Raw genomic sequence first — 204967 nt, 5'->3', positions numbered from 1 at the left:
TACATGAACACCTACGGGATGCACTCCATCCACGGCCGCGCCCCGGCCATCGCGACCGGTCTGGCCACCTCACGCCGCGACCTGTCGGTGTGGGTCGTCACCGGCGACGGCGACGCGCTGTCCATCGGCGGAAACCACCTCATCCACGCCCTGCGCCGGAACGTGAACCTCAAGATCCTGCTCTTCAACAACAGGATCTACGGCCTCACCAAGGGCCAGTACTCCCCCACCTCCGAGCTCGGCAAGATCACCAAGTCGACCCCGATGGGCTCGCTCGACGCACCGTTCAACCCGGTGTCCCTCGCGCTCGGCGCCGAGGCGAGCTTCGTGGCCCGCACGGTCGACTCCGACCGCAAGCACCTCACCGAGGTGCTCCGCCAGGCCTCCGAGCACAACGGCACGGCCCTGGTGGAGATCTACCAGAACTGCAACATCTTCAACGACGGCGCCTTCGAGGTCCTCAAGGACAACGAGCAGGCCAAGGAGGCCGTCATCCGCCTCGAACACGGGCAGCCGATCCGCTTCGGCGCCGAGAACGAGAAGGGCGTCGTCCGCGACCCGGCCACCGGCGACCTCCAGGTCGTCACGGTCACCCCGGAGAACGAGGCGCGGATCCTGGTCCACGACGCCCACGCGGCGACCCCGACGACGGCGTTCGCCCTCTCCCGCCTGGCCGACCCGGACACCCTGCACCAGACGCCGATCGGCGTCTTCCGCTCCGTGGACCGTCCGGTGTACGACACGCTGATGGCGGACCAGCTGGAGACGGCGGTGGAGCGGTACGGGAAGGGCGACCTGGGGCAGCTCCTGACCGGTAACGACACCTGGACGGTCGTCGGTTAGCACCTGCGCCCGAGGGCCCGGTCCGCACCGCGGGCCGGGCCCTCGTCAGTCCTCCTTCGCGGCGGTCGCGAACGGGCCCCGGTAGGTGGGGACCCCGCCCCGCACCTGCCAGAGGAAGACCGCGTTCAGCATCGCGTCCTTGCTGTTCCTCAGGTCGGGCCGGTACGCCTTCGCGATCCCCTGGTAAGGGGCCTGCTGCAGAGCGTTCGCGACCGCGATGGCCACGTCCTCCGCCTTGTTCGCGAGCGCCGTGCGCAGCGCCTGCGCGAGCCAGTGGACGACGTCGTACGCCTCCGTCGCGTACCGCTCGACGGAGGCCGTCGCGGGCAGCTTCCAGCGTGCGCGGTACGCGGCGGCGAACTGCTTCCCGGCCGGCATGCGGTCGGGGTCGACGTAGCTGGTGCCGAAGTACCAGCCCTCTGCCGCCGGGCCCGCCAGGCTCAGGAACTCGGGCTGGAGCACCTGCTCCCCGGTGCCGCGCGGGCCCTTGAAGCCCTGCCGGACCAGGGCCCTGGCGCACAGCGCGGCCCGCCGGGGCGACGTCCCCGCGTAGTACAGGCTGTCGGGGCCGGTCGCGAGGGCCTGCCGCACGGCGGACTCGAAGTCCTCGCTGTCCGCCTCCACCGGATGGACGGTGGAGACACCGCCGGTATGGCCCGAAGGGGGGTTGTCCTTCATCATTCTGGCGGCGAACCAGCTCGCCCGTCCGCCCGCCCGGTCCTCGATGACGGCGGTCCTGCGGCGGTCGTGCTCGTCCAGCCACCGGGCGAAGGCCACGACCATCGTGTCGGGCGAGGCCCTGGCCTCGAAGTAGGCCAGGTCATTGCCCTGTCCGGCGAGGTCCGATGCCGGAGCCGAGGCGACCACCGTCACCAACGGGACCTTCTGGTCGAAGAGTTCGTCGTGGGCGGCGATGTCGGTCCCGGTGACCGTCGGGCCGAGCACGGCGACCAGGCTCCCGACGCCGGCCAGGGTACGGGCGGCCGCCTTGGCGCGCTTCGGGTCTCCCCCGTCGTCGAGGACCTTCAGGGCCAGCTCGAAGGTGCGGTCGGCGCGGGCGTTGAGCGTCTCGACGGCGAGCCGCGCCCCGCGCTCCTGCGCCCGCCCGTCGGCCTTCGTGGCCCCGCTCAGATCGGTGACGACGCCGATCGTGTACGTGGCGAGCCGGGCGCCCGTGCTGCCGCCGCTGCCCGCGCCTCCGGAGGGCGTACGGCTCAACAGGTAGGCGGTCAGGCCTCCGGCGCCCGCGACGGCCGCCGCCGAGCCGCCGATCAGGAACCGGCGACGCGAAGGGCCCCGCGCCGGCTCGTCGTCCACGAGCATCGTGGGCTCCGGCACCGGCAGGTCGAGGACCCGGGAGGACCGCTGGGCGATCAGGGCGGGCAGGCCGTCCGGCAGCCAGTCCCCCGCCGGGCCGTCCGCCGACCCCAGGGCCTCGCGGACCTCGGCGGCCGAAGGCCGGTCGTCCGGGTCCTTCGCGAGACAGGCCCTGACCAGGGGCAGGAGCGTGTCCGGGACCTCGTCGAGCGCGGGCTCCTCGTGGACCGTGCGGTAGACGACGGCGGCGACCGCGCCCGTACCGAAGGGGCGTTCACCGGTGAGCGCGTACGCGAGGACGCAGCCGAGCGAGAAGACGTCGGCCGCCGGTCCGACCTCCCCCGAGCCGGCCACTCGGGCCTGTTCGGGGGCGAGGTAGCCGGGGGTGCCGATCATCGCGTCGGTGGCCGTGAGCGCGGTCGCTCCGGCGGTCCTGGCGATGCCGAAGTCGATGAGCCGGGGCCCGTCGAGGGCGAGGAGGACGTTGCCGGGCTTGACGTCCCGGTGGACGAGCCCCGCCTCGTGCATGTCGGCGAGGGCGTCGGCGAGCCGGGCGCCCAGGGCCCGTACGGTCGGCTCGGGCAGGGCGCCGTGCAGGCCCACGGCCTCGGCCAGCGAGGGTCCGGGCACGTACTCGGTCGCCAGCCACGGCTCGCGGGCCTCCGGGTCGGCGCCGAGGACGCGGACGACCCAGCGGCCCGTGATCCGTTCGGCGGCCCGCGCCTCACGGCGGAACCGTTCCCGGAAGCCGGGGTCGGTGGCGTGCTCGGCGCGGATCAGCTTGAGCGCGGCGAGCGCGCCACCGGCGGAACGGGCGAGGTAGACCACGCCCATGCCGCCGGCACCGAGCCGGCCGAGGAGCCGGTAGCCGGCGATGGCCGACGGATCGGCCTTGCGAAGCGGCTGCACGGGCTCAGGCCTTCTTCTTGTTCTTCGCGGGCTTGTTCGGCACCAGCGGTGCGGCGCCCACGGGCTTGTACGCGCCGTTCTGCACCGCGTAGACGTACGTGCCGCCGGGGCTCAGCTCCCCCGTCTCGTTGAACATCAAGGACCCCGTGGCGCCGGTGTACTTCTGCTTGCGCAGCGCGGCCCACAGCCCCTTGCGGGCGGGCTTGCGACCGGCCTTCGCGTCGGTCACCAGCTGCCCGATCGTCATCATGACGACGTCGTACGACTCGCCCGCGTAGTACGCGGGGGCCGTGCCGTACCGCTTGCGGTGCGCGGCACTGAAGGCTGCGGCCGACTTCAGCGTGGCGGGGTCGGCGACGGGCGCGCACACGAACCAGCCCTCGGCGTCCGCCCCGCCCTGCTGGAGGAAGTCCGGACCGAAGACGGCCTGGCCGGTGAACCTCGGTCCGGTGAAGCGGAGTTCGTTGAGGGCGCGGGCCGCGAGGACGGCGGTCTCGGTGATGCCGCAGTGGACGTAGGCGTCGATGCCGGCGTCGATCATCTCGCCGAGGACCCGGCGGTAGTCGCGCGCGGTGGCCCGGGCCGGGACGACCCGGTAGTGCGGGGTGATCCCGGCCTGTCCGTAGCCGAAGCGCACACCGCCGGTGACCTGCCAGCTGTACGCGTCCTCGGTGCGGTCCTCCAGGACGCCGGGGCGGGTGACCTTCGGCAGCAGCGTGGTGGCGTAGGCGAGGTGGGAGCCGGCGAAGATGTGGCTGGGGATGGCCCGCAGGATCGTCTGGTTCAGCGGGTCCCCGTCGGGTCGCAGGGTGAGCAGGTGGTGTCCGGCCGAGACCGTGATCAGCGGGAGTCCGGCCGCCTCGAAGGCGATGCGGACGGCCAGGCCGACGGCGTCGGTGGTGGCGCCGAGGACGGCGACGACCCCCGGGTCGGTGATCAGGCTCTTGGCGCGTTCCGCGGCCCGGGCCGCGTCGCCCCGGTCGTCGACCACCTTCAGTTCGAGCGTGAAGGGCTTGTCCTTGCGGGCGTTGAACTGCTCGACGGCCAGCCGTGCGCCGCGTTCCTGGGCCTGCCCGATCACCTTGGCGGGGCCGGAGAGGTCGGCGAGGACGCCGATCGTCCAGCTGGTGCGGGGCGGCGGGGTCTTCTTGCCGTCGCCCCGGGTGTCCCGGTCGTCCCCGAGCGCCGCCCAGACGGCGCCGCCGCCGCCCAGCGCGAGTACGGCGCCGCCGGCGGCGAGCAGGAAGCCGCGCCGGCTCTTCGGGGGCGGGGCGGGGGCCGTGCCCGGCTCGGTGGTGTCGATCTCGGGGAGGGCGAGCATCCGGGCGGAGCGTTCGGCGATGGTCCGGACGACGGGGGCGGGCAGCCATTCGGCGCCGTCACGCGGGGTGTCCTCGACGAGCTGTACACCGACCTCGGCCGCCGTGGGCCGGGCGGTCGGGTCCTTGGCGAGGCAGGCCCGGACGAGGTCGAGCAGCCCTTCGGGTACGCCGGTGAGGTCGGGCTCGTCGTGGACGGTGCGGTACATGAGGGCGTCCACGGCGCCGGTGCCGAAGGGCGGGCGGCCGGTCGCCGCGTACGCGAGGAGGCAGCCGAGGGCGAAGACGTCGGCGGGCGGGCCGATCGCGTCGGTGCGGGCCTCGGCCTGCTCGGGGGCGAGGAAGCCGGGGGTGCCGACGACCATGTCGGTGGCGGTGAGGGCGGTCTCGCCGGTGGCGCGGGCGATGCCGAAGTCGATGAGGCGGGGCCCGTCGACGGCGAGGAGGACGTTGCCGGGCTTGACGTCCCGGTGGACGAGCCCGGCCGCGTGCACGGCGGCGAGGGCGCGGGCGACGGACCAGCCGAGGAGGCGGACGGACCGCTCGGGCAGCGGACCGTGCGCGGCGACGGCCTCGCCGAGGGAGGGTCCCGCGACGAAGGCGGTGGCCATCCACGGTTCGGGGGCGTCCGGGTCGGCGCCGGTGACGGGCACGGCCCAGGGGCTGGAGACCCGGCGGGCGGCCTCGACCTCGCGGCGGAAGCGGGCCCGGAAGTCGGGCTGGTCGGCCTGGTCGGCGTGGGTGACCTTGACGGCGGCGAGTTCACCGGCGGCGGTGCGGCCGAGGTAGACGACGCCCATGCCGCCGGCGCCGAGCCGGCCGAGGAGCCGGTAGCCGGCGATCGTCGAGGGGTCGGAAGGAAGGAGGGGCTGGAGGTCGCCGGGCTGGGGTCCCGGCTGCGGGGCAGCGGTGCTCACGACTGGACCTCCAACTGCTCCTGGACGCGATGCAGCATGGTGACGAGGGCGTTGGCCTGGGGCTGGACCGTGCCCGTGGTCGTGGCCGTGGCCGTCTCGCTGTAGCCGGCGGCGCCCTTGACCACGACGGCGACGGTGACCTGGCCGATCCGGGACTGGGTCCAGCCGTACTGCTGCTTCCCCTTCATGTCGTCGCGCTCGTAGAAGCCGCGTTCGCCGAGGGAGTCCTCGGCGGTGTACATGCCGTCCCTGCCGAACGAGTTGCCGATCGAGATGAGCCCGGAGATGCGCTCGCCGGCGCGCAGCCGCTGGTCGGGGCAGCGCAGCGCCTCTTCGAGGGTGGACGCCATCTCCCAGTCGGCGTCGGTCGCGGTGCGGTGCACGGTGACGGTGGAGGCGACCCGAAGGTTGCCCTTGCCGCCGGCGGCCGGGATCTCGCTGTAGGCGGTGAGGCTGTAGAGCACCGTCGAGGGACGGCTGCCGGTCTCCCAGGAGCAGGTCTCGTCGAGCACGGGCCAGTAGTCCGGGTCGCTGAGGTACGGGGTGCGCTTGACGAACTCGGGGCCCCAGGCGTCGGGTCCCGCGACGACGGCGAGGGCGAGGCGCCGGGCCTCGGCCTCGGTCTTCGGCGCGCGCTTCGGGTCGGGGGTGAAGTCGAAGGCGGTCGGCGTGGGGGTCGCGGTCGGGGCCTTGGTCGGGGCCGCCGTCGCGCTCGTATCCCCCTTGCCGTCGGGTTTCCTCCCGTCGTCGCCGGTACTGCACCCGGTCGCGATCAGCCCGCCCACCATCACGGCACAGCAGGCACGCAGCAGTCTTCGGTCCCCGTACGCCACAGCTCCCCCACGGTCTTCACGGATTCCCCCGATCGGTGAGCAGATCGTACGGCCCCGTGGATCAACTCGCCCGGGCTACAACGTCATTGGGACGCCGCACGCATGGTGTCGTAACGCTCGCGCGCCGCCTCGACCGCGCCCACCTGCTGCTCTGTCCAGCGGGCGAGCTCCCAGACCTGGCGGGCGGCACCCTCGCCGAGGGGGGTGAGGCTGTAGTCGACGCGGGGCGGGATGACGGGCTTGGCGTCGCGGTGGACGAAGCCGTCGCGCTCCAGGGTCTGGAGGGTCTGGGCGAGCATCTTCTCGCTGACGCCGCCGATCTCGCGGCGCAGTTCGCTGAAGCGGTGCGAGCGCTCCAGGAGGGCCGCGAGGACGAGGACGCCCCAGCGGCTGGTGACGTGCTCCAGGACGAGACGCGAGGGGCACATCGGCTGGTTCACGTTCGGCGGCTTGCTTACTCCCATACCAGTACCTTACTCCAAAGTGGGTACTTACGAATGGTTAGCGCCCGTCGTACGGTGAGTGCATCAGGCGGTGAGCCCATCGGGTGAGCCCATCGCCCCACCGCACCCCACGGGAAGAAGGAAGCACCATGAGCATCGTCGTCACCGGAGCCACCGGACAGCTCGGCCGTCTCGTCGTCGACGCCCTCCTCTCCGGCGAGTCCGCCGTCCCCGCCTCGTCCGTCGTCGCCGTCGTCCGCGACAAGGCGAAGGCCGCCGACCTCGCCGAGCGCGGCGTCGAACTGCGGGTCGCCGACTACAGCCGCCCGGAGACCCTGGCGGAGGCCTTCGAGGCGGGCGACCGGGTGCTCCTCGTCTCGGGCAGCGAGGTCGGGCAGCGGGTCCCCCAGCACCGCGCCGTGATCGACGCGGCCAAGGCGGCGGGCGTGGCCCAGCTCGCGTACACCGGCATCCTCGGCGGCCCGGAGGCCGACTTCACGCTCGCCGACGAGCACAAGGCGACCGAGGAGCTGATCCTCGCCTCCGGCCTGCCGTACACCTTCCTGCGCAACGGCTGGTACTCCGAGAACTACACCGCGAACCTCGCCCCGGTCCTGGCCCACGGCGCCGTCGTCGCCAGCGCCGGCGAGGGCCGGATCGCCTCGGCCCCCCGCGCCGACTACGCCGCCGCCGCGGCCGCCGTCCTGACCGGCCCGGCCGAGGAGCACCTGAACAAGACCTACGAGCTGAGCGGCGACACCGCCTGGTCCTTCGCCGAGTACGCGGCCGAGGTCGGCGCCCAGACCGGCCGGGAGATCACGTACAGCGACGTCCCCGCCGCGACCCACCTGGAGATCCTCACCGGCGCCGGGCTCCCGGGACCCTTCGCCGAGATCCTCGTCGACGTCGACCGGGCCGTCGCGCTCGGCGCGCTCGCCCTGCGCACCGGCGACCTGGCCCGGCTGATCGGCCGCCCGACCACCCCGATCGCCGAGTCGATCAAGGAGGCGCTCGCCGCCTCGTGACCCTGTCATGACCGTATGGCGATACGGGCATGACAACCCGTCCCGTGCGGCGCTACCTTCGACAGGACAGGCGCGGCGTACAGGGCGGGAGGTCCGGTGAAGACGGAGAAGAACGAGGGACGAGCGGGACTGCTCTACGGGATCGGCGCCTACGGCATGTGGGGACTGGTCCCGCTCTTCTGGCCCCTCCTCAAGCCCGCCGGCGCGATCGAGATCCTCGCCCACCGGATGGTGTGGTCCCTGGCCTTCGTCGGCATCGCGCTGCTCGCGCTGCGCCGCTGGGGCTGGATACCGGAGCTCGCGCGCAGCCCGCGCAAGCTCGGCCTGATCACCCTCGCCGCCGCCGTCATCACCGTGAACTGGGGCCTCTACATCTGGTCCGTGAACACGGGCCACGTCGTCGAGGCCTCCCTCGGCTACTTCATCAACCCGCTCGTCACCATCGCCCTCGGCGTCCTCGTCCTGAAGGAGCGGCTGCGCCCCGCGCAGTGGGCGGCGGTCGGCATCGGCCTCTCGGCCGTGCTCGTCCTGGCCATCGGCTACGGGCGGCCGCCGTGGATCTCGCTCACCCTCGCCTTCTCCTTCGCCCTCTACGGCCTGGTGAAGAAGAAGGTCAACATCGGCGGCCTGGAGTCGCTCGCCGCCGAGACCGCCGTGCAGTTCCTGCCCGCCCTCGGCTATCTCGTCTGGCTCGGGTCGCAGGGCAGCCTGGCCTTCGGCCACCACGGGGCCGGCCACACGGCGCTGCTCGCCGCCACCGGCATCGTCACGGCCGCGCCGCTGGTCTGCTTCGGGGCGGCGGCGATCCGCGTGCCCCTGTCGACGCTGGGCCTTCTGCAGTACCTCGCGCCGACCTTCCAGTTCCTGCTCGGGGTCGTCTACTTCCACGAGGAGATGCCGGCGGAGCGCTGGGCCGGCTTCTCCCTCGTCTGGCTGGCCCTGACGGTCCTCACCTGGGACGCGCTGCGGACGGCCCGGAAGAGCCGCGCGGAGATGGAGGCGGCGGCCGTCGCGTCCCGTACGGAGACCGCTCCCGCGGCCCCCGTGGCCCCCTCCGCCCCCTGACGGACGTCACGCGTCCAGCAGGTCGTGCTCCCGGACCAGCCAGCAGACCGCCGTGAGGTGCAGGGTCGCGAAGTCGTGGCCGACGGGCTCGGTCCACTCGGCCTCGGAGAGCCGGTCGGTGAACCCGAGGACGTAGTCGGCGAGCTCCTCCCGGCGGAGGGTCCGCTTCTCCGGCCCGCGCGGCGGGGCCGGGACCAGGGCGTCGCACACGGCCGCCGCGTGCTGGTCGACGGCGGCGACGAGCGCCGGCTCGAAGGAGAACTCCGAGAGCCGGGGCATGTACGCGGCGACCACGTCGGTCAGCGGGCAGCCGGGCGAATCGTTCATCTCTCAAGATTAGGGGCGTACCGGGGCGTAAGGACCGTGACGTTGCTCGCAGCGCCGGGGTGGCGGCCGCGGCGGCCGGAACCGCCAGAGGCGCTCCCCGGGGCCGTCCCCGGAAAATCCGGGGCCCTCCCTGGGCGGGTCCCCGGAAATCCGGTGGCCCTGCGGGGGCCGCTCCCCGCACCCTGAGGCGCATGGAAGAACCGAAGTACCGGATCCGCGCGCTCCACACCGAGCGCACGGTCACCGTCTACCAGGCGTACCGGCCCGCGATCGGGCTGCCCGCCGCACGCGACGGCCGTTTCCCCGACGTGTGGAAGCGGGACCGGATGACGTGGATCAAGCCGTCGTTCCTGTGGATGATGTACCGCTGCGGCTGGGGGACGAAGGAGGGCCAGGAGACCGTCCTCGCCGTGGAGATCAGCCGCGAGGGCTTCGAGTGGGCCCTGCGGAACGCCTGCCTCTCGCACTACAAGCGCGGTTTCCACCCGGACCAGGCGTCCTGGAAGCGGGAGCTGCGGCAGGCGCCGGCCCGGGTCCAGTGGGACCCGGAGCGCGATCTGCGGCTGCAGCCCCTCCCGTACCGCTCGCTCCAGCTCGGTCTCTCGGGCGAGGCGTCCCGCCGGTACGCGGACGAGTGGACGGTCTCGATCACGGACGTGACCGCGCTGGCGCGGGAGGTCCACGGCCTGGTGCGGGCCGGCGACCTGGAGGCGGCCGCCGGGCTCCTGCCGCGCGAGGAGCCCTACCCGGAGCCGGAGGGCCTCCTCGACCACCTGCGGGCTCAGGCCCCCGCGATGCCGAAGTTGAAGTCCCCCGTCCCGAGCATCCCGTAGAGCCGCAGCCACATCGGCAGGAGCTGCTCGGCGGCGCGGGCGCTCGTCAGGTCGCCGAGGTCGATGATCCGGTCGGCGGCCCAGCCGAAGGAGGCGAGCAGCTCCGCGACCACGGCCTTCGCGTCCGCGTCGTCGCCGCTCACGAAGACGTTGTGGTGACCGGGGACCCGGCCGGGCTCGACCATGACGGTGTTCGTCATGGTGTTGAGCGTCTTGACGACGCGCGCCTCGGGGAAGGCCTCCTGGAGCTGCTCGGCGACGCTCCTGCCGTCGGGCAGGCCGACCTTGGGCGGGAAGCCCTCCGAGAAGTCCAGCGCGTTGGACACGTCGATCAGGACCTTGCCGCGCAGGTTCCCGGCGCCCGCGGCCTGGAGGACGGCGAGGGAGACGTGCCCACCGGTCGCGTTGACGACGAGCTCGGCGGAGCCGGTCGCGTCGGCGAAGGTCCCGTGCGTCCCGCCGTGCTCCCCGGCCCACTTGGCGGCGTCGGCGTTGTCCGCGGTACGGGACCCCATGGCCACCTCGTGCCCGAGGGAGACCAGCTTCGTGGCGAGCCTGCGCCCGACCTCGCCCGTTCCCAGTACGGCGATCTTCATGTGCGTGCGCTCCTTCGGAGGGGGACGACTGCCAGGGAGGCCGACCCTATGCGCCCGGCACCTCGCGCGCTCGCACAAATCCGAATGCCGCACCGTGCCCCCGCCCAGGACGGGGCACGGTCGCGGGGGGCCTACGCGCAGATGGAGAGGAGCCACGCCCAGCGCCGGCGCTCGGTCACGACGGTCGCGGCGGCCAGTACGGTCACGGGCACGGCCGCCCAGGCGGGCCAGGCGTACCAGGAGGCGATCACGGCGGCGGCCAGCTGGAGCAGTACCAGCAGGATCGTGACCCGCCCCGGCACCGGGACGATCACCTGCGCCTTGTCCCCCGGGGTGGAGAAGAGGGTCGGAAGACCGATCAGGACCACCACGGAAAGGACGGCGAGCAGCCACGAGTAACCGGCCAGGGCCCAGGGCGTGGCCACCCACGCGACGAGCTCCGTGGCGAACCGCAGGGCGGACGCGGTGCGGTCGTCGGGTCGTCCTGAGCCCGTTGCTCCGGCGGCGGTGTCGGTCACGTGCGGACGATGTCACGGCGGGCGACGAGAGGGAAGGGGACGGACCTCCTGGTCGTTCCGGTGGGTCCATGAAGTCCTGGGATCCGTCGGCCGCGAGACCGGCCCCCAACCTGGTACTCAGGTACGGCGGTTGAGTACGCGCGCTCATGCCAGGACGTCACGGTGGACCGAGGATCAGGGCACACCCCGAAACGAGGAGCCGGCGATGTCCGCCATCCACTCGACCAGCCCGTCGACCACCGCGCGGCCGGCCACAGGCCGCCGGCTGCCGGCCGTTCTCGCTCTCGCCGTCACCACGGCGCTCGTGGCGTCGGCGTTCGGCGCCAAGGACCCGACCACCTGGCTGCTGGAAACGGTGTGGGTGATGCTGGGCCTGCCGCTGGTCGTCCTGCTGCGCAGACGATTCCCGTTGAGCACCATGCTGTGCGGACTCCTCGCCACGCACAGTCTGGTCCTCATCGTGGGCGGGCACTACACCTACGCCGAGGTACCGGCCGGCGACTGGGTGCGCGACTGGCTCAGCCTGGAGCGCAACCCCTATGACCGCTTCGGCCACCTCATGCAGGGCTTCGTGCCGGCCATACTCGTACGCGAACTCCTCGTCCGGACCTCACCGCTGCGCGACAACCGCTGGCTGGCCCCGCTCACCATCTGCGCCTGCCTCGCCTTCAGCGCCGTCTTCGAGATGCTGGAGTGGCTGGCTGCCGTCACCGGTGGCCACGCCGCCGACGCGTTCCTGGGTACGCAGGGCGACGTGTGGGACACCCAGTGGGACATGTTCTGCGCCCTCATCGGTGCCATCTGCTCCCTGCTCCTCCTCACCCCTGTGCACAACCGCAGCCTCGCTCGCCTGGCGCCTGCGGCACCGCGCGTCCCAGGCGCCACTCCACCGGCCCGATAAACGGGATGCCGCGGCTCCTCCCGACCGCCAGAATCCCCCGGGTGAACGCCTCACCCCCGCCTCCGGAACCGCCGCTCCTTCGCGAGGTGTACCCCGAACTCGTCGCCGAGCTCGTCCGTCTCCTCGAAGAGGAGGGCGAACGCGACCTGTCCCTCGTCATGCGGGACGTGCGGCTGTACGGGGAATGCGGCTGCTCCGACGACTTCTGCCAGAGCGTCTCGACCGCGGACCGCGAGCCGGGCACCCCGTACGGCGAGGGCCACCGCTGCCTGCCGCTGCTCCCCGACACGGGGATGCTCAACGTCGACGTGGTCCACGGCCGGATCGTGTACGTCGAGATCCTCGACCGCCCGCCCCTGATCCGCCGCGACGCCCGCTAGGAGCGACCACCCCGCCATGGCGACCTTCGTCCACCTCACCCCCGGCGCCAACGCGGCCCGCGTCCGCCGGTCCGGCCTCCGTGCCGCCGGGCACGGCGAGGGGCGCGGCGTGTTCCTCTTCCCCGTCCTCCCCTCGTACACCCTCACCCACCAGTGGCTGCGCGAACTGTCCCGCCGCCCGGGGCCGCGCCCGTTGTGGGCAGGCGTTCCTCCCCCAGACTTCGTCCGGGAGGTGCCCCCAGGGCGGAACGGGTGGGCACAACGGACGGCGCCCTTGCCGGCGCCAGAGGCTTACGCGCCCTGACCCGCACCACGTGTGCGCCGCCGCTCGGGGTGCGGGTCCAGGCGCGGAACGCGGAGGCGCCGCTGGAGGGCGCCGTCCCGTGTGCCCACCCGTCCCGCCCTGCGGGCCGATTGCCCACACGGGCAGCGGGGCACCGCCCGGCCCCGGCGCGGGCCCCACACGGACGCGGGCCCGCAGGGGGCGTGGGCGCCGCCCAGCCGGGCGCGGGCAGGCGGGCTCCGGGCCCCGGAGTGGACGCCCTGCTGCGGGAGTTGGGGCGCGACGCCGATCCGCGCGTGCGGGAGGCGGTGGAGGACGCCCTCGTCCGGTGAGCGAACGCTCCTGACCGGTTTCCGCTCTTGACGCGGAGTCAAACTCTCACTGAACATTCAGCACGCACGACCGAACGACCGCACAACTGAACAGTCGCGCATCCGCACAGCTCCAGCGCCTCGTGGCACCCACGCCCGGGGCGTCTCGCACGTTCCGTCCCATCCCCGTTCGGAATCCGGAGCCCCCACATGAACCTCTCCGTGCCCAGACGCGTCACCGCGGTCGCCGCCCTCGCGGCGCTCGCCCTCGCCGGGCTCACCGGCACCAGCGCCTCCGCCGACCCGGCCGCGGCCGTCGCCGCGCCCGACATCCCGCTCGCCAACGTCAAGCAGCACTTGGCGGACCTGCAGTCGATCGCCACCGCCAACGGCGGCAACCGCGCCCACGGCCGTACCGGCTACAAGGCCTCGATCGACTTCGTGAAGGCGAAGCTGGACGCCGCCGGCTACACCACCACGCTCCAGCAGTTCAGCTACAACGGCGCCACCGGCTACAACCTGATAGCCGACTGGCCGGGCGGCGACCCGAACCAGGTGCTCATGTCCGGCTCGCACCTGGACTCGGTCACCTCGGGTCCCGGCATCAACGACAACGGCTCCGGGTCCGCCGCGATCCTGGAGACCGCGCTCGCCGTCTCCCGCGCCCAGCTCCAGCCCACGAAGCACCTGCGCTTCGGCTGGTGGGGCGCCGAGGAGCTCGGGCTCGTCGGCTCGAAGTACTACGTCAACAACCTGCCCAGCACCGAGCGTTCGAAGATCAGCGGCTATCTGAACTTCGACATGATCGGCTCGCCGAACCCGGGCTACTTCGTCTACGACGACGACCCGACGATCGAGCAGACCTTCAAGGACTACTACGCCGGGCTCGGCATCCCCACCGAGATCGAGACCGAGGGCGACGGCCGCTCCGACCACGCCCCCTTCAAGAACGTGGGCATCCCGGTCGGCGGGCTCTTCTCCGGCGCCGACTACACCAAGACCTCGGCGCAGGCGCAGAAGTGGGGCGGCACGGCCGGCCAGGCCTTCGACCGCTGCTACCACTCGTCCTGCGACACCTCGGCGAACATCAACGACACGGCTCTCGACCGGAACTCGGACGCCATCGCGTACGCGATCTGGAACCTGTCGTCCGGGACGACGACCCCGCCGACCGGCACGGTCTTCGAGAACACCGCGGACGTCTCCATCCCGGACAACGGCGCGGCGGTGACCTCCACCGTGAACGTCACGGGCATCACGGGGAACGCGCCGAGCACCCTCAAGGTCGGCGTGGACATCGTCCACACCTACATCGGTGACCTCGTCGTCGACCTCGTCGCCCCCGACGGCTCGGTCTACAACCTGTCCAACCGGGCCGGCGGCAGCGCCGACAACATCAACACCACCTACACCGTGAACGCCTCCTCGGAGGTCGCCAACGGCGCCTGGAAGCTCCGCGTCCAGGACAAGGCCTCGATCGACACGGGTTACATCAGCGGCTTCAAGCTGACCTTCCCGTAAGGCCGAAAAGCTCCCGGGCGGGTCGGTGACATCGCCCCCGACCCGCCCGGGGTCCCAACTCCCGTGCTACTTGCCGGCGTTCGCCGCGTCCACCAGCGCGTCCTTCGTCACCGCGCCGACGTAGACCTTGCCGTCGTCGGTGAGGAGCGCGTTCACCAGCTTCGTCTTGAAGACGGTGCCCGAGCCGAACTTCCCGGAGACCTTGTCGCCGAAGGAGTCCAGGAAGCCCTGGACCTCCTTGGGCGCCTCGCCGGTCTTGGGCGCCGGCGCCCCCGAGTCGATGCGCGCGATCGTCGTCCAGCCCTCGCCGATGACGTTCATGTCGCCGCCCTCGCCGCCCTCGTCGCCGAAGCCGCCGAGGCCGCCCAGGCCGGGGAAGTCCTTACCGAAGTCCTCGAAGCCCTCCGGCAGACCGCCGGGCACCTTCTCCGGGGCCTCGTCGCCCTTCTCCGCCCCGCCCTCGGTCACCTTCGCGCCCTTCGGCGGGGTGAAGGTGAACTCCGAGGCGGCCGGCTTGCCGAAGTCGACCTTCGTGAAGCCCGCGTCGACGACCGGCTTGCCGCCCTCGACCGAGGAGAGGGTGAACTTCAGCGGGGTGCCGTTCGCCGCGTCCACCGCGATCTTCACCGACTCGACCATGGAACCGGCCTGCTTCGGCTTGATCACCAGCTGGTACGCGTCCCGGCCGGCCACCTTCGCCGTGCCGTCGACCGTGATCGACGTCGTGTCGCCCGCGGCCTTCAGGACCTCGTCGGCGAGCTCCTTGGGCGTGCCGGGGAGCTTCTCGTCCTTCTCCGGCGCGCCGGACGAGGCGCCCTTCTCGTGGAAGGCCTCGTTCGACCGGCTGTCGTAGGCCCAGACGTCGTCGCCGTTGTGGACGAGGCTGTACTCGTCGGAGCCGTCGAGCAGGGTGAGCTTCTGGCGCTCGGGGCCGTCCGCCGCCACCCGCAGGGTGTGGCTGCCCGAGAAGAGCTCGGTGAGCTTCTCGGAGGGGTCGGCCGAGGCGGAGCCGCCGTCGCCGCCGTCCAGGCCCCCGAGGCCGGACGCCAGGCCGTCGAGGGCCGGCAGACCCAGGTCGGTGGAGATCTTGAAGGTGCCGGACAGGGTCTGGGTGTCCGAGGCGGCGATCTTCTCGATGAGCTGCTGGGCCGTGATCTCCGGCAGGTCCGGGTCGCCGGACGCCGCCAGCGCCGGGACGAGCCCGATGGTCGCCGCGGCCACTCCGGCCACCGCCACCGGGACGATGAACCGGCTCGCCTTACGGGTCTCTGCCATGGTCTCCGCTACCTCCGTACCGTGCTGCCCCTGTGGATGATGACTCCATCTCACCAAGGCGGCGGCGGGAAATCGTCAGACCCCGGGATCAACCTCACGTACTGCTTCGGGATGACCCGACCCTGAGAAGGGCTAGCCCGCGCGGTGGACCACGGCGTCGCACATCTCCGCGAGCGCGGCCTTCGCGTAGCCGTCGGGCAGCGGTGCGAGCATCGAGCGGGCCTCCTCGGCGTACCGCACGGTGTCGCGGCGGGCCTGCTCCAGGGCGGGGTGGGCGCGCAGCCGGCGCAGGGCCTCGGCGTGCCGCTCGTCGTCGCTGAGGTCGCCGTCGATGAGGGCGACGAGCTCCAGGTCCTCCGGGCGTCCGTGGGCGGCCGCGGCGGCGCGCAGATGGAGGACGGGGAGGGTGGGGATGCCCTCGCGGAGGTCGGTGCCGGGGGTCTTGCCGGACTCGTGGGAGTCGGAGGCGATGTCGAGGACGTCGTCGGCGAGCTGGAAGGCGACGCCGAGCCGCTCGCCGTACTGGGTGAGGATGTCGACGACGCTCTCGTCGGCGCCGGACATCATGGCGCCGAAGCGGCAGGAGACGGCGACGAGGGAGCCGGTCTTGCCGCCGAGGACGTCGAGGTAGTGCTCGACGGGGTCGCGGCCGTCCATGGGGCCGGCGGTCTCCAGGATCTGACCGGTGACGAGCCGTTCGAACGCCTCGGACTGGATGCGTACGGCCTCGGGACCGAGGTCCGCGAGCGTGTGCGAGGCGCGGGCGAAGAGGAAGTCACCCGTGAGGACGGCGATCGAGTTGCCCCAGCGGGTGTTGGCGCTGTCGACGCCGCGCCGGACGTCGGCCTCGTCCATGACGTCGTCGTGGTAGAGCGTGGCCAGGTGGGTGAGCTCGACGACCACGGCGGAGGGCACGACGCCCGGCGCGTAGGGGTCGCCGAACTGGGCGGCGAGCATCACGAGCAGGGGGCGGAACCGCTTCCCCCCGGCCAGGACGAGGTGCTGCGCGGCCTCCGTGATGAAGGGGACATCGCTCTTGGTGGCGTCCAGGAGGCCCGCCTCCACAGCCGCCAAACCGGTCTGGACATCGGCCTCAAGAGCCTGGTCCCGCACGCTAAGACCGAACGGCCCGACGACGGTCACGAGGGGGTCTCCTGTCTGCTGACGTCTACTGACGATCACATGGCTTCGGTGCGGTCACACGGATTGTCGATGTGTCGCTCGATTCACTCAAGCCAGCGTATCCGGTCACCTTTCGATCACCGTGGGCGCCTTCCCGTCACCCCCGGTATGTTCGTGATCAGCCGATACGACCAGGATTATGCATTTTGTCTCGAACAGTCGCCGTCGACTGGGAGGCGCAGGAGCCGCAGGAGCCGCAATGAAGATCCGCACCGACTTCCCGTACGAGACCCGCCACGAGGACATCCGCATCCCGCTGCCGGACGGCACCCGTCTGTACGCGCGCGTGTGGCGCCCGCTCACCGACGAACCCGTACCGGCCCTCCTGGAGTACCTCCCGTACCGCCTCACCGACTGGACCGCACCCCGCGACTGGCAGCGCCACCCCTGGTACGCGGGCCACGGCTACGCCTCCGTACGCGTCGACGTCCGCGGCCACGGCAACAGCGAGGGCCTCCCCGGCGACGAGTACGACCCCGTCGAGCTCGCCGACGGCGTCGCCGTCGTGAACTGGCTCGCCGAGCAGCCCTGGTGCACCGGCAAGGTCGGCGTGTTCGGCATCTCCTGGGGCGGCTGCAACTCGCTCCAGATCGCCGCCCTCGCCCCCGAACCCCTCAAGGCCGTCGTCACCGTCTGCTCCACCGACGACCGCTACGACAACGACGTGCACTACATGGGCGGCTCCGTCCTCGGCGTCGACATGCACGCCTGGGCCGCCACCATGCTCGCCTTCGTCGCCCGCCCCCCGGACCCCCAGTACGCGGGCGAGGAGTGGCGCGAGCTGTGGCTGAGGCGCCTGGAGGCCGTCGAGCCGCTCATCCACACCTGGCTCGCCCACCAGACCCGCGACGACTACTGGCGGCACGGCAGCGTCTGCGAGGACTACGGGGCCATCCGCGCCGCCGTCCTCGCCGTCGGCGGCTGGCACGACCCGTACCGCGACACCGTCCTGCGGCTCGCCCGGCACCTCCCCCAGGACCGGGTGCGCGGCATCATCGGCCCCTGGTCCCACCAGTACCCCGACCGCGGCCTGCCGCCAGGACCCGCGATCGGCTTCCTCCAGGAGACCCTGCGCTGGTGGGACCACCACCTCAGGGGCGCCGACAACGACGTGATGGCCGAGCCGCTGCTGCGCTCCTGGATCAGCGACTCGCACCCGCCGGCCACCGTCTACGAGGAGCTCCCGGGCCGCTGGGTCGCCGACCCCTCCTGGCCCTCCCCGCACGTCACCCCCGTCACGTACGGCTTCCAGGGCGCGCCGGTCGTCGTCGACTCGCCGCAGCAGACCGGCATCGACGCGGGCCGCTTCTTCCCCTTCGGCAACGACGCCGACCTGCCGCCCGACCAGCGCGACGAGGACGCCCACTCGGCCTGCTTCGACTTCCCCGTCCCCGAGGACGGCGGCCCCATCCAGATCCTGGGCCGGCCCTCCGTGAGCCTCCACCTGCGGACGCCCGCACCCACCGGGCAGGTGATCGCCCGGCTCTGCGACATCGCCCCGGACGGCTCCTCCACCCTCGTGACCCGGGGCGCCCTGAACTTCTCCGCCCGCTACGGCCGCGACCGGGCCGTGGAGGCCCAGATCGGCGAGTGGGAGAGCTTCGTCTTCGAACTGAACGGCATCGGGCACACCTTCCCGCCCGGCCACCGGGTCCGGCTCGCGGTCTCCTCCACGTACTGGCCGTGGATCTGGCCCCAGCCCGACGCCGCCGGCTTCACCCTCGACCCGGCCGGCTCGTCCCTCACCCTCCCGGTCCGCGCGCACACCGAGGACGCCGTCGAATGGGAGGAGCCCGAGCAGTCCGCGCCGCTCGGCGTCGCCTACCCGGTCACCCTGGAGGAGCCGCGCCCCGAGCGGGTGGTGGTCAGGGACGTGGCGAAGGGCGAGTGGCGGCTGGAGGTCGACCCCAAGTACGGGGGCACGCGCGTGTACCCGGACGGCCTGGAGTACACCGAGGACGCCGTGGAGGCCTACACGATCGAGGAGAGCGGCCCGCTGTCCGCCCGGACCCGGTCCGAATGGACGATCCGGCTGCACCGGCCCGAACTGGCCTGGGACGTCACCATCGACACCCGCTCCGAGATCTCCTGCGACGCGGACACCTTCCGCACCGAGAACGAGGTGGTGTGCAGGGAGGGCGGCGAGGTCGTCTTCCACCGCACCTGGGAGAAGCGGATCCCCCGCACGGCGGGCTGACAGCGCGCGCGTACGGGGGATCTCAGGCCTGGTTACGCGTTCGCGCCGGCCTTGCGGCGGCGGGCGACGACCAGCGCGCCGGCGCCCAGGGCGACCGCGCCGGCGGCGGCGAGGCCGAGCGGCAGGGTGTTGTTCGCACCGGTGGCGGCGAGGGAGCCGTTCACGGGCGTGTGGGAGGAACCGCCCTGCTGGGTGGTGTTCGTGTTGCCACCGGTGGTGGCGCTCGGCGCCGGGGTCGGCGTCGTCTCCGAGGGCTTCGGCTGCGGCTTGTCGCCCTTGGCGGCCAGGATGCTGAAGGTCACGTCGGCGTAGTCCTCGCCGATGCCGCAGGAGCCGTCGTTGTTCTCGTACTCGCCGAAGCCGAAGATCTCGCCCTTGCCGGCGGCGGCCTTGGCGTCGACCGTGAGGCGCAGCTTCACGTCGTACGTGGCGCCCTTGGCGAGCTTGCCGACCTCGATGGTGTCGTACTTCTCGGTGATCGACGTCCACTCCAGGACGTCGGGGGAGGACCACTCGAGGGGCAGGACGAACTTCTCGAAGTCCGTGTCCTCGTCGATCTCGTCGCCGTCCGCGGGGAGCCGCACGGCGTTCGCGAAGGCGTTGACGAGGTCCAGGGTGCGGTCGGACGTGTTGGTGACGCGCAGCGAGAAGATGGCGGGCTCACCGGCGGTGACCGTCTTCGGACCGCTCAGCGCGACCTTCAGGTCGGAGCCCTCGGTGCACTCCTCCCCGATCTCCTCGTAGAAGGCGAGCTCCTCCTTGGCCTCGTCGAGCTTCTCCTTGGCGGCCTTCTCGACCTTCTGGGCGAGGCCGAGCACCTTGAACGCCGCGACGTTGGCGTCGGCCAGGGCCTTGGAGGCCTCCTTGGCCTTCGTGTCGGCGGCGGTCTTCGCGGCGGCGGCCTCGTCGGCGGCCGTCTTCGCCGCGGTGACGGCAGCGGCGGCGGCCGTCTTCTGCTCCTCGGTGGCGTCGACGGGCAGGTCCTTCACGGCCTGCTCCGCCTTGGCGAGCGCCTCGTCGGCGGCGGTCTTGGCGACCGCGGCCGCGTCGGCGGCCTTCTTCGCCGCGTCGGCGGCGGCCTTCAGGGGGTGGTCGGCCTTCTCGAGAGCCTCGATGTCGGCCCTGGCCTTGGCGACGTCGGCGACGGCCTCGTCGTACGCCTTCTGCGCCTCGGCGACGGCGGCCTTCAGCTCCTCCAGCGAGGGCATGTCGTCCTCGGGGTCGTCCTCGTGCGTCGCGGGCTTCTGCGACGGGGCGGACGACGGCTTGGTGTCGGCGAACGCCGGCGCGGCCGAGAGGAACACGACCGGGGTGGTCACGGCGGCGGCCACGGCGGTCGCCAGAATGCGGCGGATCTTCACGTTGCGGACCTTTTCCTGGTCAGAGAGAAAGACTGCGAAGAATGGTGGTGGGCGCGCGCCCGCGGCTACCTCACGCGGCGCGACACCAGCATGATCGTAGGCCCGGAGGGGTTCCCGCGGGAGTCCTCTTTCCGCAGCTCGCAGGGGCGTTCGACGCCCGCTCACCACACAAACCGCATGAATGCGCGCAGTTGCCCACGGAGGCCGCAGTTTCTGTGTGATCCATGTCATCAGCGCCCGGCGGCCCGCCCCGTAACGTGTCCCCCACACACGTGGAAAGCGAGGCACGCACCGATGTCCGAGCACAGCCCGCTCGACTTGGCCGAGGGCGACCCCTTCGGCCCGCACAACCTTCCGTACGGCGTCTTCTCCACCGCCGACGAGCCCGGGCGGCGCCGGCTCGGCGTCCGGATCGGCGGGTACGTCCTGGACGCGGGTGCCGCGGCGCACGCGCTCGGCTCGCCGTACGCGGCGCTGCTCGCGCAGCCCAGCCTCAACCCGCTGCTCGCGGCCGGGCGGACCGCCTGGCGCGACGTCCGCCGGGCGCTGACGGCCTGGGTGACGGTGCCCGCGCACCGGGCGGACATCGAGCCGCTGCTCCACCCGCTGGACGCGGTGACGCTGCACCTGCCGTACGAGGTCGCGGACTACGTCGACTTCTACGCGAGCGAGCACCACGCGACGAACGTGGGGAAGATCTTCCGCCCGGACGGCGACCCGCTCACCCCCAACTGGAAGCACCTGCCGATCGGTTACCACGGTCGCGCGGGCACGGTCGTGGTCTCCGGCACCGACGTCGTACGCCCCTCCGGGCAGCGCAAGGCCCCCTCGGACCCGGCTCCGGTCTTCGGCCCGTCGGTCAAGCTGGACATCGAGGCGGAGGTCGGCTTCCTCGTCGGCACCCCGTCCGAGCTCGGGAAGCCGGTGCCGCTGGCCGACTTCCGGGAGCACGTCTTCGGCCTGACGCTGCTCAACGACTGGTCGGCGCGGGACGTGCAGGCCTGGGAGTACGTGCCGCTGGGCCCGTTCCTCGGCAAGTCGTTCCAGACCTCGGTCTCGGCGTGGGTGACGCCCCTGGAGGCCCTGGACGCGGCCCGGACGGCTCCGCCGGCGCGCGACTTCCCGCTGCTTCCGTACCTGGACGACGCGGCGGAGGAGGAGCCTGGCGGCTTCGACGTGCGGATCTCGGTGGAGATCAACGGTGAGGTGGTGGCCGAGCCGCCGTTCTCCTCGATGTACTGGACGGCGGCCCAGCAGCTCGCCCACATGACGGTGAACGGCGCCTCGCTCCGTACGGGTGACCTGTACGGCTCCGGCACGGTCTCCGGGCCCGAGGCGAACCAGCGCGGCTCGCTCCTGGAGCTCACCTGGAACGGCCGTGACGCCATCGAACTGCCGGGCGGCAAGCGGACGTTCCTGGAGGACGGCGACGAGGTCGTGCTCACGGCCTGGGCGCCGGGCACGGACGGCACCCGGGTGGCCCTCGGCGAGGTCCGGGGCCGGATCGTCCCCTCCGCCTGATCCGTACCGACGAGGTCGAGGGCGTCCCCGGGCGGGGGCGCCCTTTCCTTTCCATGGGCGAGCGCACACCATCTCTTGTCGGAGCCTTGGGCAGGGCTTTGGAGCCCCCGCGCCAGGACCGAACTAGCGTTCCCGGCATGTCCATCAACCCCCCACATCCCCCCATCCGTCCCCCTCTCCGTCCCCCCGCCCGACCCGCCGGACTGCCGGTCCTGCCGTACCGGAAGCCGACGCGGGGCCGCGACTACTGGGTCCTGGACGACGTGCTGCCGAACGTCGACGCCGTCCGCGCCCGCTGCCTCGCGAAGGAGGACTGGGTCCAGGGCGCCCCGGTGAACCCCGAGCCCTGGCCGGGCCAGCGGGCCATGCCGGGCCTGGAGCCGGACGAACTCGCCCGTGTGGAGCGGCTGGTGCGCAAGGCCACCGGCGCCCCGCGGATCTGGGCCGTGGACCCGGACCGCGCCGGCACCTTCAACCACAACTGCGTCCAGGCCGTCGGCGAGGACGAGTGCGAGCCCCGCCCGCACACGGACTCCCGCAGCCTCTGCCGCTACGCCGCCGTGCTCTACCTCAGCCCGGACACCCCCAAGGACTGCGGCACCAGCTTCTACCGCCAGAACCTCCCGGGCGGCCGGCTCGGCGGCAACCAGGTCCTGGCCCCGCACGACAACCTGGTCGACGCCCTGGGCACCCGCTTCGTCCCCCCGGACTCCTTCACCGAGGACGTCCGCGTCCCCCACCGCTACAACCGGCTGCTGCTCTACTCCGCGAACCTGATGCACAGCGCGACCGGCTACTGGGGCACCACCCTGGACGACAAGCGGATGACCGCCGTCTTCTTCTGGATGGCCTGACCGCACGCCGCGTACGCCGAAGGGCCCGGCTCGCCCCCGAGCCGGGCCCTTCGCACGTACCGCCCGGTCTACCGGACGAACACGCTCGCCTGGTTCGCCAGGTCCAGGAAGTACTGCGGGGCGAGACCGAGGACCAGGGTGACCGCGACGCCCGCCGTGATCGTGATGCTCGTCAGGGCCGAGGGCACGGCGACCGTGGGGCCGTCCGCCTTCGGCTCGCTGAAGAACATGAGCACGATGACCCGGATGTAGAAGAACGCGGCGATCGCCGAGGAGATCACACCGACCACGACGAGCGCTCCCGCGCCGCCGTCCGCCGCCGCCTTGAAGACCGCGAACTTCCCGGAGAAGCCGGAGGTCAGCGGAATGCCGGCGAAGGCGAGCAGGAAGACCGCGAAGACCGCCGCGACGAGCGGCGAACGGCGGCCGAGCCCGGCCCACTTGGACAGGTGGGTGGCCTCGCCGCCCGCGTCCCTGACCAGGGTGACGACGGCGAAGGCGCCGATCGTCACGAAGGAGTACGCGCCCAGGTAGAAGAGGACGGACGAGATGCCGCTCGGGGTCGCCGCGATGACACCCGCGAGCAGGAAGCCCGCGTGCGCGATCGACGAGTACGCCAGGAGCCGCTTGATGTCGGTCTGGGTGATGGCGACGATCGCACCGCCCAGCATGGTGACGATGGCGACGCCCCACATGACCGGCCGCCAGTCCCAGGTGAGACCGGGCAGCACCACGTACAGCAGGCGCAGCAGCGCGCCGAAGGCGGCGACCTTGGTGGCGGCGGCCATGAAGCCGGTGACCGGCGTCGGGGCGCCCTGGTAGACGTCCGGGGTCCACATGTGGAACGGGACGGCGCCGACCTTGAAGAGGAGCCCCATGAGGACCATCGCGAAGCCGATGAGCAGCAGCGCGTCGTTGCCCATGGTGTCGGCGAGCGCCGGGTCGACGGAGCCGATCGAGCCGTCGACGACGCGGGCGATGGTGGCGTACGAGACGGAGCCCGCGTAGCCGTAGAGCAGGGCGATCCCGAAGAGCAGGAAGGCCGAGGAGAAGGCGCCGAGCAGGAAGTACTTGACGGCCGCCTCCTGCGACATCAGTCGCTTGCGGCGGGCGACGGCGCAGAGCAGGTACAGCGGGAGGGAGAAGACCTCCAGGGCGACGAAGAGCGTCAGGAGGTCGTTGGCCGCCGGGAAGACCAGCATCCCGGAGACCGCGAACAGCGCGAGCGGGAACACCTCGGTGGTGGTGAACCCGGCCTTGACGGCCGCCCTCTCGTGCTCGCTGCCGGGGACGGCCGCGGCCTCGGCGGCGAAGGAGTCGACCTTGTGGCCGTGGTCGGCCGGGTCGAGCCTGCGCTCGGCGAAGGTGAAGACCGCCACGACGGAGGCGAGGAGAATGGTGCCCTGGAGGAAGAGGGCGGGTCCGTCGACGGCGATGGCGCCCATGGCCGCGATGTGGGCCTTGGTGGAGCCGTAGCCGCCCGCCGCCAGGCCGACGACGGCGGCGAAGGCGGCGGCGAGCGCGGCGACGGAGAGGAACACCTGGCTGTGGTAGCGGGCCTTGCGGGGCACGAAGGCCTCGACGAGGACGCTGACGACCGCGGCGCCGAGCACGATCAGCACGGGCGAGAGCTGTGTGTACTCGATGTGGGGCGCCGGGATCTTGTCCAGCGGCTCGGCCGCTGTCGTCCACAAGCTGTGGACAGCCATGGAACTCACTTGGCCGCCTCCACGTTCTGAATCTGGGGCTGGGGGTCCTTCTGCTGGACGTCGGACATGGTGTGCTGCACGGCCGGGTTGACGACGTCCGTCAGCGGCTTCGGGAAGACGCCGAGGAAGATCAGGACGGCGATCAGCGGGACGACCACGGCCAGCTCGCGCGCCCGCAGGTCGGGCAGCGCCCGCACCTCCTCCTTCACCGGCCCGGTCATCGTCCGCTGGTACAGGACGAGGGTGTAGAGCGCGGCGAGGACGATGCCGGTGGTGGCGATGATGCCGGCCACCGGGTAGCGCTCGAAGGCGCCGACCAGGACGAGGAACTCGCTGACGAACGGGGCGAGTCCGGGCAGCGACAGGGTCGCGAGGCCGCCGATCAGGAACGTGCCGGCGAGCACCGGGGCGACCTTCTGCACACCGCCGTAGTCGGCGATGAGCCGCGAGCCGCGCCGGGAGATCAGGAACCCGGCGACGAGCATCAGCGCGGCGGTCGAGATGCCGTGGTTGACCATGTAGAGCGTGGCACCCGACTGGCCCTGGCTGGTCATCGCGAAGATGCCCAGGATGATGAAGCCGAAGTGCGAGATCGACGCGTAGGCGACCAGGCGCTTGATGTCCCGCTGGCCGACCGCGAGCAGCGCGCCGTAGACGATGCTGATGAGCGCGAGGACGACGATCGCGGGGGTGGCCCACTTGCTCGCCTCGGGGAAGAGGCCGAGGCAGAAGCGGAGCATCGCGAAGGTGCCGACCTTGTCGACGACGGCGGTGATGAGGACGGCGACCGGAGCGGTGGCCTCCCCCATCGCGTTCGGCAGCCAGGTGTGCAGCGGCCAGAGCGGCGCCTTCACCGCGAAGGCGAAGAAGAAGCCGAGGAACAGCCACCGCTCGGTGCTGCTCGCCATCTGCAGGGAGCCGTCGGCCCGGGCGGCGGCGATCTCGGTGAGCGAGAAGTTGCCCGCGACCACGTAGAGCCCGATGACGGCGGCCAGCATGATCAGGCCGCCGACGAGGTTGTAGAGCAGGAACTTGACGGCCGCGTAGGAGCGCTGGGCCGCCGCGTTCTCGTCGGAGCCCGTGTGGGCGCGGTCGCCGAAGCCCCCGATGAGGAAGTACATCGGGATGAGCATGGCTTCGAACAGGATGTAGAAGAGGAAGACGTCGGTGGCCTCGAAGGAGAGGATCACCATCGCCTCGACCATGAGGATCAGGGCGAAGAAGCCCTGCGTCGGCCGCCACCTCTTCGAGGAGGTCTCCAGGGGGTCGGCGTCGTGCCAGCCGGCCAGGACGATGAACGGGATCAGCAGCGCGGTGAGCCCGATGAGCGCCACCCCGATGCCGTCGACGCCCAGTTCGTACCGGACGCCGAAGTCCCTGATCCAGGAGTACGACTCGACGAGCTGGTAGCGGTCGCCGCCGGGCTCGAACCGTGCCCAGACAATTGCGGCGAGCACGAGCGTCACGAGCGAGACGAGCAGCGCGAACCACTTGGCGGCGGTGCGGCGGGCGGCGGGCACGGCCGCGGTGAGCACGGCGCCCACCGCGGGCACCGCCGCCGTCGCCGTCAGGAGCGGGAAACCCGCGTTGACCACTGGGGACATGGGAGTCACACCGCCCTCATCAGCAGGGTCGCGGCGATCAGCACCGCCGTACCTCCGAACATGGAGACCGCGTACGAGCGGGCGTAGCCGTTCTGGAGCTTGCGCAGCCGGCCGGAGAGTCCGCCGACGGCGGCCGCGGTGCCGTTGACGACGCCGTCGACCAGGCTGTGGTCGACGTACACGAGCGAGCGCGTCAGATGCGTGCCGCCGGTGACGAAGACGGCGTGGTTGAAGTCGTCCTGGAGCAGGTCGCGGCGGGCGGCCCGGGTGAGGAGCGAGCCGCGCGGGGCGACCACCGGGACGGGCCGGCGGCCGTACTGGAGGTACGCGAGGCCGACGCCGATCACCATGACGGCGACGGTGGCGGCGGTGACGGCGGCGGCACTGACCGGCGAATGGCCGTGCTCGAAGCCGGTGACCGGCTCCAGCCACTCGACGAACCCGGCGAACTCGAAGACCGCGCCTGCGGCGACCGAGCCGACGGCCAGCAGGATCATCGGGATGACCATGGACTTGGGCGACTCGTGCGGGTGGGGCATCTCGCCGGGGGCCGCCTCGGCACCGGGCTCGACGCTCGGCGCCTTGTCCGGGTCCGGCGCCGGCTGCCAGCGCTTCTCGCCGAAGAAGGTCATCAGCATCACGCGGGTCATGTAGTACGCGGTGATGGCCGCGCCGAGCAGGGTCACCGCGCCGAGGATCCAGCCCTCGGTGCCGCCCTTGGCGAAGGCCGCCTCGATGATCTTGTCCTTGGAGAAGAAGCCGGACAGGCCGGGGAAGCCGATGATCGCGAGGTAGCCGAGGCCGAAGGTGACGAAGGTGACCGGCATGTACTTCCGCAGGCCGCCGTACTTCCGCATGTCGACCTCGTCGTTCATGCCGTGCATGACGGAACCGGCGCCGAGGAACAGCCCGGCCTTGAAGAAGCCGTGCGTCACCAGGTGCATGATCGCGAAGACGTAGCCGATGGGGCCGAGACCGGCCGCCAGGATCATGTAGCCGATCTGCGACATCGTCGAACCGGCGAGCGCCTTCTTGATGTCGTCCTTCGCGCAACCGACGATCGCACCGAAGAGGAGCGTGACGGCGCCGACGACGGTGACGACGAGCTGGGCGTCCGGCGCGGCGTTGAAGATGTCGGCGGAGCGGACGATCAGGTACACACCGGCGGTCACCATCGTGGCCGCGTGGATGAGGGCCGAGACCGGGGTCGGGCCCTCCATCGCGTCCCCGAGCCAGGACTGCAGCGGCACCTGGGCCGACTTGCCGCAGGCCGCGAGGAGCAGCATCAGGCCGATCGCGGTCAGCTTGCCCTCGGAGGCCTGCCCGCTCGCCTCCAATACCGGCCCGAAGGCGAAGGTCCCGAAGGTGGTGAACATGATCATGATGGCGATCGAGAGGCCCATGTCGCCGACCCGGTTCACCAGGAAGGCCTTCTTCGCGGCGGTGGCCGCGGTGGGCTTGTGCTGCCAGAAGCCGATCAGGAGGTACGAGGCGAGACCGACGCCCTCCCAGCCGAAGTACAGGAGCAGGTAGTTGTCCGCGAGGACGAGCAGCAGCATCGCCGCGACGAACAGGTTGAGGTAGCCGAAGAACCGGCGGCGGCGCTCGTCGTGCTCCATGTATCCGATGGAGTACACGTGGATGAGCGTGCCGACCCCGGTGATCAGCAGGACGAAGGTCATCGACAGCTGGTCCAGCTGGAAGGCCATGTCCGCCTGGAAGCCCTCGACGGGGATCCAGGTGTAGAGCGTCTGGTGCAGGGCCCGGTCGTCGGCACTCTTGCCGAGCATGTCGGCGAAGAGCGCCAGTCCGATCACGAAGGACACGGCCGCGAGGAGCGTGCCGAGCCAGTGCCCGGACTTGTCGAGCCGCCGGCCGCCGCAGAGCAGCACCGCCGCCCCGAGCAGGGGCGCCCCGATGAGCAGCGCAATGAGATTTTCCACGGTCAGCCCCTCACAGCTTCATCAGGCTGGCGTCGTCGACCGAGGCCGAGTGGCGGGCACGGAAGACGGACACGATGATCGCGAGCCCGACGACGACCTCCGCGGCGGCGACGACCATCGTGAAGAAGGCGATGATCTGTCCGTCGAGGTTGCCGTGCATGCGGGAGAAGGTGACGAACGCGAGGTTGCAGGCGTTGAGCATGAGCTCGACGCACATGAACACGACGATCGCGTTGCGCCGGATCAGTACGCCGGCCGCACCGATGGTGAACAACAGGGCGGCCAGGTACAGGTAGTTGACGGGATTCACCGAGAAGCCTCCTCTTCGCGGCCCAGGCGCTCCGCCGACCGCTGCTCCAGGGCCTTGAGCTCCGAGAGCGCCTCGGTGGACACGTCCCGGATCTGGCCCCGCTTGCGCAGGGTCTGGTTGACGGTGAGCTCCGACGGCGTGCCGTCGGGCAGCAGACCGGCGATGTCGACGGCGTTGTGCCGGGCGTACACACCGGGCGCGGGCAGCGGCGGCACGTGCTTGCCCTCGCGGACGCGCTGCTCCGAGAGCTCCCGCTGGGTGCGGGCCCGCTCGGTGCGCTCGCGGTGGGTGAGCACCATCGCGCCGACGGCCGCCGTGATCAGGAGCGCGCCGGTGATCTCGAAGGCGAAGACGTACTTGGTGAAGATGAGGGCGGCGAGGCCCTCGACGTTCCCGCCGTGCGCGCTGTTGGCCGTGCCGAGTCCGGCGAACTCCGTCAGGGAGGCGTGGCCGATGCCGGCGGCGAGCAGGATGCCGAAGCCGAGGCCGCAGGCGACGGCCCACCAGCGCTGCCCCTTGATGGTCTCCTTCAGCGAGTCCGCCGCGGTGACACCGACCAGCATGACGACGAAGAGGAAGAGCATCATGATCGCGCCGGTGTAGACGACGATCTGGACGACGCCCAGGAAGTACGCGCCGTTGGCGAGGTAGAAGACCGCCAGGACGATCATCGTCCCGGCGAGGGAGAGCGCCGAGTGCACGGCCTTCTTCATCAGGATCGTGGACAGCGCGCCGACGACGGCGACGGTGCCGAGGACCCAGAACTGGAAGGCCTCACCGGAAGAGGTCGTGTAGGCCGCGAGGTTCGCGCTCATGCGTCCGCCCCCTCCGGCTCGCCCTTCTCCCCCTGGGACACCGCGACCTGACGGACGGTGCCGGGCGCGGCCCCGGTGACCAGGCCCCGGTAGTAGTCCTGCTCGGTCATGCCGGGGAAGATCGCGTGCGGGGTGTCGACCATCTCCTCCTCCAGGCCCGCGAGGAGCTGCTCCTTCGTGTAGATCAGGGCCTCGCGGGAGGAGTCCGCCAGCTCGAACTCGTTGGTCATCGTCAGCGCGCGCGTGGGGCACGCCTCGATGCACAGTCCGCAGAGGATGCAGCGGGCGTAGTTGATCTGGTAGACGCGGCCGTACCGCTCGCCCGGCGAGTAGCGCTCCTCGTCGGTGTTGTCCGCGCCCTCGACGTAGATGGCGTCGGCGGGACAGGCCCAGGCGCACAGCTCGCAGCCGACGCACTTCTCCAGACCGTCGGGGTGACGGTTGAGCTGGTGCCGGCCGTGGAAGCGGGGCGCCGTCGTCTTCTGCTGCTCCGGGTACTGCTCGGTCAGCCGCTTCTTGAACATGGCCTTGAAGGTCACGCCGAAGCCGGCCACCGGATTCTGGAAATCAGACACCGTCCGTCCCCCTTTCGTCACTCTCTGTAGCAGTATCCGGGCCACCACTGACAACGAGGTCCCCCTCGCGCCGGGGCCTGCGCCGCGGCACGGGCGGCAGGGACTGTCCGGGCTTGGGCGGTACGGGGAAGCCGCCGGCCATCGGGTCGAAGGCCGGCTCCGCGGCGGGCCCGGCCGCGGCCTCCTTCGCCTTCCGGTCGCGGAACGCGTCGTAGAGGAAGGAGAGGAGGAGCAGGGCGAGGACGGCACCGGCCACGTACAGCACGATGTTGGAGAAGGCGATGTTCTCGTTCCGCAGGGCGCGGACGGTGGCCACCAGCATCAGCCAGACCACGGCGACCGGGATGAGGACCTTCCAGCCCAGCTTCATCAGCTGGTCGTAGCGGACGCGGGGCAGGGTGCCGCGGAGCCAGATGAAGAAGAACAGCAGCAGCTGCACCTTGATGACGAACCAGAGCATCGGCCACCAGCCGTGGTTCGCGCCCTCCCAGAAGGTGGAGACCGGGTACGGGGCCCGCCAGCCGCCCAGGAAGAGGGTCACCGACACGGCCGAGACCGTCACCATGTTCACGTACTCGGCGAGCATGAACATCGCGAATTTGATGGACGAGTACTCGGTGTTGAAGCCGCCGACGAGGTCGCCCTCGGACTCCGGCATGTCGAACGGGGCGCGGTTGGTCTCGCCGACCATCGTGACGATGTAGATGATGAACGACACCGGCAGCAGGATCACGAACCAGCGGTCCGCCTGCGCCTCGACGATCTTCGAGGTCGACATCGAGCCGGAGTAGAGGAAGACCGAGGCGAAGGCCGCGCCCATGGCGATCTCGTACGAGATCATCTGCGCGCAGGACCGCAGACCGCCGAGCAGCGGGTACGTGGAGCCCGAGGACCAGCCGGCGAGGACGATGCCGTAGATGCCGACGGAGGCGACCGCGAGGACGTACAGCATCGCGATCGGCAGGTCGGTCAGCTGCATCGCGGTCCGCTGACCGAAGATCGAGACCTCGTTGCCGGCCGGTCCGAACGGGATCACGGCGATCGCCATGAACGCGGGGATCGCTGCGACGATCGGAGCCAGGATGTAGACGACCTTGTCGGCCTTCCTGACGACCACGTCCTCCTTGAGCATCAGCTTGATGCCGTCCGCGAGGGACTGGAGGAGACCCCAGGGGCCGTGCCGGTTGGGCCCGATGCGCAGCTGCATCCAGGCGACGACCTTGCGCTCCCACACGATGGAGAAGAGCACGGTGACCATCAGGAAGGCGAAGCAGAAGACGGCCTTGATCAGCACGAGCCACCAGGGGTCCGTGCCGAACATGGACAGGTCTTCGGCCGCCAGGACGTTCGGGGTCATGCCTGCACCTCCTGGGAGGTCGCCGGGCCGATGCGGACCAGGTCGCCGGGGTGGGCGCCGGTGTCGGAGAGGACACCGCGGCCCGCCGAGTTCAGCGGGAGCCAGACGACCCGGTCGGGCATCTCGGTGACCTGCAGCGGGAAGGTGACGGAGCCCGCGGGGCCGGTCACCTCCAGGACGTCGCCGTCCTTGACGCCGGTGTCCGCGGCGGTGGCGGCGGAGAGCCGGGCGACCGCGGCGTGCCGGGTGCCGGCCAGGGCGGTGTCGCCCTCCTGGAGCCTGCCGAGGTCGAGGAGGAGCCGGTGTCCGGCGAGGACGGCCTCGCCGTCGCCGGGCCGGGGCGCCGGCTGACCCGCCGAGCTGGGCTCGGTCGCCCGCTCCTCGGTCCAGCCGCCGAGCCGGTCCAGCTCCCGGCGCGCCGACCGCAGGTCGGGCAGACCGAGGTGGACGTCGAGGGCGTCGGCGAGCATGTGGAGCACGCGGGCGTCGCTCGGCGCGAGCGGCCGGGTCATCTGCTCGGGCTTGAGCGCGGCCTCGAAGAGCCGGGCCCTTCCCTCCCAGTTGAGGAAGGTGCCGGGCTTCTCGGCGACGGCCGCGACCGGCAGGATCACGTCGGCGCGCTCGGTGACCTCGCCGGGCCGCAGCTCCAGGGAGACCACGAAGGCCGCGTCGAGGGCCTCGCGCGCGCGTGCCGGGTCCGGCAGGTCGGCGACCTCGACACCGGCGACGAGCAGCGCGGCGAGTTCACCGCCGGCGGCGGCCTCCACGATCTGGCCGGTGTCGCGGCCGTAGCGGTGCGGGAGTTCGCGGACGCCCCAGGCGGCGGCGACCTCCTCACGCGCGCGGGGATCGGTCGCGGGCCGGCCGCCCGGCAGCAGCGCCGGGAGCGCACCGGCCTCGACGGCACCGCGCTCGCCGGCGCGGCGCGGGATCCACACGAGGCGGGCGCCGGTGGCGGCGGCGACGCGCAGGGCGGCGGTGAGCGCGCCGGGCACGCCCGCGAGCCGCTCGCCGACGACGAGGACGGCGCCCTCCTGGCGGAGGGCCTCGGCCGCGGCGGCGCCGTCCTCGGAGAGGCCGACCCGGGAGGTGAGGGCGTCGAGCCACTCGGTCTCGGTGCCGGGGGCGGCGGGCAGCAGGGTGCCGCCGGTCTTCTCCAGGCCGCGGGTCGCGAACGGGGCGATCGCGTACGTCTTCTGCCCGTGCTTGCGCCAGGCCTTGCGGAGCCGCAGGAAGACGCCGGGGGCCTCCTCCTCGGACTCCAGGCCGGCGAGGAGCACGGCCGGGGCGGCTTCGAGCGAGGTGTACGTGACACCCGACCCGTCCAGGTCCCGGCCGCGTCCGGCGACGGCGGAGGCCAGGAAGTCGGCCTCCTCGCCGGAGTGGATCCGGGCCCGGAAGTCGATGTCGTTGGTGTCGAGGGCGACCCGGGCGAACTTGGCGTACGCGTAGGAGTCCTCGACGGTCAGGCGACCGCCGGTCAGGACACCGGTCCGGCCGCGGACGAGTCCGCGGGCGGCGGCCTCCAGGGCCTCGGGCCAGGACGCGGGCTCCAGCTCACCGGTGGCGGCGTTCCGGACGAGCGGCGTGGTGAGCCGGTCGCGCTGCTGGGCGTACCGGAAGCCGAAGCGGCCCTTGTCGCAGATCCACTCCTCGTTGACCTCAGGGTCCTCGGCGGCGAGCCGCCGCATGACCTTGCCGCGCCGGTGGTCGGTGCGGGTGGCGCAGCCGCCGGCGCAGTGCTCGCAGACGGACGGCGAGGAGACCAGGTCGAAGGGGCGGGAGCGGAAGCGGTAGGCGGCCGAGGTGAGGGCGCCGACCGGGCAGATCTGGATGGTGTTGCCGGAGAAGTACGACTCGAAGGGGTCGCCCTCGCCGGTGCCGACCTGCTGCAGCGCGCCGCGCTCGATGAGCTCGATCATCGGGTCGCCGGCGATCTGGTTGGAGAAGCGGGTGCAGCGGGCGCACAGGACGCACCGCTCGCGGTCGAGCAGCACCTGGGTGGAGATCGGGATCGGCTTCTCGTAGGTCCGCTTGACGCCCTCGAAGCGGGACTCGGCCTGTCCGTGGGACATGGCCTGGTTCTGCAGGGGGCACTCGCCGCCCTTGTCGCAGACCGGGCAGTCCAGCGGGTGGTTGACGAGCAGCAGCTCCATCACACCGTGCTGGGCCTTCTCGGCGACGGGGCTGGTGAGCTGCGACTTCACCACCATGCCGTCGGTGCAGGTGATGGTGCAGGAGGCCATGGGCTTGCGCTGGCCCTCGACCTCGACGATGCACTGGCGGCAGGCGCCGGCGGGGTCGAGGAGCGGGTGGTCGCAGAAGCGCGGGATCTCGATGCCGAGCTGTTCGGCGGCGCGGATGACCAGCGTCCCCTTGGGGACGGAGATCTCGGCGCCGTCGATGGTCAGCGTCACGAGGTCCTCGGGCGGTACCGGCGCGTTGCCGCCGCCGCTGGGCGTGGACGCGATGACGGTCATGCGGTCACCTCCTTGTGGTTGTCCGCCCAGGCGGTCGACTTGGCCGGGTCGAAGGGGCAGCCCTTGCCCGTGATGTGCTGCTCGTACTCCGCGCGGAAGTACTTGAGCGAGGAGAAGATCGGCGAGGCGGCGCCGTCGCCGAGGGCGCAGAACGACTTGCCGTTGATGTTGTCGGCGATGTCGTTGAGCTTGTCGAGGTCGGACATCCGGCCCTTGCCAGCCTCGATGTCGCGGAGCAGCTGGACGAGCCAGTACGTGCCCTCGCGGCAGGGCGTGCACTTGCCGCAGGACTCGTGGGCGTAGAACTCGGTCCAGCGGGTGACGGCCCGGACGACGCAGGTGGTCTCGTCGAAGCACTGGAGCGCCTTGGTACCGAGCATGGAGCCGGCGGCGCCGACGCCCTCGTAGTCGAGGGGCACGTCGAGGTGCTCGTCGGTGAACATCGGGGTCGAGGAGCCGCCCGGGGTCCAGAACTTGAGCCGGTGCCCGGGCCGCATGCCGCCGCTCATGTCGAGGAGCTGGCGCAGGGTGATCCCGAGGGGGGCCTCGTACTGGCCGGGCGAGGCGACGTGCCCGCTGAGCGAGTACAGCGTGAAGCCCGGGGACTTCTCGCTGCCCATCGACGTGAACCAGTCCTTGCCCTTGTTCAGGATCGCGGGAACCGAGGCGATGGATTCGACGTTGTTCACCACAGTGGGGCAGGCGTACAGACCGGCGACCGCGGGGAAGGGGGGCCGCAGCCGGGGCTGGCCGCGGCGTCCTTCGAGCGAGTCGAGGAGCGCGGTCTCCTCACCGCAGATGTACGCGCCGGCGCCGGCGTGCACGGTGAGTTCGAGGTCGAGTCCGCTGCCGAGGATGTTCGTGCCGAGGTAGCCGGCGGCGTAGGCCTCGCGGACGGCCTCGTGGAGGCGGCGCAGGACGGGGACGACCTCGCCGCGCAGATAGATGAAGGCGTGGTTCGAGCGGATCGCGTAGCAGGCGATCACGATGCCCTCGATGAGGGAGTGCGGGTTGGCGAAGAGGAGGGGGATGTCCTTGCAGGTGCCGGGCTCGGACTCGTCGGCGTTGACGACGAGGTAGTGCGGCTTGCCGTCGCCCTGCGGGATGAACTGCCACTTCATACCGGTGGGGAAGCCGGCGCCGCCGCGTCCGCGGAGGCCGGATTCCTTGACGTACGCGATGAGGTCGTCGGGGCTCATCGCGAGGGCCCGCTTGAGGCCCTGGTAGCCCTCGTGGCGCTCGTAGGTCTCCAGGGTCCAGGAGTTGGGCTGGTCCCAGAAGGCCGACAGGACGGGTGCGAGCAGCTTCTCGGGACTGCTGTTGTTGATCTCGGCGGCCAAGGTCATTCCTCCCCCTCCTGTCCGGAGGTCTCACCACGCGGGTGGACGATTCGGTGGTGCGGCTTCTCGCCCTTGGCCAGGCGCAGCCCGACGAGGGAGGCGGGTCCGGCTCCGCCGGTGGCCTCGACGGCGCCGGGGCGCTCGTCGGGGAAGCCGGCGAGGATGCGGGCGGTCTCCTTGAAGGTGCAGAGCGGGGCGCCGCGGGTGGGTTCGACGGTGCGGCCGGCCCGCAGGTCGTCGACCATCTTCTTGGCGGACTCGGGCGTCTGGTTGTCGAAGAACTCCCAGTTGACCATCACGACGGGCGCGAAGTCGCAGGCCGCGTTGCACTCGATGTGCTCGAGCGTGATCTTGCCGTCCTCGGTCGTCTGGTCGTTGCCGACGCCGAGGTGTGCCTTGAGCTCCTCGAAGATGGCGTCGCCGCCCATGACCGCGCAGAGCGTGTTCGTACAGACGCCGACCTGGTAGTCGCCGGAGGGCTTGCGCCGGTACATCGTGTAGAAGGTGGCGACGGCGGTGACCTCGGCGGTGGTCAGGCCGAGGGTCTCGGCGCAGAAGGCCATGCCGGTACGGGTCACGTGGCCCTCCTCCGACTGCACGAGGTGCAGCAGCGGCAGGAGCGCGGAGCGGGAGTCCGGGTAGCGGTCGATGATCGCCCGGGCGTCCTCGGTGAGCCGGGCGTGGACGTCCGCCGCGTACGGGGGCGCGGGGAGCTGGGGCATCCCCAGACTGACGTTGTCCGTCATCGGTCGACGCCTCCCATCACGGGGTCGATGGAGGCGACGGCGACGATGACGTCGGCGACCTGGCCGCCCTCGCACATCGCGGCCATCGCCTGCAGGTTGGTGAAGGACGGGTCGCGGAAGTGGACCCGGTAGGGGCGGGTGCCGCCGTCGGAGACGACGTGGACGCCGAGCTCGCCCTTGGGCGACTCGACGGCCGCGTAGGCCTGCCCGGCGGGGACCCGGAAGCCCTCGGTGACCAGCTTGAAGTGGTGGATCAGGGCCTCCATGGAGGTGCCCATGATCTTGGCGATGTGGTCGGTGGAGTTGCCGAGGCCGTCCGCGCCGAGCGCGAGCTGCGCCGGCCAGGCGATCTTCTTGTCGCCGACCATGACGGGGCCGGGCTCCAGGCGGTCGAGGCACTGCTCGACGATCCGCAGGGACTGCCGCATCTCCTCCAGGCGGACGAGGAAGCGTCCGTAGGAGTCGCAGGTGTCGGCGGTCGGGATGTCGAAGTCGTAGTTCTCGTAGCCGCAGTACGGGTCGGTCTTCCGCAGGTCGTGCGGGAGGCCCGCCGAGCGGAGGATCGGTCCGGTGGCGCCGAGGGCCATGCAGCCGGTGAGGTCGAGGTAGCCGACGTCCTGCATGCGGGCCTTGAAGATCGGGTTGCCGGTGGCGAGCTTGTCGTACTCCGGCAGGTTCCTCTTCATGGTCTTCACGAACTCGCGCACGGCGTCGACGGCGCCGGGCGGCAGGTCCTGGGCGAGGCCGCCGGGGCGGATGAACGCGTGGTTCATGCGCAGGCCGGTGATCAGCTCGTACAGGTCCAGGATCATCTCGCGGTCCCGGAAGCCGTAGATCATGATCGTGGTGGCGCCGAGCTCCATGCCGCCGGTGGCGATGCACACCAGGTGCGAGGAGAGCCGGTTGAGCTCCATCAGCAGGACGCGGATGACGCTGGCGCGGTCCGGGATCTGCTCGGTGATGCCGAGGAGCTTCTCCACGCCCAGGCAGTACGCCGTCTCGTTGTAGAACGAGGTGAGGTAGTCCATGCGCGTGACGAAGGTGGTGCCCTGCGTCCAGGTCCGGTACTCGAGGTTCTTCTCGATGCCGGTGTGGAGGTAGCCGATGCCGCAGCGTGCCTCGGTGACGGTCTCGCCGTCGATCTCCAGGATCAGGCGGAGCACGCCATGGGTGGACGGGTGCTGGGGCCCCATGTTGACGATGATGCGCTCGTCGTCGGCCTTCGCGGCGGACTGGACGACCTCTTCCCAGTCGCCGCCGGTCACCGTGTAGACGGCGCCTTCTGTCGTCTCCCGCGGAGACGCGTGTTCGGTGGACATCAGCTGTACGACCTCCGCTGGTCCGGAGCCGGGATCTGGGCGCCCTTGTACTCGACGGCGATGCCGCCGAGGGGGTAGTCCTTGCGCTGCGGGTGGCCCTGCCAGTCGTCCGGCATCATGATCCGGGTGAGGGCGGGGTGGCCGTCGAAGACGATGCCGAAGAAGTCGTACGTCTCGCGCTCGTGCCAGTCGTTCGTCGGGTAGACGGCGACGAGCGACGGGATGCGCGGCTCGGCGTCGGGGGCCGAGACCTCCAGGCGGATCAGCCGGCCGTGGGTGATCGAGCGCAGGTGGTAGACGGCGTGCAGCTCGCGGCCCTTGTCCCCGGGGTAGTGGACGCCGGAGACGCCGGTGCAGAGCTCGAAGCGGAGCGCCGGGTCGTCGCGCAGGGTGCGGGCCACGCGGACGAGGTGCTCGCGCTCGATGTGGAAGGTGAGCTCGCCGCGGTCGACGACCGTCTTCTCGATCGCGTTCTCGGGCAGGAGGCCCTGCTCCTCCAGGGCGCCCTCCAGCTCGTCGGCGACCTCGTCGAACCAGCCGCCGTACGGGCGGACGGCGGGGCCGGGGAGCCGGACGGAGCGGACCAGGCCGCCGTAGCCGGAGGTGTCGCCGCCGTTGTTGGCGCCGAACATGCCGCGCTGGACGCGGACCTCCTCACCGTGGTCCCCACGCTGACCCGGCAGGTTCTGCTCGCTGAGGTCCTTCTCGGGGTTGGGTGTCTCGTCGCTCACTGTGCAGCCCCGTTCCCTTCTCCGCCCACGCGGCGCAGAGGTGCGGCCATCGTCTTCGTCTGCGGCCCGGCGGCCGCGCGTGCGTCGGTCACCTCAGCAGACCCTTCAGTTCGATCGTCGGCCGCGCCTTGAGCGCCGCCTCCTCCGCCTCGCGGGCCGCCTCCTCGGCGTTCACGCCGAGCTTGGAGGTCTGGATCTTCTGGTGGAGCTTGAGGATCGCGTCCAGGAGCATCTCCGGACGCGGCGGGCAACCGGGCAGGTAGATGTCGACCGGCACGATGTGGTCGACGCCCTGGACGATCGCGTAGTTGTTGAACATGCCGCCCGAGGAGGCGCAGACGCCCATCGAGATGACCCACTTCGGGTTGGGCATCTGGTCGTAGACCTGCCTCAGGACCGGCGCCATCTTCTGGCTGACCCGGCCGGCGACGATCATCAGGTCGGCCTGGCGCGGCGAGCCGCGGAAGACCTCCATGCCGAAGCGGGCCAGGTCGTACCGGCCGGCTCCGGTGGTCATCATCTCGATGGCGCAGCAGGCGAGGCCGAAGGTCGCGGGGAACACGGACGCCTTGCGCACCCAGCCCGCGGCCTGTTCGACCGTCGTCAGCAGAAAGCCGCTCGGGAGTTTCTCTTCGAGTCCCATTTGGTGCCCCTCAGCCCCTCAGTCCCATTCCAGGCCGCCCCGCCGCCACACGTACGCGTAGGCGACGAAGACGGTGAGCACGAAGAGCAGCATCTCCACGAGCCCGAAAAGCCCCAGGGCGTCGAAGGTGACGGCCCAGGGGTAGAGGAAGACGATCTCGATGTCGAAGACGATGAAGAGCATCGCCGTCAGGTAGTACTTGATCGGGAAGCGGCCGCCTCCGGCGGGAGTGGGCGTCGGCTCGATGCCGCACTCGTATGCCTCTAGTTTCGCCCTGTTGTACCGCTTTGGCCCGATAAGCGTGGCCATGACCACGGAGAAGATCGCAAACCCCGCACCCAGGGCACCGAGCACGAGGACGGGCGCGTACGCATTCACGCTCCTCGCTCCTTCCAGTCGTCCTTGACCGTTGGACCGCACCGCCGGCCGCCGTGAAAGATCGCCCCCATGTGAGGCAGTTCACAAGCCCGGCTGCCCCGCATCTTATGCCCGCCCCTCTGTGATCTGCGACACGGGGTACAGCAACGACTTTGTGATCTCCACCACCTGACGAAGGATCATGAAGTCGGATGAGCGGTGATCTTGTTGCGCGAAGCGCCCAGGTGATCACCAGATGTGACATCCGTACCGGAAATCGCTGCTCGGAAGGGGTGTCGCACTATCAAGTGATGGCTCGTACAGGCAAATTGGCGATGGACGCGTCCGGGTGATAAAGGAACCGGCCGTCGCCCGGTCGGGGGGCCGGACGTACGGAGGTGGACGCGTGCACGCGTTCACGAGCGCACATCGGACCCGGGTGTGACCTGCGTCACGTCCGGGGAGCCCCGAAAAGAAGAGGGCTTGGCCATCGGCGTCAAGAGGTGGTAAGCGTCGGGCAATTCGGACGTTTCATTGAAAACCCGTGATCAAGGCCCCGATGAGCCCTGCCCGATTTGCCCGTTACGGCGTCAATAAGGCTGGCACGGAGGCGGATTCACAGATTCCAAACGCAACTGTGGCGCAACCCACGTTTCTTGAAGGGAACCGTGAAGCCCTGATAGCGGTTGTACCCATGTCCCACACCGCTCACATACCCAGCCACCGGAAGCCCCGCCGCAGCGCCTCGAAGCTCGCGCTCCGCGCCGGAGTTGCCGGTGGCGTCCTCGGCACCATCGCGGTGGCCGGTGCTGCCGGGCCGGCGAATGCCGAGCCGGTGACCGAGACCATCGAAATGCCCACCCTGGGCTCCCTCGACGCCGGCACGGGCCTCGCCAGTGCCGTCGCCGCCTCCGCCGAGGCCTCCCAGCAGGAGGCCCTCGACCAGAACCTGCAGACGCAGGAGGACGCGGCGCTGCAGAAGGCCGCCCAGGAGGCCAAGAAGGCCAAGGCCGAGGCCGACCGCAAGGCCGCGGCCGAGCGCGCCGAGAAGGCCCGCCTCAAGGCCGAGCAGGAGCGCAAGGAGGCCGCGGAGCGCGCCTCCCGCGACAGCGCGCGCACCCAGCTCTCCAGCACGAGCGCGTCCAACGACAGCGGCTCCACCGCCTCGGACAGCGGCAGCCGGACGCAGGCCCCCACCGGCTCCGCCGCCGCGATCGTGGCCTTCGCCCGCGCGCAGATCGGCGACGCCTACGTCTCCGGCGGCACCGGCCCCAACTCCTGGGACTGCTCCGGCCTCGTCCAGGCCGCCTACCGCGCGGCCGGCATCGACCTGCCCCGCATCTCGTACGAGCAGTCGAGCATGGGCACCGAGGTCTCCCTGAGCAACCTCCAGCCGGGCGACATCCTGTACTGGGGCAGCCGCAGCGGCTCGTACCACGTCGCCATCTACGTCGGCGGCGGCAAGTACGTCGGCGCGCAGAACCCGTCCAGCGGCGTCGTCGAGCACACGATGGACTGGGACACCCCCTCGGGCGCGGTCCGCATCCTCTGATCCACCCCGCCCGTACGACGAAGGGCCGTCACTCCTCGGGGGAGAGACGGCCCTTCGCCGTACCGTCTCAGCGGCGCAGCGCCTCGGCCGGCTCGATCCGGGAGGCCCGCCAGGCGGGGTAGAGACCGGCGACGACGCCCGTCACCAGGCCGACGGCCGGGGCCGCGACGACCGTCGCCGTGTGCATCACCGGCGTCCAGTCCCGTACCAGCGCCACCACGATCACCGTGGACACCCCGAGCGCCGTACCGACGAGCCCGCCCATCGCGCCCAGAGCACCCGATTCCGTGAGGAACTGGACGGTGATGTGCCGTCCCCGGGCCCCGAGGGCACGTCTCAGGCCGATCTCGCCGGTCCGCTCCAGGACCGCGACGAGGGTGGTGTTGGCGATGCCGACCGCACCGATCACCAGGGAGACCCCGGCCAGGAGCAGGAAGAGCTGGTCCAGGTCGTGGGTCACGCCCGCGCGCAGGGTCCTGGGGTCCGGCGGGGGAATCGCCCTGAGGTACTCCGGATGGTCGGGGCGCAGCGCGACCGGCGCCTCCCGCGCGATCTGCCGGGCCGCGCCCGTCGCCGTCGTGATGAGCATCTTCGCGTCGCCCTGCTGCGGCGGGCCCCAGAGCTTCTCGGCGGTCGTCCGGGGCACGGTGACCGACATCAGGACGTCGGCCCTGCGCTTCACGTCGTCGATGATCCCGGCGACCGTGAAGGGCTCGTCGCCGATGAACACCGCCGGCCGGGTCTCCAGGGTCGTGATGCCGAGCCGGTCCGCGACCGACTTGCCGAGCACCGCGACCGACTGCCCGGACCGGGAGGTGAACTCGTCGTACAGGCGGCCCTGCCGGAGGGTCGGCGCCGCCGCCCGCAGCGCCCCGGGGGACGCGGCGACGACGTCGATGCGCTCGCTGCCCGTGGCGTCGCCGACCGGCGCGGAGCGGACGGCGGTGCCGGGTGCCAGGCGGACGGACCAGTAGACGCCGGCGTCCTCGACGCCGCCGAGGCGTCCGATCCGGGCGTCGGCGTCGGCCGGGAAGGCGGGGTCGGCGAACTCGTTCTGGTCGCGGGCGACGTCCTCGACGGTCACCTCGGTGGCAGTGAGCAGGTTGAAGCGGGAGTCGATCTGCGAGGACGTGGTCGCGGTCAGGCCGAGGATCGCGACGAACGTGCCGACGCCGAGGACGGTGCCGAGCGCGGTGAGGACCGAGCGGCCGGGGCGCTGGAGCATGCCGGCGACGGCCTCGGCGAGGACGTCACGGGCGGCGAGCCGGGAGGGTTCGACCAGTCGTGGCCGTTTCGCGGTGCGTCTCACGCTCGCCTCCCCCGCGCCGGCTCGCTCAGCACCCCGTCGCGGATGGTCACCGTGCGCTCGCCGCGCTCGGCGACCTCCGCGTCGTGGGTGATGACGACGATCGTCATCCCGGAGGCGTGCAGTTCGCCCAGGAGGTCGAGGACGGACGCGGCGTTGTCCGAGTCGAGGTTGCCGGTCGGTTCGTCGCAGAGGAGCAGGGACGGGCGGCCGGCGAGGGCGCGGGCGATGGCCACCCGCTGGCGTTCGCCGCCGGACAGCCGGCCGGGCAGCGCCTCGGCCCGGTGGCCGAGTCCCACCCGCTCGAGTGCGGTACGGGCCCGGGTGCGGCGCTCGGCGCGGGGCACCGCCGAGTACACCATCGAGAGCATGACGTTCTCCGTGGCGCTGCGGTGCGGGAGGAGGTGGAAGGACTGGAAGACGAAGCCGATCCGCCGCCCGCGCAGGGCCGTCCGCTCGCCGTCGCGGAGCGCCGCCGTGTCGATGCCGTCCAGGAGGTACGTGCCGGCGGTGGGCGCGTCGAGCAGTCCCGCGACGTTCAGGAAGGTCGACTTGCCCGAGCCGGACGGACCGACGACGGTGATGAACTCGCCTTTGCGTACGGTGAGTTCGCAAGGCCTCAGGGCGGCGACGGGCGGCGGTCCGGGGTAGGTCAGGGCCACCGCGCGGAACTCGATGACCGGGACGTCGTCCTCGCTCACGGCGACCCCTCGGTGCTGCCCGACGCGGCGCCCGGGTTGACCCCGGTGACCACCTCGTCGCCCTCCTTGAGCGCGCCGGCGGTGAGAGGGACGACCTCCACGTAGCCGTCGCCGGTGGTGCCGGTCCGTACCTCGATCCGCTCCTGCCGGCCGGTGCCGTCGACGGTGGTGACGACGGTCTTGCCGTCCACGCCCGCCGAGACGGCGGTGACCGGGACGACGAGGGCCTTGCCGTCGGTGGAGGCGGCCTCGATGGTGAGCCGCACCTCCTGCCCCGCGAGACCGGACGGCAGCTCGCGGCTGGGGTCGACGGTGAAGAGATAGCCGACGGCGCCGCTGCCCTGGGAGCCGTCCCCTCCCCCGCCGTTGCCGCCGTTCCCGCCGGAGCCCGTCCCCTGCGAACCGGACTGCTGGTCCTGCTGCTGGGACGGGGTGTCGGCCACCGAGACCACCTTGCCGGTCGTCTCCTGCCCGGTCGCCTCGGCGAGGATCCGTACCTTCTGCCCGGCGCGGACCATCCCCTTCTGGTGGTCCTGGAGGTAGCCCTGCGCCATCAGCTTTCCGGAGGACAGGGTCAGGGCGGTGCCGGAGACCTGCGCTCCCGGCCGGGCCGTGACCGTGGCGACCCGCGCGGAGAAGGCCCGAACGAACACGACCTCGGCCGCCGGGACCATCGGCCCGGCGGCCGCCTGCGCCTTCGCGAGGGTCTCGCGCGCGGCGGCCAGGTCCTCGACGGCACGGTCGCGCGTCTTCCTCAGGTTCTTCGTCTGGGTGGCGTCCTTGTTGGCCGCGAGCGCGTCGCGGGCGTCGACGACCGCCCGCTCGGCACCGGTCACGGCGGCCCTGGCCCCGTCGACGGCGGCACCGTCGTCGTCCACGGCCGGCTTCGGGTCGTAGCCGATGGAGGAGTAGAACTCCTCGACCGCGTCCTTCGTCCCGGGCCCGAAGGTGCCCCTCGCGTCGCCGCCGCGGCCGTGGCCGAGCTCGGCGAGCGCGTCCTGGAGCTGCTTCACGTCGTCACCGGTGGCACCCGGCTTGAGGTCCCGGTAGACGGGCAGGCCGCCGCGCAGCACGAAGACGGGCCGGCCGGAGACCTCCAGGAGCACCTTCCCGGAGCGCACGGCGTCCCCGCTCTTCACGGACACCTTGGTGATCACCGGGGCGGTGCCGCCCTCGCCGCCCGCCGAGACGGGCGCGACCTGGATGCTCTGGCCCGCCGCGACGGTGCCGCGCAGGACGACCGTCTCCGCGAGGACCCGGTTCTCGACCCGGGCGATCAGCACGTCCTGCGGCGGGGGCTCGGCGTCCGCGGCGACCTGTGCGGGCGAGCGGATCAGGGAGGTCGCCGCGACGCCGGCGCCGGTCAGGGCCACCGCCCCCGCGACGAGGGCGGCGACCCAGAAGCGGCGCCGGTTCATCCGGGCGCCCCCGGCGTCGCCGCCGGGGGTCCTGGAGACGTCCGCGACCCCGCCCGGCGGTTCCCCGCCGGGCGCGCTCGTGCCGTCCGTGGTGTCGTCAGCCACCGACGACCGTCCCGCCGTCGCCGCCCGCGGCCTTGGGACCGCAGGCCTTCAGCGCCTCGACCACCTTGGGGTCGCCCTTCATCCGCGCGCCCAGGTCGCCGTCGAGCGCCACCTCACCGGTCGCCGGGTCGGGGTCCGGGTAGTCGGCGATGCCTTCCTTGCGCATGCAGGCGGAGAGCTTCTTCGCCGCCTCCAGCCGCGCCGGGTCCACCTGGCCCTTTCCGGGCTGCTTCCCCGCGCACGCCTTCTCCGCCGCCGCGATCGCCTCGGGCTTGTTGGCGTCCTTGTCGACGCGCTTCTCCCCGCCCGTGTCCTGGAGCTTGAGCCCCTGGGCGTCCAGGCAGTCGTAGTAGGCGGCCCAGTCGGCGGAGCCCTGCGAGGCCCCGGAGGAGGGGGCGGCGGAGGCGGAAGAGCTTCCGGTGCTCGGCTCCGACCGGGTCGCGCCGTCCCCGTCGCTCGAACACCCCCCGAGCCCGAGGGCGAGTATCAGTACGGGAACAGCCATGAGGCGTCTCATCAGAAACGGTCCTTCCGACGGGGGTCTCCCCGTCTACGGGGCGTCATGGGAACGCGCAGGAGGGGGCCGACGCGGCGGTGCGCTCCGCCACGTACAAGGCCCCTGCGCGATAGGTCTCCGGCGCCCGCGGGCGCCTCGACACGATCGAGCATAGCCGCGGGTAGCCCGGCCGGTAACTGTCTCAACGGACAGTGGACGCAGTCGAGTTGGCGGTGTTCGTATGGACACCGGCCCGCTCCGGGCCACAGCAGACACATCCACCCCAGCTACGTGAAAGGCAACGACATGCAGCGCACTGCACTCCGTCGCGTCGCCGCCACGGCCATCGCGCTCGCCGCCCTCGGCGCCGGCGCGCTCGCCACGGCCGGCTCGGCCTCCGCGGCCACCGGCAAGAACGGCTACCTGGAGAGCGGCGAGTTCGGCCTGTACTACAACTCGTACCAGGGCGGCGCGGTCTTCGACCTCTTCGTCTCGGACGACAACTTCGACAACGACTGGTTCCCGGGTCCGGGCAGCGGCGCCGGCCAGAAGGTGAACGACAACACCGCCTCGTACTACAACGCGGACTCGAACACCTGGTGGGTCTACACCGACGCGTACGCCGGTGGCGTCGAGGGCAGCCTGCCGGTGGGTTACTCCGGCAACGCGTCCGCGACCTTCAAGAACCAGATCTCCTCGGCCTACTACTACAAGGCCCGTTGATCCTGAGGTCGGCACCACCAGCTGAACCGCCGGAGTAGCTTCCAGACGCCGGCACCTGCACACGCACGAACGCGGCAGCCGTTGCTCCGCCCGAATGAGGCGGGCAGAGCAACGGCTGCTCCCATGGTAGACACGCACACGTCTCTGGAGCAGCCCCATGCGTCCACTCGCCGCCCGCGCGACCGTTCTCCTCCTGAGCGCCGCGCTCCTCACCGCCTGTTCCTCCGAGTCCGAGAGCGGTGACGGCGGTTCCGCACGGGAACCGGAGATCGGCACGATTCCCCGGATGCTGTCGACGACGAGCCTCTCCTTCCCCCTGGACGGCTACGCGACCACCGAGGACCAGCGGCGCACGCTGGAGCGGGCCCAGTCGCGGGTCGTCGGCGACTGCATGGCCCGCTTCGGCTTCACGTACGAGCTGCCCCTCTCGCCCGCCCCGGCCGCCCGCTCCGGCGAGTCCCGCCGCTACGGCCTCACCGACCCGGCGATCGCGGCCCGCTACGGCTACATCCCCAACCGGGGCGCCGAGCCGCCGACGAAGCCCGCCGCCCAGACCCTCAGCGCGAACGGCAAGCTCGCGCTCAACGGCCCCTCCGACTACAAGGGCCCCCAGCCGGCCAGCCTGGAAGAGGCCAAGGGCAAGGACAGCGGCAAGACCCTCAACGGGCAGAAGGTGCCCATCGGCGGCTGCATCCGGGAGAGCTTCCTCACGATCTACGCGCCGAAGAAGGGCGCGGTGGACGCCATGTTCGTCACCAACGTGGGGATGGACGCCAACTCCCGCTCCCGCGAGGACTCCCGCGTCGTCGCCGCCGTGAAGGCCTGGTCCGCCTGCATGGCCGAGAAGGGCTACAAGGTCGACGAGCCCGTCAGCCCGCAGAGCGACCTGGGACTCGACCCGAACACCTACGGCAGCCCCCGGGCGATCGCCGCCGCCAAGCAGGACGTCGCCTGTAAGGAAAGGGCCAACCTCGTCGGGATCTGGTTCACCGTCGAGAGCGCCTACCAGAAGCGGAGCATCGAGCAGAACGCCGAGACCCTCAACCAGGCGAAGACCGAGCTCAACGAGCGGTTGAAGCTGGCGGCCACGCTGGCCGGCTGACCCCGCCGGAGGGGGGTCCCGCGCGGGGCGCAGCGGGACAGGGCGGCGATTTCAGGCCCCTGGGACGTCCCGGGACACCCGTAAGGGCCATGATTCGCGACACGATCGGGTCTACCGTTCCCATGGGGAACCAGCTCGTCGGTTCTCCGGGAGCCAGCCCATAGGTCCCGTCGCACAGCGTCCAGCGAATGCCGTCTCAGGGGGGAGACACATGCTTCGTCAGTGCCAGTACTGCGGTTCCGCGCCGTCCGAGGTCGACAGATCCAGGGCCGCCCGCATCAACCCGGTCACCACCGCCTTACGCCACCTGGACACCCTGACGGACCGCGAGATCGAGGTCCTGTCCGCGATGCCCGGCGGCGAGTCCAACACGGACCTCGCCGAATTCCTCGGGATCACCGAGCGCACCGTCAAGTTCCACGTCACCAACATGCGGGAGAAGCTGGGCGGCCTCTCGCGCGCCCAGCTCCATCTCCTCGCCCTGCTGGCGGAGGCGGTCTGGCCGGGCCGTCTCTGTCGCCAGGACTGCCCCTGCCGCGGCACGGAGCTGCGCGCCCTCGTGCCCCGGGGCCCGATGACCCGGCGGTTCGCCGGGCTCAGGCACTGCGCCTGACGGCGCTCACGCCTTCGGCGCCACCTTCGACAGACCGTTGATGATGCGGTCCATGGCGTCGCCGCCCGTCGGGTCGGTGAGGTTGGCCAGCATCTTCAGCGTGAACTTCATCAGGAGCGGGTGCGTCAGACCACGCTGGGTCGCGATCTTCATGATCTTCGGGTTTCCGATGAGCTTCACGAAGGCGCGGCCCAGCGTGTAGTACCCGCCGTAGGTGTCCTTGAGGATCTGCGGGTAGTTCCGCAGCGCCAGCTCACGCTGGGCGGGGGTCGCGCGCGCGTGCGCCTGCACGATGACGTCGGCCGCGATCTGGCCCGACTCCATGGCGTACGCGATGCCCTCGCCGTTGAACGGGTTGACCAGGCCGCCCGCGTCGCCGACGAGCAGCAGGCCCTTCGTGTAGTGCGGCTGGCGGTTGAAGGCCATCGGCAGGGCGGCGCCGCGGATCGGCTGCGTCATGTTCTCCGGGGTGTAGCCCCAGTCCTCCGGCATGGACGCGCACCAGGCCTTGAGGACCTCGCGCCAGTCCAGCTCCTTGAACGCGGAGGAGGAGTCGAGGATGCCGAGGCCCACGTTGGACGTGCCGTCGCCCATGGGGAAGATCCAGCCGTAGCCGGGCAGCAGCCGGTCCTGCGGGCCGCGCCGGTCCCACAGCTCCAGCCAGGACTCCAGGTAGTCGTCCTCGTGGCGGGGGCTCTGGAAGTACGTGCGCACCGCGACGCCCATCGGCCGGTCCTCGCGCCGGTGCAGGCCCATGGCCACCGAGAGGCGGGTGGAGTTGCCGTCGGCGGCCACGACGAGCGGCGCGTGGAAGGTGACCTCGCGCTTCTCCTCGCCCAGCTTCGCGTGGACACCGGTGATCCGGCCCGTACGGTCGTCGATGACCGGCGCGCCCACGTTGCAGCGCTCGTACAGCCGGGCGCCGGCCTTCTGCGCCTGGCGGGCGAGCTGCTCGTCGAAGTCGTCGCGCTTGCGGACGAGTCCGTAGTCCGGGTACGAGGCGAGCTCGGGCCAGTCCAGTTCGAGCCGGACACCGCCGCCGATGATCCGCAGCCCCTTGTTCCGCAGCCAGCCGGCCTCTTCGGAGATGTCGATGCCCATGGAGACCAGCTGCTTGGTGGCGCGCGGGGTGAGGCCGTCGCCGCAGACCTTCTCGCGCGGGAACGCCGTCTTCTCCAGGAGCAGGACGTCGAGTCCGGCCTTGGCCAGGTAGTACGCGGTGGTGGAACCGGCCGGGCCTGCCCCGACGACGATCACATCAGCGCTGTGCTCGGAGAGGGGCTGCTCGGTCACGGCGGAACTCCCGAAGGGGTCGAGGGAAGGATGGGGGAATTTTATGGCGGCGGGGCCGGGCGGGGTTACGCCTTGAAGCCGCGGTGCAGCGCGACGATGCCGCCCGACAGGTTCCGGTAGGCCACCTTCGACCAGCCGGCCTTCTGCAGCAGGCCCGCGAGCGCCGGCTGGTCCGGCCAGGACTGGATGGACTCCGCCAGGTACACGTACGCGTCGGGGTTGGACGACACCGCGCGGGCCACCGGCGGCAGCGCGCGCATCAGGTACTCCTCGTACACCTTCCGGAACGGCGCCCAGGTCGCGTGCGAGAACTCGCAGATGACGACCCGGCCGCCGGGCTTCGTCACCCGGTACAGCTCGCGCAGCGCCTGCTCCGTGTCCTGGATGTTCCGCAGCCCGAAGGAGATGGTGACCGCGTCGAACACGTCGTCGCGGAACGGCAGCTTCGTGCCGTCGCCCGCCGTGAACGGCATCCACGGATGCCGCTTCTTGCCGACCTGCAGCATCCCGAGGGAGAAGTCGCACGGCACGACGTACGCCCCCGCCCGCACGAACGGCTGCGAGGAGGTGGCGGTGCCGGCGGCCAGGTCCAGGACCTTCTGCGCGGGACGGGCGTCGACCGCCTTCGCGACCTCCTTGCGCCAGCGCCTGTCCTGCCCCAGGGACAGCACGTCGTTGGTGAGGTCGTAGTTCGCCGCCACGTCGTCGAACATCGAGGCGACTTCGTGCGGCTGCTTGTCCAGGGATGCTCGGCTCACCCGGCCATTGTGGCAGCCACCCCCCGGGCGGGCGGGGACCGGGCCCGGCCCCCCGGAAGATTCCCGGAAATCGCCTTCAACCTTTTCCCGGCGAGCGCGCTCAAGGAAGGGTGACAGTGCTGACGAAGGGAGCGAGATGCCGTCACCGCTTGGCTCGGACGTCGGGTTCGAGGAGTTCGCCCGATCCGCGCAGACGCGGCTGTACCGCACCGCATATCTCCTGTGCGGGGACGCGGAGACCGCCCGCGACCTCACACAGACCACCCTCGCCAAGCTCTTCCAGCACTGGCGGCGGGCCGGATCGGCGGAGCATCCGCATGCCTACGCCAAGACCGTGCTCACCCGCACGTTCCTCGCCGAACGGCGACGCAGACTGCGCGATCTGCTCGCCTTCACCAAGACCGGCGGGCTCGGCCCGGCGCGGGCCACCGAACAGCCGGACCTCCGGGTCACGCTGCTCGCCGCGCTCGCCGAGCTCCCGCCCAGAGCCCGCGCCATGGTCGTCCTGAGGTACTGGGAGGACCTGAGTGTGGAGACCGTCGCCTCGCTCCTGCGCTGCAGCGAGGCGACGGTCAAAAGCCAGTGCTCGCGCTCACTGGCCAGGCTCCGGGACCACCTCGGCGAGGCAGACCTCTACACCGCCGATCCCCACCACCTTCACCACACCATCGGAAGCTGAGGCCCCGAGTGGACGACGAAACGATGCTCCGCCGTGCCATGGACCGGACGGCACAAGACCTCCCGCCCCTTCCCGACCTCGCTCCCACCGCGATCCGCCTGGGCCGCAGGCGCCGCGCACGTGCCCGGCTCACCGTCGCCGGCGGCGTCTTCGGGACCGTGACCGCGGCCGCCCTGGGACTCTCCCTGTTCTCCACCACCGACCCCGGCGTCGCGATGCCCGCCGCCCCGCCGGCCGCCTTCCCCTCCGCGTACCACACGCCCGTGCAGGCACAGCCGACCCCGGGACAGACACCGCCCGAGAAGCTCTCCGACGCCGAGAGCGCCCGCCGCGCCCAGTTCCAGCAGCAGGTGTCGGCCCTCCTCGACGAACTCCTTCCGGCGTCCGTCACGGACATCCGGCCGGTCGCGGACGAGGTCTCCGGCTACCGCATCACCGCGGGCGGCAAGACGTTCCCCGTGACGCTGTCCATCCGTCCCGCCGAGGGCGAACGCCTCCAGGAGTGCCGGAACATCCCGTCGAAGAGGACGACGTGCGAGAAGGCCGATCTCGACGGGGGCCGGACCGCGCAGGTGTACGCGATGGCCGTGAACAAGCCCGAGACCCTCGGCTCCATGGTCGTCACCCGGTACGGCGGGAGCAGCGTGCTGCTCTCCGTCAGCCCCTCGGACACCGCCTCGGCACCCGTCACACCGGACCAGCTGCTGGCGGTCGTACGCGACGCGCGCTTCACCGATCTGCTGAAGTACGCGGACGAGTACCCGGTGCAGAAGAAGGACAGCCCGGTCCGCGGCGGCTGAACCGGAAAGGCCCGTACCGCTAGCGCCGGCGGAACACCAGTCGGCCTTCGACGACGGTCGCGACACAGGTCGACGCGCCGAGGCGGACGAGCGCCGCCCGGTCCGGGACGTCGAAGACGGCGAAGCGGGCGGGGCCGCCCGGCACCAGCGGCGCCGGGGAGAGCGACGGCGGACCGGGGAGCCGGTCCGGGCGGCGGCCGACGGCCAGTCCGGCCCGGCGCACGGCGTCCACGGCGGCCCGGCCGCGCAGTTCACCGGCGATGGCGACCGTCCCGTGGGCGAGGAGCCGCTGCACACCGCGGCGCGCGGAGGCGCCGCGCCGGGCGGGGTCGGCCCGGAAGATCTCCCGCGCCCGCTCCCCCGTGATCGGCTCGGTGCCGAACTCCGCGGCCTCCCGCGGGTCCGGGTGGTACGTCTCCTCCAGGAGCTCCGGCCCGTACGGGTTGAGGAGTCCGGGCGTGAGGATGCCGGGCCACCGCCGCAGCCGGGCGTTCTGGTGCTGCTCGGCGAGGTCCTCGTACGGGCCGACGGCGGCGACGAGGGCGCCGTCGACCAGGACGGCGCTCCCGGGCGTCGCCTCGGCGACGTGGAGGGTGAGCATCAGTTCGCGTCGAGCAGCTTCAGCTCGGGGTGGGCGGTGCCGCCCTCGATCGCGGTCGACGAGATGTGCGAGGCGACGCGCTCGTCGACCGGGTCGTTCGCCGGGTCGTCGTGGACCACGATGTGCTCGTACGTCGTGGTGCGCTGCGCGGGGACGCGGTCCGCGGTGCGGATCATGTCGATCATCTCGCGCAGGTTGGAGCGGTGCTTGGCGCCCGCCGAGGAGACGACGTTCTCCTCCAGCATGATCGAGCCGAGGTCGTCGGCGCCGTAGTGCAGCGTCAGCTGGCCGATCTCCTTGCCCGTGGTGAGCCACGAGCCCTGGATGTGCGCGACGTTGTCGAGGAAGAGCCGGCTGACCGCGATCATCCGCAGGTACTCGAAGAGCGTGGCCTGCGTCTGGCCCTTGAGGTGGTTGTTCTCCGGCTGGTACGTGTACGGGATGAAGGCCCGGAAGCCGCCCGTCCGGTCCTGCACGTCACGGATCATCCGCAGGTGCTCGATCCGCTCGGCGTTGGTCTCGCCGGTGCCCATCAGCATGGTGGAGGTGGACTCGACGCCCAGCTTGTGGGCGATCTCCATGATCTCCAGCCAGCGCTCGCCGCTCTCCTTGAGCGGGGCGATCGCCTTGCGCGGCCGCTCGGGCAGCAGCTCGGCGCCGGCGCCTGCGAAGGAGTCGAGACCGGCGGCGTGGATGCGGGTGATCGCCTCCTCGACGGAGACGCCGGAGATGCGGGCCATGTGCTCGACCTCGGAGGCGCCGAGGGAGTGGATGACCAGCTGCGGGAAGTCCTTCTTGATGGCGGCGAAGTGCTTCTCGTAGTACTCGACGCCGTAGTCCGGGTGGTGGCCGCCCTGGAACATGATCTGGGTGCCGCCGAGCTCCACGGTCTCCGCGCAGCGGCGCAGGATGTCGTCGAGGTCCCGGGTCCAGCCCTTCTTGGTGTCCTTCGGGGCGGCGTAGAACGCGCAGAACTTGCACGCCGTCACGCAGACGTTCGTGTAGTTGATGTTCCGCTCGATGATGTACGTCGCGATGTGCTCGGTCCCCGCGTACCGGCGGCGGCGCACGGCGTCGGCGGCGGCGCCCAGCGCGTGCAGGGGCGCCGAGCGGTAGAGGTCGAGCGCCTCCTCGGGGGTGATCCGGCCACCCGCGGCGGCGCGGTCGAGAACAGACTGGAGTTCGGCCTTCTCGGTCACCGGGTGCGTCCCTTTCGGAGGGGTTCTGATCGACCGAACCAGCCTACGCCAGGGCCCTTGGCGACTTCCGCAGGGTGTGGGCCGGCGGCGACCGGAGTCCGGGGAGGGGGTGCGGCGGGTGAGGCGCGCGCGGGAATCCGGCGAATATTCGGTGAATTGCCGGTGCCCCACGGGCGCGGTTACGGGTGCCCCGCGGGCGCCGTTACGGATGCCCCACGGGCGTGGTCCATTTACCGGCGCCGCGGGGAGAGCGGCCGCATTCCCGGTGGCGCCGGGAAAGGCCCGCCCGGCGCTCGGGAGGGCCCACCGGTATTTCTTTCCCGCTCCATTCCCCGCGGCTCCGCCGCTTATCGCACGGGAGGCGGCAGGAGTTCCACCGCGACGTCCGCCGGGAAGCCGGTCGTGGGGCCGGTGCGGCGGGCGAACTCCCGTACGCCGGCGAGCTGCTCGGGGCCGAATCGGAAGTCGAGCGTGCGGAAGTAGCGCTCCAGGAGTTCGGCGTCGAAGGTCTCCCAGCGGGCGGCCTGCTCGGCGACCTTGGCGACCTCCTCCAGGGACAGGTCGCGCGAGGCGAGGAAGGCCTGGTGGACCTCGTGGACGGTCTCCGGCTCGCGCGCCAGGAAGTCCTTGCGGGCCGCCCACACGGCGAAGACGAACGGCAGGCCCGTCCACTCCTTCCACATCAGCCCCAGGTCGTGGACCTGGAGCCCGAGCCGGGGCGCGTCGTGCAGGGAGGCCCGGAGCGCGGCGTCGCCGATCAGGACGGCGGCCTCGGCCTCCTGCATCATCAGGCCCAGGTCGGGCGGGCAGGTGTAGTAGTCGGGGCTGACCCCGTACTGCTCGGCCAGGATGAGCTGGGCGAGGCGTACGGAGGTGCGGGAGGTGGAGCCGAGGGCCACGCGCGCGCGGTCGAGCTCCGCCAGGGGCCGCTGGGAGACGATCACGCAGGACATGACGGGCCCGTCGCAGCCGACGGCGATGTCGGGGAGCGCGACCAGGTCGTCGGCGTTGCGGAGGTATTCGACGAGGGTGATGGGCCCGACGTCGAGATCGCCCCGGACGAGGCGCTCGCTGAGCTTCTCCGGGGTGTCCTTCGTGAGCTCGAGATCGAGGAGCGTCCCGGTCCTGGCGAGGCCCCAGTAGAGGGGGAGGCAGTTCAGGAACTGGATGTGCCCGACGCGGGGCCGGCTGCGCTGCTGGTCGTCGGTTGCTTTGTCCACATCGCGAGGCTAGACCCGTCTCGCAGTGTGGGCATCGGCGGGGCACGCGCGTCAGCCCACGGAACGGAATCAAACATGCGGGTGACGTGATCTTTCCCTCTACCGCCACGAGCGTCCTGCGTGCTAGGCTCAACGCAAGTTGCAGTTTGGTTTCCCTTGCAGTACAGAGCCTGCGGAGCATGTGACCCGCAGGCTTTTGTAGTTTTCAGACTTGTTTGCAGGTTCTGGAGCAGGGCGACCCTTTGGCCCATAGGAGGGCTCATGGCTACCGGAACCGTGAAGTGGTTCAACGCTGAAAAGGGCTTCGGCTTCATCGCCCAGGACGGCGGCGGCCCGGATGTCTTCGTCCACTACTCCGCGATCAACGCGAACGGCTTCCGCTCGCTCGAGGAGAACCAGCTCGTGACCTTCGACGTCACGCAGGGCCCGAAGGGCCCGCAGGCGGAGAACGTCACCCCGGCCTAAGTTGCCCGGGTCGGCGGTTGCGCACGACTAGAGCAGTACCCAAGGAGCCCCGCTCCGTGCCTCGTGGCACGAGCGGGGCTCCTGCCCTTTTTCAGCAGGTGGGGATCACGGTCCCGTTGTTGTCCCGGGCCTCGTCGTTGCCCCAGCGGGACAGGTAGTACGCGGACACGTACGCCCCGTAGCCGTTCTTCCCGGCGTACACGGTGTCGAGGTCGGTCCGCAGCCACCAGTGGTTGTAGTTCCCGGCGCCGTCGCGGACCTCCGCGCCCCAGACCTTGCAGTACACGTAGTTCGTGCCCGCGTTCAGGACGCCCTGCGGGTCGTTCGTGTTCGGCTGCGCGTAGCCGGTGGCGTTGGCGAAGGTGTCGACCCAGTACTTTCCGCCTCCCCCGCCCGAGCAGCCGTTGTCGCTGGTCAGGGACTTGGAGCCGTAGGAGGAGGGGTAGGGGGCGAGGGAGACGCCGTTGATCACGATGGTCTGCCCTACGCCGTTGTACAGCTGCTCGTAGTGGATGTGGGCGCCGGAGCTGTTGCCCGTGGATCCGGTGGTGCCGATCTGCCGGCCCTGGGAGACCTGGGCGCCGTCGGCGACGGAGTAGGCGGCCAGGTGGAAGTAGTACGTCTTCCAGCCGCCGCCGTGGTCGATCACGATGTACTGGCCGGCGCCGGTGGGCTGGTCGTAGCGGTAGGCGGTCCCGGACGCCGAGGCGAGGACCGGGGTGCCGGCGGTGGTGCCGCCGTCGGCACGGACGAAGTCGAGCGCCTGGCGGACCTCGGCCGAGTGATGGCTGTAGGTCCAGGTCTGCCCGCAGGGGAACGGCGCCTTGAAGAGCGGCGCGGCCTGGGCGGGGCCGGCGGTGACGAGCGCGGTGAGCAGGCCCGCGACGAGCGCGAGGAGGGTGCCGAGGGGGGTGATCCGTGCACGCATACGTCCTCCGGTGAGGGCGAGGGGACAGGGGTCGACGCGCGTTGAGCGGACCTCAGAGTGCCGGAAGATCACGGGTCGCAGTAGCCCGCGGGAACCACACCCGTACCGCGGCGGTTACGTAGTCTGGACACATGACCGAACGCAAGCCGCCCGGAGTCAGCTTCGAGTCGTTCGTCGACAGACAGATCCGCGAGGCCGCGGAGCGCGGCGAGTTCCGGACCCTGTCCGGCTTCGGCAAGCCCCTCCCCGACGACTCGGCCCCGTACGACGAGCTGTGGTGGATCAAGGGGAAGATGCACCGCGAGGGCGCGTCCGTCCTGCCGCCCACCCTCGCCCTGCGCAAGGCGGCCGAGGACGCGGAGGCGGCGGTCGCCGCGGCCGTCTCGGAGCGCCAGGTCCGCCGCATCCTCGGGGAGATCAACACCCGGATCGCCGAAGCCCTCGCCCGCCCGCCGGCCGGGCCCCCGCTGAACCTGCGGCCCTTCGACGTGGAGGCCGTGGTGGAGCGCTGGAAGGCGGAGCGTCCCTAACCGAATCGCAGGTCCCCGACCCCGAGGAGCCCCCATGAACAGCGCCGGTCTGCTGCTCGACTCGTTCGGCCGGATCCGTGAGGCCGTCCACGAAGCCGTGGAAGGGCTGACGGAGGAGGAACTCGCCGTACGGATCGATCCCGACGCCAACTCGGTCGCCTGGCTCGTCTGGCACCTCACCCGCATCCAGGACGATCACCTCGCGGACGCGTTCGGCACGGACCAGCTGTGGACCTCGGACGGCTGGGCCGACCGCTTCGGCCTGCCGTTCTCGAAGCGCGCCACCGGGTACGGGCAGACGCGGGCGCAGGTCGACGCGGTCCGCGCCCCCGCGGAGCTGCTGCTCGACTACCACGACGCCGTGCACGCCCGCACCGGGGAACTGATCCGCACGGTCACCAACGCCGACCTGGACCGGGTCGTCGACACCTCCTGGGACCCGCCGGTCACCCTCGGCGTCCGCCTGGTGTCGGTGATCGCGGACGACCTCCAGCACGCGGGTCAAGCGGCGTACGTGCGGGGCGTGGTGGAGCGCCGGAGCTGACCGCCCACCCCTCGAAAATTCTTCCGAAGAGCGATACAACCCCCCGATTCGATCAAGAGTCTGAATGAGGTACGGCACGTCAAGTGCCCGCATTCACTGGGGGTTTCCTTGCAGTACCGCATGTCCGGGCGCCGCCTCGCCGCCGCGCTGCTCACCCTGTCCACGGTCACGGCCGTCACGGGGACGCTCCTCACCGTTCCCGCCGTCGCGGCCGTCCCGGCCGTCGCCGCCGGAGCGCAGGCGGCCGCCGAGGCGAACCTGCCGCTGGACGCCGAGATCGCCGGCGCCGGCACCACCGGCTTCCTCACGTCCCGCAAGAACGAGCTGGGCGAGCCGGTCCTGGAGTGGCACGCGTACGCCGACGGGTCGGTCGTCCAGGTCGGTTCCGGTCTCCAGGGCCACGACAGCTACTCCGACTTCGCCGTGATGAGCAACGGCGGCGCCTCGGTCCAGGTACGGGACATGAAGGCCGGTACGAACTGGTCCACCACGTTCTTCGACCTCTACTCCCAGCTCAAGCCCGGCGCCCAGCTCGTCGGCGTCGTCGGCGACAACCTCTTCGCGAGCGTCCCGAGCGGCACCGAGAACTACCGCGAGCTGTGGAAGCTCGCCAAGGTGAACGGCGTCTTCCAGAAGGTGAAGCTGTCGTCCCGCGAGCGCAACGTGGACTACAAGGTCGTCTCCTCCGACGGCACCAACCTGGTCGTCCTGGGCACGGAGATGTACCAGTCCACGTCCGGCATGGCGCCCCGCTGGTGGACCGCCACCACGACCTCCACCGCCAACCAGGTCATCGACTGGGGCGGCTCCTCCGGCACCGCCGAGTGGTACCCGACGTCCACCGGCGCCCTCACGGCCACCCACCGGGCCGTCGTCGTCAAGGGCCAGTTCGAGAACGCCCCCGTCCTGTCCGTGGACTCCGGCACCCTGAGCATCCCGATGACCGGCGCGCTGACCGGCGGCGTCGTGGCCGGAATCGTCGGCGACGTCGTCCTGTACGGCGTCCCGGGCACGGCCGGCAGCGACTCGCTGAGCCCCCTGTACGCGCGCAGCATCAAGGACCCGACGGCCGCCCCGTACAAGTTCCTCGAACACTTCTCCAGCGTGGCCCACGCCCAGGACGGCTCGCTGACCGTGCGCGGCGCCACGACCGCGTCCGACGGTCTGTTCCGGATCTCGGGCGGCGTCGGCGGCGCCCGCCCGGACGCCGAGCTCAAGGCGGACACCGGCCGGTCCCTCGGCCTCCAGGTGGTCGAGTCGAAGGTTCCCGCCGTCGCGGACCTGGAGAAGCCGGGCTCGACGGTCCCCATGCAGTGGTCCCTGTCCCGTGACAGCGCCTACGTGCAGCTGACCCTCACGCACACGGCCACCGGCAAGAAGTTCACGTACAAGCCGACGCAGCCGCTCACCAGCAGCGTCTTCAGCTATGCCTGGAACGGCGTCCTGGAAGGCATCAGCGCCCCGAACGGCGCCTACACCTGGCAGCTCACCGCCACCCCGACCGACGGCGTCGGCGGCTCGGCGACCGCCTCGGGCACCTTCCAGGTCAAGCGCCTGAACAACCCGCACGACTACAACGACAACGGCTCCACCGACGTCCTCGCGCGGAACTCCGCGGGCGAGCTGTGGCGCGACGACCTCTTCGACGGGCCGGTCAACGGCCAGTACAAGGTGGCGAAGCGGACGAAGATCGGCCCCGGCTGGGGCGTCTACAAGCAGGTCGAGGCCGTCGGCAGCGTCGGCGGCGCCGCCCACGGCGACCTGATCGCCGTCGACGGCTCGGGCGTGCAGTGGCTGTACCTCGGCAAGGGCGACGGCACCTTCGCCCCGCGCGTCAAGGTCGGCACCGGCTGGCAGATCTACAACAAGATCACCGGCGGCTCGGACCTCGACGGCGACGGCCGCCCCGACCTGGTCGCCACGGACAGCGCCGGCTACCTGTTCTTCTACAAGGGCACCGGCAACTACGCGAAGCCGTTCGCGCCGCGACTCCGGGTCAGCTCCGGCTGGAACACGTACAACCAGATCACCATGGTCGGCAACATCGCGAACTCGCCGGTCACCGACCTCGGCGCCGGCGACATGGTCGCCCGCGACACCGCCGGCGTCCTGTGGCTCTTCCGGGGCACGGGCGGCGCCGGCTTCGAGAGCCGGATCAGGATCGGTGCGGGCTGGGGCGCCTTCTCCCAGCTCGTCGGCGGCGGCGACGTCACCGGCGACGGCCGGCCGGACCTGATCGCGTACGGGGCGGGCGGCACGTACGTGTACGGCTCCACGGGCTCCTCCACGGCCCCGTTCGTCCGGCTGACGACGAACCTGTACGCGGGTGAGGGAACCAAGTTCAACGCGGTTCTCTGACCTCCCGTACAACCATTCGACCTCCTCGGGAGTCCTGCGGGCGTGGCGAGTCGCGCCACACCCGCATCCCTGGGGGAGAGAAACACCTTGATGCACTCTCGCACCGCCCGTGTGCGGCTCGGTGCGGCCGTCGCGGCCGTGCTCGCCGTCACCGCGGGCGGTCTGACGGCGGCCGTGCCCGCCACGGCCGCCGCTCCTGCCGCCGTCGCGGCCCCGGCCGGCACGTCGGCGGTCCTGCCCTATCCGCAGAGCCGGACGGACATCGCCGGCGCCGGTGCGACCGGGTTCCTGACCTGGACCTGGGACGACCAGCGCACCGTCTGGACCCGGTACGCCGACGGCGCCACGAAGGAGCCGTGGCCGGGCACCAACGACCTGATCACCGGCTCGCGCGCCTCCGACGTGGTCGCACGCGTCCAGCCCAACGGCTCCATCACGCTCCGGGACATGACGACGGACGAGGACGTCCTGTCGGTCTCGGCCACCATCGCGGGCCGCGACGGGCAGTACATCGGGGCCGTCGGCCGGACCGTGCTCCTCAAGTCGTCCAACGCCCAGGGCGGACAGGACGTGCGCCTGGTCGCACGGGGCGACGACGGCCAGCCGGCCGCCCGCCTCGTGACCAAGCTGCCCGGAGACGCCAAGAACCCGCTGGTCCTGGCCGCCACCGCCGACACCGCCCTGCTCACCTACACCACCGGCACGGGCAGCCACTGGGCCACTGTGGACCTCGCCGCCGCCGCCGTCACGGAGAGCGCGGCCATCGCGGGCGGCGCGCAGCAGCAGCCCGCGGTCGCGCTCACCGGCAAGCACGTCGCCTGGCTGGAGCGCGGCACCTCGGCCGGGTCGACCGTGGTCGTCACCGAGCGGGGCCCCGCCACCGGCACCCAGCGGATCCCGGTGCCCGGCGCGACCACCCACATCGGCCTGGTCGGCAGCTGGCTGACGTACGCGCAGGCCGGCGGGTACGAGGAGCGGAACCCGTCCCCGGCGTACGCCGTCACTGCCCGCTACCTGGGGAACGGCACGACCCGGAAGCTCATGGACGACATGGCCGGCTCGGCCGTCGCGCCCGACGGGACCCTGTACGTCCAGGGCGGCACCGTCGCGGGCGGCGAGGGCCTGTACCGGATCGCCCCCGGCGCGGACGGCACCCCGGCCGCCACCCAGGTCGCCTCCTCCGGCCTCTCCACCAAGGTCACGCTGCTCTCGCACGACATCCCGGCGGTCCTGGACCTGGACAGGACCGGCTTCCCCGTCAAGATGGCGTGGCAGCTCAGCCGGTCCGAAGTGGAGATGGCGGTCAGGATCCGCAACACCCGGACGGGCGAGACCCTGACCGACGGGGTCTACCCGCTCAACGTCTACGAGTACGACCCGCACAGGGCGCCGTACGCCTGGAACGGTCAGCTCCGCTGGAACAACACCCCCGACCTGTGGACCGGCGCGCAGAGCGGGCCCTACACCTGGGACATCACCGCCAAGCCGCTGAACGGCATCGGACCGGAGCTGAAGGCCTCCGGTTCGTTCACGGTGACCCGGAAGCCCGGCGCGCACGACTACGACGCCGACGGCTCCCCGGACGTGCTCATGCGGGACACCTCGGGCCGGCTGTGGATCCACGACACCTTCCCGTACCCCGAACTGGACCCGCTGACGCAGAAGCCCTACCTCGACCAGCTGGACCAGAACCCCGGCCTGCTCGTGGGTTCCGGCTGGGGCATCTACGACCGGATCGAGGCCGCCGGCAACATCGCCGGCTCCGCCGTGAGCGACGTCGTCGCCCGGGACAGGTCCGGGGTCCTCTGGCTGTACCAGGGCACGGGACTCGCCAAGACCCCGCTGGCCGCCCGTGTCCGCATCGGCGCCGGCTGGAACACGTACACCCAGCTCACCGGCGGCTCCGACCTGACCGGCGACGGCCGCGCCGACCTGGTCGCCACCGACAAGGCCGGCGACCTGTGGCTCTACAAGAGCACGGGCTCCCTCACCGCCCCGTACGCGGCCCGCAAGAAGATCGGCTACGGCTGGGGCGTCTACAACCAGCTGACCGCCACCGGCAACCTCGCCGGAGGCCCCGCCGGAGACCTCGTCGCCCGCGACAAGGCCGGAGTCCTCTGGCTCTACCTCGGCAACGGCGACGGCACCTTCGCGCCCCGCGTGAGGATCGGCGCCGGCTGGGGCACGTACGACCAGCTGCTCGGCATCGGCGACGCGAACCGGGACGGCCGCCCCGACCTGTACGCCAAGGTGAACAACAGCACCGAGGCCATGCTCTACAAGGGCACGGGCTCCTGGAAGGCGCCGTTCGGCCCGCGCAGCGCGGTCCGCTGGTACCTGTCGTCCACCGAGCTGCGGTACGACCTCCTCTCCTGAGGAACCCCTTCAAGATCGCGTACAACCATCCGTGCCGATCTTGAGTCGAACCAGGTGTGGCGCCGATCACGGCGCCGCACCTGGTCTCTGGGGGGAGAACCCAACGTGAAGCACAATCCTTCGGCCCGTCGTCTCGCCGCCGCCGTCACCGCCGTCCTCGCGGTCACCGCCGGCACGCTGGCCGCAGGCCCCGCCGCCCTCGCCGCCGCCCCGGCCGCCGCGCACGCCGCGGCCGCCGCGTCGACCACGGCGGCCGCGCCGGTCCCGTACCCGGGCGACGCGAAGATCGCGGGCGCCGGGGCCACCGGCTTCCTGACCCGCTCCACCGACAGCGCGCAGGAGCTGCGCTGGACCCGCTACGCGGACGGCACGTCGACCGAGGTGACCTACGCCCAGGGCGGCGGCATCGACGTCACCGGCACCGACGTCCTCGCCATCGGGGACTCGCGCTTCCCGAACCAGTTCCGGACGTTCACGCTCCGGGACATGGGCCACCCGGACGCCCAGTCCGTCCACTTCGACCTCGGCTCCGTCTTCCCGCAGCAGGTCGCCACGTACGTGAAGGCCGTCAGCGCCGACTCCGCGCTCGTCCAGGTCCGCAAGGCCGACGGCAGCCAGGAGCTGCACCTCGTCGTCTCCGAGGCGGGCCGCGTCTCGGAGCGCCCGATCAGCGGACTCCCCGTCAACGCGGGCGACTTCTTCACCTCCGCGCCCGTCATCGACGGCAAGGTCCTCGTCGGCTACGGATCGACCCTCTCCACGATCCCCGAGGCGGCCTTCGGCGGCCGCGCCGTCATCGACCTGCTGTCCGGCGAGGTCAAGGAGAAGTACACCTCCGCGGCGTCCGGCTACCTCAGCAACCCGCTCCTCCTCTCCGCGACCCAGGTGGGCTGGGAGGAGGGGACCGAGATCGGCGGCGAGCGCACCGTCGTCACCGTCGACCGCACGACCGGCGCCAGGAAGACCTTCACGCTGGGCAAGCCCGAGGAGACCCTCACCGGCCTGGTCGGCGACTGGCTGGTCTACGGGGAGCCGACCGCGCTCACCGACGGCTGGAAGGCGCCCCTCGGCCCCCTGCGGGCGGTCTCCCGCACGGCCGCCGGCGACCAGCCGGTCGAACTCCTCGCGTACGCCACGTCCGTGCGGCCCGCCGCCGACGGCACGCTGCTCGCGCGCGGCGGCACCCTGGACAAGGGCGAGGGCCTCTACCGCATCGCCGCCGGCGCCGACGGCACCCCGACGGCCGAGCTGGTCGCCACGACCGGGGAGCCGACCGCGCTCACGTACCTGGGCGACGAGGTGCCGGACGTCATCGACTTCGCGCGCTCGCAGACGGTCGACCTGAAGTGGCGCATGAGCCGCGTCAACGCCGATGTCTTCCTGAAGCTGACGAACCAGAAGACCGGGCAGACCTTCACCCGCCTGATGCGCCTGAGCCGCGAGTCGGCAGGTCAGTACACCTACGACGACCACACCTTCGGGCTCTCCTGGAACGGCGTCCTGGAGGACTTCGACGGCACGCAGCCGGGCAAGGCCGCCCCCAACGGCGACTACACCTGGTCGATCCGCGCCACCCCGCAGAACGGCATCGGGCCGGTCGTCGAGCAGACGGGCAGCTTCAAGATCGCCCGCTCCCCCAAGCTCCACGACTACAGCGACAACGGCACCCCGGACCTGCTCGCGCGGAACGCGGCGGGCGAGCTGTTCCGCGCCGACACCCTGAAGGGCCGCGCCTCCGGCAAGCCCGTCAAGATCGGCTCCACCTGGAACGCGTTCACGCAGATCGAGTCCGTGGGCAACGTGGCGGGCAACGGAAACGCCGATGTCGTCGCAGTCGACAGGAACGGCGAGTTCTGGCTCTACTCGAACATGCGCGGCGACACGACCAATCCCGGCGTGCGGATCGGAACGAACTGGGGCATCTACAACAAGCTGGCCGGCGGCTCCGACCTGACCGGCGACGGCCGTCCTGACCTCGTCGCCACCGACAAGGCCGGCGACCTGTGGCTCTACAAGGCCACGGGCTCCCTCACCGCCCCGTACGCGGCCCGCAAGAAGATCGGTTACGGCTGGGGCATCTACAACCAGCTGACCGCCACGGGCAACATCGCGGGCGGTCCCGCCGGAGACCTCGTCGCGCGTGACTCCGCCGGTGTCCTCTGGCTCTACCTCGGCAAAGGCGACGGCACGTTCGCGTCCCGCGTGAAGATCGGCGCCGGCTGGAACCAGTACAGCCAGCTCGTCGGAGTCGGCGACGCGAACGGCGACGGCCGGGGCGACCTGTACGCGTACGGCCCGAACAACACCTCGTACGTCTACGCCGGCACGGGCGCCTGGAGCGCACCCTTCGCGGCGCGCACCGCCACCGACGTCCTCCTGAACGGCGGCACGGCCTACAACCACGTCTCCTGACCCGTCCCCACGACCCACCGGAGCCGATTCCATGCTGAACCCCCGTCCCCGGTGGGTCGCCGCCGCCGTCACCACCGTCCTCGCCGTCACGGCGGGCACGGCGGTGACGGCGCCGGCCGTCGCCGCCGCACCGCAGACCGCCGCCGCTGTCACCGCCGCTGCCGTTCCGGATGCGGACGCGCCGATCGCCATCGACCCGGGCGCCGAGGTGCGGCAACTGGGCGGCAGCGGATACCTGACGGCTACGAAGCACGTCCCCGAAGGGGAGGATGTCTCGTCGAGCGAAATGCGGTGGCACCGGTACTCCGACGGCACATCGGTCCTCCTCGCGGCGGCGTGGAGCAGGGACGGCGTGCTCGCGACGGCCGCCCCGTCCGACATCGTCCCGACGTACCGGAACCACGACAGCCAGCTGATCCGGCTGCGCGACATGGCCGCGCCCGCGGACACGGCCCCTGTCGTGATCGACCTGGCGGCCCTGCCGGGGACCGTCGTTCACGAGACCACCGTCGGTTCCACGGTCATCGCGCGACGCTACGACACCGGCGGGACGCAGACGCCCCTCCTCGTGAGCAGGACCGACGGCACCCAGACCGCCCGAACCCTCACCGGCCTGCCGACGGGACTGACCGCCTTCCGCGTGGAGACGGCCGAGAGGAACGGCGTCGCGCTCGTCTCGTACACGTCCGACGCCGGGAGCGGGCTGGCCCTGGTGGACACCCGGACCGCGGCCGTGACCGAGTCGTACACCCGGCCGACCGGCCAGAACGCGTATGACAAGCCCTCCTTCTCCGCCACGCGGGTCTCCTGGTGGGAGCACACCGCCACCACCTCCGCCCTCGTCGTCGCCGACCGCGCGACGAAGGAGACCCAGCGCTTCGACTTCCCCGACCAGCCGAGGAGGAACACCCTGTCGGCTCCGCTCGGGGACTGGGTCCTCTACGGCACCTACAACGAACCGGGGACGGGCTCCGCCACGGACCCGCTCCTGCCGCTCACCGGGCGGTCCCTGAAGGACGGGACGCGGATCAAGCTCCTCGACCGCGTGACGAGCGCTCCCGTGACCGGGGCCGACGGCGCACTGTACGTGCAGGGCGGGAGCGTGGAACAGGGCGAGGGGCTCTACCGGCTCACGCTCGGGCCGGACGGTGTCCCGTCGGCCCGACCGGCGTACGGCGACGGCACGTCGACGACCCTCAACCTCACCAAGACCGGGTTCGGCCCCTCCGTCGTGATCGACCCTCTGGAGGACGGCCCCCAGTTCACCTGGACGTTCTCGCATCCGCACTTCGGCTATGCCGTGACGCTCACGAACAGGGCGAGCGGTCAGAAGAAGGTCTTCCGGGGCACGTGGGGGCTCGAAACCCTCAAGATCATCTGGTACGGGAACCTCGACTCCGCCGAGGACGGCGCCTGGACCCCCGGCGCGTACACCTGGGAGCTCGACGCCTCCCCCTCCGACGGCATCGGCCCGAACGTGCACGCCACGGGCGACTTCACCCTCTCCTACGTCCACCGGCCGCACGACTACAGCTCGAACGGCACGCCGGACCTGTTCGCGCGGGACTCCGCGGGCCGCCTGTGGCGCGCCGACAGCCAGATCTGGCACAACGGTTCGGGGTACGAGCCCGTTTCGGAGGGCTCCCCCGTGGCCGTCGGTACGGGCTGGCACATCTACGACCAGATCGAGTCGGTCGCCGATGTCGCGGGCACGGTCGCGCCCGACACGATCGCCCGTGACACCGCCGGCGTCCTGTGGCTCCACCAGGGCACCGGCAACGCGTCGAAGCCCTTCCTCAGCCGGGTGAAGGTCGGCGGCGGCTGGCAGATCTACCACCAGCTCGCGGGCGGTTCCGACCTGACCGGCGACGGCCGCGCCGACCTGGTCGCCGCCGATAAGGTGGGCGACCTCTACCTCTACAAGGGCACGGGCGGCGCCACCGCTCCCTTCGCGCCGCGCAAGAAGATCGGCTACGGCTGGGGCATCTACAACCAGCTCACCGCCGTGGGCGACATCGCGGGCGGCCCCGCCGGAGACCTCCTCGCCCGCGACAAGGACGGCGTCCTCTGGCTCTACCTCGGCAAGGGCGACGGCACCTTCGCGAGCCGCGTCAAGGTCGGCGCGGGCTGGAACGCGTACCAGGACATCGTCGGCATCGGCGACGGCAACAAGGACGGCCGCCCCGACCTGTACGTCTACGGCCCGAACAAGACCGCGTACTTCTACGCGGGTACGGGCGACTGGGGCAGGCCCCTCCAGGCCCGCCGGGCGTCGACCCTGCTCCTGAACGCCGGCACCACCACGTACAACCACGTGTCCTGACGGCACCGCCCGGGTGAACCGGAGGTGGTGCAACCCTTCGGCCTGCTCGCGTGTCTCACCGAACGGCACGCACGCATGTGCGTGCCGTTCGATGCTGAGGAGAAACGAACGTGACTTCACGCACGGCACGGCGCCGGCTCTCCACCGCGATCACCGCAGTCCTCGCCGTCACGGCGGGCACGGCGCTGGTGTCCGCCCCCTCCGCGGGCGCGGCCACGGCGGTCGCACCGGCCGCCGTGAGAGCGGCCGGGGACACGGCGAACGCGCAGGACGTGGCCGAGCTGCCGGTCGGGTCGGAGATCACGAGCGCGGGACCCGGCGGCTATCTCACGTCCACCGAGTACTACGACTCCGAGGGCATGTACTCGTACGACTACCACTGGCGCCGTCCGGACGGCACCTCCACGCTCGTGGTGGCCCGCACGGAGAACCGGGCCGCGCTGCCCAACGCCGCCGTGTCCGACATCGTGCCGGTCCCCCAGAACTACGACAACCGCATCATCCGGCTCCGCGACATGTCCGCGCCCGACCCGGTCGGCTCGGCCGTCGTCTTCGACCTGAACGCGCTGTCGACCGCGACCGCCCGGTACTCGTACGTCGCCACGATCGGCTCGAAGCTCCTGGTCCAGGTGACGCCCACGAGCGGCGCGAAGGAGTTCCGCCTCCTCAGCAAGCCCGGTGAGGAGGGCACGAAGATCAGCGGCCTGCCCGACGGCATCGACACCATCGACGGCGTGCGCGCCACCGCCGGCACAGCGCTGCTCTCCTACCGGACGAGCAGCGCCGCCGGGAGCAAGTTCGGCGTCGTCACCGTCGACCTGGCGACGGCCGCCGCCGGCACCGCCCACACGGCGGTCCCGTCCGGCTGGCACGCCTCGGTCGCCGTCATCGACGCCACGCACACGGCCTGGTGGCAGGACAACACCACCCTCGTCGTCGCCGACACCACCGGCGGCTCCCCCCAGCCGATCACCCTCGACCGGGCCGACGCCCCGACCATCGGCCTCCTCGGCGACTGGATCGCCTACGGCACCGTGACCGAGGTCGGCGGCGGCACGGCCGGCGACCCGATGCTGCCGCTCACCGCACGCCCGATCGCCGGCGGCGACCCGGTGAAGCTCCTCGACCGCGCGTCGACCGTCGTCCCGGGCCCGAACAACACCCTGCTCGCACGCGGTGGGACCGTCGAGCACGGCGAGGGCATCTACAAGATCGCCCCGGGCGCCGACGGCAAGCCGACCGCCACGCTCGTCTCCTCCACGGGCGAGGACACCGCGCTGACGTTCAAGAAGACCAACGTCGGCCCCGTCGTCGACCTCGACCCGATGAACAACCGGGTCCGGCTGTCCTGGGAGCTCTCGCACAAGGGCTACACGTACGACGTGAGCCTGATCCACAAGGCGACCGGCAAGCGCTACCGCTACGCCATGACCTCGGGCTACGCCAAGGACTTCAACTTCCTCTGGCGCGGGAACTTCTCCTACTCGGAGAGCGACCCGGGCGAGAACGCCTACAACGGCGAGTACCGCTGGGAGCTCACCGCCAAGCCGACCAACGGCATCGGCGGGGACCTCCACGAGACCGGCGACTTCACCGTCACCCGCTCCCCGAAGGTCCACGACTACACGAACAACGGCTCGCCGGACCTCCTCGCCCGCGACTCCAGCGGCATCCTGCGCCGCGTCGACACCGTCTACGACGCCTGGAAGGCGAAGGTCGTCCCGGCCGAGACCCCTGACTACATCGGTTCGGGCTGGAACTACCCGCAGATGGAGTCCGTCGGCAACGTCGCGGGCACGAACGCGCCCGACGTGATCGGCGTGGACTCCGGCGGTGTGCTCTGGCTGCACCCGGGCACGGGCGACTGGCGGAACCCGCTCGGCACCCGCGTGAAGGTCGGCGGCGGCTGGCAGATCTACAACAAGCTGGCCGGAGGATCGGACCTCACGGGCGACGGCCGGGCGGACCTCGTCGCCACCGACAAGGCGGGCGACCTGTACCTCTACAAGGGCACGGGCAACACAGCCGCCCCCTTCGCCCCGCGCAAGAAGATCGGCTACGGCTGGGGCATCTACAACCAGCTCACCGCCACCGGCAACCTCGCCGGCGGAGCAGCCGGAGACCTCGTCGCCCGCGACAAGGACGGCGTCCTCTGGCTCTACCTCGGCAAGGGCGACGGCACCTTCGCATCCCGCGTGAAGATCGGCGCCGGCTGGAACCAGTACAGCCAGATCGCCGGCATCGGCGACGCCACCATGGACGGCCGCAACGACCTCTACGTCTTCGGCCCCGACAACACCTCGTACGTCTACAACGGCACCGGCAGCTGGAGCGCACCCTTCGCGACCCGCATCCCCACCGACGCCCTGACCAACACGAGCATCACGTACACCAACGTCCTCTGACGCCTCGGCAAATGAACCGGCCGGGGGTTACAACCCTTTGATCCCCTCATGGGTCTCATCGAACGGTACGCACACATGTGCGTACCGTTCGATGCTTCGAGGAGAAGAACGTGGCTTCACGCACGACCCGGCGCCGGCTCTCCACCGCGATCACCGCAGTCCTCGCCGTCACGGCGGGCACGGCGCTGGCGGCGGCTCCCTCGGCGGGCGCGGCCACGGCGATCGCCCCGGCCGCCATCACCGCTGCCGGGGACGCGGCGGACACGCAGGACGTGGCGGAGGTGCCGAGCAGCACGAGTGTCGTGAGCGCGGGACCGGGCGGCTACCTCACGGCCGACTACGTGCCCAACTCGGAGGGCTACCTCGAACCCGAGTTCACCTGGCGCCGTCCGGACGGCACCTCCACGATCGTGGCGGCCCGCACGGAGTACCGGGCCGTGCAGCCCAACGCCGCCGTCTCCGACATGGTGCCAATCCTCCAGAGCGCCGACAACAGCATCATCCGGCTCCGCGACATGTCCGCCCCGGCCGGGACCGCGCCCGTCGTCTTCGACCTGAACGCGCTGTCGACCGCGACCGCCCGGTACTCGTACGTCGCCACGATCGGCTCGAAGCTCCTCGTCCGGGTGACGCCCACGAGCGGCGCGAAGGAGTTCCGTCTCCTCGCCAAGCCCGGCGAGACCGGCACGAAGATCACCGGTCTGCCCGCAGACATCTCCACCGTCGAAACCGTGCGCGCCACCGACAGCACCGCGCTCCTCTCCTACCGGAGCACCAGCGGCACGTACGGCGTCGTCACCGTCGACCTGGCGACGGCCGCCGCCCACGCGGCGGTCCCGTCCGGCGGGAACAGCTCGCGCCTCGCCGTCGACGCGACGCACACGGCCTGGTGGCAGGACTACACCACCCTCGTCGTCGCCGACACCACCGGCGGCTCCCCCAAGCCGATCACCCTCGACCGGGCCGACGCCCCGACCGTCGGCCTCCTCGGCAACTGGATCGCCTACGGCACCGTGACCGACGTCGGCGGCGGCACGGCCGGCGACCCGATGCTGCCGCTCACCGCACGCCCGATCGCCGGCGGCGACCCGGTGAAGCTCCTCGACCGCGCCTCGACCGTCGTCCCGGGCCCGAACAACACCCTCCTCGCACGCGGCGGCACCATCGAGCACGGCGAAGGCGTCTACCGGATCACCCTGGGCGCCGACGGCCGGCCGTCCGCCGAGATCATCGCCTCCACCGGTGACCAGACCGCGCTCACTCTGACGAAGACGAATGTCGGCCCGGTCGTCGACCTCGACCCGATGAACAACCGGGCCTGGCTGTCCTGGGAGCTCTCGCACACGGGCTACACGTACGACGTGAGCCTGATCCACAAGGCGACCGGCCAGCGCTACCGCTACAGCATGAAGGAGACCTACTCCAAGGGATTCGGCTTCCTCTGGCGCGGGAACTTCGCCTCCTCGGAGGCCGACCCCGGCACCAACGCCTACAACGGCGAGTACCGCTGGGAGCTCACCGCCAAGCCGACCAACGGCATCGGCGGGGACCTCCACACGACCGGCGACTTCACCGTCACCCGCTCCCCGAAGGTCCACGACTACACGAACAACGGCTCGCCGGACCTCCTCGCCCGCGACTCCAACGGCATCCTGCGCCGCGTCGACACCGTCTACGACGCCTGGAAGGCGAAGGTCGTCCCGGCGGAGTACCCGACCTACATCGGCTCCGGCTGGAACTACCCGCAGATGGAGTCGGTCGGCGACGTCGCGGGCACCACCGCTCCCGACGTCATCGGCGTCGACTCCGGCGGTGTCCTCTGGCTGCACCCCGGCACGGGCGAGGACAACAACCCCCTCGGCACGCGGGTCAAGATCGGCGGCGGCTGGCAGATCTACAACAAGCTGGCCGGAGGCTCCGACCTCACCGGCGACGGCCGGGCGGACCTCGTCGCCACCGACAAGGCCGGCGACCTGTACCTCTACAAGGGCACGGGCTCGACCACCGCCCCCTTCGCCCCGCGCAAGAAGATCGGCTACGGCTGGGGCATCTACAACCACCTCACCGCCACCGGCAACCTCGCGGGCGGAGCAGCAGGAGACCTCGTCGCCCGCGACAAGGACGGCGTCCTCTGGCTCTACCTCGGCAAGGGCGACGGCACCTTCGCGTCCCGCGTGAAGATCGGCGCCGGCTGGAACCAGTACAGCCAGATCGCCGGCATCGGCGACGCCACCATGGACGGCCGCAACGACCTGTACGTCTTCGGCCCCGACAACACCTCGTACGTCTACAACGGCACCGGCAACTGGAGCGCACCCTTCGCGACCCGCGTCCCCACCGACGCCCTGACCAACACGAGCATCACGTACACCAACGTCCTCTGACGACCCGCCCGTACAACCATTCGGTCCTCTCGTGGGTCAGGTACGGGCACGGCGGAAGATCCGCCGTGCCCGTACTCCGAGGGGGACCACGCCTTGAGCTCCGCCCGCACGCCCCGCCTGCGTCTGGCCGCGGCCGTCGCCGCCGTACTGGCCGTCACGGCAGCCGGACTCGCCACCCCGGCCGTCGCGGCTCCGTTCAACATCCACGCGACCGCCTCGGCGACCGGCGCCGTGACCGGCGAGCAGCAGGACGTCCTGACGGTGCCGGCCGGCACGTCGGCCAGCACCAGCGGCCCCACGGGCTACCTGACGTACCACACCGAGAACGGGGCCGCTGTCTACACCTGGACGCGGCACGAGGACGGCGTCCGGACCACGCTGCCCGGGACGAGGTACGCGGGGAACGTCGGCACGGACATCGTCGTCCGCATCGAGGGCACCACCTACACGTACATCGACATGTCCACGGGCACCGAGGTCGCCTCCTTCGACACGAGCGGCACCGCCTCCACCCCGCTCCGGTACATGGGGACCACGTTCGTCGCGGCGACCACCGTGGACAACGTCCGCGAACTGCACCTGCTCACCAAGGAGCAGGGAGCGACGGTCGACCGCAAGGTGACCGGCATACCCGCCGGTGCCGCCCTCACGCGGTTCGACAACAGCGACCCGTACACCCTCGTCGTCCACTACCGGACCCAGACGAACGGCGTGTACGACAACCACGTCGCCCTCGTGGACATCGCCACCGCCGCGGTCACCGAGACGTACGACTCGCTGGTCACCAACTCCTACTCCGCCTCCGCCGTTTCGGCGACCCACCTGGCCTGGCTCGAATGGCCGGAGGCCGGCAAGGCGACCCTCGCGGTGGCCCGCCGGGACACCAAGGAGATCACCCGCACGCCGCTGGGCGAAGCGAGCGCCATGACCGTCAAGCTCGTCGGCGACTGGGTCGCCTACGGCCGCATCGACGGGGCGGCGGCCTACTCCCCCAGCCCGCTCTACGCCCTCACCGCCCGTTCCCTGAGCGACCCGCAGCGCACGGTCAAGCTCCTGGATGTCGTCAGCGGCGCCAGCGCGGCCGCCGACGGCGGCGCGTTGGCCACCGGCGGCACGATCGAGAAGGGCCAGGGCATCTACCGGATCTCCGTCGGAGCGGACGGGACTCCGGCCGCCACGATGGTCGCGAGCACGGGCGAGCCCACGGCGCTCGACGTGAACATCCGCCGCGCCTCCCCGACGGTCGACTTCGGCGGGGGCGCGGACGCGTACCTCCTGGGGACGCCCAGCAGGGCGGCGAACGGAACCGTCGTCTGGACGCACACCCCCACGGGCAAGTCCTTCACCACGCGGTTCGAGACGACCCCGTACGACGTCATGGCGTTCTTCCACGGCATGCTCGACGACAAGACCTCCGCCCCGCTCGGCGACTACACCTGGAAGCTGACGGCGAGCCCGGCCAACGGCATCGGCCCGTCGGTGGAGCGCACCGGCACGATGAAGGCGTTCTCCTCCAGGCCCACCCCGCACGACTTCTCCGACAGCGGCGCCCCCGACCTGCTCGTCCGGGACAGCGCGGGCCGGGTCATCAACTACGACGCCCGCCAGACCCTGTACGAGACCGGGCAGCACGGCGACCCCGCCCAGCGCTCCACCACCGTCATGGGCACCGGCTGGCAGATCTACGACCGCGTCCTCGCCCCCGGCAACTTCGACGCCTCCCCGCAGGCCGACGTCGTCGCCCGGGACCGCGACGGCCGCCTCTGGCTCTACTCCGGCACCGGCCAGGCCCTCGCCCCCCGCAAGCAGATCGGCACCGGCTGGGGCATCTACCGCCACATCACCGGCGGCAGCGACCTCACCAACGACGGCCGCATCGACCTCCTCGCCACCGACAACGCCGGCACCCTGTGGCTCTACAAGGGCACCGGCAGCTCCAGCGCCCCCTACGAGGCTCGCAAGAAGGTCGGCACCAACTGGGGCATCTACAACCGGATCACCGGCACCGGCAACATCGCCGGCGGCCCCGGCGGAGACCTCGTCGCCCGCGACTCCGCCGGCGTCCTCTGGCTCTACCTCGGCAAGGGCGACGGCACCTTCGCGCCCCGCATCAAGATCGGCTCCGGCTGGAACCAGTACATCGACATCGTCGGCGTCGGCGACACCGACCGCGACGGCCGCCCGGACCTCGTCGTCCAGGGCGTGGCGGGCGGCACCAAGGACACCCTCGCCGTCTACCGCGGCACCGGCGACTGGCGCTGGCCCTTCAAGGCCCGCCTGAACGTCTACAACCCGGAGCCGCTGGGCACCGGCGCCGTCACCCTGTTCTGACCGTCCGGACCACGCACACGCAGGAAGGCACCACCTTGCTCCACGCACGTACGACCCGGTTCGGACTCGTTGTGGCCGTCACCGCCGTCCTCGCCGTCACGGCGGGCACGGCGGTGGCGGGCACGCCGGCGGCCGCTCCCGCGGTCACGGCGACGCCCGGCGCCGTGACCGACGAACAACCGGACATCGCACCGTTCCCCGTCGACGCGATCGCCTACAGCGTCGGCCCGACGGGGTTCCTGAGCGTGCAGAGCGGCGCCCAGCTGACCTATCGGTGGACGCGCTTCTCCGACGGCGTCGCGACCGTACTCCCCGAAAAGTCGTACGGGGCCGCCCCTCGGACGAACATCGTGACGCACAGCGAGAACGGTGTCTTCAAGCTCTACGACATGGGAACGGGAGGTGGTGAGCCGCTGGAGGTCGACATCAACCCTCTCGGCGGTGGCTACACCTTCGGAGGGTTCGCGGGCACCCGCCTCGTCATGAAGAAGGCCAACGCGACCGGCGGCAGCGACGTCCACGTCATCGCCGAGCAGCAGGGTGTCCTGGTGGACGACACGGCGACCGGCCTCCCTGCCGACGCCACCATCACCTCCCTCACCGTGGACTCGCCCGACAGCGCCGTGGTCCAGTACTCCACCACCGTGGACGGGGCGAAGCGGAGCCGCGTCGCCGTGGTGGACGTCGCCACCCACACAATCGTCGAGGAGTACGAACGGACCGAGGGCACCACCGGCGGCGCAGCCCTGTCGGCCACCCACTTCGCCTGGGTCGAGAAGGCCGCCGACTCGACGGTGAAGGTGGCCGTGGCCCGGCGGGACACCGGCGAGGTCGTACGGCACGACCTGGGCGTCACGGACATGGTCGTCGTCGAACTGGTCGGCAACTGGCTGACGTACAGGCAGTACCCGGAGTACACCGTCTCGCCCTGGAGCCCGCGGTTCGCGCTGTACGCCCGCTCGCTGACGACCGGCGAGACGGTCAAGCTCCTGGAGCACACGATTCACGCCACCCCAGGCCCCGACGGGACCCAGATGGCGCGAGGCGGGACGCTCGAGCACGGCGAGGGCCTCTACCGGATCGCCCCGGGCGCCGACGGCGCCCGGCCGGCCGTCACCCTCGTGGCGAGCACCGGTGAGCCCACCACGCTGGAGATGCTGAGTCACGGCGTCCCCGAGACGATGGACTTCGACCGCGTCACCACCCCGGTACGCCTGAACTGGACGCTCAGCAGAAAGTCCACGCACGTCCTCGTCGAGCTGGTGCACACCGCAACCAGGAAGACCCTGCGGTTCTACCCCTCCCACTTCGCGGGCGGTGTCGTCGGCTTTGACTGGAACGGCATCGAGGGCACCTACGGCGACGCCGTGCCCGCCCCCAACGGCGACTACACCTGGCGCCTCACGGCAGAGCCGCTCGACGGCATCGGCCCGGCCCTCGAGAAGACCGGCACCTTCAAGGTCTTCCGCAAGGTCGTCCCGCACGACTTCAACGACAACGGCACCCCGGACCTCCTCGTCCGGGGCGAGAACGGGACGCTGTCCCTCTCCAACACGCCCACGCCCCTCGGGGCGTATCCGGCCCGAACCCCCGAGCCCCTCGGCACCGGCTGGAACATTTACGACCGGCTCGTCTCCCCCGGAAACATCGTCGGCTCCCCGCAGTCCGACATCCTCGCCCGGGACACGAACGGCGTCCTCTGGCTCCACCAGGGCACCGGCCGCGCCCTCGCGCCGCGGGTGAAGATCGGCGGCGGCTGGAGCACCTACGACAAGCTCACCGCCGGCGGCGACCTCAACGGCGACGGTCGCACCGACCTCCTCGCCACCGACCGGACCGGCATCCTCTGGCTCTACAAGGGCACCGGCTCGGCCACCGCCCCCTTCGCGCCCCGCACGAAGATCGGCACCAACTGGGGGATCTACAACCAGATCACCGCCACTGACAACATCGCCGGAGGCCCCGCCGGAGACCTCGTCGCCCGCGACTCCGCGGGCACCCTCTGGCTCTACCTCGGCAAGGGCGACGGCACATTCGCGTCCCGCGTCAAGGTCGGCAGCGGCTGGAACGCGTACGAGGGACTGGCCGGCTTCGGCGACGTCAACCGTGACGGACGGGCCGACCTTCTCGCCAACGACAACGGCACCACGTACTACTACAAGGGCACGGGCGACTGGCGTGCCCCCTTCGAGCCCCGCAGGACCGTCTACGCCTTCGGCTCCTTCGACGGGCACTCGACCGTGTTCTGACAGATCACCGGCCGGTCCGTCGGCACGGTCGCCCAGACCGTCTTGCCGACCGACCGGCCCCTCACCCCCCACGCCGTGGCGAGGGCGGCGACGAGCAGCAGCCCGTAGCCGCCCTCGTCCGGCGCCGGGGCGGGAACCGGACGCCGCTCCCCCCGGGCGTCCGACAGCTCGACCCGTACGTGGTCGCTCCCGCGCTCCATCCGCACCTCGAAGTCCCTCCCCGGCACCCACCCGTGCTGGACCGCGTTGTTGGCGAGCTCGGCGACGACCAGCTCGACCGCGTCCGCGACGGAGCCGCTCAGGCCCCAGTCGTGGAGCTGCTGCACAGCGAGTAACCGCGCCAGGCGTGCGCCCCGGCGCGTTGCCGAGAGCCGGAGCGTGAACTCGCCGGTTGGGGTGGCAGTTTCGGATTTCATGCCCCCGAGCCTGGCCGCCCGGCCGTACGCTGACCAGCAGCGACGCGACGACGCTGGGTAACTGTACGGGTACGCCAAGAGGGCGGTACGGATGTCGGGGAACGAGGAGGAGCGGCCGGAACGGCCCTCCGAAGTGGACGGCACGGCGCACCTGTTCCGTGCGCTCGGAAAGATCATCAAGGTCCTGCGGAGGAACGCGGGCCTGAGCCAGGCGGAGCTGGCCGGTCTTACGCATTGCAGCGAGGACCTGATCTCCGCGATCGAGCGGGGCGTACGGGTCCCCCAGCCGGACTTCTTGATCCAGGTCGACCCCCTGCTCAAGGCGGGCGGGGTCCTGACGGCAGCGGTGGACGACGCGCGGGACGCCTTGGCGCGAGCGCGGGTGCGGCATCCGGACTGGTTCCAGGACTTCGCGAAGGCAGAAGCTACGGCGGTGGCCAACCACTATTACGAAGTGCAGGCGGTTCCGGGCCTCCTCCAGACTCCCGCCTACGCCCGCTCGCTCTTCGAGCGCAGCCGCCCCATGCTGGACGAGGAGACCGTCGAGAAGCGCGTGGCCGACCGGATCTCACGGCAGGCGATCTTCGACCGGTGGCCGATCCCGACGATCAGCTTCGTCCTGGAGGCGGCGGTCCTGCTCCGACCGTTCGGCGGACCCAAGGTCCACCGTGAGCAGCTTTTGCGCATCCTGGAAGTGGCCGAGCGGCGAACCGTGGAGCTTCAGATTCTCCCTCAGGAGGGAACGGAGCACCCCTACTTGGGAGGCCCGTTCACTCTGCTGACCCCCAAGGGGCGACGTGAAGTCGCGTACACCGAGATCTACGGGCACGCCCGGCTGTTCACCGACCCGGAGGAGGTACGTCATTACTCCGAGCGCTATGGGATCCTGCGATCACAGGCACTCACCAAGCGGGAGTCCCTGGACTGGATCGAGAAACGGCTGGGAGAACGATGAACACCGCTGATCTGGCCTGGTTCAAGAGCAGCTACAGCGATGCCTCGGGCGGCAACTGCATCGAGGTCGCCTACGACTGGCGCAAGTCCAGCTACAGCGGCGGCGAAGGCGGCGAGTGCGTCGAGGTCGCCGCCCACCCCACCCTCATCCACATCCGCGACTCCAAGAACCCCCACGGCCCCCAGCTCGCCGTCTCCCCCGCCTCCTGGGCCGCGTTCCTGGACGTAGCATCCCGGGCGTGACCTCCCTGAAGTTCGTTCTCTTCGACGTCGACGGCACCCTCGTGGACGCCGTCGAGAACCAGCGGCGCGTCTGGCACGCGTGGGCCGCGCGGTACGGGCTCGACGGGGACGAGGTGTACGCCACCGCCTTGCGGACGCGGCCCGTCGAGACCTTCGCGGCCGTCCTGCCGGGCGCCGACCCGGACGAGTGCCTCGCCCTCCTGCACGCGCTGGAGGACGAGGACGTCCGTACGGGTTCGTACGCCGCCTTCGACGGGGCCGCCGAGCTGCTCCACGCGCTCCCCGTCGACCGGTGGGCGCTGGTCACGTCGAACTACGAGCACCGGGTGCGGGGACGGTTCGAGCGGACCGGACTGCCGTTCCCGGGGCTCATCGTCGACGCGGCCTCCGTCGCCGAGGGGAAGCCGTCCCCCGTCCCGTACCTCACTGCCGCCGAGAAGCTGGGCGCGGACCCGGCGGAGTGCCTCGTCATCGAGGACGCGCCGTCCGGGGTCCGCTCCGGGCTCGACGCCGGGATGACGGTCTGGACCGTCAACACCCCGGCCCCGCACCCGGACGCCCACCGGCACTTCCCGACCCTCGCGGAGGCGGCGCCGTACGTTCTGGGCGCGCTCAGCCGGCCTTCCACGGACGCAGCTTCTCCGGGTTCCGCACCGCAAAGATGCGCCTGACCCGGTCGTCCGCGATCTCGAACGCGAACACGGTCACGAGGTCCCCGTCCTGCCACGCCACCAGGCCCGGCACGCCGTTGACCGTGCGCTCCTGGAACGTCGTACGGCCGTCCCACAGCCGGGCGATCTCGGCGTACGCGCGGGCGATCCGCTCGCCGCCCACGATCGGGCGCGGGTGGGTGACGGCGAGCCCGCCGCCGTCGGCGGTCGCGACGGCGGCGGGGTCGAGCAGCCCGACCAGGGCCTCGATGTCCTTCGCCTCCCACGCCGTCCTGAACCGCCGCACCACGCCCGCCTGCCCGGCGCTCGGGCCCGCAGGGCTGCTCTGCGCCGTACGGACACGGCGGCGGGCGGAGGAGGCCAGCTGGCGGCAGGCCGCCGGCGTACGGCCGACGATCTCGGCGACCTCGCCGAACGGGTAGCGGAACACGTCGTGCAGGACGAACGCGACGCGCTCGGCCGGGGTCATCGCCTCCAGGATGACGAGGAAGGCCATCGTCACCGACTCGTCGAGGGTGATCCGGTCGGCCGGATCGTCTCCGCCGCCGCCCTCCGTCGGGTCGGGCAGCGGCTCGGGCAGCCAGTCGCCCACGTACGTCTCGCGCCTGACCCGCGCCGAGGCGAGCAGGTTCAGACAGATGCGGCCGGCGACGGTCATCAGCCAGGCGCCGGGCTGCTCGATGGCCTGCTGCTCGCGGGCGGACAGGGCGTACCACCGGGCGTACGTCTCCTGCACGACGTCCTCGGCGTCCGCGAGGGAACCGAGGAGCCGGTAGCCCAGGTTGATCAGCCGCCGCCGCTCGCTCATGATCTCGGGTCCCGTGCTCATGGTCCGGCCCTCTCCCTCGCTCGCGTGTGTGCCCTCACCCGTTACGACAGCACAGCGCCCCGGAATGTCAGGCCGCCGCGCCACCTCACATTCCGGAGGGCTGCCTTGTCGTCTCGGTGAAGACGGACACAAGAGCGGGAGGAAACCCCGATGAACGACTTCCAGGCCATCGCGGACCGCGTCGAGATCGAGGCCCTGCGCAGCGAGTTCAGCGACGCGGTCATGATGCGCGACCGGCCGCGCCTGGCAGCGCTGTTCACCCCGGACGGCGCCCTGCGCATGCCCAACATCCCCGTCGAACAGATCGGCCGCGAGGAGATCCTCGCCGGGGGCGAGCGGCTCCAGGCCCAGTGGGACTTCTTCGTACAGAACACGCACTCCGGCGCGATCGAGCTCGACGGCGACACGGCGACCGGCCGCGCGTACATCCAGGAGATCGCCCGCACCCTGGACGGACGCCAGGGGCAGAACTACGCGGTCTACCACGACCGCTACCGGCGGACGGAGGAAGGCTGGCGGTTCGAGGAGCGGGTGTACGAGGTGAGGTACCTGGACACCTCCCCGCTGGCGGGCACGGCACCGGGCGGGACCGTGGCGGCCGGCTCCTTCTCCGACCGGGCGACGGACGAGCGCCTGGAGCGGGTGGCCGGCGCGCTGCGGGACAACGGCTTCGCCGTCGAGATCCTCGACGACGCCGCGGAGGCGCGTACCCGCGTCAAGGAGCTGATCCCCGAGGGCTCCAGCGTCCTCACCGGAGCCAGCGAGACCCTCCGGCTCTCCGGCATCGACGAGGACCTCAACGCGAGCGGCCAGTACGACGCCGTGAGGCCGCGCATCCTGTCGATCGACCGGGCGACCGGCGCCGACGAGATCCGCCGGCTCGCCGCCTGCCCCGACTACGTCGTGAACAGCGTCGCCGCCGTCACCGAGACCGGCGCGCTCGTCCTCGCCTCGGGCAGCGGCAGCCAGCTCCCCGCCAACGCGGGCGGCGCGGCGCACGCGGTGTGGATCGTGGGCGCGCAGAAGGTGGTGCCGGACCTGGGCGCGGCACTGCGGCGCATCGAGGAGCACGTACTGCCGCTGGAGAACGCCCGCTGCCAGGAGGTGTACGGGATGGACAGCGCGGTCAACCGCCTCCTCGTCCTCAACGCGGAACCGCGCCCGGGCCGGGGCACGGTCCTGCTGCTGCGGGAGGCGGTTGGGTACTAGTACGGGAGAACGGGCCGGGTACTGGTACGGCGACCGGAATAGGTCTGTGCGGTGGGCCGGTTGGACCGGGACATGCGACGACGCGATCTCGAACTGTCCCCGGGCATACACCCGCTGCTGGCCGGACGGTTCAGCCCGTACCGGTTCGACCCGTCGGCCGTCGTCGACGACGAGTCCCTGGGCCTGCTGCTCGAAGCGGCGCGATGGGCGCCGTCGGCCGGGAACTCCCAGCCGTGGGGCTTCTTCGCGAGCCGGCCGGGCGAGCCGGACCACGACCGGGTGGTCCGGCACCTCGCGCCCAGCTCGGCCCGGTGGGCGACGGACGCGGGCCTGCTGCTGGTCACGTCGGCGCGCCGCCATGTGGACGACACGGAGCTGCAGTACTCGGAGTTCGCGGACTACGACCTGGGTCAGGCCATCGCCCACATGACACTCCAGGCGGAGGCGCTGGGCCTGGCGTCGCACCAGTTCAGGGCCTTCGACATGGAGGGCCTGACGAAGGAGCTGAGCCCGAACCCGGGATGGTCGATCGTGTCGATGATCGCCCTGGGGAAGGCGGCCGAAGAGGCACGGGAGGGCAGGGACCGGAGGAGCGTGACGGAACTGCTGTCGGACCCGTGGGGGCCTGGGGCGCGATAGCGCCCGGTCTCTGGGGTTCTCGGGGCGGGCCGGCTTCGTGGGCTTCTGGTGGGACCGCCCTCTTTCCGAGAGTCGCGCCTTCCGGTGCCGCGTCAAGGGCGCCTTCGGCGTCGGCTTCGCCGATTCCGCTGCGCTCCACCCTTGACCCGGCACCTCCAGACGCGAAAGACCTCTCGGAGGGCGGTCCGGGGGTGGGGGTCCACGCCGGGGCGACGGGGTCCGTGCCGCCGTAGGCGGGTGGCGGTTTGGGGGGTGGGGGCGAGGCCGGGCATCGGCTGGGCGGAGGCTGGCTCCTCAGGTCGGTGGGTGGGGGCTTCGGTAAGTGGCCGGGGTGGTCGGACCCGGTTCGGTGGGTGGGGTCGCGCGGAGTTGAATGGGGCTGCCGGGCGGTGCTGAGCGGGTTGTGGTCGTCTGGTGGTTGGGATTCAGGCCCCGCTGGTCATTCCCGGTGGGTGGAGGGGGTCAGGGAAGCGCTGGGCGCAGTGAATTCCTGGCTGGGCGCGAATAACTGCCAACTACCGGCGGTAACAGCCCCGAATCGGGGTCCCATAAGGGGCAGATCGGTCAACCGGGCTGAGTTACCCGGAGAAACCACCCACTCAGAGCGACCAGCGGGGCCTGAGGCCCCACCACGCGACGGCCGTCACCCGCTAAGCCCTCCCGGGCCGCCCCATTCAACTCCGCGCGACCCCACCCACCGACACAGTCCCACCCACCCCGGCCACTTACCGAAGCCCCCACCCACCAGCCCGAGCAGCCATCACCCGCCCAGCCGATGCCCGGCCTCGCCACCGCCCACGCACCCGCCACCCGCCTACGGCGGGATGGCCCCCCGGCCTTCCGCCGGCCCCGCCCCCGGCCGCCCTCCGAGTGTGAAAAGGCGGACTCCGCCGCCGGGTCAAGGGTGGAGCGCAGCGGAATCGGCGAAGCCGACGCGACGAAGGAGCGCCCTTGACGCGGTGGTGGAGGCCGCCACACTCGGAAAGAGGGCGGCCGCGCCAGAAGCCCCCGGAGCCGGATCACACCGAGAGCCTCAAGACCCGCACCCTCTATGCCGGTTCACCCCGAGAGCCCCAGCCCCCAGCCCCCGGCCCCCAGCCGACCCCTCACCCCACCGCCAACCGGTCCACCAACACCCCCACCCGCACCTCCGCATCCTCCGGCAGCAGTCGGCCCGCCCTCGTCAGCGTCGCCAACCCATGCAGCGACGCCCAGAACACCTCGGTGAACAGCCCGGGCTCTACGCCGTCGCCCGCGACCTCGGCCAGGCTCTCCATCAGCGCGGCGAAAGCGTCCTTCAGCGGCTCCGGGGTGTCCTCCTGCGCGTACGGCAGACCTCCGTCGAGCCGGAACAACGCGTCGTACACCGCCGGGTTGCCCTCGGCGAAGTCGAGGTAGGCGCGGGCCAGGGCGGCGACCCGGGCGCGCGGGGCGTCCTCGGCGGCGGCCGCCGCCGCCCGTACCGCCGCCGCCAGCTCCGCGGCGCCCTCCAGGGCGACGGCGCCGATGATCTCGCGCTTGCCTCGGAAGTGGCTGTAGAGGACGGGCTGGCTGTACTCGATGCGCTCGGCGAGCCGGCGGGTGGTCACCGCGTCCCAGCCCTGCTGTTCGGCGAGTTCGCGGGCGGTCGTCACGATGAGGCGCTCACGCTCCGCCCGCTCGCGCTCTCTGCGTTCTTTTACCGACATGACCCAACCCTAGCACCGCTAGACAACCGAGCGGCAGCAGTACTAGCGTTGCCACATCGGCTAGCAACGCTAGGACCCGGAGGGATCGTCATGCTCAACGCACTCGAGGTCTTCACCACCGTCGTCGTCGGCCTGATGGTGGGGGTGGAGTTCTCCGTCCTCTTCGTCATGAACCGGATCCTGAACGCACTCCCCGAGGACAGCCGCCAGCTCGGCCACGCCCACGGCGGCCGGATGCTCGGCGCCCTGATGCCGTTCTGGTACATCGGCTCGCTCGCCCTCAGCGGGATCTGGGCAGTCGCCGGTTGGCACCACCCCGGCGTCGGACTCGTCGTCACGGCCGCCGGGCTGCTGATCGTCAGCGTGGTCATGTCGGTGCTGCTGCTCGTCCCGATCAACAACCGGAACAAGACCTGGACCCCCGAGAACCGGCCCGCCGACTGGAAGGAGCAGCTGCACCGCTGGGAGCGCTACCACTACCTCCGCGTCGCCGTCATCATCGCCGCGTTCACCCTCCTGGTCACCTCCCTCACCTGACCCGTCGCCGGACGGCCCTCCTCCCGGGCCGCGACAACCGCCCTTTCACCGCCAGCACTTGACCGCCATTCAGATCGCAAACCCCCTCGGCTACTGTGTGGCCCATGCAGGGGGAATCGGAAGACCTATCCGCTTCGGACAGTTTGCGCGGCAGTGGGGCAATGCCGCTCGAGTCGGGCGACCCCCGGCAGATCGGGGCGTTCAGACTGCTCGGTGTGCTCGGGTCCGGGGGGATGGGCCGGGTCTATCTCGGCGCCGTGCCGGGGAAGTTCGCGGCGGTGAAGCGGGTCCTTCCCGTGCTCGCCGAGGACGCCGACTTCCTCAGCCACTTCGGGCACGAGCTCGACAACCTGGCCCGGCTGCCCGCCGGCGCCAACACCAGGCTCCTCGCGAGTGACCGCACGGCGAAGCCGCCGTGGTTCGCGACCGAGTTCATCCCGGGGATCACGCTCAACGAGGCCATCCGGCTCAACGGCGGCCCGCTGGCCGGCGGCGCCCTGTGGCGGCTGCTCCGGGAGGCGGCGGCCGGGCTGCGGGTGGTGCACGGCGCCGACATGGTGCACCGCGACCTCAAGCCGTCGAACGTGATGCTCACCGGCGACGGCCTGTCGCTCATCGACTTCGGCGTGGCCCGCGCGGCCGACCAGAGCCGGCTGACGAAGACCGGCATGGTCATCGGGACCCCCGCCTACATGGCGCCCGAGCAGGCCGTGGCCGACCGTGATCTGACCGGGGCCGCCGACGTGTTCGGCCTCGGCAGCCTCCTGCTGTACGCGGCGAACGGGCGGCCTCCGTTCGGGGACGGTTCCGGGCCCGACCTGCTCTACCGGGTCGTCCACGGCGAGCCCGTCTTCGGGCGCCTCACCGAGGGCGACCCCGAGCTGGCGGAGCTCGTACGGAAGTGTCTCGCCAAGGATCCGGCGGACCGGCCGACGGCCGACGAGCTCGTCGCGCTCACCGACGAGCACGCGGCGGGCGCCGTCTGGCCGGCGGCCGTCGCGGAGCGGATCGCCGAGCGGGCCGTCTTCGCCGCCGGGGCGCCGACCGCCGAGCAGTTGGAGGAGCTGGAGCGGACGGACCCGACGCAGGACGTGGCGACGGCCGCCCTCACCCCGCAGGCGGGACGGGAGCCGTCGACCACCTCGCCCGACCCGCTGGCCGTGACCGGTCGGGCCGGGCAGAGCACGCCCCGGTGGCGGCGCAACAAGCTGGTCGTGTTCGCCGTGCCCGTCGTCGTGGCGACGGGCACCACGCTGACCCTCGCCCTCAGCCCGTACGTCGGCCGCCTGGGCGCGACCCCGGAGGCGTCGCCGTCCACGGTGGCCTCGCAGCCCGCGTCCGTACCGCCGTCGACGGGGACCGGGACGGGGTCGCCGTCGGCGCACCCCTCGGCCAAGCCCTCCGCCCACCCCTCGGGGAAGCCGTCCCCCGGCGCCCCGCCCCCGGCCACCACGGGCGGCGGCGGGTCCGTCACCGGCGCAGGCGGTTCGACCACCACCTCCGGCGGCACCACCTCCGGAGGCACCGCCTCCGGCGGATCCGGGTCGGGGTCCGGGTCGGCCTCCGGCTCCTCCGGCGGCTCGACGACCCAGCAGCCCGCCCCGCAGCCGACGACCACCAGGCCCGCGCCCCCGCCGCCCACCACGTCGGCGCCGTCGGGCACGTACTCCCTGGAGAACGCGAACACCGGCAACTGCCTGGCGGAGTACAACGCGGGCTTCGGCGACCTCGTCACCGCGGCCGAGTGCGGCTCCCAGGGCAGCAACGGCACCACGTACTGGTACTCCTGGACCTACGCGTCCGGTGCGAACGGCACCTTCCGGCTGATCAACAAGAAGTCCGGCCGCTGCCTCCAGCCCGCGGGCAACACCACGGTCACGACCGCCGCCTGCAACGGAGCGAGCCTGCAGTACTGGAAGGTCGTCTCCTCCTCGTCCTCCGGCCGGACCTTCAAGAACATGAGTGACGGGCAGTGTCTGACGGCCGGCTCGTTCGCGACGGACTACGCCTGCGGTTCCGGCACCAACCAGCTCTGGCGGAACATCCCGGCGCTCTAGGCCCCGAAGACGGGGACCGTCACGTCCCCGTCCCGGCGGAAGGCGACCCGCAGCTCCATCCCGATCCGCAGGTCGCCCTCCGCCACCCCCACGACCTCCGTCATCATCCGCGGCCCCTCGGCGAGGTCGACGACGGCCGCGACGTACGGGACGCGCTCGCCGAAGGGCGGGAGGTCGTTCCGGTGGACGACGGACCAGGTGTAGAGGGTCGCGCGGCCGCTCGCCCGCTCCCAGCGGACGTCCTCGCTCCAGCAGTAGGGGCAGAACTCGCGCGGGTAGTGGTGGGCGCGGTCGCAGGCCGCGCAGTGGCGCAGCAGCAGGTGCCCCTCGGCGGCGGCGTCCCAGTAGGGCCGGGTGAAGGCGTCGATGTCGGGGTGGTTCGCCGGGGTGGCCGTCATCAGAAGAGTCCGATCGCGGAGTCGAGGGACCAGGTCTGCCAGGACATGGCGAGGAGGGCGACGAGGGAGATGAGCGCCATCATCGCGTTCTGCCCCTGTTCGGCCCAGTCGTGGATCATCAGGACGAGGTAGAGGAGGTTGAGGAGGAGGCCGCCGACGAGGGCGATGGGCGTGAGGAAGCCGGTGATCAGGCCGAGGCCGAGGGCGAGTTCGGCGTAGACGACGACGTACGCCATGAGCTTGGGGCGGGGGGCGACGACGGTGTCGAAGCCGTTCTTCACGGCCGCCCACCTGTGCTTGCCGGCCACGTCGGCGGCCCAGGCGATGCCGGTGCCGCGTTCGAACCAGCCCTTCCTGTCCTTGTGGCGCCAGCTCTCCAGCCACCACAGGCCGAGGCCGATGCGGAGGACGGCGAGCCATTCGGCGCCGGTGAGCCAGACGGTCTGCATACGGTCTCTCCCCACGCGCTGGATCTGACGGTACGTCAGTTCAGCGCAGAACGCGGCCCTCCGCAAGACGCGGGCGCGCGTGACCGATTCGCAACCGAAATCCCTTCTCGACCGAGACCCACTGCGTGTACACGTCATTACGCTCAGCATTCATGTCCATCACACCCCCCGCACCCCCCGTCCACCCCGTGTACGTCATCGGCGGCGGACCCGGCGGGCTCGCCGTCGCCGCCGCCCTGCGGGCGCGGGGCGTGCGGGCCGTCGTCCTGGAGAGGTCCGACGCCGTCGGCGCCTCCTGGCGCGCCCACTACGACCGGCTCAGACTGCACACCACCCGGCGGCTCTCCGCGCTCCCCGGCCTCAAGATGCCCCGCTCCTTCGGCCGCTGGGTCGCCCGCGCGGACGTCGTCCGGTACCTGGAGACGTACGCGGAGAAGCACGAGCTGGAGGTCGTGACCGGGGTCGAGGTCCACCGGATCGAGCGGGCGGGCGAGGACTGGGTCCTGCACGCCACCGGCGGGCGCCGGCTCACCGGGCGCGCGGTGGTGGTGGCCACCGGCTACAACCACACCCCGCACCTCCCCCAGTGGCCGGGCCGCGACACGTACGGCGGCGAGCTGAGCCACGCCAGGACCTACCGCAACCCGGAGCCGTACGCCGGGAAGGACGTCCTCGTCGTGGGGATCGGCAACACCGGCGCCGAGATCGCCGCCGACCTCGCCGGGGGCGGGGCGGCCCGGGTGCGGCTCGCGGTGCGGACGATCCCGCACATCGTGCGCCGCACGACCCTGGGCTGGCCGGCGCAGCGCTCCGGGATCCTGGTGCGGCGGCTGCCGGCGGCGCTGGTCGACCGGCTGGGCGCGCTGGCCGGCCGGTTCGCCGTGCCGGACCTCTCGGCGTACGGGCTGCCCCGGCCCGACAAGGGGCTCGCCACCCGGCAGCGGGAGGGCGCGATCCCGGTGCAGGACGTCGGCCTGATCGACGCCGTGCGGGCCGGGAAGGTCGAGATCGTCGCGGCGGTGGAGGCCTTCGAGGGCGACGAGGTGCTCCTCGCGGACGGCAGCCGGATCACCCCGGACGCGGTGATCGCGGCGACCGGCTACCGCCGCGCCCTGGAACCGCTCCTCGGCCACCTGGACGTCCTCGACGACCGCGGGCTGCCGGTGACGCACGGGGCGCGGAGCCCGCGCGAGGCGCGCGGCCTCTATTTCACGGGCTTCACCAACCCGATCAGCGGGATGTTCCGCGAGCTGGCCCTTGACGCCGAGCGGATCGCGCGACGGGTCGCGCGGGCGGGCCGGGGGAAGGGCCGGAACGCGGAGCGGGGGGCGGACCGGGGGACGGAACCCGCGGCCGACCGGAAGCCCGGCCGGGAGGCGCCCCTCGGCGGCTGAGCGATCCGATCCACGTACGCCCATTCCTGACTGACCGTCAGTTCTGTAATCTGACTGGACGTCAGCTCTGTTGTCAGGGACGGAAGGGTGGAGCGGAACGATGCTCGGATCGACTCACGGCACCTTCACCACCGATCTCCGCGCCCGCGTGGTCGCCTGCGGAGAGACGCCCAGGGACGCCGTGCACGGCGTCACCGCCGTCGCCGGTGACCTGGACGTCAGCGGGCGGCCGCTGCACCTGCCCGTCCCCGACCTCGACCGGTTCTTCCGGCCCGAGTCCGTCGCGGTGATCGGTGCCTCCGACGCCGAAGGACGCCCCAACACCGGCATCACCCGCCAGCTGCTCGCCTGGGCCGAGCGGGTCGGCGCCCGGCTCGTGCCCGTGCACCCGAGCCGTACGAGCGTGTTCGGGATCGACTGCGTGCCGTCCGTCGGCGCGCTCGCCGAACCCGTCGACCTCGCCGTCCTCCTCGTCGCCGACCCGCTGCCCGTCATCGAGGAACTCGCCGAGACCAAGGTGAAGTTCGCCGTCGCCTTCGCGTCCGGCTTCGCCGAGACCGGCGAGGCCGGCGCCGCCGCGCAGGAACGCCTCGCCGCCGCCGTACGCCGCTCCGGACTCCGGCTCCTCGGCCCCAACACCAACCTCAACGCCTTCGAGCGCTTCCGCGACGACCTCGAAGGCCCCGCCGTCGCCCTGATCACCCAGTCCGGCCACCAGGGGCGGCCCGTCTTCACCCTGCAGGAGCTCGGCGTCCGCCTCTCCCACTGGGCCCCCACCGGCAACGAGGCCGACCTGGAGACCGCCGACTTCCTCTCGTACTTCGCCGGGCGGCCCGAGGTCGGGGCCATCGCCTGCTACGTCGAGGGGCTCAAGGACGGCCGTTCCTTCCTCCTCGCCGCCGACCGGGCCGCGCGCCAGGGCGTACCCGTCGTCGCCGTGAAGGTCGGCCGCACCGAGACCGGCGCCCGCACCGCCGCCTCCCACACCGGCAAGCTCACCGGCGCCGACCGGGTCGTCGACGCGGCGATGCGGCAGTACGGGGTCATCCGGGTCGACGGGCTCGACCAGCTCCAGGACACCTCCGCCCTCCTCGCCCGCGCCCGCCGGCCGCTCGCCGACGGCGTCGTCGTCTACTCCATCTCCGGCGGCACGGGCGCCCACTTCGCCGACCTGGCCACGGCGGCCGGCCTCTCCCTGCCGGAGCTCCACCAGGCCAAGCAGGACGAGCTGCACCAGTGGATCCCGGAGTACCTGAACGTCGCCAACCCCGTCGACAACGGCGGGCACCCGGTGGGCGACTGGCGCGGCCGGAAGATCATCGACGCGATCCTGGCCGACCCCTCCGTCGGCGTCCTCATCTGTCCCATCACCGGCCCTTTCCCCCCGATGAGCGACAAGCTCGCCCAGGACCTCGTCGACGCGGCCGAGGCCACCGACAAGCTCGTGTGCGTCGTCTGGGGCTCCCCCGTCGGGACCGAGGACGCCTACCGCACGACCCTCCTCGGCTCCTCCCGCGTCGCCACCTTCCGTACGTTCTCCAACTGCATCGGGGCCGTGAAGGCCTACCTCGACCACCACCGCTTCACCGCCGCCTACCGCTCCCCCTTCGACGAGGCCCCCCGCACCCCCTCCCCGTCCCTCCGCAAGGCCCAGGCCCTCATGCGGCCCGGCCGGCGGCTCAGCGAGCACGCGGCGAAGCAGCTGCTGCGGGCGTACGGGATACGGGTGCCGCGCGAGCAGCTCGTGACGAGCGCGGCGGCGGCCGTGCGGGCCGCGGGGCTCGTGGGCTACCCGGTCGTGATGAAGGCCTCGGGCGCCCAGCTCGCCCACAAGACCGAACTGGGCCTGGTGAAGGTGGGTCTGACCTCGGCCAGCCAGGTGAGGGACGCGTACCGCGAGCTCACCGACATCGCCCGCTTCGAGGAGATCGACCTCGACGGGATCCTCGTCTGCCAGATGGTCGGGCGCGGGGTCGAGATGGTGGTGGGCGTGACCCACGACGAGCTCTTCGGCCCCACGGTCACGGTCGGCCTGGGCGGGGTCCTCGTCGAGGTCCTGAACGACACCGCCGTCCGCGTCCCGCCCTTCGGGGAGCGCGAGGCCCGCTCGATGCTCGGCGAACTGCGCGGCCGGGCCCTGCTCGACGGCGTACGGGGCGCGCCGCCGGCCGACGTCGACGCGCTCGTCGAGGTCGTGCTCCGCGTCCAGCGGATGGCCCTCGAACTCGACGGGGACCTCGCCGAACTGGACATCAACCCGCTGATGGTGCTGCCGCGCGGGCAGGGGGCGGTGGCCCTGGACGCGCTGGCGGTCTGCCGATAGGAGTCTTCGTGGACGAGGTCCTGCACACCGTCGAGAACGGCGTCTCGTGGATCACGCTCAACCGCCCCGAGGCGATGAACGCGGTCACCTGGGACCAGCGGGAGCGGATCATCGCCCTGCTCGCGGAGGCGTCCGCCGACCCGTCCGTGCGCTGCGTGGTGGTGACGGCCACCGGGCGCGGCTTCTGCGCGGGTGCGGACCTGCGGGGCGCGCCCTCCGCGGGTGACCGTATCGCCGGGGACGTGTCGCGCATGATCCGGCTCGGCGCGCAGCGCTTCATCGGGGCCGTACTCGACTGCGAGAAGCCGGTGATCGCGGCGGTCAACGGCACGGCGGCGGGGATCGGGGCGCACCTCGCGTTCGCGTGCGACCTGGTGCTCGCGGCGGACTCGGCGCGCTTCGTCGAGGTGTTCGTACGACGGGGTCTGGTGCCCGACGGGGGCGGCGCGTACCTGTTGCCCCGGCTGATCGGGCCGCAGCGGGCGAAGGAGCTGATGTTCTTCGGCGACGCGGTGCCGGCGGCGGAGGCGCTCGGGATGGGCCTGGTGAACCGGGTCGTCCCGGCGGAGGAGCTGTCGAAGACGGCCCGGGAGTGGGCCGACCGCCTCGCCCAGGGCCCGACGCGGGCCCTGACCCTCACGAAACAGCTCGTCAACGCGTCCCTGGACGTGGACCGCACGGTCGCCTTCGCGGCGGAGGCGACGGCCCAGGAGATCAACATGACGACGAGGGACGCCCAGGAGGGGGTGGCGAGCTTCGTGGAGCGGCGGGAGGCGCGGTACGAGGGGAGGTAGGCGGCGCGGTCCGGTTCCCGGCCCTCCCGGGGCTTCCCATCTGACGATGCGTCAGTTTCAATGGGTGGTGTGATGGGACACGCGGGGATGGCGGCCACCGTCGTCCGACACCTGAGAGCGGCCGGTTCGCCGACGGCCGTGGAACCACTGCCCCGGCCGGTGCTGCGCGCGGTACGGGAGGACGAGCGGCCGCCGGTCGACGCGGCCGAGTTCCGGCGCGTCCTCGGGCACTTCGCGAGCGGCGTCACGATCGTGACGGCCCTCGACGCGGACGGTCCGGCGGGCTTCGCCTGCCAGTCCTTCGCGTCCCTCTCCCTCGACCCGCCGCTGGTGGCGTTCATGGTCGCGCGGACGTCCACGACGTGGCCGCGGATCGCCGGGGCCGGGACGTTCTGCGTGAACGTCCTGGGGGCGGGGCAGGGCGAACTGTGCCGGGCCTTCGCGGTGAGCGGCGCCGACAAGTTCGCGGGGGTGTCGTGGGACCCGGCCCCGGCGACGGGCTCCCCGCGCCTGGCCGGCGCGCCGGCCTGGATCGACTGCACGATCACGACGGTGCACACCGGGGGTGACCACCTGATCGTGGTGGGGCGGGTGGAGGGGCTGGGGGCGTCGGATTCCGGCGAGCCGCTGCTCTTCCACCGGGGCCGCTTCGGCCGCTTCACCCCGTAGCGGGCCGCGCATCCGCCCCGTTGCGGGCCGCGCTTCGGCCCCGTTGTGGGCAGGCGTTCCGCAAGGGGCGGAACGGGTGGGCACAACGGACGGCGCCCTTGCCGGCGCCAGAGGCTTACGCGCCCTGACCCGCACCCCGTGTGCGCCGTCCCGCGTGGTGCGGGTCCAGGCGCGGAACGCGGAGGCGCCGCGAGAGGGCGCCGTCCCGTGTGCCCACCCGTCCCGCCCCAGCGGGACGATTGCCCACACGGCAGCTGGGCACCGCCCGCCCGGGCGCGGGACCCACGGGCGGGGGCACCGCCCCGGTGCGGGCGCACCGGACGGGGTCAGCCCCCTACGGCGCCCGCGTACACGCCCGCCCCGCCCAGCATGAATACCGTCAGGACCGCGAGCGTCCCCCACAGAAGCACCGTCACGAAGTGACCCCGGCGCGCATGGCGTGTGATCAGCGCCGCCGCCGTCATCGCGGCCCACACCGCCGGCCACCACGGCCAGATCCCCTCGTACGCCACGAGGAGCGCCGCGGCGACGCCCGCCAAGAGCGCCTGCCACCATGCCGGCCGGCCTCCGAGCCGGCGTTCCAGGCCCTCCCCCAGCCACACCGTGGGCAGGACGAACACCAGGGACACCACGACCGCGGCGACCAGCAGGAGCACCCCGAGGAACGGCAGCGCCAGGAAGGTCAGCGCGCTCAGGTACTCCTCGTCCGGGCCCGGCTCCCTCGTGCTGCCGAGCACCGTGCCCGTCACCAGCGCCGCGGCCGCCTCAAGCAGCAGCACCAGGGCCGAGACCCGCAGCATCCGGGCAAAGCTCCGCCCCTCGTCAGGACCGCTCATCCGCGATCACCCCCCGCCGACCATCATGCTCCCGCCAGGGACGCCGGTTCCGTTCGGGGTCGGGTGATGACCAGGGCCATCAGGGCCGCCGCCGCGCACAGGGCGCCCGAGGCGTACCAGACGACGTCGTACGTGCCGAAGACGTCGCGGGCCACGCCGCCCGCGAAGGCGACGGCCGCCGCGCCGACCTGGTGGGAGGCGAGGACCCAGCCGAAGACGATCGCCGAGTCCTCGCCGTAGTGCTCGCGGCACAGGGCGATCGTCGGCGGCACCGTCGCGACCCAGTCCAGGCCGTAGAAGACGATGAAGAACAGCATCGGCGGGTGCACCGAGGGCGCCAGGAGCATCGGGAGGAACAGGAGCGAGACGCCCCTCAGCGCGTAGTAGACCGCCAGCAGCCGTCGCGGCGAGAAGCGGTCCGTGAACCAGCCCGACGCCACCGTGCCCATGACGTCGAAGACCCCGATCACGGCCAGCAGGCCCGCCGCCGCGGTGACCGGCATGCCGTGGTCGTGCGCGGCCGGGACGAAGTGCGTCTTGACCAGGCCGTTCGTGGAGGCGCCGCAGATCGCGAACGAGCCCGCCAGGAGCCAGAACGGGCCCGTCCGCGCCGCCTTGGACAGGACCGTCACCGCCCGGCGCGCGGCCCCGGTCACCGGCGCCGGCTTCGGTACCCGTTCCCCGCCGTACGGGGCCAGTCCGACGTCCGCCGGGTGGTCACGGAGCAGCAGCCACACGAAGGGCACGACCGCGAGGGCCGCCAGGGCCACCGTCACCGCGGCCGGACGCCAGCCGTGGTGTTCCACCAGCCAGGAGAGGAGGGGGAGGAAGATCAGCTGGCCCGAGGCCCCCGCCGCGGTCAGGATGCCCGTCACCAGGCCCCGCCTCGCCACGAACCAGCGGTTCGTGACCGTCGCCGCGAAGGCGAGGGCCATCGAGCCGCTGCCGAGGCCGACGAGGATGCCCCAGTAGAGGACCAGTTGCCAGGCCGCCGTCATCCAGACGGTGAGGAGGGATCCCAGGGCGATCACGCTCAGCGCCACCGCCACGACCCTGCGGATGCCGAAGCGGTCCATCAGCGCCGCAGCGAACGGCGCCGTCAGGCCGTACAGGGCGAGGTTCACCGACACGGCGAAGCCGATCGTGCCCCGCGACCAGTGGAACTCCTCGTGCAGCGGCTCGATCAGCAGGCCCGGCAGGGACGCGAAGGCCGCGGCGCCGATGATCGTGACGAACGTGACCGCCGCGACGAACCACGCGCGGTGGACGCGGCGGCGGGGCGGCTTCTCGGGCGTACGGACGGGGGTCTCGGTTGTCTGGGCCATGCCATCGAGCATCCCGGGCCCTCCCCCGTCCCTGCCATTGGCCCGAATGACAGGATTCCAAAGGATCGGGACACGCTCAGACCCTCTCCGCGCGCGGCAGCGTTCTGATCGGTCTCACCGCCAGCAGCGCCGCCACCACGAGGACCGCGATCCCCGCCCCCGTCAGCAGCACCTCCTCCGTACCGACCACCGCCGCCACCGGGCCCGACAGGGTGCGGCCGACGCCCATCATCAGGAGCGAGCCGGCCACGTCGTACGCGTGCATCCGGTTCAGGGCCTCCTGCGGCACATGCGTCTGGACCGAGGTCGACCACATCACCAGCCAGAACGCGAAGGCCGCCCCGCCGACGAACTGGCCCGCGCCGAGGACCGCCACCGGCGCGCCCAGACCGAGCAGCGTGAGGTTCACGGGGAGGCCCAGGAGCGCCACCGCGCCCGCCGCGAGCGGACGGCGGGGGCGCAGCCGGATCGCGAGGAGGCCGCCGACCGCGCTGCCGGCGCCGTTGACGGCCATGAGCACCCCGTACGCCGCCGAGCCGTGGTCCTCGGTGACCAGGCTCGCCGTGAGCGGCACCATCGGTCCGGCGACGGTCAGTCCGTACACCGTCCAGATGGAGATGACGCCCCACAGCCAGTTGCGGGAGCGGAACTCCCGCCAGCCGCCGACGAGTTCTGCGCCGAGGGAGTCGCGCCGTGCGGTGTCGGAGGGGATGGGGGCGAGGCGTATCAGCAGGAAGCAGACGGCGCTGACGGCGAAGGTGACGCCGTTGACGGCGAAGGCCGCGCCCGCGTTCCACACCGCGACCAGGAGGCCGGCGGCGGCCGGTCCCGCCATGGTCATGAGGGCCTCGACGACCCGCAGGACGGCGTTGGCGCGCTGCACGTCGGGGCCGATGCGGGGGATCGTGGAGGCGACGCCCGGCTGGAAGAGGGCGGCGCCGACGCCGCTGAGGACGGACAGGGCGTACACGGCCCAGAGGGGCGGGCCGCCGAGCGTGAAGGAGACGGCGAGGACGGCCGCGCCGGGCAGCCTCAGCAGGTCGGCGAGGATCATCATGCGGCGGGCGGTGAACCGGTCGGCGAGGACGCCGCCGAAGAGCACGAAGAGCGCGAAGGCGGCGGTCCAGCCGCCGAGCGCGTAGCCGACGGTGGAGCCGGGGTGGCCGGCTCCGAGGAGTCCGGCGGCGAAGGCGACGGGGACCATGCCCTCGCCGAAGACGGCGACGGCCCGGGCGACGAAGAAGAGCCGGAAGTTACGGTTCCACAGCGCGGGTGGTGCCGGCGACTGCTGTACGGGCGGCTCGACCGGGGCGGGAATCCGCTCGGCGGCCTCAGACTTGTACGTGTTGTCCGTCACGGACAAGTAGAGCTACCAGCAGGTGGTCTGGACCACCACTCATTTACGGAGGGAGACCGCCTGTGCGGCAGCCGCACCGCGTCGCCGTTCTCGCCCTGCCCGGCATCCTCCCCTTCGAGCTGGGCATACCGCACCGCATCTTCGGCCGCGCCAAGGACGCCGAGGGGCGCCCGCTGTACGAGATCGTGACCTGCGCCCCGGCGGCGGGGCCCGTGCGGACGGACGCCGACTTCTCGATCCACGTCGAGCACGGCCCGGACGCGCTCGCCACCGCCGACACGGTCGTCGTGCCCGCCTCGTACGAGCTCGGGCCGGTCTACGACGAGGGCCGGCTCCCCGAGGAGCTCGCGGCGGCGCTCGCGCGCATCCGGCCCGGGACCCGGCTCGTCTCCATCTGCACCGGCGGGTACGTGCTCGCCGCCGCCGGCCTCCTCGACGGGCGCCCGGCCACCACCCACTGGGCGTCCGCCGAGCACTTCCAGCGGCTCTTCCCGAGGGTGCGGGTCGACGCGGACGTCCTGTTCATCGACGACGGCGACGTCCTCACCTCGGCCGGTGTCGCCGCCGGGATCGACCTGTGCCTGCACATCGTGCGCCGCGACCACGGGACGGCCGTCGCCAACGAGGTCGCCCGCAGGACCGTCGTACCGCCGCACCGGGACGGCGGCCAGGCCCAGTACATCGAACGGCCCCTGCCGGAGGCCGGCACCCACACCACGACCGCCGCGCGGGCCTGGGCGCTGGCCCACCTCCACGAGCCGATCCAGCTGCGGGACCTGGCGGAGAAGGAGGCGATGAGCGTACGGACCTTCACGCGCCGCTTCCGCGACGAGGTCGGCATCAGCCCGGGCCAGTGGCTCACCCAGCAGCGCGTCGAACGCGCCCGGCACCTCCTGGAGTCCACCGGCCTGCCCGTCGACCGGGTCGCCCAGGACGCGGGCTTCGGCACGGCCCAGTCGCTGCGGGTGCACCTGATGGCCGCGATCGGGGTGACGCCGACGTCCTACCGGCGCACCTTCCGTACGTCGACGGGAGCGGGCTCCTCCTCCTGACGAGCCCCGGTACTCCGGGTCAGCCGCCACTCCCCCACCGCACCCACCCCCGTGAGCAGCACCGTCAGGGCCACGCCCCAGAGGATCGCCGTCGACGGGGCCACCACCCTCAGGAGTCCGCCCGCGAGGGTGCCGCTCCCCGCGTAACCCGCGCCCACTGCGGCGTACATGACCGAGTACCCGGCGGCCAGCGCGCCCGGCGGGAGCACCTGCCGCAGGGCCAGGTTCCGGGTGAGGCTCCCGGGCGCCTGGAGGAGCCCGGCGGCCACGAGCGCGACCGCGATCGCCGCCGTCCAGGGCAGCACGGCGACCAGGGCGACGCCCGCGGCCACCGCGAGGACCAGGACGAGCGACTGGACGGCCAGCGGGCCGGGCCAGCTCCCCCGGAGGCCGTACACGAAGGCGCCGACCGCGGAGCCGATGGAGAACCCGGCGAGCAGCGGCCCCGCCCAGCGGATGTCGATGCCGCGCTGTTCGAGGAGCGCGGGCAGGATCAGCTCGGCGAGCGCGAGCAGGGTGAGTCCGGCGGCGCCGAGCACGTACACCGGCCAGGCCCGCAGCAGCGTCCGCCGCATCGAGGCCCCCCGCTCCTGCGCCTCGGCGGACCAGCCGGCCGGCAGCAGCCAGAGACCGGCCACCGAAGCACCCATCAGGAAGCCCTGGAGAAGCAGCGGTACGGCGGGCGCGGCGCCCAGCGCCAGGGCCGTGGTGAGGGCGGGCGCGACCGCCCAGATCCCGAAGGTCAGCATCGACTCCATGCTCATCGCCTGGGTGACGGCCCGCTCCGGGACGAGGCTGGTGAGCAGGGCCCGCAGGGCGCCGGGCACGGCGGCGGGCCCCGCGCCCGCGAGCAGCGCGAGGGCGGCGAGGACGGCGGGGTGGGCGCCGGGCGCGAGCCCGAGCCCGGCGAACCCGGCGGCACCGGCCAGGAGCCCGACGACGAGCTGCGGCCTGGCCCGTTCGGCGTTCAGCCGCATGCCGAGCACGGGCGCGGCGACGATCTCCCCGAGGACGTACGCGGCGGCGAGGACGGCCCCGAGCGTGTAGCCCCCGGGGCGCTCCCGCACGAGGAACACGAGCGCGAGCGGCGCCATGGCGATGGGGAGCCGACCGGTGACCATGACGGCGGACCAGGCGAGGACGGGACGGGTGGCGAGCTCGCGGTAGGGCATGCCGGGGACGGTAACCCGCTGGTCGTACGGACTCCCAGCGGGTTACGCCACCCGCGCCGTTCAGCCCGCCCGGTTCAGAACGTGAGCACCCCCCGCGCCACCTTCCCCCTCTCCGCGTCCTCCGCCGCCCGCGCGAAATCCTCCACCGGGTACGTCGCCGTCACCAGCTCGTCGAGGAGCAGGGTCCCTGAGCGGTACAGCTCGGCGTACAGGGCGATGTCCTTCTGCGGCCGCGAGGAGCCGTACCGGCAGCCCAGGATCGACTTGTCCAGGAACATCGCGGCCGGCAGGAAGCTCGCCTCCGCCTTCGGTGCGGTCATGCCGAGCAGGACCGCCTGGCCGTGCCGGTCGAGGAGGTCGATCGCGGTGCGGACGAGTCCGGTGTGGCCGACGCACTCGAAGACGTGGTCGGCGCCGGTGGGCAGGACGTCCCGGACGCCGTCGGTGGAGGCGAGGAAGTGCGTCGCCCCGAACTGCCGGGCGACCGCCTCCTTCTGCGGGTTCGTGTCGACGGCGACGATCGTCAGCGCGCCCGCGATCCGGGCGCCCTGGAGGACGTTGAGGCCGATGCCGCCGGTGCCGATGACGACGACGGTGTCGCCGCGGTCGACCTTCGCCCGGTTGAGTACGGCTCCGACGCCGGTGAGGACGCCGCAGCCCATGAGGGCGGCGGAGGTCAGCGGGATGTCCTGCGGGATCTTCACGGCCTGGACGGCCTTGACGACGGTCCGCTCGGCGAAGGACGAGTTCGAGGCGAACTGGTAGAGGGGCTGCCCGGTCGACGTCCGCGAGAACGGCTGCCCCGGCATCCCGATCGCCTTGCGGCACATGGTGGGCCGGCCCCGGTCGCAGTCGGCGCAGGCGCCGCAGTTCGCGAGCGTGGACAGGGCGACGTGGTCGCCGGGGACGACGTGGGTGACCCCGGGGCCGACGGCCTCGACGACTCCGGCGCCCTCGTGACCGAGGACGACGGGCGGCGGGAACGGGATGGTCCCGTCGATGACGGACAGATCGCTGTGGCAGAGCCCGGCGGCGGCGATCCCGACGAGGACCTCGCCGGGTCCGGGGTCCCGTACGTCCAGGTCGTCGACGACCTGGACCTGCTTCCCGTCGAAGACGACGCCTCTCATGACCCGTTCTCCTTCCGGGAGTTCGGCCGTTCGCCGGCGGCGGCCGCGCGGGCCATCTCCTCCAGCTGCTGCAGCATCGGCATCGGGTCCGTCCCCACCGTCCCCGGCAGGAAGTCCGCGATGCGCTCCGGGGTCCATCCGCCGCCCTCGGCGTACCCGGCGCGCAGCTCCCTCGGCTGCGCCCAGACCGCGATCTTGGGTCCTGCGATCGTGTACACCTGGCCGGTGATCTTCTCCTCGCGGGCCCGCTCGCTCAGCAGGTAGACGACGAGCGCGGCCACGTCCTCCGGTTCCCCGATCTCCTTGAGCTCCATGGGGACGTTCGCGGACATGCGGGTGCGGGCGACCGGTGCGACGGCGTTGGCGGTGACGCCGTACTTGTGGAGGCCGAGGGCCGCGCTGCGGACGAGCGAGATGATCCCGCCCTTCGCCGCCGAGTAGTTGGCCTGGGCGACGGAACCCTGGTGATTGCCGCTGGTGAAGCCGATGAGCGTCCCGGTGCCCTGCTTGCGCATGACGGCGGACGCGGCCCGGAAGACGGTGAAGGTGCCCTTCAGGTGGGTGGCGACGACGGGGTCCCACTCCTCCTCGGACATGTTGAAGAGCATCCGCTCGCGCAGGATGCCGGCGACGCAGACGACCCCGTCGATCCGCCCGTACTCGGCGAGGGCGACGTCGACGATCCGCTGTCCGCCGGCCATGGTGGAGATGTCGTCGGCGACGGCCACGGCCGATCCGCCCGCCGCCTCGATCTCCTTCACGACCGAGGCCGCGACCTCCGAGGTCGGTTCGCCGCCCTCGATGGACACCCCGTAGTCGTTGACGACGACCTTCGCGCCCTCCGCCGCGCAGGCGAGGGCGACGGCGCGGCCGATGCCGCGCCCCGCTCCCGTCACGGCGACGACCTTGCCAGCCAAGAAGTTCCCCACGCCCGGCCCCTTCCCGCACTTTCTGACGGTCCGTTAGATTCGTTCGTCGTCAGGATTCTACGGTCCGTCAGATACCGGAAAACAAGACCCCGGAGGCCCCGATGTCTCTCCCCGCCGCCTTCCACGAGATCGCCAAGCGCGTCAACAACTGGGGCCGTTGGGGCCAGGACGACGAGATCGGCACGCTCAACCTCGTCACCGACGAGGTCGTGCGCGAGGCCGTCGCCACCGTCCGCACCGGTCTGCGCGTCCCGCTCGCCGTCGACCTCGAGCAGGACGGCGTACAGACCGGCATGATCCCCGGCCGGGTCAACCCGCTCCACGTCATGGTCCAGGTCAACCAGGAGCTCTTCGGCCCCGGCACGGTCGCCACCAGCGACGACGCCGTGACCCTCGGGCTCCAGGCCGGCACCCACTGGGACGCCCTGACGCACGTCTCCCACTCGGGCCGCATCTACAACGGCCGCCCCGCCGCCTCGATCACCCCGCACGGCCGCTCCGAGTTCAGCGGCATCCACACGGCCCGCCACATCGTCAGCCGCGGGATCCTCCTGGACGTGGCCGCCGCGAAGGGGGTGGACCGGCTGCCGGGCGACCACGCGGTGACACCCGAAGACCTGGACGAGGCGGCGGAGTTCGGCGGGGTGACCGTGCGGTCCGGGGACATCGTCCTCGTACGGACCGGGCAGATCCAGGCGTATCTGGCCGGGGACAAGCACGGCTACGCGTTCCCGTCACCGGGCCTCTCGGTCCGTACGCCGGAGTGGTTCCACGCGCATGACGTCGCGGCCGTCGCGAACGACACGCTCACCTTCGAGATCTTCCCGCCCGAGATCGAGGACCTCTGGCTGCCCGTGCACGCCCTCGACCTGGTCGAGATGGGGATGCTCCAGGGGCAGAACTGGAATCTGGAGGCTCTGTCCACAGCCTGTGCACAAGAAGGGCGCTACGCCTTCCTGCTCTCCGCGATGCCCGAACCCTTCGTCGGCGGCACGGGCACACCGGTGGCCCCGGTCGCGATCCTCTGAAACCCGCAGGCAGGCAGGGCCTGTCCGGCGGTCCAGGGCGGACGGCTTCGACCCCCGCGGGCGGCGGCGCGCTCGCACGCGCCCCGAGCACGGCACGGACCGCCGCCACCCGGCCGCGACCCGCACACGCCGAGGGCCACGGCCCTCGGCTCCCCTCGCCACGAATCGCTCACCCCAGGGTGGGCAAAACGGAACGAATCGTCAACAGTGCACCCGTCCGGGCGACAGCGTCGACACCGTCGTCGACACGGGCGCGACCCGGTCCACTTCGCACCAGATGCTCTTGCCGGCGCCCTCCGGCTGCCAGCCCCACCGGTCCGCGAGCCCGTCCACGAGCTCCAGGCCGCGCCCGTTGGTGTCGTCACCCTGCGCGTGCCGCGGCTGCGGCGGGCGGTCGCTCGCGTCGGCGACCTCGACCCGCACCCCGCCACCCTCCACGGCGAACAGCATCCGCAGCACGGCGGGGCAGCCCGTGTGCACCACGGCGTTGGTCACGAGCTCGGAGATGAGCAGCACCAGCGTCTCGGCGAGCGGCTCGTCATCCCCTATGCCCGACCCGGCGAGCCTCGAACGGGCCCACCTCCGGGCTCGCCCCACCTCTGCCGGGTCCGGCCCGACCTCCAACTGAACCTGAAGCACCTGCACCGCTCACACCATCCGAACCGGCGGACACACCTTTACGGAACGTGATTCCCTTGTGGGACAGCATGGTTGACGTACAGTCACCGCAACAAGCGCTTCGGGCATATTCCAGCGCGAAGGAGTACGCATGGTCCATACTGTGCGACGCACGCTGCGGGTAGTCGAACGCCGGGCGCGAGCGGCGGGCATTCCCGGCCGCGGAGCCGCCACAGGGGCGACACCGGGACGATCCGGGGCAATGAGCACTCGCATCTCACGGAGCGTACCCGAGGCGGAGGCCGACTCCGGGCCGTGACGGCCCCGCCGAAGGACACAACCCGATATCAACATTCCGTGACGTGCCGGACGCCCTGCGCTACAGGCTCGCGGCCACGGTCTCCTCCGCCCGAGCGGCGGCCATGCCCAGCTCGGCCCGCACCCAGGCGCGCTTCAGATGCAGATGGACGTCGGCCTCCCAGGTGAACCCCATCCCTCCGTGCACCTGCAGACAGTCCCGGGCGTTGCCGACGGCGGCGTCGTCGGCGAGCAGCTTGGCACCGGCGATCTCGACGGGGTCGCCGGTGACGGCGGCGGCCCACACGGCGGCGCGGGCGAGCTCGACGCGCACGAGCATCCCGGCACAGAGATGCTTCACCGCCTGGAACCCCCCGATGACCTGCCCGAACTGCGACCGCTGCCGGGCGTAGGAGACGGCCATGCCGGTGGTGGCCTGCGCACTGCCGACCTGCTCGGCGGCGAGCAGGAGTGCCCCCGTGGTGGGCGGGCGATCCGCAGGGTGGAACGGGTGGACACGGCCACCGGTGCCGGGCAACCGATGCAGGGGCGTGAGCGGATCGACCGACCGCACCGGCACCGCGCCCGTGACGTCGCCCAGCACCACGTCCGCCTCGTCCAGCCAAGGGACCAGCCCCTCGTCCACAGAGGTCACCACGACGGACCCGTCCGCCGCCCCCGGCACGGACCCCGCGGCCAGGTGCGTGGAGACCAACGGCCCAGGCAGCAGCACCCTCCCGGCCTCCTCGAACACCAGCACCGCCTCCGGGAGCCCGAGCCCGACACCCCCCTCCTCCTCCGGAAGGCACAGCGAGAAGAACCCGGCGTCGCCGAGCTCCCGCCACAGCGACCGGTCGAGCCGCCCCGCGGAGACGGCGCCCCGCAGCGCCTCCCGGTCGAAGAGCCGCCCGAGCAGCTCCCGTACACCCCGCCGCAGCGCTTCCTGGTCCTCCGTGAGCCGGAAGTCCATGACCGGGTCACCGCCCCTTCGGCAGGCCGAGGATGCGCTCGGCGACGATGTTGCGCTGGATCTGGGAGGTGCCGGCCGCGATGGTGTACGAGAGCGAGGACAGCCGGTCGAGGGTCCAGTCGCGCCCGAGGTCGAGCGCGTCGGGCCCGAGGACGGCGGCGGCGGCGTCGTACAGCTCCTGCCGGGCGTGCGAGTAGTGCAGTTTGAAGACGGAGCCGCCGGCCCCGGGCACCCCGCCGGTCGCCTGGGCCTCGCTGACGTTGGCCTGGGTGAGCCGCCACAGCGCCCGGAACTCGGCGGAGAGCCTGCCGAGCCGGCGCCGCACCACGGGATCGTCCCAGGTGCCGTTCTTGCGGGCCGTGCGGGCGAGTTCGCCGAGCAGCCGACGGCAGGCGACGACCTCGCCCACGAACGCGGTGCCGCGCTCGAAGGAGAGGGTCACCATGGTGACCCGCCAGCCGTCGTTCTCCTCCCCCACGCGGTGGGACACCGGCACCCGCACCTCGTCGAGGAAGACCTCGGCGAACTCGGTGGACCCGGCGAGGGTGCGCAGCGGCCGTACGGTGATGCCGGGGGCGTCCATGGGCACGGCGAGCCAGGTGATGCCCTGGTGCTTGGGGGCCCCGGGGTCCGTACGGACGAGCAGTTCGCACCAGTCGGCGACCTCGGCGTGCGAGGTCCAGATCTTCTGGCCGGTGACGACGTACGCGTCCCCGTCCCGTACGGCCCGGGTACGGAGGGAGGCGAGGTCCGATCCGGCGTCGGGTTCACTGAAGCCCTGGCACCAGACCTCGTCGCCGCGCAGGATCGGTGGCAGCCACCGGGCGCGCTGGGCGCCGGTGCCTTCGGCGGCGATGGTGGGTCCGGCGTGGAGGAGGCCGACGAAGTTGGCGCCGACGTAGGGCGCGCCGGCGCGTTCGGTCTCCTCCAGGAAGATGAGGCGCTGGGTCGGGGAGGCGTCCCAGTGGGTGTCGGCGTACCCGGCGTCGTGCAGCCGGCGCTGCCAGCCGCAGTCGTACGCCCGCCGGGCCGGCCAGTCGAGCGGGTCGGGCCGCTCGGGGAGTCCCGGCAGGGTGGCGGCGAGCCATGCGCGCAGGCGGGCGCGGTAGGCCTCCTCCTCTTCGGTGCAGGAGAGGTCCATCAGACGATCCCGAGATCCAGCATGCGGATGGCGTTGCCGCGCATGAGTTTGTAGACGGTCTCGTCGTCGAGGCCCTGGACGTGGTCGAGGGCGACCTCCTTGGTGTGCGGGAAGGTCGAGTCGACGTGCGGGTAGTCGGTCTCGAAGGTGGCGTTGTCGCGTCCGACCACGTCGAGCGAGGCGATGCCGTGCTTGTCGCGGAAGAAGCAGCAGTAGATCTGCCGGTAGTAGTACGTGGACGGGGGCTCGGGGACGAGGTCGCGCACCCCGCCCCAGGCGCGGTGCTCCTCCCAGACGTCGTCGGCGCGTTCGAGGGCGTACGGGATCCAGCCCATCTGGCCCTCGCTGTAGGCGAGCTTGAGCCGGGGGAACTTCACGAGGACGCCGCTGAAGAGGAAGTCCATCATCGAGGCCATGGCGTTGTTGAAGCTCAGCGAGGCCTGGACGGCGGGCGGGGCGTCGGGGGACGCGGCCGGCATCTGGCTGCTGGAGCCGATGTGCATGTTCACGACCGTCCCGGTCTCCTGGCAGACGGCGAAGAAGGGATCCCAGTAGCCGGAGTGGATCGACGGCAGCCCGAGGTGGGTGGGGATCTCGGAGAAGGTGACCGCCTTGACCCCGCGGGCGGCGTTGCGCCGGATCTCGGCGACGGCGAGGTCGATGTCCCACAGCGGGATGATGCACAGGGGGATCAGCCGGCCGCCGCTGTCGCCGCACCACTCCTCGACCATCCAGTCGTTGTAGGCGCGGACGCAGGCGAGGGCGACCTCCTTGTCGTGGGCCTCGGCGAAGGTCTGGCCGCAGAAGCGGGGGAAGGTGGGGAAGCAGAGGGAGGCCTCGACGTGGTTGAGGTCCATGTCGGCGAGGCGGGCCTTCGGGTCCCAGCAGCCGCGGCGCATCTCCTCCCTGGTGATCCCCTCCAGGGTCATGTCGTCGCGGTCGAAGCCGACGGCGGCGATGTTGCGCTTGTACGGGAACTTGAGGTCCTCGTAGATCCACCAGTCGGTGGGCGGGCCTTCGGGGTCCATCGTGATCTGGTACTTGCCGCCGACGTAGGCGAGCTCGCCGATGCCGGCCGTGAGGGGACGGGGCCCGCGGTCGCGGTACTTCTTCGGGAGCCAGGTCTCGAAGAGGTGGGCGGGCTCGATCACGTGGTCGTCGACGCTGATGATGCGGGGCAGTTCCGTCATGGAGCCTCTCCCGAATTGGGCGGACCGTTCGCGGCCCGTTTCTGATGACCCGTCAGATCTGACGGGATCAGGCTAGCCGCGCACCCCTGGACCGACAAGCGCCGGACCTCTACGCTCACCGCACGATCTGACGGAACGTCAGCCAAGCGGAGTACGGACGAGAGGAGTACGGTCATGGACGAGACCGCGCACACACTCGGCGAGTCCCGGACGCTCTGGGAGCTCGTCGAGCGACGTGCCGCCCTCACCCCCGACCGGCCCGTCCTCCTCCAGGGCGACCGCGTCCTCACCTTCGGCGGCCTCCGCGAGCGCGCCGAGCGCTGCGCCGCCGGCCTGCACGGCATGGGCGTGCGCCCCGGCACCGTCGTCGCCTGGCAGCTGCCCACCCGCATCGAGACCGCCGTGCTCTCCTTCGCGCTCGCCCGCATCGGCGCCGTGCAGTCCCCGGTGATCCCCTTCTACCGCGACAAGGAGGTCGGCTTCGCGCTGCGCGAGTCGAAGGCCGAGTTCTTCGCGGTCCCCGGAATCTGGCGTGGATTCGACCATGCGGAGATGGCGCGGAGGCTCGGCGCGCGCGGGATCTTCGAGGCGTACGCGCCGGAGAGCCTCCCCGACGGCGACCCGGCCGTCCTCCCGCCCCCGCCCTCCTCCGGCACCGACGTCCGCTGGATCTACTGGACCTCCGGCACCACCTCCGACCCCAAGGGCGTCCTGCACACCGACCGTTCGCTCCTCGCCGGCGGCTCCTGCCTCGCCCACGCCCTCCAGCTGACGGCCGAGGACATCGGCTCGATGGCGTTCCCGTACGCGCACATCGCCGGGCCCGACTACACGGTGATGCTCCTGCTGTACGGGTTCCCCGCCGTGATGTTCGAGCAGTTCGCGCTGCCGGAGGCCCTCGACGAGTACAACCGGCACGGCGTCACCGTCGCCGGCGGCTCCACCGCCTTCTACTCGATGTTCCTCGCCGAGCAGCGCAAGCAGCCCGGGAAGCCGGTCATCCCCACCCTCCGCCTGCTCGCGGGCGGCGGGGCGCCCAAGCCGCCGGAGATCTATCACGCGGTACGCAAGGAGCTGGGCTGCCAGCTCACCCACGGGTACGGGATGACCGAGGTCCCCATGATCACGATGGGCGCCCCCGACGACACCGTCGAGAACCTCGCCTCCACCGAGGGCCGCCCGCCCGCCGGCATGGAGATCCGGATCACCGCCGACGGCGAGGTCCGGCTGCGCGGCGAGGCCGTCTGCCGGGGCTATCTCGACCCGGCGCAGACGGCCGCCGCCTTCGACGAGGACGGCTTCCTCATCACCGGCGACGTCGGGCACCTCACACCCAGCGGGCACCTCGTCCTCACCGGCCGCATCAAGGACATCATCATCCGAAAGGGAGAGAACATCTCGGCCAAGGAGATCGAGGACCTCCTCCACCGGCACCCGGACGTCGGCGACGCCGCCGTGATAGGCCTCCCCGACGCCGAGCGCGGCGAACGCGTCTGTGCCGTCGTCGAACAGCCCCCCGGCGCAGCCCCGCTCGGCCTTCCGCAGGTCACGGCCTTTCTGCGGGAGGCAGGACTCTCCGTCCACAAGCTGCCCGAACAGCTGGAGGTGGTGGAGGCCCTGCCCCGCAACGAGACCCTGCGGAAGGTCCTGAAGTACAAGCTCAGGGAGCGGTTCGGCGCGGCACCCCGGTGACCTCGGCGAGGGCCCCCGGCACGTCCTCGTACACGTCGAACAGGCGTCGCACGCCCAGCGCGGACAGCACCCGGCCGACGTGCCCGCCGTCCCGGTCCTCGGCGTCCGCGGGCAGGATCAGGCGGAGCCGGCCGCCGCAGGAGCGCAGCAGCCGGCGGGACGCGATCAGCACGCCGACACCGCTGGAGTCGCAGAACCGCACGGCCGACAGGTCGATCACCAGGTCGTGGCGGCCGCCCGCGACGGCGTCGTGGACACGGCGGCGTATCAGGGGGGAGGTGACCAGGTCCAGTTCCCCCCGGACGCGGAGAACCGTCCAGGGGGCGTGCTCGTCCTCGTCGACATCGATCGTCGTCACGGACGCCGCCTGCCCCACGAGCAGGCGCCGAAACCCGCGGCGCCGGGGATGACGCTTTCCTTACCATCCGCGTCCGCGTCAAGGGCGCACTTGCGGCAAACAGGAGTGCGTTGTCCGAGCGGCCCATTACTTTGGAGGAGAACCGGGACGGAGGCCCTCATGGCGATGGACACACCACCGCGCTGGGACCGCAGGATGCAGCAGCGGCTGGCGCGCGGAGAAGCCGCCGCCCTCGGCGAGTTCTACGACCGGTTCGCCGCCCTCGTCCACAGCCTCGCCCACCGGGTCCTCGACGACGACGCGGCGGCCGACCAGGTCACCCGCGAGGTCTTCGGCTACATCTGGGAGAACCCCGACTCGTACGACCCGAAGCAGGGCAACATGCGCTCCTGGGTCGCCAAGCTGACCCAGCGGCAGGCCGTGCACCGGCTGCGGCAGGCCGAGACCCTGGCGTACGCGGAGACGGGGCTCGGCTCCGCCGAGGAGCTGGAGCAGAAGGTCCACCGGGCCTCGGTCGCCGCCCGCGCCGACTACATCGTGACGTCCATGCCCGCCCCGCTGCGGGCCGCGCTCGAACTGGCCTATTTCCAGCGGCGCGACTACCGGCAGACGGCGGCCGACCTCGGCGTCACCGAGGACGAGGCCCGCCGGCGCCTCCGGCTCGGACTCCAGCTGCTCTCCTCCGCGAACACCCGGCCGCTCGAAGGGTCCTCGCCGCCCGGCTACGGACGGACGCCGTGACCGCGGCGAACGGCGACGCCGACGACGTCGCACGCGCCCCCTGGATACCGGGACCGCGCCGGTCCGCCGACGACCACGCGGACCTGACGGCACCACTGCCGGAGGAGGTCGGGGAACCGGACGTGGAGGAGCCCGAGGTACCGGTCCTCACCCACAACGTGCTCAAGTCCCTGCTCGGGGCCTGGGCGCTTTCGGCGTGCTCCGCCGGCGAGACCAAGGCCGTCGAGAACCACCTCACCGAGTGCGCGCCCTGCGCCGACGAGGCCCTCAGGCTCCGCGACGCCGTCGCGCTCCTCCACGAGGACCGCGACCTGGACCTCGACCCGCTGCTCCGCTCCCGGGTCCTGGAGAACTGCCTGGGCCGCCGCCCCGCCCGTATCCCCGTCCCCGACTGGGTCACGCCGTACGACGCGGAGACCGCGCGGCTCGACGCGCTCCTCCGGGACATCGGCGAGTCCGAGTGGCACGCGCCGGTACGGCTCAAGTGGTACGAGGAGGACCGCGTCGTGCGCCGCAAGGCGAGCGTCGCGGCGGTCATCGGGCACCTCCTGGCCGTGGACGGCCTCGTGTCGGCGGCGCTCGGCCTGGACGACCCGCTCGGCGCCGGGGTCCCGGAGCTGTCCCCGACGGAACGGACGGAAGCCTTCTGGGCGGCCCTGGACCGGCCGCCGAACCGGTCCCTGCGGGGGCCGTGGCGGGACCAGTCGCACACGCTGATCCGTACGGTCGCGTTCGCCGGCCGGGGCGTGGCGGACCTCACCGTCACCTACAAGGACTTCGCCCTTCCGCTCCGGGACTCGCTCCTGGAGCGGGCCTTCGAGTGCTGGCTGCACGCGGACGACATCGCGACGGCGGTGGCCTATCCGTACGCGCCGCCCAGCGCGGCGCACCTGCACGGCATGATCGACCTCGCGGCCCGGCAGCTCCCGGCGGCCCTCGCGAACCGCCGCCGCACCGGGCTCGCCGGCCCCGCCAAGGAACTCGTCGCCGCGGGCGCGCCGGGCCGCTCGCTCCACCTGGAGGTGGAGGGCGCGGGCGGCGGCCACTGGTACATCTCCCTGGACTCCCCCGCGGCCCTCGGCTCCCCGGAGCGGGCGGTCGCGCAGGTGGCGATGGACGGGGTGGAGTTCTGCCAGCTGGTGGCGGGGCACATCACGCCGGAGGAGGCGGCGGCGGGGCAGGACGGGGACCGGGAGGCGATCCGCGACGTCCTCTCAGCCGCGGCCTCCTTGAGCCGCCTGTAGCGTCTCCCACCCCCGTGTGGGCAATCGTCCCGCAGGGCGGGACGGGTGGGCACACGGGACGGCGCCCTCTCGGGGCGCCTCCGCGTTCCGCGCCTGGACCCGCACCGACCGTGCGCCGTCACCCGTGGTGCGGGTCAGGGCGCGGGAGCCTCTGGCGCCGGCAAGGGCGCCGTCCGTTGTGCCCACCCGTTCCGCCCTGGGGAACGATTGCCCACAACGGGCGTGGGCTACGCGAAGACGACCGTGCGGCGGCCGTTCAGGAGGATTCGGCGTTCCGCGTGCCACTTGACGGCCCGCGCCAGCGCCTGGCATTCCACGTCCCGCCCGATCGCCACCAGCTGGTCCGGCGTCACCTCGTGCCCCACCCGCTCGACCTCCTGCTCGATGATCGGCCCCTCGTCGAGGTCGGCCGTCACATAGTGCGCGGTCGCGCCGATGAGCTTCACGCCGCGCGCGTGCGCCTGGTGGTAGGGCTTGGCGCCCTTGAAGCTGGGGAGGAAGGAGTGGTGGATGTTGATGATCCGGCCGGAGAGCTGCTTGCAGAGGTCGTCGGAGAGGACCTGCATGTAGCGGGCGAGGACGACCAGCTCGACGTTCTCGGAGCGGACGAGGTCGAGGAGCTCCGCCTCGGCGTCGGCCTTGGTCTCCTTCGTGACCGGGATGTGCCGGAACGGGATCCCGTACGAGCCCACGAGCTCCTCGAAGTCCCGGTGGTTGGAGACGACCGCGACGATCTCCACCGGCAGTGCCCCGATCCGGGACCGGAACAGCAGGTCGTTCAGGCAGTGGCCGAACTTCGAGACCATGAGCACGACCCGCATCGACTGGTCGGCGCGGTTGATCTGCCAGTCCATGGCGTAGGAGTCGCCGACGGCGGCGAAGCTCGCCCGGAGCTTGTCGACCGTCACCGGGGCCTCGGCCGAGAAGTGGACCCGCATGAAGAAGAGACCGGTGTCACGGTCTCCGAACTGCTGGCTGTCCTCGATGTTGCAGCCGGTGATGAAGAGGTAGCTCGACACGGCGTGCACGATGCCCTGCTTGTCGGGGCACGAGAGGGTGAGGACGTACTGGTCGGTCATCCCGTCAGCCTGCCACAAGCGCCCCGCCCGGCGGACCACCGTCCGTCAGGCGGAACGCCTCAGGACCGCGTCATGATACGGAGCACGTCGAGCGAGCGCGGGGGCGTGTCGGGGTCCTCGCCGTCGGCCTGGGCGAGGCGGACGTGGGCCTCGCGGGCGGCGCGGACGGCCTCGGGCCAGCCCGGGTGCTGCATGTACACGGAGACGGGGGCGTCGGGGCCCACCTGGTGCATGATCCGCAGCACCCGGAGGACGGCGACGTCGACGAGGGAGGCCTCGCCGGAGTCCCGGAAGATCGAGCCGACGTACTTCTCGGCGGACCAGTTGTCGAGCCAGGTGTCCTCGACGAGGCGGTAGACGGCGTCGGTGACGTCGCCGTACCCGTCCTGGCCGGCCAGCCAGGTCGTCTCGTGGAATCCGGGGTCGGAGAGCATGTGCAGCGCCGAGCGCACGTTGCTGCGCCAGCGCCACCACGGCATGTCGTTGAGCGGCATGCCGCCCATGGTGGAGGAGCGACGGCCGCGACGGGAAGAGTTAACCGAACCGGAGACCGAACCGGGGACTGGACTGGACATCGTTCGATCGTACGTTTCCTTGTCCGGTAAGCGGACTCGCCCCCTCCTCATCCGATCGGCCGCCCCCGCAATTCACCTTCACGTCACCCATCGTTGAACCGCGCTCACTCCCGCGTTACCCGTGAGGCGGAAATGTGCATGCCCATGACCGGTAGGCGACTGACCTCACTCCTCCCGTACGTCACGACCGCGGCGGCCGGAGCGTCGCTGCTCACCGGGTGTGGCGTACTCCCTGGGGCCACGGGGGGCTCCAGGGAGCCCGTCACCGTGATGACCTGGGCACCCGACCAGACCCGAGCGACCAACATGCCCGGAATGCCCGCCATGGCGCAGACCTTCGCGCGGTGGGTCAACTCCCAGGGCGGCATCAACGGACACGAGCTGCGCGTCCTCACCTGCAACGAGCAGAACACCAGCGCCGGCGCCGCCGCCTGCGCCCGCCGGGCGGTCCGCGAGAAGGCGGTCGCCGTCGTCGGCTCGTACAGCCAGAACGGCCGCGCCTTCATGGCACCCCTGGAAGCCGCGGACATCCCGTACATCGGCGGCTACGGCATCGCGGAGGACGAGTTCACGAGCCCGATCTCGTACCCCGTCAACGGCGGGGTGGCCTCGCTGATCGCCGGGCACGGCATGCAGCTCGCCGACTCCTGCGAGAAGGTCTCCCTCGTCCGCCCCGACACCACCGCCGGCGACAAGCTCCCCGACCTCCTCAACTCCGGCCTGCGCAAGGCGAGTCACCGCAGCGCCGTCGACATCCCGGCCCTGGAGGACGCCGCCGAGTACACCCAGCAGGCGGGCCGCGCCCGCACCCGGGCCGCCGGCGCGAAGGGCTGCGTGACGGCCGTCCTCGGCGAGCGCACCCAGACCTTCTTCGACTCCTTCCGCCGGCTCCCGGCACAGCAGGAGGAGGAGAAGCGCGACTCCGTCCGGATCTCCTCGGTCCTCGGCAGCGTCGACCAGCCCGTGATCGACCGCACGGGCGGCGCGCACAGCCCCTTCGAGGGCGCGTACGTCACCGGCTGGTACCCGGCGGCGGGCGACAAGAGCTGGGCGCCGATGCGCAAGGTCATCCAGGAGCACGCCTTCGCCGACAACCGGGTCGACCCGGCCGACGCGGGCGTGCAGACCACCTGGATCGCGTACACGGTCCTCAAGGAGGTCATCGAGTCCCTCGACGAGGACACGATCACGGCCGGCCAGATCACCCGCGCCCTCGACCGGGGCGAGCGGATCGACACCGGCGGCCTCACCCCCAGCCTGCGCTGGAAGTACGAGGACCTGCTGGGCGCGCCCGGCTTCACCCGGATCGTCAACCACGAGGTGACGTTCCAGGTGGTGCGCGACGGGCGGCTCGTGGCGCAGAAGCCCGGTTTCGTCGACGTCGGCGAGACCGTCCTCAGCGCCCCGTAAGCCCGTCAGGGCCTGAGCGCGCTCAGAGCTGGGTCCAGCTCCGCTTCTCCAGGCCGTACTTCACGGCGGTCGGGTTCCACAGCCCGGCCGCCGTCTTCTTCGCGGCGGACGCCTCGCCGCTCTTCGCGTCGCCGGCGGCCTTCTGGCTGGTCGAGCGGGCGTGGCCGCCCTTGCAGAGCTTCTTGTTCTTCATCTGGTCGGCCCAGGCCGCGTAGTGGTCGTCGGCGGCGGCCGAGGCCTGCCAGGCCTGGGTGAGCGCCGTCGTCAGCGCCGCGTTGTCCGGGATCTTGTCGACCGACAGCGCCTGGAGCTTGGTGATCAGCCCGCGGCGCTGCTCGGCGGCGCCCCGCAGGTCGGTCGCGGCCTTGTCGAGGTTCTTGCACTGGTTGATGTTCGCGACCGAGCTGATCACCGTCTCGCGGCTGCTGCTGCTCGTCGCGAGGAGCTTGCTGAGCTCCTGCGCCTGCGGCTCCGCCGGGTCGGCCGGCTTCTCCGAGGGCTCCTGCGCCGAGGCGGAGGGCGCGGCGGAGCTCGCCGCCACGTTCTGGCCGCCGGTCTTGGGGTCCTTCTCGTCGTCACCGCCGCTGAGCAGCATCCCGGCGCCGAGGCCGACGACCGCGCAGCCGACGACGACGGCGGCGATCAGCGCGAGCGGCGACCTGCGGCGGGGCTCGGGCTCGTCGTCGTAGTAGGCGTCCTGGAAGCCGTACTGCTCCTGCGGCTGCTGCGGCTGCTGCTGGTACGGGGCCGGGCCCGGCTGCTGGTAGCCCTGCGGGGCGTGCGGCTGCTGCGGCGGCCGCGGGGCCTCCGTACGGAAGAGGCTGTCGAACTCGGCGGGCGGCTGCCGCTCACCGGGCTGCTGCGGCGGTACGGGGGCGATGTACTGGGTGGCGTCCGAGGCGCCGGCCGGGGCTGCGGGCCCCTGGTGGGCGAGCGGGCCCGTGCCGAGGAACTGGGTGTCGGAGCCCCCGCCCTGCTGCGGCGGCACCGGCGCCATGTGCTGCGTGGCCTGCATGTCGCCGGCGGCCTGGGCGCCGGGGCCCGGGTAGCCGTAGCCGGGCTGCGGGGCGGCCGGGGCGCCCGGCCCCGGGTAGCCGTAGCCCGGCTGCGGGGCGGCCTGGGCCGGCGGCATCCCGCCCGGCTGCGGCGGCAGCCCCTGCACCGGCGGCATCCCGCCGGGGACCGGCGCGATGTGCTGGGTCGCCTGCATGTCGCCGGCGGCCGGGGCACCGGGGCCCGGGTAGCCGTAGCCGGGCTGCGGCGGGGCCTGCTGCGGGGGTATCGGCGGCAGGTACTGGGTGGACTGCATGTCGGCGGCGCCCTGCGGGGCCTCCGGGGGCAGCGGCTGGGCGGGCGGCAGCGGCTGCCCGCCCTGCTGTGCACCCGCGGGACCCCAGGCGCCGCCCCACGGCTGACCGCCGCCATGCTCCGGACCCTGTCCGTTCTGCGTCACCGGGACTCCCACTGATGGACCAACCTACGGAATCGTCGGCTCACGCTACCGGGTGCCGACTGGGCTCCGCACACACGTGTGAGACCGGTTACACAAGCCGTTTACGAAACGTCCCCAGGCGTCTACGCGGCATACAGCTCCATCCGCGCGCCGAACTCCCGCACCACCGGCTCCGCCGCGTACGGCTCAAGGCGCTCGCGCAGATCGTCCAGGTACTCCGCGCCCCGCGACGACCGCAGCGAACCGAGCAGTTCGAGAGCCCGCGTGCCCGTCCGGCAGGCCTGCTCCACCTCCCGCTGCTGGACCTGCGCCGAGGCGAGCAGCGCCAGGCCGATCGCGCGCCGCCGCGCCCGCGACTCCGGATGCCCGGCGATCGACTCCTCCGCGGCCCGCGCCGCCGCCTCCGCCTGCCCCAGGTCCCGGTGGCAGTGCGCCAGTTCGTCCGCGAGGTAGGCCGCGTCGAAGTGGGCGATCCAGGCCGGGTCGTCGCCCGCCTCCGGATCGGCCTGCTCCAGGGCGCGTGCGGCGCGGCCCGCCGCCGTCTCGAAACCGCGGACGTCGCCCATCAGCGCGTGCCCGCGCGCCTCCGCCGCGAGGAACATCGCCTCCGCGCGCGGCGGCACCTTCCCGCGCGCCCCCTCCTGCGCGGCCCGCGCCAACTGGGCGATCTCCCGCGGGTTGCCGAGCTGCGCGGCCAGGTGGCTCATCGAGGCGGCGAGCACATAGCCGCCGTACCCCCGGTCCCCCGCCGCCTGCGCCAGCCGCAGCGCCTGGATGTAGTACCGCTGCGCGAGCCCCGGTTCACCGGTGTCCACCGCCATGTACCCGGCGAGCTCGGTCAGTCGGGCGACCGCCGCGAACAGCTGGCGGCCGACCGCCTCCCGGTACGAGCCCGACAGCATGCCCGACACCACGCTGTTGAGGTAGTGCACGACCACCGGCCGCACATGGCCGCTGCCGAAGCGCCGGTCGAGGTCGACGAGCGCCGCCGTCATCTCCCGTACGGCCGCCACGTCCGCGACCCCCACGCGGGCCCCCGCCATCCGCGCCACATGCGCGTCGGGCCCCGTGATCAGCCAGTCCCTGCTGGGCTCGACCAGCGCGGAGGCCGCCACGGTCGAGCCGTTGAGGAAGTCCCGGCGGCCCACGTCGCTGCGCCACAGCTCGCAGACCTGCTCGATCGCCCCCGGCACGGTCGGCGCGAACTGCAGCCCGACCCCGGCGGCGAGGTTCCGGCCGTTGGCCATGCCGACCTCGTCGATCGTGACCGTGCGGCCCAGCTTGCGGCCGAGGGCCTCCGCGATGATCCCGGGCGCCCGGCCGCGCGGCTGCTGCCCGCGCAGCCAGCGCGCCACCGACGTCTTGTCGTACCGCAGGTCGAGGCCGCGCTCCGCGCCGACCATGTTGACCCTGCGGGCGAGGCCGGCGTTGGAGCAGCCCGCCTCCTGGATGAGCGCCTGGAGCCGTTCGTTGAGCTGACGCGGAACGAGTGGCCTGGCTGCCATGAGTACCCCCTGAGACCGTGCGGTGATCACCGAGAAGAGATCAATGCCCGGCGGATATCCGGTCAATGCCGATGTGAACACGCGAAACCGGACACGTCGGTCGCACGGAGAAAAGCCACCCCCGGCCGCCGGCGCCCCCACCTCTCCGTACCCACCCCCGCTTCCCGGCCCTCCGCGCGCCCCCGCCAGTGCACCCATGCGCCCCGCGTGCAGGATCGATGCGTCAACACACCCTCCGCCACGCCCGTAACCCCAGGTGGCGGGGGAAGTTGTGCTCACCGTGGAAGAGACCATGGGAGTCACGGAAGCCGCACAGATCCCCAAGCAGCGGGGCGAGCAGCTGCTGGACAGCGCCGTGCGGTACGCGGAAGAGCGGCACTGGGACGTGTTTCCCGGGACCTGGCTGGAAGTCGTCGAGGGCAAGGAGCGCTGCTCCTGCGGCGCGGACGCGTGCGCCGTGCCCGGCGCCCACGCGGTCAGGCCCGACTGGTCGACCCAGGCGACCGGCAGCGGCGTCGGGGCGCGGCGGATGTGGTCGAAGACCCCGAAGGCCTCGATCCTGCTGCCGACGGGCCGCACCTTCGACGCGATCGAGGTGCCGGAGACGGCGGGCTTCCTGGCGCTCGCCCGCATGGAGCGCATGGAGCTGACGCTCGGCCCGGTGACCTGCACCCCGGACCGCCGGATGTACTTCTTCGTGCTGCCCGGCGCCGCGACCAAGGTGCCGGACCTGGTCCGCAAGCTCGGCTGGGCCCCGGCCTCCATCGACCTCGTCACGCGCGGCGAGGGCCACTACGTGGCGGCCCCGCCCACCCGGGTCGGCGGCTTCGGCGCGGTGCAGTGGGCGCGGCGCCCCACCCCGGCGAACCGCTGGCTGCCGGACGCGGAGGAACTGATCAGCGCCCTCGCGTACGCGTGCGGCCGGGAAGCGGCGGAGGCGAGGGGTCGCGCGCAGTGACCCGCGGGCCTGGCAGGGCCCGGAGGCCTGGCAGGGGCCGGTCGTAGGGTGGTCACCGTAAGCAGTACGGGGACCATCGAAGGGTTGACCGACCATGCCTGACCAGGCATTTGAGGGAGCGTTCGACAAGGCGGGCGCCGCACCGGGGGACGGTGCGGTGCCCGCCGTGCGCGTCGAGGGGCTGTGGAAGCGCTTCGGGCAGCAGATCGCGGTGAACGGGATCGATCTCGTCCTGCCCGCGGGGAAGTTCATCGGGCTCGTGGGGCCCAACGGCGCCGGCAAGACCACGACCCTCTCGATGATCACGGGCCTGCTGCGGCCCGACCAGGGGCGGATCCTCGTCGCCGGGCACGACGTGTGGGCCGACCCGGAATCGGTCGCGCAGGTCAAGGCCCGCATCGGCATCCTGCCGGAGGGCCTGCGGCTCTTCGAGCGCCTCTCGGGCCGTGAACTGCTCGCCTACAGCGGCCGGCTGCGGGGGCTGCCCGGCGCCGAGGTCGACAAGCGGGCCGCCCAGCTCCTCGACGTCCTCGACCTGGCCGGCTCGCAGAACAAGCTGGTCGTCGACTACTCCACCGGCATGCGGAAGAAGATCGGTCTCGCCGCCGCCCTCCTCCACAACCCCGAGGTCCTCTTCCTCGACGAGCCCTTCGAGGGCGTCGACCCGGTGTCCGCGCAGACCATCCGCGGCGTCCTGGAGCGGTACACCTCCTCCGGCGCCACCGTCGTCTTCTCCAGCCACGTCATGGAGCTCGTCGAGTCGCTCTGCGACTGGGTCGCCGTCATGGCGGGCGGCCGGATCAGGGCGCAGGGCCCGCTGGCCGAGGTGCGGGGCTCGGCGTCCTCGCTCCAGGAGGCGTTCCTGGAGCTCGTCGGCGCGAACGGCCGTGCGGCGGCCGGGGACTCGCTGGACTGGCTGGGCGGCGGGGCGGGCGGTACGCAGCGATGAGCGCCGCGACCTCACCCGTACCGTCCCTCACGTCCGTCTTCGTACGGCTCAAGCTGTCGCTGCTGAAGAACGGGCTGCGGCAGTCCGGCGGGCGGACCGCCGCGTACATCCTGTCGATGGTCTTCGGCGCGGTCTTCGCCGCGGGCGTCGTCCTCGCCCTCGTCCTGCTGCGCGGCCACCAGGACGCCGGCACCGTCGCGATCCTCCTCATCGGCGCGCTCGCCCTGGGCTGGGCGGTCATGCCGCTGTTCATCCCGAGCGGCGACGAGACCCTCGACCCCTCCCGGCTCGTGATGCTGCCGCTGCGGCCACGGCCGCTGGTCCGGGCGCTGCTCGTCGCCTCCCTCGTGGGCGTCGGCCCCTTCCTCACCTCCGCCCTCGCCCTGGGTGCGGTCCTCTGCGTCGCCCACGGCGCGGCCGGCACCGTCCTCGCCGTCCTCGCCGTCCCGCTCACCGCGGTGACGTGCGTGGCGCTGTCCCGGGCCGTCGCCGCCGCCAACATCCGGCTCCTCACCTCCCGCAAGGGCCGCGACCTGGCGCTGCTGAGCGGCCTCGTCATCGCGGTCGGCATGCAGTTCGTGAACTTCGCCGCCCAGCGGCTCGGCCGGGCCGGCGGTCTCGAGTCGCTCGAACCGGCCGGCGCCGTCGTCGGCTGGCTCCCGCCCGCCGCCGCGATCGGCGCGGTCGACTCCGCGAGCCGGGGCGACTACGCGGTGGCGGCGGTCCGGCTGCTCCTCACGGCCGCCGCCCTCGCGGGGCTCGTGTACTGGTGGCAGCGGAGCCTGGTGCGGCTGATGGTCGAACCGGACGGCTCCACGATCGGCGCGGCCCCGGACGCCGGCGTCCGGGACGAGTCCGCCGGTTCGGGGCTGCTCGCCCGGATCCTGCCGGGCGGCCGGACCGGCACCGTCATGGAGCGCAGTCTGCGGTACATCTGGCGCGACCCGAAGACGAAGGCGGCCTGGGTGACCGCTCTCGCCATCGGCCTGATCGTCCCCCTCGTCAACGCCTTCCAGGGCGCGGGCTCGGTCTACTTCGCGTGCTTCGCCTCCGGCATGCTCGGCATGCTGATGTACAACCAGTTCGGCCAGGACGGCTCGGCGTTCTGGATGGTCGCGCAGACCATCTCGACACCGGCCGACGCCTACGCCGAACTCCGGTCGCGCGCCCTGGCCCTGCTCAGCGTCACACTGCCGTACACGGTGCTCGTGACGGCCGTGACGGCCGCTGTCCTCGGCGACTGGGCGAAGCTCCCCGAGGCCCTCGGCCTCGCGCTCGGCCTGCTCGGCGCGATGACCGGCGCGGGCGCCGTGACCTCGGCGAACTTCCCGTACTCGATCCCCCAGGACAGCGGCTACAAGAACGTCGCACCGGGGCAGGGCGGACTGGCCTGGATGTCCATCCTGGGCGGCATGGTCACGGCCGGTGTGCTGTGCTCCCCGCTCATCGCCGCTCTCGTCTACCTGCACGTCTCGGACCAGCAGTCCCTGCTGTGGCTGCTGCTCCCGGCGGGGGCGCTCTACGGCGCGCTGCTCGTCCTCGCGGGCCTCCGGCTGGCGGCCCCGCGCACGGCGAAGCGGCTGCCGGAGATCCTGGCGGCGGTCAGCAAGGGGTAGCGGGCCGGGCGCACCCGGGGTCTACGGGCGCGCCGCCGTCGCGTGTGCCAGTGCGCGCGCGAGGGTGGCGCGGCCGGCCGGGCCCCAGGTGGGCTTTCCGCCGGGGAGGCCCCGGTCGCCCGCGCGGCCGATGTCGATCAGACCGGCCGCGCGGAGCAGGGCCTAGCCCCGCGCCCGGCGGACGGTGGCCTCGTCGACGGGCGCGCGGCCCCGGCCGTACGCCTCGAAGAGCCGGTCCGCCGCCCCCTCCGGCAGCAGCAGCCACGCCGCCGAGAGGTCCGTCGCCGGGTCGCCCGCGCACAGTTCGCCGAAATCGAGGACGCCGACGAGGGTGCCGTCCGCGACGACGACGTTCGCGGGGTGCAGGTCCCCGTGCAGCCACACCGGCGGGCCCTGCGGCACGGGCGCCGCGAGCGCGTCCTCCCACACCCGCCGTACGGCCTCCGGGTCGGCGTGCTCGGCCAGGAGCGGGAAGCCCGCCTCGAACCCGGCCACGAAGTCCGCGAGCGGCACGCCACGGTCCGGGTTGGCGGGGGCCTCCGCGGGCGCCTCCCGGTGGAGCGCCCGCAGGAAGCCCCCGAGCGCCTCGGCCGCGTGCTCGCCGCGCGTGACCGGCACGACGTCGCTCGGCTCGCCCGGCACCCAGCGGGCGACCGTCCAGGTCCGGGGGAAACGCTCGGACGGTTCCCCGGTCCGTACGGGAGCGGGCACGGGCAGCGGGAGCAGCGGCGCCAGGTCCGGCAGCCAGCGGTGCTCCTTGCGCAGCAGGCCCGGGGCCCGCTCGGTACGGGGCATCCGTACCGCCAACTCCTCGCCCAGCCGCCACATCTGGTTGTCCCAGCCGCCCGGCACCCGCCGCAGCGGCAGCTCCGCCAGGTCCGGGTGCTGGTCGCGGAGCAGCGCCCGTACGAGACCCTCGTCGAATTCCATGCCGTCCCCCATGATGGCTGTCCGTCCGATCACCAAACCGGCTTGGAGCGTAGGCATGGAGGACACCATCCTGGCGGACCTCGCCCGTCTGCGGACGCCCGCGCCCGCACCCGTACCCACCGAAATCCCTTTGCCTCGCTGAATCGGGGCGGACGATCCTCCGGACATGAACCTTCAGAACCCTCACGGCCCTTCGCCCGAGACGGTCATCGAGCTCGACGGCGGGCTCGTGCTCCGCGCGTTCGAGGGCGAGGCGGACCTTCCGGAGTTCTTCCGGGTCGTCGACGAGTCGGTGGAGCACCTGCGCCCGTGGATGCCGTGGGTCGCCGAGCACAGCCGCGAGCGCACCGCCCAGTTCCTGGCCGGCCGGGCGGAGCTGTGGGCGAGCGGCGACTCGTACAGCTACGCGATCGTGCTCGACGGCGCGGTCGTCGGCTCCTGCGGGCTGCACCGGCACGACGACACGCCGGACGGCACGCTCGAAGTGGGCTACTGGCTCCACCCGTCAGCGACCGGCAAGGGCCTCGCGACGCGCGCCGCGCGGGCGCTCGTCGAGCAGGCGTTCCGCCTCCCCGGTGTCACGGGCGTCGAGGTCGTCCACGACGTCGCCAACCACGCCAGCGGCGCCGTCCCCGCCCGCCTCGGCTTCACCGCCCACCTCCGCCGCCCCCACGAGCCCACGGCCCCGGCGGAGACGGGCGAGGACCAGGTCTGGCGGCTGAGCCGCTGAACGGCCTTCCCTAGGATGCGCGGGTGGCGCGATTCGACGAGGTGAAGACGGGGTTCTGGGACGAGGGCCGGCACGAGGTCCGGGCCCCGCTGAGCGACGCGGCCGTCCGGGACGCCGAGCAACGGCTCGGCGTCCGCCTGCCGGCCGCGCTCCTGGAGCTCCTGCGGGTGCGGAACGGCGGCGTGGTGGCCGAGTCGTGGAACGCGTACCCCACGCACGTACGGACCTCGTGGAGCGACGACCACGTCCCGTTCGACGACCTGATGGGCATCGGCGACGTCGACGGTGACCATCTGTCGATCCTCGACTCGGCCTGCCTGATCGAGGAGTGGGGGCTGCCGTCCCCCCTGGTGCTGCTCTCCGGCGAGGGCCACTGGTGGATCGCGCTCGACTACCGGGCGTGCGGGGCGGACGGGGAGCCGTCGGTCGCGTGGTTCGACCCGGACGAGGGCAGCGAGCTGCCTCTGGCCGGGGACTTCCGGTCGTTCGTGGAGGGGCTGAGGGCGGCGGCGTCGTTCGACGACGCAGAGGGCTGATCCGGCCCGGGCAACCTTCCCGGTGCCGGGCGAGTCTGAAGGGGAAACGCCTGCGTGGGAAGGAAGAGCGCCGTGGACGAGATTCTGGTGCGGGCCGTCACGTGGGTCGTGCGCGGCGCGGGGTTGGCCGTCGATCTGGTCCTCCTCGGCGGCGACATCCAGGAGCTCCGCAGGCGCAGGGCCCGCGAGGACGGCCGCTAGACCTGCATGCGTGAGGGCCTCCGCCCCGGGGGGGGTGGAGGCCCTCACGTCGTGTCAGCCGGTCCGGGTGGGGTGGCGGCCCTCACCTCGTGTCAGCCGGTCCGGGTCAGAACGCGCCGTTCAGGCCCCACCAGTTGCCGTCCGCCGGTTCGCCCGCCGACAGTGCGCCGTTGCCGAGGCCCCGGTAGGAGACCCGCCAGCCGGGGTTGCCCGGGTAGCCGTAGATGACGTACGCGCTGTTGGTGATCGTCCCGAGGTCGACGCGGCCGTCGCCGCTGAAGTCGCCGACGGCGATGAACGTGTCCATCACGTTCCAGCCGCCGGAGCCGATCAGTTTGCGGGTGCCCAGCTTGCCGGTCGAGGTGCCCGGGTACAGCCACAGCTTCCCGGTGGAGGCCTCGCGGGCCATCAGGTCGACACGGCCGTCGCCGTTCGTGTCGCCCGGTCCTGCCAGGGCGTTCATGCCGTTCCAGCCGCCCGTGCCGATCAGCTTGCGCGCGCCCAGGGTGCCCGCCGAGGTGCCCGGGTACAGCCACAGCTTGCCCGTGGACTTCTCGACGGCCAGCAGGTCGGCGCGGCCGTCCCGCGAGAGGTCGCCGACGGCCGTGATCCGGGTCATGCCGTTCCAGCCGCCGGTGCCGATCAGCTTGCGGGCGCCGAGGGCGCCCGTGCCCGTACCGGGGTACAACCACAGCTTGCCCGTGGACTTCTCGCGGGCGATGACGTCCTCGCGGCCGTCGCGGCTGAAGTCACCGTGGCGGACGAGGGCGTTCATGCCGTTCCAGCCGCCTGTGCCGATCATCCGGCCGGAGCCGTCGCCCGGCAGGAACCACAGCCGGCCCGCGAGGTCGCGGACGATGACGTCGGCCTTGCGGTCGGCGTTCATGTCGCCGAACCCGGCCGCCCTCGGGGACGTCTCCGCGTACCACCACGGGTAGGCGTTGCCCGAGCACTCACGTTCCGTGCTGACGAGCTTGAGCGAGCTGGTGCTCGGGCTCGGGTCGCCGTCGTAGCCGTTGCCGTCCATCGGGTCCAGGGACCAGTAGGTGCCGAGGGCGTAGTTCTCCTTGTCGTAGAGGCAGACGATCTTCGAGGTCCGGTTGACCTGCGACTTGAACGTGTTGTTCCACGCCCCCAGAGTCGGCTGCGACTTGTTCGTCTTGAACATCGTGCCCGTGGCGTTGTCCGACTTCCAGGCGCAGAAGTAACCTCTCGGGCAGTCGCTGCTCGCCGCTTGCGCGGGAGCGGCCGTCGCCGCGCCGAGGGTCCCCAAGGCCGCCAGGCCCAGCAGTGACGCCAGGCCGCGTCTCATCACCGTACGCAAAACTCTCCCTCCCCAAGGCCGTGCGCGAGGGGCGGTGTCCGCCCCCCGCGCACGGGTTTCAGTTCGCGTCGGGCATCAGAACGCGCCGTTCAGCCCCATCCAGTTCGCGTCCTCGGGAGCGCCCGTGTTCAACGCGCCCGTGCCCTTGCCGGAGTAGAGGACCAGACAGCCCACTCCCCGGCATCCCTCGCCAACGTAGTTGCTGTTGGTCACGGTCGCGAGGTCGTTTCGGCCGTCGCCGCCGAAGTCGCCGACGGCGAGGAACGTGGCCATGACGTTCCAGCCGCCCGAGCCGATCAGTACGCGCGAGCCGACGCCCCCGGTAGCGGTGCCCGGGTAGAACCAGAGCTTGCCGGTGGAGCCCTCACGGGCGATCAGGTCGGGCCGGCCGTCGCCGTTCATGTCCCCGGCGCCGACCAGCGCGTTCATGGCGTTCCAGCCGCCCGAGCCGATGAGCTTGCGGGTGCCGATGCCGGTGCTGGTGCCCGGGTACAGCCACAGCTTGCCCGTGGACTTCTCCACGGCGAGGAGGTCCGAGCGGCTGTCGCCGGTCAGGTTGCCGAAGGCGGTGATCTGGTTCATGCCGTTCCAGCCGCCGGTGCCGATCAGCTTCCGCGTGCCGACGGCGCCGGTGCCCGTGCCCGGATACAGCCACAGCTTGCCCGTGGAGGCCTCGCGGGCGACGACGTCCTCGCGGCCGTCGCCGGTGAAGTCGCCGTGCCGGGTCAGGGCGTTCATGGCGTTCCAGCCGCCCGAGCCGATCAGGCGTCCGGTGTCGTCACCGGGCAGGTACCAGAGGCGGCCGGCCTTGTCGCGGACGATGACGTCCGACTTCCTGTCGGCGTTCATGTCGCCGAAGCCCGCCGCCTTGGGCGCGGTGTACGCGCTCCACTCGGGATACGGGGGCAGGACGCACTCGCGCTCGGTCGGGACGAACTTCAGCGAGCTGACCGAGTTGCTGCCGGGGCCGCCCCACTCGGTGCCCGACGGGCTCGGGGCCCAGATGGAGGTGCCTCCGTTGACGTCGTAGTTCGGGGCGTCGTACAGGCAGGCGAACTTGTTGGTGCGGTTGACGACCGAGCGGAAGGTGTTGTCCCAGCCGCCGAGCGTCGCCGCGTTCACGTTCGTCTTGTACATCGTGCCGGTGCCGTTGTCGGTCTTCCAGGCACAGAAGTAGCCGGACGGGCAGTCGCTGATCGCGGCCTGCGCCGGCGCCGCGCCCGCGCCGAACAGGCCGAGCGAGGTGAGCCCCAGCGTCGTGGCCACCGTGGCCACGCGCCGCAGCATGGAATTGCGCATCGAGTTCCCTCCAACCGGCGCGGAGGCGTGCTGCTCGACGCGCCGTGACAGGGACCGTACCGCGCCCGTTCTCCCGCCTCGCCGCAGGGGCCCCGATTCCGGAATACCGGCTTCCCGGGGCCTCCGCGGCCTTGCGGTCAGGGGGTGAGCACCCCGTTCAGAAAGGGCTCCACGGCCTCGCTCCAGGCCTCCGGGTGGGTGTAGTGGAGGAGGTGACCGGCGTCGGGGATCTCCGCGTACGCCCCGTGGGGCAGGACCCGGACCATCTCCTGGGCCTCCGCGCGGCCCAGCTCGCCGTCGAGGCCGCGGACGACGAGGGTGGGGCAGCGGACCTGGGCGAGGGAGTCCCAGTGGGCGTCGTGGACCCAGGTCTCGCGGGAGGTCAGCATCTGCTCGGGGTCGAAGACCGGGCGCCAGCCGTCGGGGTGCTCGGCCATCACCTCGGCGAAGAACGCGCCCCGCGCCGGGTTCGGGGTCTCCACCCAGGGGTCCTCCTCGCCGAACCAGCGGTGGACGGCCTCCAGGGACGGGAAGGGCGCGGGCCAGCCGCGGAACCAGTCCTGCCAGGCGCGCTGCGAGGCCGCGCCGAGGGCCGAGGCGCGCATGTCGCAGATGACGAGGGCGCGGACGAGGTCGGGGCGCTCGGCGGCCAGCTGCCAGGCGGTCAGGGCGCCCATGGAGTGGCCGACGAGGGTGACGGGGCCGAGGCCGAGCTGCTCGATGACGGCGGCGGCGTCCGCCACGTACGCCTCACGCGTGAACGGACCGCCGGCGGGCTTCTCGCTCGCGCCGTGCCCGCGCTGGTCGAGGGCGACGATCCGATGCCCACCGCCGAGCCGACGGACGGCGGGCGTCCAGTGCCCGGCGTGCCCCATCAGCCCGTGGAGCAGTAACACGCCGGGGGCGGGGTCGTGCGAGGGCCGTGACTGCGGGGGCGGGGCGGGGTGGGCCTGCGGAGCGGAGGGGTTGGCTTGGGCGTAGGGGCCGTGGGTGGCAGCTGGGGTTTGCGGGGTGTGCGGGCCTTGTGGGGTGTACGGGGCGGCCGGGGCCTGGGGAGCGTACGGGTCGTGCGATTCGTGCGGGGCGTACGGGCTGTGCGGGGCGGCGGGGCCGTGTGGGGCGTACGGGTCGTACGGGTCGTGCGGGGAGGCCGGGGCGTACGTGTCGTGCTCGGCCTGCGGGGGCCGTGCGGGGCGGGGGACGGGCCGTCCGGTGGGGTGCGCGTCCGGGCCGGGCCGTCCGCCGGGGTACGCGACGGCGTCCGGGCCGGGCCGTCCGCCGGGGCGCGCGACGGCGTCGGGGCCGGGCTGCCGGGCGATGCCGTGGCTCTCGGGCCCGTCCGTACGGCTCCGGGCCCCGCGGCCGGGGGCCGGGAGGTCCGGGGTCTGCCGGCCCGCGGCCGGGTGGCCCGGGCCGGGGTGACCGCCGGCGGTCTGGCCCGGGCCGGGGTGACCCGCGTCCGCGTGGCCCGGGCCCGGGTGCCCCGCGGACGTGTAGTCCGTGGCCGTGTGCTCCCAGGCCGCCAGCCGGACGCCGTCGGCCCCGGTGACGTCGAGTCGTCGCGCCATGGATCCGGCACCCCCTCTTTTCCGTCGAACCTCGCCAGACTATCGAACTCGCATTCGAAAATGCGCTCCTGCCACGCAACACCCCTCGTTCGAGTGACAGGGCTCAAGGATTGACGCGCGCTGCCGAGGGGAGATCTTGAGCGGGAGGCGGACCGCTCGGGGAAAAACGGTCCGAGGGGAATGACCTTGAGAGCTCGGGGCTCCAGGTCAGCACAGGGGAGGACAGGCCCCGGCGCCGGAAGGCGCCGGGGCCCTCTGTCGCCCGCGGTCCGCGATCCTCCGCCGTGCTTCGCCCTCATGGCCCCACCCCCGCGCCCGCTCACCGCCCCGCTCCCACCAGCGTGGCACGACGAGGGCGCGGGCGTGGCGATTCCGGCGTAAAACGGGGCGCACGACGGTTCGTTGGCCCCCCGAGGCCGACCCGATACGGGTTCGTGACCCCGATCCGTACAACCAGGAGGGCGGGCCCGGCGGCCCACCCGCGAAACGGGACAGGGGCGCCCCGCCGGTCCTGTGAACGACCGGCGGGGCGCCCCCCGTCACGTACGACCGCGCGAGCTCAGCGCTTCGCGACGAACACGTGCGCCGCGATGTCCGCGTCCAGCTCCGCCGCCTCGCCGCTGCTGCCCACCAGGACACCGCCCGGCGACTCCGACACCGACACCACCGAGCCGGGCTGCACGCCCGCCCTCCGCAGCGTGTACATCAGCTGGGCGTCCGTCTGGATCGGCTCGCCGATCCGGCGCACGATCACCGTCTTGCCGCCGCTCGCGTCCAGGTCGGCGAGGGACACCATCGAGTCGTCGAGGAAGGCCTCGGCCTCCGCCTTCTCGCCCAGCTCCTCCAGGCCCGGGATCGGGTTCCCGTACGGCGACTCCGTCGGGTGACGCAGCAGCTCCAGGACCCGGCGCTCCACGGCCTCGCTCATCACGTGCTCCCAGCGGCACGCCTCGGCGTGGACCTGCTCCCACTCCAGGCCGATCACGTCCACGAGCAGACACTCGGCCAGGCGGTGCTTGCGCATCACCCGGGTGGCGAGTCGGCGTCCCTCCTCCGTGAGCTCCAGGTGGCGGTCGCTCGCCACGGCCACCAGGCCGTCGCGCTCCATCCGGGCCACGGTCTGGCTCACCGTCGGGCCGCTCTGGTCGAGCCGCTCGGCGATGCGGGCACGCATGGGGACCACACCCTCCTCCTCGAGCTCGAGGATGGTGCGGAGATACATCTCCGTTGTGTCGATCAGTCCGGACATACGTGCCCCTCGATGAGTCGTGCGCTGGCCCTGCCCCAATTCTTGCGCATCGGACCGACAACCGGGCCTCGCCGGGGTGAGGCGGTATTGACAGAGCAATGGTCCAGACCGCACCGTGATCGGCGACCACGAGGACGAGAAGGAGCCGCCGCCATGGGCGAGAGCAAGCTGGCCGGACAGTTCTTCGACGCCGCGATCGGCCTGCTCAAGGAGGTCCGCGACGGGGACTCCGCCGAGATCGCCGCCGCCGGAGCCGCGATCGCCGAGGCCGTCGCGAACGGCAACCGGCTCTTCGCCTTCGGCGCCGGGCACTCCTCGCTCGCCGCCCAGGACGTCGTCTACCGGGCCGGCGGCCTCGCCCTGATGAACCTGCTCGCCGTCCCCGGCGTCGTCGGCGTCGACGTCATGCCGGCCACCCTCGGCTCCGCCCTGGAGCGCGTCGACGGCCTCGCCGGAGCGGTCCTCGACTCCTCCCCCGCCAAGGCCGGCGACGTCCTGATCATCATCTCCCTCTCCGGGCGCAACGCCCTGCCCGTGGAGATGGCCATGAACGCCCGCGCCCTCGGCCTCACCGTCATCGGCGTCACCTCGGTGGCGTACGCCACGGAGACGAAGTCACGGCACGTCTCGGGGACGTACCTCAAGGACCACTGCGACATCGTCCTCGACTCGAGGATCGCCGTCGGGGACGCGGAACTCACCCACGAGGGCATCGAGGCGCCCTTCGCCCCCGCCTCCACCGTCGTCACCAGCGCCCTCATGCAGGCCACGATGGCCGCCGCCGCCGAGGAACTCGTCCACCGCGGCATCGAGCCGCCGCTGCTGCGCTCCGGCAACGTCGACGGTGGGCACGAGTGGAACGGACGCGTGATGAGCGAATACGGGGACCGGATCTTCTACCGGCACTGAGGCCGCCCGCACGGGCCGGACCGTCGCGTGCGGGTCCTTGCGGCCCAGGCAGTCGTACGGCCCGGCCCAGGCCGTCGTCATACGGCCCGGGCCGACGCCTGCCTCCCGTTCCGGCTAGACCGTCGCGTGCGGGGTGCGCGCCCCCCGCGGGTTCCGGCGGCTCGACGCGATCAGGGCGACGCCCGTGAGCTCCAGGAAGTTCCCCACGAAGGGGAGCCACGGGTCGCGCGAGGCGACGTCGGCCGGGAGCGTGAAGTAGAGGACCACCGCCGCCAGCAGGCCCAGACCCACCAGCGCGGCACCGAGGCCGTAGACCCGGGGCTGCCGGACGCTGCGGCGCGCCGGAGCGATCATCCATCCCGTACGGAACGCGACCACGCCCATCGCGATCGCCACCACGCCGAACGGCACGGTCGCTCCCATGAACCACGCCATCATGACGGCCCCCCTTGTTCTCCCGGATGTGAGCCCATCGTCATCCCGCTCACCGAGGGCCGTCCATGCCGGATCCCGGCAGGATCCGGCACCCCTTCCCTGCCCGCTAGCGGCGGTCCATGACCTGCGTGACGCGGGTGAAGCCGTCCGCGCCGTGGCCCCGGTCCACCGCCCGGCGCGCCAGCGCCTCCGCCGCGCGCATGACGCTCGCGTCGATGCCGTGCGCCTCGGCCGCGTGCACGACGTGGACCAGCGTCGACAGGGCCGAGGTCAGCCGGCTGCCCTCGCCCGAGTACGAACCGCCGTCCACGTCCTCGGCCCACTCCTGGAACAGCGGCGGCAGGATCGCCCCGATGCCCTGCGCGAACGGCGCCAGCTCCCGCGCCGTGATCCCTTCCGCCCGGGCCAGCGCGAGCGCGTGCAGGTACCCCGTCATCGACGTCCAGAAGATGTCGAGCAGCGCTACGTCGTACGCGGCGGCCCGGCCGATGTCCTCGCCGAGGTGCGTGTGGGTGCCGCCCAGGGCGTCCAGGACCTGCCGGTGCTCCCCGTACAGCGCCAGCGGGCCGCTGTGCAGGAACACCCCGGCCGGCGTCCCGATCGTCGGCGTCGGCGTCATGATCGCGCCGTCCAGGTAGCCGATGCCGTGCTCGGCCGCCCAGCGGCCGGTGTCGCGGGCGCGGTCCGGGACGTCGGCGCTCAGGTTGACCACGGTCCGGCCCTTGAGCGCGTCCGTGACGGCCGGGTCCCTGAGCACGGCATCCGTGGCGTCGTAGTCGACCAGGCAGATCACCGTGAGCGGGCTCGCGGCGACCGCATCCCCGGCGCTCGGGGCCAGGACCGCTCCCCGCTGGACGAGGTCGCCCTCCCGGCCGGGGGTGCGGTTCCACACGGTGGTCCGGACGCCGGCGGCCAGGAACGCGCCGGCCAGCGCACGCCCCATGGGCCCGAGGCCGAGGACGGTGACGCGGGAAGAAGACATGACGGAACTCCCTTGCACATACGTGGGTTGGAAAGAGATGACCGACGACGGAGAGGGACGCGCATGACACGCCTCCGGGCCCAGGACACGAACCTCTGCGGTGTGTCCGCCGCGATCGCCGTGATCGACGGCAAGTGGAAGACGTGGCTGCTGTGGCTGCTGGAGTCGGGCCCGCACCGGCCCGGCGAACTGCGCCGCAAGATCCCCGGGATCAGCGAGAAGATGCTGACGCAGGCGCTGCGGGAGATGGAGACGGACGGACTCGTGCACCGCGAGGTGCACGACGTGGTGCCACCGAAGACCGTCTACTCGCTGACGGATTCCGGGCGCGAACTCTCCGAACTGCTCGGCCCGTTGTCGGACTGGGGCCATCGCCGGCTCGACCGGCTGACGGCGGCACGAACCGCCTCCTGAGGCCCTGTCACTCCCTCTCCGTCCGGGCCGCGAACAGGTTCTCCCGGGCCCGGGAAAGGCGACAAGTACCCACTAAAAAGTGGGTGTCACGCGGGCACGTCGCCGAGGTCCGTCACCATCGCCACCCGGGACGCCACCGCCTCCGCGTACACGACGTCCTCCCGCTCGAAGGGCGCCCGGCAGGCGGCCCGCAGGAACGTCAGGACGCCGAGGGTCCGGCCCCGGGAACGCAGGACCACGCACAGGGCGTGGGCCGCGTCCCCCGGCCACTGGTGGGCCTCGGCCCACACCTCGGCGGTACGGCCCGCGCTCGCCCGCACCGTGCCCACCCGGTCCCAGGCCTGGAGCGCCGGGTGCCGCGGGCCGTACCGCAGCGGGATGCCGCCGCCGACGACCGGCGAGGACGGGCCGGGGACGCCACCCGCCGGGGTGGCCAGGGTCCGGGTCAGGCGCCGCTCCCCCACCGGGCGGTCCACCAGGGCGTGGTCGGCGAACCCGGCCAGGGCGAAGTCGAGCAGGACCGTCGCCGCCTCCGCCGGGTCCTCGCACTCCGCGGCCGCCGCGCCCGCCCGGTGCAGCTGGCTCCACCGGAACCGCAGCCGGTCCGCCTCGCGCGCCGCGAGCCGCTCCTCCGTGACGTCCTGGAACAGCCAGGCGACGCCCAGCGGCACGGGCTCCTCCGCCATCGGCGACGCGAGCCGCAGGAAGCCGCTGCGCCAGCACCGGCGCCGCTCCCCCGAGGAGGTCCTGAGCGTCACCCACACCTCGGCGGGCGCGGGCGGGGTGCCCTCGGCGAGGACGTGCTGGAGGGCACCCTCCAGCTCCTCCGCCCCGTGCACGACCACGTCTCCGAGGGGCCGCCCGAGCAGGGCCGTACGGCCGGTGCCGAAGGCGCGGGCGGCGTGCCCGTTGATGACGGCGGGCCGCAGGTCGGCGTCGACGAGCACGACGCCCCAGGAGGCGTCCTCGAACAGCGCCTCGCTCAGGGCGACCGACCGCTCCAGGTCGAGCTGGACGTGGACCTCGCTGAACGCGCAGTACACCCCGGCGGGGCTGCCGTCCGCACCGCGCACCCCGGCGGCCTGGCTCCGCACGAGGACCCGCCCGCCGTCCTTCCTGAGCAGCACGAACTCATGGACCTGCCGCCCGGGCCCCTTCATGGCCCCCATCAGCCGGCCCAGGGTCTCCTCGGCGTCCGCGCTGCGCGCCGCCCACCCCTCGAACCCGCGCCGCCCGACCGCCTCCCCGGCGGACCAGCCGAGAATCCGCTCGGCCTCCCGGTTCCAGTGCGTGACCGTCCCGTCGGCGTCGAACGCGCAGAGCGCGGCGTCCATCCCGTCGAGCAACGCGGCCAGCAGATCGGCCCCCGCCCCCGGGACGGAGACGTCATCGCTCGTGGCCCCCGTGAATGCACCCATCCAGGCACCCCCCATGCTGCGACCATTCAACTGGAACGTGACGTGGCGCACACCCCCGTTCCGCGAACTTTCAGTACTTCGAATAAATGGGTTGAGGTGCGCGCGGAGGCTTCCTAGGGTGTGGATACACGCGAAAGGAGGTGATCCGAAAAAATGGTTTCTTTTCGGACTCGTGAGGTGACTGCGGGCTAAGGCCTGCCAGTCGCACTCTGTGCACCTCGGCAGGCCTTCTGCCGAACACCAACGCAGTCACCCGACCCGTGAGTCGCCGGCAGTCCGGCCGGCAGGCATCCGTCCGAACCTAGGCGGACGGTGCCAAGACTCACGGGTCGTCTGCGTTTCCCGGGCCATTCAGGGGCCGGAGCCGCCCGAAGTCAGGCCCGCCCAGGGCCAGGGGTCGGCCAGGGCCCCAGGGCCGTCACGGCGCCAGGCGTTCCACCGTCCACGTTCCGTCGGGCTCCTGGACGTAGCGGAGGCGGTCGTGGAGGCGGTTTTCGTGGCCCTGCCAGAATTCGACCGTCTCGGGGACGACGCGGATGCCGCCCCAGGACGGGGGGACCGGGACCTGTTCGTGTTCCGGGTAGCGGGCGGACAGTTCGTCGTAGCGGGCCAGGAGGTCCGCCCGGGAGGCGATGACCTGGGACTGCGGGCTCGCCCAGGCGCCCAGCTGCGAGCCGTGCGGGCGGGTGCGGAAGTACGCCACCGTCTCGTCGCGGCCGACGTGCACCGCGCGGCCCGTGACGATGACCTGCCGGGCCAGCGGGTGCCAGGGGAAGAGCAGCGAGGCGTACGGGTTCGCCGCGAGCTCCCTGCCCTTGCGGGACTCGTAGTTGGTGAAGAACACGAAGCCGGCCTCGTCGTAGTGCTTCAGGAGCACCGTGCGGGACGACGGGCGGCCCTCGGGCGTCGCCGTCGACACGATCATCGCGTTCGGCTCGTGGATCGCCGGATTCGCCGCGGTCTCCTTGAACCAGCGGGCGAACTGGCCGATCGGTTCGGGTGCGAGGTCGGCCGCGGACAGCTCCGTGGTGCGGTACTGCTCGCGCATGTCGGCGGGATCCAGGGCGTCGGTCACAGGGTCATCCTGCCGCAGCGGCCCAGTCTGCCCGGCACCGGCGGGCACTAATCCTCTCGGCCCGAATCGGCGCAGTGTGCCGGATGTCACGCTTCCCCGCATCATCGGAACCGTACAGACTCTTCCGCTGGATGACTGTTGATTCCCCACGATCGCCTGACACGGTTGATCGATCATCGATAGAGGAGCCGCCTGATGTCCGACTTCGTACCCGGCCTCGAGGGAGTCGTCGCGTTCGAGACGGAGATCGCCGAACCCGACAAGGAGGGCGGCGCCCTCCGCTACCGCGGGGTCGACATCGAGGACCTCGTCGGTCACGTCTCCTTCGGGAACGTCTGGGGCCTCCTCGTCGACGGCGCCTTCAACCCCGGCCTGCCGCCCGCCGAGCCCTTCCCCATCCCCGTGCACTCCGGTGACATCCGCGTCGACGTGCAGTCCGCGCTCGCGATGCTCGCCCCCGTGTGGGGCCTCAAACCGCTTCTCGACATCTCCGCCGAGCAGGCCCGCGACGACCTCGCCCGCGCGGCCGTCATGGCCCTCTCGTACGTCGCGCAGTCCGCGCGCGGCCAGGGCCTCCCGATGGTCCCGCAGAGCGAGATCGACAAGGCCGAGTCCGTCGTCGAGCGCTTCATGGTCCGCTGGCGCGGCGAGCCGGACCCGAAGCACGTCAAGGCCGTCGACGCCTACTGGACCTCCGCCGCCGAGCACGGCATGAACGCCTCCACGTTCACCGCGCGCGTCATCGCGTCCACCGGCGCGGACGTGGCCGCCTCCCTCTCCGGTGCCGTCGGCGCCATGTCCGGGCCCCTCCACGGCGGCGCCCCCTCCCGCGTCCTCGGCATGATCGAGGAGATCGAGCGGACCGGTGACGCCACCGCGTACGTGAAGCAGGCCCTCGACAAGGGCGAGCGCCTCATGGGCTTCGGCCACCGCGTCTACCGCGCCGAGGACCCCCGCGCGCGCGTGCTGCGCCGTACGGCCAAGGAGCTGGCCGCGCCGCGCTTCGAGGTCGCCGAGGCCCTGGAGAAGGCCGCCCTGGAGGAGCTGCACAACCGGCGCCCCGACCGTGTCCTCGCGACCAACGTCGAGTTCTGGGCGGCGATCGTCCTGGACTTCGCCGAGGTCCCGGCGCACATGTTCACGTCGATGTTCACGTGCGCGCGTACGGCCGGCTGGTCCGCCCACATCCTGGAGCAGAAGCGCACCGGCCGCCTCGTGCGTCCCTCGGCCCGCTACACGGGCCCCGGGCAGCGCGACCCGCGCGAGATCGAGGGTTACGCGGACATCGCCGGCCGGTGATCCCCGCGAGGAGCCGGACGGTGCCCTCGTAGGGAGTCGGCCGGTGACCTCGCGAAGAGCCGGCCGGTGATCCCCGATTCCGGTACGGGTCCGATGGGGCTCGGCGGGCCCGCACAGCCTCGCCGAGCCCGACCGCGGCCCGCACGGCCTCGTCGAGCCCGACCGGCCTCGCCCGGTGCTCCGTGCCCCCGGTCCCTGCCGCCCCGCTAGACCAGCTGCGCCTGCTGCTCCTGTGCGAGCAGCAGGTCCGCGTGGTGGCGGGCCGTCGTCAGGGGGTGGGCGCGGAGCTTGCCCTTCAATTCGTTGCGGCCGTACTCGGCGAACAGCGGGTTCGCCGGGTCGGCCGTGACGCCGGGTGCCCGGTCCGCGAAGGGGAACTCCAGCGGCCGGATCCGGGCGTCGAGCCGCGGGTTGTAGAAGAACGGCACGGAGAACCGTTCCGTCGCCCCGGGCGGCGACACCACGCGGTGGTTGGTCGCCACCAGGTAGCCGTTCGTGGCGACCTCGAGGAGCTCGCCCAGGTTGACGACGAACGCGCCCGGCAGCGGCGGCACGTCGTGGAACCTGCCGTCCTCGCGCTGCACCTGGAGCCCGCCCACGTGGTCCTGGAGCAGCAGGGTGAGGAAGCCGTAGTCCTTGTGCGCGCCGACGCCCTGGTCGTCGCCCTCGCCGCTGCTGCCCGGGTAGCGCACCAGCTTGAGGTGCGGGTGGGCGCGCGGGCCGAAGATGTCGTCGTAGAAGTCCTTGGGCGCGCCGATGGAGGCGAGCAGCTCGTGGAGGAGCCGCTCGGCGACGCCGCTGAGGCGGTCGATCCAGTGCAGGGCGGCCGTGCGGAGCTCGGGGAGGGCGGCGGGCCACTGGTTGGGGCCTTCGAGCCACCAGTACGGGGCTTCCCAGGGTCCGGGGTCGCGGGCGGGCCGCTCGGCGCCGATGTCGAGCTGGTCGCGCCAGTCGCGGGCGCCGCCGGTGCGCTCGTCGCCGATGCGCGTGTAGCCGCGGAAGTGCGGCGAGTTGATGTTGTCGAGGGCGAGTCGGTCGGCCTCGGGCAGGGCGAAGAAGGCGTGCATGGCCGAGGTCAGGGCCTGGGTCTCGGCCTCGGTGATGCCGTGCCCGATGAGCTGGAAGAAGCCCACGTCGTGGGCGGCCGAGTGGAGCTGCGCGTGGAGCAGCTTCCGGGCCTGGGGATCTCGGTCTGCGGCCGAGAGGTCGACGATGGGGAGCTGCGAGGAGTACGAGCTGTTCGTCATGTGTGCATCCGCGGGGTATACGGGTGCCCGGGGCGGCCGCGAAGGGTGGGGCGGGGGCCACGGGTGCCGGTCGGCTGGGGCTCGGACGAGGGACCGCAGGGGTGTGGAGTGGTACCCCGGAAGGTCAGGCGGAGCGGCGACAGCCCATGCTCGTGACGCGGACGTAGTCCACGTGGCGACGGCGTACGAGCAGAGGCATGCGGTCAGCGTACTGCGGTGGGGGCGGAGCGACTGTGGTCCCCGTCACGTCCTGCCCCGGGATGGCTCAAAGCCTGTTCAAAGTGGCGGGCTTGCGCGAAGATCGCCGCCATTGCGTGTTGAGTACACGCCAAGCTTCCCGTCGTCGCATCCCATCGCAGGAGGATGTCCATGACCCGCCGCACCTCTCGTGGCCTGGCCGCCGCGGCCGCCGTCACCGTGGCCGCCGCCACCGCGGCGCTGCTCCCCTCCGTGGGAGCCTCCGCCGCCACGGCCGCGCCGCAGGCCCGCGTCTTCATGGTGAACCCGGTCCAGTCCTCGGGCGACCAGTCCCTCACCGACCACAAGGACGCGGTGACCGACGTCCCCGCCTCCGAGTACACCCTCGCCACGCTGCGGAACCTGGACGCCAGCGGCGCCCTGTCCGGCAAGTGGGTCGCCGTCCGCTCCGAGACGGGCAACCCCGCGAAGGCCGCCGACGCCGCCGGGTACGACCGCTCGGACGACGAGTTCGAGCAGGTCATGGCGTACTTCTGGGTCAACGAGGCGCAGGAGTACCTCCAGGGCCTCGGCTTCGGCTCCGAGCTGCGCGGGGCGAACGACCGGGTGCAGCCGGTCCGCCTCAACCAGTGGGGCGCCGACAACTCCTTCTTCACCGACAAGAAGGCCGAGATCCGCTTCGGCAAGGGCGGTGTGGACGACGCGGAGGACGCCGAGGTGATCGTCCACGAGTACGGTCACGCCGTGCACAACGCCCAGGTCCCCGGCTTCGGCACCTCTCCGGAGGCCGGCGCGATCGGTGAGGCCTTCGGCGACTACCTGGCCGTCGAGGTCGGCTCGAACGCCGTCACCAAGTACAACTGGCCGATGAAGGCCGACCTGGCCTGCGTCGCCGACTGGGACTCCACCGGCTACAGCGCCGCCCCGCACTGCCTGCGCCGCATCGACGGCACCAAGACCTACGCGGACTGGGCGGGCGAGGTCCACGCGGACGGCGAGATCTGGTCCCGTGCGCTCTTCGACATCCGGAACAAGCTCGGCGCGCGCACGGCCGACCGGATCATCGTGAACGCGCAGTTCGGCTTCGCCGCCGACACCAGCTTCAAGGACGCGGCGCTGACGACGGTCGCGACCGCGCAGAAGATGTACGGGACGCAGGCCGCGGCCGCGGTCCGCGACGCCTTCCGCGCCCGCGCGATCCCGGGCGTCTAGTCGCTCAGCGCCTCGCTCACGAGCCGCGCCCACTGGGACACGACACGTTCCCGGCGGGCGCGGTCGTCCGTGAGGAGGGTGGCGAGGCCCAGGCCGCGGGCCATGTCCAGGAGGCCCTGGACGGTCTCGCGGACGCCGGGCCGTGACTCGTCGGCGCCCAGGACCTCGACGGCGATGCGGTGGGACTCGCGTCCGACGCGGGCCTCCAGCTCGGTGACCCGTTCGCGGAGCTGCTCCTCGCCGGAGGCGGCGACCCAGAGGTGGAGCGCGGCCCGGAAGAGGGGCCCGGTGTAGAGGCCGACGAGGGCGGCGACGGCTCGTTCGCGGTCGTCCGTACGGACCGCCCGCAGGGCCTGTGAGCGTTCCTCGGCGACGTACTCGACGGCGGCCGTGAACAGGTCCTCGCGGGTCGGGAAGTGGTGCTGGGCGGCGCCCCGGGAGACGCCGGCGCGTTCGGCGACGACGGCGACCGTGGAGCCGGCCCAGCCGTGCTCGGCGAGGCAGGCCACGGCGGCTTCGAGGAGCCGCTGCCGGGTGGCACGGCTGCGGTCCTGCTTGGGGTTCCGTTCGGGCTTGGTGCTCCGTTCGGGGTTCCGTCCGGGCTCGGAGGTCCCGTCCGGCTTCGGCTGGTTCTGTGCGGTCAGAGCCGCCATGCGGGGTCCCGTCGTTCGAGGAAGGCCGTCATCCCCTCGCGCGCCTCGGCGGAGGCGAAGAGCGTGGCCGACCTCTGCACCAGGTCCTCCGCGTCGCGTTCGAAGGTCTCCAGGACTCTAGCGGTGACCAGTCGTTTCGCCTCCCGCAGGCCCTGCGGGGACCCGGCGCGGAGGGCGTCGAGGACGGTGGGGAGCTCCTCGTCCCCGGCGGTCACGAGACCCATCGCGACGGCCTCACGGACGCCGAACCTCTCGCCCGTCAGGTAGTGCCGGGCGGCCGCGCGCGGGTCCAGCCTGGGGAGCAGGGTGAGGGAGATGACGGCGGGCGCGACCCCGATCCGTACCTCCGTGAGCGCGAAGTCCGCCCCCTCCCCCGCCACCACGATGTCCGCCGCGCCGAGCAGGCCGAGGCCGCCGGCGCGGGTGTGGCTGCCGGGGGTGACGTGGGCGACGACGGGTTTCGGCAGCTCGACGATCTGCCGGAGCAGGTCGACGAAGGCGTACGGGCTGGGCGGGGCCTTGAGGTCGGCGCCCGCGCTGAAGGTGGAGCCGGTGTGGGTGAGGACGACCGCCCGTACGGCCGGGTCCTTGCCGCAGGCGGTGAGCGCGTCGGCGAGCTCGGTGACGAGCGGGGCGGAGAGCGCGTTGCGGGTGTCCGGGGAGTTCAGGGCGAGGGTGGTGATGCCCCGCTCCTCGGTGGTGTCGACCAGGGTCATGCGCGGTCCCTCAGTTCCCTTCGGAGGATTTTCCCGGACGCTGCCCGGGGCACGGCGTCGATGAACTCCACGGCGCGGACCTTCTTGTACGGGGAGACCCGGGCCGCGACGTGGGCGATGACGTCCTCTGCGGTGAGGCCGGGCGCGGACGGCTGGCGGACGACGTAGGCCTTGGGGATCTCGGTGCCGTCCGCGTCGGTGACGCCGATGACGGCGGCGTCGGCGACGCCCTCGTGGGTGAGGAGGTGCGCTTCGAGTTCGGCGGGGGCGACCTGGAAGCCCTTGTACTTGATGAGTTCCTTCACGCGGTCGACGACGAAGAGCCAGCCGTCCTCGTCGACGCGGCCGATGTCGCCGGTGTGCACCCAGCCTTCGGCGTCGATCATGGCGGCGGTGGCGTCGGGCCGCCCGAGGTAGCCCTTCATGACCTGGGGGCCGCGGATGGCGATCTCGCCCTCCTCCCCCGGGGCGGCGTCCTCGGCGGGGTCGTCGAGGGACAGGATCCGCATCTCGGTGGAGGGCAGGAGGCGGCCGACGGTGCCGGGCGGGGGCGCCGGGGCGTCGAGCGGGGTGACGTGGGTGCCCGGGGACAGCTCGGTCATGCCGTACGCCTGCCGGACGGGCGGGAGTCCGAGCCTCGCCGAGCAGGCCTCGGCGAGGGCGGCGTCGAGGGGGGCGGCCGCGCTGACGATGTACTCGAGGGAGGACAGGTCGTAGTCGGCGACGGCCGGGTGCTTGGCGAGGGCGAGGACGATCGGCGGGGCCACGTACAGGCCGTTGATGCGGTGCTTCTGGATGGCGCCGAGGAAGGTGTCGAGCTCGAAACGGGGCAGGACGACGACGGTGGCGCCGGAGCGGAGGGGGGCGTTCATGAGGGCGGTGAGCCCGTAAATGTGAAAAAAGGGAAGAACCGCGAGAATCCGGTCGCCCGGACCCATGGGGATGACGGGCTCCAGCTGCGCCAGGTTGGTGGCGATGGAGGCGTGGGTGAGCATGACGCCCTTGGGGACGCCGGTGGTGCCGGAGGAGTACGGGAGGGCGGCGACGTCCCGCTCGGGGTCGACGTCGACGTCGGGGACGGGCGCGGTGGAGCCGAGGAAGTCCTGCAGCGACCGCACCCCTTCCCCTTGCCCTTCCTCGGGCCGGTCGCAGACGAGGATCTCCTCGATCCCGCCGGCGAGTTCGGCGGCCGCGCGGGCGGAGGCGAGGAGCGGGGAGACGGTCACGATCCACCGCGCGGAGGAGTCGCGGAGCTGCTTGGCGAACTCCTCGGGCGTGGCGAGGGGGTGCACGGTGGTGACGGAGGCACCCGCGCGCGTGGCGGCGTAGAACGCGACCGGGTACAGCACGGTGTTGGGGCTGTGCAGGGCGAGCACGTCCCCCTTCCGCACCCCGGCCTCGGCGAGCCCGGCGGCGACCCTCCGGTGGAACGCGTCGACCTGCCCGTACGTGAGCCCGAGCTCCCCGGCCCCGTCGATCAGCGCGGGCCTGTCGGCCCACTCGGCGGCGCGCCCGAGGACGGCGTCGTGGATGGGGAGGGAGACGGTGGGGACGGGCTCGTACGCGCTGTGGAACACCATGCTGGCCCCCTGGGAGAGGTGGGTAGGTGATCGTCAGGATGGCTGCTGCGGGCGGCACTTGGGGAGACCCTGTCAGTACCCCGGAAAACAATCAAGCATGCTTGCATGGTTCTCGGGCATCGCTGCGGAAGCCGGGCGCGGGACCACATTGCCGGAAGCGGGCACTGCACGCCGGCCGGCGGCGCCGGCACGCTGCCGCCATGAGGACGAGGTTCAAGATCCATGCCGCACTCTCGGGCGGAATGAGTGCGGTGATGCTGACGCCGGCCGCACTCACCCTGCTGCCGGGGCGACTTCCGTTGCCCTCGCGCGGATTCCTCAACGACATCGCCGGCACCGCCCTCGTCCCGCTCGGGATCTGGACCTTCGTCGAAGTGTTCCTGGGCATCGTCAACCGCAAGCGCGACGATGCCCAGGGCTCTGTGCCGAGGCCGGTCCGACGGGCCGTCGCCACCCTGCTCGTCGCAGCGTGCGCGCTGCTCGTCGTCCAGATGGCCACCGCCGGCAACCTTCAGAGCGCTGCCGTCCGTGAAGGCCACTACTACGCCCGCGAGGCGCCCCCCGACCGCCGAAGCGAGCCTGGGGTCGAGTTCGAGGTCAGCCGACAGGAGTACGCGGAGCTGAGGGAGGCCGGCCAGCGGGGCATGCTGGTGATCCCCGGCCTCGTGCTGGCCTTCCTGACACTGATGGGCGTCGCCAGCAGCGCGCTGGCACCCCCCGCGCAGCCGCTCCCCCGCGCCTGAGCCCAGCGCGAGGTCAGCCCTCGCAGGCCACGCCGTCGCCGTCGCGGTCCAGCTTCGTGCTGTAACCCGGTTCGCCGCGGTGAATGGGGGCTGCGCCGGCCTCGCGGACTTCCGTGCAGTTCTCGTAGTACACGTTCGACTCGTCGGCCGTCGCGCTGGGTTCGGCGGTCTCGGGCTGCTGGGTCGACGGGCGCGGCGCCGGGGTGCGGGTGGGCTTCGGCGCCCGGGTCGTCGGTACGGGCGGCGCGGACGTGGGCTCGGGCGTCGGCGTGGGCTCCGTCGTGGGAGGCGTCGTCGGGGTCGGCTCGGTGGACTTCTCGGGGGTCGGGGTCGCCGTGGCGGTGACCGAGATCGCCGGCTTCGGGTCGACGGTGCCCTTCTCCTTCGGCGGGTCGCTGAGGGCGAACAGCAGGAACCAGAGGCCCGACAGGACGGTCGCGACGATCTTCTGCGTCCGGCCCCACCGGCTCGTCCAGGTCAGGGCTATGCCCGCCGGCGGGAGGAACACCAACAGACAGATGATCAGGGCCGGATGCTGCCACCAGCGCCGCCGGACGGGCAGCGGGGCAGGCTGGTACGGGTGCGGCGGCGGGTACACGGGCGCTCCTGAGCGGTAGTGAAGTGACCCGGATCGTACACAGGATGTTCACAACTCGTACCCCTCTGTACGGAATCGACTCCGCACCGTGTCAGAAGCGGGGCCTCCCCCATGGACCCGAGCCGCGCTGCCCGGGATCCCCGGCTCGCTCAGTACGACTTGGGCAGGCCCAGCGTCTGGTGGGAGACGTAGTTCAGGATCATCTCCCGGCTGACCGGGGCGATCCTCGCCACCCGGGCCGCCGTGACCAGACGGGCGAGGCCGAACTCCTTGGTGAGGCCGTTGCCGCCGAGGGTGTGGACGGCGGTGTCCACCGCCTTCACACAGGCCTCCGCCGCCGCGTACTTCGCCATGTTCGCGGCCTCGCCCGCGCCCATGTCGTCGCCCGCGTCGTACAGCCGCGCGGCCTTCGCCATCATCAGACGGGCCAGTTCGAGCTCGATGTGCGCCTGGGCGAGCGGGTGGGCGATGGCCTGGTGGGCGCCGATCGGGGCCTTCCAGACCTGGCGCTCCTTCGCGTACTTCACCGCCTGCGCGAGCGCGTACCGGCCCATCCCGATCGCGAACGCCGCCGTCATGATCCGCTCCGGGTTCAGGCCCGCGAAGAGCTGCAGGAGGCCCGCGTCCTCGTCGCCGACCAGCGCGTCGGCCGGCAGGTGGACGTCGTCGAGCGTCAGCTCGAACTGCTTCTCGTTCGCGTCCAGTTCCATCTCGATGTGCCGGCGCCCGAAGCCCGGGGCGTCGCGCGGGACGATGAACAGGCACGGCTTCAGGCTGCCCGTGCGGGCGTCCGACGTACGGCCCACGATCAGCGTCGCGTCGGCTATGTCGACGCCCGAGACGAAGACCTTCCGCCCGTTCAGGACCCAGCCGTCCTCGGTGCGCGTCGCCGTCGTCGTGATGCGGTGCGAGTTCGAACCCGCGTCGGGCTCCGTGATGCCGAACGCCATCGTCCTCGACCCGTCCGCGAGCCCCGGCAGCCACGCCCGCTTCTGCTCCTCCGTCCCGAAGCGGGCGATGACCGTGCCGCAGATCGCGGGCGAGACGACCATCATCAGCAGCGGCGCGCCGGCCGCGCCCGCCTCCTCCAGGACGATCGACAGCTCGGCCATGCCGCCGCCCCCGCCGCCGTACTCCTCGGGGAGGTTCACGCCCAGGTAGCCGAGCTTGCCCGCCTCGGCCCACAGCTCGGCCCGGTCGAAGCCGGGCCCGTGGCGGTGGCCCAGCGCGGAGACGGCGGATCGGAGGGCGGTGAGCTCTTCGGTCTCGATGTCGGTGCTCATGCGGGGTCTTCCTCCTGTGCTTCGGTCGGGGCCAGTTCCTGTACGACGGCGAGCAGGGCGCCCACCTCGACCTGGCGGCCGGGGGCGGCGTGGAGTGCGGTGAGCGTGCCGGAGGCGGGGGCGACGACCCGGTGCTCCATCTTCATGGCCTCCAGCCAGAGCAGCGGCTGCCCGGCCGTGACCCGGTCGCCGACGGCGAGGCCGTCCGCGACCCGGACGACGGTGCCGGGCATGGGGGCGAGCAGGGAGCCGGGGGCCGACTGGTCGCGCGGGTCGGTGAAGCGGGGGCGGACGGTGAGGCGGTGCCCGCCGGAGTGGACCGTGTCCCCGTAGGTGGCGACCTCGAAGTGCCGGGCCACTCCCGCCACTTCCAGGCTCACCCCGTCGGGCCGCGCCGCCACCACCCGTACGCCCTCCGGGGACGTGACCTCGTAGCCGCCGTCCCGCGTCGGCCGGTAGCGGACCTCGTGGTCTCCGTACGCCCTCGTCTCGTCCTGCGAGCGGAGGTTGCGCCAACCGCCGCCGAACCGCCCGGTGTTGGCGGAGGCATGGGCGAGGGCGGCGGCCACCGCCGCGTACTCCTCGCCCTGCGGCGGGGTCGTCAGCGCGGGCAGGTTCCGGTCGTAGAAGCCCGTGTCGAGGGCCTCCTGCCGCGCGTACTCCGGGTGCCGCAGCGAGGCGACGAGCAGGCTCCTGTTGGTGACGGGGCCGTGGACCACCGCCCGCTCCAGGGTGTGGGTGAGCTTGCGGAGGACCGCCTCCCGGGTCTCGGCGTGGACGATCACCTTCGCGAGCATCGGGTCGTAGTGGACGCCGATCGTGTCCCCCGAGGCGTATCCGGTGTCGACGCGCACGCCCCCGGCGACCTCGAAGCGGTGCAGGACGCCCGTCTGCGGGGCCCAGCCCCGCGCCGGGTCCTCGGCGTAGAGCCGGGCCTCGACCGCGTGGCCGCGCGGGGCCGGGGGCTCGGGCGGCAGGGCCCGCCCCTCGGCGACGGCCAGCTGGAGGGCGACGAGGTCGACCCCGTACACCTCCTCCGTCACCGGGTGCTCGACCTGGAGGCGGGTGTTCATCTCCAGGAAGTGCGCCCCGCCGGCCGCGACGAGGAACTCGACCGTGCCCGCGCCGACGTAGCCGACGGCCTTCGCGGCGGCCGCCGACCGCTCGTACAGCTCGTCGACGAGCGCCGCCGTCAGGCCGGGCGCCGGGGCCTCCTCGATGACCTTCTGGTGCCGGCGCTGGAGGGAGCAGTCGCGGGTGCCGAGCGTCCAGACGGTGCCGTGGGTGTCGCAGAGGAGCTGCACCTCGACGTGCCGGCCGTTCTCCACGTACGGCTCGACGAACACCTCGCCGTCACCGAACGCGCTCGCCGCCTCGGCCGAAGCCGCCCGCAACTCGCCTTCGAGCGAGTCGAGTTCCCGCACGATCCGCATGCCCCGCCCGCCGCCGCCCGCCGCCGCCTTCACCAGGACGGGCAGGTCGGCCTCGGTGACGTCCTCCGGACGGAGCGGCGCGATCCCGAGGAGTTCCTTCGCGCGGGTCTTCGACGCCATCGCCTCGATCGCCGCCGGCGGCGGCCCGATCCAGACCAGCCCCGCGTCGGTCACGGCGCGCGCGAAGTCGGCGTTCTCGGAGAGGAAGCCGTAGCCGGGGTGGACGGCGTCGGCGCCCGCCGCGAGGGCCGCCTCCACCACCAGGTCGCCGCGCAGGTACGTCTCCGAGGGCGCGGCCCCCGGAAGCCGTACCGCCGCGTCGGCCTCCCGGACGTGCAGCGCGCCGGCGTCCGCGTCGGAGTACACGGCGACGGTGGAGACGCCCAGCTCACGGCAGGTGCGGAAGACCCGGCAGGCGATCTCGCCCCGGTTGGCGACCAGTACGGTCGAAATCATCAGTGCCTCACATTCGGAAGACGCCGAAGCCGCCGCGCGCGCCCTCGACCGGTGCCGTGTGGATCGCGGAGAGGCACAGCCCGAGGACCGTGCGGGTGTCGCGGGGGTCGATGACCCCGTCGTCGTAGAGCCGGCCGGAGAGGAACATCGGCAGCGACTCCGACTCGATCTGCGCCTCGACGAGCGCCCGCAGCCCGGCGTCGGCCTCGTCGTCGTACGGCTGCCCCTTCGCCGCGGCACTCGCGCGGGCCACGATGGACAGCACACCGGCGAGCTGCTGCGGGCCCATGACGGCGGACTTCGCGCTCGGCCAGGCGAAGAGGAAGCGCGGGTCGTACGCCCTGCCGCACATGCCGTAGTGCCCGGCGCCGTACGAGGCCCCCATGAGCACGGAGAGGTGGGGGACGCGGGAGTTCGACACCGCGTTGATCATCATGGCGCCGTGCTTGATGATGCCGCCCTGCTCGTACTCCTTGCCGACCATGTAGCCGGTGGTGTTGTGGAGGAAGATCAGCGGGATGTCGCGCTGGTTGGCGAGCTGGATGAACTGGGCGGCCTTCTGAGACTCGGCGGAGAAGAGGACGCCCTGCGCGTTGGCGAGGATGCCGACCGGGTAGCCGTGGAGCCGCGCCCAGCCCGTGGTGAGCGAGGTCCCGTACAGCGGCTTGAACTCGTCGAAGTCCGAGCCGTCGACGATCCGGGCGATCACCTCGCGCGGGTCGAAGGGGGTCTTGAGGTCGCCGGGCACGATCCCCAGGAGTTCCTCGGGGTCGTACTCGGGGGGCTCGGCGAGGGCCGGGTCCGCATGGGCCTTGCGGTGGTTGAGGCGGGCGACGATCCGGCGGGCCTGGCGGATCGCGTCGGCCTCGTCGACGGCGTAGTGGTCGGCGAGGCCGCTCGTGCGGGCGTGCATCTCGGCGCCGCCGAGCGACTCGTCGTCGCTCTCCTCCCCCGTCGCCATCTTCACCAGCGGCGGTCCGCCGAGGAACACCTTCGACCGCTCCCTGATCATCACGGCGTGGTCGGACATGCCGGGGACGTACGCGCCGCCCGCCGTCGAGTTCCCGAAGACGACCGCGACGGTCGGGATGCCTGCGGCGGAGAGCCGGGTGAGGTCGCGGAAGAGCGCGCCGCCCGGGATGAAGATCTCCTTCTGGGAGGGGAGGTCGGCGCCGCCGGACTCGACGAGCGAGATGACCGGGAGCCGGTTGGCATAGGCGATCTCGTTGGCCCGCAGCGCCTTCTTCAGGGTCCACGGGTTGGAGGCGCCGCCGCGGACGGTGGGGTCGTTGGCGGTGATCAGGCACTCCACGCCCTCGACGACCCCGATGCCGGTCACCAGGGAGGCCCCTACGGTGTAGTCGCTGCCCCAGGCGGCGAGCGGGGACAGTTCGAGGAAGGGGCTGTCGGGGTCGACGAGGAGCTCGATCCGCTCACGGGCGAGGAGCTTGCCGCGCTTCCTGTGGCGGGCGGTGTACTTCTCGCCGCCGCCGGCGAGGGCCTTGGCGTGCTCGGCGTCGAGGGCGGCGAGCTTGTCGAGCATGGCGGCGCGGTGGGCGGCGTAGTCGGGCCCGCCGGTGTCGAGGGCGGAGGCGAGGACGGTCACGACAGTTCCTCCGGGAGGTCGGACGGGAGGGCGGGGGCGAGGACGGTCACTGGGAGCCCTCCGGGACGTCGGACGGGAGGGCGGGGGCGAGGACGGTCACCGGGGGCCCTCCGGGACGTCGGACGGGAGGGCGTCGGCCGGGGCCTCGGGCAGGAGGGCCGTCGGTACGTCCAGGTGGCGGGAGCGGAGCCATTCGCCGAGGGCCTTGGCCTGGGGGTCGAAGCGGGCCTGGGAGGCGACGCCCTCGCCGAGGATCCCGGCGATGGTGAAGTTGAGGGCGCGGAGGTTGGGGAGGATGTGCCGGGTGACGGTCAAGTCGGCCGTTTCGGGAAGGAGTTGCTGCAGTCTCTCCACGGTGAGCGCGTGGCTGATCCAGCGCCACTCCTCCTCCGTCCGCACCCACACGCCGACGTTCGCGTCGCCGCCCTTGTCGCCGCTGCGGGCCCCGGCGATCCGGCCGAGGGGTGCCCTCCGGGTCGGCCCCTCCGGGAGGGGCGGGGGAAGATCCGGGTCGGGTACGGGTTCCAGGTCGAGGGTCTTCGGCGGTACGGGGAGCTCCCGGCGGGTCCCGTCGGGGAGGACCGCCGTGTGCGGGACCTCCCCCTGGGGCACGTACGCGGTGTCGAAGACCCCGTAGGGGGCGCCCTTGCCGGGCGGGGCGGTGACGTGGAAGCCCGGGTAGCTCGCGAGGGCCAGTTCGATCGCGGCGCCGGTGACGGTGCGGCCGACCTTCTCGGGGTCCGGGTCGCGGACGACGAGGCGGAGCAGGGCGCTCGCGGTCTCCTCGGTGTCCGCGTCCGGGCGGTCGGTGCGGGCGAGTTCCCAGCGGACCTCGGCGGGCGGGTTCTTCCCGAGGGCGTCGGCGAGCTGGCCCTGGACGAGGGCGGCCTTGGCTTCGATGCCGAGGCCGGTGAGGACGAAGACGACCTCGTTGCGGAAGCCGCCGAGCCGGCTGAGCCCGACCTTGAGGGCGGGGGGCGGGGCCTCGCCGCGCACGCCCTCGATCCTGACCCGGTCGGGGCCGTCCTGGGTGAGCCGTACGGAGTCGAGGCGGGCGGTCACGTCGGGTCCCGCGTAGCGGGCGCCGGCGGTCTCGTAGAGGAGCTGGGCGGTGACCGTGCCGATGTCGACGAGGCCGCCGGTGCCGGGGTGTTTGGTGATGACGGAGGAGCCGTCGGCGTGGAGTTCGGCGACGGGGAAGCCGGGGCGGCGGACGTCATGGCCCCGGAAGAAGGCGTAGTTGCCGCCGGTGGCCTGGGTGCCGCACTCCAGGACGTGCCCGGCGACGACAGCGCCCGCGAGTTCGTCGTACGCCTCCGGGCCCCAGCCGAAGTGCCACTGCGCGGGGCCGGTGACGAGGGCGGCGTCGGTGACGCGGCCGGTGACGACGACGTCGGCGCCGGCGGCGAGGCAGGCGGCGATGCCGGCGCCGCCGAGGTAGGCGTTGGCGGCGAGGGCGTTTCGTCGTGGCGGCAGGCGGTCGCCCTCGACGTGGGCGATGCGGGTCGGCAGGCCGAGCCGGGCGGCGAGGGCGCGCAGGGCGTCGGCGAGCCCGGCGGGGTTGAGGCCGCCGGCGTTGGCGACGATGCGGACGCCGCGCTCGTGGGCGAGGCCGAGGCCCTCCTCCATCTGGCGCAGGAAGGTCTTCGCGTACCCGGCCGTGGGGTCCTTGAGCTGGTCGCGGCCGAGGATGAGCATGGTGAGTTCGGCGAGGTAGTCGCCGGTGAGGACGTCGAGTTCGCCGCCGGTGAGCATCTCGCGGACGGCGTCGAAGCGGTCGCCGTAGAAGCCGGAGGCGTTGCCGATGCGGATCACCTGGCCTCCTTGGGGGGCCGGCCGCCGCCCGCCGGGCCGGCGAAGGCCTGGGCGATGGCCAGCCAGCGCTCGGCGTCCTCGCCGTCGGCGGTCAGGGCGGTGTCGTCGCGGTGGAGGCGCTGGGTGACGAGGAGGCAGAAGTCGAGGGCGGGTCCGGTGACCTTCTGGCCGGCACGCTCGGGGCCGTACGTCCACAACGTTCCGTCGGGGGCGGTGAGTTCGACGCGGAACGGCTCGGTGGGCGCCGGGACGCCCCGTACGAGGAAGGCGTAGTCGCGGGCCCGGTGGCCGATCCAGGCGACGTGCCGGAGCCGGGCGGTGGGGGTGCGGACGACCCCGAGGGCGTCGGCGACGTCCTGGCCGTGGGCCCAGGTCTCCATCAGGCGGGCGGTGGCCATGGCGGGGGCGCTCATCGGGGGCCCGTACCAGGGGAACCTGACGCCGGGCGGGACGGCGCGCAGGGCGGTCCGGAGCTGGTCGCGACCGGTGCGCCAGCGGGCGAGGAGGTCCTCGGGAGGCAGTGCGGCGCCCTCCTCGGCGCCTTCGTCGACGAAGCGGTCGGGGGCGGCGAGGGCCTTCTCGGTCTCGACGGCGAAGGCGTCGGCGTCGGTGACGGCGAGGAGGGCGGCGCGGTCGGTCCAGGCGAGGTGGGCGATCTGATGGGCGATCGTCCAGCCGGGGGCGGGGGTCCGGGCGACCCACTGCTCCTCGCTCAACTCCGCGACGAGGGAGTCGAGTTGCTCGCTCTCGTCGCGCAGGTCGTCGAGGACGTCGACGGGGTCGGACACGGTGCGCTCCCCTCGGGGGACGGGCGGTCACGGGCCTTCGCGCAGGAGCATGCCAGCGGGACCAGAAACAATCAAGCGTGCTTGCTTTAGTTTCTGGCCCCGTTGTGGGCAGGCGTTCCGCCGGGGCGATGGGGGTCCCCCCTGCTCGAGCGAAGCCGAGAGCTTGGGGGAGGGTGGGCACAACGGAACGGCGCCCCTGCCGGCGCCAGAGGCTCCCGCGCCCTGACCCGCACCACGTTGAGCGCCGCCGCTCGGGGTGCGGGTCCAGGCGCGGAACGCGGAGGCGCCGCTGAGGGCGCCGTCCCGTGAGCCCACCCGTCCCGCCCTGGGGGTGCCCCCGGACGAAGTCTGGGGGAGGGACGATTGCCCACACGGGCGGGGGCGACCGCCCTGCGCGGTCGGGGGGTCCGGCGCGAGGCGGGGCGGAGCCCTGGAAGGCACCGCCCCGCCGCCCTGCTCGCCCCGCTCAGCTCACGACGCCAGGAACGGCACGACCGTGGCCGCCAGCTGGGGGTGGGCAGGCTCGCGCCGGGCAGGACGGCCAGCCGGGCGCGGGAGCGGCCCGAACCGTCGAACCCCGCATCCCTCAGCCCGCCGCCGAGCAGCGCGAAGAACTCCACCATGTGCGCGGGACGGACCGCGTCGCCGTCGCCGAAGACCAGCAGGGCCGGCGCCGTGATCGCCGGCTCGCTGGTGACCGGACAGGTCCGCGCGTACGACCTGCTGCGGGTGTTCGGCCGCGAGGGCCGTCCGACCCCGCTGGGCCAGGCTTTGCCGAGTACGGGCGAATCGCACGTACAGGCGCTTGAGACCGCCTACTTGGATTCGACCCGTCCGAGCCGGTCGGGGCCGGCGGACAGGGCGTCACGCGCGGCCTTCCAGGCGGAGTCCTCCGGGTAGAGCTCGCCGTGCAGGTAGGCCCAGGAGAGCCGCGCGAGGGCGGCGACGCGCTCGGGGTTCTCGTCCGTGGTCTCGGCGACGTCGTATCCGGACACTCCGCCGAGCCCGTGCTCCGCGTCGAACAGGGTGAGCAGCGACTTGGGGCCCGGCGAGAGGGTGTACGGATCGGCGTGCCAGTCCGGGCCGGCGACCGTGAGGAAGGCGGAGTCGTCCTTGTCGCCGGCGACCACGAGCGTGGGCGTCGTCATCGTGGAGAAGTCCGTGGTCAGGAAGAACGAGTAGTTCTCGACGGTGAACTCCGTGAGGGCGTCACCGCCCCGGCCGGGCGCTGCGAGCAGCACCCCTGCCTTGATCCGGGGCTCGGCCAGGTCCACCTCGGTTCCGTCGTTGGGATCGGTGAGGCGGGCGCCCAGCAGGAGGCTCGCGGTGTGCCCGCCCATCGAGTGCCCGGCGACCGCGATCCGGCTGTGGTCGAGGCGTCCGAAGAGCTGGGGGACGGCGGCCTCGATCGCGTCGAGCTGGTCGAGGATGCGCTTCATGTCCTCGGCCCGGGTGCGCCAGTGCGGTGCGGCCTCGGACTGGTCGGGGTCCAGGGTCAGTGTCCGGGAGTCCAGGTGGGTCGGCTGGATCACCACGAAGCCGTGCGCCGCCCAGAAGTTCGCCAGAGGGGCGTAGCCGTTCAGAGAGGAAAGGTTGTTGGAGAAGCCGAGACCGTGCGAGAGGAGGATGACCGGCAAGTCGCTCCCGGTCACCGGAGCGGAGACACGCACGTGCAGGTCCACGGCGCGGCCGGGAGCCGGCAGCACCACCGGGCTGACGGAGAGGACGGGTGCAGGCGAGCCGAGGATGTCGGCGTGAGCGGGATCAGTCATGGTGCGGATGCCCTTCCATGGCTCCTGCTGCCGGTCGCATGGCCGGCGGCGGGTACGGCGGAGTGCCCGCCTTCGGCTACGCTGAAAGCGGATCACTGTTCCATTTAAGATATGGAACACTGATCCGTTTCGTCAACGACCCACTGGAAGGGGTACGCGGTGCCCACTGCAGGCCAGGCCAAGGGGGCGTCCGCCCGCAGCAAGCGGGCGGACGCGGTGCGCAACCAGCAGACGCTGCTCGACGCCGCCGCGGAGGTGTTCGTGCGCTCGGGGGTCGATGCGCCGATCCGGGAGATCGCGGCCCGGGCGGGCGTCGGCCTGGGGACGCTCTATCGCCACTTCCCGACCCGGGCGGAGCTCGTCACCGCCGTCTACCGCCACCAGATCGATGCATGCGCCGAGGCCGGCCCGAACCTCCTGGCCGAGGCCGCCTCCCCGTTTGACGCGCTGCGCCAGTGGACCGACCTCTTCGTCGACTTCCTGGTCACCAAGCACGGACTCGCAGACGCCCTGCAGTCCGACAGCGACCGCTTCGCTGCCCTCCACACCCACTTCCTCGACCGCCTGATGCCCGCCTGCGCCCAACTGCTCGACGCCGCGACCGAAGCCGGCGACATCAGGCCCGGCATCCAGCCGTACGAACTCATGCGCGGCATCGGCAACCTCTGCATCGGACGGGACACCGACCCCCGCTACGACCCCCGTCGGCTGATCGAACTGCTTCTCCAGGGGCTGCGTCAGCAGCACTCACCTGACGGCGACGGCACGTGATGACTTCGTCTCGTGCGTCCCGAGATCATCACCAGCACCCCGCCGCGCGGTGGACCGCCCGCCGTGAGGCCGAGCATCAGCGTGCACCCCTTCTCATAAACGGCCCTTCGCCCGAGCAAGATCGGGAAATCCATTGCGGAGATCGCGAACGAGGCTCACCGGAGCCGTACTCCCCGTAGTACAGGGACAGACCATTGACCTCTGCGCAGCTCATCGCCTCGCCTTTCGTCGGGCGGCGGTCAGGATGCCGGCGGGAAGACCGTCGCCGCGTAGGCGGCGGCCGCCGGGGCGGGCTGGAGGGCTGCATGGGCGGCGATGGCGTGGATGTCGCGCCAGGCACGCTCGAGGCCGCCGCCGGCGTTGAGCCCACGGGCGCCGCCGGTACGCATCAGGCGCTCGACGGCACCGGTGAGCAGATCGACGGCGAGGGCCACGTCCCGCTGATTGAGAGCGGCGGCGCGGGTCACGTCGGGGCGGGAGGCCGCCCTGACGGTCGTGCCAGTCGCCTCGTGCCCGCCGAAGGCCGCCGTCCCCGTTCGGTCCGCGCCCGCCCCGTCCGCCCTCGTCGCCGCCGCCTCCAGGAGCAGCCGGGCCGCCTCGGTCTCCGCCGCGCAGCGGGACAGGGTCTGCTGGACCGTCGGGTCGTCGGTGAGCGGCCGCCCGTCGGGGAGGCGGCGCGGACCGACGAGCCCCGTCCAGGCGTCCAGGGCCCCGCGCGCCGCACCGAGCGCGGGCAGGGCGAAGAGGAGGCCGGCGACCAGCTGGTACGGCACCCGGTGGCAGGGCGCCGCGTCCGCGTCTGCGACGCCGCTCACCAGGGCCTCGCGGAGGAAGCTGCGGTGCTCCGGCACGTACACCCCGTCGACCGTCACGCTGTGGCTGCCGGTGGCGCGGAGCCCGACCGCGTCCCACGTCTCCCGGATCCCGACCTCCTCGCGCCGCACCGCGAGCACCCGGTACGCCGGCGCCCCGTCCCCCGAGTGGTCGAGGGACGCGAGGAGGACCCAGTCGGCGTGCTCGACCCCGCTCGCGAAGGCCCACTCCCCCGACAGGCTCCAGCCGCCCGGCGCCCGGACGAGCCGGCCCGCCGGTGGCACGATCGCCGCGGCGACCCGCACGTCGGGCGAGTCGCCCCACAGCTCACGCTGCCCCTCGACCGGAAGGTGCGCGGCGAGGCGCCCGTGGGCGGCGAGCAGCACCGCGCACCAGGCGGTGGAGGCGCAGGCCGCACCGGCTCCGGCGACGGTGTCGACGAGTTCGGCGAAGCTTCCGGCCGTACCGCCCCAGTGGCGCGGCACGAAGTGCCGGGCGAGGCCGGTGGCGGTCATCGCCCCGACGACCTCCGGGTGGAGCCGCCCGGTCCGCTCCGCCTCGTCGGCGTGGCGCGCGGCGACGGCCCGGAGGTGGTCGGCCGGGAGGAGGACGGGGGCGTCGACGACGGTCATGACGAGTACTCCTTGCGTGGAGGTTCAGTGGTGGTATTGATGCGAGTAGAAAAAGATTCGGTCCGGAAGGTATTTTCTGAGAGCCCGTCATGAAGGCCATGGAGGGCCTAGCCCGGAAGGAGGCGGACGCTCGGTGAGGCAACAGGACAGGGCCCGCATGACCTATGACCTGGTGCTCGGCGCCGCAGCCGCCGAGTTCGCCCTGCACGGATTCGCGGGGACGAACCTGGCCGACATCACGGCCCGCACCGGACTGACCAAGGGAGCCCTCTACGGGCACTTCTCCTCGAAAGCCGATCTCGCCGGCGAACTGACCCGCTCCTTCGAGGCGGCCTGGGCCGAGGCCGTCGCCACCGCCGCCGACGAGGCGGAGGAGAACGGCGCGGCCCTGCCGACCCTGCGGAGACTGCTCGTCGACCTCGCCCGCCGCATGCACGAGGACGTGACCTTCGCCGCCGGACTGCGCCTGGTCATGGACGCCGCCCTCGCCGAAGGAACCTCGCCCGCCCCGCTCGGCGAACTCTTTCGTGTGGTGACCCTCCTGGTCCGCAGGGGCCAGGAGGAGGGTTCGGTCCGCGCCGCCTACCCGGCCGAACTGCTTGCGCGGCTCGCCGTGGCCCTGCTCGCCGGGGCCCCCGCCGTGGTGACGGCGACGGACACGACGGGTCCCGCCGAGCTGGTGAGCGAGGTGTGGGACCTCTTGGAGCCCGCGTTGTCGGGCTCCTGCAGCGGCTGAGTGGGGTCGGCCGGGCCGCACATGTGGGGGTGGAATGAAGGGAGTTACGGGAGGCCCGCGGGTTACGGGGATCCGTGGGCCGCTGTGGGGGTACGTGGACCACGGCGCGAACCCGTGGGCCGCTGTGGGGGTACGTGGACCACGGCGCGGACCCGTGGGGCCGCTGTGGGGGTACGTGGACCACGGCGCGGACCCGTGGGCCGCTGTGGGGGTACGTGAGTCACGGCGGGGATCCGCGGTGACGGCGGGAAACCGCGGCCTACCGAAGGCCCACCGGTCACGCAGCTCGCGCGCGAGGCCTGCCGGCCTTCGAAGCCCCCGTGGCGGCGGGGCCCTCCTGCGTGCGGGCTTCCACGGGCGTCGGCGCCATGGGGACGATGTCCGGGACGGGTGGCGGCGGCGGAGAGGTCCGCGCCCCGGTCCGGAGTCTCAGGCCGCCCGTGGCGCCGGCGTGCGCGCGGCCGTCGGGGAAGCGGCCGGGGCGACAGGTGGGGTCATCGGCGCCGGGCCGGGCAGCCAGGACCAGGACGCCGTCTCCGACGGCGGCGCGGAGATCGGCCCTTCGCCCACCAGGACCGGATGACCGACGGAGCGCAGCAGCGGCAGATCGCTCTCGTCGTCGGCGTACACGAAACACTCCTCGGCGGCGAGGCCGAAGGCCGTCATGATGCGGCGGGCGGCCTCCGCCTTGGGCTCGCCGATCATCGGCGGCCCCGACAGCTCCCCGGTGAGCACGCCTTCCGAGGTCACCTCGGGCACGGTGCACACCACGAGGTCGGCACCGACGTCCCGGGCGAGCGGGTCGAGGCAGGCGGAGAAGGCTCCGGAGACGAGGACGACCAGGTCGCCGGCGTCCCGGTGGCGGCGCAGCGCCTCGTACACGGGGGTGTGCAGCAGCCCGCCGGCGCGGGCCTTCTCGTACCACTCCCGGCCGGAGGCCTCCAGGGCGTCCAGGTGACTGCCGGCGAGGAAGCGGAAGAAGGAACGGTTCACCTGCTCGCGGGGCACGCCCTCGCGGATCTGGCGCTGGAGCGAGGCGCGCGCCGTGGCGAGCCGGCGGGCGGCGACCTCGCCGCGCCCCCAGTGGCGGGCGAGGACGCAGGCCATGCTCTTGCAGGTGATCAGGGTCTCGTCGACGTCGAAGAACGCGGCCCGGGCGGGAGCGATGCTCATGCTCTGCCTCCTCTGTCGAGGAGACGGCCGTTGTCGAGGAGACGGCCATCGCCGCGGCGGGCGTCGGCACGGAGGGCGTCGGCACGGAGGTCGTCGGCACGGTGGGCGCCGGCGCGGTGGGCGTCGGCACGGTGGGCGCCGGCGCGGTGGGCGTCACCGAAGCGGCCGGTCATGCCGCCCTGCGGGGCCATCCGCCGGTCCACCACCGACGGGGCCGGGTCGGCGATCTCGTACTGCGCCGTCTCGACGAGTTCGAGGATCCGTTCCGCCAGCGGGCGCAGCCGCGCACCGGCCGGCGTGAGCTCCACGGAGCGGTTGCCGCGCCGCTGGAAGAGCGAGGCCCCCATGTCCTCTTCCAGGCCCTTGATCTGGGCGGTCACCGCGGGCTGCGAGTAGTGCAGGTTGTGGGCCGCGCGGGTGAAGCTGAGTTCCCGGGCAACTTCGCGGAAGGCCCGTAAGTGCTGGAGTTCCATCCTTCTGCCTTTCTACGCTGGTCCGTTGGGGAGCCTTGCTCTCAGGCGCACCGGGCCACGGCCGTGGCGAGGACGCGTCCTCCCTGGGTCGCGGAGAGGCGCACCCGGCCGTCCTCGGTCGGCACGGCCTCGACGGTCACGGCCTCGGCGAGCTCGCCGAAGACGGCGAAGTCGGCGTCCAGGGAGGTCAGCGTGGTCAGCGCCGCGCCTCCCGCCGCCTGCCGGGCCGGCTGCGGGTCCGTCTGCCGGCCGGTACGCCGAGCCGTCTGCCGGGCCGCCTGCCGGAAGGCCTCCAGGAGCAGCATCCCGGGCACGTGGTCCGAGGGGTGCTCGAAGTAGCCGGGGTGGGTGGGGTCGACGTGCAGCCGCCATTCCCGCGCGCCGGCCGGCCTGGTCAGGGCCTCCTCGGCGCGTACGGGGCGCAGCACGGCCCGGTCGTCGGCGGCGCCCTCGGGTGCGCCGTACAGAGGACTCTCCGGGGTCGCGGTCCCCGGGCTCGCGGTCTCGACGATCCCGCCGCGCTGCCGCAGCCGCCCGTACCGCACGCCGTCGATGACGACGACGCCGGCGGAGGCGCGGGCGCACTCCCGGCCGCCGACCTCGATCACCATGTCGAAGCGGGCGTCGAAGCGGCGCGGGTTGCGCGCTCCGGCGGGCGTGACGACCTTGACGTCGAGGACCACCGCGAGCGGCCCGCAGCCGACCCGGAGGGCGGCGGGGTCGCTGATGTGCAGCGACAGGGCCTTGAAGATGAAGTGGTGGCCGAGCGGCACGTCGTGATAGCGGTGGCTCAGGAAGATGCCGGCCTGCCGGACGGTCTCGACGAGGAGCATGAAGTCGGCCTGCCCGGTCTCCTCCGGGCGGTACAGCGCGTGGTTCCGGGGCAGTTGAGCCCCGACCAGGAAGCGGTCGGTCCCGGCGGCCACCGCGTCGGTGAGGAAGACCTCCGTCACCGAGGCGCGGTGCACGAACCTGCGGGAGATCGTGCGGTCGAAGCTCAGCCCTTCCTTGGCCTCCCGGATCAGCGACTCCAGGGACTCGACGGGCGCGAGCGGCTCGACGGGCGCCAGCGGCTCTACGGGCGTGAGCGGCTGGGCGGGTAACACGGTCTGCAGCACACCGATGGACATCCTTATCCCCCTCAAGGTGAAGCATCGTGGCGACGAGGGACCTCGGTGGTCCCTCGGCAGCAAGAAATATACCTTCGGGAATGTATATTGCAAGGCGTTGGGAACGAGAGAGGCGGACAGGCATGACGACCCCCAGAAGCGAACCGAAACAGGAGCGCGCCCGGCGCACGAAGGTGCACATCCTCCAGTCGGCCGCCGAGCTCTTCTCCGAGCGCGGCTACGCGACCGTCACCCTCCAGGACGTGGCCGAACGCGCGGAGATGACCAAGGGAGCGGTGTACTTCCACTACACGAACAAGGAGGCCCTGGCCGTCGCGGTCGTGCAGGAGCACTACGCGCGCTGGCCCGAGATCCTCAAGGGCGCCGAGGGCGGCCACGAGGAGCCGTTCGACACGCTCGTCGCCGTCCTCGACACGGTCACCCGGGCGTTCGCGACGGACATCGTCGTGCAGGCCGGCGCGCGGCTCCAGATCGAGCGGGCGCTCATCGACGCAGAGCTGCCCGAGCCGTACGTCGGCTGGGAGGACTACCTCACCCGGCTGATCACCGAGGTCCGGGACGCGGGAAAACTGCGGGCCGGAGTGGAACCCCGCGCGGCGGCCCGCGTCCTGGTCTCCGCCTTCTTCGGCATGCAGCACATCTCGGACGTCCTCAGCCGGCGCAAGGACCTCATCGAGCGGCACGCGGAGCTGCGGGTCGTCCTCCTCGAAGGGCTGCGCGGCTGATCAGCCGCGTGCGCGCCGTGGGAGACCGGAAAACGGCGTGGCCCCCCACGGGTGTGGGAGGCCACGCCGTACGCGTTCAGCGCGTCGGGAGCGGTCAGGACCTGCTGCCCGACGCGACCGGCGCGGGAGCGGAAGCGGAATCCGTACCGGAAGCCGAACCGGAGCCCGAGCCCGAGGCGACCACGGGGGTCGGGGCGGCCGCGGCGGCCCTGGCGGCCACGCGGCGCAGGTACAGGTTGTTGAAGACGAGTGCCGCCGCCGTGAGCGAGGCACCGACGATCTGCATGCCGGCCGGGACGACACCGGTGAGGGCGGAGATCACGAACGCGGTGATCGGCACCACGTCCATGAAGAGGACGCCGTTCAGCGGGCCGAGGTAGCGGTTGCCGAAGTTCCAGCCGAGGACACCGACGAAGCCGGCGATGACGCTCATGTAGGCCAGCTGCGGCAGGATCGAGCCCACGGCGCCCGCCGTCGGGACCGGGACGCCGCCGGCGGCCAGGATGATCGCCGTGATCACGGCGGCGCTGGCGAGGCCGAGGACCGTGGTGATGGCGGTGTACTTGATCGGGGACCAGGTCGGGAAGTAGCTCGCGCCCGAGGTGTAGACGACCCAGCACAGGGCGGCGAAGAGCAGCAGGGCGTCGGCGCCGGCCTCCTTCGGGGAGGCGATCAGCTGGCCGATGTTGCCGTCGGAGACGACGAGGATGGTGCCGACGAAGGACATCGCGATGAAGACGAGCGAGAACTTCGGCGGGACGACCTTCTTCAGGACCCAGTTCACCAGGAAGCCCATCATGGGCATCGTCGCCATCATGATCGAGGCGTTGAGGGCGCCGCGCTCACCGATGAGGTCCTGGCCGAAGAAGACCAGGAACTGGAAGCCCGCGAAGCCGGCGGTGCCGAACAGCCAGGCCAGACCGATGCGTTCGCCCTTGAGGCGCAGCCCCTCCTTCCCCTCGCGGATCCGGAGGAAGACCAGGAACATCGCACCGGCGATGGTGTAGCGCATCACCGTGAAGGTGAAGGGGTCGATGTGCTTCAGGGTGGAGTCCATGAGGGGGAACATCGCGCCCCAGGACACCGTGGCCAGGAGGCAGAGGAGAACGCCTCGCGTGTACGTGTTCTGACTGTTCATGAGTCTTCCTGTCGGGCCTGAGCCGGATGGGAGGTGGTTTGTTGCCGGGGGGAAGAGGGGGGAGGGGGGCCGGGCCCCGCGGAGGGGGTGCGGAACCCGGCCCCGGGCGTGGCGTGGACGGACGGGGGCGGGGTCAGACCCCGGCCGGCTCCGGCGCGGGGGACTCCGCGGGACGGATGTCGAGCAGCGGCAGGACCGACTCCAGGAGCTGGGCGGCCCGGACCTTGCCGGTCGGGCTGTACGGGATGGCGTCGACGGGCACGACGTACGCCGGGAGGCAGGGCACCCGGCGGGCGCAGGCGGCGCTGACCGCCCGGTAGCCGCTCTCCTGGCGCTCGGGCGCGACGGGGGTGAAGGGCACGACGAGCACCTCGCCCGCGCCGGGGAGGCTCGTCCGCAGGACGGCCGTCTCGCGGACGCAGGGCAGGTCCATCAGATCGGCTTCGAGGCCGAAGATGTTGACGTCGAGCGGCTTGCCGGCCTCGGCCTTGGCGACGCCGTCGTTGCGGCCGGTGAGTTCGAGCCGGCCCGCCTCGTCGACGAGCCCGCTGTCACCGGTGAGCAGGAAGCGCTGCGTACGGCCGCCGTAGTCCAGCGTCATGAAGTCGGGCTCGCTCGTCGCGTAACTGTCCATCAGCTGGTAGCTGGCGATGGCGACCCGGCCCCGACTGCCCTTCGGCAGCGGCTTGTTGTCGGCGTCGAGGACGACGACGGTGTTGCCGGGCATCGGGCGGCCGGAGCGGCAGGGCGCCACGTGCAGTTCCTCGGGGCCGATCATGACGTTCACGCCGGTCTCGGTCGTCCCGTAGTAGAGGTGCAGCACCGGGCCGAGGCGGTCCCAGGCGTTGTTGATGACCCACCGGTTGAGGTGCCGGCCGCCGGAGAGCACGAAGTGCAGGCGGGAGGTCTTGTGCAGGTGCTCCGAGTTCGGGTGCGCGACGACCCGGGCCAGGACGGGCGGCACCATGAGGGTGGTGGAGACGCCCTCGTCCTGGATGATGCGGATGAGCTCCTCGGCGTCGTCGTGCGGGCCGAGCACGACCGTGCCGCCCAGGGTGAGGAAGATCCGCGCCCAGCCCGGCCCGGAGGCGTGGTAGAGCGGGACGGTGACGAGGTGGACGTCCTCTTCGTCGAAGGCGTACTGGTCGACCAGGTCGGCGAAGCGGCGGGCCTCGAAGGAGGTGCGGCGGACGACCATCTTGGGGACGCCACTGGTGCCCGAGGTGAAGGAGAAGGCTTCGAACGGCTGCTCCACCGGCTGCGGTTCGCCCGGTGCCGACACGAGGAGGTCGGTGAAGCTGACCGAGACGGTCTGGCCGTCGGGCAGGCCCGCGGGCTCGCTGTCGATGAATATGTCGAGTATGTCCCGGCCGCCCGGCCAGCCGCACTCCTCCACGAGCCCGCGGTGGGCCTTCGAGGTGATGACGACGGTCGGCTCCAGCTGGTCGAGCGCGGCGCTGGTCGCGACGGGTCCCGCGGTGTAGTCGAGGCCGACGCAGGGGATGCCGAGGGAGCTGACGGCGGCCATGGAGACCACGAGCTCCCAGCTGTTCTCGGCGAGGAAGACCGCCCGGGCGGGCCGGGCCTCGGGCAGCAGGTCCTGGATGGCGCAGGCCACCCGGCTGACCTTGTCGGCGAAGCTCGCCCAGGTCATGCGGGTCTCGCCGTCGACGACGGCGACGCGCTGGGGCCAGCGGGCGGCGTGCTTGCGGATGTCCGCGATCTTGATCATGAGTTTCCCCCTCGGGATCTGGACGGGCGGATCAGCTGGTGGCGACGGCGGTCGCGGTGGCGGTCGCGCGGGGCGGGACGGTGGCCGCGACGGGCGCGGTGGCGGTCGCGAGGGCCGGGACGGTGGCCGTGGTGGTGACCGTGGCCGCGGTGGTGAGGTTGGCCGCTGTCGTGACCGTGGCCGCCGTGGTGCCGGTCGCCGAGACGGCGGTGGCGGCACCGGCGAGCTGTTCGGTGGTGACGCTCTCGACGGTCAGGTGGTCGGCGGTGGCCGGCACGGAGCCGGTGACGGCGGCCTGGACGGCGAGTTCGCGCGCGGAGACGGTCGGGTTCCGCAGCGTGTAGATCTCGCAGCCGCTGGAGCGCAGCTCGTCGATCTGACTGAGCGTCCGCTCGCAGAGCTTCTCGCCGGGCACCGTGATGGGGATGCCGGGCGGGTAGGCGATGATGAAGTGCTCGGAGGTGCCGGTGGCCAGGGCCGCGGAGGCGCTCCGGTACGTGCGCTGGATGGTGCGCAGGGCGTCGAGGAGGCGCAGCAGGGTGGCCTCGTCCACGCCGATGTGGATGTGGAAGAGGACGGCGTCGCCGCTCTCCCGGGCCACGTACAGCGCGTACTCGTCGAAGAGCATCCGGCGGAAGTCGGCGGCCGTGATGCCGAGGGCGCTGATGTCGACGAGGACCCGGGTGGGGTCGTCGCTGACGAGCTGCGCGGCGTCGGTGAGGTGGCCGTCGGGGCCGAGCGGGCGGTACGCGGAGAGCCGCGGGTCCGTGGCGAGCTCGACGCGCAGGGTGCGGGCGAGCCCGAGGGAGCGGCCGAGGAGCGACTCGCCTTCGGTCTCGGCCTGGAGCCGGGCCAGGTCGAGGCTGGCGAGGACGGGCCAGCTGGGTGAGGTGGTGTGGTGCTGGAAGAGGGCTTGGGCGGTGCGTTCCTGGGCCTCGCCGTCGCCGATGAGGTGCAGGTAGGAGCCCTGGCGGAGCGCGGACATCGACTTGTGCGCGGAGTGGGTGACGGCCACGTTCATGGCGAGTCGGGGGTTCTCGGCGCGCAGCGTCTCGACGGCGTGGAGCGCGGTGAGCGGGCGCAGCCGGGGGTGGAAGCGGTGGGCGGCGCCCCAGGCCTCGTCGACGAGGACGGAGACGGTGGGGTGGACGGCGGCGAGCTCGGCGAGGACGGTCGGCAGGTCGTACCGGACGCCGTCGTAGGAGACGGCGGAGAGGACGACGGTGTCGAAGGGCCGGCCCTCGGCGGCGGCGGCCCGGAACATCTCCAGGAGCCGGGGCAGGTCGGCGTACGTCCGGGGGCAGCCGTCGCAGCAGCGCTGCATGGGGGCGTACGCGACCTGGACGCCGAGCGAGTTGAGGGCGAAGTGCACCGACTGGTGGCAGGACCGGTCCGCGAGGACGCGGGAGCCGGGCTGGGTCAGCGCCGTCAGGGCGACCCGGTTGGCGGTGCTGGTGCCGGCGGAGAGGAAGAAGGTGGCGTCGGCGCCGAAGCTGCGGGCGGCGAGGCGCTGGGCCTCGCGGAGCGGGCCGCGGGGCCGGAAGAAGGAGTCGAGCATCGTGCCGCTGTAGGACACGTCGGCCGCGAGCTGCGCGACGCCGAAGAGCGCCTCGTAGGTCTCCCGCATGTGGGAGTCGCGGATAGACCGGCCGTGCGAGAGCGGCAGCGCGTGGAACGTGGCGATGTCCCGTCGGGCGACTGCGAGCACGGCGTCGGCGAGGGGGGTCCTGCCGTCCGGGTGGGCCCCGGGACGAGCCGGCAGTGTCGCCGGCTCCGGAGTGGAGCTGGTGGATGCGGTCATGCCCCCATGAAATAAAAACCTTCGCGAAGGTATCAACTGTCATCAGCGACGCTGATGGACGGATGGGGTGGCGGGGGCCGCAGGGCCGGGGGAAACCCCCGGCCCACCAGCGAGGATGGCCGTTCGCGGCCGGGAGGGCGGGGCCGGCCTAGGCGACGGCCCGGCGCGGGCGGGGGACGAGCTCGCCGCCGCAGTTGGGGCAGACGTCGTTCATGGCGTCGGCGCAGGGCACGCAGTAGCTGCACTCGTACGAACAGATCCGGGCGGGCCCGTCCGCCGTCAGGGTCGCCGTCTCACAGCGCTCGCAGCGGTCACGCATCTCCAGGGCCATGGTCGGCTCCCCCTCTTCGTACGACTGACAACGTCCGAGAACGAGTCCATGATCGGGAGCGGCCGCCCGCCCGGGAAACAGCCCGGTGGCCAAGGATCGAAGGGATCGGGTCAGGCCGCCCCGGCAGGTCGGTGCCTGACGAGGCAGAACGGGTGGCCCGCCGGGTCCGCGTAGACCCGCCAGCTCCGCGTGCCCGAGCCGTCGTCGAGGAGCTTCGCGCCCTGCGCGAGGACCTGCTCCTGGGCCGCGTCCAGGTCGGGCACCCCGAAGTCGAGGTGGGACTGCTGGGGGCGCTCCGGGCCCGGCCACGTCGGCGGGCGGTGGTCGGCGACGCCCTGGAAGCAGAGGACGAGCCCGCCGGGCGCGTGGAGCGTGGACCAGGACTCGCCGAGGGACCAGCGGGGGTCGGGCCGGTCGACGTCCCCGCCGAGCACCGCCCGGTAGAAGGCGGCGAGTGCGCGGGGCTCGGGGCAGTCGAGGACGATGCACTGGAGGTCGGCGATCACGGGCGGAGCTTAGGGGGCCGGCCACGGCCGGGTCCGGCTCGTCATGGAACCGGCCCGGGAACCTCACCCCTCCTGGCGCGCCCTTCGGGACTGCGTGCGGACCGCCCCCATGCTCGCCCCGATGACCAGGGCGATCGCCAGCGCGTCCGTCGCGGACAGGGCCTGGCTCAGGACGAGGAAGCCGGCCGCCGCCGCGATGGCCGGTTCCAGGCTCATCAGGATCGCGAACGTGGGCGCGGGCAGGCGGCGCAGCGCGAGCAGTTCCAGCGTGTACGGGAGGACCGAGGACATCAGCGCGACCGCGAGGCCCAGACCGATGGTCGACGGTACGAGGAGCTTGTCGCCCGCCTCCGCGATCCCGAGCGGCAGACTGAGCACCGCACCGAAGGCCATCGCGAGCGCCAGGCCGTCCGCCTGCGGGAACCTGCGACCCGTGCGCGCGCTGAACACGATGTACGCCGCCCACATCGCGCCCGCCGCGAGCGCGAAGCCCGCGCCGAGCGGCTCGAGGCGGTCGAAGCCGCCGCCCCCGAGGAGCACGACGCCGCCGAGCGCGAGCCCCGCCCAGAGGAGGTTCACGAGGCGACGGGAGGCGACGACCGAGAGGATCAGCGGGCCGAGGACCTCCAGGGTCACGGCCGCACCCAGCGGAATCCGGTCGGCGGCCTGGTAGAAGAGGATGTTCATGCCCGCCATGGCGGTACCGAAGGCGACGATCGTCCCCCAGTCGCCCCGGCCGTAACCCCGTACCTTCGGCCGGCACACGATCAGCAGCACGGCGGCGGCGAGCACGAGCCGGAGCGTGACGACCCCGAGCGCTCCCGCGCGGGGCATCAGCAGGACGGCGACCGCCGAGCCGAACTGCACGGAGAGCCCGCCGGCCACCACGAGGGCGACGGGGCCGAGCCGGTGGCTGGTGGCGGCTGCGGAAGAGCGGGCCGCTTCTGCCTGCGGGGCCGAGACCGGGGATGAGGTCCCGGTCGAGACCGGTGCCGAGACCGGCGCCGGTGTCGCTTCCTTGACCGGACTGTCCACCGGGGCTCCTCATCCGCTTGCGCAGTTAGTTCAATGGGCTGGACCCTCAGTCCAGAATAGTGCACCCCCGTCGCGGCCGCAGCCGGTAATTCCCCTCCCCCGTCACCCACCACGCTACGAGCCCTCGCGCGGCACCGGAAATGCCAATTGCGCTGCGGTTATGCTCCGGACGCATGAGCATCGAGCTACGCCACCTCCGCTGCTTCCTCGCCATCGCCGAGGAATCCAGCCTCACCAGGGCGGCCGCCCGGCTCCACCTCACCCAGCCCGCCGTCTCCCGCACCCTCGCCGCCCTGGAGCAGCACCTCGGCGCCCGGCTCGTCGACCGCTCCACCCACCACCTGGCCCTCACCGCCGAAGGCCGCGCCTTCCAGGACCGGGCGGCCGCCGCCCTCGCCGCCTTCGACGCGGCCGTCGACCCCGCTCGGCTGCGCCACCGGCCGCTGCGGCTCGGACACGCCTGGTCGGCCTTCGGCCCGTACACCACCCCGCTGCTGCGGCGCTGGCAGCGGGCTCATCCCGAGACCCCGCTCGAACTGCTCCGCATCGACGACCGCACCGCCGGGCTCGCCCGGGGCGAGGTCGACGCGGCTCTGCTCAGGGGCCCGGTGGACGCCCCCGGCCTGGTCACGGAGGAGCTCGCCACGGAAGACCGCGTGGCCGCCCTGCCCGCCGACCACCCGCTCGCGGACCGTCCCCGGCTCGCCCTCGCCGACCTCACCGGAGAGACCGTCGTCCTCAACACCGTGTCGGGCACGACCACGCTGTCCCTCTGGCCGGCCACCGCCCGCCCGGCCGCCACCCTGACGGTCGCCAACACCGACGACTGGCTCACCGCGATCGCCGCCGGCCGGGGCATCGGGGTCTCCTCCGCCTCCACGGCCGCCCTGCACCCGCACCCGGGCGTCGCCTACCGGCCCCTCCCGGACGCCCCGCCGCTGCCGGTGGTCCTGGCGTGGCGGGACGCCTTCCCGCACCCGGCGACGGAGGCGCTGGTGGCGATGGCGCGGGAGATCGTCAGCGGGGGCTGACCACCTGGGCCACGGCCTCCCGCCGCAGGGAACGCCAGACGTGCCGGGCCCAGGCGTGCTGTTCCGCGTCCTCGTACGAGCAGAACAGCCCCGCCGCCGAACCGCCGGGCTCCACCGCGTACGCGTGGAACTCGTGCCGCGTCCGGCCCGTGTCCTGGGGCGTGAACCAGAAGGCGTGCCGCACCCCGCCGCCCGGCAGGCGCTCGGTGTGCTGCTGCCCCTCCCCCGCCTCGGGGGCCCCTGCGAGGAGCGCGGCGAGGAAGTCCTCGGCGTCACGGCCCGGTTCGGTGTCCTGGAAGAGCCCCACGGCGACGCTGCGGTCCGCCGCCGCGAACTGGTCGGCGCCGTTCTCGAACCGGGCGGAGAACCCCGCCGTACGCTCCACCCGCCACCCGTCGTCGAGATCGGTCCGCACGGGGACCGGCAGGGGGTGGGGGAAGCGGGCGAGGACGTGGTCGCGATCCCAGACCTCGCTCAGGAGGCTTACGGCCACCGGCTCGTGCCCCTCCACGAGGTACGGCAACTCCTCGGGGTCGGAGATCCGCCCCGTCATCTCGGCGCCCAGGACCCCGGCGCCCCACGGCTTCACCTTGTTCGCGAGGCGTCCGCGCACGGTGAGCTCCGGGTAGGCGGCGTCGTCGTCTCAGACGGCGGCGGCGTGCCGGAAGGTCTCCTCGTCCACCTCCATCCAGGCGCCGAGGACGAGTTCGGTGTCCCCGGTGAGCCGCACCGGCAGCAGACACCGCACGAAGAACCCGGCCCCGTCGAGCGCGAGGAGCGCACTCGGCCCGGGAGACCGCCGCGCCTCCTCGGGCAGCTCGAAGGCGACGTCGGGCAGCCCGAAACGAACGTCGATCCGCCGCTCGTCGACGAGCGGCTCACCGCAGCAGGAACAGGAGGCGGGGGAAGCACTCATCCCCGCACTCTAGGCAGGCCGGGCCGGGCGGGCGGCACCGGGCGGGCGCCACGGGGCCGCCGGTCGCGCCGCACCGGCCGGTCGGGCCGCACCGCACCCGAGGTCGGCGTCAAGATTCGGAAGCTCTTCGTCCGCTGTCGATCCCCTCCGCCAGCACCTCCGCCAGATGCCGGCCCCGGAAGTCCGTCAGGTCCCCGATCTGTGTCCTGCACGAGAAGCCGTCCGCCAGGACCGTCGCTTCCCCGGCCGTCCGCAGGGCCGGGAGCAGCTGGTCCTCCGCGCACGCCACCGAGACCTCGTAATGACCCGGCTCGAAGCCGAAGTTGCCCGCAAGGCCGCAGCAGCCGCCCGCCAACTCGCCCGTCAGGCCCGCCCGTTCCCGCAGCCTGCGGTCCGCCGCGTCGCCCAGGACCGCGTGCTGGTGGCAGTGGGTCTGGCCGGTGACCCGGCGGTCCAGGCGCGGCGGGGTCCAGTCGGGGGCCAGCTCCTCCAGGGCCTCCGCGAAGGTGCGGACCGAGGCCGCCAGGCGCGCCGCGCGCGGGTCGTCCGGCAGCAGGTCCGGCAGGTCGGTGCGGAGGGTCGCCGCGCAGGAGGGTTCCAGGACGACGACCGCTCCGTTCACGTCCGCCATCACGTCCAGCGTTCGTGTCATCACCTTTCGCGCCGCTCCCAGCTGGCCCGTCGACACGTACGTCAGGCCGCAGCAGACCCTTCCCGGCGGCAGCTCCACCCCCAGGCCCGCGTCCTCCAGGACCCGGACCGCCGCCTCGCCCACCTCGGGCGCCAGGTGGTTCGTGAACGTGTCCGGCCACAGCGTGAGGGAGGGTGCCCGGGTCGAGGCCCGTTGGGCGAACCAGTACGCGAAGGGCCTTTCCGCCACCCTCGGCATCGTCCGCTCCGGCGTCACCCCCGCGAGCCGCGCCGCGAACGGCAGCCGCATCGCCGCGTTCAGGCCCCGCCCGAAGTGCGCCAGCCAGCCCGGCAGCCGGCCCATCGTCCAGTGCGAGCGCGGTCGCGCGAACGGCCGGCGCGCGTAGTGCCGGTCCAGGAACTCCGCCTTGTACGCCGCCATGTCGACGCCCACCGGGCAGTCGCTGCGGCACCCCTTGCACGACAGGCACAGGTCGAGCGCCTCCCTGACCTCCTCCGAACGCCAGCCGTCGGTGATCACCTCGCCCAGCGCCATCTCGTGCAGCAGCCGCGCCCGGCCGCGGGTGGAGTGCCGCTCCTCCCCCGTCGCCCGGTACGAGGGACACATCACGCCCGGGCCCGTGCTCGGGCCTTCCACCCGGCACTTCGCCACTCCCACGCAGCGGGCGGCCGACCTCCCCAGGCCCACGACCGGCAGGCCCTCGAAGCGGAGGCCCTCGTCCAGGGGGCGCGGCCTGACCAGGATCCCCGGGTTGAGGGCGCCGTCCGGGTCCCATACGTCCTTGACCGCGCCGAAGAGGTCGACCAGCTCCTGGCCGTACATCCTCGGCAGCAGCTCGGCCCTCGCCTGCCCGTCCCCGTGCTCCCCGGAGAGCGAGCCTCCGTGGGCGACCACCAGGTCGGCGACCGCCTCCGAGAAGCGGCGGAAGTCCCGTACGCCCTTCCCCGTCCACAGGTCGAAGTCGATGCGGACGTGCACGCAGCCGTCGCCGAAGTGCCCGTACGGGGTTCTCCTGAGGCCGAAGTCGGTGAGGAGCGCGCGGAACTCCCGGAGGTACGCGCCGAGCCGGGGTGGCGGGACCGCGCAGTCCTCCCAGCCGGGCCAGGCCTCGGCCCCTCCCCCGGACTCCGTCCGGGAGGTGCCCCCAGGCATCCGCGTCGCCGTCCCGGCCGCGTCCTCCCGGATCTGCCACAGCGCCCGCCGGCCGGCCGCCTCCCGTACGACGGTCGCGTCCACGGCGTCCGCCGCCTTCACCAGTCGCGCGGCGGCCGACGCTCCGTCGACCTCGCAGAACAGCCAGGCCCCGCCACGGGGGAGCCCGGACGCCCCGCGGACCAGGTCGGCCGCCATGCCTTCGACGGTGAGGGGGCCGTAGGGGAGGAGGCCGGCCGCCGCTTCCGCCGCCGCACTCTCGTCGGCGTATCCCAGGACCACCAGGACCGGATCCGTGGGGAGCGGGACCAGGGAGACCGTCGCCTGCGTCAGTACGCCCAGCGTGCCTTCGCTGCCGCAGAAGGAACGGGCCACGTCCACCCCTCGCTCGGGGAGCAGTGCGTCCAGGGCGTAGCCGGAGATGCGGCGCGGCAGGCCCGGTGGGTAGCCGGTGCGGAGGAGGGCCAGATGGCGGTCCACGAGGTTCAGGAGGTCTGGTGGGGCGCCCCGGCCGCCGGGGCCCAGTGTCAATCCGTCGCCTCGGTACGTCACCACTTCGAGGGAGCGCACGTTGTCCGCCGTGGTCCCCCAGGCGACCGAGTGCGCCCCGCACGCGTTGTTGCCGATCATGCCGCCGAGGGTGCAGCGGCTGTGCGTGGACGGGTCGGGGCCGAAGGTCAGGCCGTACGGGCGGGCCGCCGCCCGCAGCCGGTCCAGGACGAGGCCCGGCTGGACGACCGCCGTGCGCTCCGAGGGGTCGAGCGAGACGATGCCGCCCATGTGCCGTGTGAGGTCGAGCACGACGCCGGTGCCCGTCGCCTGGCCTCCGATCGAGGTCCCGGCGCCCCGCGCGACGACGGGCGTGGTGCCGTGCGCCCGGCACACCTCCAGGACGGCGGCGACGTCGGCGGCGTCGCGCGGGGCGACCGTACCGGCCGGAACGCGGCGGTAGTTGGAGGCGTCCATCGTCGCCAGGGCCCTCGCGGTGACGGAGAAGTCGACGTCTCCCGCGACCGCCGCGCGCAGGTCGGAGGCCAGTCCGGACGCGTGTTCCTGGTGTCTTCCCACCAACCCAGGATGTCTCAGTCCTCGTCTCATCGGGCGGACATCCGGCGACCGGCCCCGCCCCGACCCGATACTCTCCGCCTCGTGGCTGAGATCCAGATTCCCGCTGACATCAAGCCCGCCGACGGCCGTTTCGGCGCGGGCCCCTCCAAGGTGCGTACGGAGGCGCTGGACGCCCTGGCCGCCACCGGCACCTCCCTCCTCGGCACGTCCCACCGCCAGGCTCCGGTCAAGAACCTGGTCGGCGAGGTACGTGCCGGCATCTCCGACCTCTTCTCGCTGCCCGAGGGCTACGAGGTGATCCTGGGCAACGGCGGCTCCACCGCCTTCTGGGACGTCGCGACCCACGGCCTCATCGAGAACAAGTCGCAGCACCTCACCTTCGGCGAGTTCTCCTCCAAGTTCGCGAAGGCCGCCAAGCTGGCTCCCTGGCTTGCCGAGCCGACCGTGATCTCCTCCGACCCGGGCACGCACCCGGAGCCGGTGGCCGAGGCGGGCGTCGACGTCTACGCGTACACGCACAACGAGACCTCCACCGGTGTCGCCGCCCCGATCAAGCGGGTCGCGGGTGCCGACGAGGGCGCGCTCGTCCTGGTCGACGCGACCTCCGGCGCGGGCGGCCTCCCGGTCGACATCACCGAGACGGACGTCTACTACTTCGCCCCGCAGAAGTCCTTCGCCGCCGAGGGCGGCCTGTGGCTCGCGGCCTTCTCCCCGGCCGCCCTGGAGCGGGCGCAGAAGATCCACGCGTCCGGCCGCCACGTCCCCGAGTTCTTCTCGCTGCCGACCGCGATCGACAACTCGCTGAAGAACCAGACGTACAACACCCCGGCGCTCTCGACCCTCTTCCTGCTCAACGAGCAGCTGAAGTGGATCAACGGCCAGGGCGGTCTGGACTGGGCCGTGGCCCGGACGAAGGAGTCCTCGGACGCGCTGTACACCTGGGCCGAGGAGTCCAAGTACGCCTCCCCGTTCGTGACGGACGCGGCGAAGCGCTCGCAGGTCATCGGCACGATCGACTTCTCCGACGACGTCGACGCGGCGGCGGTCGCGAAGGTGCTGCGCGCCAACGGCATCGTGGACACCGAGCCGTACCGCAAGCTGGGCCGCAACCAGCTGCGCATCGCGATGTTCCCGGCGATCGACCCGGCGGACGTGCGCGCCCTGACGGCCTGCATCGACCACGTCATCGGGAAGCTCTGAACCGTACGGCCGTAGGAGGCCTGGGAGGGCCCGGCATCGTCGATGCCGGGCCCTTCGGCTTGTCTATCCCTTGCGGAGCAGGCGTTTGACGCCCACGACGAGGACGGTCGCTCCTGCCAGGACGAGGAAGCCGGTGGTGGCGCTTCCGCTTCCCTGGTCGTTCTCGCCGGCCGCTGCCGGGGGCTTCGGCGTCCCGGCCGGTGCCCGCGTCGGGCTTGCCGTGGGGTTTCCGGAGGCGCGGTCCACCCGCACCACCCGGCTGTTCCTGCCCTCCGTGCCGAACATGAAGGCCGAGCCGTCGGTCGTGTACGTCACCGACTCGGCCTGCCCCTGGAAGGGGGCGCCGACCGCCGTGCCCTCGTCGGCGAGGCGGCCGTCCTTCCACCTGTACTCCTTGGCGCTGAAGTAGCCGCGCAGGACGAGCCGGTCGCCGTCCGGGGAGAACGCGCCGTCCGTCACCCAGGGGACCTCGCCGACGCGCCGGAAGACGTTCGTGCCGGACGCGGAGAGGTGCTCGGGACCCGCGTACAGGCCGCCGCCGTCCTCCTTCTTGCTCGCGATGTACACCCGGCCGGTCTTCGGATGGACCATCAGGGCCTCGGCGTTGCGGGGCCCGTCGGCGTACTTCACGACGTACTGCCGGGCGTGGACCGTCTGGTCCTTCAGTTCCTTCGGCTCGGGGAAGCGGTAGATCCAGACGTGGTCCCAGGAGCCGTCGCGGTTGTCGCCGATGTCGCCGACGTAGAGGTCGCCGTCCGGGCCGACGGCGATCGCCTCCATGTCGCGGGGGGTGCCGACGCCGGCCATGGTCAGGGTCGCGACGGTCTCTCCCGTACGGGAGTCGATGCCGTAGATCAGGGGCGCGTCCTGGTCGTTGTGCGTCCAGTAGATCCCGGGGTGGGCGCGGCTCGCGGCGAGGCCGCTGGACTCGGTGATCCGGGAGTCCTCGATCGTGAAGTCCCGGTCGGGTTCCTGCCCTTCGGCACGGGCGAGGCCGGCCGGGAGCAGCGCCAGGGCAGCGGCCGCGCCGAGGGCGCAGAGAGCAGATCGCATGGATCAAGCCTGCCACGACGGCACGGAAACCTGCTTGACCTGCTCCGAAGCCGCTGTCATGGTCGCGCCCATGCCTACGTTCTCCGCTCCCGACGGGACCCTGCTCGCGTACCACGCGTCCGGTTCCGGCGACCCGCTGATCTGTCTGCCCGGCGGCCCCATGCAGGACTCCGTCTATCTCGGGGAGCTGGGTGGGCTCGACGCCCACCGGACGCTGATCCGTCTCGACCTGCGGGGTACGGGTGCGTCCGGGGTGCCGGAGGACCCGGCCTCGTACCGCTGCGACCGGCTCGTCGAGGACGTGGAGGCGCTGCGGGTGCACCTCGGGCTCGACACCGTCGACCTGCTGGGGCACTCGGCGGGCGCCAACCTGGCGGCGCTGTACACGGCCCGGTATCCGGAGCGGGTGGCCCGGCTCGTCCTGCTGACCCCGGGCACGGCCGCCGTCGGGCTCGACACGACCGGGGAGGAGCGGCTCGCGGCGGCGCGGCAGCCGTGGCGGGAGCGGGAGCCGTGGTTCGCGGAGGCGTACGCGGCGCTGGAGGAGCTGGCGGCGGGCCGCGGTTCGGCGGAGACCTTCAAGGCGGTCGCGCCGTTCTTCCACGGGACCTGGGACGAGGCGGCGCGGGAGCGGAACGCGGCCATGGTGCGGCAGCGGAACGGGGAGGCCGCGGGGGTCTACGGCAGTGAGGGCGCCTTCGAACCGGAGGCCACGCGCGCGGTGTTCGCGGAGTTCGACCGTCCGGTGCTCGTCGTGGCCGGGGAGGGCGACGCGAACACGCCGGAGCCGACGGCCGGCGCGTACGCGGGTCTGTTCCCGAAGGCCGAACTCGCGGTTCTGGCGGGGGCGGGGCACTTCCCGTGGCACGACGACGCGGAGTGGGTCGCGGCGACGGTCGGCGGTTTCCTGACGCGGTGAGCGCGCCCGTGTCCCGGATCGCGTCATCGCGGACCGTTTCCCGGATCAGGTCGCGCTCCCGTTCCCGGACCAGGACGCGCTCCCGTGTCCCGGATCACGTCGCAGCTCCGGGACACGGTCCGCGATGATGTGACCATGCGTTTTCTGTTCGTCGGCGACAGCATGACCATCGGACGCGCCGGCGACTGGACCTGGCGTTACCGCATGTGGGAGCACCTGGAGGCGACGCTTCCCGGCGGGTACGAGATCGTCGGCCCGCGCTCCGGTCTGTACGACCCCGCCGCCGACGCCCCGGCCTCGGAGGCGTACCCCGATCCGGCGTTCCCCGCCGCCGCCCGGCGTCATCTGGCCGGGTGGGGCGAGGGCTGGCTGCACATGGCGCCGGTGATCGGCGAGACGGTCGCGGCGACGGGGGCGGACGTCCTGCTGATCTCCCTGGGCCTGATCGACCTGGGCTTCTACACCAACAGCGACCAGACGGAGGAGAACGTCCGGGCGTTCGTGGCGGCGGCGCGGGATGCGAACCCGCGCGTCCGGGCCGTTCTCCTGCCGGTCATCCCGAACGTGCGCGCCGGGTACGACGCCGCCTTCGCCGCCGAGTGCGCCCGCTTCAACGAGCTCCTGGCGAAGGCGGTCGCCGACCTGGACTCGGCGGCCTCGCCGCTGCTGCTCGCGACGGTTCCGGAGTCGTACGACCTCCGGGTGGACACGTACGACGGGACGCACCCCGGCCCGAGCGGCGAGCGCAAGCTGGCGGGGGCGTTCGCCGACGCGATGCACCAGGCGTGGGGCCTGGGCGGCCCGTACGCCGTCTGACCGGTCAGGCGGCGCGGGTGAGACGGTTGGCGAAGGTGGACACGGTGTACGTGCCGACGCCGAGGACGACCTCCAGGGCGTTGCGGCGGGTGTAGCCGGCCTTCTCGAAGGCGGCGAGGTCCTCGTCGCCGACGGCGCCGGAGGAGGCGAGGACGCGGAGGGTGAACGTCCGCACGGCGGCGAGGCGTTCGGCGTCGGGGGCCGGGCCGAGGGCGGCCATCTTCGCCTCGTGCATGTCGACGCAGAGGTGGCACTGGTTGCGTTCGGCGACGGTCAGGATGACGGTCTCGCGGGAGTGCGGGTCGAGGGTGGTGGACTCGAAGATCGCACTGAGCGTGAGGAAGCCGTCGAGGGTCTCCGGGGACTCCTTGAGGAGCGCGACGGCGGCGGCGGTGCGGGCGGACATGTCGGTGCGTGCGGACAAGACGGTTCCCCCTGACTAGAATGGACAACATGGTTGACCATGTCGCTGGAGAAAACGTAAACCAGGTTGTCGATTCTGGCAAGGGGGTGCCCCGTGACACCCCCGGATACGAGCTGCCCCTGCTCCTCTTCGGCGGCTTCCGCACCCTCATCGACCGGCTCCACGCGCGCCTCGCCGACGAGGGCCACCCCGACATGCGCCCGGCCCACGGCTTCGCCATGCAGGCCATCGGCGTCCACGGCACCACCGCCAGCGACATCGGCCGGCGCCTCGGCGTCTCCAAGCAGGCCGCCGGCAAGACCGTCGACCGGCTGCTCGCCCTCGGCTACGCCGAGCGCGCCGACGACCCCGCCGACGCGCGCCGCAAACTCGTCCGGCTCACTCCGCGCGGCTACGACGCCCTGGCCCGCTCCGCCGCGATCTTCGACGACCTGCGCGCGGAGTGGGCCGCCACCCTCGGCACGGACCGCGTCCGCGACATGGAGGCGGCCCTGCGGAACGTCGTCCCCCCGGAGACGGCGTTCCGCCTGGACGCCACGAGCTGGCTGGGAACGCCCTAGATCACCAGGCGAAGGCCTCCGGGGACGGGCCCGGGCCCGGGAAGATCTCGTCCAGGCCGGCCAGCACCTCCTCGCCCAGCTCAAGCTCCAGGGCGCGCAGGGCGCCCGCCAGCTGGTCCGGGGTGCGGGGGCCGACGATCGGGCCCGTGACACCGGGACGGGTGAGCAGCCAGGCCAGCGCCGTCTCGCCCGGCTGGAGGCCGTGCTTGTCGAGCAGGTCCTCGTACGCCTGGAGCTGCGCCCGTACGGCCGGGTCGGCCAGGGTGGCCGCCGCGCGGCCCTCCGTACGCCGCTTGCCCTCGGTCTCCTTCTTCAGGACACCGCCGAGCAGACCGCCGTGCAGCGGCGACCAGGGGATGACGCCCAGGCCGTACTCCTGCGCGGCCGGGATCACCTCCATCTCGGCGCGCCGCTCGAAGAGGTTGTAGAGGCACTGCTCGCTGACGAGCCCGACCGAGCCGCGCCGGGCGGCGGCCTCGTTGGCCTGGGCGATCTTGTAGCCGGGGAAGTTCGAGGAGCCCGCGTAGAGCACCTTGCCCTGCTGGATGAGGACGTCGACGGCCTGCCAGATCTCCTCGAAGGGAGTGGCGCGGTCGACGTGGTGGAACTGGTAGACGTCGATGTGGTCGGTGCCGAGCCGCTTGAGGCTCGCCTCCACCGCGCGGCGGATGTTGAGCGCCGAGAGCTTGTCGTGGTTGGGCCAGGCCTCGCCGTCGGGGCCCATGTTCCCGTAGACCTTGGTGGCGAGGACCGTGCGGTCACGGCGCCCGTCGCCCTTGGCGAACCAGGAGCCGATGATCGACTCCGTACGCCCCTTGTTCTCCGCCCACCCGTACACATTGGCGGTGTCGAACAGTCTATTTTGACGCCGCGTCTGCCGGGGCCCTAGCGTCGATCCCCAAGCACCACAGGGGATGGGGAGAGCAAGTGGCAAGAGTCCTGGGAGTGGTCCGCCTGTCGAAGGTGTCGGACGAGACCACATCGCCGGAGCGCCAGCGCCGATCGATTCAACGATGGGCCGACCAGGAAGGGCACGTCGTCGTCGGGTGGGTCGAGGACATCGACGTATCTGGCGGTGTCGAGCCGTGGAAGCGCCCGGAGTTCGGCAAGTGGCTGCCGTCCACGATCGGCAAGGAGGTCAGCTCGATCGAGCACCGGATCGCGCTGGATGAGTCCCGGGCCGACGAGTACGACATCATCTGCGCGCTGAAGCTGGACCGCCTCTCACGGCGCGTGCTCCACGTGCACACGCTCGTGGAATGGTGCGAGAAACACGGCAAGGAGGTCGCCACCGTCGAGGACGGGATCAACCTGAACACGCAGATGGGCAAGCTGCTGTTCGGCCTGATCGCCTCCTTCGCGGAAGGGGAGCTCGAAGCCATCAAGGCCCGGGCGAAGTCCTCGTACAACCACCTGGTGAAGGAAGGCCGCTGGCGGGGTGGCCGTATCCCGTACGGCTACCGGGCGGAGAAGCAGGACACCGGTGACGGTTGGCGGCTGGTCCCGGACGACTACGGAACGGACACCGCTGGAACGCTGCGCGAGATCGTCCGCCGACTCATCGAGGGCGAGTCGGCGAACAGCATCGCCCAGTGGCTCAACGAGGACCCGACCAAGACCCCGGTGTCGCTAGATGCCCAGCTCATCAGGAACGGCAAGCCCCCGAAGGGCGGCCGGTGGACCGCCGCGAACACAGCCAAGGTGGTGCGCTCCCTGAACGTTCTCGGTCAGATGGAGGTGACGGAGGAAGTCGTCGTTGACGGCCAGAAGACGAAGCGAACCCGCGTCGTCCGTGACACGGAAGGGCGCCCCCTCCAGCGGGCGGAGCCGCTGATCACTCAAGAGGAGTGGGAGCTGGCGAACAAGAAGCTGGACGAGAACACCAGCAAGCGCAACGGCAACAGGAAGGGCGGCTCTCCGCTTCTCAGGGTCGCGTTCTGCACCTGTGGTGAACCGGCGTACCTCGGCCCGGGGCGGAACTGGCCGTACTACCGGTGCGCCTCGCGGACCACACACAAGCCGTGCCCCACAGGCAGCAAGGGCATCGCGGCGCACGTCCTGGAGGGAGCGGTCGAGGAGGTCTTCCTGCGCGCGGCCGGCGATGTCGAGATCGTGCGGAAGGTCTTCCGCCCGGGTGTGGACTTCACACGGGACATCGAAGAGGTCACCCGCGCTCTGGCAGAACTCCGGGAGGACCGCGAAGCCGGTCTCTACTCCAGCGAGCTGGGCAAGCAGGAGTACCGGGAGACTTACAAGCGGCTGGACGCGAGGCGCGAGCAACTCATGGCCCAACCCACCCGCCCGGACAACTGGGAAAAGATCCCGACGGGCGAGACCTACCGGGAACGCTGGGCGAAGCTGTCGACCCAGCACGAGAAGGGCAGGGAACTCCGGGCAGCCGGCATCAAGGCGGTCATCCACTCGGAAGAGCTCCCGCCCATGACGGCCGCGCAAGCCATGGCCCCCGAGGGGCACGACGGCATGTGGCAGGAAGGGAAGGACCGCGTGCAAATCCTGATCCCGATGGACTTCAAGCGACGCGTCCGCGACTTGGCGGCGGTACACAGCGAAAGCTGACCACCTCGCCGCTGCACGACCGGAGGGCCTTACAGCGGGCCCTCCCGCGCTCTGTAGAATTCCGGCCAGGTCACCGCGGACCGGGCGACGTCCTGTGCGTGTGGAAGCTTGACCGGCTCGGCCGGTCGCTCATCGACCTCGTGTCCATCGTCGACGGCTTGCGCGAGCGCGGCATAGGTTTCCGCGTGCTCGACGGTGCACTCTCCTCCGTCGACACCACATCGGCCGACGGCCGGCTGTTCTTCCAGATCATCGCGGCCATGGCGGAGTTCGAACGGTCGCTCATCAAGGACCGCACACGGGCCGGGCTGCAAGCGGCCAGGGCGCAGGGCCGTACCGGCGGCCGGCCGTCTGTGGTGAACGAGGACGTACTGACCGTGGCCCGTGCGAGGAAGGCCGAGGGAGAGAGCATCAGTGCCATCGCCAAGGCCCTCGGAGTCTCCCGAGCCACGCTGTACCGACACCTGGGAGAGAGCGCCTGAGTCAGGCGCACAGCAGTTCAGACAGGCCCCCGGCTACGTCGGGGGCCGTTGCCGTACATGGACGTACAACACTGCCCTACTCAGCCCGCACCACCATGGCGAATGACGTACAGATCCGCCGGAAGCCGCGATGGTTGCTCAGGCCTGTGTGGCTCATGCACTCGACGTCGACCGCCGCGCTGTCCGGCGAAGGCTCTGCCTTCCACTTGCAGTGCAGGCACTCCGCTTCGAAGGTCACGTCCGTGTCCGGATGCCGCATGATCCGGTGCGTCACGAACCGCAGGACCGTGCGAGCCATCACTCGGTCCCGTGGTCTTCCCGGAGGTGCGTGCGGAGTACGACGTTCGCGTCCGTCGCCTTCGAGTAGTCGCCGACCGATCGGGCGTTGGCTCGGGTCACGGCGACGCCGAGGCACTGCCGACAGCCCGCGACGGGGTTCGGTTCTCCTGTGGGAAGGGTCAGGTTCACCGGCCCTGCCATCGTCGTCTTGGGTGTGCTCATCCGTGCGACCTCCCGACTGTTCGCCTGCCGAAGGATGATCCCCCGGGGTGCGCACGGGATGGCGCTTCAGTCGCGTAGTCGACTGAAGTCATGCACGGCAAGCAGCGGACCACTCGGCGAGCCGCGCCCGGAGATCTTCGCCGAAGAGGGCGTGCTCCTCGTACCCGGCGAACTCCTTCAGGTACGCCTGAACGTCTCGGCCGTCGCGGAGTACGAGACTTCCCGCGGTCGTCTCGATGGTGACCAACGCGGCGTCGTAGATGGTGAACGTGCTCAGAGGGGTTCGGGGCGTCGGTGCCCCTACGGGGATCACCCCGATCTGAACGTTCGGGAGGTAGGACAGGGACGCCAAGCGGTCCATCTGCTCGGCCAGCGCCAGTGGGGAGACGACCGGCCAGCGAACCGCCTGCTCGGTCAGAACGAACGTGAACCGCTTCGAGGCGTCGTAGAGGACGGCTTGCCGTCCCAGCTTCCCCGCCACTGCCTTGCTTGTGTCGGCCGTCGAGTGGGCCAGGCTCGCCCGTACGTACTCCGGTGTTGCCAGCAGGCCGGTGACCATCGAGAGCAGGAAATACCGCATCTGCGTGGAGGACGCTTCGAGCGACTTCAGCTCGGCCTGCCTCGTGCCGAGCCCCTTGCGCCGAAGCTCTCGGACGTTCCGCCACTCGGTGTTCGCCATCCTGGCGAGGGCAGAGACCTCGGCGACCAGTTCCGGCGGAGCGTCAAGCGCTCGCAGGATCTGCTCGACGTCGACCAGGGACGGCCGTGTCCGGCCGTTCTCGATGCGAGACACCTTCGACTGGGACATGTTGCAGCGCGCCGCGAGCCGGTCCCCAGAGAGGCCGGCTCGCTTGCGCAAGTCCCGAAGCAGAGAGGCGAGTTCGGTACCAGACTCGCCAAGCTGCTCAGCTTCGAACGTCACTCCGTCACGCGCTCCGCGTACTCCAGGAAGGGAACCGACTCGGAAACGGCGATGCGCTGCCACTCGACGAACGGCGCAGGGTCACCTTCGTACAGTTCCCGGCTGATCTGCGTGCCATCGCCCTCGTAGCGCATCAGGACGACCGTCGAGCAGTCGAACATCCAGAAGTCCTCGACATCCGGCAACGGGTTCTCTCGCTCGGTCACGTCCAGGATGCGGATGTCCTCCCCGGCGAGCACGTGCGGGGCGTAGTAACGCGAGAACTCGAAGCGCAGGTACTCGGAGAGCGGTCGAGTCAGGACATGCACTCGCCCCTTACTCCTCCCCTCGCCGCGCAACCGCCTCAGATCCTCCGTGTACGCGGACGAGTAGGTGTGGGGGTCGACGCGCTTGCCTGCGCGGAAGGCTTCGAGCTCTTCCGCCTCCTGCGGTACGAGGTACTGGGGCAGGGTCTCCAGTCGCCACGCTTCCGTCCGGAAGCCTCGGAGCGTCGCCCGCCACTCGTCACCATCCAAGAGCACGAACGGCCTCCCGAAGAACGCTCTCGGGGATCTCCACGAGCCCTTCCCCCTGCGGGGGCGTGAAGGCGTCGGACACGTCGCCCTGAACCACGATGGAGCCGGAAGTGGTGCGGTAGACGTTCGGGCAGTCGTCCTCTCCGCACGTGCCGTTGCCGTTGCCGGTGAGCCGAGTCAGTTCTTCGCGTGCCATGCGAACTCCCGTGACTTGTCGGCCCGGCGGGGCCGCCTGAGACGACCGTACGGGGGCCGCTCGCGGCCGTCCATGCACGGACGTGACTTATGCGCGTTGTCGCATAAACGGGCGGCTGAGTGGTCGGCTCTTGCTTGGAGTGGGCTCGAAGCAGTTGGCTTGTGCCTCATGAAGTACACGCAGCTCGGACGCACCGGACTCAAGGTCAGCCGACTCGTCCTCGGCACGATGAACTTCGGCCCGCAGACAGACGAACCGACAAGTCACGGCATCCTGGATGCCGCGCTGGACGCAGGTCTGAACTTCGTAGACACGGCCAATGTGTATGGGTGGGGTGAGAACAAGGGCCGCACGGAGGAGATCATCGGCTCGTGGTTCGCGAAGGGCGACGGCCGTCGTGACAAGACCGTCCTCGCCACCAAGGTCTACGGGAACATGGCCCCGGACGGTGATTCCTGGCCCAACCACGACAAGCTCTCGGCGCTGAACATCCGCCGTGCCGTCGATGCGAGCCTGAAGCGCCTCGGTACGGACTACATCGACGTCTACCAGTTCCATCACGTCGACCGGGCGACCCCCTTCGAGGAGATCTGGCAGGCCGTCGACGTCCTGATCCAGCAGGGCAAGATCCTCTACGCCGGCTCCTCCAACTTCCCCGGCTACAAGATCGCCCAGGCCAACGAGATCGCCGCCCGGCGCGGCTCGGTCGGCCTCGTCAGCGAGCAGTGCCTGTACAACCTCTTCGAGCGGCGCGCCGAGATGGAGGTGATCCCGGCGGCCCAGGAGTACGGGCTCGGGGTCATCCCCTGGTCGCCCCTCCACGGCGGTCTCCTCGGGGGCGTCCTCAAGAAGGACGCCGAGGGCAAGCGCCGTCTGGAGGGCCGGGCGGCCGAGACGCTCGCCACGCCGGGGGTGCGGGCACAGTTCCAGGCGTACGAGGACCTGCTCGACAAGCACGGTCTCCAGCCCGGCGAGACGGCGCTCGCCTGGCTCCTCACCCGCCCCGGCGTGACGGGCCCGATCGTCGGCCCCCGCACCCCGGACCAGCTGGCGGGCGCGCTCCGCGCGCTGGAGCTGGAGCTGAGCGACGAGGTCCTGTCCGCCCTGGACGAAATCTTCCCGGGCCCGGGTCCCTCCCCGGAGGCCTTCGCCTGGTGATCAGCTAGCCGTACGTACGGTGGTCGTCGCCCCTTCGCCTTGGGCGGCGACCACCTCTTACTCAAGCCGGCGTTAAAGTGCCTACTTCGCCGTGTCGAAGAAGTTGAGCCCCGCGTCGAGGGCGGTGTCCATGATGGCGTGACTGGTGGCTTCGTCCGTCTGCGGTCCGAAGTTCATCGTCCCGAGGACGAGTCGGCTGACCTTGAGTCCGGTGCGTCCGAGCTGCGTGTACTCCATGGGCGTCAAGCCAACTGCTTCGAGCGCACTCGAAGCAAGGGACTTCCCACGAGAGGGGTCGGGGTACTACTGACCGGCCAGCGAGGCCACCGCGATGATTGCGAACATCAGTACGAGCACGCCGGCCATGATCCGGTTACGGGTCTTCGGGTCCACCCGACGAGGTTAACCCGAGTGCCCCTCGCGCCCCTCAAGGGGCCAGGCACCGACCGTCTCGTACCGCGGCTGCGCGCCCGGCACCCCGCCCCCGGGCAGGTTCGACCGTACGAGCGCCAGCTCGCCGACCTGCCACCGCGCCCCCTCGAACCCGCCGAGCTCGTCCACGAAGGCACCGAGCGCCACCCCGTCCCCCCGCGCCCGGCCCACGGTCAGATGCGCCTGGTAGCGGCGGTGCTCGTCCATCGGGACCCCGGCGCGGCGCGCGGCGGCGTCGGACCGCTCGGCGAGGAGCCGCAGCGTGTCCAGATCCCCGGCGACCCCCGCCCACAGCGCCCGCCGCCCGAAGTGCCCGCCGCCGTGCAGCCGCAGCGAGAACGGCGGCGTCCGGTGCGCGGCCCGCTCAAGGCGTACCCGCAGCTCGGGCAGCAGCTCCTCCCCGACCTCCCCCATGAACGCGAGCGTGAGATGCCAGCCGGGCCGCGCGGTCCACCGGAGCCGCTCCGCTCCGGGCAGCCGCCGGAGCCGCCCGACGACCTGCCCGAGCTCGTCGAGCCGCTCCTCCGGCGGCACCACCGCGGCGAAAAGCCTCATGGGGAGAGTCTGGCAGGCCGACGGGCCCGGGGCCGCCCGCACGCCCCGGGCCCGTCGGCCGGACGGGTCAGAAGACCTGGCTGTACGTCGTCCCGGCCGGAGCGACGCCGACCTGAGTGGCCGAGCGCGCCGCGAACGGGGCCCGCCAGCTGCCCGTACCGGCGTAGAAGTACGCCTTGTTCGTCGCGGTCCGCACGTACAGATCGGGCCGGCCGTCCTTGTTGCCGTCGCCGATGCCGATGATGTCCCGGTACTCGTTCCACCCGGCGCCGATCCGCACGCGGGGCGCGTACGTGCCGTCGCCCTTGCCGAGGTAGAGCCACAGCACCCCGGCCTTGTCGCGGGCGACGAGGTCACCGGCGGGAGCGCCCGCGACGTTCCCCACGGCGACCAGCTCGTTGTAGATCCCCCAGCCGAAGCCGATCTTCCGTCGGGGTGCGTACGGGGCGGACGCGTAACCGGTCCCCTTGTACAGGTAGAGGTCTCCGGCCTTGTCCACGGCGACGAGGTCGGCCCGGCCGTCGCCGGTCAGCTCGCTGCCGCCCGCCAGCAGGTTGTAGACGCCCCAGCCGCCGCCGACCTTCCGGGCGGGCTGCTCGATCCAGCCCGTCTTGTTCCCCAGGTGCAGCCACAGCACACCGCTCGTGTCGCGGCTGACGACATCGGGGGCCGTCGAGCCGGCGAGGTCACCGGCGGACTCGACGCGGTCGTAGGTGTTCCAGTTCAGCCCGGACACCGAGGAGTCCCAGCCGGGCCTGGCCTCGACGAGCCGCCCCGCGGCGTCGTCCCAGCGGGTGTCGAGCCGGTCGAGGTAGCCGCTCGCCGGACGCACGAACAGGTCGGGCGAGCCGTTGTCGGTGTAGTCGTGGACCCTCGGCGTGCGGACCACCTCGGTGGTGCCGGAGGCGGTGACGGACGGCATCCCGTTCCAGGGCCTGGCCGTCACCTTCCACTCGTACGCGCCGTTGCGCGCCTGCTCGTAGCCCCAGCCGGCGTACTCCCTCAGGTCCCCGGACCAGTCGAGACCGAGGGAGCCGTCGGGGAAGACCCCGGTGCCCGTGGTGCCGGGACGGACGGTCTCACGGTAGGTCCGCCCCGTCGCCGTGTGCTTGAACTCGATGTCCAGGTCGGCCTTGGTGGTGGAGAACTTCCAGGCCAGGCGGGTCTTGGCGACCCCGTCGAGGTTCATCGAGGCCGGGACGGCATGGCCCAGGTACTCCAGCGGGGCGGTGCCCCCGTCGGTCTGGCCCGTCGAGGCGATCAGCTCGGCGGCCGGCTTCCCGTCCGCGCCGAGGGCGACCCGGTAGACGCCCTTGCCGTGCTCGGCGGTGGTGCCGAGGACGAGCAGGGTGTCGCCGGGACCCTTCTTGACGCTCGTCGCGTGGGCGAGGAGCGGGAAGCTCGTCCCGTCCGTCAGCGAGCGGGCCGTGAACCCGGACGGGGGCGTGCTTCCGCCGGTCGGGGCGATGTTGTCGGACATGAACCACGCACCCAGCAGACCACCGACGAGTCGTGCGTCGCCGTCGTAGTCGAGCTGCGCCCGCTTGACCGCGTCCGTGCCCCGGACCGCCGAGGCGAGCACGACCCGGCCGTCCGCGCGCTCCGTCCAGGCGACATGGCTCGGCGAGATCACCTCGACGTCGCCCGACGTCGAGGAGTCGTCGGACTGGTACGTCTCGACGGTGTGACCCGTCTTCAGGTCGACGACCGTCTTGCCGCTGAACACGACACCCGGCAGGTAGTCACCCACCCCGACACCACGGGCGAGGCTGCCGTCCGCGTTCGTCACCGCCCGGACGGACACGTCGGCCCCTTCCTTGCTGACGATCTTCCCGAAGACGGGTCCGTCGCCATCCTGCGCCACGACGTCCGTGCCCACCACTCCCTCGACGTGACCACGGGCTTCGCCCCCCAGGCCGACGGTGACGGGCGCGCTGCCGTTCGCCATGTCGTACAGGGTGACCTGGCTGTCCTCGTAGGTGTGCCAGACCTGCTTCACGACCGCCACGTGATCCGAGCCCGAACCGATGGCGTATTCGAGGAAGCCGGTCGGGACGACCTTCGAGGTCCCGTCCGCGTACTTGGTCCAGCGCGACACACCGTCGGGGTCCACGGACAGGAAACCGGTGGCTCCCGCGCCCGTGATCGTGCCGCCCGAGGCCAGGAACGGGACCTGGATCGGAGCGGCGGCCGTCGCAGCCGCGGACACGGGTGCGGCGACGGCGGCCGGCGCGAGGACCGGCGTGGCCGCGGCGACGGCCAGGACGACCGCGACGGACACCGAGAGACGTCGACGGGACAGAGTGGTACGCAAGGCGCATTCCCCCCACTTGAGTATGAATGGAACGAAGAGAACCGAACGATTCGGACGCGGCGCTACGCGAACTTGTTGAAGGGCGTGCCGTACATGCCCTCCCGGTACACCCCGACCGACGTGGACGCACGCGGCTTGAAGGGCGCCCGCCAGTCGCCCGTACCGGCGTAGAAGTACGAGGTGTTGTTCGCGCCGCGCGCGAACAGGTCGGGGCGGCCGTCCTTGTTCGCGTCGCCGATGCCGACGAGGTCGCCGTACACCCCCCAGCCGGCGCCGACCTTGACGCGCGGCGCGTACGAGCCGTCGCCCTTGCCCAGGTAGAGCCAGAGCACGCCGGCCTTGTCGCGGGCGAGCAGGTCACCGGCGGGCGCGCCGGCGACGTTCCCGACGGCGACCAGCTGGTCGTAGATGTTCCAGCCGAAGCCGATCTTCCGGCGGGGTGCGAAGGGCGCGGCGGCGTCCCCCGTCCCCGCGTACAGGAACAGGCCGCCGTCGTACTCCATGGCGACCAGGTCGGCCCGCCCGTCGCCGGTCAGGTCGCTGCCGCCGGCCAGCTCCTCGTACCGGTACCAGCCGCTGCCGATCCGCACCCGGGACTCAAGAGGGAACCTGTTGTTGTCGCCGGTGCCCTGGTAGAGCCAGAGGACGCCCTCCAGGTCGCGGCCGACCGTGTCGGGCGCGCTCGAGCCGGCGACGTCACCGACGGACTCGACGCGGTCGAGGCTGTTCCACCCCCAGCCCGCCTCGCTGGAGTACTCCCAGTCGTAGGCGGGGACGAACCGTCCCGTCGCGTCGTCCCAGCGCGTGTCGATCCGGTAGAGGTAACCGTTCTTGGCGCGGGCGAACAGGTCGGGCGAGCCGTTGTCGGTGTAGTCGTGCGGCTTGGGGCCGCGGGTCACGGTGAAGCTGCCGGTGGCGGTGACGGGAGGCGTCCCGTTCCACGGGGTCGCGGTGACCTCCCACGTGTAGTCGCCGTTGAAGGCGGCGCGCTTGCCCTCGTCGTCGCCGTCCCGGAACTCGCCCGCCCAGGCGAAACCGAGCGCGCCGCCGGGGTAGACCCCGGTGCCGGCGGAGCCGTCGACGGGCGGCCGGACGGTCGTGCGGAAGGACTCCGACGTCTCCTTGTTCTTGAGGACCACGGTGAGGTTTGCCCGGGTCGTGGAGAACTTCCACGTCAGCGGGGTCTTGGCGGCGCCGTCCAGGTTCACCACGGCCGGGACGCCGCTCTCGACGTACGAGAGGGGGGTGAAGCCCTCGTTGGGCTCGCCGGTGGCGGCGATCAGCGTGGCGAAGGGCCTGCCGTCGGCGCCCAGCGCGATCCGGTACACACCGGAGCCGTGGGCGGCGGTGACACCGAGGGCGAGCAGGGTGTTGCCGGGGCCCTTCGTCACGCTCTCGGCGTGATCGAGAAGGGCGAAGGAGGTCCCGTCCGTCAGCGAGCGCGCGGTGAGCGGGTACATCGCGGCGGCGTCACCGGACGGACCGGTGCCACTGGACATGAACCAGCCGCCCAGCAGACCGCCGACGAGGCTGGCCTCGGGGTCGTAGTCGAGCGGAACGCGCGTGACCTCGGCCGTACCGCGCTTCGCCGAGGCGAGCAGGAGCCGGCCGTCCCCCTGCTCCGTCCAGGCGACGTGGCTCGACGAGAAGCGGTTGAGGCCCTTGTACGACCGGGACCCGGGGTACTTCTCGACGACCCGGGCGGTCTTGAGGTCGACGACCTTGTCATCGCTCAGCAGGAGGCCCGGCAGGCTGTCGCCCGCGTAGAGCCTCGTGACGAGGCTGCCGTCGGGCTCCGTCACCCGCCGGACCGTCACCGTGCCCGCGTCCTTGCGGACGAGCTTCGCGTGACCCTCGTCCTCGAGCTCGTTCATCACGATGTCCGAGCCGACCACCCCGGTGACCCAGCCGTCTGGGCTCCTCGGCAGGTCGACGGCGACGGGCGCGGCGCCGCTCGCCATGTCGGTCAGGGTCACCTGCTCGTCGCCGGCGGCGTGCCAGATGTTCTTCACGACGGCGACCTTGTCGGAGGCCGTGCCCTCGACCCGGGTATTGGTGTACGTCGTGATGACCTTCGAGACCCCGTCCGCGTACCGGGTCCAGCGGGACACCCCTTCGGAGTCCCTGGAGAGGAACCCGGTGGTCCCCGCGCCTTCGATCGTGCCGCCGGCGGCCAGGAACGGCACCGGGACCGGCGCGGCGGTGACGGCCGCCGGCAGGGCCACGGCGGCGGGCGCGGCGAAGGCCGCCGGGGTCAGCGACGTGGCGGCGAGGGCGACGACGACGCCCACCGCGACCGAGGACACCCGACGGTGAGACAAATGACCACGCAAGACGTATTCCTCCCCAACCCCAACGGATACGCCCTACTTGACTCCGCCCCTCGCCGAAAGGTTGTACGGCTAATGTCGGCGGGATGAAGATCCGGAAGGGCGGGGCGGAGGACCTCCCCGCGATACTCGCGATACTCGACAGCGCCGTGGTGTGGCTCAACGGCAAGGGGATCACCGCCCAGTGGGGCACGGAGTCGTTCTCCGGGCGGCCGAAGGCGGTGGAGCAGGTCGAGCGGACGATGTCCGAGGGCGACCCGTGGATCGTCGAGATCGACGGCGTACCGGCGGGCACGATGACGCTGACGCCGCACCCCGGCCAGTACGTCGAGCCGGCGGACGAGCCGGAGGTGTACGTCCGCCTCCTGGCGACGGACGCCCGCTTCCACGGTCACGGAGTGGGGGCGGCGCTCCTGCGGCACGCGGAGGCGGAGACCCGCCGCCAGGGGGTGTCGCTGCTCCGGGTGGACTGCTTCGCGGGCAGCGAGGGCCGCCTGATCGAGTACTACGAAGGCCAGGGCTTCACCCGCACCGAACCGTTCCAGGTGGGCGACTGGCCGGGCCAGGTCCTGGAACGGCGCGTCTGAGAACGACGGCGGGAGGGGCCGGGGCCACACAGGCCCCGGCCCCCGCCCGGGGGCTACGCCGCCGTGGCCAGCCGCTCGCGCGCCACGAACCGCACCTGCGGGTGCCCGTGGTTCCAGCCCATCGCGACCTTGAGGCCGCCGACCCGCGCCAGGACCAGGCCCACGACGACCGCCGCGGCCAGCGAGATCACGCCGCCCGTCGCGAAGCCGACGCGCGCGCCGTACGTGTCGGTGACCCAGCCGAGCAGCGGGGCCCCGATCGGCGTACCGCCGGCGAAGACCATCATGTAGAGGCTCATGACCCGCCCCCGCATGGCGGGGTCGGTGGCCATCTGGACGGCCGAGTTCGCGGTGATGTTCACGGTGAGGCCGATCATGCCGATCGGCACGAGCAGCAGCGCGAACACCCAGAAGGCCGGCGACAGGGCCGCCGCGATCTCCAGGACACCGAAGACGGCCGCCGCGATCACCAGCATCCGCAGCCGCGTGGAGCCGCGGCGGGCGGCGGCGAGGGCGCCCACGAGGGAGCCGGCGGCCATGAGGGTGTTGAGCAGGCCGTACGACCCGGCGCCGACGTGGAAGACGTCGCCGGAGAAGGCGGTGAGCCAGATCGGGAAGTTGAACCCGAAGGTCCCGATGAAGCCGACGAGCACGATCGGCCAGATGAGGTCCGGCCGCCCCGCCACGTACCGCAGGCCTTCCCGCAGCTGCCCCTTGCCGCGCGGGACGCGCTCCACCGGGTGGAGCTCGGCCGGCCGCATGAGCAGGAGGCCCACGATGGGCCCGAGGAAGAACAGCCCGTTGAGGAGGAAGGCCCAGCCGCTGCCGACCCCGGCGATGAGGACACCGGCGACGGCGGGTCCGATGAGCCGCGCGGACTGGAAGTTCGCGGAGTTCAGGGAGACGGCGTTGCGGAGCTGCTTGGGGCCGACCATCTCGGAGACGAAGGTCTGCCGCGCGGGGTTGTCGACGACGGTGACCATGCCGAGCAGGAACGCGATCAGGTACACGTGCCAGACCTGGATGGTCCCGGACAGCGTGAGCGCGGCGAGCGCGAGCCCGCACAGGCCGAGGGCCGCCTGGCTGACGAGCAGCAGACGCCGCTTCGGGTAGCGGTCGGCGATGACACCGCCGTAAAGACCGAAGAGCAGCATCGGCAGGAACTGCAGGGCCGTCGTGATGCCGACGGCGGCGGCCGAGCCGGTGAGGCTCAGGACCAGCCAGTCCTGGGTGATCCGCGCCATCCAGGTACCGGTGTTGGAGACGATGGCTCCGGTGAAGAACAGCCGGTAGTTGCGGATGCGGAGCGAGGAGAAGGTTTCCCCCCGCCCCCGGGTCTTGAGGGTGGGTTTATGGACGGGTGCGGAGTCTGCTCCGGGTCCCGTACTCAAAGTGCGTCGCCTCCTTGGCGCCTCGGTTACAGGTGGGCGAGCTTCTCCAGGACCGGGGCGGCCGCGCGCAGCTTCGCCCATTCGTCCTCGTCCAGGCCTTCGGCGAGGGCTGCCAGCCAGGCGTTCCGCTTGCGGCGGGACTCTTCGAGCATGGCTTCGGCCTGCTCGGTCTGGCTGACCACCTTCTGCCGGCGGTCGTCGGGGTGCGGCTCAAGCCGGACCAGTCCCTTGGCTTCGAGCAGCGCGACGATGCGGGTCATCGACGGCGGCTGGACGTGCTCCTTGCGGGCCAGCTCACCGGGGGTGGCGGAGCCGCAGAGCGACAGGGTGCCGAGCACCGACATCTCGGTGGGGCTCAGCGACTCGTCGACGCGCTGGTGCTTGAGGCGTCGGCCCAGTCGCATGACGGAGGAGCGGAGCGCGTTCACGGCCGCGGCGTCGTCGGCGGTGCCGTGGGACAGATCTGGCATGTTCGTTAGCCTAACTCATTACTCTGTCTAAATACCAACGGGAGTGGTCGGACGTCACGCGCATCACACCCACAACTCCCGGGCGAGGTGACAGCACGGCACACGCCAGATCACGCTTCGGCATCCATGTATCACCCAAATGAGTGAGTCGGATCCGGAAAGTGACGCAAAGAGGCCCCGGCTGCCCCGACCCTGAACGGCATGGGATCGACAGTGCTCAGCCTGCGCATCGACGGTGAGCTGCTCGACCGGCTCAGGAGTCACGCCGCGAAAAGAGGAATGAGCGTCCAGGACTATGTGGCCCGGACGCTCATTCGCGAGGATTTCGACGAGCGGTTCAAGACCGCCGTCGACGAGACGGAGAAGTTCTACGGCTCACCGGGAGCCGGCACGGACGATCACGTGAGGCCGAGCGCCGGCATCGCGTAGTAGAAGACGAAGACCGCCGACACCACGTACATGGCCACCGGGACCTCACGGCCCCGGCCGGCCGCGAGACGCAGCACGGTGAAGGCGATGAAGCCGATGCCGATGCCGTTCGTGATCGAGTACGTGAACGGCATCATGACCATGGCCAGGAACGCCGGCACCGCGATGGTGAAGTCGCTCCAGTCGATGTCCTTGACCGACCCGGCCAGGATCAGGAAGCCCACCGCGAGCAGCGCGGGGGTCGCGGCCTGCGACGGCACCATGGTCGCGAGCGGCGTGAAGAACAGCGCCACGGAGAACAGCCCGCCGGTCACGACCGAGGCGAGACCGGTGCGGGCACCCTCGCCGACACCGGCCGTGGACTCCACGAAGCAGGTGGTGGCGGAGGAGGAGGTCGCACCGCCGGAGGCGACGGCGAGGCCGTCGACGAGCAGCACCTTGTTGATGCCGGGGAAGTTGCCGTCCTTGTCGATCAGCTTGGCCTCGTCGCCGACGCCGAGGATCGTGCCCATGGCGTCGAAGAAGCAGGACAGCAGCACGGTGAAGACGAAGAGGGTGCCGGTCAGGAATCCGACCTTGCCGAAGCCGCCGAAGAGGCTGACCTGGCCGACGAGACCGAAGTCGGGCGAGGCGACGGGGTTGCCGGGCCACTCGGGGGTGGTGAGACCCCAGGAGGGGACGGTCGCGACCGCGTTGATCACCATGGCCACGATCGTCATGACGACGATCGAGATGAGGATCGCGCCGGACACCTTGCGGATGATCAGCGCGAGGGTCAGCAGCGTGCCGAGGATGAAGACGAGGACCGGCCAGCCGGTGAGGTGACCGTCGCCGCCGAGCTGGAGCGGGACGGTGGTGTGCGCGGCGTCGGGGATGCGGGAGACGAAGCCCGAGTCGACGAGGCCGATCAGCATGATGAAGAGGCCGATGCCGATGGCGATGCCCTTGCGGAGGCCGACCGGGACGGCGTTCATGACGCGCTCGCGCAGCCCGGTGGCGACGAGCAGCATGACGACGATGCCGGCGAGGACGACCATGCCCATGGCGTCCGGCCAGGACATCTTCGGCGCGAGCTGGAGGGCGACGACCGTGTTGACGCCGAGGCCGGCGGCGAGGGCGATCGGGACGTTGCCGATGACGCCCATGAGGAGGGTCGTGAACGCCGCCGTGAGGACGGTGGCGGTGACGAGCTGACCACTGTCGAGCTGGTGCCCGTACATGTCCTTGGCGCTGCCGAGGATGATCGGGTTCAGCACGATGATGTACGCCATCGCGAAGAAGGTGGCGAATCCGCCACGGATCTCGCGGGCGACGGTCGAGCCGCGCTCGGAGATCTTGAAGAAGCGGTCGAGGCCGGAGACGGGGTTTTCAGGGGTCTCCGGGGGCATGGCCTTGGCGGTGGCCGTCGTACTCATGGGGGGTTCCTCTTCGGAGGTCAGAAGTCCTTTTTGGCGGTTCATACGAGTGGAACCCGCCAGAGGCAAACCGTTTCAGTATGAACACATGAACGAGCAGGAGTCCATCTCCGCGCGTAGACACGAAAATGACCGGCCTAAACTGAGCCCCATGGCGAAGTGGACACCGAAGCACGAGGCACCCGAGCCCCTCGAAGGGCCGGTCGTCGGCACCATCACCGGCGGAACGATCCTCTGGTTCGTCCTCTTCGTCGTCCAGGTCCCGTTCTACGGCTGGTTCGACGACCGGGACCTCACCTGGTGGGTGTGGACGTGCCTGGCGGGCGCGGGCCTCGGCCTGATCGGCATCTGGTACGTACGGAAGCGGGACGCGGCGATCAAGCGACACGCGGCGGCGCAGGCGGCCCGGGCGACGGGGCAGACCCCCGGGTCCCACCCCGGTGCGACCGCCTAGACCCGGGGACGCGTGACACAGGACACGCGGCACGGGGGCGCGTAGCACCGGGGAACGATTCCCCTCCTCCCCCGGTCTGATCTTCGCGCTCCTCGGCAGGTGAACGACCGAATCCGGTCGTACCGTCGAAAACATGACTCAGCGGGCGAAGATCGACACGGACGGCGGCCAGACGGCGACGACCGGGCCGCCGGTCGTCCACCGCCCCGCCGGACTGACCTCCGCCGAGGTCGCCGAACGCGTCGCGCGCGGCGAGGTCAACGACGTACCCGTACGGAGCTCCCGCTCGATCACCGAGATCGTCCGGGCGAACGTCTTCACCCGCTTCAACGCGATCATCGGCGTCCTCTGGGTGATCATGCTCTTCGTCGCGCCGATCCAGGACAGCCTCTTCGGCTTCGTGATCATCGCCAACACCGGCATCGGCATCATCCAGGAGCTCCGCGCCAAGAAGACCCTCGACGGCCTCGCGGTCATCGGCGAGGCGAAACCCACCGTCCGCCGCGACGGAGTGGCGGCCGAGCTGTCCACCTCGGAGATCGTCCTCGGCGACCTGATCGAACTCGGCCCGGGCGACAAGGTCGTCGTCGACGGCGAGGTGGCGGAGGCCGACAGCCTCGAGATCGACGAATCGCTCCTCACCGGCGAGGCGGACCCGGTGGTGAAGAAACCGGGCGACCGCATGATGTCCGGCTCGTTCGTGGTCGCCGGCGGCGGCGCCTTCACCGCCACCAAGGTCGGCCGCGAGGCGTACGCCGCCCAGCTCGCCGAGGAGGCGTCCCGCTTCACCCTGGTCCACTCCGAGCTGCGTACGGGCATCTCCACGATCCTCAAGTACGTGACGTGGATGATGATCCCGACCGCGATCGGGCTCGTCATCAGCCAGCTCGTCGTGAAGGACGACAACTTCAAGGACGCGGTGGCCCGCACCGTCGGCGGCATCGTCCCCATGATCCCCGAGGGCCTCGTCCTCCTCACCTCCGTCGCCTTCGCGATCGGCGTGATCCGCCTCGGCCGCAAGCAGTGCCTCGTACAGGAGCTGCCGGCGATCGAGGGCCTGGCCCGGGTGGACGTGGTCTGCCTGGACAAGACGGGCACGCTCACCGAGGGAGGCATGGACGTCACGGAGCTCCGCGCCCTGAACGGATCGGACGAGTCGTACGTACGAAAGGTCCTCGGCGCCCTCGGGGAGTCCGACCCCCGCCCGAACGCCTCCCTCCAGGCCATCATCGACGCCTACCCGGACACGGTGGAGTGGCGCTGCACCGAATCGCTCCCGTTCTCCTCGGCCCGCAAGTACAGCGGGGCGTCGTTCAGCGAGGGGGACGGGGAGAACTCGACCTGGCTCCTGGGAGCCCCGGACGTCCTCCTGAAGACCGGCGACACGACCCTCACGGAGATCGACCACCTGAACGAGCAGGGGCTGAGGGTCCTCCTCCTGGCCCGTACGACCCGGGAACTCGACTCCCCCGAGGTGGCGGCCGACGCCCACCCCACCGCCCTGGTGGTCCTGGAACAGCGACTGCGCCCGGACGCCTCCGACACCCTCGCCTACTTCGCCGACCAGAACGTCGCCACCAAGGTCATCTCGGGCGACAACGCGGTCTCGGTGGGCGCGGTGGCCGGAAAGCTGAACATGCCGGGCGCGCAGAACACGGTGGACGCCCGCCACCTGCCCGCCGTGCGGGAGGACATGGCGAAGGTCCTGGACGAGAACGCGGTCTTCGGCCGGGTCACCCCGCAGCAGAAGCGGGACATGGTGGCGGCGCTCCAGTCACACGGCCACACGGTCGCCATGACGGGCGACGGCGTCAACGACGTCCTGGCCCTCAAGGACGCGGACATCGGCGTCTCGATGGGCTCGGGCTCGGAGGCGACGAGGGCGGTGGCCCAGATCGTCCTCCTGAACAACAGCTTCGCGACGCTCCCGTCGGTGGTCGCGGAAGGCCGCCGGGTGATCGGCAACATCACCCGGGTGGCCACCCTCTTCCTCACGAAGACGGTCTACTCGGTCCTCCTGGCGATCCTGGTGGTGGTCTCGCAGGTGGAGTACCCCTTCCTCCCCCGCCACCTGACCCTGCTCTCGACCCTCACGATCGGCGTCCCGGCGTTCTTCCTCGCGCTGGCGCCCAACAGGGAACGCGCGAAGCCGAACTTCGTACGGCGGGTCATGCGGTACGCCATCCCCGGGGGCGTCATCGCGGCGGCGGCGACCTTCACGACGTACCTGCTGGCGCGCCACTACTACACGGGCGAGGACGCCCTGGGCGCGGAGACGAGCGCGGCCACGCTGACCCTCTTCCTGGTGTCGATGTGGGTCCTGGCGATCATCGCCCGCCCCTACACCTGGTGGCGCATCGCCCTGGTGGCCGCGATGGCCGCCGCCTTCCTCCTGGTCCTCGCCGTCCCGTGGCTCCAGGACTTCTTCGCCCTGAAGCTCGTGGGAGTGACGATGCCGTGGACGGCGGTGGCGATCGCGGCGGCGGGCGCGGCGCTGCTGGAACTGGCGTGGCGGTGGGTGGACCGGAGGTTCCCGGCGTGAGGGGGACCTTCGATCCGGTCGGGCCGGGTGAAGGCGGTGGATCCGCCGGAGTCAGTCGCCGGTCGTGCCGTCGAGCATCTCGCGCAGGATGTCCAGGTGGCCGTTGTGGCGGGCGGTCTCCTCGGTGAGGTGGAGGAGGATCCAGCGCAGGTCGACGTGGAGGCCGTCACGGACGGCTCGCTCGGCCTGACGGTCGAGGCTGTTGCCGGCGACCAGTTCGCGGTAGCGGGCGCTCTGTCCGGCATATTCGTCGAGCAGCTGGGGCAGCGGGAAGTCGACGGCGATGCGCATCTCGCGGTCGGGGTCCTCTTCGGTCCAGGGCCCCTGGTCCTCCTCTCCGAGGAAGACCACCTGGAACCAGTAGTACTCGACCCAGCGGAGGTGGTTGATCACCCCGCTCAGGGTCATCAGCGGCGATCCCGGCAGGAGCGCCTTGCGGGCGTTCTCCGCAGAGACCCCGGCGCACTTGGCGCGGGCGGTGTCACGTGCGTAGTCGAGGAACGTGGTGAGCTGGGTGCGCTCGTCCCACGCGGGCGGAGTGTCGTCGATTCTGGTCATCGCGCGCAGCATCCCCGAAGGCGGCGATCAATGTCGAGGCATTTTGCCGACGGGCCTGCAGGTCCACGGGGTGGGCCGGCTTCGTGGGCTCCTGGTGGGACCGCCCTCTATCCGAGAGTCGCGCCGTCCGGTACCGGATCACACGAGGACCTCAAGACCCGCAGCCTCAGGCGAGCGTCGCCTCCAGGCGGTCCAGGACGTGGGGCCAGCCGTGGCCCATGCCCTCGTATGCCTGGCGGCCCAGGGGCGAGTCGAGGTCGAAGCCGGCGTGCTTGAGGACGAGGCGGGTGCCCTCGCCCTCCGGGTGCAGCGTCCAGGTGATGGTGGTGTCGAGCGTGCCCTCGGCGAAGCGGTAGGCGAGCAGCTTCTCCTCGTCGACGGCGGTCACCTCGCACGGCTGCTGCCCGAAGTTGCCCATGTCGAGGGTGAAGCGGTGTCCGACGACCGGCTTGACGTCGCCGGCGGCCCACCAGCGGGCGTGCAGTTCGGGGTCGGTCAGGGCCTTCCACACCGCCGCGGGTGCGTGCGGCAGGAACTTCTCGCAGGTGATCGTGTTGTTCTCGGTCATGTCTCGGATTCCTCGTCCAGGAGATGGGCCAGCGCGTCCAGGCGCTGCTTCCAGTAGTGCTCGAACGGATGCAGCCACTCGCTCACCTCGGCCAGCCGGGCCGGTTCGAGGTGGTAGAAGCGGTGCCGCCCGCGGGGCTCTTCGCGCACCAGTCCCGCGGTACGGAGCACCGCCAGGTGCTCGGAGACCGCGGGCCTCCCGAGCTCGAACATCCCGGCCAGCTCGCCCGTGGAGCGGGGCCCTTCACGCAACGTTTCGAGCAGTCTGCGGCGCACCGGGTTGGCCAGCACGCCGAACACGTCGGTCGGCATGACATCCACCATACGTCGGAATTTTCCGACGCGTCAAAAGTTTCCGACGCATTTTTCGTGCCTGGACCGGCCCGGGCCGTCCGTCGTCCGCCGTCCCCCGTCCGCCGTCCGCCGAGCCCCCGTTCAGGCGCTCCGTTCCGCCGCCCGAATGAAGTCCGTGAGCACCCTCGCGTACTCCTCCGGGTGCGTGATGTGCGGGATGTGCCCCGCGCCCTCGAAGGTCTGGTGCCGCGCGTGGGGCAGCACCGCGGCCAGTCGGTCCAGGACCGTGCCGAGCCAGGCGGGGCTCTCCGTGCCGCGGCTCAGCTGGACCGGGACCGTGCAGGCCGAGAGGCCTTCGAGGTCCAGTTCGGGCCAGGTCGGGTCGTTCTGCTCGTCCAGCCAGGTCTGGGCGTGCCGTACGAACGTCTCGCGCATCGCCGGCGGAAGCTTGTCCCACATGCCCGGGCCCAGCGCCACCTCCTCCACGAACGCGTGCGCCCCCTGCTCGTCCTCCCCCTTGCGGAGGTGGTCGAGGACCGCGTCGAAGGACACGAACGTCTGCTGCAGCTGCGCCATCGCCTCGTGGTCGTCGGCCACGACCTCCACCAGCGGGGGCTCGTGGACGGTGATGGTGCGGAACAGCTCCGGCCGTCGGGCCGCGAGGCCGAGCGTGATCGACGCGCCGAACGAGCTGCCCGCGACATGCGCGGGGGCCAGGCCGAGCTCCTCGATCAGCGCGGCGAGGTCGTCCTCGTCCTGCCTCCGCGTGCCCTGCCCCGGCACCGCCTCGCTGTCGCCGTGGCCCCGGCGGTCGTACGCCACGACCCGGAAGGAGGCGCGGATGTCCGCCTCGATCGCCCCCTGCCAGCTCGTGCGGTCGCTCCACGAACCGTGGACGAGGACGAGCGGTTCGCCTTCGCCCACGGAGTCGTAGGCGAGATTCACGTCGTTGGCGCGGACCTGCGGCATGCGGGGGTGCCTCCTCGGGACGAATGACGGCGGTGAGGGCGGTGAAACCCGTGCGGGCGGCGGCCGACCGGCGCCCGCCGCCACCTTTCAGGTCTCTACCAGCACCCTTCCGCCCCCGCCCGCCGCCGCGCCGCCGCAGCCCCCGGTCAGTCGAACCAGCGGTCCCTCGCCAGCTCCGCCGTCCTCGACGGGTCCTCCAGGAGTGCCGCCACCTCGAAACGGCGGGGCCACTGGCCGGCCGCCCAGGCGAGGCCCGCCGCCACGCCCTCCAGGGTGGCGGCGTGGACGACGCCGTCCGGGGTGCGGCGCCAGTCGAGTTCGACGCCGCCCGCGCGGAGTTCCTCGTGCTCGATGTACGAGTCGGGGGTCGCCGGACCGAGGAGGGCGTGGACCGACGCCGGGACCTCGTGCTCCTCGCCGACCGTCGTGACCTCGGCCTCGACGGCCTCGCTCAGCCGCCGGACCTGGAAGAGGTCGGCCAGGTCGTCCGCGCGCGTCGGGGAGACCGGGAGGAGCGGCAGGTCGCCCGCCAGCGGGAGGAGGTCGGGGGCGTCCGCCACCAGGGCCTCCGAGGCCTCCACCACGACCAGGGTGCCGTCCACGACCGCGCGCAGGTCGTCGGGGAGCGTCACCTGTTCGGGGTCCAGGTCCGCGAGGGCCGTGTACAGGGCGTGCAGCTGGGGCGCCGTGACCTCCCGCGTCGGGTCCGCCAGGCGGGCCAGGAGCTCCGCCGCGCCGCCCGGTTCGTCGAGGAGCACCGCGACCGAGGTGCGGACGCCCAGGGCGCGGAGGACCTGCTCGTCCTCGAAGCCGGTCGCGTCGGCGGAGTCGTACAGGCCGGAGAGCAGCGGGTCCGAGCCCTCGGCGCGCAGGCCCGCCGGGCGGCGGCCGTCGAGGACGGGGTGGTCGCGCAGCCACCAGGCCGTGTACGGGCGGACGGTCTGCGTCGTGCCGTCCGGGAGGAGGATCCGTACGGGCTGGGTCAGGGCGTCCCGCAGCGGCGGCTGCGCGAGGAGCGCGAGGGCCTGCGGCCAGGCGTCGTCGTCGACCAGGTCCAGGTCCCGCACGGCCACGATCTCCGTCGCCACCGGGGGTACGGCGGTCATCGGGAGGCGGTCCAGGACGTCCTCGCACCACACGTCGACCGCGTCGAGCAGGCCCGCGTCGTCCGGCTCCGGGTAGTCGCCCTCGCGGGGCTCGAGCTCGTCCGGGTCGAGGACCAGGTCGGTCGCGCGGACCAGGGCGAAGTTCGCCAGGACCCCGCACGCGGCGAGGGGCTGCTCGCCCCAGCGGGACGCCAGCTCGGCGTCCACGAAGGCCAGTTCGTCCTCGCGCATCACGGCGGCGAACGCCGAGCCGGGGAGGACCAGTTCGCCCGCCGGGGAGAGTTCGCCGTCCTCGTCGGGGAGGGCGAGCGCGCCCAGCCACGGCTCCTCGCCGGGGCCGAGCTCCGCGTCGCGGACCAGCGCGAGGACCGTGTCGGCCAGTTCCTCCGCGTCCGGCGCGTCCGCGTCCTCGTCCCAGATCTCCCCCGCGTCGAGGGACGCGGCGACCGCCGCCCGTACCTGCGGGGTCGTCAGGACCGCGCGGGGCGTGGCCGGCAGGGCGCCCAGCTTCTCCAGGAGCGGGTGGGCCGCGTCGGGGTGCGCCACCTTCAGTCCGAGGCGCGTCAACTCCGCGGGCGTACGGTCCTGCGGAAGGAGGACCTGGCGAGGGCCGATCGTCGTACGGATCCTGGCGCCCTCCTCGGTCTCCGCGAGCGGCACCGGGAGGCCCGTGAGCCGGTCCGGGTCGACACCGGCGAGGGAGTCGTACAGCCGCCACCACCACGTCGGCGCCCTGTCCACCCCGGCCAGGCGGTCGATCGCCTCGGTGAGGGGGACGCGGCCGACGCCGAGCGTACGGAGCTCGGGGCGGCGCTCGAGACCGGCGGGCAGGAGCGTGGGGAAGACCTCGGCGAGGACGTCGACGGTCTCCGCGCCCGCGCCCTCCACGACCTCCGCCTCGATCGGGCGGAGCGCCGGCAGCTCCTCGGACGGCGCGGCCGGCGCCAGGAACGCGACCCTGGGCAGCCGGTCCAGGATCGCCTCGCGCAGCGCCCCGTCGACGTGCCCCTTGCCCAGCGGGCCGGGGACGAGGTCGAGGGTCGCGGTGGTCACCGGATGCCAGTCGGCGAGCAGCTCGGCGTACGCGTCGGCCGCCCGCTGCACCAGGAAGTCGGTGAGCGGCCCGGGCGCCGGGTGCCGGCGTGCGGTGTCCAGCGGGAGCGACGCGATGAGCAGGGCGGGGATGCCGAGGGGCTCGTCGGTGGGGGTCGGGGCGTGCACGACGGGGGTCGTACGGGGGTAGCGCGGGGCCCCCTCCGCGTCCACGGGTACGGCCCAGGTGACCGACCAGTGCGGGCGGAGCCGCTCCTCGACCGGACGGTCCTTGAGGAGGTCCGGGTCGAGGGGGCCGCCGTGGCTGACGGTCCGCCAGCGGTGCGTGCCGGTCGCCGAGTCGTCGATGCGGACGTAGCCGTCGTCCTCGGAGCGGCGGACGGTCCGTACGCCCTCGGCCGTCTCCACGACGATCTCGGCGAGACCCGGAAGAGTGAGCAGCAGAGCGTCGTCGACGGAGGTGAGCAGCCGCTCTGCCAGGTCTTCGGCGGCCGTGTCCCGCAGCGGGAGGACGACGACGGTGTCGTAGCCCTCGGGCGCGGTGCCCTCGGCGGGCAGCGGGAGCCTCAGGAGGGGTACGTGGCCGTCGCGGCGGCGCAGTTCGTCGCCGAGGCCCGGGCTGTACCGGGCGGTCTCCGCTGCCAGTTCGCGCGCCTCGGCGAGGGACCAGCGGACGCCGCCGTGCCGGCCCAGGACGGCGGGCTCGTCGGAGACGGCGAGAACCGCGGCGAAACCGACGCCGAAGCGTCCCACGGCGCCGTGCGTCTGCTCGCGCTTGGCGGAGGCGCGGAGGGTGGACAGCGACTCGGCGCCCGCGGCGTCCAGGGGCGCGCCGGTGTTCGCTGCGGCGAGGACCGCGGGGCCCTCGTGGTCCGCCGGGTGCAGGGTCAGGCGGAGGCGGCCGGTGACGCCGGCGCGGTGGGCGGCGTCGGCGGCGTTCTGCGCGAGCTCGACGACGAGGCGGTCGCGGTAGCCGCCGAGGGCGAGGTCCTCCTCGGCGTTCGCGTCCTCCCGGAAGCGGGCCGGACTCGCGCCCCAGGCGTCGAGCACGCCCCGCCGCAGCCGTGCGGTGCCGAAGGGGTCGGTTCCGTCGGTCGTCGTCCGGACGCTGACGCTCACGTCTGACTCCACTCTGGGGGGGCGGGGATGCTGACGCGCCGAAGGTACCGTGCGGGGCAGTACGGGGGTGGACGGGGCACGGCGGCGGCCGGGGGCGCGTGGGGTCGTTGACCTGCAGCGCGGCGCGAAGACCAGCCGGTACGGGCCTGCGCGGGCGGGGGGCGGCACGGGTGCCGGGCCCGGTGGCGCCCGCCGCCCCCGTTGTGGGCATGCGTTCCGCCGGGGCGATGGGGTCCCCCCTGCTCGAGCGAAGCCGAGAGCTTGGGGGAGGGTGGGCACAACGGACGGCGCCCTTACCGGCGCCAGAGGCTCAAGCGCCCCGACCCGCACCACCCGCTCGGTGCATGCGGTGCGGGTCCAGGCTCGGAACGCGGAGGCGCCGCGAGAGGGCGCCGTCCCGTGTGCCCACCCGTCCCGCCCTGGGGTCCCCCCCCCGGACGAAGTCTGGGGGAGGGACGATTGCCCACACGGCAGCGGGCACCGCACCCGGGCGCGGGCACACGCGGGGCGGGGCGAAGCCCCGGGCGCGAGCCCCACACGGCGGGCGCGGGCCAAGACGCCGTCCGGCACGGGCGCGGGGCCACTGCGGTGGGCGACGCTCGCCCACGTGCGGGCCCGGCGGACCCGGGTTACGAGTGGCCCAGGTCTTCCGAGGACGCGTCCGGTTCCGTCGTGGAGCCGGAGTCCTTCGCCGGGCGGAGGGGGAAGACGTCCGACGCCATCGAGTCGAGGACCGGCGGCGCCGGCCGCGGCGGCTTCGGCATGATCGCCGCCTCCGAGTGCCCCCCGCAGCCGTACGCGAGCGACACCACGCGCCCGTCCGCCGGCGAGAACTCGTTCGCGCAGATTCCGAAGGCCTGCTTCAGCGACCCCGCCAGCGGCACCAGGAACGCGCAGGACTCGCACGAGGCCGGCGCCGCCTGAGCCATCGGGGTCTTCGCCCCGAACGCCTCGTCCCAGCGGTCCGCCGCCACGTGCAGCCCGTACCGGGACAGCACCCGGGCCCGGCGCATGCCGAGTTCCTCGGCGACCGCGGCGATCGCGGACCGGGACGGGGTGCGCGAGGTCAGTTCCGCGTCCTCCTCGTCCAGGTGCTCCGACATCTCCTCGGACACGGCGGAGTTCGGCGGCGGCGCGTCCTCGCCCGAGTAGCCGGGCTCCAGGCGCAGGTCGTCCTGCTCCGTCGGGAGCAGGTCCCCGGGGCCCATGTCGCCCGGCCGCAGCCGCTCGCTCCACGGCACCCACTCGGGGGCGAGGAGGGCGTCCGTACCCGGCAGCAGGACGGTTTCGTCAAGCGTGACGTTCTTGGCGCGGGAGGCGCGCGTGACCGTCACCGCCCAGCGCCAGCCCCGGTAGCCGGGCTCCTTGGACTCGAAGTAGTGCGTGACGACGCGGTCGCCCTCCGCGACCACCTCGACGTGCGCGCCGACGATCCCGGGCGCGGCCGCCTCCTCGGCGGCCTCCCGCGCGAGGTCTACGGCCTCGGCGCACAGGCGGTCGGGGGTACGCGTGGCTCGCGGGGTACGCGGGGTACCGCTTCGCGTCGTCGCAGCACTCACAGGTCTCGCTTCTCTCCTACGCCGTCTCACGGGTGCGCCGGCCGAGGGGCGGGAGCGAAGCCACGGGCGGCGGGCGGAGCGGACCAGAGGGCCGCATCGACGTCCGCACCCGACTTGTCTCGCGCGTCTCGGGCACACCTAACGTCATCCATTCTGCGGGATGCCGAAGAGGCGCGCGGCCGAGAGATTCCGCCGGTGACGCGCTACGCACGCTACCCCGTTCGCGGGCCTCCGCCCACCTGCCCGTCCCAAGTGGCCCGGATCGCGGACGACCCGCCCGTCCGGACCGGCCCGACGCGAGTGCCCGAACTGACCTGCCGCGGGAGCCCGTACGTGCCGTAAAGCCCCCTCCAGTACGCCGTCCCCCGTCGTGCCACGGTTCGTCCGGCTCGCCCGTGGGGCACTATGACGGAGTGGCAGCCGCACGGTCCCCCGTACGATCGCATGATCCCGCCGGGCCGCTCCGCCGAGCGGGCCGGAAGGTCGGGCGTGCCCTGCACCTGCCGTTCACGGGGACCGCGAAGGGCATCCGGAAGGCCACGCACGCGCATGGCGCGGGCGAGTCCGGGCTCGGGAAGCTGATCGAGCTGCACGCCGTGAACGGCGCCGGTGACGTCATGATCACCGTCGCGCTCGCCTCGACCGTGTTCTTCTCCGTGCCGACCGACGAGGCCCGCGGCCGCGTCGCGCTCTACCTGGCCGTCACGATGGCCCCCTTCACGCTCCTCGCCCCGGTGATCGGTCCGCTCCTGGACCGGATCCCGCACGGGCGGCGGGCGGCGATGGCGGGCGCGATGCTGACCCGCGCGGTCCTCGCGATCATGATGTCGGGGGCCGTGGCGACGGGCGGTCTTGAGCTGTATCCGGCGGCGCTGGGCGTGCTCGTGGCCTCCAAGGCGTACGGCGTCGTCCGCAGCGCCGTCGTGCCCCGTCTCCTGCCGCCGAACTTCTCGCTCGTGAAGGCGAACTCCCGGGTCACCCTGGCCGGGCTGCTCGCCACCGGCATCGCCGCGCCGATCGGGGCGGGGCTGCAGCTGCTCGGGCCGCGCTACCCGTTGTACGGGGCGTGCGCGCTGTTTCTGCTCGGTACGTTCTGGGCGCTGCGGATGCCGCCCAAGGTGGACTCCGCGAAGGGCGAGCGGCGGGCGCACCTGCTGACGCACGGCGAGAAGAAGCCGAGCCTGCGGACGGTGGGCCCGTCGGTGCTGCACGGGCTCCAGGCGAACGCGGCGCAGCGCATGCTGTCCGGGTTCCTGATCTTCTTCCTGGCGTTCCTGCTGCGCGAGCACCCGCTGTCGGGGCAGAGCGCCGCCGTCTCGCTCGGGATCGTGGGTGTGGCGGCGGGTACGGGGAACGCCTGCGGTACGGCCGTCGGCTCGCTGCTGCGGGACCGCGGGCACGGGCCGGAGGTGATCATCGCCACGATGATCACCGTGGTGTGCGGTACGGCGATCTGTACGGCCATCTTCTTCGGCGGCCTGATGGTGGCCGTCCTCGGCGCGGTCGCGGGGCTCACCCAGGCCCTGTCGAAGCTGTCCCTGGACGCGCTGATCCAGCGGGACGTGCCGGAGCTGGTGCGGACCTCGGCGTTCGCCCGTTCCGAGACGGCGCTGCAGATGGCGTGGGTGGTGGGCGGCGGGATCGGCATCTCCCTGCCCCTGAACGGCACCCTCGGCATGGCCGTCGCCGCCGGGATCCTGGCCGTGGGCGCACTCCTCTCGGTCCGCGGCCTCCTGTCGGAGGCCCGCCGCCGCCCGGGCCCGAAGGGCGGCCAGCCCAAGGCGAAGGTGGCCTAGCCGGGCCCCGGAAGACGCGGCGGACACCCGCCGGGAGACGCCGCAGACACCCCCGGGAGACGCCGCCGACACCCCGCCCGGCGCCCGGGACACTCCGTACGAAGCGGTACGCCGTGGCGGCACGCCGTACCCCCGCGTGGCGCGGGCGCGGCGGCCCGATAGCCTTCGGCTCATGACCGTTGCGTTCTTCTCCGGCTCGCGCCGCCGGGCCGCCGTCGCCCTCGGGGCCGTCTCCGCCGGGCTCCTCGTACTCTCCGCCTGCGACAAGCCGACTCCGCTCGCGACCCTGACGGTCGGGACCGACTCGGTGCACTCCGAGGCCGCCTGCTACAACGACGGCGACGCCATCAAGGAGTCGCAGATCCAGCAGTGCCTCAACAAGAAGGCCGAGAAGACCATCACGGTCTCCACGGACGACAAGATCCGCTTCGGCGTGGACCCGGAGATCGCGGACCACGGCTGGACGATCTTCCTCGGCGGCCAGCAGGCCGAGCCCGAGCCGTACAAGAAGACGTACCGGACCATCCCGGCCAGCGCCTTCTTCTCCCAGTCCCCGACCGGCGAGGTCACCGACAAGACCCAGGTGACCATCGTCGAGAACACCGGCAAGAAGCTGACCGGCATCTGGCACTTCCAGCTGAAGAAGGACTCCTGATCCGCCGGTGGTCCACCGGATCCTGATCGTGACGGCCGTGGCGGCGGAGGCGGACTCCGTCTCCGCCGGCCTCGGCCTCGGCGACCCCGGGCTCCTCGCGCTGCCGGGGGGTCTCACGCTGCGCCGTCACCAGGACCGCCTCGACGTTCTCGTGGGCGGGGTCGGGCCCGCCGCCGTCGCCGCCGCGACCGGGACCGCGCTCGCGTACGGGGCGCTGACCGGGGACGGGGACGGGTACGGGCTCGTCGTGTCCGCCGGGATCGCCGGCGGCTTCCAGCCTGCCGCGCCGCTCGGGTCCGTCGTCGTCTCCTCGGCGATCGTCGCCGCCGACCTCGGGGCCGAGACCCCGGACGGGTACCTCGCGGTCGACGAGCTCGGCTTCGGCCGGTCGGTCCATCCTGTTCCCGAGGCGCTGGCCGAGCGGATCACCACCGCCCTGGAGGGCACCGGCGGCCCCCCGTACGCCCTGGCGCCCGTCCTCACCGTCTCCACCGTCACCGGCACCGCCCGCCGTGCCGCCGAGCTCGCGCAGCGGCATCCGACGGCCGCCGCGGAGGCGATGGAGGGCTTCGGCGTCGCCGAGGCCGCCGCCGCGTACGGCGTGCCCGTCGTCGAGATCCGCGCCGTGTCGAACGCCGTCGGCCCCCGCGACCGCGCCGCCTGGCGCATCGGCGAGGCCCTGGGCGCCCTGCGGCACACCTTCGAGCTGCTCAGCAGAACCGTCTTCGTGGAGTCGTGGGAGCCGTCGTGCCCAAGCTGAAGATCGCCTACTCGCCCTGCCCCAACGACACCTTCGTCTTCGACGCCTGGGCGCACGGCCGGGTCCCGGGCGCGCCCCGGCTCGACGTGACGTTCGCGGACATCGACGTCACCAACGGCTGGGCGGAGAGCGGCACCGACACGCACGACGTCCTGAAGGTGTCGTACGCGGTGCTGCCGTGGATCCTCGACGAGTACGCCCTGCTGCCCTGCGGCGGCGCCCTGGGCCGCGGCTGCGGCCCGCTCGTCCTCACGCGCGAGCCGGTCGGCGGCGAAGGCCTGGCGGGCAGGACGGTCGCGGTGCCGAGCGAGCGCTCGACCGCGTACCTGCTGTTCCGGCTGTGGGCGGCCGAGAAGGTGCCCGGCGGTGTCGGCGAGGTCGTCGTGATGCCGTTCCACGAGATCATGCCCGCCGTACGGGACGGGAAGGTCGACGCGGGGCTCGTCATCCACGAGGCCCGTTTCACGTACCGGAACTACGGGCTGCACTGCCTCGCCGACATGGGCGAGCACTGGGAGTCCACGACCGGGCTCCCGATCCCGCTGGGCGCGATCGTCGCCCGCCGTTCCCTCGGCGCCGAGACCCTCGGGCTGCTGGCCGAGTCCGCCCGTGCGTCGGTGCGGATGGCCTGGGACGATCCGGCGGCCTCCCGGCCGTACGTGCTGGAGCACGCCCAGGAGATGGACCCGAAGGTGGCCGACCAGCACATCGGTCTCTACGTGAACGAGTTCACGGCCGACCTCGGCGAGCACGGTTACGCGGCGGTCCGCGGGCTGCTCACGCGCGCCGCGGCCGAGGGGCTCGTCCCGCCCCTCGGCCCGGACGCGCTGCGCTTCCCGTAAGCCCGTAGCCCGTAGCCCGTAGCCCGTAGCCCGTAAGGGCACCGGACTCAGACGTCGAGCTGGTCGGCGACCGCCCGCAGCAGGCCCGCGATCTTCTTGCCCGCCGCCTTCTCCGGGTAGCGGCCGCGCTCCAGCATCGGCGTGATGTTCTCCAGGAGCGTCGTCAGGTCCTGCACGATGGACGCCAGTTCGTCGGGCTTACGGCGCTGCGCCGCGGCGACGGACGGGGTCGGGTCGAGGATCGTGACGGACAGCGCCTGGTCGCCGCGCTGACCGGCGACGACTCCGAACTCGACCCGCTGCCCCGGCTTCAGTGCGTCGACTCCGGCAGGGAGCACCGACGAGTGGACGAAGACGTCGCCGCCGTCGTCGCGGGAGAGAAAGCCGAAGCCCTTCTCGCTGTTGAACCATTTGACCTTGCCGGTAGGCACGTCTGTCCTCGTCCTCGTCCTCGTCGATGGGGATGGCAAACAGCGGGTCGTCGACCGACCCGCCGGCACCAGGCTAATGGTCTGGAGGCCGGTGACAAGACGCCGCCGACGTGTTCCTCCGGCCTGGGAACTACCCTGGCCGGATGCGTAGTGAAACCCCCGCCGTGCCGGTGGACGACAGTGCCCCGGGTGACGGACTCGTCAAGGCCGGTGTGATCCTGTTCGCGGTCGGCGCGGTCGCGACGCTGGTCACGGTGGCCCCGCTGTTCCTCGGGACGGACCCGTTCCCCACCGTCGCGTACCTCGTGTCGATGCTGATGGGGGTCGGATTCCTGGTGGCCGCCGCCGGGGTGCTGCGGTCGGTCGCGGCCCAGCGGCGGCAGGCCCGTTCCGGCCAGGCGGCCTGAGGCTCAGGCCAGGTACCCCTCCCACCAGGCGCGGAAGTCCGTCAGGTCCGGCAGGACGACGTCCGCGCCGGCCGCCCGGAGCTCCTCGGCGGGGCAGGGGCCGGTCGCGACGGCCACCGAGAGGGCGCCCGCGGTGGCGGCGCCCCTGACGTCGCCGACGTGGTCCCCGACGTAGACCGTGGCGCCGTGCGCGCGCAGGGCCTCCGCCTTGCCCTCGGCCCACAGGCCGCCCGCGACCGCGTGGGGCTCGATGCCCAGGTGGGCCAGGTGCAGCTCGACGTGCGGGCCGTTCTTCGCGCTGACGACGATCGTGCGGCCGCCCGCCTCGCGCACGGCCTCGATGGCGTCCCGGGCGCCGGGCATCGGGACGGTGGGCTCGATGGCGTACGAGGGGTAGAGCGCCCGGTAGCGGGCGGTCATCTCGGTGACGTGCTCGGCCGGGAACCAGTGCGCCATCTCCTGCTCCAGCGGCGGCCCGAGGCGGCTCACGACGAGGTCGGCGTCGACCGGGACCCCGACCTCGGCGGAGAAGGCGACCCAGGTCGCCCTGATGCCGGGGCGGGTGTCGAGCAGGGTCAGGTCGAGGTCGAAGCCGACGGTGGGCGGGTTCGCGGGCGGTGTGGTCGTCATGCAGTCATTGTCCGGGGACCCCTGAATGGCACATGTGTTCGCACAGAGCGGCTGCTTAAACTGAGGCGAGCCTAACCAAACCCGCACTCCGCCGATGGGTCCCGATGCCAGCCGCTTTCCGAACCAGACGGGTCCTCGCGACCTCGGCGGCCCTCGTCGCCCTGCTCCTCGCCGTCCTCCTCAGCCTCGCCGTGGGCGCCCGCCCCATCGCGCCCGCCACCGTCCTCGACGCCCTCCTGCACGGCGCCACCGGCGACGACGCCGAGGTCGTCCGGCAGCTCCGCGTCCCCCGCACCCTCATCGGGCTGATGGTCGGCGCCGCCCTCGCGCTCGCCGGCACCGCCCTCCAGGGCATCACCCGCAACCCGATCGCCGACCCCGGCATCCTCGGCATCAGCCAGGGCTCCTCGGTCGCCGTCGTCCTCGCCATCGGCTTTCTCGGCGTGCACGAACTCAGCGGGTACGTGTGGTTCGCCTTCCTCGGCGCCGCCCTCGCCTCCGTCGCCGTCTACGCGATCGCCGCCGCCGGGCGCGGCGGCGCCACGCCCGTGAAACTCGCGCTCGGCGGAGCCGCGATCAACGCGCTGCTGCTCTCCGTCACCACCGGCGTCCTCACGACCCGGGCCTCGGCGCTCGACGAGTTCCGGTTCTGGCAGATCGGCTCCCTCGACGGCCGCGACACCGCAATCGTCGCCCAGATCTGGCCCTTCCTGCTGCTCGGCGCGGTCCTCGTGCTCTCCGTGGCGCGCGGCCTCGACGCCCTCGCGCTCGGCGAGGACGTCGCCAAGGGGCTCGGCCAGCGCGTCGCGACCGTACGGATCGTCGGCGGGCTCGGCGCGACCGTCCTCACCGGCGCGGCCGTCGCCGCCGCCGGTCCCGTCGCCTTCGTCGGCCTCGCCGTCCCCCACATCGCCCGCGCCGTCGTCGGCTCCGACCACCGCTGGGTGCTGCCGATGGCCGCGGTCATCGGGCCTGTGATGCTGCTCGTCGCCGACGTCGCCGGACGGATCGTGTTCCCGCCGGGCGAGGTCCCGGCCGGCGTGACGACCGCGCTGATCGGCGTCCCGTTCCTCGTCACGCTGGTACGCCGGAAGGCGGTGCCGGCATGAGCACCACGCACGTCCGCCCCGGCCGTACGGGCGCGAGCGCCGCGCCGCACGTCCGCCCCGCCGGATACGGCCTCGTCCGCGCCGGACGGGCCTCCTTCCTCGTCCACCGCCGCTCGGCCCTGATCGCCACGGGCCTGCTCCTGCTCCTGGCCGCGGCCTGCGTCGCGTACCTCTGCGTCGGCGAGAAGTTCGTGGCGCCCGGAGAGGTCGTACGGATCCTCCTCGGGCAGTGGTCGCCGTCCGCGTTCGTCGTCGAGGAGCTGCGCGAGCCGCGGCTCGTCGTCGCGCTCGCCGTCGGCGCCGCGTTCGGCATCGCGGGCGGCCTCATCCAGACCGTCGCCCGCAACCCGCTCGCCAGCCCCGACATCATCGGCATCAGCCAGGGCGCCGGTGCCGTCACCGTCGCCGCGATGACCTTCGGCCTCACCTCGTACACCGTCCTGCCGTACGTCTCCATCGCCGGCGGCATCCTCGCCGCCGCCCTCGTGTACGCCTTCGCCTGGCGCGGCGGGCTGCACGCGACGCGGTTCGTCCTCATCGGCATCGGCATCGCGATCGCGCTGCGGTCCCTCATCACGCTCTTCATGACGAAGGGCGACTACCTCGTCGCCCAGCAGGCCCAGATCTGGATGACCGGCTCCCTCAACGGCCGCGGCTGGGACGAGTCCGCGCCGATCCGCTGGACCCTCCTCCTGCTGCTCGCCGCCGTGCTGTGGGCGGCCCGCGCCCAGCGGACCGTCTCCCTCGACGACGACACCGCGACCGCGCTCGGCGCCCGGCTCGGCGGGGTCCGCCTCGGGCTCGTCGCCGTCGGCGTCGTCCTCGCGTCGGTGGCCACGGGCGTCGCAGGACCGGTCGACTTCGTGGCGCTCCTCGCGCCGCAGATCGCCCGCCGCATGACACGGACGGCGCAGATCCCGCTGCTCTGCTCCGCGCTCACCGGAGCGGTGATCGTCGTCGTCGCCGACCTCCTCGGCCGGCGGCTCCTCTCCCCCGTCGAACTGCCCGTGGGCGTCCTCACGGCGGCGGTCGGCGCCCCCTACCTGATCTGGCTCATCGTCCGGAGCCGAGCCGTTGGAGGAAAGCCGTGAGCAGACTGCAGGCCCGTGAGCTGACGCTCGCGTACGAGGACCGCACCGTCGTCGAGGAGCTCGACCTCGCGATCCCCGACGGCAAGGTGACCGTGATCGTCGGCCCCAACGCCTGCGGCAAGTCCACGACGCTGCGGGCGCTCGGGCGGCTGTTGAAGCCGGCGGGCGGCGCGGTCCTCCTCGACGGGGAGTCCCTCGCGAAGCTCCCCACGAAGCGGATCGCCCGCTCCATCGGCCTGCTGCCGCAGACGCCCGTCGCGCCCGAGGCCATCACCGTCGCCGACCTCGTCTCCCGCGGCCGCCAGCCGCACCAGGCCTGGTGGAAGCAGTGGTCGGAGGAGGACGAGCGGGCCGTCGCCGACGCCATGGAACGCACCGACGTCGCCGCGCTCGCCGACCGGTCCGTCGACGCGCTCTCCGGCGGGCAGCGGCAGCGCGTCTGGATCGCGATGGCCCTCGCCCAGGAGACGGACCTGCTCCTCCTCGACGAGCCCACCACCTACCTGGACATCTCCCACCAGGTGGAGGTCCTCGACCTCGTCCGCCGCCTCAACCGGCTCCGCGGCCGGACCGTCGTCCTCGTCCTCCACGACCTGAACCAGGCCGCGCGGTACGCCGACCACCTCGTCGCGATGAAGGCGGGGCGGGTGGTGGCGGCGGGCGCGCCGTCGGACATCGTCACGGCGGAGCTCGTACGGGACGTCTTCGGCCTGTCGTCGGTGGTGGTCCCGGACCCGGTGACGGGGTCTCCGCTGGTGGTACCGGGTGCGCCGTGGCACGCGGAGACGCCGACGAGGGGCTGACCCGTGGCCCTGTCGCGGGCGGCGTCTTGGCGGGCCGGCTCCCACCGCCCGCGGGGGGCTCGCGCCCACGCCGCGCCCTTAGCCGGCCCGCGTGTGGCCGCGCCCGCTGCCGTGTGGGGCCCGCGCCCGCCTGGGCGGTGCCCCGCTGCCGTGTGGGCAATCGTCCCGCTGGGGCGGGACGGGTGGGCACACGGGACGGCGCCCTTCAGCGGCGCCTCCGCGTTCCGCGCCTGGACCCGCACCACCAGTGCACTGCGCACGGGGTG

186 protein-coding genes and 4 pseudogenes are annotated in these 204967 nt (G+C 72.1%); 80 read left to right on the top strand and 110 right to left on the bottom strand.

Annotated features, from left to right (window positions below; translation table 11 throughout):
* A partial coding sequence (locus ABT041_RS18240; protein ID WP_351185351.1) for a 2-oxoacid:ferredoxin oxidoreductase subunit beta occupies positions 1-843 on the top strand: 843 nt, incomplete at its 5' end.
* Between the two features lie 45 nt (positions 844-888).
* Here ABT041_RS18240 and ABT041_RS18235 read toward each other — a convergent pair.
* The 4 genes from ABT041_RS18235 to ABT041_RS18220 form a co-directional block, all read right to left on the bottom strand.
* The gene (locus ABT041_RS18235; RefSeq protein WP_351185348.1) at positions 889-3069 is read right to left on the bottom strand and encodes a bifunctional serine/threonine-protein kinase/ABC transporter substrate-binding protein; all 2181 of its coding nucleotides are present in this window, start codon (positions 3067-3069) and stop codon (positions 889-891) included.
* Between the two features lie 4 nt (positions 3070-3073).
* On the bottom strand, positions 3074-5305 hold the full coding sequence (locus ABT041_RS18230; RefSeq protein ID WP_351185345.1) for a bifunctional serine/threonine-protein kinase/ABC transporter substrate-binding protein: 2232 nt from the start codon (positions 5303-5305) through the stop codon (positions 3074-3076).
* Positions 5302-6093 (bottom strand): hypothetical protein, encoded by a 792-nt coding sequence (locus ABT041_RS18225; RefSeq protein WP_351185342.1) that lies wholly within the window; start codon positions 6091-6093, stop codon positions 5302-5304. The genes ABT041_RS18230 and ABT041_RS18225 overlap by 4 nt, the downstream gene beginning before the upstream one ends.
* 128 nt (positions 6094-6221) lie before the next feature.
* On the bottom strand, positions 6222-6602 hold the full coding sequence (locus tag ABT041_RS18220) for a winged helix-turn-helix transcriptional regulator (RefSeq protein WP_351185339.1): 381 nt from the start codon (positions 6600-6602) through the stop codon (positions 6222-6224).
* 128 nt (positions 6603-6730) lie between these two features.
* On the opposite strand from ABT041_RS18220, the gene ABT041_RS18215 reads away from it, so the two are divergent.
* Together ABT041_RS18215 and rarD are read left to right on the top strand one after the other, a co-directional pair.
* The gene (locus tag ABT041_RS18215; protein WP_351185336.1) at positions 6731-7606 is read left to right on the top strand and encodes an SDR family oxidoreductase; all 876 of its coding nucleotides are present in this window, start codon (positions 6731-6733) and stop codon (positions 7604-7606) included.
* A gap of 156 nt (positions 7607-7762) precedes the next feature.
* A complete protein-coding gene (rarD, locus tag ABT041_RS18210; RefSeq protein ID WP_502976518.1) occupies positions 7763-8671 on the top strand; it encodes an EamA family transporter RarD in 909 nt (302 codons plus the stop codon).
* Positions 8672-8677: 6 nt separating this feature from the next.
* Here rarD and ABT041_RS18205 read toward each other — a convergent pair whose 3' ends face one another.
* Complete coding sequence (locus ABT041_RS18205; protein ID WP_351185330.1) at positions 8678-8998, bottom strand: DUF6401 family natural product biosynthesis protein; 321 nt, start codon at positions 8996-8998, stop codon at positions 8678-8680.
* A 191-nt stretch (positions 8999-9189) separates the two neighbouring features.
* Between ABT041_RS18205 and ABT041_RS18200 the strand changes: the two genes are divergently transcribed.
* Complete coding sequence (locus tag ABT041_RS18200) at positions 9190-9831, top strand: DUF4291 domain-containing protein (RefSeq protein WP_351185327.1); 642 nt, start codon at positions 9190-9192, stop codon at positions 9829-9831.
* Here ABT041_RS18200 and ABT041_RS18195 read toward each other — a convergent pair.
* Both ABT041_RS18195 and ABT041_RS18190 read right to left on the bottom strand, forming a co-directional pair.
* Entirely contained in the window at positions 9780-10427 is a 648-nt protein-coding gene (locus ABT041_RS18195; RefSeq protein ID WP_351185324.1) for an NADPH-dependent F420 reductase, read from the bottom strand. The genes ABT041_RS18200 and ABT041_RS18195 overlap by 52 nt on opposite strands.
* Before the next feature lie 131 nt (positions 10428-10558).
* A complete protein-coding gene (locus ABT041_RS18190; RefSeq protein WP_351185322.1) occupies positions 10559-10945 on the bottom strand; it encodes a hypothetical protein in 387 nt (128 codons plus the stop codon).
* Between the two features lie 205 nt (positions 10946-11150).
* On the opposite strand from ABT041_RS18190, the gene ABT041_RS18185 reads away from it, so the two are divergent.
* The 4 genes from ABT041_RS18185 to ABT041_RS18170 all read left to right on the top strand — a co-directional run bounded on the left by ABT041_RS18185 (position 11151) and on the right by ABT041_RS18170 (position 14341).
* Positions 11151-11846, top strand: a complete 696-nt coding sequence (locus ABT041_RS18185; protein WP_351185319.1) for a DUF2238 domain-containing protein — start codon at positions 11151-11153, stop codon at positions 11844-11846.
* 41 nt (positions 11847-11887) lie between these two features.
* The gene (locus ABT041_RS18180) at positions 11888-12226 is read left to right on the top strand and encodes a hypothetical protein (RefSeq protein ID WP_351185316.1); all 339 of its coding nucleotides are present in this window, start codon (positions 11888-11890) and stop codon (positions 12224-12226) included.
* A 486-nt stretch (positions 12227-12712) separates the two neighbouring features.
* Entirely contained in the window at positions 12713-12841 is a 129-nt protein-coding gene (locus tag ABT041_RS18175; protein WP_351185313.1) for a hypothetical protein, read from the top strand.
* Between the two features lie 189 nt (positions 12842-13030).
* On the top strand, positions 13031-14341 hold the full coding sequence (locus tag ABT041_RS18170) for a M28 family peptidase (RefSeq protein ID WP_351185310.1): 1311 nt from the start codon (positions 13031-13033) through the stop codon (positions 14339-14341).
* Positions 14342-14407: 66 nt separating this feature from the next.
* On the opposite strand, the gene ABT041_RS18165 is transcribed toward ABT041_RS18170, so the two are convergent.
* Entirely contained in the window at positions 14408-15616 is a 1209-nt protein-coding gene (locus ABT041_RS18165) for a LolA family protein (protein ID WP_351185307.1), read from the bottom strand.
* Between the two features lie 132 nt (positions 15617-15748).
* Complete coding sequence (locus ABT041_RS18160; RefSeq protein ID WP_351185304.1) at positions 15749-16759, bottom strand: polyprenyl synthetase family protein; 1011 nt, start codon at positions 16757-16759, stop codon at positions 15749-15751.
* A gap of 238 nt (positions 16760-16997) precedes the next feature.
* Here ABT041_RS18160 and ABT041_RS18155 point away from each other — a divergent pair, with 238 nt between their 5' ends.
* Positions 16998-18995 (top strand): CocE/NonD family hydrolase, encoded by a 1998-nt coding sequence (locus ABT041_RS18155; RefSeq protein WP_351185301.1) that lies wholly within the window; start codon positions 16998-17000, stop codon positions 18993-18995.
* Between the two features lie 32 nt (positions 18996-19027).
* Here the strand turns inward: ABT041_RS18155 and ABT041_RS18150 are convergent, their stop codons facing one another.
* Positions 19028-20356, bottom strand: coding sequence for an LPXTG cell wall anchor domain-containing protein (locus ABT041_RS18150; RefSeq protein WP_351185298.1), 1329 nt, complete (start codon positions 20354-20356; stop codon positions 19028-19030).
* Between the two features lie 294 nt (positions 20357-20650).
* On the opposite strand from ABT041_RS18150, the gene fahA reads away from it, so the two are divergent.
* Both fahA and ABT041_RS18140 read left to right on the top strand, forming a co-directional pair.
* On the top strand, positions 20651-21877 hold the full coding sequence (gene fahA / locus ABT041_RS18145; protein WP_351185295.1) for a fumarylacetoacetase: 1227 nt from the start codon (positions 20651-20653) through the stop codon (positions 21875-21877).
* Positions 21878-22014: 137 nt separating this feature from the next.
* Positions 22015-22731: a DUF6445 family protein gene (locus ABT041_RS18140; RefSeq protein WP_351185292.1), complete on the top strand. Its 717-nt coding sequence runs from the start codon at positions 22015-22017 to the stop codon at positions 22729-22731.
* 68 nt (positions 22732-22799) lie between these two features.
* On the opposite strand, the gene nuoN is transcribed toward ABT041_RS18140, so the two are convergent.
* The 14 genes from nuoN to ABT041_RS18070 all read right to left on the bottom strand — a co-directional run bounded on the left by nuoN (position 22800) and on the right by ABT041_RS18070 (position 38681).
* Positions 22800-24449 (bottom strand): NADH-quinone oxidoreductase subunit NuoN, encoded by a 1650-nt coding sequence (nuoN, locus tag ABT041_RS18135; protein ID WP_351185289.1) that lies wholly within the window; start codon positions 24447-24449, stop codon positions 22800-22802.
* Entirely contained in the window at positions 24446-26044 is a 1599-nt protein-coding gene (locus tag ABT041_RS18130) for an NADH-quinone oxidoreductase subunit M (protein ID WP_351185286.1), read from the bottom strand. Before ABT041_RS18130 ends, nuoN begins: the two co-directional genes overlap by 4 nt.
* A 5-nt stretch (positions 26045-26049) precedes the next feature.
* The gene (gene nuoL / locus ABT041_RS18125; RefSeq protein ID WP_351185283.1) at positions 26050-27987 is read right to left on the bottom strand and encodes an NADH-quinone oxidoreductase subunit L; all 1938 of its coding nucleotides are present in this window, start codon (positions 27985-27987) and stop codon (positions 26050-26052) included.
* Between the two features lie 10 nt (positions 27988-27997).
* Positions 27998-28297, bottom strand: coding sequence for an NADH-quinone oxidoreductase subunit NuoK (gene nuoK, locus ABT041_RS18120; protein ID WP_017239464.1), 300 nt, complete (start codon positions 28295-28297; stop codon positions 27998-28000).
* Complete coding sequence (locus ABT041_RS18115) at positions 28294-29112, bottom strand: NADH-quinone oxidoreductase subunit J (RefSeq protein WP_351185279.1); 819 nt, start codon at positions 29110-29112, stop codon at positions 28294-28296. Before ABT041_RS18115 ends, nuoK begins: the two co-directional genes overlap by 4 nt.
* Positions 29109-29687, bottom strand: a complete 579-nt coding sequence (gene nuoI, locus ABT041_RS18110) for an NADH-quinone oxidoreductase subunit NuoI (protein WP_351185276.1) — start codon at positions 29685-29687, stop codon at positions 29109-29111. The genes ABT041_RS18115 and nuoI overlap by 4 nt, the downstream gene beginning before the upstream one ends.
* Positions 29680-31044 carry an NADH-quinone oxidoreductase subunit NuoH gene (gene nuoH / locus ABT041_RS18105; protein ID WP_351185273.1) on the bottom strand — a complete coding sequence of 455 codons (1365 nt, stop codon included), beginning with the start codon at positions 31042-31044 and terminating at the stop codon, positions 29680-29682. The genes nuoI and nuoH overlap by 8 nt, the downstream gene beginning before the upstream one ends.
* A complete protein-coding gene (locus ABT041_RS18100) occupies positions 31041-33524 on the bottom strand; it encodes an NADH-quinone oxidoreductase subunit G (RefSeq protein ID WP_351185270.1) in 2484 nt (827 codons plus the stop codon). The genes nuoH and ABT041_RS18100 overlap by 4 nt, the downstream gene beginning before the upstream one ends.
* Positions 33521-34870, bottom strand: coding sequence for an NADH-quinone oxidoreductase subunit NuoF (gene nuoF, locus ABT041_RS18095; RefSeq protein WP_351185267.1), 1350 nt, complete (start codon positions 34868-34870; stop codon positions 33521-33523). The genes ABT041_RS18100 and nuoF overlap by 4 nt, the downstream gene beginning before the upstream one ends.
* A complete protein-coding gene (gene nuoE / locus ABT041_RS18090; RefSeq protein ID WP_351185264.1) occupies positions 34867-35610 on the bottom strand; it encodes an NADH-quinone oxidoreductase subunit NuoE in 744 nt (247 codons plus the stop codon). Before nuoE ends, nuoF begins: the two co-directional genes overlap by 4 nt.
* The gene (locus ABT041_RS18085) at positions 35607-36929 is read right to left on the bottom strand and encodes an NADH-quinone oxidoreductase subunit D (RefSeq protein WP_351185261.1); all 1323 of its coding nucleotides are present in this window, start codon (positions 36927-36929) and stop codon (positions 35607-35609) included. The genes nuoE and ABT041_RS18085 overlap by 4 nt, the downstream gene beginning before the upstream one ends.
* Positions 36929-37660: an NADH-quinone oxidoreductase subunit C gene (locus ABT041_RS18080; protein WP_351185258.1), complete on the bottom strand. Its 732-nt coding sequence runs from the start codon at positions 37658-37660 to the stop codon at positions 36929-36931. The genes ABT041_RS18085 and ABT041_RS18080 overlap by 1 nt, the downstream gene beginning before the upstream one ends.
* An 88-nt stretch (positions 37661-37748) precedes the next feature.
* Positions 37749-38303: a NuoB/complex I 20 kDa subunit family protein gene (locus ABT041_RS18075; protein ID WP_351185255.1), complete on the bottom strand. Its 555-nt coding sequence runs from the start codon at positions 38301-38303 to the stop codon at positions 37749-37751.
* Positions 38304-38321: 18 nt separating this feature from the next.
* On the bottom strand, positions 38322-38681 hold the full coding sequence (locus tag ABT041_RS18070; RefSeq protein ID WP_019888619.1) for an NADH-quinone oxidoreductase subunit A: 360 nt from the start codon (positions 38679-38681) through the stop codon (positions 38322-38324).
* Positions 38682-39354: 673 nt separating this feature from the next.
* Here ABT041_RS18070 and ABT041_RS18065 point away from each other — a divergent pair.
* Positions 39355-40212: a C40 family peptidase gene (locus tag ABT041_RS18065; RefSeq protein WP_351185251.1), complete on the top strand. Its 858-nt coding sequence runs from the start codon at positions 39355-39357 to the stop codon at positions 40210-40212.
* Positions 40213-40279: 67 nt separating this feature from the next.
* Here ABT041_RS18065 and ABT041_RS18060 read toward each other — a convergent pair whose 3' ends face one another.
* The 4 genes from ABT041_RS18060 to ABT041_RS18045 are packed head-to-tail and all read right to left on the bottom strand — an operon-like array spanning position 40280 to position 44247.
* Positions 40280-41521, bottom strand: a complete 1242-nt coding sequence (locus ABT041_RS18060; protein WP_351185248.1) for an ABC transporter permease — start codon at positions 41519-41521, stop codon at positions 40280-40282.
* Positions 41518-42219: an ABC transporter ATP-binding protein gene (locus ABT041_RS18055; RefSeq protein ID WP_351185245.1), complete on the bottom strand. Its 702-nt coding sequence runs from the start codon at positions 42217-42219 to the stop codon at positions 41518-41520. Before ABT041_RS18055 ends, ABT041_RS18060 begins: the two co-directional genes overlap by 4 nt.
* Complete coding sequence (locus tag ABT041_RS18050) at positions 42216-43742, bottom strand: peptidoglycan-binding protein (RefSeq protein ID WP_351185242.1); 1527 nt, start codon at positions 43740-43742, stop codon at positions 42216-42218. The genes ABT041_RS18055 and ABT041_RS18050 overlap by 4 nt, the downstream gene beginning before the upstream one ends.
* On the bottom strand, positions 43735-44247 hold the full coding sequence (locus ABT041_RS18045) for a hypothetical protein (RefSeq protein WP_351185239.1): 513 nt from the start codon (positions 44245-44247) through the stop codon (positions 43735-43737). The genes ABT041_RS18050 and ABT041_RS18045 overlap by 8 nt, the downstream gene beginning before the upstream one ends.
* A gap of 297 nt (positions 44248-44544) precedes the next feature.
* On the opposite strand from ABT041_RS18045, the gene ABT041_RS18040 reads away from it, so the two are divergent.
* The 3 genes from ABT041_RS18040 (at position 44545) to ABT041_RS18030 (ending at position 46676) form a co-directional block, all read left to right on the top strand.
* Complete coding sequence (locus ABT041_RS18040) at positions 44545-44961, top strand: hypothetical protein (RefSeq protein ID WP_351185236.1); 417 nt, start codon at positions 44545-44547, stop codon at positions 44959-44961.
* A gap of 157 nt (positions 44962-45118) precedes the next feature.
* Positions 45119-46063 carry a hypothetical protein gene (locus ABT041_RS18035; RefSeq protein ID WP_351185233.1) on the top strand — a complete coding sequence of 315 codons (945 nt, stop codon included), beginning with the start codon at positions 45119-45121 and terminating at the stop codon, positions 46061-46063.
* 211 nt (positions 46064-46274) lie between these two features.
* Positions 46275-46676 (top strand): helix-turn-helix domain-containing protein, encoded by a 402-nt coding sequence (locus ABT041_RS18030; RefSeq protein ID WP_351185230.1) that lies wholly within the window; start codon positions 46275-46277, stop codon positions 46674-46676.
* 6 nt (positions 46677-46682) lie between these two features.
* Here ABT041_RS18030 and ABT041_RS18025 read toward each other — a convergent pair whose 3' ends face one another.
* Positions 46683-47969: a geranylgeranyl reductase family protein gene (locus ABT041_RS18025; RefSeq protein ID WP_351185227.1), complete on the bottom strand. Its 1287-nt coding sequence runs from the start codon at positions 47967-47969 to the stop codon at positions 46683-46685.
* Positions 47970-48034: 65 nt separating this feature from the next.
* Positions 48035-48727 (bottom strand): demethylmenaquinone methyltransferase, encoded by a 693-nt coding sequence (locus tag ABT041_RS18020; RefSeq protein ID WP_351185224.1) that lies wholly within the window; start codon positions 48725-48727, stop codon positions 48035-48037.
* A 136-nt stretch (positions 48728-48863) separates the two neighbouring features.
* On the opposite strand from ABT041_RS18020, the gene ABT041_RS18015 reads away from it, so the two are divergent.
* On the top strand, positions 48864-49406 hold the full coding sequence (locus ABT041_RS18015; protein WP_351185221.1) for a SigE family RNA polymerase sigma factor: 543 nt from the start codon (positions 48864-48866) through the stop codon (positions 49404-49406).
* 8 nt (positions 49407-49414) lie between these two features.
* Complete coding sequence (locus ABT041_RS18010) at positions 49415-50206, top strand: hypothetical protein (protein ID WP_351185218.1); 792 nt, start codon at positions 49415-49417, stop codon at positions 50204-50206.
* Positions 50207-50225: 19 nt separating this feature from the next.
* On the opposite strand, the gene ABT041_RS18005 is transcribed toward ABT041_RS18010, so the two are convergent.
* From ABT041_RS18005 to ABT041_RS17995, 3 genes are all read right to left on the bottom strand, one after another.
* Positions 50226-50807 carry an imidazolonepropionase-like domain-containing protein gene (locus ABT041_RS18005; RefSeq protein ID WP_351185215.1) on the bottom strand — a complete coding sequence of 194 codons (582 nt, stop codon included), beginning with the start codon at positions 50805-50807 and terminating at the stop codon, positions 50226-50228.
* Positions 50807-52006, bottom strand: a complete 1200-nt coding sequence (gene mqnC / locus ABT041_RS18000) for a cyclic dehypoxanthinyl futalosine synthase (protein WP_351185212.1) — start codon at positions 52004-52006, stop codon at positions 50807-50809. Before mqnC ends, ABT041_RS18005 begins: the two co-directional genes overlap by 1 nt.
* Positions 52007-52353: 347 nt before the next feature.
* Positions 52354-53226, bottom strand: a complete 873-nt coding sequence (locus ABT041_RS17995; RefSeq protein WP_351185209.1) for a menaquinone biosynthetic enzyme MqnA/MqnD family protein — start codon at positions 53224-53226, stop codon at positions 52354-52356.
* Between the two features lie 261 nt (positions 53227-53487).
* On the opposite strand from ABT041_RS17995, the gene ABT041_RS17990 reads away from it, so the two are divergent.
* Positions 53488-53691, top strand: a complete 204-nt coding sequence (locus tag ABT041_RS17990; protein ID WP_030208785.1) for a cold-shock protein — start codon at positions 53488-53490, stop codon at positions 53689-53691.
* A 91-nt stretch (positions 53692-53782) separates the two neighbouring features.
* On the opposite strand, the gene ABT041_RS17985 is transcribed toward ABT041_RS17990, so the two are convergent.
* Positions 53783-54619 (bottom strand): M23 family metallopeptidase, encoded by an 837-nt coding sequence (locus ABT041_RS17985; protein ID WP_351185204.1) that lies wholly within the window; start codon positions 54617-54619, stop codon positions 53783-53785.
* A gap of 131 nt (positions 54620-54750) precedes the next feature.
* On the opposite strand from ABT041_RS17985, the gene ABT041_RS17980 reads away from it, so the two are divergent.
* The 10 genes from ABT041_RS17980 to ABT041_RS17935 all read left to right on the top strand — a co-directional run bounded on the left by ABT041_RS17980 (position 54751) and on the right by ABT041_RS17935 (position 74531).
* Positions 54751-55149, top strand: a complete 399-nt coding sequence (locus tag ABT041_RS17980; RefSeq protein ID WP_351185201.1) for a DnaJ family domain-containing protein — start codon at positions 54751-54753, stop codon at positions 55147-55149.
* Positions 55150-55183: 34 nt separating this feature from the next.
* Positions 55184-55693, top strand: a complete 510-nt coding sequence (locus tag ABT041_RS17975; RefSeq protein WP_351185198.1) for a mycothiol transferase — start codon at positions 55184-55186, stop codon at positions 55691-55693.
* A gap of 120 nt (positions 55694-55813) precedes the next feature.
* The gene (locus ABT041_RS17970; RefSeq protein ID WP_351185196.1) at positions 55814-58051 is read left to right on the top strand and encodes an FG-GAP repeat domain-containing protein; all 2238 of its coding nucleotides are present in this window, start codon (positions 55814-55816) and stop codon (positions 58049-58051) included.
* A gap of 90 nt (positions 58052-58141) precedes the next feature.
* Positions 58142-60427: an FG-GAP repeat domain-containing protein gene (locus ABT041_RS17965; RefSeq protein ID WP_351185193.1), complete on the top strand. Its 2286-nt coding sequence runs from the start codon at positions 58142-58144 to the stop codon at positions 60425-60427.
* Positions 60428-60532: 105 nt separating this feature from the next.
* Positions 60533-62839 carry an FG-GAP repeat domain-containing protein gene (locus ABT041_RS17960; RefSeq protein ID WP_351185190.1) on the top strand — a complete coding sequence of 769 codons (2307 nt, stop codon included), beginning with the start codon at positions 60533-60535 and terminating at the stop codon, positions 62837-62839.
* A gap of 31 nt (positions 62840-62870) precedes the next feature.
* Positions 62871-65162, top strand: a complete 2292-nt coding sequence (locus tag ABT041_RS17955; RefSeq protein ID WP_351185187.1) for an FG-GAP repeat domain-containing protein — start codon at positions 62871-62873, stop codon at positions 65160-65162.
* Between the two features lie 110 nt (positions 65163-65272).
* Positions 65273-67567 (top strand): VCBS repeat-containing protein, encoded by a 2295-nt coding sequence (locus ABT041_RS17950; RefSeq protein ID WP_351185184.1) that lies wholly within the window; start codon positions 65273-65275, stop codon positions 67565-67567.
* 110 nt (positions 67568-67677) lie between these two features.
* Positions 67678-69951: an RHS repeat domain-containing protein gene (locus ABT041_RS17945; protein WP_351185181.1), complete on the top strand. Its 2274-nt coding sequence runs from the start codon at positions 67678-67680 to the stop codon at positions 69949-69951.
* A gap of 93 nt (positions 69952-70044) precedes the next feature.
* Complete coding sequence (locus ABT041_RS17940) at positions 70045-72282, top strand: FG-GAP repeat domain-containing protein (RefSeq protein WP_351185178.1); 2238 nt, start codon at positions 70045-70047, stop codon at positions 72280-72282.
* A 35-nt stretch (positions 72283-72317) separates the two neighbouring features.
* Positions 72318-74531 carry an FG-GAP repeat domain-containing protein gene (locus ABT041_RS17935; protein ID WP_351185175.1) on the top strand — a complete coding sequence of 738 codons (2214 nt, stop codon included), beginning with the start codon at positions 72318-72320 and terminating at the stop codon, positions 74529-74531.
* On the opposite strand, the gene ABT041_RS17930 is transcribed toward ABT041_RS17935, so the two are convergent.
* Positions 74489-74947: an ATP-binding protein gene (locus ABT041_RS17930; RefSeq protein ID WP_351185172.1), complete on the bottom strand. Its 459-nt coding sequence runs from the start codon at positions 74945-74947 to the stop codon at positions 74489-74491. The genes ABT041_RS17935 and ABT041_RS17930 overlap by 43 nt on opposite strands.
* A gap of 91 nt (positions 74948-75038) precedes the next feature.
* Between ABT041_RS17930 and ABT041_RS17925 the strand changes: the two genes are divergently transcribed.
* The 3 genes from ABT041_RS17925 to ABT041_RS17915 are packed head-to-tail and all read left to right on the top strand — an operon-like array spanning position 75039 to position 76815.
* Positions 75039-75902, top strand: coding sequence for a helix-turn-helix domain-containing protein (locus tag ABT041_RS17925; RefSeq protein ID WP_351185169.1), 864 nt, complete (start codon positions 75039-75041; stop codon positions 75900-75902).
* On the top strand, positions 75899-76144 hold the full coding sequence (locus tag ABT041_RS17920) for a DUF397 domain-containing protein (protein ID WP_351185166.1): 246 nt from the start codon (positions 75899-75901) through the stop codon (positions 76142-76144). The genes ABT041_RS17925 and ABT041_RS17920 overlap by 4 nt, the downstream gene beginning before the upstream one ends.
* A complete protein-coding gene (locus tag ABT041_RS17915; RefSeq protein WP_351185163.1) occupies positions 76141-76815 on the top strand; it encodes an HAD family hydrolase in 675 nt (224 codons plus the stop codon). Before ABT041_RS17920 ends, ABT041_RS17915 begins: the two co-directional genes overlap by 4 nt.
* Here ABT041_RS17915 and sigJ read toward each other — a convergent pair.
* Complete coding sequence (gene sigJ, locus ABT041_RS17910) at positions 76757-77644, bottom strand: RNA polymerase sigma factor SigJ (RefSeq protein ID WP_351185160.1); 888 nt, start codon at positions 77642-77644, stop codon at positions 76757-76759. The two genes, ABT041_RS17915 and sigJ, sit on opposite strands and share 59 nt — an antisense overlap.
* A gap of 150 nt (positions 77645-77794) precedes the next feature.
* On the opposite strand from sigJ, the gene ABT041_RS17905 reads away from it, so the two are divergent.
* Positions 77795-78853, top strand: coding sequence for an LUD domain-containing protein (locus ABT041_RS17905; protein ID WP_351185157.1), 1059 nt, complete (start codon positions 77795-77797; stop codon positions 78851-78853).
* 72 nt (positions 78854-78925) lie between these two features.
* Positions 78926-79492, top strand: a complete 567-nt coding sequence (locus ABT041_RS17900; RefSeq protein WP_351185154.1) for a nitroreductase family protein — start codon at positions 78926-78928, stop codon at positions 79490-79492.
* 1106 nt (positions 79493-80598) lie between these two features.
* Here ABT041_RS17900 and ABT041_RS17895 read toward each other — a convergent pair.
* Positions 80599-81180, bottom strand: a complete 582-nt coding sequence (locus tag ABT041_RS17895; protein ID WP_351185151.1) for a TetR/AcrR family transcriptional regulator — start codon at positions 81178-81180, stop codon at positions 80599-80601.
* 90 nt (positions 81181-81270) lie between these two features.
* Here ABT041_RS17895 and ABT041_RS17890 point away from each other — a divergent pair, with 90 nt between their 5' ends.
* Together ABT041_RS17890 and ABT041_RS17885 are read left to right on the top strand one after the other, a co-directional pair.
* Positions 81271-81717 carry an anthrone oxygenase family protein gene (locus ABT041_RS17890; protein ID WP_351185148.1) on the top strand — a complete coding sequence of 149 codons (447 nt, stop codon included), beginning with the start codon at positions 81271-81273 and terminating at the stop codon, positions 81715-81717.
* A 161-nt stretch (positions 81718-81878) separates the two neighbouring features.
* Complete coding sequence (locus tag ABT041_RS17885; RefSeq protein ID WP_351185145.1) at positions 81879-83774, top strand: protein kinase domain-containing protein; 1896 nt, start codon at positions 81879-81881, stop codon at positions 83772-83774.
* Here the strand turns inward: ABT041_RS17885 and ABT041_RS17880 are convergent.
* Both ABT041_RS17880 and ABT041_RS17875 read right to left on the bottom strand, forming a co-directional pair.
* A complete protein-coding gene (locus tag ABT041_RS17880) occupies positions 83771-84172 on the bottom strand; it encodes a Zn-ribbon domain-containing OB-fold protein (RefSeq protein ID WP_351185142.1) in 402 nt (133 codons plus the stop codon). The genes ABT041_RS17885 and ABT041_RS17880 overlap by 4 nt on opposite strands.
* Positions 84172-84621 carry a DoxX family membrane protein gene (locus ABT041_RS17875; protein ID WP_351185139.1) on the bottom strand — a complete coding sequence of 150 codons (450 nt, stop codon included), beginning with the start codon at positions 84619-84621 and terminating at the stop codon, positions 84172-84174. Before ABT041_RS17875 ends, ABT041_RS17880 begins: the two co-directional genes overlap by 1 nt.
* A 152-nt stretch (positions 84622-84773) precedes the next feature.
* Between ABT041_RS17875 and ABT041_RS17870 the strand changes: the two genes are divergently transcribed.
* The 4 genes from ABT041_RS17870 to ABT041_RS17855 all read left to right on the top strand — a co-directional run bounded on the left by ABT041_RS17870 (position 84774) and on the right by ABT041_RS17855 (position 89801).
* Entirely contained in the window at positions 84774-86015 is a 1242-nt protein-coding gene (locus ABT041_RS17870; RefSeq protein ID WP_351185136.1) for a flavin-containing monooxygenase, read from the top strand.
* Between the two features lie 100 nt (positions 86016-86115).
* A complete protein-coding gene (locus ABT041_RS17865; RefSeq protein WP_351185133.1) occupies positions 86116-88338 on the top strand; it encodes an acetate--CoA ligase family protein in 2223 nt (740 codons plus the stop codon).
* A 74-nt stretch (positions 88339-88412) separates the two neighbouring features.
* Positions 88413-89132, top strand: a complete 720-nt coding sequence (locus ABT041_RS17860; RefSeq protein WP_351185363.1) for an enoyl-CoA hydratase/isomerase family protein — start codon at positions 88413-88415, stop codon at positions 89130-89132.
* Positions 89133-89192: 60 nt separating this feature from the next.
* A complete protein-coding gene (locus ABT041_RS17855) occupies positions 89193-89801 on the top strand; it encodes a flavin reductase family protein (protein WP_351185130.1) in 609 nt (202 codons plus the stop codon).
* 326 nt (positions 89802-90127) lie between these two features.
* Here the strand turns inward: ABT041_RS17855 and ABT041_RS17850 are convergent, their stop codons facing one another.
* From ABT041_RS17850 to ABT041_RS17840, 3 genes are all read right to left on the bottom strand, one after another.
* Positions 90128-90637, bottom strand: coding sequence for a hypothetical protein (locus ABT041_RS17850; protein WP_351185127.1), 510 nt, complete (start codon positions 90635-90637; stop codon positions 90128-90130).
* Between the two features lie 23 nt (positions 90638-90660).
* On the bottom strand, positions 90661-91962 hold the full coding sequence (locus ABT041_RS17845; RefSeq protein ID WP_351185124.1) for an MFS transporter: 1302 nt from the start codon (positions 91960-91962) through the stop codon (positions 90661-90663).
* A gap of 76 nt (positions 91963-92038) precedes the next feature.
* A complete protein-coding gene (locus tag ABT041_RS17840) occupies positions 92039-93325 on the bottom strand; it encodes an MFS transporter (protein WP_351185121.1) in 1287 nt (428 codons plus the stop codon).
* Positions 93326-93381: 56 nt separating this feature from the next.
* Between ABT041_RS17840 and ABT041_RS17835 the strand changes: the two genes are divergently transcribed.
* Entirely contained in the window at positions 93382-94371 is a 990-nt protein-coding gene (locus ABT041_RS17835; RefSeq protein ID WP_351185118.1) for a GlxA family transcriptional regulator, read from the top strand.
* Here the strand turns inward: ABT041_RS17835 and ABT041_RS17830 are convergent.
* From ABT041_RS17830 to ABT041_RS17820, 3 genes are all read right to left on the bottom strand, one after another.
* The gene (locus tag ABT041_RS17830) at positions 94323-95543 is read right to left on the bottom strand and encodes an MFS transporter (protein ID WP_351185115.1); all 1221 of its coding nucleotides are present in this window, start codon (positions 95541-95543) and stop codon (positions 94323-94325) included. The two genes, ABT041_RS17835 and ABT041_RS17830, sit on opposite strands and share 49 nt — an antisense overlap.
* A 74-nt stretch (positions 95544-95617) precedes the next feature.
* Positions 95618-96673 carry a Zn-dependent alcohol dehydrogenase gene (locus ABT041_RS17825; RefSeq protein WP_351185112.1) on the bottom strand — a complete coding sequence of 352 codons (1056 nt, stop codon included), beginning with the start codon at positions 96671-96673 and terminating at the stop codon, positions 95618-95620.
* Positions 96670-97602 carry an SDR family NAD(P)-dependent oxidoreductase gene (locus tag ABT041_RS17820; RefSeq protein WP_351185109.1) on the bottom strand — a complete coding sequence of 311 codons (933 nt, stop codon included), beginning with the start codon at positions 97600-97602 and terminating at the stop codon, positions 96670-96672. The genes ABT041_RS17825 and ABT041_RS17820 overlap by 4 nt, the downstream gene beginning before the upstream one ends.
* 101 nt (positions 97603-97703) lie before the next feature.
* Between ABT041_RS17820 and ABT041_RS17815 the strand changes: the two genes are divergently transcribed.
* A complete protein-coding gene (locus tag ABT041_RS17815) occupies positions 97704-98630 on the top strand; it encodes a cyclase family protein (RefSeq protein ID WP_351185106.1) in 927 nt (308 codons plus the stop codon).
* A 201-nt stretch (positions 98631-98831) separates the two neighbouring features.
* Here ABT041_RS17815 and ABT041_RS17810 read toward each other — a convergent pair whose 3' ends face one another.
* From ABT041_RS17810 to ABT041_RS17795, 4 genes are all read right to left on the bottom strand, one after another.
* A complete protein-coding gene (locus ABT041_RS17810; protein WP_351185103.1) occupies positions 98832-99275 on the bottom strand; it encodes an ATP-binding protein in 444 nt (147 codons plus the stop codon).
* A gap of 352 nt (positions 99276-99627) precedes the next feature.
* The gene (locus ABT041_RS17805; protein ID WP_351185100.1) at positions 99628-100515 is read right to left on the bottom strand and encodes an acyl-CoA dehydrogenase family protein; all 888 of its coding nucleotides are present in this window, start codon (positions 100513-100515) and stop codon (positions 99628-99630) included.
* Positions 100516-100522: 7 nt separating this feature from the next.
* A complete protein-coding gene (locus ABT041_RS17800; RefSeq protein WP_351185098.1) occupies positions 100523-101656 on the bottom strand; it encodes an acyl-CoA dehydrogenase in 1134 nt (377 codons plus the stop codon).
* Positions 101656-102846 carry an amidohydrolase family protein gene (locus tag ABT041_RS17795; protein WP_351185095.1) on the bottom strand — a complete coding sequence of 397 codons (1191 nt, stop codon included), beginning with the start codon at positions 102844-102846 and terminating at the stop codon, positions 101656-101658. Before ABT041_RS17795 ends, ABT041_RS17800 begins: the two co-directional genes overlap by 1 nt.
* Before the next feature lie 174 nt (positions 102847-103020).
* On the opposite strand from ABT041_RS17795, the gene ABT041_RS17790 reads away from it, so the two are divergent.
* On the top strand, positions 103021-104538 hold the full coding sequence (locus tag ABT041_RS17790) for a class I adenylate-forming enzyme family protein (protein WP_351185092.1): 1518 nt from the start codon (positions 103021-103023) through the stop codon (positions 104536-104538).
* Here ABT041_RS17790 and ABT041_RS17785 read toward each other — a convergent pair.
* Positions 104507-104896, bottom strand: coding sequence for an STAS domain-containing protein (locus ABT041_RS17785; protein WP_351185089.1), 390 nt, complete (start codon positions 104894-104896; stop codon positions 104507-104509). The two genes, ABT041_RS17790 and ABT041_RS17785, sit on opposite strands and share 32 nt — an antisense overlap.
* 159 nt (positions 104897-105055) lie before the next feature.
* Here ABT041_RS17785 and ABT041_RS17780 point away from each other — a divergent pair, with 159 nt between their 5' ends.
* Positions 105056-105637, top strand: a complete 582-nt coding sequence (locus tag ABT041_RS17780) for a sigma-70 family RNA polymerase sigma factor (protein ID WP_351185086.1) — start codon at positions 105056-105058, stop codon at positions 105635-105637.
* Complete coding sequence (locus ABT041_RS17775; RefSeq protein ID WP_351185083.1) at positions 105634-106881, top strand: zf-HC2 domain-containing protein; 1248 nt, start codon at positions 105634-105636, stop codon at positions 106879-106881. Before ABT041_RS17780 ends, ABT041_RS17775 begins: the two co-directional genes overlap by 4 nt.
* A 227-nt stretch (positions 106882-107108) precedes the next feature.
* On the opposite strand, the gene purU is transcribed toward ABT041_RS17775, so the two are convergent.
* Positions 107109-107960, bottom strand: coding sequence for a formyltetrahydrofolate deformylase (gene purU, locus ABT041_RS17770; protein ID WP_351185080.1), 852 nt, complete (start codon positions 107958-107960; stop codon positions 107109-107111).
* 59 nt (positions 107961-108019) lie between these two features.
* A complete protein-coding gene (locus ABT041_RS17765) occupies positions 108020-108463 on the bottom strand; it encodes an SCO4402 family protein (RefSeq protein ID WP_351185077.1) in 444 nt (147 codons plus the stop codon).
* Between the two features lie 204 nt (positions 108464-108667).
* On the opposite strand from ABT041_RS17765, the gene ABT041_RS17760 reads away from it, so the two are divergent.
* Entirely contained in the window at positions 108668-109945 is a 1278-nt protein-coding gene (locus ABT041_RS17760; protein WP_351185074.1) for an ABC transporter substrate-binding protein, read from the top strand.
* Between the two features lie 22 nt (positions 109946-109967).
* Here ABT041_RS17760 and ABT041_RS17755 read toward each other — a convergent pair whose 3' ends face one another.
* On the bottom strand, positions 109968-111398 hold the full coding sequence (locus tag ABT041_RS17755) for a hypothetical protein (RefSeq protein WP_351185071.1): 1431 nt from the start codon (positions 111396-111398) through the stop codon (positions 109968-109970).
* A gap of 122 nt (positions 111399-111520) precedes the next feature.
* Entirely contained in the window at positions 111521-112903 is a 1383-nt protein-coding gene (locus ABT041_RS17750; RefSeq protein ID WP_351185068.1) for an NsdA family TPR-like regulatory protein, read from the bottom strand.
* A gap of 292 nt (positions 112904-113195) precedes the next feature.
* On the opposite strand from ABT041_RS17750, the gene ABT041_RS17745 reads away from it, so the two are divergent.
* The 3 genes from ABT041_RS17745 to ABT041_RS17735 all read left to right on the top strand — a co-directional run bounded on the left by ABT041_RS17745 (position 113196) and on the right by ABT041_RS17735 (position 116426).
* Entirely contained in the window at positions 113196-113861 is a 666-nt protein-coding gene (locus tag ABT041_RS17745; RefSeq protein WP_351185065.1) for a bifunctional DNA primase/polymerase, read from the top strand.
* A gap of 94 nt (positions 113862-113955) precedes the next feature.
* Entirely contained in the window at positions 113956-114810 is an 855-nt protein-coding gene (locus tag ABT041_RS17740; RefSeq protein WP_351185062.1) for an ABC transporter ATP-binding protein, read from the top strand.
* Positions 114807-116426, top strand: a complete 1620-nt coding sequence (locus tag ABT041_RS17735; RefSeq protein WP_351185059.1) for a transporter — start codon at positions 114807-114809, stop codon at positions 116424-116426. Before ABT041_RS17740 ends, ABT041_RS17735 begins: the two co-directional genes overlap by 4 nt.
* A 21-nt stretch (positions 116427-116447) precedes the next feature.
* On the opposite strand, the pseudogene ABT041_RS17730 reads toward ABT041_RS17735, so the two are convergent.
* Positions 116448-117356: pseudogene (locus ABT041_RS17730) on the bottom strand (aminoglycoside phosphotransferase family protein).
* Positions 117357-117522: 166 nt separating this feature from the next.
* On the opposite strand from ABT041_RS17730, the gene ABT041_RS17725 reads away from it, so the two are divergent.
* From ABT041_RS17725 to ABT041_RS17715, 3 genes are all read left to right on the top strand, one after another.
* Positions 117523-118086 (top strand): GNAT family N-acetyltransferase, encoded by a 564-nt coding sequence (locus ABT041_RS17725; protein ID WP_351185056.1) that lies wholly within the window; start codon positions 117523-117525, stop codon positions 118084-118086.
* Positions 118087-118109: 23 nt separating this feature from the next.
* Complete coding sequence (locus ABT041_RS17720; RefSeq protein WP_351185053.1) at positions 118110-118622, top strand: SMI1/KNR4 family protein; 513 nt, start codon at positions 118110-118112, stop codon at positions 118620-118622.
* A 72-nt stretch (positions 118623-118694) separates the two neighbouring features.
* The gene (locus tag ABT041_RS17715; protein ID WP_351185050.1) at positions 118695-118823 is read left to right on the top strand and encodes a hypothetical protein; all 129 of its coding nucleotides are present in this window, start codon (positions 118695-118697) and stop codon (positions 118821-118823) included.
* 106 nt (positions 118824-118929) lie between these two features.
* Here ABT041_RS17715 and ABT041_RS17710 read toward each other — a convergent pair whose 3' ends face one another.
* The 4 genes and pseudogenes from ABT041_RS17710 to ABT041_RS17695 form a co-directional block, all read right to left on the bottom strand.
* Positions 118930-120135: an FG-GAP-like repeat-containing protein gene (locus ABT041_RS17710; protein WP_351185047.1), complete on the bottom strand. Its 1206-nt coding sequence runs from the start codon at positions 120133-120135 to the stop codon at positions 118930-118932.
* A gap of 87 nt (positions 120136-120222) precedes the next feature.
* Positions 120223-121446, bottom strand: a complete 1224-nt coding sequence (locus ABT041_RS17705) for an FG-GAP-like repeat-containing protein (RefSeq protein WP_351185044.1) — start codon at positions 121444-121446, stop codon at positions 120223-120225.
* A 137-nt stretch (positions 121447-121583) separates the two neighbouring features.
* Positions 121584-122354 (bottom strand): annotated as a pseudogene (locus ABT041_RS17700) (alpha/beta fold hydrolase); the annotation flags it as partial.
* A gap of 1219 nt (positions 122355-123573) precedes the next feature.
* Positions 123574-124263, bottom strand: coding sequence for an iron-dependent transcriptional repressor DtxR (locus ABT041_RS17695; protein WP_351185041.1), 690 nt, complete (start codon positions 124261-124263; stop codon positions 123574-123576).
* A gap of 153 nt (positions 124264-124416) precedes the next feature.
* On the opposite strand from ABT041_RS17695, the gene ABT041_RS17690 reads away from it, so the two are divergent.
* Positions 124417-125172 (top strand): SIS domain-containing protein, encoded by a 756-nt coding sequence (locus ABT041_RS17690; protein ID WP_351185038.1) that lies wholly within the window; start codon positions 124417-124419, stop codon positions 125170-125172.
* Positions 125173-125286: 114 nt separating this feature from the next.
* On the opposite strand, the gene ABT041_RS17685 is transcribed toward ABT041_RS17690, so the two are convergent.
* Positions 125287-125610 (bottom strand): hypothetical protein, encoded by a 324-nt coding sequence (locus tag ABT041_RS17685; protein ID WP_351185035.1) that lies wholly within the window; start codon positions 125608-125610, stop codon positions 125287-125289.
* A gap of 103 nt (positions 125611-125713) precedes the next feature.
* Complete coding sequence (locus tag ABT041_RS17680; protein WP_351185032.1) at positions 125714-126589, bottom strand: NAD(P)-dependent oxidoreductase; 876 nt, start codon at positions 126587-126589, stop codon at positions 125714-125716.
* A 63-nt stretch (positions 126590-126652) separates the two neighbouring features.
* Between ABT041_RS17680 and ABT041_RS17675 the strand changes: the two genes are divergently transcribed.
* Positions 126653-127003: a winged helix-turn-helix transcriptional regulator gene (locus ABT041_RS17675; protein WP_351185029.1), complete on the top strand. Its 351-nt coding sequence runs from the start codon at positions 126653-126655 to the stop codon at positions 127001-127003.
* A gap of 86 nt (positions 127004-127089) precedes the next feature.
* Here the strand turns inward: ABT041_RS17675 and ABT041_RS17670 are convergent, their stop codons facing one another.
* Positions 127090-128421: a PAS domain-containing protein gene (locus ABT041_RS17670; RefSeq protein ID WP_351185026.1), complete on the bottom strand. Its 1332-nt coding sequence runs from the start codon at positions 128419-128421 to the stop codon at positions 127090-127092.
* 418 nt (positions 128422-128839) lie between these two features.
* Positions 128840-129496: a pyridoxamine 5'-phosphate oxidase gene (pdxH, locus tag ABT041_RS17665; protein ID WP_351185023.1), complete on the bottom strand. Its 657-nt coding sequence runs from the start codon at positions 129494-129496 to the stop codon at positions 128840-128842.
* 195 nt (positions 129497-129691) lie between these two features.
* Here pdxH and ABT041_RS17660 point away from each other — a divergent pair, with 195 nt between their 5' ends.
* Positions 129692-130795 (top strand): citrate synthase 2, encoded by a 1104-nt coding sequence (locus tag ABT041_RS17660; protein WP_351185020.1) that lies wholly within the window; start codon positions 129692-129694, stop codon positions 130793-130795.
* A 206-nt stretch (positions 130796-131001) separates the two neighbouring features.
* Here ABT041_RS17660 and ABT041_RS17655 read toward each other — a convergent pair whose 3' ends face one another.
* Positions 131002-132042: an isopenicillin N synthase family dioxygenase gene (locus ABT041_RS17655; protein ID WP_351185017.1), complete on the bottom strand. Its 1041-nt coding sequence runs from the start codon at positions 132040-132042 to the stop codon at positions 131002-131004.
* A 369-nt stretch (positions 132043-132411) separates the two neighbouring features.
* Here ABT041_RS17655 and ABT041_RS17650 point away from each other — a divergent pair, with 369 nt between their 5' ends.
* Positions 132412-133452 (top strand): M4 family metallopeptidase, encoded by a 1041-nt coding sequence (locus ABT041_RS17650; protein WP_351185014.1) that lies wholly within the window; start codon positions 132412-132414, stop codon positions 133450-133452.
* Here the strand turns inward: ABT041_RS17650 and ABT041_RS17645 are convergent.
* The 3 genes from ABT041_RS17645 to ABT041_RS17635 are packed head-to-tail and all read right to left on the bottom strand — an operon-like array spanning position 133449 to position 136401.
* Entirely contained in the window at positions 133449-134105 is a 657-nt protein-coding gene (locus ABT041_RS17645) for a TetR/AcrR family transcriptional regulator (protein WP_351185011.1), read from the bottom strand. The genes ABT041_RS17650 and ABT041_RS17645 overlap by 4 nt on opposite strands.
* Positions 134093-134821, bottom strand: a complete 729-nt coding sequence (locus ABT041_RS17640; protein ID WP_351185008.1) for an enoyl-CoA hydratase family protein — start codon at positions 134819-134821, stop codon at positions 134093-134095. The genes ABT041_RS17645 and ABT041_RS17640 overlap by 13 nt, the downstream gene beginning before the upstream one ends.
* On the bottom strand, positions 134818-136401 hold the full coding sequence (locus ABT041_RS17635; RefSeq protein ID WP_351185005.1) for an AMP-binding protein: 1584 nt from the start codon (positions 136399-136401) through the stop codon (positions 134818-134820). The genes ABT041_RS17640 and ABT041_RS17635 overlap by 4 nt, the downstream gene beginning before the upstream one ends.
* A gap of 200 nt (positions 136402-136601) precedes the next feature.
* Here ABT041_RS17635 and ABT041_RS17630 point away from each other — a divergent pair, with 200 nt between their 5' ends.
* Entirely contained in the window at positions 136602-137144 is a 543-nt protein-coding gene (locus ABT041_RS17630) for a hypothetical protein (protein ID WP_351185002.1), read from the top strand.
* Between the two features lie 13 nt (positions 137145-137157).
* Here ABT041_RS17630 and ABT041_RS17625 read toward each other — a convergent pair whose 3' ends face one another.
* The 6 genes from ABT041_RS17625 to ABT041_RS17600 all read right to left on the bottom strand — a co-directional run bounded on the left by ABT041_RS17625 (position 137158) and on the right by ABT041_RS17600 (position 145123).
* A complete protein-coding gene (locus tag ABT041_RS17625) occupies positions 137158-137742 on the bottom strand; it encodes an excalibur calcium-binding domain-containing protein (protein ID WP_351184999.1) in 585 nt (194 codons plus the stop codon).
* Between the two features lie 149 nt (positions 137743-137891).
* On the bottom strand, positions 137892-139025 hold the full coding sequence (locus ABT041_RS17620; protein WP_351184996.1) for an acyl-CoA dehydrogenase family protein: 1134 nt from the start codon (positions 139023-139025) through the stop codon (positions 137892-137894).
* A complete protein-coding gene (locus tag ABT041_RS17615; RefSeq protein ID WP_351184993.1) occupies positions 139022-140914 on the bottom strand; it encodes an acetyl/propionyl/methylcrotonyl-CoA carboxylase subunit alpha in 1893 nt (630 codons plus the stop codon). The genes ABT041_RS17620 and ABT041_RS17615 overlap by 4 nt, the downstream gene beginning before the upstream one ends.
* 7 nt (positions 140915-140921) lie before the next feature.
* The gene (locus ABT041_RS17610; RefSeq protein WP_351184990.1) at positions 140922-142520 is read right to left on the bottom strand and encodes an acyl-CoA carboxylase subunit beta; all 1599 of its coding nucleotides are present in this window, start codon (positions 142518-142520) and stop codon (positions 140922-140924) included.
* Between the two features lie 96 nt (positions 142521-142616).
* Positions 142617-144335 (bottom strand): acyclic terpene utilization AtuA family protein, encoded by a 1719-nt coding sequence (locus tag ABT041_RS17605; protein WP_351184987.1) that lies wholly within the window; start codon positions 144333-144335, stop codon positions 142617-142619.
* A complete protein-coding gene (locus ABT041_RS17600) occupies positions 144332-145123 on the bottom strand; it encodes a TIGR03084 family metal-binding protein (RefSeq protein WP_351184984.1) in 792 nt (263 codons plus the stop codon). Before ABT041_RS17600 ends, ABT041_RS17605 begins: the two co-directional genes overlap by 4 nt.
* Positions 145124-145801: 678 nt before the next feature.
* On the opposite strand from ABT041_RS17600, the pseudogene ABT041_RS39055 reads away from it, so the two are divergent.
* Positions 145802-145923 (top strand): annotated as a pseudogene (locus tag ABT041_RS39055) (Tn3 family transposase); the annotation flags it as partial.
* Positions 145924-145938: 15 nt separating this feature from the next.
* Here the strand turns inward: ABT041_RS39055 and ABT041_RS17595 are convergent.
* Complete coding sequence (locus tag ABT041_RS17595; RefSeq protein WP_351184981.1) at positions 145939-146895, bottom strand: alpha/beta hydrolase family protein; 957 nt, start codon at positions 146893-146895, stop codon at positions 145939-145941.
* Between the two features lie 159 nt (positions 146896-147054).
* Here ABT041_RS17595 and ABT041_RS17590 point away from each other — a divergent pair, with 159 nt between their 5' ends.
* On the top strand, positions 147055-147666 hold the full coding sequence (locus ABT041_RS17590) for a TetR/AcrR family transcriptional regulator (protein WP_351184978.1): 612 nt from the start codon (positions 147055-147057) through the stop codon (positions 147664-147666).
* Between the two features lie 239 nt (positions 147667-147905).
* Here ABT041_RS17590 and ABT041_RS17585 read toward each other — a convergent pair whose 3' ends face one another.
* The gene (locus ABT041_RS17585; RefSeq protein WP_351184975.1) at positions 147906-149111 is read right to left on the bottom strand and encodes an acyl-CoA dehydrogenase family protein; all 1206 of its coding nucleotides are present in this window, start codon (positions 149109-149111) and stop codon (positions 147906-147908) included.
* 133 nt (positions 149112-149244) lie between these two features.
* Here ABT041_RS17585 and ABT041_RS17580 point away from each other — a divergent pair, with 133 nt between their 5' ends.
* Positions 149245-149847: a TetR family transcriptional regulator gene (locus ABT041_RS17580; protein WP_351184972.1), complete on the top strand. Its 603-nt coding sequence runs from the start codon at positions 149245-149247 to the stop codon at positions 149845-149847.
* A 429-nt stretch (positions 149848-150276) separates the two neighbouring features.
* Here the strand turns inward: ABT041_RS17580 and ABT041_RS17575 are convergent, their stop codons facing one another.
* The 3 genes from ABT041_RS17575 to ABT041_RS17565 are packed head-to-tail and all read right to left on the bottom strand — an operon-like array spanning position 150277 to position 152623.
* Positions 150277-151020 carry an HAD family hydrolase gene (locus ABT041_RS17575; RefSeq protein ID WP_351184969.1) on the bottom strand — a complete coding sequence of 248 codons (744 nt, stop codon included), beginning with the start codon at positions 151018-151020 and terminating at the stop codon, positions 150277-150279.
* Positions 151017-151493: a LysR family transcriptional regulator gene (locus ABT041_RS17570; RefSeq protein WP_351184966.1), complete on the bottom strand. Its 477-nt coding sequence runs from the start codon at positions 151491-151493 to the stop codon at positions 151017-151019. The genes ABT041_RS17575 and ABT041_RS17570 overlap by 4 nt, the downstream gene beginning before the upstream one ends.
* A 41-nt stretch (positions 151494-151534) precedes the next feature.
* Entirely contained in the window at positions 151535-152623 is a 1089-nt protein-coding gene (locus ABT041_RS17565; protein ID WP_351184963.1) for a ScbA/BarX family gamma-butyrolactone biosynthesis protein, read from the bottom strand.
* Positions 152624-152745: 122 nt separating this feature from the next.
* Between ABT041_RS17565 and ABT041_RS17560 the strand changes: the two genes are divergently transcribed.
* Entirely contained in the window at positions 152746-153348 is a 603-nt protein-coding gene (locus ABT041_RS17560) for a ScbR family autoregulator-binding transcription factor (RefSeq protein ID WP_351184960.1), read from the top strand.
* A 94-nt stretch (positions 153349-153442) separates the two neighbouring features.
* Here the strand turns inward: ABT041_RS17560 and ABT041_RS17555 are convergent, their stop codons facing one another.
* From ABT041_RS17555 to ABT041_RS17530, 6 genes are all read right to left on the bottom strand, one after another.
* Positions 153443-154486: a DMT family transporter gene (locus ABT041_RS17555; RefSeq protein WP_351184957.1), complete on the bottom strand. Its 1044-nt coding sequence runs from the start codon at positions 154484-154486 to the stop codon at positions 153443-153445.
* 133 nt (positions 154487-154619) lie between these two features.
* Entirely contained in the window at positions 154620-156218 is a 1599-nt protein-coding gene (locus tag ABT041_RS17550; protein WP_351184954.1) for a class I adenylate-forming enzyme family protein, read from the bottom strand.
* 31 nt (positions 156219-156249) lie between these two features.
* Positions 156250-158019: an aminotransferase class I/II-fold pyridoxal phosphate-dependent enzyme gene (locus tag ABT041_RS17545; protein ID WP_351184951.1), complete on the bottom strand. Its 1770-nt coding sequence runs from the start codon at positions 158017-158019 to the stop codon at positions 156250-156252.
* Positions 158020-158167: 148 nt separating this feature from the next.
* Positions 158168-158350, bottom strand: coding sequence for a DUF1272 domain-containing protein (locus tag ABT041_RS17540; RefSeq protein ID WP_351184948.1), 183 nt, complete (start codon positions 158348-158350; stop codon positions 158168-158170).
* A gap of 110 nt (positions 158351-158460) precedes the next feature.
* On the bottom strand, positions 158461-158856 hold the full coding sequence (locus tag ABT041_RS17535) for a VOC family protein (protein ID WP_351184945.1): 396 nt from the start codon (positions 158854-158856) through the stop codon (positions 158461-158463).
* Between the two features lie 63 nt (positions 158857-158919).
* Positions 158920-159891 carry an EamA family transporter gene (locus ABT041_RS17530; protein WP_351184942.1) on the bottom strand — a complete coding sequence of 324 codons (972 nt, stop codon included), beginning with the start codon at positions 159889-159891 and terminating at the stop codon, positions 158920-158922.
* A 173-nt stretch (positions 159892-160064) separates the two neighbouring features.
* Here ABT041_RS17530 and ABT041_RS17525 point away from each other — a divergent pair, with 173 nt between their 5' ends.
* Entirely contained in the window at positions 160065-160922 is an 858-nt protein-coding gene (locus tag ABT041_RS17525; RefSeq protein WP_351184939.1) for a LysR family transcriptional regulator, read from the top strand.
* Here ABT041_RS17525 and ABT041_RS17520 read toward each other — a convergent pair.
* The 3 genes from ABT041_RS17520 to ABT041_RS17510 all read right to left on the bottom strand — a co-directional run bounded on the left by ABT041_RS17520 (position 160909) and on the right by ABT041_RS17510 (position 164740).
* Complete coding sequence (locus ABT041_RS17520) at positions 160909-161535, bottom strand: hypothetical protein (RefSeq protein ID WP_351184936.1); 627 nt, start codon at positions 161533-161535, stop codon at positions 160909-160911. The two genes, ABT041_RS17525 and ABT041_RS17520, sit on opposite strands and share 14 nt — an antisense overlap.
* A 30-nt stretch (positions 161536-161565) precedes the next feature.
* Complete coding sequence (locus tag ABT041_RS17515) at positions 161566-161838, bottom strand: DUF2199 domain-containing protein (RefSeq protein ID WP_351184933.1); 273 nt, start codon at positions 161836-161838, stop codon at positions 161566-161568.
* 109 nt (positions 161839-161947) lie between these two features.
* Positions 161948-164740, bottom strand: a complete 2793-nt coding sequence (locus ABT041_RS17510; RefSeq protein WP_351184930.1) for an FAD-binding and (Fe-S)-binding domain-containing protein — start codon at positions 164738-164740, stop codon at positions 161948-161950.
* 51 nt (positions 164741-164791) lie between these two features.
* Here ABT041_RS17510 and serC point away from each other — a divergent pair, with 51 nt between their 5' ends.
* A complete protein-coding gene (gene serC / locus ABT041_RS17505; protein WP_351184927.1) occupies positions 164792-165910 on the top strand; it encodes a phosphoserine transaminase in 1119 nt (372 codons plus the stop codon).
* Between the two features lie 63 nt (positions 165911-165973).
* Here the strand turns inward: serC and ABT041_RS17500 are convergent, their stop codons facing one another.
* Positions 165974-166963: an SdiA-regulated/phytase-like domain-containing protein gene (locus ABT041_RS17500; protein ID WP_351184924.1), complete on the bottom strand. Its 990-nt coding sequence runs from the start codon at positions 166961-166963 to the stop codon at positions 165974-165976.
* A 70-nt stretch (positions 166964-167033) separates the two neighbouring features.
* Between ABT041_RS17500 and ABT041_RS17495 the strand changes: the two genes are divergently transcribed.
* Positions 167034-167882 (top strand): alpha/beta fold hydrolase, encoded by an 849-nt coding sequence (locus ABT041_RS17495; protein WP_351184921.1) that lies wholly within the window; start codon positions 167034-167036, stop codon positions 167880-167882.
* Between the two features lie 135 nt (positions 167883-168017).
* A complete protein-coding gene (locus ABT041_RS17490; protein WP_351184919.1) occupies positions 168018-168698 on the top strand; it encodes a GDSL-type esterase/lipase family protein in 681 nt (226 codons plus the stop codon).
* Positions 168699-168702: 4 nt separating this feature from the next.
* Here the strand turns inward: ABT041_RS17490 and ABT041_RS17485 are convergent, their stop codons facing one another.
* Positions 168703-169104: a carboxymuconolactone decarboxylase family protein gene (locus tag ABT041_RS17485; protein ID WP_351185360.1), complete on the bottom strand. Its 402-nt coding sequence runs from the start codon at positions 169102-169104 to the stop codon at positions 168703-168705.
* Positions 169105-169151: 47 nt separating this feature from the next.
* Between ABT041_RS17485 and ABT041_RS17480 the strand changes: the two genes are divergently transcribed.
* Positions 169152-169682, top strand: a complete 531-nt coding sequence (locus ABT041_RS17480) for a MarR family winged helix-turn-helix transcriptional regulator (protein WP_351184916.1) — start codon at positions 169152-169154, stop codon at positions 169680-169682.
* A 1-nt stretch (position 169683) separates the two neighbouring features.
* Here the strand turns inward: ABT041_RS17480 and ABT041_RS17475 are convergent, their stop codons facing one another.
* On the bottom strand, positions 169684-170538 hold the full coding sequence (locus tag ABT041_RS17475) for an aldo/keto reductase (protein ID WP_351185357.1): 855 nt from the start codon (positions 170536-170538) through the stop codon (positions 169684-169686).
* A 71-nt stretch (positions 170539-170609) separates the two neighbouring features.
* Between ABT041_RS17475 and ABT041_RS17470 the strand changes: the two genes are divergently transcribed.
* Entirely contained in the window at positions 170610-172259 is a 1650-nt protein-coding gene (locus ABT041_RS17470) for a recombinase family protein (protein ID WP_351184913.1), read from the top strand.
* Positions 172166-172741, top strand: coding sequence for a recombinase family protein (locus ABT041_RS17465; protein ID WP_351184910.1), 576 nt, complete (start codon positions 172166-172168; stop codon positions 172739-172741). The genes ABT041_RS17470 and ABT041_RS17465 overlap by 94 nt, the downstream gene beginning before the upstream one ends.
* 76 nt (positions 172742-172817) lie before the next feature.
* Here ABT041_RS17465 and ABT041_RS17460 read toward each other — a convergent pair whose 3' ends face one another.
* The 5 genes from ABT041_RS17460 to ABT041_RS17440 form a co-directional block, all read right to left on the bottom strand.
* Entirely contained in the window at positions 172818-173039 is a 222-nt protein-coding gene (locus tag ABT041_RS17460; RefSeq protein ID WP_351184907.1) for a DUF7848 domain-containing protein, read from the bottom strand.
* Entirely contained in the window at positions 173039-173242 is a 204-nt protein-coding gene (locus ABT041_RS17455; protein WP_351184904.1) for a hypothetical protein, read from the bottom strand. Before ABT041_RS17455 ends, ABT041_RS17460 begins: the two co-directional genes overlap by 1 nt.
* Positions 173243-173330: 88 nt before the next feature.
* On the bottom strand, positions 173331-174164 hold the full coding sequence (locus tag ABT041_RS17450) for a helix-turn-helix domain-containing protein (RefSeq protein WP_351184901.1): 834 nt from the start codon (positions 174162-174164) through the stop codon (positions 173331-173333).
* The gene (locus ABT041_RS17445; protein WP_351184898.1) at positions 174161-174685 is read right to left on the bottom strand and encodes a DUF6879 family protein; all 525 of its coding nucleotides are present in this window, start codon (positions 174683-174685) and stop codon (positions 174161-174163) included. The genes ABT041_RS17450 and ABT041_RS17445 overlap by 4 nt, the downstream gene beginning before the upstream one ends.
* On the bottom strand, positions 174669-174875 hold the full coding sequence (locus tag ABT041_RS17440; RefSeq protein WP_351184895.1) for a hypothetical protein: 207 nt from the start codon (positions 174873-174875) through the stop codon (positions 174669-174671). Before ABT041_RS17440 ends, ABT041_RS17445 begins: the two co-directional genes overlap by 17 nt.
* Positions 174876-175043: 168 nt before the next feature.
* Here ABT041_RS17440 and ABT041_RS17435 point away from each other — a divergent pair, with 168 nt between their 5' ends.
* Entirely contained in the window at positions 175044-176033 is a 990-nt protein-coding gene (locus ABT041_RS17435; RefSeq protein ID WP_121828235.1) for an aldo/keto reductase, read from the top strand.
* A gap of 87 nt (positions 176034-176120) precedes the next feature.
* Here ABT041_RS17435 and ABT041_RS17430 read toward each other — a convergent pair.
* The 4 genes and pseudogenes from ABT041_RS17430 to ABT041_RS17415 all read right to left on the bottom strand — a co-directional run.
* Positions 176121-176270, bottom strand: a pseudogene (locus tag ABT041_RS17430) (aldo/keto reductase); the annotation flags it as partial.
* Between the two features lie 165 nt (positions 176271-176435).
* Positions 176436-177020 carry an RNA 2',3'-cyclic phosphodiesterase gene (gene thpR / locus ABT041_RS17425; RefSeq protein ID WP_351184890.1) on the bottom strand — a complete coding sequence of 195 codons (585 nt, stop codon included), beginning with the start codon at positions 177018-177020 and terminating at the stop codon, positions 176436-176438.
* 67 nt (positions 177021-177087) lie between these two features.
* A complete protein-coding gene (locus ABT041_RS17420) occupies positions 177088-179334 on the bottom strand; it encodes a hypothetical protein (RefSeq protein ID WP_351184883.1) in 2247 nt (748 codons plus the stop codon).
* Between the two features lie 62 nt (positions 179335-179396).
* Positions 179397-181655 carry an FG-GAP repeat domain-containing protein gene (locus ABT041_RS17415; RefSeq protein WP_351184880.1) on the bottom strand — a complete coding sequence of 753 codons (2259 nt, stop codon included), beginning with the start codon at positions 181653-181655 and terminating at the stop codon, positions 179397-179399.
* A gap of 95 nt (positions 181656-181750) precedes the next feature.
* On the opposite strand from ABT041_RS17415, the gene ABT041_RS17410 reads away from it, so the two are divergent.
* Positions 181751-182251, top strand: a complete 501-nt coding sequence (locus ABT041_RS17410) for a GNAT family N-acetyltransferase (protein ID WP_351184877.1) — start codon at positions 181751-181753, stop codon at positions 182249-182251.
* A gap of 53 nt (positions 182252-182304) precedes the next feature.
* Here the strand turns inward: ABT041_RS17410 and ABT041_RS17405 are convergent, their stop codons facing one another.
* Positions 182305-183642: an MFS transporter gene (locus ABT041_RS17405; RefSeq protein ID WP_351184874.1), complete on the bottom strand. Its 1338-nt coding sequence runs from the start codon at positions 183640-183642 to the stop codon at positions 182305-182307.
* A gap of 26 nt (positions 183643-183668) precedes the next feature.
* Complete coding sequence (locus ABT041_RS17400; RefSeq protein ID WP_351184871.1) at positions 183669-184112, bottom strand: MarR family winged helix-turn-helix transcriptional regulator; 444 nt, start codon at positions 184110-184112, stop codon at positions 183669-183671.
* 201 nt (positions 184113-184313) lie between these two features.
* On the opposite strand from ABT041_RS17400, the gene ABT041_RS17395 reads away from it, so the two are divergent.
* Positions 184314-184541, top strand: coding sequence for a hypothetical protein (locus tag ABT041_RS17395; protein ID WP_351184868.1), 228 nt, complete (start codon positions 184314-184316; stop codon positions 184539-184541).
* Here ABT041_RS17395 and ABT041_RS17390 read toward each other — a convergent pair.
* Positions 184511-185929, bottom strand: a complete 1419-nt coding sequence (locus tag ABT041_RS17390; RefSeq protein ID WP_351185354.1) for an NCS2 family permease — start codon at positions 185927-185929, stop codon at positions 184511-184513. The genes ABT041_RS17395 and ABT041_RS17390 overlap by 31 nt on opposite strands.
* Positions 185930-186107: 178 nt before the next feature.
* On the opposite strand from ABT041_RS17390, the gene ABT041_RS17385 reads away from it, so the two are divergent.
* Both ABT041_RS17385 and ABT041_RS17380 read left to right on the top strand, forming a co-directional pair.
* The gene (locus tag ABT041_RS17385; RefSeq protein WP_351184865.1) at positions 186108-186410 is read left to right on the top strand and encodes a DUF2530 domain-containing protein; all 303 of its coding nucleotides are present in this window, start codon (positions 186108-186110) and stop codon (positions 186408-186410) included.
* 133 nt (positions 186411-186543) lie between these two features.
* A complete protein-coding gene (locus ABT041_RS17380; protein ID WP_351184863.1) occupies positions 186544-188952 on the top strand; it encodes an HAD-IC family P-type ATPase in 2409 nt (802 codons plus the stop codon).
* 51 nt (positions 188953-189003) lie between these two features.
* Here ABT041_RS17380 and ABT041_RS17375 read toward each other — a convergent pair whose 3' ends face one another.
* The 6 genes from ABT041_RS17375 to ABT041_RS17350 form a co-directional block, all read right to left on the bottom strand.
* Positions 189004-189510, bottom strand: coding sequence for a DinB family protein (locus ABT041_RS17375; RefSeq protein ID WP_351184861.1), 507 nt, complete (start codon positions 189508-189510; stop codon positions 189004-189006).
* A gap of 166 nt (positions 189511-189676) precedes the next feature.
* Complete coding sequence (locus ABT041_RS17370; RefSeq protein ID WP_351184859.1) at positions 189677-190078, bottom strand: SRPBCC family protein; 402 nt, start codon at positions 190076-190078, stop codon at positions 189677-189679.
* Positions 190075-190389 carry an ArsR/SmtB family transcription factor gene (locus tag ABT041_RS17365; RefSeq protein ID WP_351184857.1) on the bottom strand — a complete coding sequence of 105 codons (315 nt, stop codon included), beginning with the start codon at positions 190387-190389 and terminating at the stop codon, positions 190075-190077. The genes ABT041_RS17370 and ABT041_RS17365 overlap by 4 nt, the downstream gene beginning before the upstream one ends.
* A gap of 123 nt (positions 190390-190512) precedes the next feature.
* Entirely contained in the window at positions 190513-191340 is an 828-nt protein-coding gene (locus ABT041_RS17360; protein ID WP_351184855.1) for an alpha/beta fold hydrolase, read from the bottom strand.
* Positions 191341-191486: 146 nt separating this feature from the next.
* Positions 191487-194630 carry a sacsin N-terminal ATP-binding-like domain-containing protein gene (locus tag ABT041_RS17355; RefSeq protein WP_351184853.1) on the bottom strand — a complete coding sequence of 1048 codons (3144 nt, stop codon included), beginning with the start codon at positions 194628-194630 and terminating at the stop codon, positions 191487-191489.
* A gap of 617 nt (positions 194631-195247) precedes the next feature.
* Positions 195248-196177, bottom strand: coding sequence for a DUF3027 domain-containing protein (locus ABT041_RS17350; protein WP_351184851.1), 930 nt, complete (start codon positions 196175-196177; stop codon positions 195248-195250).
* Positions 196178-196590: 413 nt separating this feature from the next.
* Here ABT041_RS17350 and ABT041_RS17345 point away from each other — a divergent pair, with 413 nt between their 5' ends.
* From ABT041_RS17345 to ABT041_RS17330, 4 genes are all read left to right on the top strand, one after another.
* On the top strand, positions 196591-197973 hold the full coding sequence (locus tag ABT041_RS17345; protein WP_351184849.1) for an MFS transporter: 1383 nt from the start codon (positions 196591-196593) through the stop codon (positions 197971-197973).
* A gap of 172 nt (positions 197974-198145) precedes the next feature.
* Positions 198146-198628 (top strand): DUF2771 domain-containing protein, encoded by a 483-nt coding sequence (locus ABT041_RS17340; protein ID WP_351184847.1) that lies wholly within the window; start codon positions 198146-198148, stop codon positions 198626-198628.
* Positions 198629-198635: 7 nt separating this feature from the next.
* The gene (locus ABT041_RS17335; RefSeq protein WP_351184845.1) at positions 198636-199388 is read left to right on the top strand and encodes a futalosine hydrolase; all 753 of its coding nucleotides are present in this window, start codon (positions 198636-198638) and stop codon (positions 199386-199388) included.
* Complete coding sequence (locus ABT041_RS17330; RefSeq protein WP_351184843.1) at positions 199376-200230, top strand: 1,4-dihydroxy-6-naphtoate synthase; 855 nt, start codon at positions 199376-199378, stop codon at positions 200228-200230. The genes ABT041_RS17335 and ABT041_RS17330 overlap by 13 nt, the downstream gene beginning before the upstream one ends.
* A 47-nt stretch (positions 200231-200277) precedes the next feature.
* On the opposite strand, the gene ABT041_RS17325 is transcribed toward ABT041_RS17330, so the two are convergent.
* Positions 200278-200661, bottom strand: a complete 384-nt coding sequence (locus ABT041_RS17325; protein ID WP_030694234.1) for a cold-shock protein — start codon at positions 200659-200661, stop codon at positions 200278-200280.
* A gap of 143 nt (positions 200662-200804) precedes the next feature.
* Here ABT041_RS17325 and ABT041_RS17320 point away from each other — a divergent pair, with 143 nt between their 5' ends.
* Entirely contained in the window at positions 200805-201068 is a 264-nt protein-coding gene (locus tag ABT041_RS17320) for a hypothetical protein (RefSeq protein WP_351184841.1), read from the top strand.
* Between the two features lie 3 nt (positions 201069-201071).
* On the opposite strand, the gene ABT041_RS17315 is transcribed toward ABT041_RS17320, so the two are convergent.
* On the bottom strand, positions 201072-201698 hold the full coding sequence (locus ABT041_RS17315) for an HAD family hydrolase (protein ID WP_351184839.1): 627 nt from the start codon (positions 201696-201698) through the stop codon (positions 201072-201074).
* Between the two features lie 104 nt (positions 201699-201802).
* On the opposite strand from ABT041_RS17315, the gene ABT041_RS17310 reads away from it, so the two are divergent.
* Genes ABT041_RS17310 through ABT041_RS17300 form a run of 3 tightly spaced genes read left to right on the top strand, consistent with a single transcriptional unit; the run spans position 201803 to position 204701 of the window.
* Positions 201803-202807: a FecCD family ABC transporter permease gene (locus ABT041_RS17310; protein WP_351184837.1), complete on the top strand. Its 1005-nt coding sequence runs from the start codon at positions 201803-201805 to the stop codon at positions 202805-202807.
* Positions 202804-203898, top strand: a complete 1095-nt coding sequence (locus ABT041_RS17305; protein ID WP_351184835.1) for a FecCD family ABC transporter permease — start codon at positions 202804-202806, stop codon at positions 203896-203898. The genes ABT041_RS17310 and ABT041_RS17305 overlap by 4 nt, the downstream gene beginning before the upstream one ends.
* A complete protein-coding gene (locus ABT041_RS17300) occupies positions 203895-204701 on the top strand; it encodes an ABC transporter ATP-binding protein (protein ID WP_351184833.1) in 807 nt (268 codons plus the stop codon). Before ABT041_RS17305 ends, ABT041_RS17300 begins: the two co-directional genes overlap by 4 nt.
* Positions 204702-204967 lie beyond the last annotated feature (266 nt).

Source organism: Streptomyces sp. NPDC002825, from assembly GCF_040295385.1.
Classification (GTDB): Bacteria; Actinomycetota; Actinomycetes; order Streptomycetales; family Streptomycetaceae; genus Streptomyces.
Note: the sequence above shows the minus strand (reverse complement) of the source record. Positions and strands in the feature narration are given on the sequence as shown.

Excerpts from the sequence above, each read along its gene's own strand:
- ABT041_RS18225 (WP_351185342.1), bottom strand. The coding sequence starts at position 6,093 with ATGGTGGGCGGGCTGATCGCGACCGGGTGCAGTACCGGCGACGACGGG.
- ABT041_RS18220 (WP_351185339.1), bottom strand. The coding sequence starts at position 6,602 with ATGGGAGTAAGCAAGCCGCCGAACGTGAACCAGCCGATGTGCCCCTCG.
- ABT041_RS18215 (WP_351185336.1), top strand. The coding sequence starts at position 6,731 with ATGAGCATCGTCGTCACCGGAGCCACCGGACAGCTCGGCCGTCTCGTC.
- rarD (WP_502976518.1), top strand. The coding sequence starts at position 7,763 with ATGTGGGGACTGGTCCCGCTCTTCTGGCCCCTCCTCAAGCCCGCCGGC.
- ABT041_RS18205 (WP_351185330.1), bottom strand. The coding sequence starts at position 8,998 with ATGAACGATTCGCCCGGCTGCCCGCTGACCGACGTGGTCGCCGCGTAC.
- ABT041_RS18200 (WP_351185327.1), top strand. The coding sequence starts at position 9,190 with ATGGAAGAACCGAAGTACCGGATCCGCGCGCTCCACACCGAGCGCACG.
- ABT041_RS18195 (WP_351185324.1), bottom strand. The coding sequence starts at position 10,427 with ATGAAGATCGCCGTACTGGGAACGGGCGAGGTCGGGCGCAGGCTCGCC.
- ABT041_RS18185 (WP_351185319.1), top strand. The coding sequence starts at position 11,151 with ATGTCCGCCATCCACTCGACCAGCCCGTCGACCACCGCGCGGCCGGCC.
- ABT041_RS18170 (WP_351185310.1), top strand. The coding sequence starts at position 13,031 with ATGAACCTCTCCGTGCCCAGACGCGTCACCGCGGTCGCCGCCCTCGCG.
- ABT041_RS18165 (WP_351185307.1), bottom strand. The coding sequence starts at position 15,616 with ATGGCAGAGACCCGTAAGGCGAGCCGGTTCATCGTCCCGGTGGCGGTG.
- ABT041_RS18155 (WP_351185301.1), top strand. The coding sequence starts at position 16,998 with ATGAAGATCCGCACCGACTTCCCGTACGAGACCCGCCACGAGGACATC.
- fahA (WP_351185295.1), top strand. The coding sequence starts at position 20,651 with ATGTCCGAGCACAGCCCGCTCGACTTGGCCGAGGGCGACCCCTTCGGC.
- ABT041_RS18140 (WP_351185292.1), top strand. The coding sequence starts at position 22,015 with ATGTCCATCAACCCCCCACATCCCCCCATCCGTCCCCCTCTCCGTCCC.
- ABT041_RS18130 (WP_351185286.1), bottom strand. The coding sequence starts at position 26,044 with ATGTCCCCAGTGGTCAACGCGGGTTTCCCGCTCCTGACGGCGACGGCG.
- ABT041_RS18115 (WP_351185279.1), bottom strand. The coding sequence starts at position 29,112 with ATGAGCGCGAACCTCGCGGCCTACACGACCTCTTCCGGTGAGGCCTTC.
- nuoH (WP_351185273.1), bottom strand. The coding sequence starts at position 31,044 with ATGACCCCGAACGTCCTGGCGGCCGAAGACCTGTCCATGTTCGGCACG.
- ABT041_RS18100 (WP_351185270.1), bottom strand. The coding sequence starts at position 33,524 with ATGACCGTCATCGCGTCCACGCCCAGCGGCGGCGGCAACGCGCCGGTA.
- nuoF (WP_351185267.1), bottom strand. The coding sequence starts at position 34,870 with ATGACCTTGGCCGCCGAGATCAACAACAGCAGTCCCGAGAAGCTGCTC.
- nuoE (WP_351185264.1), bottom strand. The coding sequence starts at position 35,610 with ATGACGGACAACGTCAGTCTGGGGATGCCCCAGCTCCCCGCGCCCCCG.
- ABT041_RS18085 (WP_351185261.1), bottom strand. The coding sequence starts at position 36,929 with ATGTCCACCGAACACGCGTCTCCGCGGGAGACGACAGAAGGCGCCGTC.
- ABT041_RS18075 (WP_351185255.1), bottom strand. The coding sequence starts at position 38,303 with ATGGGACTCGAAGAGAAACTCCCGAGCGGCTTTCTGCTGACGACGGTC.
- ABT041_RS18065 (WP_351185251.1), top strand. The coding sequence starts at position 39,355 with ATGTCCCACACCGCTCACATACCCAGCCACCGGAAGCCCCGCCGCAGC.
- ABT041_RS18045 (WP_351185239.1), bottom strand. The coding sequence starts at position 44,247 with ATGGCTGTTCCCGTACTGATACTCGCCCTCGGGCTCGGGGGGTGTTCG.
- ABT041_RS18040 (WP_351185236.1), top strand. The coding sequence starts at position 44,545 with ATGCAGCGCACTGCACTCCGTCGCGTCGCCGCCACGGCCATCGCGCTC.
- ABT041_RS18035 (WP_351185233.1), top strand. The coding sequence starts at position 45,119 with ATGCGTCCACTCGCCGCCCGCGCGACCGTTCTCCTCCTGAGCGCCGCG.
- ABT041_RS18030 (WP_351185230.1), top strand. The coding sequence starts at position 46,275 with ATGCTTCGTCAGTGCCAGTACTGCGGTTCCGCGCCGTCCGAGGTCGAC.
- ABT041_RS18015 (WP_351185221.1), top strand. The coding sequence starts at position 48,864 with ATGCCGTCACCGCTTGGCTCGGACGTCGGGTTCGAGGAGTTCGCCCGA.
- ABT041_RS18005 (WP_351185215.1), bottom strand. The coding sequence starts at position 50,807 with ATGCTCACCCTCCACGTCGCCGAGGCGACGCCCGGGAGCGCCGTCCTG.
- ABT041_RS17990 (WP_030208785.1), top strand. The coding sequence starts at position 53,488 with ATGGCTACCGGAACCGTGAAGTGGTTCAACGCTGAAAAGGGCTTCGGC.
- ABT041_RS17985 (WP_351185204.1), bottom strand. The coding sequence starts at position 54,619 with ATGCGTGCACGGATCACCCCCCTCGGCACCCTCCTCGCGCTCGTCGCG.
- ABT041_RS17980 (WP_351185201.1), top strand. The coding sequence starts at position 54,751 with ATGACCGAACGCAAGCCGCCCGGAGTCAGCTTCGAGTCGTTCGTCGAC.
- ABT041_RS17975 (WP_351185198.1), top strand. The coding sequence starts at position 55,184 with ATGAACAGCGCCGGTCTGCTGCTCGACTCGTTCGGCCGGATCCGTGAG.
- ABT041_RS17970 (WP_351185196.1), top strand. The coding sequence starts at position 55,814 with ATGTCCGGGCGCCGCCTCGCCGCCGCGCTGCTCACCCTGTCCACGGTC.
- ABT041_RS17965 (WP_351185193.1), top strand. The coding sequence starts at position 58,142 with ATGCACTCTCGCACCGCCCGTGTGCGGCTCGGTGCGGCCGTCGCGGCC.
- ABT041_RS17955 (WP_351185187.1), top strand. The coding sequence starts at position 62,871 with ATGCTGAACCCCCGTCCCCGGTGGGTCGCCGCCGCCGTCACCACCGTC.
- ABT041_RS17930 (WP_351185172.1), bottom strand. The coding sequence starts at position 74,947 with ATGAAATCCGAAACTGCCACCCCAACCGGCGAGTTCACGCTCCGGCTC.
- ABT041_RS17925 (WP_351185169.1), top strand. The coding sequence starts at position 75,039 with ATGTCGGGGAACGAGGAGGAGCGGCCGGAACGGCCCTCCGAAGTGGAC.
- ABT041_RS17920 (WP_351185166.1), top strand. The coding sequence starts at position 75,899 with ATGAACACCGCTGATCTGGCCTGGTTCAAGAGCAGCTACAGCGATGCC.
- sigJ (WP_351185160.1), bottom strand. The coding sequence starts at position 77,644 with ATGAGCACGGGACCCGAGATCATGAGCGAGCGGCGGCGGCTGATCAAC.
- ABT041_RS17905 (WP_351185157.1), top strand. The coding sequence starts at position 77,795 with ATGAACGACTTCCAGGCCATCGCGGACCGCGTCGAGATCGAGGCCCTG.
- ABT041_RS17900 (WP_351185154.1), top strand. The coding sequence starts at position 78,926 with ATGCGACGACGCGATCTCGAACTGTCCCCGGGCATACACCCGCTGCTG.
- ABT041_RS17895 (WP_351185151.1), bottom strand. The coding sequence starts at position 81,180 with ATGTCGGTAAAAGAACGCAGAGAGCGCGAGCGGGCGGAGCGTGAGCGC.
- ABT041_RS17890 (WP_351185148.1), top strand. The coding sequence starts at position 81,271 with ATGCTCAACGCACTCGAGGTCTTCACCACCGTCGTCGTCGGCCTGATG.
- ABT041_RS17885 (WP_351185145.1), top strand. The coding sequence starts at position 81,879 with ATGCCGCTCGAGTCGGGCGACCCCCGGCAGATCGGGGCGTTCAGACTG.
- ABT041_RS17880 (WP_351185142.1), bottom strand. The coding sequence starts at position 84,172 with ATGACGGCCACCCCGGCGAACCACCCCGACATCGACGCCTTCACCCGG.
- ABT041_RS17875 (WP_351185139.1), bottom strand. The coding sequence starts at position 84,621 with ATGCAGACCGTCTGGCTCACCGGCGCCGAATGGCTCGCCGTCCTCCGC.
- ABT041_RS17870 (WP_351185136.1), top strand. The coding sequence starts at position 84,774 with ATGTCCATCACACCCCCCGCACCCCCCGTCCACCCCGTGTACGTCATC.
- ABT041_RS17865 (WP_351185133.1), top strand. The coding sequence starts at position 86,116 with ATGCTCGGATCGACTCACGGCACCTTCACCACCGATCTCCGCGCCCGC.
- ABT041_RS17860 (WP_351185363.1), top strand. The coding sequence starts at position 88,413 with ATGAACGCGGTCACCTGGGACCAGCGGGAGCGGATCATCGCCCTGCTC.
- ABT041_RS17855 (WP_351185130.1), top strand. The coding sequence starts at position 89,193 with ATGGGTGGTGTGATGGGACACGCGGGGATGGCGGCCACCGTCGTCCGA.
- ABT041_RS17850 (WP_351185127.1), bottom strand. The coding sequence starts at position 90,637 with ATGAGCGGTCCTGACGAGGGGCGGAGCTTTGCCCGGATGCTGCGGGTC.
- ABT041_RS17845 (WP_351185124.1), bottom strand. The coding sequence starts at position 91,962 with ATGGCCCAGACAACCGAGACCCCCGTCCGTACGCCCGAGAAGCCGCCC.
- ABT041_RS17830 (WP_351185115.1), bottom strand. The coding sequence starts at position 95,543 with ATGCCCTACCGCGAGCTCGCCACCCGTCCCGTCCTCGCCTGGTCCGCC.
- ABT041_RS17825 (WP_351185112.1), bottom strand. The coding sequence starts at position 96,673 with ATGAGAGGCGTCGTCTTCGACGGGAAGCAGGTCCAGGTCGTCGACGAC.
- ABT041_RS17815 (WP_351185106.1), top strand. The coding sequence starts at position 97,704 with ATGTCTCTCCCCGCCGCCTTCCACGAGATCGCCAAGCGCGTCAACAAC.
- ABT041_RS17805 (WP_351185100.1), bottom strand. The coding sequence starts at position 100,515 with ATGGACTTCCGGCTCACGGAGGACCAGGAAGCGCTGCGGCGGGGTGTA.
- ABT041_RS17800 (WP_351185098.1), bottom strand. The coding sequence starts at position 101,656 with ATGGACCTCTCCTGCACCGAAGAGGAGGAGGCCTACCGCGCCCGCCTG.
- ABT041_RS17795 (WP_351185095.1), bottom strand. The coding sequence starts at position 102,846 with ATGACGGAACTGCCCCGCATCATCAGCGTCGACGACCACGTGATCGAG.
- ABT041_RS17790 (WP_351185092.1), top strand. The coding sequence starts at position 103,021 with ATGGACGAGACCGCGCACACACTCGGCGAGTCCCGGACGCTCTGGGAG.
- ABT041_RS17780 (WP_351185086.1), top strand. The coding sequence starts at position 105,056 with ATGGCGATGGACACACCACCGCGCTGGGACCGCAGGATGCAGCAGCGG.
- purU (WP_351185080.1), bottom strand. The coding sequence starts at position 107,960 with ATGACCGACCAGTACGTCCTCACCCTCTCGTGCCCCGACAAGCAGGGC.
- ABT041_RS17765 (WP_351185077.1), bottom strand. The coding sequence starts at position 108,463 with ATGGGCGGCATGCCGCTCAACGACATGCCGTGGTGGCGCTGGCGCAGC.
- ABT041_RS17760 (WP_351185074.1), top strand. The coding sequence starts at position 108,668 with ATGTGCATGCCCATGACCGGTAGGCGACTGACCTCACTCCTCCCGTAC.
- ABT041_RS17750 (WP_351185068.1), bottom strand. The coding sequence starts at position 112,903 with ATGGCAGCCAGGCCACTCGTTCCGCGTCAGCTCAACGAACGGCTCCAG.
- ABT041_RS17745 (WP_351185065.1), top strand. The coding sequence starts at position 113,196 with ATGGGAGTCACGGAAGCCGCACAGATCCCCAAGCAGCGGGGCGAGCAG.
- ABT041_RS17740 (WP_351185062.1), top strand. The coding sequence starts at position 113,956 with ATGCCTGACCAGGCATTTGAGGGAGCGTTCGACAAGGCGGGCGCCGCA.
- ABT041_RS17735 (WP_351185059.1), top strand. The coding sequence starts at position 114,807 with ATGAGCGCCGCGACCTCACCCGTACCGTCCCTCACGTCCGTCTTCGTA.
- ABT041_RS17725 (WP_351185056.1), top strand. The coding sequence starts at position 117,523 with ATGAACCTTCAGAACCCTCACGGCCCTTCGCCCGAGACGGTCATCGAG.
- ABT041_RS17710 (WP_351185047.1), bottom strand. The coding sequence starts at position 120,135 with ATGAGACGCGGCCTGGCGTCACTGCTGGGCCTGGCGGCCTTGGGGACC.
- ABT041_RS17705 (WP_351185044.1), bottom strand. The coding sequence starts at position 121,446 with ATGCGCAATTCCATGCTGCGGCGCGTGGCCACGGTGGCCACGACGCTG.
- ABT041_RS17695 (WP_351185041.1), bottom strand. The coding sequence starts at position 124,263 with ATGTCCGGACTGATCGACACAACGGAGATGTATCTCCGCACCATCCTC.
- ABT041_RS17690 (WP_351185038.1), top strand. The coding sequence starts at position 124,417 with ATGGGCGAGAGCAAGCTGGCCGGACAGTTCTTCGACGCCGCGATCGGC.
- ABT041_RS17685 (WP_351185035.1), bottom strand. The coding sequence starts at position 125,610 with ATGATGGCGTGGTTCATGGGAGCGACCGTGCCGTTCGGCGTGGTGGCG.
- ABT041_RS17680 (WP_351185032.1), bottom strand. The coding sequence starts at position 126,589 with ATGTCTTCTTCCCGCGTCACCGTCCTCGGCCTCGGGCCCATGGGGCGT.
- ABT041_RS17675 (WP_351185029.1), top strand. The coding sequence starts at position 126,653 with ATGACACGCCTCCGGGCCCAGGACACGAACCTCTGCGGTGTGTCCGCC.
- ABT041_RS17670 (WP_351185026.1), bottom strand. The coding sequence starts at position 128,421 with ATGGGTGCATTCACGGGGGCCACGAGCGATGACGTCTCCGTCCCGGGG.
- ABT041_RS17660 (WP_351185020.1), top strand. The coding sequence starts at position 129,692 with ATGTCCGACTTCGTACCCGGCCTCGAGGGAGTCGTCGCGTTCGAGACG.
- ABT041_RS17655 (WP_351185017.1), bottom strand. The coding sequence starts at position 132,042 with ATGACGAACAGCTCGTACTCCTCGCAGCTCCCCATCGTCGACCTCTCG.
- ABT041_RS17650 (WP_351185014.1), top strand. The coding sequence starts at position 132,412 with ATGACCCGCCGCACCTCTCGTGGCCTGGCCGCCGCGGCCGCCGTCACC.
- ABT041_RS17645 (WP_351185011.1), bottom strand. The coding sequence starts at position 134,105 with ATGGCGGCTCTGACCGCACAGAACCAGCCGAAGCCGGACGGGACCTCC.
- ABT041_RS17640 (WP_351185008.1), bottom strand. The coding sequence starts at position 134,821 with ATGACCCTGGTCGACACCACCGAGGAGCGGGGCATCACCACCCTCGCC.
- ABT041_RS17635 (WP_351185005.1), bottom strand. The coding sequence starts at position 136,401 with ATGGTGTTCCACAGCGCGTACGAGCCCGTCCCCACCGTCTCCCTCCCC.
- ABT041_RS17630 (WP_351185002.1), top strand. The coding sequence starts at position 136,602 with ATGAGGACGAGGTTCAAGATCCATGCCGCACTCTCGGGCGGAATGAGT.
- ABT041_RS17620 (WP_351184996.1), bottom strand. The coding sequence starts at position 139,025 with ATGAGCACCGACATCGAGACCGAAGAGCTCACCGCCCTCCGATCCGCC.
- ABT041_RS17615 (WP_351184993.1), bottom strand. The coding sequence starts at position 140,914 with ATGATTTCGACCGTACTGGTCGCCAACCGGGGCGAGATCGCCTGCCGG.
- ABT041_RS17595 (WP_351184981.1), bottom strand. The coding sequence starts at position 146,895 with ATGACTGATCCCGCTCACGCCGACATCCTCGGCTCGCCTGCACCCGTC.
- ABT041_RS17585 (WP_351184975.1), bottom strand. The coding sequence starts at position 149,111 with ATGACCGTCGTCGACGCCCCCGTCCTCCTCCCGGCCGACCACCTCCGG.
- ABT041_RS17575 (WP_351184969.1), bottom strand. The coding sequence starts at position 151,020 with ATGAGCATCGCTCCCGCCCGGGCCGCGTTCTTCGACGTCGACGAGACC.
- ABT041_RS17570 (WP_351184966.1), bottom strand. The coding sequence starts at position 151,493 with ATGGAACTCCAGCACTTACGGGCCTTCCGCGAAGTTGCCCGGGAACTC.
- ABT041_RS17565 (WP_351184963.1), bottom strand. The coding sequence starts at position 152,623 with ATGTCCATCGGTGTGCTGCAGACCGTGTTACCCGCCCAGCCGCTCACG.
- ABT041_RS17560 (WP_351184960.1), top strand. The coding sequence starts at position 152,746 with ATGACGACCCCCAGAAGCGAACCGAAACAGGAGCGCGCCCGGCGCACG.
- ABT041_RS17555 (WP_351184957.1), bottom strand. The coding sequence starts at position 154,486 with ATGAACAGTCAGAACACGTACACGCGAGGCGTTCTCCTCTGCCTCCTG.
- ABT041_RS17550 (WP_351184954.1), bottom strand. The coding sequence starts at position 156,218 with ATGATCAAGATCGCGGACATCCGCAAGCACGCCGCCCGCTGGCCCCAG.
- ABT041_RS17545 (WP_351184951.1), bottom strand. The coding sequence starts at position 158,019 with ATGACCGCATCCACCAGCTCCACTCCGGAGCCGGCGACACTGCCGGCT.
- ABT041_RS17540 (WP_351184948.1), bottom strand. The coding sequence starts at position 158,350 with ATGGCCCTGGAGATGCGTGACCGCTGCGAGCGCTGTGAGACGGCGACC.
- ABT041_RS17525 (WP_351184939.1), top strand. The coding sequence starts at position 160,065 with ATGAGCATCGAGCTACGCCACCTCCGCTGCTTCCTCGCCATCGCCGAG.
- ABT041_RS17515 (WP_351184933.1), bottom strand. The coding sequence starts at position 161,838 with ATGAGTGCTTCCCCCGCCTCCTGTTCCTGCTGCGGTGAGCCGCTCGTC.
- ABT041_RS17510 (WP_351184930.1), bottom strand. The coding sequence starts at position 164,740 with ATGAGACGAGGACTGAGACATCCTGGGTTGGTGGGAAGACACCAGGAA.
- ABT041_RS17500 (WP_351184924.1), bottom strand. The coding sequence starts at position 166,963 with ATGCGATCTGCTCTCTGCGCCCTCGGCGCGGCCGCTGCCCTGGCGCTG.
- ABT041_RS17495 (WP_351184921.1), top strand. The coding sequence starts at position 167,034 with ATGCCTACGTTCTCCGCTCCCGACGGGACCCTGCTCGCGTACCACGCG.
- ABT041_RS17490 (WP_351184919.1), top strand. The coding sequence starts at position 168,018 with ATGCGTTTTCTGTTCGTCGGCGACAGCATGACCATCGGACGCGCCGGC.
- ABT041_RS17485 (WP_351185360.1), bottom strand. The coding sequence starts at position 169,104 with ATGTCCGCCCGCACCGCCGCCGCCGTCGCGCTCCTCAAGGAGTCCCCG.
- ABT041_RS17480 (WP_351184916.1), top strand. The coding sequence starts at position 169,152 with ATGGTTGACCATGTCGCTGGAGAAAACGTAAACCAGGTTGTCGATTCT.
- ABT041_RS17460 (WP_351184907.1), bottom strand. The coding sequence starts at position 173,039 with ATGGCTCGCACGGTCCTGCGGTTCGTGACGCACCGGATCATGCGGCAT.
- ABT041_RS17455 (WP_351184904.1), bottom strand. The coding sequence starts at position 173,242 with ATGAGCACACCCAAGACGACGATGGCAGGGCCGGTGAACCTGACCCTT.
- ABT041_RS17440 (WP_351184895.1), bottom strand. The coding sequence starts at position 174,875 with ATGGCACGCGAAGAACTGACTCGGCTCACCGGCAACGGCAACGGCACG.
- ABT041_RS17435 (WP_121828235.1), top strand. The coding sequence starts at position 175,044 with ATGAAGTACACGCAGCTCGGACGCACCGGACTCAAGGTCAGCCGACTC.
- thpR (WP_351184890.1), bottom strand. The coding sequence starts at position 177,020 with ATGAGGCTTTTCGCCGCGGTGGTGCCGCCGGAGGAGCGGCTCGACGAG.
- ABT041_RS17410 (WP_351184877.1), top strand. The coding sequence starts at position 181,751 with ATGAAGATCCGGAAGGGCGGGGCGGAGGACCTCCCCGCGATACTCGCG.
- ABT041_RS17400 (WP_351184871.1), bottom strand. The coding sequence starts at position 184,112 with ATGCCAGATCTGTCCCACGGCACCGCCGACGACGCCGCGGCCGTGAAC.
- ABT041_RS17395 (WP_351184868.1), top strand. The coding sequence starts at position 184,314 with ATGGGATCGACAGTGCTCAGCCTGCGCATCGACGGTGAGCTGCTCGAC.
- ABT041_RS17390 (WP_351185354.1), bottom strand. The coding sequence starts at position 185,929 with ATGCCCCCGGAGACCCCTGAAAACCCCGTCTCCGGCCTCGACCGCTTC.
- ABT041_RS17385 (WP_351184865.1), top strand. The coding sequence starts at position 186,108 with ATGGCGAAGTGGACACCGAAGCACGAGGCACCCGAGCCCCTCGAAGGG.
- ABT041_RS17380 (WP_351184863.1), top strand. The coding sequence starts at position 186,544 with ATGACTCAGCGGGCGAAGATCGACACGGACGGCGGCCAGACGGCGACG.
- ABT041_RS17375 (WP_351184861.1), bottom strand. The coding sequence starts at position 189,510 with ATGACCAGAATCGACGACACTCCGCCCGCGTGGGACGAGCGCACCCAG.
- ABT041_RS17370 (WP_351184859.1), bottom strand. The coding sequence starts at position 190,078 with ATGACCGAGAACAACACGATCACCTGCGAGAAGTTCCTGCCGCACGCA.
- ABT041_RS17365 (WP_351184857.1), bottom strand. The coding sequence starts at position 190,389 with ATGCCGACCGACGTGTTCGGCGTGCTGGCCAACCCGGTGCGCCGCAGA.
- ABT041_RS17360 (WP_351184855.1), bottom strand. The coding sequence starts at position 191,340 with ATGCCGCAGGTCCGCGCCAACGACGTGAATCTCGCCTACGACTCCGTG.
- ABT041_RS17340 (WP_351184847.1), top strand. The coding sequence starts at position 198,146 with ATGACCGTTGCGTTCTTCTCCGGCTCGCGCCGCCGGGCCGCCGTCGCC.
- ABT041_RS17320 (WP_351184841.1), top strand. The coding sequence starts at position 200,805 with ATGCGTAGTGAAACCCCCGCCGTGCCGGTGGACGACAGTGCCCCGGGT.
- ABT041_RS17315 (WP_351184839.1), bottom strand. The coding sequence starts at position 201,698 with ATGACGACCACACCGCCCGCGAACCCGCCCACCGTCGGCTTCGACCTC.
- ABT041_RS17310 (WP_351184837.1), top strand. The coding sequence starts at position 201,803 with ATGCCAGCCGCTTTCCGAACCAGACGGGTCCTCGCGACCTCGGCGGCC.
- ABT041_RS17305 (WP_351184835.1), top strand. The coding sequence starts at position 202,804 with ATGAGCACCACGCACGTCCGCCCCGGCCGTACGGGCGCGAGCGCCGCG.